At 40.1% G+C, this 165,074-nt stretch carries 161 protein-coding genes, 2 riboswitches and 1 other annotated feature; of the genes, 53 read left to right on the top strand and 108 right to left on the bottom strand.

Going from position 1 to position 165,074, the window contains the following annotated elements:
* Window positions 1-237 precede the first annotated feature (237 nt).
* The gene (locus GPDM_RS07900; RefSeq protein WP_008430458.1) at window positions 238-753 is read right to left on the bottom strand and encodes a YwhD family protein; all 516 of its coding nucleotides are present in this window, start codon (window positions 751-753) and stop codon (window positions 238-240) included.
* A 62-nt stretch (window positions 754-815) separates the two neighbouring features.
* Here GPDM_RS07900 and GPDM_RS07895 point away from each other — a divergent pair, with 62 nt between their 5' ends.
* Window positions 816-1,001 (top strand): 2-hydroxymuconate tautomerase, encoded by a 186-nt coding sequence (locus GPDM_RS07895; RefSeq protein WP_008430456.1) that lies wholly within the window; start codon window positions 816-818, stop codon window positions 999-1,001.
* Window positions 1,002-1,064: 63 nt separating this feature from the next.
* Here the strand turns inward: GPDM_RS07895 and GPDM_RS07890 are convergent, their stop codons facing one another.
* Genes GPDM_RS07890 through lipL form a run of 3 tightly spaced genes read right to left on the bottom strand, consistent with a single transcriptional unit; the run spans window position 1,065 to window position 3,739 of the window.
* Window positions 1,065-1,559, bottom strand: a complete 495-nt coding sequence (locus GPDM_RS07890) for a YwgA family protein (protein ID WP_008430454.1) — start codon at window positions 1,557-1,559, stop codon at window positions 1,065-1,067.
* Window positions 1,560-2,864: an HD domain-containing protein gene (locus tag GPDM_RS07885; RefSeq protein WP_008430452.1), complete on the bottom strand. Its 1,305-nt coding sequence runs from the start codon at window positions 2,862-2,864 to the stop codon at window positions 1,560-1,562.
* Window positions 2,865-2,917: 53 nt separating this feature from the next.
* A complete protein-coding gene (lipL, locus tag GPDM_RS07880) occupies window positions 2,918-3,739 on the bottom strand; it encodes an octanoyl-[GcvH]:protein N-octanoyltransferase (protein WP_008430451.1) in 822 nt (273 codons plus the stop codon).
* Window positions 3,740-3,914: 175 nt separating this feature from the next.
* Here lipL and hemQ point away from each other — a divergent pair, with 175 nt between their 5' ends.
* Window positions 3,915-4,664, top strand: coding sequence for a hydrogen peroxide-dependent heme synthase (gene hemQ / locus GPDM_RS07875; protein ID WP_008430450.1), 750 nt, complete (start codon window positions 3,915-3,917; stop codon window positions 4,662-4,664).
* A gap of 344 nt (window positions 4,665-5,008) precedes the next feature.
* Here the strand turns inward: hemQ and GPDM_RS07870 are convergent, their stop codons facing one another.
* Genes GPDM_RS07870 through GPDM_RS07855 form a run of 4 tightly spaced genes read right to left on the bottom strand, consistent with a single transcriptional unit; the run spans window position 5,009 to window position 7,145 of the window.
* Window positions 5,009-5,386 (bottom strand): DUF423 domain-containing protein, encoded by a 378-nt coding sequence (locus tag GPDM_RS07870; protein ID WP_008430449.1) that lies wholly within the window; start codon window positions 5,384-5,386, stop codon window positions 5,009-5,011.
* Window positions 5,387-5,406: 20 nt separating this feature from the next.
* Complete coding sequence (locus GPDM_RS07865) at window positions 5,407-5,685, bottom strand: YwdI family protein (RefSeq protein ID WP_008430448.1); 279 nt, start codon at window positions 5,683-5,685, stop codon at window positions 5,407-5,409.
* A gap of 60 nt (window positions 5,686-5,745) precedes the next feature.
* The gene (locus GPDM_RS07860; protein WP_008430446.1) at window positions 5,746-6,420 is read right to left on the bottom strand and encodes a uracil-DNA glycosylase; all 675 of its coding nucleotides are present in this window, start codon (window positions 6,418-6,420) and stop codon (window positions 5,746-5,748) included.
* 5 nt (window positions 6,421-6,425) lie between these two features.
* Window positions 6,426-7,145 (bottom strand): DUF4230 domain-containing protein, encoded by a 720-nt coding sequence (locus tag GPDM_RS07855; RefSeq protein WP_008430444.1) that lies wholly within the window; start codon window positions 7,143-7,145, stop codon window positions 6,426-6,428.
* 70 nt (window positions 7,146-7,215) lie between these two features.
* Here GPDM_RS07855 and GPDM_RS07850 point away from each other — a divergent pair, with 70 nt between their 5' ends.
* The 5 genes from GPDM_RS07850 (at window position 7,216) to GPDM_RS07830 (ending at window position 11,078) form a co-directional block, all read left to right on the top strand.
* Window positions 7,216-7,470 (top strand): hypothetical protein, encoded by a 255-nt coding sequence (locus tag GPDM_RS07850; protein WP_008430442.1) that lies wholly within the window; start codon window positions 7,216-7,218, stop codon window positions 7,468-7,470.
* 59 nt (window positions 7,471-7,529) lie between these two features.
* On the top strand, window positions 7,530-8,363 hold the full coding sequence (thiD, locus tag GPDM_RS07845; RefSeq protein ID WP_008430441.1) for a bifunctional hydroxymethylpyrimidine kinase/phosphomethylpyrimidine kinase: 834 nt from the start codon (window positions 7,530-7,532) through the stop codon (window positions 8,361-8,363).
* 153 nt (window positions 8,364-8,516) lie between these two features.
* Window positions 8,517-8,867 (top strand): YojF family protein, encoded by a 351-nt coding sequence (locus GPDM_RS07840; RefSeq protein WP_008430439.1) that lies wholly within the window; start codon window positions 8,517-8,519, stop codon window positions 8,865-8,867.
* 15 nt (window positions 8,868-8,882) lie between these two features.
* Window positions 8,883-9,572, top strand: a complete 690-nt coding sequence (bshB2, locus tag GPDM_RS07835; protein WP_008430438.1) for a bacillithiol biosynthesis deacetylase BshB2 — start codon at window positions 8,883-8,885, stop codon at window positions 9,570-9,572.
* A 153-nt stretch (window positions 9,573-9,725) separates the two neighbouring features.
* Complete coding sequence (locus tag GPDM_RS07830; RefSeq protein WP_008430437.1) at window positions 9,726-11,078, top strand: YjiH family protein; 1,353 nt, start codon at window positions 9,726-9,728, stop codon at window positions 11,076-11,078.
* Between the two features lie 59 nt (window positions 11,079-11,137).
* Here the strand turns inward: GPDM_RS07830 and GPDM_RS07825 are convergent, their stop codons facing one another.
* Window positions 11,138-12,076: an L-threonine 3-dehydrogenase gene (locus GPDM_RS07825; RefSeq protein ID WP_008430436.1), complete on the bottom strand. Its 939-nt coding sequence runs from the start codon at window positions 12,074-12,076 to the stop codon at window positions 11,138-11,140.
* 455 nt (window positions 12,077-12,531) lie between these two features.
* Between GPDM_RS07825 and GPDM_RS07820 the strand changes: the two genes are divergently transcribed.
* Genes GPDM_RS07820 through GPDM_RS07810 form a run of 3 tightly spaced genes read left to right on the top strand, consistent with a single transcriptional unit; the run spans window position 12,532 to window position 14,812 of the window.
* Entirely contained in the window at window positions 12,532-13,341 is an 810-nt protein-coding gene (locus tag GPDM_RS07820) for an amino acid ABC transporter substrate-binding protein (RefSeq protein WP_008430435.1), read from the top strand.
* Window positions 13,328-14,029 carry an amino acid ABC transporter permease gene (locus GPDM_RS07815; RefSeq protein ID WP_039863134.1) on the top strand — a complete coding sequence of 234 codons (702 nt, stop codon included), beginning with the start codon at window positions 13,328-13,330 and terminating at the stop codon, window positions 14,027-14,029. The genes GPDM_RS07820 and GPDM_RS07815 overlap by 14 nt, the downstream gene beginning before the upstream one ends.
* 36 nt (window positions 14,030-14,065) lie before the next feature.
* The gene (locus GPDM_RS07810) at window positions 14,066-14,812 is read left to right on the top strand and encodes an amino acid ABC transporter ATP-binding protein (RefSeq protein ID WP_008430433.1); all 747 of its coding nucleotides are present in this window, start codon (window positions 14,066-14,068) and stop codon (window positions 14,810-14,812) included.
* A 103-nt stretch (window positions 14,813-14,915) separates the two neighbouring features.
* Here the strand turns inward: GPDM_RS07810 and GPDM_RS07805 are convergent, their stop codons facing one another.
* The gene (locus GPDM_RS07805) at window positions 14,916-16,028 is read right to left on the bottom strand and encodes a mandelate racemase/muconate lactonizing enzyme family protein (RefSeq protein WP_008430432.1); all 1,113 of its coding nucleotides are present in this window, start codon (window positions 16,026-16,028) and stop codon (window positions 14,916-14,918) included.
* A 97-nt stretch (window positions 16,029-16,125) separates the two neighbouring features.
* On the opposite strand from GPDM_RS07805, the gene GPDM_RS07800 reads away from it, so the two are divergent.
* Complete coding sequence (locus GPDM_RS07800; protein ID WP_008430431.1) at window positions 16,126-17,331, top strand: M20 metallopeptidase family protein; 1,206 nt, start codon at window positions 16,126-16,128, stop codon at window positions 17,329-17,331.
* Window positions 17,332-17,479: 148 nt separating this feature from the next.
* Here the strand turns inward: GPDM_RS07800 and GPDM_RS07795 are convergent, their stop codons facing one another.
* The 9 genes from GPDM_RS07795 to GPDM_RS07755 all read right to left on the bottom strand — a co-directional run bounded on the left by GPDM_RS07795 (window position 17,480) and on the right by GPDM_RS07755 (window position 27,831).
* Window positions 17,480-18,670, bottom strand: a complete 1,191-nt coding sequence (locus GPDM_RS07795; RefSeq protein ID WP_008430430.1) for a glycine C-acetyltransferase — start codon at window positions 18,668-18,670, stop codon at window positions 17,480-17,482.
* A gap of 92 nt (window positions 18,671-18,762) precedes the next feature.
* Window positions 18,763-20,859, bottom strand: a complete 2,097-nt coding sequence (locus tag GPDM_RS07790) for an immune inhibitor A domain-containing protein (RefSeq protein ID WP_008430428.1) — start codon at window positions 20,857-20,859, stop codon at window positions 18,763-18,765.
* Between the two features lie 202 nt (window positions 20,860-21,061).
* Window positions 21,062-22,195 carry a bifunctional cystathionine gamma-lyase/homocysteine desulfhydrase gene (locus tag GPDM_RS07785; RefSeq protein WP_008430425.1) on the bottom strand — a complete coding sequence of 378 codons (1,134 nt, stop codon included), beginning with the start codon at window positions 22,193-22,195 and terminating at the stop codon, window positions 21,062-21,064.
* On the bottom strand, window positions 22,192-23,127 hold the full coding sequence (locus GPDM_RS07780; RefSeq protein ID WP_008430423.1) for a PLP-dependent cysteine synthase family protein: 936 nt from the start codon (window positions 23,125-23,127) through the stop codon (window positions 22,192-22,194). Before GPDM_RS07780 ends, GPDM_RS07785 begins: the two co-directional genes overlap by 4 nt.
* A gap of 11 nt (window positions 23,128-23,138) precedes the next feature.
* The gene (locus GPDM_RS07775; protein WP_008430420.1) at window positions 23,139-23,612 is read right to left on the bottom strand and encodes an S-ribosylhomocysteine lyase; all 474 of its coding nucleotides are present in this window, start codon (window positions 23,610-23,612) and stop codon (window positions 23,139-23,141) included.
* Window positions 23,613-23,624: 12 nt separating this feature from the next.
* Window positions 23,625-24,260, bottom strand: a complete 636-nt coding sequence (locus tag GPDM_RS07770; protein ID WP_008430418.1) for a class I SAM-dependent methyltransferase — start codon at window positions 24,258-24,260, stop codon at window positions 23,625-23,627.
* 147 nt (window positions 24,261-24,407) lie between these two features.
* On the bottom strand, window positions 24,408-25,049 hold the full coding sequence (locus tag GPDM_RS07765; RefSeq protein WP_008430417.1) for a YczE/YyaS/YitT family protein: 642 nt from the start codon (window positions 25,047-25,049) through the stop codon (window positions 24,408-24,410).
* A 66-nt stretch (window positions 25,050-25,115) separates the two neighbouring features.
* Window positions 25,116-25,607 (bottom strand): Cys-tRNA(Pro) deacylase, encoded by a 492-nt coding sequence (ybaK, locus tag GPDM_RS07760; RefSeq protein ID WP_008430416.1) that lies wholly within the window; start codon window positions 25,605-25,607, stop codon window positions 25,116-25,118.
* A gap of 64 nt (window positions 25,608-25,671) precedes the next feature.
* Complete coding sequence (locus GPDM_RS07755; protein WP_008430415.1) at window positions 25,672-27,831, bottom strand: DNA topoisomerase III; 2,160 nt, start codon at window positions 27,829-27,831, stop codon at window positions 25,672-25,674.
* 254 nt (window positions 27,832-28,085) lie between these two features.
* Between GPDM_RS07755 and GPDM_RS07750 the strand changes: the two genes are divergently transcribed.
* The gene (locus GPDM_RS07750) at window positions 28,086-29,033 is read left to right on the top strand and encodes an NERD domain-containing protein (protein WP_008430414.1); all 948 of its coding nucleotides are present in this window, start codon (window positions 28,086-28,088) and stop codon (window positions 29,031-29,033) included.
* Between the two features lie 243 nt (window positions 29,034-29,276).
* Here the strand turns inward: GPDM_RS07750 and GPDM_RS07745 are convergent, their stop codons facing one another.
* Both GPDM_RS07745 and GPDM_RS07740 read right to left on the bottom strand, forming a co-directional pair.
* Window positions 29,277-29,840 carry an NADPH-dependent FMN reductase gene (locus tag GPDM_RS07745; protein WP_008430413.1) on the bottom strand — a complete coding sequence of 188 codons (564 nt, stop codon included), beginning with the start codon at window positions 29,838-29,840 and terminating at the stop codon, window positions 29,277-29,279.
* Between the two features lie 125 nt (window positions 29,841-29,965).
* The gene (locus GPDM_RS07740) at window positions 29,966-31,789 is read right to left on the bottom strand and encodes a cation:proton antiporter (protein ID WP_039863124.1); all 1,824 of its coding nucleotides are present in this window, start codon (window positions 31,787-31,789) and stop codon (window positions 29,966-29,968) included.
* A 147-nt stretch (window positions 31,790-31,936) separates the two neighbouring features.
* Here GPDM_RS07740 and GPDM_RS07735 point away from each other — a divergent pair, with 147 nt between their 5' ends.
* Both GPDM_RS07735 and GPDM_RS07730 read left to right on the top strand, forming a co-directional pair.
* On the top strand, window positions 31,937-32,119 hold the full coding sequence (locus GPDM_RS07735) for an SE1832 family protein (protein ID WP_008430410.1): 183 nt from the start codon (window positions 31,937-31,939) through the stop codon (window positions 32,117-32,119).
* A 37-nt stretch (window positions 32,120-32,156) separates the two neighbouring features.
* A complete protein-coding gene (locus GPDM_RS07730) occupies window positions 32,157-33,722 on the top strand; it encodes an ABC-F family ATP-binding cassette domain-containing protein (RefSeq protein WP_008430408.1) in 1,566 nt (521 codons plus the stop codon).
* A 65-nt stretch (window positions 33,723-33,787) separates the two neighbouring features.
* On the opposite strand, the gene GPDM_RS07725 is transcribed toward GPDM_RS07730, so the two are convergent.
* From GPDM_RS07725 to GPDM_RS07715, 3 genes are all read right to left on the bottom strand, one after another.
* Window positions 33,788-35,242 (bottom strand): phospholipase D-like domain-containing protein, encoded by a 1,455-nt coding sequence (locus GPDM_RS07725; protein WP_008430406.1) that lies wholly within the window; start codon window positions 35,240-35,242, stop codon window positions 33,788-33,790.
* Between the two features lie 151 nt (window positions 35,243-35,393).
* Window positions 35,394-35,930, bottom strand: a complete 537-nt coding sequence (locus GPDM_RS07720; RefSeq protein WP_008430404.1) for an RNA polymerase sigma factor — start codon at window positions 35,928-35,930, stop codon at window positions 35,394-35,396.
* 191 nt (window positions 35,931-36,121) lie between these two features.
* A complete protein-coding gene (locus tag GPDM_RS07715) occupies window positions 36,122-37,372 on the bottom strand; it encodes a CNNM domain-containing protein (RefSeq protein ID WP_008430402.1) in 1,251 nt (416 codons plus the stop codon).
* Window positions 37,373-37,521: 149 nt separating this feature from the next.
* Between GPDM_RS07715 and GPDM_RS07710 the strand changes: the two genes are divergently transcribed.
* The 4 genes from GPDM_RS07710 (at window position 37,522) to GPDM_RS07695 (ending at window position 41,648) form a co-directional block, all read left to right on the top strand.
* Entirely contained in the window at window positions 37,522-38,898 is a 1,377-nt protein-coding gene (locus GPDM_RS07710; RefSeq protein WP_008430400.1) for a dipeptidase, read from the top strand.
* A gap of 74 nt (window positions 38,899-38,972) precedes the next feature.
* Window positions 38,973-39,533: a glycerol-3-phosphate acyltransferase gene (locus GPDM_RS07705; RefSeq protein ID WP_008430398.1), complete on the top strand. Its 561-nt coding sequence runs from the start codon at window positions 38,973-38,975 to the stop codon at window positions 39,531-39,533.
* A gap of 104 nt (window positions 39,534-39,637) precedes the next feature.
* A complete protein-coding gene (locus GPDM_RS07700; protein ID WP_008430397.1) occupies window positions 39,638-40,495 on the top strand; it encodes a DegV family protein in 858 nt (285 codons plus the stop codon).
* A gap of 133 nt (window positions 40,496-40,628) precedes the next feature.
* Window positions 40,629-41,648, top strand: a complete 1,020-nt coding sequence (locus GPDM_RS07695) for a DUF2804 domain-containing protein (RefSeq protein ID WP_008430396.1) — start codon at window positions 40,629-40,631, stop codon at window positions 41,646-41,648.
* 35 nt (window positions 41,649-41,683) lie between these two features.
* Here GPDM_RS07695 and GPDM_RS07690 read toward each other — a convergent pair whose 3' ends face one another.
* The 8 genes from GPDM_RS07690 to GPDM_RS07655 form a co-directional block, all read right to left on the bottom strand.
* Entirely contained in the window at window positions 41,684-42,397 is a 714-nt protein-coding gene (locus GPDM_RS07690) for a glycerophosphodiester phosphodiesterase (protein ID WP_008430395.1), read from the bottom strand.
* A gap of 10 nt (window positions 42,398-42,407) precedes the next feature.
* Window positions 42,408-43,262 (bottom strand): tryptophan 2,3-dioxygenase, encoded by an 855-nt coding sequence (kynA, locus tag GPDM_RS07685; RefSeq protein WP_008430394.1) that lies wholly within the window; start codon window positions 43,260-43,262, stop codon window positions 42,408-42,410.
* A 67-nt stretch (window positions 43,263-43,329) separates the two neighbouring features.
* Complete coding sequence (locus GPDM_RS07680; RefSeq protein WP_008430393.1) at window positions 43,330-44,199, bottom strand: GNAT family N-acetyltransferase; 870 nt, start codon at window positions 44,197-44,199, stop codon at window positions 43,330-43,332.
* A gap of 156 nt (window positions 44,200-44,355) precedes the next feature.
* Entirely contained in the window at window positions 44,356-46,176 is a 1,821-nt protein-coding gene (locus tag GPDM_RS07675) for an ABC transporter ATP-binding protein (protein ID WP_008430392.1), read from the bottom strand.
* Window positions 46,169-47,896: an ABC transporter ATP-binding protein gene (locus GPDM_RS07670; protein ID WP_008430390.1), complete on the bottom strand. Its 1,728-nt coding sequence runs from the start codon at window positions 47,894-47,896 to the stop codon at window positions 46,169-46,171. The genes GPDM_RS07675 and GPDM_RS07670 overlap by 8 nt, the downstream gene beginning before the upstream one ends.
* A 142-nt stretch (window positions 47,897-48,038) precedes the next feature.
* Window positions 48,039-48,971, bottom strand: coding sequence for a DMT family transporter (locus tag GPDM_RS07665; RefSeq protein WP_008430389.1), 933 nt, complete (start codon window positions 48,969-48,971; stop codon window positions 48,039-48,041).
* Between the two features lie 55 nt (window positions 48,972-49,026).
* Window positions 49,027-50,088 (bottom strand): copper resistance D family protein, encoded by a 1,062-nt coding sequence (locus GPDM_RS07660; protein WP_039863117.1) that lies wholly within the window; start codon window positions 50,086-50,088, stop codon window positions 49,027-49,029.
* The gene (locus GPDM_RS07655; RefSeq protein WP_008430385.1) at window positions 50,085-50,615 is read right to left on the bottom strand and encodes a copper resistance CopC family protein; all 531 of its coding nucleotides are present in this window, start codon (window positions 50,613-50,615) and stop codon (window positions 50,085-50,087) included. Before GPDM_RS07655 ends, GPDM_RS07660 begins: the two co-directional genes overlap by 4 nt.
* A 164-nt stretch (window positions 50,616-50,779) precedes the next feature.
* On the opposite strand from GPDM_RS07655, the gene GPDM_RS07650 reads away from it, so the two are divergent.
* On the top strand, window positions 50,780-52,786 hold the full coding sequence (locus GPDM_RS07650; RefSeq protein WP_008430384.1) for a sensor domain-containing protein: 2,007 nt from the start codon (window positions 50,780-50,782) through the stop codon (window positions 52,784-52,786).
* Between the two features lie 311 nt (window positions 52,787-53,097).
* On the opposite strand, the gene GPDM_RS07645 is transcribed toward GPDM_RS07650, so the two are convergent.
* The 5 genes from GPDM_RS07645 to GPDM_RS07625 form a co-directional block, all read right to left on the bottom strand.
* Window positions 53,098-53,565 (bottom strand): threonine/serine exporter family protein, encoded by a 468-nt coding sequence (locus GPDM_RS07645; protein WP_008430382.1) that lies wholly within the window; start codon window positions 53,563-53,565, stop codon window positions 53,098-53,100.
* Between the two features lie 12 nt (window positions 53,566-53,577).
* Window positions 53,578-54,333, bottom strand: a complete 756-nt coding sequence (locus GPDM_RS07640) for a threonine/serine exporter family protein (RefSeq protein WP_008430380.1) — start codon at window positions 54,331-54,333, stop codon at window positions 53,578-53,580.
* Window positions 54,334-54,449: 116 nt separating this feature from the next.
* Window positions 54,450-55,589 carry a zinc-dependent alcohol dehydrogenase gene (locus tag GPDM_RS07635; RefSeq protein WP_008430379.1) on the bottom strand — a complete coding sequence of 380 codons (1,140 nt, stop codon included), beginning with the start codon at window positions 55,587-55,589 and terminating at the stop codon, window positions 54,450-54,452.
* Between the two features lie 100 nt (window positions 55,590-55,689).
* A complete protein-coding gene (locus tag GPDM_RS07630) occupies window positions 55,690-57,843 on the bottom strand; it encodes a beta-propeller domain-containing protein (protein ID WP_008430378.1) in 2,154 nt (717 codons plus the stop codon).
* A gap of 67 nt (window positions 57,844-57,910) precedes the next feature.
* Window positions 57,911-59,092, bottom strand: coding sequence for an alanyl-tRNA editing protein (locus tag GPDM_RS07625; RefSeq protein ID WP_008430377.1), 1,182 nt, complete (start codon window positions 59,090-59,092; stop codon window positions 57,911-57,913).
* Between the two features lie 106 nt (window positions 59,093-59,198).
* Here GPDM_RS07625 and GPDM_RS07620 point away from each other — a divergent pair, with 106 nt between their 5' ends.
* Window positions 59,199-60,110 carry a diacylglycerol/lipid kinase family protein gene (locus GPDM_RS07620; protein ID WP_008430376.1) on the top strand — a complete coding sequence of 304 codons (912 nt, stop codon included), beginning with the start codon at window positions 59,199-59,201 and terminating at the stop codon, window positions 60,108-60,110.
* Window positions 60,111-60,166: 56 nt separating this feature from the next.
* On the opposite strand, the gene GPDM_RS07615 is transcribed toward GPDM_RS07620, so the two are convergent.
* Both GPDM_RS07615 and GPDM_RS07610 read right to left on the bottom strand, forming a co-directional pair.
* A complete protein-coding gene (locus GPDM_RS07615; protein ID WP_008430375.1) occupies window positions 60,167-61,333 on the bottom strand; it encodes a saccharopine dehydrogenase family protein in 1,167 nt (388 codons plus the stop codon).
* 18 nt (window positions 61,334-61,351) lie between these two features.
* Window positions 61,352-62,833, bottom strand: coding sequence for an aldehyde dehydrogenase family protein (locus tag GPDM_RS07610; RefSeq protein ID WP_008430374.1), 1,482 nt, complete (start codon window positions 62,831-62,833; stop codon window positions 61,352-61,354).
* A gap of 260 nt (window positions 62,834-63,093) precedes the next feature.
* Here GPDM_RS07610 and GPDM_RS07605 point away from each other — a divergent pair, with 260 nt between their 5' ends.
* The gene (locus GPDM_RS07605) at window positions 63,094-63,954 is read left to right on the top strand and encodes a MerR family transcriptional regulator (RefSeq protein WP_008430373.1); all 861 of its coding nucleotides are present in this window, start codon (window positions 63,094-63,096) and stop codon (window positions 63,952-63,954) included.
* Window positions 63,955-64,125: 171 nt separating this feature from the next.
* On the opposite strand, the gene trhO is transcribed toward GPDM_RS07605, so the two are convergent.
* The 4 genes from trhO to GPDM_RS07585 all read right to left on the bottom strand — a co-directional run bounded on the left by trhO (window position 64,126) and on the right by GPDM_RS07585 (window position 68,001).
* A complete protein-coding gene (trhO, locus tag GPDM_RS07600; RefSeq protein WP_008430368.1) occupies window positions 64,126-65,088 on the bottom strand; it encodes an oxygen-dependent tRNA uridine(34) hydroxylase TrhO in 963 nt (320 codons plus the stop codon).
* Window positions 65,089-65,262: 174 nt separating this feature from the next.
* Window positions 65,263-66,213 (bottom strand): 2-hydroxyacid dehydrogenase, encoded by a 951-nt coding sequence (locus GPDM_RS07595; RefSeq protein ID WP_008430366.1) that lies wholly within the window; start codon window positions 66,211-66,213, stop codon window positions 65,263-65,265.
* Between the two features lie 82 nt (window positions 66,214-66,295).
* Window positions 66,296-66,898 carry a DedA family protein gene (locus GPDM_RS07590; RefSeq protein WP_008430365.1) on the bottom strand — a complete coding sequence of 201 codons (603 nt, stop codon included), beginning with the start codon at window positions 66,896-66,898 and terminating at the stop codon, window positions 66,296-66,298.
* 14 nt (window positions 66,899-66,912) lie between these two features.
* The gene (locus tag GPDM_RS07585; protein WP_008430363.1) at window positions 66,913-68,001 is read right to left on the bottom strand and encodes a metallophosphoesterase; all 1,089 of its coding nucleotides are present in this window, start codon (window positions 67,999-68,001) and stop codon (window positions 66,913-66,915) included.
* Window positions 68,002-68,288: 287 nt separating this feature from the next.
* On the opposite strand from GPDM_RS07585, the gene GPDM_RS07580 reads away from it, so the two are divergent.
* The 5 genes from GPDM_RS07580 to GPDM_RS07560 all read left to right on the top strand — a co-directional run bounded on the left by GPDM_RS07580 (window position 68,289) and on the right by GPDM_RS07560 (window position 71,703).
* Window positions 68,289-68,636, top strand: coding sequence for a lmo0954 family membrane protein (locus tag GPDM_RS07580; RefSeq protein ID WP_008430361.1), 348 nt, complete (start codon window positions 68,289-68,291; stop codon window positions 68,634-68,636).
* 13 nt (window positions 68,637-68,649) lie between these two features.
* Window positions 68,650-69,288 carry a PspA/IM30 family protein gene (locus GPDM_RS07575; RefSeq protein ID WP_008430360.1) on the top strand — a complete coding sequence of 213 codons (639 nt, stop codon included), beginning with the start codon at window positions 68,650-68,652 and terminating at the stop codon, window positions 69,286-69,288.
* A gap of 63 nt (window positions 69,289-69,351) precedes the next feature.
* On the top strand, window positions 69,352-70,050 hold the full coding sequence (gene liaF, locus GPDM_RS07570; protein ID WP_008430359.1) for a cell wall-active antibiotics response protein LiaF: 699 nt from the start codon (window positions 69,352-69,354) through the stop codon (window positions 70,048-70,050).
* The gene (locus GPDM_RS07565) at window positions 70,047-71,093 is read left to right on the top strand and encodes a sensor histidine kinase (protein WP_008430358.1); all 1,047 of its coding nucleotides are present in this window, start codon (window positions 70,047-70,049) and stop codon (window positions 71,091-71,093) included. The genes liaF and GPDM_RS07565 overlap by 4 nt, the downstream gene beginning before the upstream one ends.
* A complete protein-coding gene (locus GPDM_RS07560; RefSeq protein WP_008430357.1) occupies window positions 71,068-71,703 on the top strand; it encodes a response regulator transcription factor in 636 nt (211 codons plus the stop codon). The genes GPDM_RS07565 and GPDM_RS07560 overlap by 26 nt, the downstream gene beginning before the upstream one ends.
* 45 nt (window positions 71,704-71,748) lie before the next feature.
* Here the strand turns inward: GPDM_RS07560 and mbcS are convergent, their stop codons facing one another.
* From mbcS to GPDM_RS07535, 5 genes are all read right to left on the bottom strand, one after another.
* Window positions 71,749-73,326 carry an acyl-CoA synthetase MbcS gene (gene mbcS / locus GPDM_RS07555; protein ID WP_008430356.1) on the bottom strand — a complete coding sequence of 526 codons (1,578 nt, stop codon included), beginning with the start codon at window positions 73,324-73,326 and terminating at the stop codon, window positions 71,749-71,751.
* A 23-nt stretch (window positions 73,327-73,349) separates the two neighbouring features.
* Window positions 73,350-73,916 carry a hypothetical protein gene (locus GPDM_RS07550; protein ID WP_039863110.1) on the bottom strand — a complete coding sequence of 189 codons (567 nt, stop codon included), beginning with the start codon at window positions 73,914-73,916 and terminating at the stop codon, window positions 73,350-73,352.
* 3 nt (window positions 73,917-73,919) lie between these two features.
* A complete protein-coding gene (locus GPDM_RS07545) occupies window positions 73,920-75,569 on the bottom strand; it encodes a sodium:solute symporter family transporter (protein ID WP_008430354.1) in 1,650 nt (549 codons plus the stop codon).
* A 3-nt stretch (window positions 75,570-75,572) separates the two neighbouring features.
* Window positions 75,573-75,842, bottom strand: a complete 270-nt coding sequence (locus GPDM_RS07540) for a hypothetical protein (protein ID WP_008430353.1) — start codon at window positions 75,840-75,842, stop codon at window positions 75,573-75,575.
* A gap of 406 nt (window positions 75,843-76,248) precedes the next feature.
* The gene (locus tag GPDM_RS07535; RefSeq protein WP_008430351.1) at window positions 76,249-77,508 is read right to left on the bottom strand and encodes a mechanosensitive ion channel; all 1,260 of its coding nucleotides are present in this window, start codon (window positions 77,506-77,508) and stop codon (window positions 76,249-76,251) included.
* Between the two features lie 223 nt (window positions 77,509-77,731).
* Here GPDM_RS07535 and GPDM_RS07530 point away from each other — a divergent pair, with 223 nt between their 5' ends.
* Window positions 77,732-77,962 (top strand): helix-turn-helix domain-containing protein, encoded by a 231-nt coding sequence (locus GPDM_RS07530; RefSeq protein ID WP_008430350.1) that lies wholly within the window; start codon window positions 77,732-77,734, stop codon window positions 77,960-77,962.
* Window positions 77,963-78,040: 78 nt separating this feature from the next.
* Here the strand turns inward: GPDM_RS07530 and metX are convergent, their stop codons facing one another.
* Entirely contained in the window at window positions 78,041-79,054 is a 1,014-nt protein-coding gene (gene metX / locus GPDM_RS07525) for a homoserine O-acetyltransferase MetX (RefSeq protein ID WP_008430346.1), read from the bottom strand.
* Between the two features lie 12 nt (window positions 79,055-79,066).
* Window positions 79,067-80,359 (bottom strand): O-acetylhomoserine aminocarboxypropyltransferase/cysteine synthase family protein, encoded by a 1,293-nt coding sequence (locus GPDM_RS07520; protein ID WP_008430344.1) that lies wholly within the window; start codon window positions 80,357-80,359, stop codon window positions 79,067-79,069.
* Between the two features lie 94 nt (window positions 80,360-80,453).
* Window positions 80,454-80,571: riboswitch (SAM riboswitch) on the bottom strand.
* A gap of 131 nt (window positions 80,572-80,702) precedes the next feature.
* Here GPDM_RS07520 and GPDM_RS07515 point away from each other — a divergent pair.
* The 6 genes from GPDM_RS07515 to pepT all read left to right on the top strand — a co-directional run bounded on the left by GPDM_RS07515 (window position 80,703) and on the right by pepT (window position 86,800).
* Window positions 80,703-81,344 carry a glycerol-3-phosphate acyltransferase gene (locus GPDM_RS07515; protein WP_008430343.1) on the top strand — a complete coding sequence of 214 codons (642 nt, stop codon included), beginning with the start codon at window positions 80,703-80,705 and terminating at the stop codon, window positions 81,342-81,344.
* Window positions 81,345-81,457: 113 nt separating this feature from the next.
* A riboswitch (SAM riboswitch) is annotated at window positions 81,458-81,572 on the top strand.
* Between the two features lie 135 nt (window positions 81,573-81,707).
* On the top strand, window positions 81,708-82,739 hold the full coding sequence (locus GPDM_RS07510; RefSeq protein ID WP_008430342.1) for a methionine ABC transporter ATP-binding protein: 1,032 nt from the start codon (window positions 81,708-81,710) through the stop codon (window positions 82,737-82,739).
* Entirely contained in the window at window positions 82,729-83,379 is a 651-nt protein-coding gene (locus tag GPDM_RS07505) for a methionine ABC transporter permease (protein ID WP_008430341.1), read from the top strand. The genes GPDM_RS07510 and GPDM_RS07505 overlap by 11 nt, the downstream gene beginning before the upstream one ends.
* A gap of 37 nt (window positions 83,380-83,416) precedes the next feature.
* Complete coding sequence (locus GPDM_RS07500; RefSeq protein WP_008430340.1) at window positions 83,417-84,250, top strand: MetQ/NlpA family ABC transporter substrate-binding protein; 834 nt, start codon at window positions 83,417-83,419, stop codon at window positions 84,248-84,250.
* Window positions 84,251-84,277: 27 nt separating this feature from the next.
* Window positions 84,278-85,483, top strand: coding sequence for a M20 family metallopeptidase (locus GPDM_RS07495; RefSeq protein WP_008430339.1), 1,206 nt, complete (start codon window positions 84,278-84,280; stop codon window positions 85,481-85,483).
* 99 nt (window positions 85,484-85,582) lie between these two features.
* Window positions 85,583-86,800, top strand: coding sequence for a peptidase T (gene pepT / locus GPDM_RS07490; RefSeq protein WP_008430338.1), 1,218 nt, complete (start codon window positions 85,583-85,585; stop codon window positions 86,798-86,800).
* 48 nt (window positions 86,801-86,848) lie between these two features.
* On the opposite strand, the gene GPDM_RS07485 is transcribed toward pepT, so the two are convergent.
* Window positions 86,849-87,868 (bottom strand): STAS domain-containing protein, encoded by a 1,020-nt coding sequence (locus GPDM_RS07485; protein WP_008430337.1) that lies wholly within the window; start codon window positions 87,866-87,868, stop codon window positions 86,849-86,851.
* A gap of 127 nt (window positions 87,869-87,995) precedes the next feature.
* On the opposite strand from GPDM_RS07485, the gene GPDM_RS07480 reads away from it, so the two are divergent.
* From GPDM_RS07480 to GPDM_RS07470, 3 genes are all read left to right on the top strand, one after another.
* On the top strand, window positions 87,996-88,214 hold the full coding sequence (locus GPDM_RS07480; protein ID WP_008430336.1) for a hypothetical protein: 219 nt from the start codon (window positions 87,996-87,998) through the stop codon (window positions 88,212-88,214).
* 106 nt (window positions 88,215-88,320) lie between these two features.
* Window positions 88,321-89,214 (top strand): EamA family transporter, encoded by an 894-nt coding sequence (locus GPDM_RS07475; RefSeq protein WP_008430335.1) that lies wholly within the window; start codon window positions 88,321-88,323, stop codon window positions 89,212-89,214.
* A gap of 87 nt (window positions 89,215-89,301) precedes the next feature.
* Window positions 89,302-89,724 carry a pyridoxamine 5'-phosphate oxidase family protein gene (locus GPDM_RS07470; protein ID WP_008430333.1) on the top strand — a complete coding sequence of 141 codons (423 nt, stop codon included), beginning with the start codon at window positions 89,302-89,304 and terminating at the stop codon, window positions 89,722-89,724.
* Window positions 89,725-89,758: 34 nt separating this feature from the next.
* Here the strand turns inward: GPDM_RS07470 and GPDM_RS07465 are convergent, their stop codons facing one another.
* Window positions 89,759-90,193: an RrF2 family transcriptional regulator gene (locus GPDM_RS07465; RefSeq protein WP_008430332.1), complete on the bottom strand. Its 435-nt coding sequence runs from the start codon at window positions 90,191-90,193 to the stop codon at window positions 89,759-89,761.
* A 392-nt stretch (window positions 90,194-90,585) separates the two neighbouring features.
* Between GPDM_RS07465 and hmpA the strand changes: the two genes are divergently transcribed.
* Complete coding sequence (hmpA, locus tag GPDM_RS07460; protein ID WP_008430329.1) at window positions 90,586-91,767, top strand: NO-inducible flavohemoprotein; 1,182 nt, start codon at window positions 90,586-90,588, stop codon at window positions 91,765-91,767.
* A gap of 75 nt (window positions 91,768-91,842) precedes the next feature.
* Here hmpA and GPDM_RS07455 read toward each other — a convergent pair whose 3' ends face one another.
* The gene (locus GPDM_RS07455) at window positions 91,843-92,205 is read right to left on the bottom strand and encodes a VOC family protein (protein WP_008430327.1); all 363 of its coding nucleotides are present in this window, start codon (window positions 92,203-92,205) and stop codon (window positions 91,843-91,845) included.
* 108 nt (window positions 92,206-92,313) lie between these two features.
* Here GPDM_RS07455 and GPDM_RS07450 point away from each other — a divergent pair, with 108 nt between their 5' ends.
* Window positions 92,314-92,994, top strand: coding sequence for a hypothetical protein (locus GPDM_RS07450; protein WP_008430326.1), 681 nt, complete (start codon window positions 92,314-92,316; stop codon window positions 92,992-92,994).
* A 30-nt stretch (window positions 92,995-93,024) separates the two neighbouring features.
* On the opposite strand, the gene GPDM_RS07445 is transcribed toward GPDM_RS07450, so the two are convergent.
* A complete protein-coding gene (locus GPDM_RS07445; protein WP_008430324.1) occupies window positions 93,025-93,849 on the bottom strand; it encodes a VLRF1 family aeRF1-type release factor in 825 nt (274 codons plus the stop codon).
* Window positions 93,850-94,013: 164 nt separating this feature from the next.
* On the opposite strand from GPDM_RS07445, the gene GPDM_RS07440 reads away from it, so the two are divergent.
* The gene (locus GPDM_RS07440) at window positions 94,014-94,325 is read left to right on the top strand and encodes a DUF3243 domain-containing protein (RefSeq protein ID WP_008430323.1); all 312 of its coding nucleotides are present in this window, start codon (window positions 94,014-94,016) and stop codon (window positions 94,323-94,325) included.
* Window positions 94,326-94,495: 170 nt separating this feature from the next.
* Window positions 94,496-95,143: a hypothetical protein gene (locus GPDM_RS07435; protein WP_008430321.1), complete on the top strand. Its 648-nt coding sequence runs from the start codon at window positions 94,496-94,498 to the stop codon at window positions 95,141-95,143.
* Between the two features lie 136 nt (window positions 95,144-95,279).
* On the opposite strand, the gene GPDM_RS07430 is transcribed toward GPDM_RS07435, so the two are convergent.
* The 22 genes from GPDM_RS07430 to GPDM_RS07325 form a co-directional block, all read right to left on the bottom strand.
* Entirely contained in the window at window positions 95,280-96,545 is a 1,266-nt protein-coding gene (locus GPDM_RS07430; protein ID WP_039863105.1) for an MDR family MFS transporter, read from the bottom strand.
* A gap of 52 nt (window positions 96,546-96,597) precedes the next feature.
* A complete protein-coding gene (locus tag GPDM_RS07425; protein ID WP_008430317.1) occupies window positions 96,598-98,724 on the bottom strand; it encodes an ATP-dependent helicase in 2,127 nt (708 codons plus the stop codon).
* A gap of 128 nt (window positions 98,725-98,852) precedes the next feature.
* The gene (locus GPDM_RS07420; protein ID WP_008430315.1) at window positions 98,853-99,053 is read right to left on the bottom strand and encodes a YwbE family protein; all 201 of its coding nucleotides are present in this window, start codon (window positions 99,051-99,053) and stop codon (window positions 98,853-98,855) included.
* Window positions 99,054-99,147: 94 nt separating this feature from the next.
* Window positions 99,148-100,245, bottom strand: coding sequence for a YsnF/AvaK domain-containing protein (locus tag GPDM_RS07415; protein WP_008430314.1), 1,098 nt, complete (start codon window positions 100,243-100,245; stop codon window positions 99,148-99,150).
* Window positions 100,246-100,350: 105 nt separating this feature from the next.
* Window positions 100,351-102,399 (bottom strand): catalase, encoded by a 2,049-nt coding sequence (locus GPDM_RS07410; RefSeq protein WP_008430313.1) that lies wholly within the window; start codon window positions 102,397-102,399, stop codon window positions 100,351-100,353.
* A 121-nt stretch (window positions 102,400-102,520) separates the two neighbouring features.
* Window positions 102,521-103,486, bottom strand: a complete 966-nt coding sequence (glsA, locus tag GPDM_RS07405; RefSeq protein ID WP_008430312.1) for a glutaminase A — start codon at window positions 103,484-103,486, stop codon at window positions 102,521-102,523.
* Between the two features lie 113 nt (window positions 103,487-103,599).
* Window positions 103,600-104,202 (bottom strand): alpha/beta hydrolase, encoded by a 603-nt coding sequence (locus GPDM_RS07400; protein ID WP_008430311.1) that lies wholly within the window; start codon window positions 104,200-104,202, stop codon window positions 103,600-103,602.
* A gap of 147 nt (window positions 104,203-104,349) precedes the next feature.
* Window positions 104,350-105,228: an Hsp33 family molecular chaperone HslO gene (hslO, locus tag GPDM_RS07395; RefSeq protein ID WP_008430310.1), complete on the bottom strand. Its 879-nt coding sequence runs from the start codon at window positions 105,226-105,228 to the stop codon at window positions 104,350-104,352.
* Between the two features lie 35 nt (window positions 105,229-105,263).
* Window positions 105,264-105,482, bottom strand: a complete 219-nt coding sequence (locus GPDM_RS07390) for a DUF896 domain-containing protein (RefSeq protein WP_008430309.1) — start codon at window positions 105,480-105,482, stop codon at window positions 105,264-105,266.
* Between the two features lie 18 nt (window positions 105,483-105,500).
* Complete coding sequence (locus tag GPDM_RS07385) at window positions 105,501-105,983, bottom strand: RrF2 family transcriptional regulator (RefSeq protein WP_008430308.1); 483 nt, start codon at window positions 105,981-105,983, stop codon at window positions 105,501-105,503.
* Window positions 105,984-106,671: 688 nt separating this feature from the next.
* Window positions 106,672-107,205, bottom strand: coding sequence for a chromate transporter (locus tag GPDM_RS07380; protein WP_008430307.1), 534 nt, complete (start codon window positions 107,203-107,205; stop codon window positions 106,672-106,674).
* A complete protein-coding gene (locus GPDM_RS07375) occupies window positions 107,202-107,768 on the bottom strand; it encodes a chromate transporter (protein ID WP_008430306.1) in 567 nt (188 codons plus the stop codon). The genes GPDM_RS07380 and GPDM_RS07375 overlap by 4 nt, the downstream gene beginning before the upstream one ends.
* Before the next feature lie 26 nt (window positions 107,769-107,794).
* Entirely contained in the window at window positions 107,795-109,399 is a 1,605-nt protein-coding gene (locus GPDM_RS07370) for a gamma-glutamyltransferase family protein (RefSeq protein ID WP_008430304.1), read from the bottom strand.
* Between the two features lie 62 nt (window positions 109,400-109,461).
* Entirely contained in the window at window positions 109,462-110,460 is a 999-nt protein-coding gene (locus tag GPDM_RS07365; protein WP_008430303.1) for an ABC transporter ATP-binding protein, read from the bottom strand.
* On the bottom strand, window positions 110,423-111,439 hold the full coding sequence (locus GPDM_RS07360) for an ABC transporter ATP-binding protein (protein ID WP_008430302.1): 1,017 nt from the start codon (window positions 111,437-111,439) through the stop codon (window positions 110,423-110,425). Before GPDM_RS07360 ends, GPDM_RS07365 begins: the two co-directional genes overlap by 38 nt.
* 7 nt (window positions 111,440-111,446) lie before the next feature.
* Window positions 111,447-113,000 carry a glutathione ABC transporter substrate-binding protein gene (locus GPDM_RS07355; protein WP_008430301.1) on the bottom strand — a complete coding sequence of 518 codons (1,554 nt, stop codon included), beginning with the start codon at window positions 112,998-113,000 and terminating at the stop codon, window positions 111,447-111,449.
* A 20-nt stretch (window positions 113,001-113,020) separates the two neighbouring features.
* On the bottom strand, window positions 113,021-113,908 hold the full coding sequence (locus tag GPDM_RS07350; RefSeq protein ID WP_008430300.1) for an ABC transporter permease: 888 nt from the start codon (window positions 113,906-113,908) through the stop codon (window positions 113,021-113,023).
* Between the two features lie 15 nt (window positions 113,909-113,923).
* Complete coding sequence (locus GPDM_RS07345; RefSeq protein WP_008430299.1) at window positions 113,924-114,865, bottom strand: ABC transporter permease; 942 nt, start codon at window positions 114,863-114,865, stop codon at window positions 113,924-113,926.
* Between the two features lie 266 nt (window positions 114,866-115,131).
* On the bottom strand, window positions 115,132-115,581 hold the full coding sequence (locus GPDM_RS07340) for an Lrp/AsnC family transcriptional regulator (protein ID WP_008430297.1): 450 nt from the start codon (window positions 115,579-115,581) through the stop codon (window positions 115,132-115,134).
* A 25-nt stretch (window positions 115,582-115,606) separates the two neighbouring features.
* The gene (locus GPDM_RS07335) at window positions 115,607-116,053 is read right to left on the bottom strand and encodes a GNAT family N-acetyltransferase (RefSeq protein ID WP_008430296.1); all 447 of its coding nucleotides are present in this window, start codon (window positions 116,051-116,053) and stop codon (window positions 115,607-115,609) included.
* 56 nt (window positions 116,054-116,109) lie between these two features.
* Entirely contained in the window at window positions 116,110-116,964 is an 855-nt protein-coding gene (locus tag GPDM_RS07330; RefSeq protein ID WP_039863100.1) for a patatin-like phospholipase family protein, read from the bottom strand.
* Between the two features lie 37 nt (window positions 116,965-117,001).
* Window positions 117,002-117,679 carry an SOS response-associated peptidase gene (locus GPDM_RS07325; RefSeq protein ID WP_039863098.1) on the bottom strand — a complete coding sequence of 226 codons (678 nt, stop codon included), beginning with the start codon at window positions 117,677-117,679 and terminating at the stop codon, window positions 117,002-117,004.
* A 311-nt stretch (window positions 117,680-117,990) separates the two neighbouring features.
* Between GPDM_RS07325 and GPDM_RS07320 the strand changes: the two genes are divergently transcribed.
* Window positions 117,991-118,422 carry a hypothetical protein gene (locus GPDM_RS07320; RefSeq protein ID WP_008430292.1) on the top strand — a complete coding sequence of 144 codons (432 nt, stop codon included), beginning with the start codon at window positions 117,991-117,993 and terminating at the stop codon, window positions 118,420-118,422.
* A gap of 127 nt (window positions 118,423-118,549) precedes the next feature.
* Window positions 118,550-119,749 (top strand): MFS transporter, encoded by a 1,200-nt coding sequence (locus GPDM_RS07315; protein ID WP_008430291.1) that lies wholly within the window; start codon window positions 118,550-118,552, stop codon window positions 119,747-119,749.
* A 26-nt stretch (window positions 119,750-119,775) separates the two neighbouring features.
* On the opposite strand, the gene GPDM_RS07310 is transcribed toward GPDM_RS07315, so the two are convergent.
* The 3 genes from GPDM_RS07310 to GPDM_RS07300 all read right to left on the bottom strand — a co-directional run bounded on the left by GPDM_RS07310 (window position 119,776) and on the right by GPDM_RS07300 (window position 122,318).
* Window positions 119,776-121,422 carry an SLC13 family permease gene (locus tag GPDM_RS07310; protein ID WP_008430290.1) on the bottom strand — a complete coding sequence of 549 codons (1,647 nt, stop codon included), beginning with the start codon at window positions 121,420-121,422 and terminating at the stop codon, window positions 119,776-119,778.
* 170 nt (window positions 121,423-121,592) lie between these two features.
* Entirely contained in the window at window positions 121,593-121,781 is a 189-nt protein-coding gene (locus GPDM_RS07305) for a hypothetical protein (RefSeq protein ID WP_008430288.1), read from the bottom strand.
* A gap of 60 nt (window positions 121,782-121,841) precedes the next feature.
* Window positions 121,842-122,318 (bottom strand): metal-dependent hydrolase, encoded by a 477-nt coding sequence (locus GPDM_RS07300; RefSeq protein WP_008430286.1) that lies wholly within the window; start codon window positions 122,316-122,318, stop codon window positions 121,842-121,844.
* A gap of 163 nt (window positions 122,319-122,481) precedes the next feature.
* On the opposite strand from GPDM_RS07300, the gene GPDM_RS07295 reads away from it, so the two are divergent.
* The 3 genes from GPDM_RS07295 (at window position 122,482) to GPDM_RS07285 (ending at window position 125,545) form a co-directional block, all read left to right on the top strand.
* On the top strand, window positions 122,482-123,111 hold the full coding sequence (locus GPDM_RS07295; RefSeq protein ID WP_008430285.1) for an HD domain-containing protein: 630 nt from the start codon (window positions 122,482-122,484) through the stop codon (window positions 123,109-123,111).
* Between the two features lie 87 nt (window positions 123,112-123,198).
* A complete protein-coding gene (locus GPDM_RS07290; protein WP_039863094.1) occupies window positions 123,199-124,506 on the top strand; it encodes a hemolysin family protein in 1,308 nt (435 codons plus the stop codon).
* Window positions 124,507-124,648: 142 nt separating this feature from the next.
* A complete protein-coding gene (locus GPDM_RS07285; protein ID WP_008430283.1) occupies window positions 124,649-125,545 on the top strand; it encodes a YihY/virulence factor BrkB family protein in 897 nt (298 codons plus the stop codon).
* Window positions 125,546-125,606: 61 nt separating this feature from the next.
* Here GPDM_RS07285 and GPDM_RS07280 read toward each other — a convergent pair whose 3' ends face one another.
* From GPDM_RS07280 to GPDM_RS07200, 17 genes are all read right to left on the bottom strand, one after another.
* The gene (locus GPDM_RS07280; RefSeq protein WP_008430282.1) at window positions 125,607-126,560 is read right to left on the bottom strand and encodes a dipeptidase; all 954 of its coding nucleotides are present in this window, start codon (window positions 126,558-126,560) and stop codon (window positions 125,607-125,609) included.
* Window positions 126,561-127,283, bottom strand: coding sequence for a gamma-glutamyl-gamma-aminobutyrate hydrolase family protein (locus tag GPDM_RS07275; protein WP_008430281.1), 723 nt, complete (start codon window positions 127,281-127,283; stop codon window positions 126,561-126,563).
* A 143-nt stretch (window positions 127,284-127,426) separates the two neighbouring features.
* Entirely contained in the window at window positions 127,427-128,917 is a 1,491-nt protein-coding gene (dacB, locus tag GPDM_RS07270; protein ID WP_039863091.1) for a D-alanyl-D-alanine carboxypeptidase/D-alanyl-D-alanine endopeptidase, read from the bottom strand.
* Between the two features lie 250 nt (window positions 128,918-129,167).
* Entirely contained in the window at window positions 129,168-129,437 is a 270-nt protein-coding gene (locus GPDM_RS07265; RefSeq protein WP_008430279.1) for a hypothetical protein, read from the bottom strand.
* 170 nt (window positions 129,438-129,607) lie between these two features.
* Window positions 129,608-130,531, bottom strand: coding sequence for a ribose ABC transporter substrate-binding protein RbsB (gene rbsB / locus GPDM_RS07260; protein WP_008430278.1), 924 nt, complete (start codon window positions 130,529-130,531; stop codon window positions 129,608-129,610).
* A 13-nt stretch (window positions 130,532-130,544) separates the two neighbouring features.
* Complete coding sequence (locus GPDM_RS07255) at window positions 130,545-131,489, bottom strand: ABC transporter permease subunit (protein ID WP_008430277.1); 945 nt, start codon at window positions 131,487-131,489, stop codon at window positions 130,545-130,547.
* Entirely contained in the window at window positions 131,470-132,972 is a 1,503-nt protein-coding gene (locus GPDM_RS07250) for a sugar ABC transporter ATP-binding protein (RefSeq protein ID WP_008430276.1), read from the bottom strand. The genes GPDM_RS07255 and GPDM_RS07250 overlap by 20 nt, the downstream gene beginning before the upstream one ends.
* A gap of 18 nt (window positions 132,973-132,990) precedes the next feature.
* Window positions 132,991-133,377 carry a D-ribose pyranase gene (gene rbsD, locus GPDM_RS07245; RefSeq protein WP_008430275.1) on the bottom strand — a complete coding sequence of 129 codons (387 nt, stop codon included), beginning with the start codon at window positions 133,375-133,377 and terminating at the stop codon, window positions 132,991-132,993.
* Window positions 133,374-134,255, bottom strand: coding sequence for a ribokinase (rbsK, locus tag GPDM_RS07240; protein ID WP_008430274.1), 882 nt, complete (start codon window positions 134,253-134,255; stop codon window positions 133,374-133,376). Before rbsK ends, rbsD begins: the two co-directional genes overlap by 4 nt.
* Entirely contained in the window at window positions 134,252-135,235 is a 984-nt protein-coding gene (locus GPDM_RS07235; RefSeq protein WP_008430273.1) for a LacI family DNA-binding transcriptional regulator, read from the bottom strand. Before GPDM_RS07235 ends, rbsK begins: the two co-directional genes overlap by 4 nt.
* A 132-nt stretch (window positions 135,236-135,367) precedes the next feature.
* Window positions 135,368-136,612 (bottom strand): dicarboxylate/amino acid:cation symporter, encoded by a 1,245-nt coding sequence (locus GPDM_RS07230; RefSeq protein ID WP_008430270.1) that lies wholly within the window; start codon window positions 136,610-136,612, stop codon window positions 135,368-135,370.
* Between the two features lie 165 nt (window positions 136,613-136,777).
* Window positions 136,778-137,143 (bottom strand): rhodanese-like domain-containing protein, encoded by a 366-nt coding sequence (locus tag GPDM_RS07225; protein ID WP_008430268.1) that lies wholly within the window; start codon window positions 137,141-137,143, stop codon window positions 136,778-136,780.
* Window positions 137,144-137,222: 79 nt separating this feature from the next.
* Window positions 137,223-138,626 (bottom strand): MBL fold metallo-hydrolase, encoded by a 1,404-nt coding sequence (locus tag GPDM_RS07220; RefSeq protein WP_008430267.1) that lies wholly within the window; start codon window positions 138,624-138,626, stop codon window positions 137,223-137,225.
* A 214-nt stretch (window positions 138,627-138,840) separates the two neighbouring features.
* On the bottom strand, window positions 138,841-140,022 hold the full coding sequence (locus tag GPDM_RS07215; RefSeq protein ID WP_008430266.1) for an acetyl-CoA C-acetyltransferase: 1,182 nt from the start codon (window positions 140,020-140,022) through the stop codon (window positions 138,841-138,843).
* Between the two features lie 28 nt (window positions 140,023-140,050).
* Window positions 140,051-141,274, bottom strand: coding sequence for an acyl-CoA dehydrogenase family protein (locus tag GPDM_RS07210; protein ID WP_008430264.1), 1,224 nt, complete (start codon window positions 141,272-141,274; stop codon window positions 140,051-140,053).
* 219 nt (window positions 141,275-141,493) lie between these two features.
* The gene (locus GPDM_RS07205) at window positions 141,494-142,213 is read right to left on the bottom strand and encodes a YebC/PmpR family DNA-binding transcriptional regulator (RefSeq protein WP_008430263.1); all 720 of its coding nucleotides are present in this window, start codon (window positions 142,211-142,213) and stop codon (window positions 141,494-141,496) included.
* Window positions 142,214-142,351: 138 nt separating this feature from the next.
* Window positions 142,352-143,449 carry a nitric oxide synthase oxygenase gene (locus GPDM_RS07200; RefSeq protein WP_008430262.1) on the bottom strand — a complete coding sequence of 366 codons (1,098 nt, stop codon included), beginning with the start codon at window positions 143,447-143,449 and terminating at the stop codon, window positions 142,352-142,354.
* A 137-nt stretch (window positions 143,450-143,586) separates the two neighbouring features.
* Here GPDM_RS07200 and GPDM_RS07195 point away from each other — a divergent pair, with 137 nt between their 5' ends.
* Window positions 143,587-144,375 (top strand): HAD family hydrolase, encoded by a 789-nt coding sequence (locus tag GPDM_RS07195; RefSeq protein ID WP_008430261.1) that lies wholly within the window; start codon window positions 143,587-143,589, stop codon window positions 144,373-144,375.
* A gap of 260 nt (window positions 144,376-144,635) precedes the next feature.
* Here the strand turns inward: GPDM_RS07195 and serA are convergent, their stop codons facing one another.
* From serA to GPDM_RS07140, 11 genes are all read right to left on the bottom strand, one after another.
* Entirely contained in the window at window positions 144,636-146,222 is a 1,587-nt protein-coding gene (gene serA, locus GPDM_RS07190; protein WP_008430260.1) for a phosphoglycerate dehydrogenase, read from the bottom strand.
* Window positions 146,219-147,382, bottom strand: a complete 1,164-nt coding sequence (locus tag GPDM_RS07185) for a pyridoxal-phosphate-dependent aminotransferase family protein (protein ID WP_008430259.1) — start codon at window positions 147,380-147,382, stop codon at window positions 146,219-146,221. The genes serA and GPDM_RS07185 overlap by 4 nt, the downstream gene beginning before the upstream one ends.
* Window positions 147,383-147,477: 95 nt before the next feature.
* Window positions 147,478-147,705: a binding site (T-box leader), on the bottom strand.
* Window positions 147,706-147,950: 245 nt separating this feature from the next.
* A complete protein-coding gene (locus tag GPDM_RS07180) occupies window positions 147,951-148,529 on the bottom strand; it encodes a TerD family protein (RefSeq protein WP_008430258.1) in 579 nt (192 codons plus the stop codon).
* 18 nt (window positions 148,530-148,547) lie between these two features.
* Window positions 148,548-149,630, bottom strand: coding sequence for a toxic anion resistance protein (locus GPDM_RS07175; RefSeq protein ID WP_008430257.1), 1,083 nt, complete (start codon window positions 149,628-149,630; stop codon window positions 148,548-148,550).
* Window positions 149,631-149,651: 21 nt separating this feature from the next.
* Window positions 149,652-151,265: a YceG family protein gene (locus GPDM_RS07170; RefSeq protein WP_008430253.1), complete on the bottom strand. Its 1,614-nt coding sequence runs from the start codon at window positions 151,263-151,265 to the stop codon at window positions 149,652-149,654.
* 24 nt (window positions 151,266-151,289) lie between these two features.
* Window positions 151,290-152,102 (bottom strand): HAD family hydrolase, encoded by an 813-nt coding sequence (locus tag GPDM_RS07165; protein WP_008430251.1) that lies wholly within the window; start codon window positions 152,100-152,102, stop codon window positions 151,290-151,292.
* On the bottom strand, window positions 152,099-153,208 hold the full coding sequence (locus GPDM_RS07160) for a cysteine protease StiP family protein (RefSeq protein WP_008430250.1): 1,110 nt from the start codon (window positions 153,206-153,208) through the stop codon (window positions 152,099-152,101). The genes GPDM_RS07165 and GPDM_RS07160 overlap by 4 nt, the downstream gene beginning before the upstream one ends.
* Window positions 153,205-154,575: a phosphoribosyltransferase family protein gene (locus GPDM_RS07155; protein WP_039863084.1), complete on the bottom strand. Its 1,371-nt coding sequence runs from the start codon at window positions 154,573-154,575 to the stop codon at window positions 153,205-153,207. The genes GPDM_RS07160 and GPDM_RS07155 overlap by 4 nt, the downstream gene beginning before the upstream one ends.
* Window positions 154,508-155,653 (bottom strand): HpcH/HpaI aldolase/citrate lyase family protein, encoded by a 1,146-nt coding sequence (locus GPDM_RS07150; protein ID WP_008430248.1) that lies wholly within the window; start codon window positions 155,651-155,653, stop codon window positions 154,508-154,510. The genes GPDM_RS07155 and GPDM_RS07150 overlap by 68 nt, the downstream gene beginning before the upstream one ends.
* A 106-nt stretch (window positions 155,654-155,759) precedes the next feature.
* On the bottom strand, window positions 155,760-156,338 hold the full coding sequence (locus tag GPDM_RS07145) for a TerD family protein (RefSeq protein WP_008430247.1): 579 nt from the start codon (window positions 156,336-156,338) through the stop codon (window positions 155,760-155,762).
* A gap of 14 nt (window positions 156,339-156,352) precedes the next feature.
* The gene (locus GPDM_RS07140) at window positions 156,353-156,967 is read right to left on the bottom strand and encodes a TerD family protein (RefSeq protein WP_008430246.1); all 615 of its coding nucleotides are present in this window, start codon (window positions 156,965-156,967) and stop codon (window positions 156,353-156,355) included.
* Window positions 156,968-157,243: 276 nt separating this feature from the next.
* Between GPDM_RS07140 and GPDM_RS07135 the strand changes: the two genes are divergently transcribed.
* The 5 genes from GPDM_RS07135 (at window position 157,244) to GPDM_RS07115 (ending at window position 163,088) form a co-directional block, all read left to right on the top strand.
* Entirely contained in the window at window positions 157,244-158,188 is a 945-nt protein-coding gene (locus GPDM_RS07135) for a glycosyltransferase family 2 protein (protein ID WP_272941514.1), read from the top strand.
* Window positions 158,178-158,573 carry a GtrA family protein gene (locus tag GPDM_RS07130; protein WP_008430244.1) on the top strand — a complete coding sequence of 132 codons (396 nt, stop codon included), beginning with the start codon at window positions 158,178-158,180 and terminating at the stop codon, window positions 158,571-158,573. Before GPDM_RS07135 ends, GPDM_RS07130 begins: the two co-directional genes overlap by 11 nt.
* Before the next feature lie 19 nt (window positions 158,574-158,592).
* Window positions 158,593-161,187, top strand: a complete 2,595-nt coding sequence (locus GPDM_RS07125) for a YfhO family protein (RefSeq protein WP_039863083.1) — start codon at window positions 158,593-158,595, stop codon at window positions 161,185-161,187.
* Between the two features lie 229 nt (window positions 161,188-161,416).
* Entirely contained in the window at window positions 161,417-162,049 is a 633-nt protein-coding gene (locus tag GPDM_RS07120) for a superoxide dismutase family protein (RefSeq protein ID WP_008430242.1), read from the top strand.
* Between the two features lie 163 nt (window positions 162,050-162,212).
* Window positions 162,213-163,088, top strand: coding sequence for an SDR family oxidoreductase (locus GPDM_RS07115; protein ID WP_008430241.1), 876 nt, complete (start codon window positions 162,213-162,215; stop codon window positions 163,086-163,088).
* Between the two features lie 34 nt (window positions 163,089-163,122).
* Here GPDM_RS07115 and ytvA read toward each other — a convergent pair whose 3' ends face one another.
* Window positions 163,123-163,932 carry a YtvA family blue-light photoreceptor gene (gene ytvA, locus GPDM_RS07110; protein WP_237704146.1) on the bottom strand — a complete coding sequence of 270 codons (810 nt, stop codon included), beginning with the start codon at window positions 163,930-163,932 and terminating at the stop codon, window positions 163,123-163,125.
* 136 nt (window positions 163,933-164,068) lie between these two features.
* On the opposite strand from ytvA, the gene GPDM_RS07105 reads away from it, so the two are divergent.
* Together GPDM_RS07105 and GPDM_RS07100 are read left to right on the top strand one after the other, a co-directional pair.
* Window positions 164,069-164,773 carry a type 1 glutamine amidotransferase domain-containing protein gene (locus GPDM_RS07105; protein ID WP_008430239.1) on the top strand — a complete coding sequence of 235 codons (705 nt, stop codon included), beginning with the start codon at window positions 164,069-164,071 and terminating at the stop codon, window positions 164,771-164,773.
* A gap of 46 nt (window positions 164,774-164,819) precedes the next feature.
* Entirely contained in the window at window positions 164,820-165,035 is a 216-nt protein-coding gene (locus tag GPDM_RS07100) for a hypothetical protein (protein ID WP_008430237.1), read from the top strand.
* Window positions 165,036-165,074 lie beyond the last annotated feature (39 nt).

The raw sequence follows: 165,074 nt of genomic DNA, 5'->3' as shown, positions 1-165,074 counted from the left end.
ACAANAACCTTTTTATATCCTGATGGTGCGGAGAAAGAGACATGAGGCATTGGGCTTGGGTTTTATCGCAATGGCTCACGGCACTTGCTCGCTATCAGGTGTCCTAGCTTTCTATTGAAAAGCTGTAGTTCTAGTGTACTGCCTTTTATAGACAACTTCAACCATCCGGTAGACGCAATTTGAAATGTCACATTCTGTTCAAAAAGCAATTTTTTATTAGAAATGTATCTTTACTTATCATCTACCTAGGTCTTGATGAAGTTGCTCTGAGCTGTTGTTCCACATTTCTGCATTATGCGATTCCAAATAGTCGGCCAGCACGCGTTTTGATGGCTCATCCATTTGATCAACAAGAATTTTGCGTTTCATCGACTTGTCCATGCGGTTAACATGATCGGCCAAAATTTTGTAGCCTCTGCGTTTTTCGCGGTTCACGACCATTTCACACGCTGCAACTCCTGCATAATAAGGCCCTATAGGATTAAAATCAATCGTAATCCATACAAGCCAATAATCTTTGCCGTCTTCTGAATCTTCGCGGTTTGTTGTAAATTTGATGCCCCGTTCAACTTCACTGCGGGCATGCATGGCGCCGATATCGATAAAAGCTTCTTGCTCTTCCACATCAATAAATAATGGAGAAACGTTTTCCAAAGATAGAGACCCGATGCCGTATCCTTTATGACCGTCCGTCGGATCGTTTTTTATAATGGTAAATCCTACTTTTTGTTTTGGTTTTTCTTCATTCGCCATTGTCTGAATCCTCCGTTCTGCTATGATGATAGTATTCTTAAGAAAAAGGAGCTGCATCCATTATGCCATACGTCACTGTAAAAATGCTCGAAGGTCGCACAGAAGATCAAAAACGCGCACTAGTTGAAAAGGTATCTGAAGCTGTTTCTGAAACAACCGGCGCGCCAATCGAGAACGTCACTGTCTTTATCGAAGACATGAAAAAAAGCAATTACGGCACAAAAGGCAAACTCTTTAGCGATCAATAAAGAAAAGTGAAAGTGCTTTTTACTCATTAAATACCCGAAAAACTCCCATAATGGGAGTTTTTTTTATGAGCTCAATTCTTCAATAAAAGCAAAAGCTTCATCGATTTCTTCTGCAGTAAAGTTTAATTTCCCTTTAACTACATGCAGCTTATCGATTTGATCTTGATGATTTAGGTGATCAAAATAAAGTAGTGTCGCGGTCAATTCCAAAAACCGACCGCTTTTAGCATTTAATTTCCCTGCAGTGAGAGGGTTATCCAAAATCGATTCTCCCAAAACTTTACGGAATTCTTGGCCTTCTTCCGTTACGCTATATTTATATTGAACATAAGAACCTTTGTCTTCTAATGTTTCTGACAAAAACCCCATGTCGCATAATTCTTCTACACGAGCAGTTAGTTCTTCTGAATACGGTCCATAAATATGAAACTCATACTTTTCCTGAAAAGGGATGTCTAGTTTCTTCATTATGTAAATCATTTTCTGCAATTTTTTGCGGCCGGTTACACCTTCCGCTGCGGCAATAAAGTCCACGATTTTTGCGTGTCCCTGGAGCAACTATACCCCTCCTTCTCGAAGCATTTCCAAAATCTGCTGCTTGATTGCTGTTTTCTTGCCATCAATTAATAACTCAGCTGGAAAATACAATTTATAATCTGTTCTACGTTTCCCCGAAATGGCATCCACAATTTGAGACAACCGTGATAATTCTTTAATATCACCATTTGGCATCAATAAATGAATTGGCAAACGCTCTTCTTCTTCTCCTGGTCGGTAAAAATCATATGGCAAGTCAGACGTAGAGTCATCGATCAAATAATATTCCGGGTCAATGCCGGCAGACCGAAACAGTTCCGCCAATTCACCAAGCTTTTTGTAATCTTTTCCTGGGTCAAAATCGACATACTGGAACAAGCGTCGATTCACAAAACGGTCGCAAAGATCCGCTAAAATCGGATCACGTTCAGTCATCCACAATTGAAAGTATGTCATTAAAACGCCTTCGTCCAATGCCAAATACTCTTTCAACGAAAAGCTCTGGTCAAAAAATGACAAGAAATGTGTTGGCGGTTGTTCAAATTTATAACCACTTGCACTTAACTCTTTTGCCCGTTGAAGAATTTTCCGCAAAATAACTTCTGCGCTACGAGCAACCGGATGAAAATACACTTGCCAATACATTTGGTAGCGGCTCATGATGTAATCTTCTACCGCATGCATCCCGCTCGACTTGATAACAACTTGGTCATCTAGTGGGCGCATTACGCGAAGAATTCGCTCCATATCAAAATGACCATAAGAAACCCCTGTATAATAAGCATCTCGCTGAAGGTAATCCATGCGATCCGCATCTATTTGACTGGAAATCAAAGAAACGACTTGTTTGTTTGAATAGGTTTTCGCAATCACTTCTGCCACTTTTGTTGGAAAATCTGTAGACACTTTTTGAAGAATTTCATTAACTTCCGTATCTCCAAGTAAAATTTTCCGCGTGTATTCTTCGTGGTCCAGTGCAAAAACTTTTTCAAATGAGTGCGAGAAAGGCCCATGTCCTAAATCATGCAAAAGTGCTGCACATAATACGACAAGACGTTCGCTTTCATCCCATTCCGGACGACCATGAAAAATATCATCCGAAATGCGGCGTACAATTTCGTACACACCAAGTGAGTGATTAAACCGGCTATGTTCCGCGCCGTGGAATACTAAATAAGAGGTGCCCAATTGCTTAATTCTGCGCAAACGCTGAACTTCACGCGAATTGATCAAATCCCAAATCACTTGGTCGCGCACATGGATATATCGGTGAACCGGATCTTTAAAAACTTTTTCTTCAGCTAATTTTTGTGTTGCGTAGCTCACTTGCGCACCTCCGTTTTTTCATGTACCAGCTATTCTACACTAGGGTCTCGCTTCTATTCAAGGGAACGTTCGAGCATTTTTTGGTTGCGTTCGACAACACGATTTAAATAAAATCCGTATAACTCTGTCTCCTCGGGCTGCAACGACATGGGTGCCGGTCCCCCCATTAAATCATGAAGATCGATTACTACTTCTTGAACTGTAATTTTTCTTCCCAATAACTCACTGAGCGATGCCATCGTTTCAGGTTTTATTTCTGGGTAAGCGAATTTGGTTTCTTCGTTTTGTAATCCCGCATTGTAAAAGTCTCGAATAATTTCAGCGCGTTCTGCTCCACTGCCTTCGACACATAAATACACTTGCACGGCGATACCGCGGCGAATTCGGCGCTGTGAAATACCTGCGAATTTCTGACCGTTAATGCTGAGGTCATAAGAACCGGGGCAATACGAACCGACAATTTCATACGCTTCTATAGTAGCTTCCGGGAAAAGTTCGCGCACCAACTCAAGCATTAAGTCATAGCCCGCTGAGATATCGATGGCGTTGTCTTTTTCCGACAGAACGAGCGAGATGTTTAAAACACCGGCATCGAGTACAACTGCTAATCCTCCAGAATTTCGAACAATTGGTGTGAAACCATGGTCTTTCAACACATCCATACCCTTTTCAATATGCGGCAAGCGATGATCTTGGATTCCTAACACTACTGTATCGTCATGTACCCATGTTCGAATGGTTGGTGCGCTTTTTCCTGACCCTACCAATTCGCACAATGTGTCGTCTGCGGCAAATGATTCAAGCGCAGAGCGACTTTTCGCGCTTAGCGACTGATCCCAAAAACGCCAAGCTGTTTCTTCAAAAAATAACGGCATGCCCACTTCTCCTCTTTCTACAATTCCTTATCTTCAGTTTACCCTTTTCATCATGCGCTGAAAAGCCGTGTGCGCTATGTCGAATTCGTGACAGGCGTTAGTTTTAAAGGAAGTTCGATGCTTGTTGTGCTAAACTGAAAAATGAGAGATTTATATTAAAAGGAGTGTTTGAATAATGAATGAAGCAGCAATTACATTAGACGGCTGGTACGTTCTCCATGATTTCCGCTCAATGGACTGGGTTTCGTGGAAAATGCTAACGGACGAAGAGCGCCAATTCGCGATCGACGAATTCCAAGCATTTATGGACAAAATCAACCAAGCCGATGAAAATAAAACCGGCGCACATGCATTGTATTCAATTGTTGGCCAAAAAGCCGACTTGATGCTAATGATGTTGCGTGAAACAATGGACGAATTAAATGAGCTTGAAACAGAATACAACAAGCTAACATTGATCGCTTATACGGTTCCTACGTACTCATACGTTTCAGTGGTTGAACTTTCCAACTACCTTGCTGGGAAATCGGATGAAGATCCTTACCAAAACCCGCATGTTCGTTCGCGTCTATACCCAGAACTTCAACGTTCTCAGTATATTTGCTTTTATCCAATGGACAAGCGTCGCGATGGTGATGACAACTGGTACATGTTGCCAATGGAGAAGCGCAAAGAATTGATGCTATCTCACGGTAAAATCGGCCGTGGCTATGCTGGCAAAGTAAAACAGATTATTTCTGGATCTGTTGGCTTTGACGATTACGAATGGGGCGTTACATTGTTCGCAGACGACGTTCTTCAATTTAAAAAATTGATTTACGAAATGCGTTTTGATGAAGTGAGCGCGCGTTATGCAGAATTTGGTTCATTCTATGTAGGCACACGCCTAGATGCTGAACGTACGGTTAAATTTTTAGAAGTTTAAATGATTAGAGTCGCCTTCTGGGCGGCTTTTTTGTTTGATTTCCGGGTTGGTTCTTCCTTTTTTTGGATATACTGTCGAGATATGATGAAATACTGTCCAAATTAGATGGAATACTGTCCAAACCTGAAAAATACTGTCCAAGTCAGAAATAAGAGCATTTCCGCAGCCTCACAGTGTGAGTTTCCAGTTATTTGGATATACTGTCCGATTTGAATAAAATACTGTCCAATTTACAACAAATACTGTCGGAATCACATAGAATACTGTCCAAATCACACCATTTACTGTCCAAACGCTAAAAAGAGGCAATCCGCATAAAGCGGATTGCCTCTCCTTTTACCTATTTACAATGCTTTAACTGCCGCAATTACGATCATTACCCATGCAGCGATAAACGCGACGCCGCCAATTGGTGTAATCGCACCAAGAATGCTAATCCCCGTTAAGCTTAATACATACAAGCTACCCGAGAAAATGATGATTCCAGCAAGCATCAAATAACCTGCCCAGTTTAATGAACCAAGCGAACCGAGTAGTGATGAGCTCATTAAGATTGCAACGACTATCAATCCAATCGAGTGGAACATTTGATATTGTACAGCGGTTTGCCATGTATCTAAATACTTGTCTGCCACGCGGCCTTCTAATAGATGTGCACCGAATGCGCCAAATGCGACAGATAATAGAGCATTAACCGCTCCAGCAATTAAGAAAAACTTCATAGTCGACTTCCTCTTTCCATTTAAAATTCAAACAGCGAATCACCGTTTGCGTCTTCTTCTTTCAGCTTGTTACCAGCAGACAGTGTCTGTGTCTGTGTTTGTGGTTGCGGCTGAGGGGAAGAAAGCGGCACGGCACGTGGTGCTTGGATGTCGCTCATTGGTTGGTCGTCTTCTAACAACAAATCGCACAGTGCACGAATGGCAGCAACCGAATCACGAGCTTTTGCCACATCGCCGCTACGAGCACGTGTTGTGTGTTTGTCAATTTCATTTAAAATTCGCATAGTGTCGATGGCCATGATACAGCCCCCTCTCCGTTTTTGATTTGATTTTATTTTAACATGCCACTCTTCTATAGGTCAGTCCAAACAGAAATCGATTGGCGCGTGCCCCCGGCTTTGTAACAGACTGTTCACTTTTGAATACGGACGACTGCCAAAAAATCCACGATGGGCACTGAGCGGACTTGGGTGAGGTGCTTCAAGTACATCGTGTTTCTCCACATCAATTAATCGTTTTTTTGTTTGCGCCGGCTTGCCCCATAACACGAAAATGATGGGCTCGTCGCGCTCAGACAATTTGCGAATCACTTCATCTGTCAGTGTTTCCCACCCTTTATCACGATGAGAATGCGCTTCGCCCGCTCTCACTGTCAAAACGGTGTTCATCATTAACACGCCTTGATCTGCCCATTTGGTTAATCGGCCGTCTTTTGGTTGGGCGCAACCGATATCTTCTTGTAATTCTTTCAATAAATTCCGTAAACTTGGTGGATGCTTTACTCCTGGTAAAACAGAAAAACTCAGACCATGCGCTTGGTCCGGACCATGATACGGGTCTTGACCAAGCATTACGACTTTTACATCGCGATAGGCAGTGTGTTCAAAAGCCGACCAAATGTTTTCCATTGCGGGATAAATCGTTTGTTCTGCGTATTCTTTTTTCAGAAACTCGCGCAACTTCGCGTAATATGGTTTATCGAATTCTTCACCTAGCACGTCTTGCCAGTCGTTATGGAAAATTCGTTTACTCAACTCGCTCACTCCTTAAATTTCACAGTTACATCGTAGTCAACTAAGCCAAACATTTCCTGAACAGAACGTACCGCATTGGTTTCTGCAGTTTGAAGCACCCCTTGACCTTCTGTTTCTTCAAGCATCATTTTCTTCGCTTCATCAGCTAAATCAAATGCTTCAGAAATGTCCGTTCCGCTACGGAACAAACCTTCATAGGAATACACTTCTACTTGGTCCATAAACAATTCCGGACCTCCTAAAAATTCCGCTGGCGGCAATGTTAATGTTGCTGTTTTGGCTTCCTCATCTACCACAATATCGCCTTCAGACACTTTAGAAAAATCAATCCCTGCACGAACCGATCCTGGAATGACCACCAATAATTGGCGTTTCGTGCCCGGCAAATCAAGTCCAATTTCTTTTCCAAATAATGCATTGTCTTCGCGTTCAATAATCACTTTGGAAAATGCCTCAGCTGTCGACAGTTCATTGAGTTCTTGAATTTGCTCTAAGAAAACGCCTTTGCTTTCAGTAGCTGTACTGCCTTGAATCATCCAAAAAGTGCCGAGTGGTAAAGCTACTAGTAGGAGCAATAAAACGGCAATTAAAACTAAAAAGGTATTCCGCCATACTCCCATCAATAATTTAACGCTTTTCCAGAAACCGGACTCTTTTGGTTCTCCTTGTTCTTTCATTTCTGCTAATAAACGTTCGATCTCTGTCAACTTTGGATCTTTCGCCATTGTTCCCCCTACTTTCCTATATTTTATTCAGCTCGGCTTCATGGTACGATTGCCTAAAGGAGCGATGATGATGGCCGATTGGCGTGGAAAGATTACTAGTGTTTCAAAAACAAAAGGCACAACAGCTCCAGAAAGCGCAAAACGCGCAGGACTCGGCTGTCTCGGCCTTGTTATTGCAGTTGTTTCCATTCTAACATTACTTATTACGATTGGCCTTTTCAAAAGCGGCTTTCTGTTAATGGGAATTTTTGCGACTGCTTTTTTGCTTATTTGCATTGCGACGACTTTTTTACTGCTCGTACCGAATAAGCACAATCCGTTGTAAATGCTCGAATATTTGTTAAAATAGTTGCAAAGACAATCTCATTAGAGGAGCTAACCCAAATGACACTTAAAAAAACATTAACGATCGCTGGATCAGATACTTCTGGCGGTGCAGGTATACAAGCAGACTTAAAAACGTTCCAAGAACACGGAACTTATGGCATGAACGCGTTAACGGTAATTGTTACGATGGATCCTGAAAACGGCTGGAGCCATGGCATTCACCCGATTGCACTAGACACATTAGATGCTCAGTTAAAAACAGCCTTTTCGACAGGCATTGACGCTTTGAAAACAGGCATGTTGCCAACTGTCGATATTATCGAAATGGCCGGCAAAGCAATTGCTGACTCTGGCATTAAAGATGTTGTCATCGATCCGGTTATGGCATGTAAAGGTGAAAACGAAGTGTTATTCCCTGAAAATGTTGATGCAATGATCAAGCATTTATTGCCAAATGCGAAAGTCGTTACACCAAACTTAGTCGAAGCAGGTCAATTATCTGGTCAAGGCGCATTGCAAACAGTTGAAGATATGCAAGCGGCTGCTGAAAAAATTCATGCACACGGTGTAGAGTTTGTTGTCATCAAAGGCGGCAAGCAGTTAAAGCACGAGAAAGCTGCTGATTTACTGTTCGACGGAGAAGCACATTATTTGTTAACTTCAGATAAAACCGATACAACTTATAATCACGGGGCAGGCTGTACGTTCGCTGCTGCGATCACTGCCAACTTGGCAAATGGTCAATCTGTAAAAGACGCTGTACTGAATGCGAAAACTTTTGTTGCAACAGCAATTCAACACGGCTGGAAATTAAATGAGTATGTAGGTCCAGTTATGCATGGTGCCGCATCGAAGTTTACTAAAGCTGAAGTTGAAGTTACTAAACTATAAAATATAAACGGCTACAGGAAACCATTTCAGTCCCTCCTGTGGCCGTTTTTTTATGGGAATTTACTAGAGCAGTTAATCATTAGAGCAACCTAATCGCATTCTCTCGCGCATTTCCTTATACTGATAGAATACCGATTTTATAGGAGGAACATCATGGAATTAGTTGAAGTGAAAAAATTACAAGTCCAACTGGATGCATTTGCAGGCAAAGATGTTTACCTTCATTTGGAAACGACAAATGGCTCTTATGCATCACATTTTAACGAAGGTTTTTTCAACGCCGGTGCATTTATCCGCAACGTTGTGATAAATTACGAACTTGGAAAAGTGGTTGGGGATAGCCCGCATCGTGTTGGATTGAAATTGCCACATGGTTGGGTGTATGCGCAAGGCATTACCCACTACGAATTAGATGATCAAGGTCGGCTATTGCTAGCTGGTCACGACGGAACTGGAAAACTGGCGGTTGCGCTCGAAATTAGCGAAACACCGTTTAGTTATTAAAGGAGGAAAATGATAATGACAATTCAACAAGAACGTCATGTGCTGGTCGTCTTTCCTCACCCTGACGATGAAGCGTTTGGGGTTTCCGGAACAATTACCACACATATTCAACAAGGCACTCCCGTAACCTACGCATGTTTAACACTCGGAGAAATGGGACGTAACCTTGGTAATCCGCCATTCGCTACAAGAGAGTCCTTACCCGCAGTACGAAAAAAAGAACTTCTAGCTTCTGCAGAAGCAATGGGATTGACAGATCTACGGATGATGGGATTACGTGATAAAACAATTGAATTTGAAGACGATGAAAAAATGGTCCGTATGATGACGGATTTAATCGAAGAATTAAACCCGTCGAAAATCATTACGTTCTATCCTGGCTTTGCCGTTCACCCTGATCACGAGGCGACTGCTCGTGCAGTTGTTCGCGCAGTGCGTCGTATGAAAGATCGTCCAACTCTTCATGGGGTGGCTTTTGCTAACGACACACTTGAAAAACTCGGCAACCCCGATGTTGTTTACAATATTAGTGACGTTCGCACACAAAAAATGAATTCGATGAAAGCTCACATTTCTCAAACTGCCTGGATGCTTGAAGAAATGGAACATAAACTTCAACAAGGTGACACTGAAACCGAAAACTGGTTAATGCAAGAACGTTTTTATAATTATCGCTGGGACGAAGATTTTGAAAAGTCCTTTTAAAATGACCCCTCAACTTTTTTTAAGTTGGGGGTGTTTTTTATTGTCGTTTTCAGATAATATAAACATTGGCGATAAAGCGTTTTCACGGGGAAAAGCGCTGTATAATCAGTTATTATCGCGTGTAATCATGCATAGAGAAAAGGGGAATTAGTTATGAAAAAGTATTCAACTTCAACATGGTTATTGTTCTTGATTCCTTCTTTACTCGGAATCCTATTGTTCTTGGTACCAATCCCAACTGAAGACGGTTGGTTGGTAACGATTGCAGTACTCGCTAACCTCATGGCCGGAGCTATCGAATCCATCGTACCATGGATTGTGATGGGCATTTTAATCGTGGCCGCACTAGGTTCATTGTTCTTTGTCACGAAAAAAGTTAACGAAACCGAATATGTTTCATTTTTTGACAAGCTCTTTAACGTCAATCTTTTCTGGACTTTCGTCCGCGTTCTTGGTGCGATTTTCTCGATTATGGTCTTATTCCAAATCGGTCCAGAGCCTGTATGGAACGAATATACTGGTGGCCTTCTTCTTTCAGGAAGCGGATTGCTATCTTTCCTTTTCACCATTTTCTTTTTTGCCGGACTTTTCCTTCCGCTACTAATGAACTTTGGATTACTTGAGTTTTTTGGTACGATGATGGTCAAAATTATGCGTCCACTTTTCCGTCTGCCTGGCCGTTCATCTATTGATGCTCTTGCTTCGTGGGTTGGAGATGGCACAATTGGTGTACTACTTACAAGTAAACAATACGAAGCCAATAAGTACACGCAACGTGAAGCAGCCATTATTGGAACTACTTTCTCAGTTGTTTCAATCACATTTGCGATTGTTGTTATTCAAGAAATCGGTCTTGGAACATACTTCCTTCCGTATTACGCAACTGTTATTTTAGCAGGCGTTATCCTGGCATTAATCATGCCACGTATTTATCCTTTAACAAACAAGCCAACTACTTTCATGGATGGCACGCCACAGGAATCTCAAACAGAAGATGTTCCAAAAGGCTATAACGTTGCGACTCACGGACTTGAAAAAGCGTTGTCAAAAGCTGATGACAACCGCTCACTCAGCGGTTTCTTTAAAGACGGTTTTAAAAACGTTTTAGATATGTGGATCGGGGTTGCACCAGTTGTTATGGCATTTGGTACAATCGCATTGATTCTTGCCGAGTACACTTCCGTATTTACTGTACTTGGTATGCCGTTTGTTCCTTACTTAAACTTACTAGGGGTTCCTGAAGCGGCTGCAGCGGCTGAATTGATGGTCGTTGGTTTTGCGGATATGTTCTTACCCGCTATTCTTGGCGCAGGCATTGAGTCTGAGCTGACACGTTTTGTCGTTGCGACGATGTCTGTTACACAATTGATTTACATGTCTGAAGTCGGTGGATTATTGCTTGGATCTAAAATCCCTGTAAACATTTTAGATTTAGTTATTATCTTCATCCTTCGTACAGTAATTGCGTTACCGATTGTTGTCGGCGTTGCACATTTATTATTCTAATTTACACAAAATGCCCTCCGCATATTGCGGAGGGCATTTTTTAATTAGGTTTTGTTACACTAGTTGAAGCTTTTTTTTAATTTTTCGAGCATATCGAAAGTCATTGCATCTAAGTCGTATGAAGTTTTAAAGCCCCACTCCGCTTTAGCAGCAGATGCATCAATACTATCTGGCCAGCTATTCGCAATTTCCTGTCTCACCGGATCAACCGCATAAGACATTTTAAATTCAGGAATATGCTTTTGAATAGACGCTGCGATTTCTTCAGGGGTGAAACTCATTGCCGTAACATTAAAGGCATTACGATGAATTAATCGATCTGAATCTGCTTCCATTAAGTCAACAATGGCTTGTAAGGCATCTGGCATATACATCATATCCATAGCTGTACCTTCTGCAATATAAGACGTGTAGCTGCCTTTTTCAATTGCTTGGTAATAAATATCGACTGCATAATCAGTTGTGCCTCCACCTGGTTGTGCTACGTTTGAAATCAATCCTGGGAAACGAACGCCGCGTGTGTCGACACCAAATTTGGTGTAGTAATAATCACACAATAATTCTCCAGCAACTTTATTGACGCCATACATCGTTGTCGGACGCTGTAACGTATCTTGTGGCGTGTCTTTTTTAGGTGTTGAAGGACCAAACGCTCCAATAGAACTAGGCGTGAAAAATTGCATACCAAGTTTACGAGATGCTTCTAGCGCATTTACAAGACCACCCATATTTAGATTCCAAGCAAGCAAAGGTTTTTCTTCAGCAGTTGCCGATAATAATGCGGCCATATGAATCATCGTATCCGCTTCGAAGTCTTCTGCTAAATCATGCATTCTCTGCGCGTCCGTAACATCTAAAATTTCAAAAGGTCCTGATTGATCATCAGATTGACGAATATCCGTTGCCAATACGTTTGCGTTGCCGTATATGCTGCGCAATTTCCCGACAAGCTCCGACCCTATTTGTCCTAAAGCACCTGTAACCATAATTCGTTCCATTTTCAACACTCCTTTTCCACAAAAACATTTGTCCGCTCTAAAAACACAAAAAATACACTGTAAACCTTGTCAATTTAAGCTTTAACATAAGGTTATTATAAGTTGTTCTCTTTAAAAACACAAATATTTTCTTTGAAAAAAGAACACTATTTGCTTATTCACTTTGTTAATTAGCCCGTTAATATAGCTCTATATCAACTTCTATAAAAAAATTATATTTTTCTGTATACGCTGTTTGAGACTTAGCGAAATGCGTGCTATAATAAATCAGCTTTAGGATTCCTCGCACATTGCTCAGTAAAAGCCATTTTTTTTTATTTACAAAACCAACTAAACAAGTAGGTAATGTAAACTATATAATATAGTGGCCGATTTACTTGATAGCAATAAAGGGTATAGAGCTAAAAAAAAGGCAGAATGAAAGACAAAATATTAAAAGAAACGAGGAGATTTTTATGAAGAAAGTTAGTTTAACGTTTTTATTAGTTTTAGCAATGTTGGTGTTAGCGGCTTGTGGCGAGTCTGAAGAAACAGATACGACGAAGGAAAACGCTAGCGGATCAGATCTATTAACGACAGTACAAGAAGAAGGAACTTTAGTTATTGGGACAGAAGGTACTTACCCACCATTTACTTTCCACGACGCTTCAGGCGAGTTAACAGGATTTGATGTAGAAATTGCACGCGAAGTTGCAGATCGCCTTGGCGTTGAAGCTGAGTTTCTTGAAACACAATGGGATGCTATGTTTGCAGGACTTGATGCTGGTCGTTTTGACATGGTAGCCAATCAAGTCGGGATTAATCCGGAACGTCAAGAAAGTTATGAATTTTCTTCTCCATATATTACGTCTACTGCTGTTTTAGTAGTAGCGGAAGACAACACTGACATTGAGACCTTTGAAGATTTAGAAGGCAAGCTTTCAGCACAGTCGTTAACAAGTAACTATGCAGAAACGGCTACTTCTTTTGGCGCAGAATTAGAAGGTGTAGAAGGATTTAACCAAGCGATCGAATTATTAAACTCAGGTCGTGTGGATGCAACAGTCAATGATAATTTAACGGTTTTAGATTTCATGAAACAACGTCCAGATGCAAAAGTAAAAGTAGTAGATAAATCAGAAGAAGCTGCACAAAGTGGTTTGCTGTTTAGAAAAGACAGTGGCGCAATTGTGGATGAAGCCAACAAAGCTTTGGCTGATATGATTGAAGACGGTACGTACGATGAAATTTCCGATAAATGGTTTGGTGAAAATGTACTTGAATAGTATTTTCTCAGACCCGGTCAGAATGGAACGGCTTGTGGATATTGCGCAATCCTCATTTCTTCCTTTGATCGAAGCAACGCTTCAATTCACTTTGCCTTTATCCATTATCTCGTTTATTCTCGGATTGGCATTAGCGGTTTTGACAGCATTGGCAAGAATTTCGACGGTTAAGATTTTCCAAATTATCGCTCGTGTTTATGTATCAATTATTCGAGGAACCCCTTTACTGGTTCAATTATTTATTCTTTTTTACGGACTGCCGACACTCGGCATTACGATTGACCCCTTTCCGGCCGCAGTAATCGGATTTTCATTAAACGTCGGAGCTTATGCTTCTGAAGTTATTCGTGCAGCAATCTTGTCGATTCCGAAAGGTCAATGGGAAGCAGCTGGCACAATTGGTATGTCCTATACCCAATCATTGCGCCGCGTGATTTTGCCGCAAGCATCTCGCGTTTCGCTGCCTCCTTTATCAAACACGTTTATTAGTTTAGTGAAAGATACATCTCTCGCATCTCTTATTCTCGTGACCGAGATGTTCCGTGTCGCTCAGCAAATTGCCGCAACGAATTACGAATTTTTGTTATTATACGGACAAGCAGCCTTGCTTTACTGGGTCATCTGTTTTGCCTTGTCCTTGGTTCAAGGCAGGCTGGAAAATCGTTTTGACCGGTATATTTCTAGATAATAAAAGCAGTTTACTGATTGCAGTAAGGAGTCCACTATGATTTCAATAAAAAATTTGCATAAAAAGTTCGGCAAGCTTGAAGTATTAAAAGGCATTGATACGGAAGTAAAAAAAGGCCAAGCGATTGTCGTGATTGGTCCGTCAGGTTCAGGAAAAACGACTTTTCTTCGTTGCCTCAATACGTTAGAGACGCCTACTTCCGGTTCCGTCACGATTGATGAACAAACGGTTGATTTCTCTAAGCCATTATCCAAAAAGCAAATTATGGCTTTTCGCAAACAATCAGCGATGGTGTTTCAGCATTACAACTTATTTCCTCACATGACCGCTCTTGAAAATGTCATGGAAGGTCCTGTCACGGTTCAAAAACAAGACAAAACACGAGCAAAAGAAAAAGCCGAGCAATTGCTAACAAAAGTTGGGCTCGGCGAAAAGATGAACGACTATCCGTTTCAACTAAGCGGTGGTCAGCAGCAACGTGTCGGCATTGCTCGCGCTTTAGCACTTGAACCAAAAGTGATGTTATTCGATGAGCCAACCTCCGCCCTCGATCCCGAGTTAGTTGGAGAAGTATTACAAGTAATGAAAGAGCTTGCTGCTGAAGGTATGACGATGGTCGTGGTGACGCATGAGATGCGCTTTGCTAAAGGTGTCGCTGATGAAGTATTGTTTATGGACGAAGGCCGCATTATCGAACGCGGCAAACCCGAAGACATTTTCAATAACCCAAAAGAAGAACGTACTCAACGGTTTTTGAGTTTGATCCAAGAGACAGAAGTGTGAAGAAAAGTGAAAGCTGCTAGTAGCAGCTTCTGAGTTTTTCATAGTAGTTTCCCAATCAAAAACCTCGCATCCCTTTTCTGGAATGCGAGGTTTTTTTCGATTTCTATTCAATGACACATGATTTTTCTGTCAGTTTGTCTAGTTGGGCTTGGTCTACTTCGATACCTAATCCCGGTTTGCCTGATAATAAAACATATGGATGTTCATAAGTTAAGTCACCGATTTCTTCGCTGAATAAAAGCGGTCCAGTTAATTCTGTGCTTTCAATATTGATGCGCGACATAGCTACATGATAACCTGCTGCTGAACCGACAGACGATTCAACCATAGAACCGATCTGGCACAACATACCAGCCCCTTCAGCTGCTTTTGCCATTTGGATGGCATGGAAAATACCGGCACATTTCATGAGCTTGATGTTGAGAACGTCCGCTGCTTGCAAACGAATAATCTCGAGTAAATCTTCCATCGATTGAATACTTTCATCAGCCATAATTGGTACAGCAGTTTTTGAGCGAATTTCCGCTAAGCCACGAATATCACCCATACGAATTGGTTGTTCAATCCAAGTGATATTGGCTCCTTCGAGCTGCTTAATCGCTGCAACGGCAATACCTGGTGATTTCCATCCTTGGTTAACATCAACGCGAATCGGCATATCTTTGCCTACCGCTTCGCGGACAGCTAAAATTCTGTCGACATCTTCTTGCGCTTGTCCTTTTCCGACTTTTAGTTTTAATGATGCATAGCCCATTTCAACGGCTTTTTTCGCTTTTTCTGCCATAGTCTCTGGCGCTTCAATGCTCAGCACTTTCGGATAATCCAAGTGAGCCGTTGCTTGTCCACCAATTAAATTGTAAACGGGTTGTCCAACCGCTTTCCCCATCAAGTCATAACAAGCAATGTCGACTGCTGCTTTAGATGCTGGATTTTGTGACATTAACGCATTCATTTTCGAATGAATGGCTTCAATATCAAAAGGACTCATCCCGATAATTGCTGGTAGAAATTGTTCTTTTAAAACTTCATAGGCAGCAGTGAAATACTCTCCTGTGACATGCTCATCAGGAACTGCTTCTCCGTATCCGACAAGCCCAGTATCCGTTTCCAATGCCACGATTAGCGAGGGCATATCTGGGTAAGTTGCATAGGAAATGATAAATGGTTCGTTAAGTGGAAATCTCACTGCATGTAAAGTCGCTTTAGTGATTTTCATTTGAGTGCCTCCAATGGATTTAACTTACTGTATACTTATACTATAGTGAATTTTAAGACAGATTGGTAACTTAATTTTACCTTAAGGAGTTTTGGATATGACCGTAACAAAACAGCTGGATTTACTGCATGAAGAAATGATTGAGATCAGAAGATATTTACATATGAACCCTGAATTATCACATCAAGAAATTGCGACGCCTGTTTTTATTGCAGACCGTCTGGAAGAAATCGGGGTGGAAGTTCGTCGCGGTGTAGGTGGACGTGGCGTGGTGGGAACGATTCGTGGCGGCAAACCCGGCAAAACGATAGCGTTTCGCGCAGATTTTGATGCCTTGCCGATTGATGACCAAAAAGAAGTTGTTTATAAATCGACTGTTCCAGGCGTTATGCATGCGTGTGGACATGACGGTCATACAGCAGCGTTGCTTGGCTTTGCGAAAGCGATGGTCGCTATGCAAGATGACTTGCCAGGAACGATTGTGCTGATCCACCAGTTTGGCGAAGAAGTATCGCCTGGTGGTGCACAGGCCATGATTGCCGATGGTTGTTTAGATGGTGTAGATGAAGTGTATGGCGCGCATTTGCAGAGCACGATGGATATGGGCAGCGTTTATTTACGCGACGGATTTTTACAAGCTTCTGAAGATGTCGTTAAAATTGTTGTGCACGGTTCAGGAACCCATGGTGCCGAACCGCATCACGGCGTTGATCCGATTTTGGCAGCGAGCCACATTATGGTAGCTTTGCAATCGATCGTCAGCCGGAATGCAGATCCGTTAAAGGAACTTGTTGTGACGATTGGCAAGTTTCATGCAGGAGACGCGGATAACGTCATTTCGAGTAAAGCAGTGCTCGAAGGAACGATTCGTGTATTCGATCCTGAAATTCGAAAATTAGCGAGTCAACGTTTGCGGACAATTGTGGAGAATGTGGCCATTGCCATGGGAGCTACTGCAGAAGTTAGCATTGAAGCGGGGTATGATTCTCTTTGGAATCATCCAACCGAAACGAACATTGTTCGTGCAGCTGCAGCGAGTGTGTTAGGCGCAGATCATGTTGTGGAAATCGATCCGGTGATGCCAGTTGAAGATTTTACGTATTATACGCAAGTAAAGCCCGGTGCTTACTTTTTTGTAGGTGCAAAAATGGATAATAACTCACTTGTTTATCCGCATCATCACGAGAATTTTGATTTTAATGAAAATGCCATGTTGGTGACTGCAAAAGTGTTTGCCGCGATATACTTTAAAGCACAAGAATCTACTGCGGAGAGTATTTCTGGTGATTTGGACAGTATTTGAGAAATTCGGACAGTATTTTACACGAATCGGACAGTATTTTACACGAATCGGACAGTATTTCGTCCAATCTCGACAGTATCGCCTTTATTTGGAAATAAAAACACGCCAAGCGGCATGATAGTGACCGCTTGGCGTGTTTTTTGTTTTATTAGTTGATAACGCCTAATTCTTTGCCGACTTTTTCGTAAGTCGCGATGGCTTCATCTAACATTTCTTTCGTGTGAGCCGCTGTCGGCATGTTACGTACGCGGCCAGTGCCTTTTGGAACCGTTGGAAAGACGATTGATTTTGCATATACGCCTTCTTCAAACAAACGTTTCGAGAATTCTTGTGTAAGCTTCTCGTCGCCAATGATACAAGGTGTGATTGGCGTTTCTGAATGACCAATGTCAAAGCCTAAAGCGTCTAGACCTTTTTTCAAGTAGTCTCCATTGTCCCATAGCTTATCGTGCAATTCAGTTGAGTCGATAATCATTTGAACAGCTGCTGTAATCGCTGCAACGTCTCCTGGAGTTACCGCTGTTGAGAACAAGAATGGACGTGAGCGAACTTTCAACCAGTCGATTAAGTTTTTCTTGCCGGCTACATAACCGCCGACAACGCCGACTGCTTTAGACAAAGTCCCCATTTGCATATCGATTTCTTTTTCAAGACCGAAATGCTTCACAGTTCCTTTTCCTTTGCCCGTTACGCCTGATCCGTGTGCATCATCCACATACGTAATTAAATCAAACTCTTTTGCGATTTCAACGATTTCTGGAAGTTTGGCAATATCACCATCCATTGAGAAGACGCCGTCTGTGATGACCATCACTTTATTGTAAAGACCAGATTCTGTTGCTTCTTTTGCCTTCATGCGCAAATCTTCCATGTCCGAATGTTTAAAAGCGATGATTTTCGCTTTTGACAAGCGGCAGCCATCAATGATTGAAGCATGGTTTAACTGATCCGAAAGAATCGCATCATTTTTATCCATTACCGCTGAAATGGCAGCCATGTTGCAATTAAATCCAGATTGATAGGAAATTGCTGCTTCTGTTCCTTTGAATTCAGCAAGCTTTTCTTCTAACTTCACATGTAGGTCAAGTGTGCCGTTAATCGTACGAACAGCACCTGCTCCAACACCGTATTGATCGATTGCGTCTTTTGCTACTTGTTTCAAGTCTTCGTTCGTCGCAAGACCTAAGTAGTTGTTTGAAGAAAGGTTGATTAGTTCTTTGCCGCGCACTTTGATAATCGCGCCGTTTGGTCCTTCAACTGGATCAATTTCGTTATAAAGACCTTGCTCTTTTAATTCTGTTAAGTTCTCATCTAAAAATGCATCTAGTTTTTTTGACAATGTCCTCTTCCTTTCAAAACAAAATTCTGTATCTATCTTAACATACGGCCATTTTTTCCAAAAGAAAAAGCGGACCGCGGTCCGCTTTTAACTTATTTCTTATTTTTGCTTGCTTTAGGATTTTTTGTTTTGTACTGTACTTCATACGTGAATTCTTTTGCTTCTCGTTGTCCAGCTTCTGCAGCATATGAAGTAATCATTTTCACATTGCCCTCGCGCAGAACTTGTTGAAGATCGAGTGCTTGTTTATCTGTCACGTTGTATGGGTCAACGTGGAAAACACGTTCTTTGCCATTTTTCTTCGTTTGGATGAATGTCGTTGTAAAGTCTACGTATTCACCTTTTAGTTGGCCAAGAGACTGGAATGCATCTGTTGATGTTCCATCTGCTGAGAAATTGCCTAGTTGAATATCTTTAACAAACCAGCCAGCTTCATTCGAACCCCAGTCCGTTAAGTTACGGAACGAAACAAGAACATCTTGACCTGCATAAGCTGATAAGTCAAAGGTTTCAGTTGTCCAATCCCCATTTGTTCCCGTGAATCCAGGAACGTTTTCTTTGATAGTTGGGTAACCTTCTTCAACTACATCACTGCGTGTGTTTTCATTTTCAAGAGAAGTCCACGTATCGCCATTGTCTGTTGATACTTGAACCATACCGTAATCCCACTGTTCTTCAATATCGTAGAAATGATCAAATGTTAATGTTGCGTTAGTAGCAGGAACCGTGGCACCAAAGATTAATGCTTGATCTGCTTCATCGCCATTATCGGCATGCAATACTTGTTCACCAGAATCTTTAGGATCTGCTACTGACTTCCACTGTAAAGGAAGGAAGTCAACGCCATCAAATTCTAATCCTCGGACATCTTTGCTAAAGTTAAATTCTTTAAAGTCGCCGCCCCATGCCGGAACGCCTTCTTTTTCAAAGGTTTTTGCTTTTTCAAAGTCTACTGTTTTGCCTCTTACTGCTCCCTCGTTACCGACTGGTAGCTCTCGTAAGTCAATGCTATCGAAATTGTAATCGCTGCTGACATTTGAATTATCTAATGTCAAAGCCGTCATGAAGTTTTGATATACTTCTGTAAATGTTTTGTTCGTAGCGTTATCTTGTAATACTTTTTCGACACTAGTGATGCCTTGGCTTGTGCCATCTGTTGCTAATTCACGAATAAATTCTTTGCCAAATTTATCGTACATATACAATGTAAACAAATAAACTTGACCATAGTCCGCAATCGTTTCTGGTCCTGTTGCGGCCGTTCCATGTTCATCCCAATTTACTAACGAGTTTTCCGGATGATCCAAGTAGAAATTGATTGATCCTTCCCCGTGACCATAGCCCCCAAGGTATTCAGAGAACGTCGACATCCCTTCATTTAACCAACTTTCTTCAGCACCGTCATTATCCGCTTGAATTAAATGTTGCAATTCATGAATAGTTGTTCCGAAGAAAGTACTTTCTAAACGCGTATCCCATGAATTTGTATCGATCGTGACAATATTGCGATCGATGTAGTTTTCAAGTGTTTGCCAAAAAAATCCGGCAACGAAAAACGGATAACTTGGATTATCCCAACCTTCATCTTGCACATTATCAACAAGCATAATAATTTTGTCAGAACCCTCGTAATAATCATCAGGCAGACCAACCAGACCAGGAAGTGGCGAATTTGAGCCGTCTAATGACTCAGGCATCCCAAAAAACTCAGTTGCTGTCGGATAAATATTGCTGTCGAATTCGTCGCGGAGTTTATCTACTTGTGCTTGTGTGACGACGTCAGCCGGTTTTGGATTGTTTGGACCGTATGACAAGTCATTCGCTACCCAAATTTCTACATTGTCCCCAATACTTCTAAGTGTGAAATCTTTAAAAGATAAGTTGCGATTTAAAAACTTCTTGGTACCGCCATCGTATGTAAATGTTCCATCTGCCGCGGCATCAGCGTCTTCGTTTCCTACTTCATCTGCTTGTGCTTTTATCTTTTTCTCCGCTTCTTTTTGGAAGTCGGCATCTTGTGACAGTTTATTCAAGTTGCCATCAATATCAATTCGTTCTCCGTACCTTTCGCTGTTCCAATCATTTATGGATGGTACGGTCTCGCTTGGTGCCGCTATTGCTGCTGGTGCCATTAAAGATAACGTTAAAGCACTAGCTGATAAAATTGATACCCATTTGCTGTTCTTCATCGTATTTCCCCTCTCGAAATGTCAGAATATTAATACTATTAAAATCATAACATGAGAGCTTAACCAGAAAAATGAGGAAGAAGATATGTTTCGTGTATCGAAATTATGTGTAATATGTTTTACATTTTTGTCCATCTCATTAGATTTGAAAGTTGAAATTTAATAAAAAAATAAAAAAGCCGCCGATTATGGCGACTTCCTTTTATTTCAATGCATTTTCTAGATCTTCAATTAAATCTTCTACATCTTCAATACCCACTGAAATGCGAACTAATCCTTCTACGATTCCTAGCTCTGCGCGTCGTTCAATTGGAATGGATGCGTGCGTCATTTGTGCGGGCACAGAAATTAAACTTTCCACAGCTCCTAAGCTTTCTGCTAGCGTAAAGTATTTTAGTTTCGCTAACAATTCTCCAGCTTTTTCTTTGCTGCCAACATCAAATGAAATCATACCGCCAAAACCTGTTGCTTGTTTTTGCATCAATTCGCATCCTGGATGACTTTCGAGTCCTGGGTAAATGACTTTCCCAACAGCGTCGTGTCCTTCGAGAAATTCCGCAATTTTTTGTGCATTCGAATTGGCTTCTTCCATGCGCAAGCCTAGAGTTTTTAATCCACGAATAAGCAACCAAGAATCTTGCGGTCCTAAAATTGCACCGATCGAATTTTGCACAAAGTGAACTTCTTCTGCAAGCTCCGCTGAATTAACAACAACCAGTCCCGCCACAACATCACTATGTCCGCCAATGTATTTTGTCGCACTATGCAAGACAATATCTGCCCCTAACTTAATTGGGTTTTGCAAATAAGGCGTCATGAATGTGTTATCAACAATCGTTAACAAGTTTTTCGATTTTGCGAAAGCTGCAACGGCTTCGATATCTGTTATTTTCAACAATGGATTGGTCGGTGTTTCAATGAAAATCGCTTTTGTGTTTTCTTTTACAGCCGCTTCTACTTCCGCTAGATTTCCAGTATCCACAAAAGTAAATTCTAAGCCAAAGCGGTTTAATACTTTATTGATTACACGATAAGTTCCACCGTACACATCATCTGTTAACACGATATGGTCCCCAGCTGAAAACAGCATCATCACAGATGAAATTGCTGCCATTCCTGAGCCAAATGCAAATCCAGCATGCCCGAATTCCACATCTGCAATCAATTCTTCCAGTGCATGACGTGTTGGGTTTCCAGTGCGCGAATATTCGTAGCCTTTAAATTTCCCAACCGCTTCTTGCTTGTACGTGCTAACTTGATAAATCGGTGTCGACACGGCACCTGTTGCTTCGTCTCCGAAAATGCCGCCGTGTATTAATCTAGTTTTTGGTTTCATTGGTGTTCCTCCTCAAAACTTCTATCATAAATTTGTTGACTCATATAGCGTTCACTTGAATCTGCGAATACCGTTACAATATGGCTTCCAGGTTTAGCCGTCTCGGCTTCACGTAGCGCCGCTACAAACGCGGCTCCTGACGAACTGCCGACTAACAAGCCTTCTGTTTTCGCTAGTTCCCGAACCGCCAGAAATGCTTCTTTATCGGTAATCGTATGGATTGTTTCAAAATAGCTTTTATCCATGTACTCCGGCAAAAATTCCATGCCGATGCCTTCGGTCAAATGAGGTCCTGATGGCCCGCCGTTTAATATCGAGCCTTCTGGTTCCACAATGACCGTTTTAACTTCTTCTTTTTGAGACTTTAAATAGCGAGCGGTTCCCATGAAAGTTCCACCCGAACCTGCTCCTGCAACAAAGACGTCAATTTTTCCATCTAATGCATTCCACAGTTCAGGTCCAAGCGTTCGGACATACGTGTCTGGATTGGCTGGATTAGAAAATTGCGATGGCGAAAACGCGCTTTGTTCTTCAACCAATTGTTCGGCTTTTTTAATAGCACCTTTAATGCCTTCTTCCGTTGGTGTGTTAATAACTTCCGCACCTAACGCACGCATCAACCCTTGTTTTTCTTGGCTAAATTTTTCCGGCACGACAAACTTTACGTGATAGCCTTTACCGATTGCAGCAATCGCCAAACCGATACCGGTATTGCCGGCAGTTGGTTCGATTATGGTGCCACCTGGTTTGAGCAAACCCCGTTTTTCAGCATCTTCAATAAGCGAAACGCCTAAACGATCTTTGACGCTGCCGCCTGGATTGAAATATTCAAGCTTGGCAAAAATGCGGCAGCCGTTTGGAATTTCACTATGTGTTAATTCCATTAATGGTGTATCACCAATCAATTGCTGGATGTTTGTTACGTAATTCATCGATATTCTCCTTAGTTCGTTTCTTCAGCGAATACTTGAGTCCATTGATCTTTTTTCGCTAACATTTCACGTGCTAATTCTTTCGCGCCTTCTAAACTATGGCTCGCAGCCCAACCGCATTGCACTTCATTGCACGCTGGCACTTCGTCTGCTCCTAAGACATCTTTTAATGTATTTTCTAAAATGTGAAGGATTTCATCATAATCATCCAAATTAATAACAGATAAATAAAAACCTGTTTGGCAACCCATTGGTCCGATATCAACGATGTCATCTGAGTGATTACGGCTGTGTTCAGCCATCATGTGTTCAAGAGAATGAAGACCAGGCATGTCCATATATTCTTTGTTTGGCTGCTTGAATCGGATATCGTATTTGCGAATGGTATCGCCTTTAACTCCTGTTTTTTCCCCTGCTAAACGGACATACGGTGCCGCTACTTTTGTGTGATCTAAGTTAAAGCTTTCAACATTCATTTTTTTCATCTCTATCGCTCCTTAAATTTTAGTTGCTTCTATCAGAAAGACGTAGTTGTTCATCTTCGACAAGTTTACGGTAAACCCTGCTTTTGTGATCAACTCTTTTAAGTTCGGAATCGTTGTATAGTATTCACGGTTCAAATCTTCTACTAAATTAAAATGACCTCTTGCTTGTTCAAAAGCAATCATTTCTTGTTTGCTTTGTTCTGTATCAAACATGGTATCCGCAAAAATCACTTTACCGCCAGCTGGCAGCTTTTCGGCGTAAATCTGAAATGCCTGCGCTTTTTCTGCATCTGTTAAATGATGAAATGCGTAGGAACTTACAAAACTTTGCGCCGAAATTGGTGTGTCAAACTCCAAAAAATCTCCGTCTATTACGGGTAAATCCGGCATTTTTTGAGCGGCCACTTGCCGCATAGCTTGGTTTGGTTCGACTCCTACTACCTCTAGATTTCGCTCAAGTAATTTTTTCGTCAAATTGCCCGTACCAACGCCAAATTCTATGACAGGTCCAATAGCTGCCTCAGCAACTGCCTGTAAAATTTCGTTATATTTTAAGAAGACATCTTTATATTCTTCGTCACTTCCATTAACTGATTCATCGTACGTATGAACCCATTCATCAAATATCTCTACAAACTCACGACCCATAAAATGCCTCCTCAGGTTTTTATACAAAACCAATAGACTTACTAGGTTTTATTAAATCATATTGCTTTAAAGGTTTCAAGTATTGAGATGAAAGTCGCTTATTCTTTTCCATGAAAAAAAAGCCAGGCTCATATGCCTGACTTTGTTTTAAACTTTAAGAACATGCGGTTGCTTTTCTTTATCGCCAATTAAAATTACGAGCAGTTTTTCAAATTGTGGTAACGATTGTTGAACGATTCGGCCCGTCAATAATGCCACGGCAATCGTCCCTATGCCGACCGGTCCTCCGAGTAACCACCCGAGCAATGCGACGCCTACTTCAATTCCCGCACGAACAACACTTATACTCAATCCAGTTTTATGAACAAGTAGCATCATCAAGCTATCTCGTGGACCCGCACCGATTTTGGGCGATACATAAAGACCTACACCATACCCTGAAATGACAATACCCGCTGATAGGATTATTATTTGCCCCACTAGCGTGTGAATGTCTGGAATTAAAAAATTAAAAATATCAATAAAGATACCAACCAATAACATGTTTAAAAAAGTGCCGATTTGCGGAACTTGTCGTGTAAAGAAAGCTGTAATCGCAATAATTGTGAACCCAGCAATAACTGACCACGTACCAATCGTCAGTCCGAAATTCAGATACAAGCCAACATGCAACACATCCCATGGACCAATGCCTAGTTTGCTCCCTTTAATCGTCATCGTAAACCCGAGAGCAAGAACGATCAATCCAACAATAAAAAACAACCAGCGATAAAATAACGAACGCTTCATTCAAATCCTTCTTTCTATATGTTGATATGAAAAATCCATCCATTCACGAAAGAATGGATGGAGGCTTTATTGAATTGGTGTGGTCAACTCAGCAAAATAACCTTTTGTTACAGACACAAGTTCAGTTGGTGACAATTTTATCTGCATGCCGATTTTACCGGCAGAAACAATCAGCTCGGACAATTGCTCGGCTTCTGCAGACACAAATGTTGGAAATGGTTTTTTCATTCCGACAGGTGAACAACCACCTCGAACATAACCTGTTAAGGACAAAATATCTTTTACAGGAATCATTTCGATTTTCTTTTCATCGGCGGCTTTTGCTGCTTTTTTCAAGTCTAATTCTTGTGCTACCGGAATCACGAAAACATAGATTTGTTTTGATGCACCTGATGCGACAAGCGTTTTATAGACAAGTTCTGGCGGATAACCGATTTTACCAGCTACCGATACTCCGTCCACTTTGCCATCTTCTACTGAATAATGGAGTAGCTCATACGGAATTTTTTCCTTGTCGAGTATACGAGCGGCGTTCGTTTTTGCGATTTTTTTTGCCATGACATCTTCCCCTTGCTTTGAAAAGATTCGTTAGTCACAGCATACCATTATCTGTAAAGGGATTCTATTCGCTTTGACCTAGTAATTTTTTTAACGCTTCGGCCATTGCTGTATTTTGCGGTGCTTCGTCTTGTTGCTTTAAGTATTTATTGACGTCTTTTTTATTGGCTTTGGATTGACCGGATTTTTTGCGTTTTTCAAATGCTGACAGTTTTTCACGGTGACCGCATTTGCAAACAAAAATCTTGCCATCTCCTTCACCTTGCAATTCCAATTTTTTATGGCAATTCGGACAGCGCGCATTGGTTTGCATTGCTACTTGCTTTTTATAACCACATTCACGGTCCTGACAGACATTCATCTTGCCACGCTTGCCGTTGACTTCAAGAAGCGGTTTGCCGCAGTCCGGGCACATTTTGCCGGTGATGTTATCATGTTTAAACTTCTTATCGCTCTTCTTAATATCGGAAACCGATTTTTCAGCGAATGCGATCATCTCAGTAATAAACTGCTCTTTTTTCAATTGGCCTTTCGCAATTTTCGTTAATTGCTGCTCCCAATCGGCCGTAAGTTTTGGTGATTTTAAGTCTTCTGGAACGAGCTCAAGCAATTGACGACCTTTTGACGTAATCGTTAAGTCTTTGCCTTTTTTCTCAATCAAGAACGTATTGAATAATTTATCGATAACGTCAGCTCGTGTGGCGACTGTTCCCAGCCCACCAGCTTCACCTAGTGTTTGAATGACTTCTTTTGTTTCGCCGCTCATAAACTGCGCTGGATTTTCCATAGCACCTAGCAGCGTTCCTTCATTGAAAAAAGCAGGTGGCTTGGTTTTGCCGTCTGTTAATGCAATACCTTTAAGCGTCAACTTTTGATTTTTTTCAAAAGCTGGTAATGTCGTGTCGTTGTCATCGCCTTCATCTTTGTAAATGCGTTTCCAGCCTTCATTGCGAACCGTATTGCCTTTCGCTTGGAATGTTTCTTCGCCAGCCGTTAACTTGACCGTCGTTTGATCAAATTCGTATTGCGGATAAAATACCGCGAGGAAACGCTTGACAATCATGTCGTATAATTTATGCTCTTTGTCCGATAACTCGTGTAAAGGCGGCGTTTCTTCTGTCGGGATAATCGCGTGGTGATCGGAAACTTTCGCGTCATCGATTACGCCTTTTTGCGGTGCTACAGGGTTTTTCAAAATCATCGAAGCTGCACTGCGGTATGGTCCCATTTGTATGGCTTTGATGCGATCTTTTAACGTATCACGCATATCGCTCGTTAAATGCTTCGAATCAGTACGCGGGTATGTCACGATTTTATATCGCTCGTACAAGTTTTGCAGCGTATTCAGCGTTTCTTTTGCTGACCAGCTATAGCGCTTATATGCTTCTTTCTGCAGTTCCGTTAAATCGAATAAAGGCGGTGCAGGCTGACGTTTCGGCGTAATTTTAATATCCGTTACAGTACCTTCATGCGTGTTTTCGAGTTTATTGAACAGCTTATCGATTTTTTCTTTATCAAATGATTGTGTCGAGTTTCCATCTGTCCATGTAAATGTCGCTTGGTCGGTGATAGCTTGCATACCGTAATACGGTTTCGGCTGGAAATTGCGAATTTGTTTTTCCCGTTCCGCAATCATAGCAAGCGTCGGCGTTTGCACGCGACCTGTTGATAATTGCGCATTGTATTTAACCGTTAGCGCGCGTGTAGCATTAATGCCAACAACCCAATCCGCTTCTGCACGTGCAACAGCTGCTGCATATAGATTTTCGTAAGCGCGACCGTCTTTTAAGTTATTGAACCCGTCCTTGATGGCTTTGTCGGTAACCGACGAAATCCATAAACGCTTTACTGGTTTACGTGTATTGGTTTTTTCTAAAATCCAACGTGCGACAAGCTCACCTTCGCGGCCAGCGTCTGTTGCGATGATAACTTCTTTTACATCGCCGCGCTGTAATTGGGATTTTACTGCATTAAATTGTTTCATTGATTGTTTGATTGGCACTAACTTGAATGGTTTTGGAATGATTGGCAAAGTGTCCATTTTCCATTCTTTAAAGTCATTATTGTATTGCTCTGGTTGCGCATGCGTCACTAAATGGCCAAGTGCCCACGTGACAATATACTGCTTGCCTTCTAAATAGCCGTTGCCTTTTTGATCACATCCTAATACACGCGCAATGTCACGTGCAACGGATGGCTTTTCTACTAAAACGATTGATTTCATTTATATTCACCCTCATTTCTACTGTGATTATTGTAACATTTTCTGTTGGGACTGGCTTTTGAGAGGTGTTTTTGGGCGTTGGACAGTATTTTCTTGATTTGGACAGTATTCCGTCGAATTCGGACAGTATTCTAACCAATTTGGACAGTATTTCAACCATTCCAGACAGTATTTCCATTTACTTCAAATTCTTCTTGCACAGCACTCAAATTCTAGCTATATTTAAAGTAATTTCACATAAAGGAGAGGATCGATTGATCATTAAAACACGCAACAAGCCCCCGGAAATTTTCCAACTCGAAAGTTTGCTTCAACGAATGCCCACCGTCCATCCCCAATATCCCCACTGGACTGAAAAACTTCGTCGCATCACCGCCGGTTACCACGGCGAATTGCGCGTTGACTCCTTTTGGCACGAAATCGACCTCTCGTTACCGCATTATTTCATCCACGACTTATTCATCCAAAAAGAGAAGTCTTCCCATCAAATTGATAGTGTTCTTGTGACTAGTCGTTTTGTGCTTGCGCTAGAAATCAAAAGCATTTCCGGCTTGCTCAATTTCGATCCTACTTTAAGGCAATTTTCCCGAACCAACAAAGACGGCAGCATCGATGGCATGAACAATCCCGACGATCAATTGTGCCGCCACGAGAAATGGTTGAAACAGTTTTTACTCAAGCAACGCATCCAGCTGCCAGTAATCGGCGCCATCGTTTTCACGTACCCATCATCTGTGATTCAATCTCGCGCAGGCAGCCGCATCATAATTCAGTCATCCGGATTGCCGCATCTCATGGAGCAATTGTTGATTCGTCATCCGCGCGATGTGTTATCTAAGAAAAAAACTGAAGCCCTGGCGCAAAACTTACTTATGCTACATTCAATAAAACCATTTGTGTCACTCGGACTTACAGATTCGTTTTCGTCTGGCGTGTTATGTCCCAACTGTCCGTATTGCTTGTTGCAGTATCGCGGTGGAAAATGGCGTTGCAATATTTGCCAGCACTTTGATCCTATCGCGCATCTTGATGCGCTCAGGCAATACCGCAGTTTGGTCAAAACGACGATCAACAATCGAGAGTTCCGCGACTTTACAGGAATCACATCTCCTTCGATTGCTTCTAAGCTATTAGCGAGCATGAAAATGCCTTATCACGGCAGTTTTAAAGATCGACAGTATGTGATTCCAGAGGCTTTTTAGCGTTCCGACAGTATTTTCGTGATTTGGACAGTATTTGATTGAATTTGGACAGTATTTCACCCGATTCCGACAGTATTTCGTCTCATCTCGACAGTAAGCCCTATTAATGGAATAAAACCTAAATCCATTTCAAATAAAATCCAAAAAGAAGAAACCTCCCACAGGTAGTGCACCCCAAAAGTTAGATTTGAACTCTAACTTTAAGGGGTGCACTACCTGTGGGAGGTTTCTTTCACTACTTAATCAATGATTATCTAATGTTTCTTTCGACAAATGTTTGCTCATTTCAGCGTATTGCACGAAAACACGCGCCAATTCGCGTAAGCGATTGTGAACATCTTCGCTTACAATCGTATTAGTTTCGTCAAAATGACTCGTATGTGTGTACACATAGTTTGGCGTTACGAGACAGCGGAAGTAATCTAGAATCGGCTTCAACTGATTTTCGATGACTAAGTGATGCTGATACGTTCCACCATTTGCAACGATCGATACTGGTTTATAACGCATCGTGCGTGGATGAAGCATATCAAATGTATTTTTTAACACGCCAGGAATCGATCCTTGGAAAATCGGTGTTGCAATGATATAGCCATCTGCTTCTTCAAAGCGACGAACGATTTCTTGCATGCTGTCATTGTATTCACCAAGCGGTCGCCCATCAACAAACTGATGGTCGTAATCAGCTAGTTTCAACAATTTCAATTCAATTTCTGGATTTGTTTCATTGATATAAACTTGGATTTGCTCTAGAATGGCACCGGTTTTTCTGCCGATGATCGTACCGTCTACTAATAAAACTTTCATACTCTTTTGTCCTCCTCAAAATACGTTCTTGCTGTTAACTGCATTATTGCAAGCAGCATGTTTGTCTTCATCATAACAAACCCTGTTTCACAATACGTACCGAAATTACTTTTGAGTGAGAGATTTCATTCTTTAGTCTGAGAACCATTTTTCGAACGCTTGCTTTCTAGACGTTCCTGCGTCCGCTCGGATTCAGGAGAAGTTGCCGTAAAGCTGACAATGGTATCTCCAGCTTTCGGTTCGAGTTTGTTGTTTTCTGCAAAAAATTCGATTTTGCCATGCGCGTAATGAACAAATAGCGGAATGGTATCTTCCGTCCATTTTGCTTTGAAATCTTCATAACTAAATTGTTCCGTCAACTGGGTTTTTCGCATCGTGTATCCTTCTTCTGCTTTCCACTCCAACTCATGAATATTCCATACTTCTCCGAACAAAGTTCGTCCGCTTAACGATGAATGAAAATCTCCAGGATCTCCTTCATGAATCGCAGTTTGATAAAGGTTGGCTCGCCCCATTTCAGGAACAAAGTTATTGACCACAAGGGCATTATACGAATCGGTACCCGTGGCGACAACCATTGTTTCATATGGCGTTAAATCCACTTCGTAATCTGTATGCTCTGATAAAATATCTCCCGCATAGGTTTTCAGCCCACTTTGACGCGCTTTTTGCAGTCGCCCCCAAGAAGAATCAATAATTAACACACCTTTTTCAAATTCCGTTAACACTTCTCCAAGCTTTGTTGCAAATCGGCTCGCACCAATAATAATGACCCCTGGATCTTTTGCTGCCACAAGACCGAGTTTCTTGCCTACCCAGCCAATTGTAAAACCATGAACCACTACGGTAGAAAACACTAGGGCAAATGTTAAGGCTGTCAGCAGTTCTGCATCTTCAAATCCTGCTTCAAGTAAGACCCCCGCAAAATAACCTGAAACGGTTAATGCCACAATACCACGTGGTGCTATCCAACTGACTAAGGTTTTTTCTTGTATCGTTAAATCTGTACCAATTGTGGAGAGCCAAATCGATAAGGGACGCACAATAAACAACATCGCCAATACGAATGAAATGATCTCCCAATTAAAAATTCCGATTAATACATCAAGATTTAAAGAAGCAGTCAACATAACGAAAATACTCGAAATTAATAACACTGATATATTTTCTTTAAAATGGCGCATGTCGTTAATTGAGGCAATTTTCATATTCGCCATGACCATACCCATCGCGGTTACTGCTAGTAAGCCTGTTTCGTGCATTACAATATCGGAAATAACGAAAATTAGCAAAACGACACCAAAAACCATTGGTGCTTTTAAAAATTCAGGCACTTGTCCTTTTTCGAACATCATTCCCATCAAAATCCCTGCTCCTGCACCAAGAGCTACAGCGAATAAGGAAGCTAAGAAAAACAAGCCAAATGCCGCTGCTGTTTCATCTCCAATAGCGAATAACACAAACTGGAATGCAAATAATGCAAGCAACGCGCCAAAAGGATCGACTACAATGCCTTCCCATTTCAAAATAGCGGCTGGACGTGATTTTAATTTTGCTTGGCGTAGCATAGGCAAAATAACGGTTGGACCCGTTACGATAAACAAACCACCAATAACAAATGCCACACCAAGCGATAATCCGGCGATGTAATGGGCCGCAAGCGAACCAGCAATCCACGCAATAAATGCACCAAAAGTAACGATTCGTAAAATTGGTTTCCCAAACGTACGGATTTCCTTAAAGTTCAAATTTAAACTACCTTCAAATAAAATGATGGCAACTGCTAATGAAATAAAAGGATTAAATAATTCGCCGAAACTGTCAGCGGGATGGATTACTTCAAAAATCGGGCCGACAAGAAGTCCGGCAATCGACATTAGAACAATGGCTGGAAGCTGAAGACGCCAGGCAATCCACTGGGAGAGTACTCCTAGAAAAATAATTAACATTAAGTCGAACAATAAGCTGTCGATAGCGCATCACTTCCTTTAGTTTCTTTTATGGAATTATACAGGTTTTATATACCGAATGAAAATCGTAAAGCATTCAATTTCTACGTTATTGTGTTACAATGATAGAAAAATAAGGGTGATTTTGTGAACAAACAGGAATTGGAGTATGCGATTGCTGAACTGAAGATGGATTACGTGCGCCATCAAGGTGATATCGAGAAGCTAGAAACCACTGGACATGCAGGTATGGTGGAGAAAGCCGAATTGCGTTTGGAAAAAATGGAACTACAACTTGCGGAATTAAACAAAAAACTCGCGGATCTGTAACCGCGGTTTTTTTTATGATAATGGAGGAATTTATTAAATGAGTTTATTAACAGTAGAAAATTTAAGTCACACTTTCGGGGATCGGACACTTTTTAACGATGTGTCGTTCCGTTTAGTCGAAGGTGAACATGTTGGATTAGTTGGAGCTAACGGTGTCGGCAAATCGACGATGATGAATATTATCACAGGCAAAATCATTCACGATGATGGGCGCGTAGAATGGCAGCCACGGACACATTATGGTTATTTAGATCAGCACACGCAGCTGCAGCCAGGACGTACAATTCGTGAGACTCTTCAAGATGCCTTCTTACCACTATATAAAAAAGAAGCCGAATTGAATGATATCGCGATGCAAATGGGCGATGCAGATCCTGATCGTTTAGAAGAGTTACTAGAGCAAATGGCTGAAGCACAAGACGCTTTAGACGCTGGAGATTTTTATACATTAGACGGCAAAGTTGAAGAAATTGCGCGCGGTTTAGGTCTTGATGCAATTGGACTTGAACGTAACGTAGAAGCCCTTTCAGGTGGACAACGTACGAAGCTATTACTAGCGAAGTTGCTTTTGGAAAAACCAAAAGTTTTACTACTAGATGAGCCGACTAACTATCTTGATGAAGAACATATTCAATGGCTCGTCAATTACTTGAAAAACTATCCACATGCTTTCTTATTGATTTCACATGATACAGAATTTATGAGCAGTGTGACTGATGTTATTTTCCACTTGGAATTTTCACGTTTAACACGCTATACAGCAACGTATGAAAAATTCATCGAGCTTGCTGAATTGAGCAAAAAGCAACATTTGGAAGCTTATGAAAAACAAGAAGACATGATTAAAAAAACCGAAACTTTTATCGCGAAAAACAAAGCACGTGCGTCTACTACTGGCCGTGCTAAGTCGCGTCAAAAACAATTAGACCGTATGGATCGTATTGAAAAACCAGAAATTGCAGCAAAACCGCAATTTGCTTTTAAAGAAACACGTAGCCCAAGCCGTTATGTTGTGGAAGCAGAAGCTCTTTCAATTGGTTACGACAAGCCTCTTTTACCACCATTAACGTTTATGATTGAACGTGGTGAAAAAATTGCGCTTGTGGGCATGAACGGTGTTGGTAAATCGACACTCCTTAAAACCATGCTTGGCAAAATCAAACCACTTGATGGCGATGTTCTTCGCGGAGAATATTTGACGCCTAGCTATTTTGAACAAGAAGTAAAAGCACCCACGCATACACCACTTGATGAGATTTGGTCAGCTTATCCGAGTATGGACCAAGGTCAAGTCCGCGGGGCACTTGCTCGTACAGGATTGAAAAACGAGCATATTTCTCGTCCTATGACACACTTGAGCGGTGGCGAACAAGCGAAAGTTCGTCTTTGCAAATTGATGATGGAAGAAAGCAATTGGCTGATTTTTGATGAGCCGACGAACCACTTGGACATTAATGCAAAAGCTGAACTTAAACGTGCAATGCAAGCTTACAAAGGCACAATTGTTTTAGTAAGTCACGAACCTGATTTTTACGAAGGACTTGCAACAAAAGTCTGGAATGTAGAAGAGTGGATTGCAGCTGGAAAACCAGAAGAAGCTTAAAATCAAAAAAGGGCTATTCCTGAAGGTCATGAAAATGACGTTCGGGGATAGCCCTTCTTCTTTTTTTAATAGGTCGTCAATTTGAAGATTTTTTGGAACCCATAAATTCCGCGCTGCCAAAATGTAAAATCATCTTGGTATTCTTCCACATCTAATGTGTAAAGCGCATCTTCATTATTCCACAATCGGTCAAAATAAGTCGTCATCTCTCCTGTTAATTCACTATCATTCGGAGCTAAAATACGAATCGTACTTTCCATATTGTAATCATTAAATGCTCGTTCTGTGTAATTTGTCGATCCACCCATAATCACCGTTTCGTCTGATGTTTGAATCATAATCGATTTGGTGTGAAATTGCCCAACGATCGCGTTATACCAACGTACCTTTATCCGATCTTCCGATTCTGCTAACATCTCATGGACGACTGGACGATTTGGTAGTCCTGTTTTCTCCGTACCAAATGCGTTTTCATTGGCATCTAGTATTAAGCTAACATCTACTCCGCGATTGGCAGCATCTGTCAAAGCACGAACAACACTGCTTTCTGCAATATAAAACATGGCAAGGTGGATCGAATCGCCCTCTGCTGTTTTTTCAATATCCGAAAGCAACGCATCTAACACTTTGCGCTCGGTCAAGTACTGCACTTGATAGTCTCCTTGTTGTTCTGCGACATCAATTCTCGGAAAATCAGGGCCGTTCGAATAGCGAGATACCGCTTCTTCAGCTTCGAGAATATCATTGATCACAGGACCACTCACTTTAAATGCCATATTGCCATGTAAGCCACTAGCATCGTGAGGATTGGCTGAACTGATGATGGCTTCTTTTTCAGTAATCACGACTTTTCGGTGATTGGCTTTAATGTTCATTATTTTAAGATATGAAGACAAAGTTAAGTCAGGCGCATCACTCGACATGCCATTTGGGATCCATCCTTTACCTCCTGTATCAAACCACTGGAAAATCACCCGGTACAGACCAGAGTAAAGAGGTGTAGAGTCACGCAACTTGTCCAAATCGGTAATGATTACCTCGATGTTTGCTTCCTCTAACGTATCTAAAAACTGGTTTTCATAAGAACCGTAGCCGATATTGATTGGGTCTGTAATAAAGTAAATCGGCATATCTGGATTTTCTGCTTTTTTGTCGAGTAAATGACTTGTTAACATTTCTGCTACTGCAGGAAAATCCGTATCCAAGTCATTGTAGTTATCAAAAAGAAAAAGATCGATGACGATAAATTCTTCAGCTTGGTCGATCATGTCATAAATTTCATTGAATATCCGCAATTCACTTTCTGTTTCCGTTCCTTCTCTGTCTTGTGCAAAAGACAAATCGTAAATCATGTCTACTTGCTCTACGCTATGAAAATCACCTTTACTTGAAACCCCTTCAGGCAAAGGTTTAAATGTTTGCCACACAATAACTAAAATATAAAGGAATGCAAGAACTCCGATACTTCCCATAATAATCCGCTTTTTCTTATCCCAATTTTGAAACCTTTTCTTTTTCATGATCCTGCCCCCCTTCCCTCCATTATAACCAGTAGGAGAACAAAACCGTTATTATATTTTTCACATACATAAAAGAAAGAGGGATTGGAATAAACTCATCCCAATCCCTCTTTTGCTGATGTTTTAAAACAGCCGAAAATCGGTTGCTTTTTTACATTGCTACTACATATTCACGTGTGCGATCATCGTCTAATAACATATCTTTTAATCGTTGTTTGCCTCGGAACAAGCGTGATTTTACTGTACCAATCGAAACTTTCATCACATCTGCAATTTCAATCAATGAATATTGATGAACATAGAAATACAGAATCGTCGTACGATAAATCGTGTCTAGCTCTGCAATTTTATGGCGAATCATAACAGAGACATCTTGTGTTTCAAGTATTTCAGAGACACCCGGCGAATCTGAAGGAATCAAGTCAAGCAGCGAAACATCTAAGCCTTCTGGCTGTTGAACCAAGTGCTTGCTACGTCTTACATTTTTGCGGTAACGATCACGAAACGTATTCATACAGATTGTTGTTAACCACGCTTTAACATGATCTACTTCGGCAATAGAAGACTCGTAACGAACTACTTTCAACCAAACTTCTTGCATCAAATCTTCAGCTTCCGCTTTATTGCGCGTTAGTTTCAAACATAAATGGTAGATATAGCGATTGTATTCTGTATATAACGTTTCCATGATCGTGCCCCCGTCTAGTATATTTATCGAGCGAAGCCAATGTCGCTTCCGCTTTCTCTTATAACCTTATATTGACGGAGTTGCACCTTTCACTCTATCGCTTCTACTTTCATTTCCCTTACAATTGTGTAATAAAGGGAACTTTTTATTATTTACCAAAAAAAGATACCTGTCCGGAGACAGGCATCTTACTAAGCTAATACTTCTTCTTCTTTTTCTTCTTTTTTAGTAATGGTTAAACGGACAATTCGGTTGCGGTCCATTTCGTTGATTTCTACGTGAAGGTTTTCGTATGTGAACTCTTCACCTTCGTCTGGTACATGTCCTAACTGCTGCATGACAAAGCCCGCGATAGTATCGTGGTCATTTGGCACTTCTACGTTGAACATGTCATTTACATCTTCGATTTCTAGACGACCGTGACAAGATAATACTTCGTCCGTCATTTCAAAAACTAGTTCATCGTCTTCTTCATCTGTTTCATCTTCGATATCTTGACCAATCATTTCTTCAATAATGTCCTCGTGGGTGACAATTCCGAGCGTTCCGCCGTATTCGTCGAGAATAACAGCCATATGTTTTTTCTTCGCCATCATCATTTTAAAGACTTTTTCAACACTTACAGATTGCACGACGAACAATGGATTGTCATCCATTAACTCTTCTAACGTTAAGTTTGGATTCATCGACCATTCAATCAGTTTCTTCGAATAAAATAACCCAACCACGTTATCCATGCTTTCTTCGTAAACAGGATAACGTGTGTAAGAAGAATCCAAAATCAAGTCACGAACTTCCTCGTATGTTGAATCAATGGCAATCCCTACTGTATCTGTACGGTGAGTGGACATAACGTCTGATACATCTTTGTGAGGAAAATCCAAAACTCCTTTAATGCGTTCTGATTCTTCTTCCTCAAACGTACCTTCTGTAGAGGCAATATCAACCATTGTACGCAATTCTTCTTTTGTCATGGTCGCTTCTTTTACTGTACCTTTCGAAATGATGCGAATAAACACATTCGTAAATTGCGCCAATAGCCAAGTTAAAGGCAATAAGATTACCACTAAAAAGCTAATGACTGGAAAAACAATATAAGCTACTTTGTCGGCAAACGTCGCAGAAATGGTTTTCGGTAAAACTTCTCCAAAAATAATAAGCACCAGTGTTAATATAGCAGTGGCTACACCAACTTCCCACCCTCTCGAAATGGCAATCATTGTTACCAATGTTGGCAGCATGATGTTGGCGATATTGTTACCAATTAAAATTGTAGTGATCATTCGGTCCGGCTTCGCAATTAACTTCTGCAGTTTCTGCGCCTTGGCATCACCCTGCTCCGCGCGAAGATGGACCTTCATCCTATTTACCGCAGTTAATGCCGTTTCGCTTCCCGATAAGAAAAACGACATGATTAAAAAGATTCCTAATGCTATAAACAATTTTATTTCCTCCAGTGTCATAAACACATAATTTTACGAACTCTTTCCGTAGTAAACACTATACCATAGCCAATTTCCCCTTGTCGAAAACCAAAACTTGGTATGTTATAATTTTTTCAAACATAAATATACTGAATCGAGGGATCTTGATGAACGCTCAAGCAATAGACCAATATTTTAAAAACAATCGTGAAACACATTTAGAAGAATTAAAAGCATTTTTACGCATTCCTTCAGTCAGCTCTTTATCCGAGCATAAAGAAGATATGCAAAAAGGGGCAGAATGGTTAGTTACTGCTTTAGAAAATGCAGGACTAGAAAATGTGAAAATCGATGAAACCGAAGGACATCCAGTTGTTTATGCAGACTGGCTTCATGCAGAAGGCAAACCCACAGTACTAGTATATGGTCATTACGACGTGCAACCGGTAGATCCTCTTCACCTATGGGAATCTGCTCCTTACGAACCGGAAGTGCGTGACAATAAATTGTATGCACGCGGCGCCAGTGACGATAAAGGACAAGTATATATGCACGTTAAAGCTGTTGAAGCTCTGTTAAAGCTAAATGGCGAATTGCCAGTAAACATCAAATTCATCATCGAAGGGGAAGAAGAAATTGGCAGTCCGAACCTTCCAAAATATGTAGAAGAAAATCAAGAGTTGTTGAAGTCAGATGTTATTGTTATTTCTGATACGGGCATGCAAGGTCCAGGACGACCTGCAGTATGTTATGGCTTACGTGGTCTTGCTGGTATCCAAATCGATGTTAAAGGACCAAAAGGCGATTTGCATTCTGGTTTATATGGTGGTGCCGTTCAAAATCCGTTGCACGCAATCGTAGAAATTTTACAATCATTCCGTGATCAAGAAGGGGTGATTCAAGTAGAAGGATTTTATGACGATGTACTTGAAGTATCTGATAAAGAACGTGAAGAATTTGCAGCGCTTGAGTTTGACTTAGAGCACGAGAAAAAAGAAATTGGTATTTCTGAAGACTTTGGCGAAAAAGGCTATTCTTTTGTCGAGCGCACGTGGATTCGCCCAACACTTGAAGTGAACGGCATTACCGGTGGATTCTCAGGCGAAGGCATTAAAACAGTGTTACCTGCAGAAGCTAGCACCAAAATCACTTGTCGCTTAGTGCCAAACCAAGACCCAGATGATATCATCGCAAAACTAAAAGCACATGTAGAATCTCATAAACCAGTAGGCGTATCTGTAGAAATTTCTGAGTTTGATAAAGGCAAACCATTTTTAACTCCTTTTGATCACCCTGCGATTCAAGCAGCTGGTCGCTCTTATGAAAAAGTATATGGCGTGCCAACTGCATTTACCCGAATGGGTGGATCGATTCCAATTGTTGCAGCGTTCGATGAAATTTTAGGTTTACCTGTTGTCTTAATGGGCTTTGGACTAGCGTCTGAGAATTTCCATGCACCAAACGAACATTTCCATCTTGAGAACTTCGACAAAGGTCTACGCGTTATCAGCGATTACCTTTTCGAAGTAGCCGAGTTAAACTAACCTTTCCTATAAAGGCCTTCCCATCTGTAGGGGAGGCCTTAACTTTATTGTTATTTTAAAACTGGAGGCGCTTTATGATTGTTTACTGGTTAGTATCTTATTTTATCGGCAACTTACTGACAGCTTGGTGGATTGGAAAATGGAAAGGCGTCGATTTGCGCCAACAACGTAGTGGTAATCTTGGTGCTAGAAATGCGGGAGCCATTCTTGGAAAGCCGGCCTTTCTCTTAACCTTTCTTGGTGATGCTGGTAAAGGAGCATTAGTTGTTTGGATTGGCTTCTTTTTCGACTTTTCTATTTGGGCAATCGCGGTGGCTGGTTTCGCTGTTATTGTCGGTCATTTGTTTCCATTCTGGCTTAAATATCGTGGCGGCAAAGGCATTGCAACGTTTATTGGAGTAAGTTTTTGTTTAACACCTGATTTATTTTTAGCGATGTTCATCTTATTTTTCGCCTTTTATCCATGGTTAAAAAGCGCAACGTTATCGATGTTAGCGAGTTTTGCTGGATTTATCCTGATGGCGTTTATTCTTCAAGTTTGGATTGTTGTCTGGCCCCTTGTTATGGCAATTATTATTATTGTTATTAAACACAAATCCGATATTCAAGAATCATTCAATAGCCGGTTTCGCTGATTTCCCATTAAAGATAAACCGTTTACAAAGCTCACACTACCGCTAGAATATTATCCATGGTATAGTTTTTGTATTCTAATTATTCTAAAAGATAGGGGTATTTTATGAAAAAATCAATTGCTTGGATTATCGATACGACGGGATTTGTAACAGAAGAATTTAAAGCACATCCTGATGTGTATGTTGTACCTTTGAATATTCACTTCGGGACAGAAGAATTTATAGACGATGGTGTGGATTTAACAAACGAAGACCTTTATAAGCGCATTAAAGCATCGACCAGCTTTCCTAAAACCTCCCAACCTTCTGCAGGAAAGTTTGCAGAGCTGTATGACCGACTAAAAGAGGAATACGAATGCGCGATTGCTGTTCACGCTTCTGCAAAACTTAGTGGCACCATCGCTTCATCTACTGCTGGTGCTGAAATGAGCGAATTCAAAGTGTATACAATCGATTCGCTAGCGCTTTCTTATGGTTTATCCGGTCTGATCGAACGCGGTTTAAAGCTTCAAGAACAAGGTCACCCTGCAGAAGAAATCGCGGAAAAACTCGCCAAGGAAACAGAAAATTTCCGGAATTACATTTTAATCGGTAATTTGACTCAACTTTATAAAGGTGGACGTATGAGCGGCGCTCAATATTATTTAGGGAGCTTGTTGCAGATTAAGCCCATTGTTCAAATTACTCCTGAGGGCGAACTGCAGCCTATCGATAAAGTTCGTTCACATAAAAAAGCCATTCAGTATTTAATCAATCACGCAAAAAAAGATCATGCGGAATTTGGCGTAAAGCGCTTTCAAATTATGCATGGTAATGTATTAAAAGAAGCTGAAAATCTAAAACAAGAAGTACTAAAAGAAATTCCAGAAGCAGATATTTTAATCGGTGACTTAAGTTCTTCACTAGCTGTTCATGCTGGAGAAGGCACAATTGCCTTTCTTTGGAGAAAAGAAAATTTCTAACTCTTATTAAAGACTAAATTCATGCCATTTATTATATTTTTCAGACTTTCGTCACGAATGCAATGGTCCCAACGGATATTCTCGTTTTGTTCTGATACAATAAGAGGAGAAGATTAACCGTGAGGTGGATTTAATGCAACATGTTGAACGAGAGCTTACTGAAGTCGTAAAACTTTGTGATGCAAAAGGCCAATTAAATCCAAATGCTATTGGATATGCAAAGCAGCCGTTGGTAGAAAGCAATTTGCGTGGAAACTTTATGCGTAAAAAGAAGTGGAATTATTGGTGTGTATTTGGAGATGAAATTTTATTTTCTGCAACCATTTCCCACTTGGATTATGCGACTGTCTGTTTTGTTTATTTTTTAAATTATGAGACACAACGTTTTCATGAAAAAACCATTATGCTTCCCTTTACAAGACATTTGAAACTATCCGAAAACGTATTGGATCCTTGTTACTTCCGAAGTGATACGATGACAATCGAATCTGTCTATAACCAAGATGCAACACATTTAACTGTTAGTGTAAAAGAATTCGATGGCGAAGATTTAGAAGCCCTACTGGTCATCTCACATCCTAAAGAGTACGAGTCTTTAAACGTCGTTGTTCCTTGGAATCGTCAAACCTTCCAGTTTTCCGCTAAGCACAACTCTCTTCCTGTCAGTGGTATGGTAAAAATCGGCAATCAACGTTTTGACTTTGAAAAAGTCGATAGTTTTGCTGTATTAGACTATGGGCGAGGTGTTTTGCCAAGAGAATCACATTGGAATTGGGCTATGGCTTCGCAACGCTCGCTTGGAAAAGTAATTGGTTTGAATTTAGGTGGAAAATGGACCGATGGCACTGGAATGACAGAAAACGCTTTTTTTGTTAATGGCAAAATGACAAAAATTCATGAAGATGTTCTGTTTCATTACGATCCGCAAAACTACAAAAAGCCGTGGCTAATTCATAGCAAATTCTCTGATGACGTCAGACTGACATTCTCTCCATTTTTTGAACGCACTTCAAAAACTGATGTACGTCTCATCAAATCGGAAATTCATCAATTGTTTGGCTACTATAATGGGTATGTTCGTTATCCCGATGGGAAAAAGCTAAAAATTATACAGCTTCTTGGTTCTATCGATGATTATTATGCAAAATGGTAAAACAAAAAGACGCGTCGGAAACTCGACGCGTCTTTTTATGCGAAATGTGCCAACATTTTTTCTGGATAGTCTGTAAAAATCCCATGAACACCGATTCTTTGTAATTCTTCTGCATAACTTACATCATTGACGGTGTAAACATACACAATGGCGCCTTTGCGCAAAGCGTCAGTGGTCATTTTTCTAAAAGCCGATGGCAATGAAACGTGAATCCGCTTTGTTCCAATGACTCGCGCGTAATCATAAACGTCGACTAACACTTCAAAAGTTAAAATCGCACTTTCTACTTGTTTGCCTTGGACCACGGATTGAATGTCTTCATGGTTAAAAGAGGACAATAAAATTCGATTTCTAAAGCCGCGCTTGGCAGCCAAATCGATTACCTTATTTGCCAAACCGTCGTATGGGAATACATCTGATTTTATTTCGATATTTAAGCGATGATTGGTGTTTTCAAAAATATCGAATACTTCATCAAGCGTAGGAATTCTTTCCTCGCTCCATTCTTCAGAATACCAAGAACCACAATCTAGTTGTTTTAACTCTTTTAACGTTAATTCTTTTACATAGCCTTTGCCATTGGTTGTGCGATTGACTTTTTCATCGTGAATAATGACAATTTCACCATCTTTCGTTAAATGAACGTCAATTTCTACACCTGTAATTGGCAATTCAGCTGCTGCACGAAAGGCCGCTAAAGTATTTTCCGGATATGAACCCGAGCAACCTCTATGAGCAAAAATCTTCACAAAACCCCTCCTAAATATCCGTTCGTATTTCCCACAGTTCTGGGAAGAAATATTGATCCAGTACTTTCTTCAAGTAATTCACACCAGAAGAGCCACCTGTTCCTTGCTTAAATCCGATAATCCGCTCTACTGTTTTCATGTGACGGAAACGCCATTGCTGAAGCCAATCTTCAATGTCAACCAGCTTTTCCGCTAGCTGATATAGCTCCCAATGCGTGTCTACATCACGGTAAACGATTTTCCAAGCTTCGCGCACACTTTCATTTGATTCGTAAACCATACTTACATCTCGCTCTAAAACTTCTTTATCAATGGCAAATCCACTTCTCGCTAGTTTTTGAATCGCCGCATCGTACAGTCCAGGTGCATTAAATGCTTTCTCTAATTCAGCATGAAGCGGTGCATCTTTTTCATAGATTTTCAATACATGCTTTGTTTTGTAGCCAAGTGCAAATTCAATCATTCGGTATTGATAAGACTGAAATCCACTAGCATTGCCTAAATCATCGCGGAATTCCATATACTCTGCAGGCGTTAATGTCGACAACACATCCCAGCCTTGAATAATTTGTGATTGAATGCGGGATACTCTTGCCAATTGCTTGAACGCAGGTTGCAAATCGTCTTTTTCAATATGGTCGATGGCCGATTGCAGCTCATGCAAAATCAATTTCATCCATAGTTCTGATACTTGGTGAATGATGATGAATAAGGTTTCATCGTGATGTCCACTAACGCCATCTTGTGCAGTTAACAGCTTATCTAGATGAAGATAATCTCCATACGTCATGCTTTCTTTAAAATCAGTCCGAATGTTTTTTTCAGATGCTGCAGCGATATTTTGACCATTTTCATAGTTGTTCATCAATGTCACTCCGTTTAATCTCGGCTTTACCTCTGCTAGTCTCATTTTTACCTATTCTGCATATGATTTAATTATTCCTAGTTGGGTTTGATAGATTTTCTTTAGACTTCCAATAAGAAACGGTTTGCATTCGGACAAATCCAGATTTTTCGTATACGTGCAATGCTTGGTTATCGGTTTCAACATCAAGGTAAACCGAATTTAGTTTTCGTTCATATGCCAACTCTCGACACCACTTCAATAGTTGTTTGCCATATCCTTTACCTTGATGATCTGGATGAACTGCAAATGCCGTAACCCATAAAACCTGCTCTTCTACAACAAGCGTAGCCGTTGCAAGCAATTGTTGATCTTTCTGAAGCAGCCAAATTTCTCTTTCGGGGTCGACCATATTATGTTCTAATATCGGTAAAATCGTGTCATCAAACGCGGATGTTAATAGCTCCGATAATTCTTCAGCTTGTCCTGCGAAAGGTACGATAGTTAGCTCCTCCGATATTTCACTTTTGGGTAACGGTGTTGCCGACAAAAGGATTTCATGAAAATCAAGCTCGTACGCTACACTCTCCATGAAACCTGAAATTTCAACATCATTCACAAATGCGACTAACTCACTTTCTGCCTGACGTTGTGCTAAGCCATGCGAAATGCCATCGGCTAAAGCCGTACCAAGTGACAGTCGTCTGTACTCTGGGTGAACGTAAAGTGACCATTCGTAATGATGCAATCCAACCATATCTGCCGCTGATGCAAAACCGATTAATTCTTCTTGTTCTGTATAAGCCAGTACCACAAATCCTCTTGCATCCGCTGCTCTCCAAAGCGATGGGTGAAGCACTGTTTTTGCTTCAGCGGATAGCCCTTCTAGCAATTTTGACATATCGTTAGCTGTTTGCTCATCTACTGGAAATGAACTGATTGATAAAGATAAATCCATTTTGACACCTCCTAATAATTTGATTTTGTTCGCATACGTTTTATCCGTTTCTTAAACCATCCGGTATTTTTATCCTATCATACCGCATGAAAGAGTGGCGCTAAGAAAATAAAGAAAAAGGCCTGCTCCACATAAACTGGAACAGACCTCATCTTATTATTTAGCTTCCGATAACATGGTAGCGTAAATTCCATTTGCATCTAACAATTGTTGCTGCGTACCAGACTCTACTAATTTCCCCATCTCCATTACAAGCACCAAATCAGCTTTACGAATGGTATTCAGTCGATGAGCGATGACAAAACTTGTTCGTCCGGCCATAAGGCGCTCTAAAGCTTCTTGGATTTTCAGTTCTGTAACTGTGTCAATGCTACTCGTTGCTTCGTCTAACAATAGAATAACCGGATCTGCAATAAGTGCACGTGCAATAGACAGCAGTTGCTTCTGACCTTGACTAATCATTGAACCATCGCCTGTTAAAATCGTATCGTAACCATTCGGTAACTTTTCGATAAATTCATGTGCGTTAGCCCCTTTGGCAGCTTCGATGACTTCTTCATCTGTAGCATCTAGTTTGCCGTACCGAATATTTTCACTAACTGTCGCTTCGAATAAGAATGGATCTTGCAATACAAAAGCAAGTTGTTTACGCAATGTTTCACGTGGCATAGAAGCAATCGGCAATCCATCCAACCGAATCTCCCCTCTATTGGCGTCGTAAAAACGTGCCAATAATTGCATGATGGTTGTTTTTCCCGCTCCGGTTGCTCCCACTAATGCTGTTGTTTGACCAATGCCCACCTTGAAACTAACATCCTGAATGGTCCAGTCTTCTTCTGCCCCTTCGTATTTAAATGAAACTTGGTCGAAGACTACTTCACCTTTTAGTTCTTTTTCAACATTCAAAACTAAATCATCTTTTTCTTCAGTTTCGTCCATAATGGAAAAAACACGTTCAGCTCCTGCAATAGCTGACAACACCGTATTAAATTGGTTTGCCAAATCATTTAAAGGACGTGTAAATTGCCGAGAATACTCTGTGAAAATAACAATAACTCCAATAGATACAGAGCCATTCAAAGCGAGAATGCCACCAACCCCCGCTACAATTGCAAAGCTTCCATTGTTTAAAAAGTTCATGACTTTTGGGATAAATCCAGCATAGGTCCATGCCCAGAATCCAGCTTGTCGAAGGTTTTCACTTTTTTCGCGAAACTCTTCCATCACACGCGGTTCTTGTGAAAAAGCTTTAACAATTTTTTGGCCAGAAATGGTTTCTTCAATCATGCCATTCAATTCACCAATAGCTTTTTGCTGTTCTTTATACAACCTGCTCGTACGTTTTGTAATCCATTGAATGGATACATACATGAGTGGAATGATAATTAACGTTAATAATGTCAATAGCGGACTCAGTGTTAACATAACGATCGCTGTTCCTGTTAGCGTTAATATGCTCGAAAAAACTTGAATAAACGAAGTATTCAATGTAGACGAAACGTTTTCAATATCATTAGTCATGCGACTCATCAATTCTCCGTGTTGCCGCTTATCGAAAAACGTCACAGGCAAACGTTGAAGATGTGAAAAAAGACGAGTTCGCAAGCGATAAATCACTTGTTGAGCAATCCCAACCATCCAAAAATTTTGCAAATACAAAGATGCCGAATGGGCAATGTAAACCACAATCAACCAAAGCACAACTGTGCCCATGCCATTAAAGCTTTGAGGAACAATATACTCGTCAATGATAAAACCGATTAAATACGGTCCAAGCAATGCCATTGCGGAGCTGACAAATACCAATGCCAATACCACAATCAGTAACAAGCGCTGTTCATCAACTAGCTTCCAGATTTTAAGTAGCGTCGATTTCCAATTTTGCGCACGTTCGTCTTTTTTGTCTTTCTTTTTCGTTAAATCTTCTTTAGTCAAAATGGGTTCATGACCAAATGGTCGGCGGATGGCATCAAACATATTCATCAACCTCCTCTTCTTGTTGAGACATTGCAATTTGACGATACAGTTCTGAGTCATGCACGAGTTGGTTGTGCGTACCGTAGGCAGAAATCTCGCCATCTTCTAGCAACAATATTCGATCGGCTCTCATCGCTGTACGAATTTTTTGCGTAACTACGAGCATGGTTGCATGTTCTTGTTCAAGCTCTTCCCACAATGCACCTTCTGTTTTAACATCTAATGCACTGGTACTATCGTCTAAAATCAAAATGGACGGATTGCGAACTAAAGCTCGTGCAATGGATAAGCGTTGCTTTTGTCCGCCTGATAAATTCACGCCTTTTTGACCAACACGTGTGTAATAGCCTTTCGGAAAACGCTCTACAGTTTCATGAATTTGCGCTTTAATCGCGGCATCTGCTAGTTCGTCTTGGACGACTTCATCTTTTCCCCAAGATAAGTTATTGGAAATTGTTCCTGTGAAAAGAAGCGATTGTTGAGGGACAATGCCGATCGTTTTCCGCAACTCCCGCATCGACCATTCAGTAACATCGCGACCGTGCAGAGATACAACGCCTTCTGTCGCGTCATAAAAACGCGGCAGCAATTGCAGTAAAGTCGATTTCCCAGATCCGGTTGCCCCCATAATTGCTAGTTTTTCATTTGGTTTTAATTCAAAAGAAATGTTTTTCAAGACCGGTTTGTCTGTTCCAGGATACGTAAATGAGACATGGTCGAATCGAACTTCACCTGGATGAATAGCTTCTTTTTCTCCAATGTCTTCTTGTTCATGTCCATCTTCTGCATCGAGCACTTCTTCTATGCGTTCAGAAGATGCTTTTGCTCGAGCAAAAATCATGATGATAAATGAAAACATAGAGAAAGCACCAGTCATGCGCATCGCGTAGTTGACGATTGCGACCAATTCACCAATTTGTGCACCCCCTGCTCGAATTTCAAAAGCACCGAACCACAAAACAGCGAGCAATGAAACGTTCATCCCGAATAATAAAATCGGCAAAATAATTTCCATGATTCGGAATGCTTTAACAGTATCTATTTTCAAGTCTCCAGCGACCTCTGAAAAACGATTCGCTTCATATTTCCCCCGTAAGTAAGCTTTGATCAAACGCACTGCTTGAAGGTTTTCTTGAACAATTCGGTTCACACGATCGAGTCGTTTTTGAACAAAGCCAAAATACGCCACGCCTTTTTTGACCATAATATAAAGAAATGCCAGCAAGAATGGAAAGACAACCACTAAATATAAAGCCAGTTTCGGGTTGACCACAAAAGCCATAATCATACTTCCCACAACAAGAAGCGGTGCGCGCAACATAATTCGCAAGCCCATGTACAATACTTGTTGAACTAATGTTACATCACTTGTAAGACGCGTAATTAATCCTGACGCTGGGAATTTATTGAACATTGCCAATGAAAAAGACTGGATCTTCCCATAAACAGCTTGCCGCAAATCAAAAGAAAAGCTTTGAGAAGCGTGAGCTGCAAAATACGAATTGACGATTCCAGAGACAAAAGCAATTACCGAAAGAGCCATCAGGACAATTCCTAATTGGATGATGACATCTTGATCTCTTGCGACAATTCCTTTGTCAATAATACTGGCAATGACTAGCGGTTGCATCAATTCTACCGTTAGCTCTAGCAGCATTAAAATAAGTGCAATCACAATATAAAACTTATATGGTTTTGCATAAGAAAAAACTGTTTTCATACTCGTTCCTCCTAAATGTTTCGAAACCCGAACCTTTGTACTAAATAGTATGCCATAATTTTCAGATATCGAATAGCATTTTTACCCAATTCAAAAAACGACACCCCAATAAGATGTCGTTTTTCTTTGACTCTCTATTTTTTTAGTTGATAACCTGAGGCACTCGACTCTTTTTTTTCTTCTTTTTCGGATTTCCAGCAAGAGATAACCATGCGACAAATACTAACATTGCCAGTGCGCCTCCTAATTGAATAGGAGACAAGATGTGACCAAACCAAAACATGGAAATGACCATTGCCGTCAATGGTTCAAAAGAAGACAAAATACTTGTTTCCACAGGTGTAATAAAACGCATGCTACTAAGGAATAATACAAATGCGGCAGTTCCAAAAATAATAATTCCTAAAATCGAACCACTGACTGCAGGTACTGCTAAAATCGCGAATTCATTAATAAATGTGATTGGATTGACCAACCCTATAAAAATTCCGCCAAAAAGCATGGACCATGCAACAATGAGTAACACCCCCCACTCCTGCATAAGGCGTGCGGGATATAGCGTATAAAAAGTGAAAGCTAAGCCCACTAGAACTCCCCAAAATAAAGCTTCTGCACTAATGATTAATTGATCTGGTTTTCCATTTGTCAGTAGTAAAAACAAACCAGCTAGAGTTCCCAACATCCCAATCACTTGATAGAGAGGCGGTAATTTTTTATGAGTTATGGATACAAAAACAATAATATAAACCGGCGCTAAAAATTGCATGAGCGTGGCTACTACAGCATTACTTGCTTCGATAGCTGCAACAAAGCTATATTGAGCACCCAACATGCCGAACAAAGAAAAAATTAGCAATGGCCGAATCCAAAATTTATTGCGGAAAATAGCCGTAATAAGGACTCCTTTCAGCTTCAAGAACAAGAGTAGGAAAGTGCCTGCCACTGTTAGACGTAACGTTATGATAAATGGCACTGAAACAACGTAATTATTCATTACCCATTCCATTAAGGGACCAGTGGCTCCCCACATAATAGCCCCAATTAATATCATAGAAACTCCTTTTAGACGTTCCATTTCCATACTCCTCCCTATAGAAAAACCAACCTTAAAAGATTGGTTTAGTTCTTTATTAAAATGATAGATTCAGCATCAAGCCTATATAAAAGCAACAAATAAAACCAATACTGAAAACGAGAGACAACCAAGCATTTGCTTTTTTGAAAAAAGCTACTAGCATGACGATCAATAGTAAAAAACTTAATATCATTAGTAAAGTTCCATTTACTGTCGCATCTAATTCAGCAGCGATAGGAATATAAAAAGGACCTGATAGCTTATCAACAAGCCACCCACCGCCTTCAATCCGCAATGTATCATTCACATCATGAGGTGGGGCTTGTTTGCTCATAAAGGCCGTTAAAACAAAAACAACCAGTAACAGCAAACTTTCAACTTTCAACCAAGCTTGTTGAAATTCTTTTTGCTTATTTAAAAATCCGTTAATCAGCGCCGCCAAAAGAACGGGGATAATACTGATATGTTTTAACAAAAGCAGCTGGCCATATGGCAATACCCATGAGTCCACGTAATCTGCAGGGGCTACGAAAAAAAACATAATGACGATTCCACTAGCAAATACTCCCGTAACAGAAATAACCGCAAGCGGAGTGAACCATGTTAGAAAAGGCCGCCAATTAGCTCCATTTTTCGCAAACCACGCAACATGGAGCAGCACACCTGTCCAAATTGACATGAAAAAGATATGGCTAGAATGAAGAGCAAAACCGGCCCATAGGTTGATAGTCGAAATATGACTATAAAATCCGACAGTCAAAATAAGCAATAACACGTACAGTGCTAGTATGTATCGATTGCCATTCAAGTAAATCGCAATTGCTAAAATAACACTAAGTAATAATGTAATCAGCCATCCTTGTCCAATACGAAACTCCATAATCGCTGTTCGAAAAGCTTCGACTGAACTTTGACTGCTTTGCAAAAACACTGCCAGTTCATAAACAGGAATAAAAGATAAGAGAACAATACTAGCCGTGCTGATTAATAATAACCCTTTAGAGCTTGATAGCTTTGGTTTTCGATTTTCTGGTACAAATTGCAACACAATAAAGCCTGCTAAATAAGAAAAAGCAATATATAAAAGAACGTCTGCAAATGCCGTTAAAAACATCATTTCTTCTTCAACCGCAGTTTATAAATTCCGTAAACTACTAAAACAGCACCTAGTACCCATACAAGTGGTATTAGTACATTACTGTTTTTTTCAGTTGCTGTTTCTGCTAATTTCTTCTCAGTTGCCTTTGCTTTTTCCTCTGTAACAGAAGTTGTCATAGACGCTTCTCCTTTTTCAACTTCGTTTGCCATATTAAATGCAATCTGACCTTCAACCGGATGTCCATCTTCTCCAATGATGTTCCATACAATACGGTAAGATCCATCTGGTAAGGTTTTATCAAAGTTGCCAATCATCCCATTCTTATTAATCGCAATCTCTTCAAATTCGAAAGAGCTTGTTTCATCTTCAATATTCATCGTACTGCCTTCTTCGATATTCGTATCAAAAAGTAATTCTACTTCTGTTAACTTTTCTGATACATTTTGATCTTCACTAGGTGCAGAAGAAAGTAATGTTGTATGAGCTTGAGCCGGAAAAGGAAAAATAAACATTAAAAAAAATAATGCTAAAAATTTTTTATACATGGATTTACCTCAATTTTCATATGATTTATGCCTATTCTCTCACGATTACTAAGGAAAGGATAGAAATATTCCACAAATCTGAGTAGAGATTATTTTGAAAAGGATGACGATAGACCTTTTCTTCTCTATAATGAAAGTAAACTACGGTTAAGGAGCGTCAATGCATGAGCGAAATAAAAGAAAACCTAACTGACACCCTTGTTTTCAACCATATTCCCTTCCCAATTATCATACTCGATAAAAACGGCTTAGTAACATGGTGCAATCAGCACGCTGAGCACGTTTTTCAAATAAAAGCCGAAGCGGTTATAGGTCAACTTTCTTCTTATATGAATCCCGAAAAAGCTGCATTAAACAAGCACTCTTGGGATAAGCTACTACATACTGAAGAATCAGTAAGATTTGAAAACATTGAAATAGAGTTAGCTGGAGGAGTTACAACTTACACGACTGTAGTAGCCAAATCCTACACATTCGATGGTGAACAATATGTCATGACCATTTATGAAATGAACGAAGCAGATAAAGATGGCTCTTCTTCTATTGAGTTAAATCATTTACGCAGTGGTTTAGATGACTCTTTCATGCTGCTTTATTTTGATCAAGAATTCTTGATTACGTATGCCAATCCGTTATTTTTAAAGTTGAGTAAATGGACACCTAAACGAATTTTAGGAAAGCCTGTATGGCATATGTTCGGAGACGGTGATGAAGACGTTCAATTTGTCGACTCAATTTTATCCACTTTGCGACAAGGAGAAGTTTGGAACGGCGAAGCGAAAAAAGTGAAAAAAGATGGCGAAATTTATTGGGTCGAATTAACGGCTATTCCGATGCAATTATCAAGCGAAGATACGTATTATATTTTCCTTGAAAAAGACATTACAGCCAATAAACAAGCTCAAAAACATCTTGAAGAAATTGCATTTATCGATCCGGTAACCGGTTTAGAAAATCGCCATAGACTTGAACAAATAGTCAATGAATACATAGAAGAAGGTCGTCATTTCTCCTTTGTTTTTATGGATATTGACCGTTTCTATACGCTGCGCGATGTGTCGGATACAGATGTTGAAAATGAACTACTTATTGAATTTACAAAGCGTCTTCGCATGTATTTTTCCGATTCGATTATTACACGTGCCGGTTTACATGAATTCGCTTTGGTCACTCCACTAAGCAATTGGTTTATCGAAGGGTTTCTTCATTATTTACAACAGCACCCTATCTACTTACAAGGTACAGCCGTGCCATTGACGGTTAGTGGCGCTATTACCAAATACCCTGAAGACCAACATAGTTTTATGCATTTGATCAAAGCTTCCTATGCAACCATCAAAAAGGTAAAAGAACGCGGAGGTAGTGAAATATCAGCGTTGACACCTGATGATCATGAACGATTAAGCCGTAAAGCATCAATTGAAAAACACTTAATCTATGCGCTAGACAGAAAAAATTTACAGCTTTTATACCAACCAATCGTCAACTTAGCAAATGGTAAAGTTGAACGTGTAGAAGCATTTGTCCGTTGGACCGATTCAGAAATTGGCGTTGTAACTCCAGACGAACTAATTCCAATTGCAGAAGAAAACGGATTGATCAACAAAATTGGTAGCTTCGTTGTTGAAACGGCTTGCCTTCAATTAAAAGATTGGAAATCGAAAGACATTGATCTTCAAATCAGCATTAACTCATCGATTCATGAATTTAGAGACAAAGATATGGCAAAAATGTTGCTCGAAAACTTAAAGCTGAATGATTGTCATCCAAGTTCCTTAATGATTGAAATTACCGAAAAATTTGCACTCGAAGCTGAAGCTGAACGTTCAATCATGACACAAATGAAAAACCTTCATCAAGAGGGTATCACATTTGCATTAGATGACTTCGGAACTGGATATGCTTCGTTCCGCTATATGCTCTTATTGCCAATATCTTCAATAAAAATAGACCAAATGATCATTCAATCTATTACTAAGCAAGAAAAAATTCAAAAATTAATTAATGGTATGATTCAATTCGGTAAATCACTTGATTTCCAAGTAACGGCCGAAGGTGTCGAGACAAATGAACAATTTGAACTTCTACGCGCCATGGGATGCGACAGCCTACAAGGCTACATCATCGGACACCCGATGACAGCCACAGACCTAGAAAAATGGCTGGGGTAACAAGAAAAGCGCAAGCGCCCGTGGAGCTCTGACGGGCATAAGGCACATTGACGAAGCGGCGTTCTTTGCCGCACAGTCAATTTGACTTATGACCCTAAGAGCTGAGCGCTGGAGCTGGACATAATGAAAAGCGCAAGCTGCCGTGTAGATTCGACGGGCATAAGACGCTCCGGCGACGTGGCATGTTTTCAGCCACACAGTCGGAGTGGCTTATGACCCTAGAATCTGGCAGCTGGAGCTAGACATCCAGAAAAGCGCAAGCTGCCTTCACTCAAAATACGATATAAAAAACGGGTCTGACAAACAAGAAATTATTCTTGTGTCAGGCCCATTTTTTTCTGTATTCTTTTGGCTTGTCGTTTAAAAAACAGCTGCATGATTACTTCCGCAAATACTAATCCCATCGCAACAGCTCCGGAAATCATCATTGCCTCTGAAGCAAATGCGATAGCTTCTAAATAATTATTTTCTACAATTTTCCGCATTGCATTGTACGCTTTACTCCCAGGTACTAAAGGAATAATCCCTGCAATACTGAAAATAATCATCGGCATCCGAAACTTTTTAGCTAGCAAGTGAGCCACGATTGAAACTACAAACGCACCTGCAAAAGATGCTTGTACTGGATCGTCAAAAGTTAGAAAGAATATGCGGTAAATAAGCCAACCACTCATACCAACTAGACCACAACTGATTAACGTGCGACGAGGTGTATTAAAGATGACGCCGAATGCGCCTGCAGCCATAAAGCTGAGAAATGCTTCTAATGGCCAGTTCATCTGATCTCCTCCTTAAAATGATAAAACGACCGCAATGCCCGCTCCAATTGCAAAAGCTGTCAAAAATGCTTCTGCTCCTTTAGATAAACCAGACATAAAATGACCTGCCATCAAATCGCGTACTGCGTTTGTAATAAGTAATCCGGGAACAAGCGGCATAATTGATCCGATGATTAAAGTATCTAAATCTGATGCAAAACCCGCATAGACAGCAATAGAAGCTAAAATTCCAATAACAAAAGAGCCGATAAATTCCGCAAATATTTTTACGCGTGTTTCTATTAAAATGGTTTCCACAATGATAAAACCAGTTCCCCCAAATAGAAATGCAAAAGGGAGGTCTTTCCAATTTCCACCTAATAAAATAAAGAAACAGCCACTCGCTACGGCAGCAGCTAGAATTTGAATCCATATATGAAATCGATAATTGGTTTGATCGATAATCAGCATTTCGTCATAAGCTTGTTGCAACGTATATTCACCCGCGACCAATTTTCGGGAAACCGAATTGATCAAAGCTACTCGTTCAAGGTCCGTGCTTCGATTGTTAATCCGAACAAACCGCGTAGCTAGTTCTTCACTTGGAGAAAACATGATACCCGATGGCGTCACGAAACAATGGGAGTTTACCATATTTTGCGAAACAGCCATTCGAATCATTGTATCTTCAACACGATACGTTTCTGCGCCACTTTCCATCATGATTCTGCCGGCCAATAGAAAACAATCTAAGGCAAGTTCACGTCTCGTCTCTCCTATTTGCGCCACATGTCCCTCTCCTCTCACAGTCAATTTCTTTCCTTATCATAACGCAATTAAACAAAAAACTAAACGCCCCAATAAATCGGAGCGTTTGACGAGGCTTGCTATAGGCATGTTAATAACTACGGTTTTAATACAACTTTTGTACAATCATCTTGATGGTCATTAAAAATTTGATAAGCATCACTTGCACTTTCTAAAGGCATAATGTGCGAAATGATCTCTCGCGGATCGAATTCACCGTTTTCAATTTTTTTGTAAAGCATTGGCATCAAGTGGATAACTGGGGCTTGTCCCATTTTCAAAGTCACATTTCGCTCAAACATATTTCCAAGTGGAAACTGATTATAAGTCAATCCATAGACACCGGTCAATTGAATGGTTCCAAATTTACTAACAGCACCTTTCGCGATATCAATAGCGCTGAGTGTCCCACCTTGTAACATCAATTTTTGTTGGACAGCCTCTGCCGGGGATTTTTTCCCGTCCATTCCGACACAATCAATTACAATACGGGCTCCTCCTTGAGTGATTTCATGAATCAAAGCCCCCGTATTATCATGCTGGCTAAAGTCAACAATCTCTACATTGTTTATTTTTTTAGCAAGTTCCATCCGATAAGGAATTTCATCCACTGCAATAACGCGGCTCGCACCTTGCATCCACGCAAATTTTTGGGCCATAAGACCAATTGGACCGCATCCGAGAACAACGACTGTATCGCCTTTCTTCACGCCCGCATGTTCTACACTCCACCATGCAGTGGGTAAAACATCCGACAAAAACAACAAGGATTCATCTTCTAGCTCTGAGGACTCTGGAATTACTAAAGGAGTAAAATTCCCATAAGGTACACGCAAGTACTCTGCCTGTCCACCTGAATAATCCCCGTAACGTTCTGTTAATCCAAAATATGCGCCTGTATCGAAATGAGGGTTGCTGTTAGAATTATCACATTGACTCTCCATTTCATTGCTACAATAGAAACACTGACCACAACTAATATTAAAAGGCAGTACAATGCGATCTCCTTTTTTTACTTTAGTAACCTTTGGTCCTACTTCTTCTACAATTCCCATTGGCTCATGTCCGATGACCGTGTCTTTTGTAGTCGGCAATGCTCCTTGATAGATATGTAGATCTGTACCACAAATAGCTGTTGATGTTATTTTGACAATAATATCATCTTGCTTCTGGATTTCAGGATCTTTCACTTCTTTCACTCTCATATCTTTTGTGCCTTGAAATGTAACTGCCTTCATTATTATCCCTCCATTATTAATCAGAATATTCCTCATTTTCCCTTTTCCGACTAATTAAAACCTAAAAGAAGAAGCGAAATATATTCGCTTCTTCTTCTTATTATTCATCAAATTCCAATGTAGCAATCGGTTCAAAACTTTCTAATTCATAGCTCTTTATTTCGCCGTTTGCCACGGTATACAGTTCTTCATCAATATAGAGAATCCGTTGAACAAAAGTATTCCAATCTTCATACTGATTATCGGTTTGTTCGATTAAACTCGCTGCTTGTGAAATACCATCAGTTGTAATCGTGTAAATCAATGCACCTTCACCTTCAAACTCTATATACTCATCAGAAGCTTCATCATATAAGCTTACGGGGAAGCCAAAGAGATTTTTCTTTTGATGAGTAAACAAAGCTTTGTGATCGTATTGGAGCGCAGAGTAAGTTCCTGGCCCGCCGATAACCTCAGTGTCTTTTTCTAGAGGGTTTTCAAAGTCACTGACATCAAACAATGAAATCTTCATGCCCCCTGTCACAACACGCGGTTCTCCATTTTTTACAGGTACTAACTTCGTATCATAACCAAAACCAATTAAATGATTGTCATCCAATGGATGCAAGTAATTTGAGAAACCTGGTATTTTCAATTCACCAAGGACTTTTGGAGAAGAGGGTGTCGAAACATCGATAACGAACAACGGATCTGTTTCTTTAAAAGTTACCATGTAAGCTTTATCTTTAATGAAACGTGCCGAATAAATTCGCTCGCCTTTTGCCAAATCTTCTACAGATCCTACTTGATTCATCTGCTGGTCGAGAACAAATAAATGGTTTTTTGATGGGGAAGTTAAATCCCATGCTATTCCTTCTGTCGTTACAGCTCGAAAATGACCATCGTATTCGTCCATAGAAAATTGGTTGAGCAAAGAGCCTGTTATTTCTGCAGAAGCCATAAATTCAACAGCTGTGCCCGTTAATCCAAATTTAAAAACTTCTGTATTGGCCTGTTGTGGGAACCAAATGTCCATTCTTCGACCGTCCCGCATTTCTTCATCATCCAAAGGTACATACGCAGGTGCTGTTAAATATAAATGGTCTTCATTCATATAAAGCTGTTCACTACCGCCTAAAAAACCATCTGTTGAGATGTCATTAGTTTCTGGAGCAGTTAAATCTACCGATGTAATCACGCTATAACTGCCTTCCATCGTTCCTGGCAGAATCGCGAGGTTGTCATAAGGAACTGGCTGAAGTTCTCCACCTTGTTTCGAATCGTATTGATGAGGACGAAGTTCCGGCTCATCTTGTTCTTCCAACATCCAATAATCTGGATAGACATTGGTTACAAAATAAAGGATGTTGTTCGTTAATCTAGCCCCCTTCAAGTATCCTTCTGTACCAAATTCTCGAATCAACTCAGGAGATTGAGGATTGCTAACATCATATAAATAAACAGAAGTAACGCCAATTTGTGGCGTCCAGCTGCGTGGCATCCGATCAGTCATATTCGGATAAGCTGAATAACGGCTCCCCATGACAACAAGTATATCTTCTGTTAAGAAGAGTTGCTCGGGGTACATATTTTCTGTAAACGGTAGTTCTGCAGCAATGATCATTTCCTGAGGATTTCGCACATCTGAAATCACAACTCGCGATTCGCTAATTGAATAAATGTACGAACCATCCGCTTTCACCAAATCTGCTTCATCTACCCCTTCTACTTGGTTGTTGGTAGTCGAATAATCACCCTCTGCGCCAGCACCATCGCTTTGACTAGCGCTTGAGTCTGAGGACTCTGCTGTTTCTTCCATACCGACATCGTACCGTTGATTATTTTGATACATCTCCATCAATCGCCCAAAATAATCTCGTAATTGTTCTTCCCCTGATAGTTTTTCTAATTGTTCCTGTACAACAAATGCAATTTCTGTATCCGTTAAATTTTTAAAAAATCGATTTTTTAATGCGGCTCTTTTAATATGCAAACGATATTCCCCAGTACTGATACCTACTACTTCTAATGTTTTGCCATTGTCCTGGATGTACATTTCGGTTTCTACACGGTTGTTCTGTGCATCCGTAATGTACACGTCACCTTTCTCTACAGCTTCTTGCTGGAGAGATGAAGAGAAATTGGCCTTCCATCCCTGTTCCGTTAAAGCGATCGGAGAAGCACTTACTGATACTTTGTTATTGATCACAACAAATACTAATCCAACTGCTAAAACGGCCATGATTGCAATAATCCAAAACTTTTTCTTCTTCATGACGCTCACGTCCTTTCAGACATCCCTTTTTCTATTAGACAGGAGAGGACTGGAAAAGTTACACATTTCACATGAAATTTTTTAAAGTCGTTTGAAACACGGATAAAAATGTTGTTGGAGTCTCGTTTGTTTTGCCTCCACCTTGAGCAAATTGGACGTTTCCGCCGCCTTTGCCATCAGTCAATACAAGAAGCTGCTTTAATACTTCTCGCATATCTCCAAGTGCATCTTCACCTTTTGCACAAACAAAGCGCATATCACCTTCTGTGCTACTAATAAACAAAGCAATTGCTGTAGGGTGTTCACTTATGACAAGTCGAGCAAGCTGTTGCAACTCTTTTATCGACCGGTTTTCGAATACTTCTTGTATAAGATGATTTTCTGGAACAATTGTTTTTGCTTCTAAGTTTAACAATTGTTCTTGAAGACTTTTTATTGTTTTACTCATAGTAGCCTTATCTGCCAACAAAGTTTCAACCGCTTGCGTCAATTCAGCAGCAGGCGCATTTAACTTAACGACCAATTGATCGGTTGTTTCCGATAAGAAATTGAAGTACTGCAGTGCTCGATCTCCACATAAGAAATAAACTCGCATACCGCCTTTGCTTTTTTCTGTTGAAATGATTTTTAATAATCCGATTTCCGCTGTATTTTTTGGATGGGTTCCTCCGCAAGCATTTAAATCAATTCCTTCAATTTCAACCAAGCGAATTTCCCCATCTACTACTGGAGGTTTTCTCAATTTCAGTGTATCAGCTTTTTCTGAAGTTACCCATCTTGTCGAAATCGGAAGAGCTTGACCGATCAGTTCGTTAGCTTTTTTTTCAATTACTTGAATTTGCTCTTTTGTGGCTGTATCCAAATCCAAATCGATGGTCACGCGTTCTTTTCCTAAATGAAAACTTTGAGTTTTCAAACCGTACGTATCTTCAAACAAAGCGCTCAACAAATGTTGCCCTGCATGTTGTTGCATATGATCCCATCTTCTTTGCTCGTCCAATTGAGCAACAAAACGTTCTTTTTCTAGCTCTCTATCCGTATAATGGCGAATTTCACCGTCAATTAGTTGTACATCCCAGACTTTTGCTGGCCCTATCTCGCCCGTATCTGCAGGCTGACCGCCGCCTTCGGGATAAAAACAACTTTGATCTAAAACTACATAATGCCCGTGATCGTCTTTCCCGCTGTTTATTACATCTACTTCGGTTGAGAAAACGGTTGAATCTTGATAATACAATTTCGTTGTCATATCGAACCTTCTTTCTTTGCTAATGCAGCTACTTTTATTCTATTGTTTACCGAGTTTCTTTTAGTGGAATTACAAAGGTAAATAGACTTACAGGAGGACAGCAGACATGCCCAAGTTCAATCGTTCCGTATTATTGTATAACGGCAATGCAGGACAGTCTACGGTAGACTCTGTTCTAAAACTAGCCGTACCACACATTGCGCAAGCATCGCATTCACTCGAAATTATTCAAACTGCTTCTCCAGAAGAATTCGAACGAGCGTGTCAAACCGCTGCAACAGATGCAGATATTCTTTTTATCGCAGGCGGCGATGGCACCGTTCATTCCGCAGTCCGTGCTTTAGCGGAGATTGCTGATCCTGCTCCAATCGCCATATTACCAAGTGGTACAGCCAATGATTTTGCACGCACTTTGAATATTCCACTAGATTTAGATTTAGCCGCACCCGAACTGATAAATGGCGAGATTAAAAAAATTGATACCGGAAAAATTAACGGCGGTTCTTTTCTCAACTTTGCAGGAATCGGTGTCATTACGGATGCTTCTTCCAATATTGATCCTACGTTAAAAGAGCGGTACGGAAAAATCAGTTACTTTATGAGTGCATTGCAATCGATGCGGCAAGCTACTCCGTTTTCAGTCGATTTGAAAATTGACGGTATTAGTTATGCAGAAGAAGGTGTACTCGTCTTAGTCATGAACGGAAAGTCGATTGGCACACACAATTTTCCAATGGCAACAATTGACCCAGCAGATGGCTTGCTCGATTTATTTGTTATTCAAACTTCGTCTTTAAGTGCCATACGTGAATGGTTTTCACTTGCTCAACCGGAAGTCGTGACAGAAGAGTTGGAACATATTACGCATTACCAAGGTCAGTCTATCTCCATTAAAACGGACGAGCAGTTAGATGTAGATACCGATGGCGAAATCTATTTGAAAACTCCACTTGATATTGAAATACAGCCCGGTAGTTTGAAAATGTTGATTCCTAAACAACCTGAAGACTTTATTTAAAAAGGACGGCTCCTAAGGGAACCGTCCTTTTACAATTAATCTGCTATGCCGAATTTTTAGTTTTGAAAAGCTGAGCGGTGAATGGTTTCTTTAATTTCAACTCCACGCTTCGCCATTTCTGCAATATATTCTTCTCCGGGAACAATCATCTCTGGAGGATAAGCTCCTCGCTTATCGATAATTCCTTTACCAATCATTTGTGCTACTACGGAAATGGTATAAGCTGTCGCACGCGCCATCGCAGTTACACCTGTTTCTTGATCTTTTATCGTTACCATATTGTATTCGTACGTAACTTCCTCTCCTTCCTTCACCCCGGACACCATCACTCGTAAAACAACTGCGTCTTGTTTATCTCCGAGTTCTGTTATTGGCTCAAGTACAGCTTTTAAGACCGCCCGAAGATTTACTTCACGGTTATCAACCGTCACAGTTTTTGTGCGATCTGTAAGACCCAAATCCACCAATAATTTAAATTTCTCGGCATGTCCTTTATAACGCAAAGTTTTATATTCTAAAGAATGGATGTCGCTAAACGTCTCCGTTAACGTTGATGTTCCTCCGGAAGTATGAAAAGCTTCTAGTTCCCCGAAATCTTCAAATTTCACATGTTCAATTTCAGATAAAGATTCAACTTCGAGCAGCTTTCCGTTACGAAGAACGTGAGATTTGTCTGTGTAATGATCAAACACTCCTTCTAATGAAAAGACATGATTGTATTCTAATGGAGGTTCAGGATGAACTGGAATGCCCCCCACAAACAAGCGAATATCTGACACTTGGTCAAGTTTACTTGCACCGTATCCAGTCAAAATGTTAATCATGCCGGGAGCAACACCTAAATCAGGGATGAGTGTCACACCTTTTTTCTGCGCTTCTTCGTGCATTTCAAGTACTGCGTCTGTAGCTCCACCTATGTGGCCACCTAAATCGACCGAATGAACACCACATGAAAGTGCAGTAGCCGCCACTTTTTCATTAAATGTATAAAATAATGCATTGATAACAATATCTCCTTTGGAAATTGCCGCTACCAATTCCTCATCATTACTAGCGTCCAACTCCAATACTTCTAATTTATTATTGTCCAGCTGATCTTTGAAAAGCACCGTTTGATCTTTATTGCGATCGGCTAAAAAGACCTTTTCGACAGCTTCATTCGCTACTAAATCTCTAGCCGCTTGTTTCCCCATTAAGCCTGCCCCTAATACGACGACTTTCATCTCCCCATCCCCTTTCTTTTATGCTTCATTATCAATTTGCGCGCGTTGCAATTTCCCACTGTAATCCACATACACACTTTTCCATTCCGTAAAGACGTCTAATGCTGCAACTCCTGAATCGCGATGGCCATTCCCTGTCCCTTTTGTTCCACCAAATGGCAAATGAATTTCTGCGCCTGTTGTCCCCGCATTGATATAAACAATACCCGTATCTAAATCACGTTGCGCTTTAAACGCACGGTTTACATCTGCAGTATAAATCGAACTGGATAACCCGTAAATCACCCCATTATTCACACTAATCGCTTCATCTAAACTCGCCACTTCAATAATTGAAACGACTGGACCAAAAATTTCTTCTTGCGCTATGCGCATATCGGGTGTCACATCCGTAAACAATGTCGGAGCGTAATAGTTTCCTTTATCGTATATACCTCCTGTTAAAATTTCTCCTCCTACAAGCAGAGTGGCTCCTTCTTGCTGACCAATTTCAATATAAGAATGAATTTTTTCAATCGCTTTTCGATTGATAACTGGACCAATTTTAATGCTTTCATCAGTGCCATCTCCAATTGTTAATGCTTCCATTTTCGTTAACAAACGTTTTTGAAGCTCTTCTTTAACGTCTTTATGCACGATGACACGGCTACAGGCTGTACAGCGTTGACCAGCTGTACCAAATGCACTCCAAAGAATCCCTTCTACAGCTAAATCTAAGTCGGCATCTTCCATCACAATCACTGCATTTTTCCCACCCATTTCAAGTGATACTTTTTTCAAATTACGACCACCTGCTTCTGCCACTTTGCGACCGGTTTCTGTCGATCCTGTAAACGAAATCACTCGCACGTCTTTATGCTCTAGAAGTGCAGTTCCAACTTCTGAACCGGCTCCAAACACAATATTCGCAACACCTTCAGGGAGACCTACTTCTTCAAAGATTTTCGCCATTTCATAGGCCATCATGGGTGTTTCCGTTGCTGGTTTCCAAATAAACGTATTGCCTCCTACGATTGCAGGAAATGATTTCCATGTCGCAATTGCTACCGGAAAATTCCAAGGGGTGATTAATCCAACTACACCAATTGGCGAACGGATACTCATGGCAAACTTGTCTCCCAGTTCTGATGGTGTGGTTTCACCAAACATTCGTCTGCCTTCTCCTGCCATGTAGTACGCCATGTCGATGCCTTCTTGGACTTCGCCACGCCCTTCTTCGATGACTTTCCCCATTTCTTTCGTTAGTACTTGAGCCAATTGTTCTTTTCGCTCTTTCATTAAGCGACCTATTTCATATAAATAATCTGCGCGTTTAGGTGCCGGTACTTTTGCCCATTTTTTCTGTGCGATTACTGCAGCTTGCACAGCCAAATCAACATCTTGCGCTGTAGACATTCGAACTTGTGCTAACTCTTCTCCATTAGCAGGATTCAAAACAGGTCTAAATTCTGCCTGTTCTATTTGTTGCCATTTGCCATTCACAAAATTAGTTAATTTCATCGTCATTGCCCCTTTCAATTACGCTCTTTTGAAAACGCTTTCAACTTCATTATTTCATAGTTTTCTAGAAAATAGTAGGAGATAACTGAAATTTCTGTATTTAAATAAGGATATGCGAAACTTCTATAGAAGAATAATAGTTTTTATTCGTTTTACTAGTTTTTAAATAAGACAAAAACAATACATTTTTGCGTCTTTTTCATTAAACTATTGACACTAACGGTGCGTTATAGTGTATTTTAAAGAGAGAGGTGATTAGATTGTACAAAGTACAAGAAGTGGCAAAAATAGCGGGTGTCAGTGTTCGGACTCTCCACCATTACGACAGCATAGGTTTATTAAAACCTTCAAATATTGGAACAAACCGATATCGTTACTACAACGGAGAAGACTTGAAATTGCTTCAACAGATTTTATTTCTAAAAGAATTGAATTTCTCTTTAAAGAAAATCCAAGAACTTGTAGCGGATGGCTTTGATCGCGAATATGCATTATCGCAGCATATCGACTTATTGGAACAAAAAAAGCAGCGTATTGAAAAGTTGATCCAAAATGCAGAGCGTACTCAACAAGAATTACAAGGCTTGGAAAGTTTGACTGACCAAGAACGTTTTTCAGCTTTTGTCAGTAGTAAAGCTGAAGATTTGATGGAGAAGTACCAAAAACCTGAAACAAGTTCTATTACTGAATCCCTTGAAATACAAAAAGAAAATTCTTTTGCAAATGTTAAAACTCATGAAGAATCAGCCGTCGCAGTTGCTGTAGCGCCTGTTGAAACAGCTGCATCTGAAGAGGCTGTATCCGCATCAAGCGAACCAGCAGTTGAAAAAGAAGAAGAAGATTTAGAAGAAATCAATCGTGAAGGGGATCGTATTTATAATACGGTCGCTAGCTTGATGCATTTGCCTCCTCAAACTGAGGCAGTTCAACAAGAAATGAAAGCTTACTATACGCTGTTAAACCGTTTTTATGAATGTTCACCAAAAATGTTCCGGGGACTGGGTGATTTATACGCCTCAGATAGCCGCTTTGCAAGCAATATCGATCAACATGGACAAGGCTTAGCAAAATACTTGAAAGATGCCATGTACGTCTATGCTGAAGGTTTGCAAGATGCTTGAGCTGATCGGACCGTGCAGTAATTGTGGTAAGGACGTTTATTGCCGTGATGGTTTTTTAGATGGAGTGTATGTAGACGGAGAACTGGTCTGTTTTGAGTGCCAGGAAGAAGTTGAAAATAATTAAAAGGAAAAAAGGTGTTGGAATAAATTTATTCCAACACCTTTTTTATCTTATACTCTAGTTGTTTCTTTTAATGCATCGAGACGCGCCTGTACTTGTTCTCCCGTTAAACCATGTTCAAATGCATAACGGTTACGTGGATGTTCGCGACATTCGTCTGAACATGAACGCATGTATTTATGCTCGTTTTCTTCAGATGTTAAGATTTTCGCATTACATTCCGGGTTTGCACAGTTTACATAACGTTCGCAAGGTTCGCCTGTAAAATGATCTTTCCCAACAACGACGTGCTCTACTTGGTTTACTGGTACGGCAATACGCTCATCAAAAACGTATAATTGGCCATCCCATAGTTCGCCTTTCACTTCAGGATCTTTCCCGTAAGTTACGATCCCTCCGTGAAGTTGTGAAACATCTTCAAATCCTTCTTTTTTCAACCAACCTGAGAATTTTTCACAGCGGATTCCGCCTGTGCAATACGTCAAAATCTTCTTACCCTCAAATTGTTCTTTATTATCGCGAATCCATTCTGGAAGATCGCGGAAGTTTTCAATATCAGGACGAACTGCATTACGGAAGTGCCCTAGGTCATATTCGTAATCGTTTCGCGCATCCAATACGATTGTATCTTGCTCTTGCATTTGTTTATAAAATTCTTTTGGTTCTAAATAAGTACCCGTTAGTTCGTTTGGATTGATATCGTCTTCAAGTCCAAGGTGAACAATTTCCTTTTTCGCACGAACGTGCATTTTTTTAAACGCATGTCCTTCAGCAGCATCGATTTTAAAAGCGATGTCTGAGAAACGCGAATCATTTTTCAGCATTTCCATATAAGCTTCTGTTTGTTCGATTGTGCCGGAACATGTACCGTTTATTCCTTCTTCTGAAACAAGGATACGGCCTTTCAACTCTAACTTTTTGCATGCTGCTAAATGTTCAACTGCAAAAGCTTCTGGATCTTCAATCGGTGTATATAGATAGTAAAGTAAAACATTGTGTGTATGATTTTGCATGAATCATACCTCCTATTTTCTCTATTTGGTTCTATTACAAAAAAAGCAGTAAAAACCTCAATCATTTTATAACAAATAGCGACAAACTTCAACTTTTGCAAGATAACAGAGTCCGATGCATATGATTTTCAGCAGTAAAAAGAGCAGCTAAACAACAGCTGCTCTTTTTACTATTTAACAAACTCTATTTTTCACTGATTTGTTTTCAAAGCACGCTTTAATAGCTTCTGCATTTAACGCCATCATTTCAAAACGCGTTTGGACAGTAGCACTGCCAATATGCGGTAATACTGTTACGTTGGGTAATGTCAGCAGCGGGTGATCTGTTGGCACGGGTTCTTGTTCAAACACATCCAAACCTGCACCCCAAATTTGCTTTTCTTTTAACGCTTCATATAAAGCCATTTCATCAACGATGCCACCTCTAGCTACGTTGATTAAACAAGCACTTTCTTTCATCATTGCTAATTCTTTTGCACCAATCATGCCTTTTGTTTCAGGCGTCAGCGGCGTTAAAATAACGACAAAATCGGAGGTCTTCAACAGTTCCTCAAATTCCGCATAGCGAACGTCTTCTAAATTTCTCCGTGTTCGATTGTGATATAAAATGTCCATCCCGAATCCTTTGGCACGGCGAGCTACGGCTTCACCAATGCGACCCATCCCAATAATTCCAAGCGTAGCTCCACCCACGTTTTGTCCGGTCATGCCCATAGGTGTCCATGACCGCCATTCTCCTGAGCGAACCGTTTTTTCTGCTTCTATCACTCTTCGAGCAGTGGCCAATAATAAGGCAAAGGTCAAATCTGCTGTGGATTCCGTTAACACGTCTGGTGTATTGGTAACCGTCACACCATGTTTATGTGCAGCTTCCAAATCGATATTATTATAGCCAACAGCTAAATTACTAACAATTTTCAAGTTAGGGGCAGCTTCGAAAACCTCCCTATCCACCCGATCGGACAACATCGTCCAAAGTGCATGTGCTTCTTTTGCTTCTTCAAGTAATTTCTCACGCGGAGCAGGTGTATTTTCTTCCGGCCACATTCGAACTTCATATTGTTCTTTTAATTCGGCTACTGCTTGGTCTGGTAATTTTTGCGTAATGAATACAATCGGCTTCATAACCATCCTCCGTCCCTTATTGTTACACAATTATAACAATTAAAAAAACTCCCGGCAATTGCCAGCAGTTTTCTGTTCTTGCTTATTCTTTTTTTCTAATGTAATACCAAATAGCCGCTACGACACCTAATGCAAGTAAGACATACACTACATTTGAGTAAAGCGATAATTGCCGCATAATTTGTTGTCTATTTTCTCCAACTGCTTCTCCCACAAATACCAAAACAGTATTCCACAGCAAAGTGCCAAGTGTACTAAAAATAAGAAATAGCCATACTTTCATATTCGACATCCCCGCAGGAATCGAAATCAAACTACGGACTAGCGGAACTAACCGGCCGAAAAACACCGTCCAAACGCCAAAACGATCAAACCAACTATCCGCCTTATGTATATCTTCTTTTTTCACACGTAGCCAATTGCCATACTTATCAATGATTTTTTCCAATCGGGCCACATCTAGAAGCACCCCGACACCGTACAACATCATCGCTCCACTAACAGAACCTGCTGTAGAGGCCGCTATTACTCCAGGTATGGTCATGGTCGTAGTCGTTGTCATAAATCCGCCGACCGTCAAAACCACTTCTGACGGAATCGGCGGAAAAATATTTTCTAATAGAATAAGAAGAAAAATTCCAAAATAGCCATAATCGGACATAACCGAAGTAATCCAGTCTTCCATCAAAACACTCCTCTTTAAGAAGTTGATCGGAATTTCATCGTTACCGACCATAACTCCGAGCGGCTTCCGATACGTAACGGTGGTCCCCAAAAACCAAATCCAGAAGACACTAGAAAATGCGTACCTCTTATTAAACGATACCCATAATCGAGTTCAAACATTCGCTTTGTTAACAAATGATTTGGCCACATCTGACCTTTATGTGTATGACCGGATAGATGAAAATCCGCTTCCAATTCACTCGGCGTCTTTAAATCTCCAGGAGTATGGTCCATCACAATCCATGGCAACTTATTTTCTTCTGGTTTTAAAGCCGCTAACGAAAGTCGGTTACTATTTGTACGGTCTTCACGCCCTGTTAAATAAAAACGATCCGCAACCAAAACGGTTTCATCTTTTAATATTTTCACACCTGACTTTTCCATTAACTTTACCAATAACGGAATTTTTTTACCATAATACTCATGGTTTCCTAAAACCCCATAAATACCAAGAGTAGGTCGTAATTGTTCCATCACTTCAGACATGCCATAACGTGCATACCAAACTGGATCATCATCCACTAAATCGCCTGCTAACAGCACAATATCTGGATTTAGCGCATTTGTCTTATCAACAAATCGCTGCAAGTGTCTTTTTCCGGACAAAAATCCTAAGTGAAAATCCGAACCAATCACTAGGTGAAGTGGCTCAGCATCTTCCCCTTCTACTGTGAGTTCTAACTCACGAACAACTGGACTGTATGCAAAATAAGTACCCATAACGAACAGTATTAGTAAGATGAATGCTGTTGCCAATCCAATAACAAACACTTCATTTTTAACTTCTATTAGAAATACAAGGACATTTGCTAATGGAATCAATAACAGAGCATATTGTAAAAATGCAAACCAGTAAGAACCGAGTACAGTAAATCCAAGCCACTTATGACCGATTCTCCCGATAACATAGCTATATGCAATCACGAACCATAAAGTTGCAAATAACCACGGGTTCATGTTTTCTATAAAACTTACGAACCAACTATATGTAGCCCAACCCAAATACGCAACAAGTGCTGTATAAATTAATAACGTACTGCCTATCCCTACGACTATCTTCATAAAAACGCCTCTTCTTTCATTAAAATGCTTCGTCTATTAAAAGGAACATTTTTTCCATGTCATAAAAAATAGTATAGCATTTTGACTGATAAGCTACTCAATTGAACTCCTCCCTTACACACTAAGACACTCTCTCCTTCCCACTTTCTAAGTATCGTTCTTTCCTAAGCGTAATACTTAGACTCTTCTACACCTCAAGACCTAGTAAAAGATGCAGTCAGAGACCGTATTGGAAAAGCCATCCTCTTAGTATGATGTAATTACAAATTAAAGAGGAGGCACACAACATGAACAAATTTTGGTTGATCACACTCGGCATTCTTGCCGGAATCATCGCCCTTTCCAATATCGGCGCTTTATTCGCATTGGCAGTATCCGCTGTCGTCGTCTATGCAGGAGTCCACTATTACTTACGTAGCTTATCCACTTGGTCAAAAGTATTTTGGGCGGCAGTTGGAATTATTGGTGTCCTTTCTGCCATCTCTAACGTACCGGCATTAATCGGTCTCGCTGCACTTGCTGGACTGTGGATGATTTACCGCAAATGGACTGGACAAAGCGTTTCAGTTGATGCCATGAAAGAAAGTGACCCATTTACAAATTTTGAATACCAATGGAACAAGTTAACTAAATAAGGAGGAAACGAACATGACAACTTTATGGGAACGTTTAAAATTTGCAGTGGCAACGGACGTCGATGCCCTGGTCGCAAGAAAAGAAGATAAAAATCCTTTAGCTTTACTTAATCATTACATTACCGAGGCAGAAAACCAGACATCCGCAACAGGAAAATGGGTTGAACGCCAAGCTCAACTAAATGGTAAACTAGAAAAAGAATTAACCGAAGCTTCTACTATGCTTCAAAAACGCCAAAGTCAATCCGACTTGGCACAAGCTTCAGGTGAAGCGGATCTTGCTGACTTTGCAGCGATGGAAGTTCAAACTTACGCAGAACGTGTAACGACTTTGCAAAACAACCTTGATGAAAACATCAAGGAACTGACAGGTTTAGAACACCGCTACGAAGAAATGAAACACAAAGTAAAAGACATGAAAGTAAAGCAACTTCAGTTAATGGGCAAAGAAAATGCTACTCGTGCGCATTATCAAATGGACAAACTACTGAGTCCTGAACTTGTCGCAGAGCGCATTGGCTCTTTTGAAGATATGACTTCGTATATTACGACACTTGGCACAAAAGTCGAAGAACGTCACGAACGCTCCGCAATGGAACGTCGTCTGGAATTTTTAGAGAAAAAGAGCGAAAATCAAAAAGAACTTGTTTAAATTAGGATGAGGAGAAGATTTCTTCTTCTCCTTTTTTCTGATACAAAGAAGGAGGCAAAAGCTATGTTCCATTTTTCAACAAACAAGCAAGCGTTTTTTATTTTGAGCGCTTTATTTTTAATTTTTGTAGAAGCTGCCTTTTTTGATAATGGCAGTGTGTTTTTGATTCTTCTTGGTATTGGAACCATCTACTATGCATTAAAAAACAAAGTAAAATACCGTCGTTCTTATTTTTGGATAGGTACTTTCCTCATTGGGATTTCTATTTTGTCGATGTGGAGTTTACGCTTAATGGTCTTTAGCCTTGCCATTTACTTGCTGGTTCGTTTGTGGAAAGGTAATGATTGGCTTCAAACAGCTCCTATATACGAAGCAACGGATAAAGGGCTTATTCAAAACAAAGTATTGTCTGCGCAAAGCACACCCATTGAAGCGTATGAATGGAAAGACATACACGTGCAAGGATTTGTTGGCGATATTTTAGTGGATACCACACAAACAGTCTTGCCGAAAAAGACATCACTCGTTTCTATTCGTCAAGGTTTTGGAAAAATCCAAGTTATTGTTCCTTATGAAGTTCCTGTACGTGTGTTTTATTCCACACTTCTTGGGGAATCCCGTTTTTTCAACGGGGACAAAAAGCGTATTATTAACGGAACAATCCATATAGAAGATGGCTATCCTATAGATGAGGGCAGCAAAGTAGAACTAATCGTTTCTGTCACCACTTGGATGGGCGATGTCGAGGTGATTCGCCGATGAGACAAATAGTCCCGCGCAGTTTATTCTTTATTACACTGTTTGCTTTGATTGTCTTTAGCATTTTATTTGCGTTACTCGGCTTGCCTTCGTTTAAAGGATGGGCTGTTTTATGGGAGGATTTTATCGCAGGATTGCCACTTGGTATTTGGTTATTGGTTCTTATGCTTGCTTTGTCTGTTGGTATCTCATGGTGGACTGAATCATTATCCCGATCAAAAGTACAAGAAATCGAAAAAATTTTTCAAGCACTTTTGCGGAACGAAGATAGCACTGTCGTTCAAGCAGCAAATATGAAAACCTTGCCGCGTAATTTATCCAGCTCTATATTAAAACTACAAAAGCTTCTGGAAACGCAGCGCAAAAGTTTAACGCGGATTGCCAACGAACGAGCGGAAACACAAGATCAGGTGATTCAAGAGCGCTTGATCATGGAACGACAACGACTAGCAAGAGAATTGCATGATTCTGTTTCGCAGCAACTTTTCGCTGCGTCGATGCTGTTGTCATCTATGACAGAAGGCGAAAATGTCCAGCCCGGATTATTGCAAACAGAAAAAATGGTGCAGCAAGCTCAACTAGAAATGCGTGCCTTGTTATTACATTTACGCCCGGCTGCTCTTCACGACAAGAGCTTACGTCAAGGTTTGTTTGAATTGGTTACTGAACTGAAAGAAAAAGTATATTTTACGATTAATCATAAATTAGAAGAAGTACCTTTACAAAAAGGCGCGGAAGATCATTTATTTCGGATAGCACAAGAAACTTTATCAAATACTTTGCGCCATTCGAAAGCTACTGAAGTTCATATTTTGTTTGTCGAACGAGACCACTTCGCCATCTTACGCATACAAGACAATGGGGTTGGATTTGAAAGCGAACAATCTAAATCCACTTCTTACGGCTTAAAGCATATTGAAGAACGCGCCATCGAAATTGGGGCAACAAGCAAAATTGTTTCTGTACCTTCTGAAGGCACCATCGTAGAAATAAAAGTTCCGATTGAAAGGAAGAAAGCCGATGATTCGAATCTTATTAGTGGATGACCATGAAATGGTACGCATAGGTGTCTCAGCTTACTTGCAGTCTCAACAGGATATGGAAGTCGTAGGTGAAGCCACAAATGGACAAGAAGCTGTTCAAATGGCATTACAGTTGCGACCTGATTTAATTTTGATGGATATGGTAATGCCTATTATGAACGGGGCAGAAGCAACAAAAGCCATCATCGAACAGTGGCCAGAAGCCAAAATCATGATTGTTACAAGTTTTCTCGATGATGATAAAGTATACCCAGCTCTCCAAGCGGGAGCCGTCAGTTACATCTTGAAAACATCAAAAGCTTCCCGAATTGCGGATTCGATTCGTGAAACTATGAATGGCACACCGGTTCTCGAGCCAGAAGTAATGACCAAAATGATGAAGCAAATGCGTCATGAACGTGTTCTTCACGACGATTTAACTGAACGTGAAATGGAGATTTTATTGCTTCTCGCACGTGGCTTAACCAACCAAGAAGTTGCCGACCAATTGTTTATTGCAGTAAAAACGGTAAAAACACATGTTTCCAATATTCTTGCGAAACTAGAAGTTCATGACCGAACGCAAGCCGTAATTTATGCATTTCAACATAAATTGATTACCCCTCCCAAATAAATATAAAAATGCCGAACAGTCTAGATACTGTCCGGCATTTTTTAATTATGCATTTAATTTTCGTAACTCAACGCGGCGAATTTTGCCCGAAGCAGTTTTTGGCAATTCTTCTAAAAATTCAATAACACGCGGATATTTATAAGGCGCAGTAATTTCTTTTACATGGTCTTGTAATTGTTTAATTAATGCATCTTTATCCGTTAAGTCTTGCGGGTTGCGCAACACAATATACGCTTTGACAATATTGCCTCGAATTTCATCAGGCGCTGCAACAACGGCGCATTCTTGAATCGCTTCATGCTTCATCAACGCATCTTCAACTTCAAACGGCCCAATGGTGTAACCTGAACTGATGATAATATCATCACTTCTTCCTTCGAACCAGAAGTAGCCATCTTCATCGCGTGATGCTTGGTCTCCTGTTAAATACCAATCCCCACGGAACGCGGCTTTGGTTCGCTCAGAATCACGGTAATATTCACGGAATAATGCTGGACAATCACGGTGAACAGCAATATCTCCTACTTCCCCTACTGCTGTCGGATTGCCTTCATCATTGATGATATCAACTGGATTACCTGGTGTTGGTTTGCCCATTGACCCCGCTTTTACTTCCATGTCTTGTAAAGTGCCAACAAGTAAGGTGTTTTCTGTTTGCCCATAACCATCCCGAACATTTAAATTAAATGCTTGTTGGAATGCTTCGATTACTTGTCGGTTTAAAGGCTCTCCAGCAGACACGGCGGATCTTAACTCTGGTAATTTGTAAGAATCGAGATTCTCTACTTTTGCCATAATCCGGTATTCTGTTGGCGTACAACAAAGAACGTTGATTTCTTCAGTTTTTAGTAAATCCAAGTATTTTAAAGCATCAAACGGTCCGTTGTAAACAAAAGCTGTGGCACCTAATGTAATAGTTGATAGGAAAGGACTCCAAATCCATTTTTGCCACCCAGGCGCTGCCGTTGCCCAAACCATATCGCCACTTTTAACACCTAGCCACTTTGTTGCGGCTGTCCGGACATGGGCATAACCCCAACCATGAACGTGAACTACGCCTTTTGGATTACCGGTTGTACCTGATGTATAAGACAAGAATGCCATATCTTCACGGTTTGTATCGACAGCATCAAAATTTGCTGACTCATTCTCTGCTAGCTCCTCAAAAGATTGCCAGCCTTCTTCTTTGCCGCCGATAATCAATTTGTTGTTTAATGCTTCAAGTTCTTCATCAATCGAGTTGGTCTCAGCAGTCGTTTTATAATGTGCTACAATTCCTTTCGCGCCTGAATGATGCATGCGGTAAACTAAATCTTTTTTACGAAGCATTTCAGAACACGGTATTGCAACGATCCCTGCACGTAAACAAGCTAAATATGTGATGTACGCTTCCGGTATACGCGGAAGAATAATTAGCATGCGGTCACCTTTTTCAATCCCCAACTTTAACAAAGCTTGAGCGTATTGATTCATTTTATCGATTAGCTCTTTATAAGAAAGATCTTCGCGATTGCCTTCGCTATCTAACCATCTAATAGCCAAACGCTCAGTATCTTCTTTGTATTTTTCCAATTCCAAAGTAATATTGTATTGCTCCGGTGCAATTAAATCGTTGAATTCCATAAAATAGCCTCCATTCTAATTTTTCACGCTGGCGGTAAGATTAAATAGTAGACACTCGCTAAAAATGCAAAGGCCGCCAACGCTGCTAAATAAGCTTTAGCTGATGTGAAATTTTGAGTTGTTTTAATAATTTTAACGGACACGAGATACATCCATACAATCCCTATTGCGAGTAATACATAAACTAATGGATGCCCATTCGCTGCTTCTACTAAATATGGGGCCCCAAGAAGCCCAGGTAGTAAAGCTACGGGTGCCGATTGGTTAATGTCCCGTAATAGCCCTTTTCCACCAAAAGCTTTTGATCCTGCCCAGAGTAACAATGCGAGACCAATTTTTGTAACAAACGCCATAAGCAAACCAAACAAAAGAAAAATTGCTGGAACAATGACGTTTTGTAACAAAGTTGAATCGAAACTTGCTATGTATGAGGCATTTGACGCGATTGAAATCGCGCCATAGCCTAAACCAACGATGAACAGCAATAGATTGCTGACCCATTGTGTTTTCGGTAATGCTAAAAATGACCGAAAAGATGAATCATTTAATGCAACCATTTTCCCGACCATTTTACTCACCTTCTCTTTCATCTGTTACATTCCCCATGGCATCAATGCCCATATCGCGACAACAGCGGAAACGACCACCGTTACTCCAGCGCCAAGTGTACTATTGTAACGATATGTTTTAATATCTCTCCACCCATGAATGCGTTCAATCAATTCAATATCGGATTGCTTCGTTAATCTTCTTTGTAAACTTGGCATACGATTCGTAATATACGAAACGACAATTAGTAAGATGAAACTAATCGGTACAGCAAGCATTGCACCTGATAATCCCATACCGTCTGTTACCCCATGCCCAGTCAAAACAATACTCGGGAAAACAAATGGTGACACGATGATGTAAACTGCACCACCAACGACCGAAGCTGCAATGGCGCCGAATTTATTGGCTTCTTTCCACCAAACTCCGACAATAATTAGCGGAGCATTTGTGACTCCAGCTAAACCAAATGCCCATAAAATACTAACTACTAAGAAAGCCGGAGGTTCGATTGCTAGCAAAATACTAACCAATCCGCCTGCAAAAATCGCAATAAAGCCGATACGTAAACTTAGGCGTTGTGGAATATTTGGCTTTAATGTTGCGATAATATCTTGTGAAATCAAAGCGCCAATTGCTAGCAAGTTACCGCTTAACGTTGAAAGTCCTGCTGAAATGGCACCTGCAATGACAAGTGCCGTTACCCATTCTGGGTTATAAACCAAGTTCAAAATAATCGTTAGTTTATCTGCATCTCCTTCTGAAATGACTAGACCTTCAGTGGTGGTGGCAAAGACGCCTACAAAGCCCATGGCATAAGTTGCCGAGAACACTAACCCAAGAATAAAGGCGAACCAAACCATTGCAGAACGCGCACTTTTCAAGCTAGATGCAGTGTAAACACGCATCGCTAGGTGAGGTAATCCTAAAGCTCCAATGGTTAAAGCTGGAATAATAGAGAAATACCATTTAGGTGAAAATTGATAATCAAAGAAAGTTGGCAACGACTCAAGCATCGCCGGAACCATATCCGCATAGAACAGTGGTGGGAAGTACCATCCCGATGCTCCAATTGCTTTCATAATTGCGCCAAGCGGGATGATAAACATTAACGCGATAATAACCATTTGAATCGCAGCATTGTTTGTGGCTCCAGCCATACCACCAATTGTGATGTAGCCCACAATAAGTAGCCCAAACACAAAAAGTCCAGTTAAATAAGGAATTCCGAGTAAGGTTTCAAATGTAATGGCGATTCCAATCATTTGTCCTAACGCATACATAACAGAAACTAATATCATAAAAAGAGCAGCGATAATAGAAGCTGTTACACCGTATCGATCACGGATAAAATGAGTCGGTGAGAAAGCACCCATTCGACGAAGGCTAGTACCATAAATAATCGTGATTAATGGAATTGCCAAAATCAATTGAATCCAAAGCATGATAAATGGCACCTGTAATTTAAGAATTAATGCAGTAATACCAAGGAATGTTGCCAAACTCATGTAAGTCGATGCCATCGCTAAGCCATTAGTAAAAGCTCCAACGTTCCCGCCACCTATGTATAGGTCTTTAGCTGACGCACTTTTCCGGTTGGATATAAATCCAACAATATAAAACAATAAAAATGTTGCTCCTACAACTGCTAAACCGAGAATCGGATTGGATAACTGCCAGTTTTGTGCTTCCATCATTTACACATCCTTTACTTCGCTGGAAACTCCAAGCGCATCGTTTTCACTATCGATTTCATCATCAATACGATTTCCAATTTTCCCAGCTACTATGGTTAAAATGAAAACACCAAACCAGCCCATCAAAATCGGAACAATATACATCACTGGAAAACCAAATAACATCGCATCAACTGGAAATACTGAGAATATTAATCCTACATTACCAACTAGTATAAAGGCCGCTGTCATCCAAATTGTAAATTGAACTTCCTTTTTATACGCTTTCATCATATTCCCCATTTCAATTAAATTCTATATTACCCATCCCCCAACTGAGCGTTCGCTCAGTTTTTAAAAATACGGTCCCCCTTTTTTATTATCTAAAGAATAACTCTCTTGATTGTAACCGCTGTCATAAAATCAAGTCAACTGAATTTTTTAATTATTTAAACTACTATATTAAAAGCATTTATACATTAACAGCGCCTTTTCTTTCTTAGCTAGTATAAGTTTCTTTATTTTTAGTGTATAAGTTATGTATACATTTAACAAAAGGAGTTCATTTATTTATATTTCAATATAATTTTAACCTCCTTCGTTTTCCACTAGCATCTCCCTTGCCTTTTAATTTTTTTCCAAACAACAAAAAAATCCCCTTAGGTTGATATCAACCTAAGGGGATTTGAGAATGAACTTATAGATCTGGCTTATCGTTTTCTTTTTCCATTTTAGCTTCAAACTTCTCAAGTTGGCGCTTCGCAAATTCGCGTCCACCCATACCGAAGGAAATGGCAAATGCTACAGCCAGTCCAGCGATAATGAATAGGAAGGCCAAGTTAACAATGTTTGTCGCAAAATTCAACTGATCAAGCGTCATGAATACGGCAATAATGATAATGATGTATTTCACGACAGCTCCCATAAAGCGATTTCCAGAAGCTTGTTTTACGTAGTTTCCAAGTAAGCTACCACCAATCAATCCTAAACCTAGAATAATTAATGAACTAATGAGAAGCGGCAAGTATGCAATTACTGCTTCACCAATTCCATTTAGTACGTCTAGTTGCAACACGTTCATCGCTTCTACAGTAAAGAAGATAATGATGATCGCTTGCACGACTTTTCCGATGATATTGGCAATATCAAAACTTGGTGTTTTTGTTTTATCCGTGTTCAAATATGTCGAGAAGCGGTTGATCCCTGTTCCATTCAATAAGCTAATCAACAAGTCTCCAACAAATTTGGCGATTAAGACACCCACTAGAATGAGAATGATCGCTACAAAGATGTTTGGAATCATGTTTAAAACTTGGTTGAGCATGTTTACAATGGGTTCAGAGATAGACTGGATGTTCAATGTTTCTAACGCAATTGTCAAAATTGGAATTAAGACAATAACAAAGACGATATTAGCTAATACATTTGCTAATGTTGCTTTGTCTCCAGCGTCCATTCTAGTTGTTCCTGTTGTGCCACTTGGTTTGTTAGTAAACTTATTAAACCACTTATCAATGTTAATGGCTGTTAGTAGGCTGAAGACAAGATTTTTTACAAACTTTGCTACAAAGTAACCAATTACGAGGATAATAATAGCCATGAAAAGATTTGGCAAGAATGCCAATAGCTTATCCATCATATTTGAAATTGGCTGTGCTACATTGTTCATATCCAATGCTTGCAAAACGCTCGGAATAAACAAAATGAAGATTAGGTAATAAAGAATTTTCCCTATAGAATCCAGTATGCTGTCTGCGTCTTCTTTTGTTTTCGCCATATGCCCTTTGACCATGGCCCGATCTGCACCTGCTTTTTTCAATCCTTTAGTGAAAATAGCCCGCACAACCGTTGCTACAATCCATGCGACAAGTAATAATAATAATGCCCCTAAAACGTTTGGAATGTAGTCGATAATCGTGTTTCCAACTCCTCTAAAAGAGTTGCCAATATCATTCATAAACTCGCCCTCCTTTTGTTTTGTACACATTCTATTATTATTATCCCCTTACTTATATGAAACTAAACTCCTAATAACTAAATTGTATAAAATTAGTTGAAAAATCAGATAAAAATACGTAATATCTCTTCCTTAAAGGTTCTACTATATAGAAATCAGAATACTAATGGTTTGAGATAGCCCTCTCCTTCTATTATAATAAAAGAAAAGAGGAGGCGATCCTATGTATATGACAGTCCAGGAAACTGCTGCCTTTTTGTCTATGCCTGAAGAACAAGTCAATCGTTATGTATTAGAAGGCCGTATTCGCGCAGTTCATGACGGAGAGCAATACATGATCAACACTTCTCAATTCGGTACGCATTTTCAGCAGTTGGAACAGGCTAAGTTAGCGTTAGAAGAATGGCGCGCTACGCCAATTCCAGATGATGTGGATATTAAAGATGAAGACTAACCAATAAAAGCATCTAGGACTAACCAGTCCTAGATGCTTTTATATGCATTTTTCTATAATTGATTCTACTAAATTTGTTTACCGAATAAGCTCCGGCACTGAAAGGCTTTTTAACTTTTCTTCTATAAAGCCTCCCCATTTTTCAAACTCTACCAAAAATCCGTCATGACCAAAATCCGTTTCAATGATTTTCCAAGCTGCATTCGTTTGCTTTTCAAGCCACGGAATCATCAGTTCATTTGGATAAAGTAAATCATGGGTAAATGATAACGAATAGACAGGAACTTCTAAAACCGCATCTTCGATATTATGCGTATTCATCGCTTTCAACAATACCAAATAACTATTCGCATCAAAACGACCTGCTAATTTTTCTCCTTGATAATTTAAATAGGACTGGACATTAAATTCATCATCACTCCCACTTCGACCAAAGCGCTGATTGAACATTTTACCACTACGGTAAGTAACCATGCCAGCCATTCTAGCGATTTCAAATCCTTTTAATACACTAGTATCTTCGTAGTTTCCGCTGTTAAAATCTTTATCATTTTCGATAGCTACTATCCCGATATGGTTAAATGCTACCCCATAATCACTATAATACGGCGTAACAGCTAATGGAAAAATCGCCCCGATAAATTCAGGGTAAGTTCTTCCCCATTCTAGGGTTTTCATTCCGCCAAGTGAGCCACCGATCACTGCAGCCACTTTCTTAATTCCTAGCTTTTTTAACGCTAAATATTCGGCTTGGACCATATCACGTATCGTTAGTGTTGGGAAATCAGCTTTGTAAGGTACTCCACTTGTAGGGTTTATCGATAGAGGTCCGGTTGATCCATGACAACCACCCAATACATTAAAAGTAATTACTTGGAAAGCAGTCGTATCCACTGGCATCCCTGGACCAACTAATCCTGCCCACCATCCTGGGTTCTCTGCTGTGCCAACTGCACGTTGATCTCCAGTTAGCGCATGACAAATTAGAATCACGGGGGCATTTTCATCTCCGAGACGTTCATATGCAAGTTCTACATTGTCTATCGTCTTAGTTGAGTCCAAGGTTAATGAGCCAATAGATACTGTTTTCATGCCAATTCCTCCCTATACGTTTTCCAACACGGTTACTTGGATTGCCTGCTCTAAGTCAGCAATTAAATCTTCTGCATTTTCTAATCCTACAGAGAGTCGGATTAACTCTTCTGTTACGCCTGATGATTTCAGTTCTTCGCTGTTTAATTGTTGATGAGTGGTAGAAGCAGGATGGATAATAAGTGATTTTGCATCGCCGACATTGGCAACATGAGACCAAAGCTTAATGCTATCGATTACTTTTCGTCCCGCTTCTCGTCCGCCTTTAATGCCGAAGTTGACGATCGATCCGTAACCGTCGTTTTTCAAATATTTCTTCGCAATTTCGTGGGAAGGATGATCTTCAAATCCTAAGTAATTGACCCATTCAATTTGTGGATGTTGTTTCAAGTATTCTGCGATAATTCGAGCGTTACTGTTATGCCTCGGAATACGTAAGTGCAAAGTTTCTAACCCTTGTAACAAAGCATGTGCGCTGTCTGGGCTCAACGATGGTCCAAAGTCTCGTAACAATTGAACTCGTAGTTTTGTTGCAAAGGCAGCCTCTGGTACATCAATGCCGTAACGTAGCCCGTGGTAAGTTTCATCCGGTTCTGTATAGTTCGGGAAACGCGGATTGTCCCAATTGAATTTCCCAGCATCTACTGCTACGCCACCAATTGTCGTTCCATGTCCACCAATCCATTTTGTAGCTGAATGAATAACTACATCTGCTCCAAACTCAATTGGATTACTGCCGTATGGTGAAGCAAATGTATTATCAATCAATAACGGCAATCCGTGTTCATGAGCGATGTTCGCTACTTTTTCTACGTCAAAGACATTTAAGCTTGGGTTGCCGATAATTTCACCAAATATAGCTTTTGTTTTATCTGTAATTGCGGCTTTAAAATTTTCCGGGTTTGTCGCGTCTACAAATTTCGTTGTAATGCCATAACGCGGTAATGTATTGGCAAATAAATTATAAGTCCCACCATAAAGACTGCTATCCGCTATGATTTCATCTCCAGCTTCTGCAATGTTCAAAATTGAAAAAGCAATTGCTGCCATCCCTGAAGAAAGTGCTACAGCTGCAGTACCGCCTTCTAATAGCGCTACCCGCTGTTCAAATACGTCAACTGTAGGATTCATAATACGCGAGTAAATATTCCCCACGTCTTTCAAACCAAATAAATCTTGTGCATGTTGCGTATCTCTAAAAACATAAGAAGTTGTTTTATAAACCGGTACCCCCCTCGATCCCGTTGTTGGATCTACTTGTTGGCCGCCGTGTAATAATAATGTTTCCGGTTTTAAGTTTGTCATTTTCTATTCCCCCTATTTTTTGTTTTGTTGCTGCGAAGAGAACGAAAAAAGCCCCCTTCGCTAAGAAGAGGGCCGCATATACGGAGTTTTCCTCCTCTTATCTGTCAGAACCTATAACTCCGGTTCTGTAGGAATTAGCACCTTTCCAGACAAAATCATCTGTTGGTTGCTGGGCATCACAGGGCCTATCCCTCCGCCACTCTTGATAAGAGTATTAAATTTAATTTTTATCTTGTTCTGAAGTATAGAAACTTTTTTTTCATTTGTCAACCCTATTAGTCAAAAAATTTTGAAACTTTCAGCTTTTTCAAACGTTATCTTTAGTAGGAAGGAGGAACCCACTGTGTTTATTTGGATTTCGCTCTTATTTATTGTTAGTTATGGAATTGGTTGTTGTCATGGCTCTTTAGCAGCACAACGATTATCGGGTGTGAACGTCAAAACTGCTGGCGTGAAAAATTCTGGTGCCTCTAATGCCGCCATTGTTTTAGGTTGGAAATACGGATTGCTCGTTGCTATTATTGATATCTTTAAAGGGTTTGCGGCAGTTGCAGGGTTGCACTTCTTATTAGGTCTAGGTGATTTTTCTCCGGAACTCACATGGGCAATGCTGTTTGTTGCAGGTGCTGGAGTTATTTTAGGTCATAATTTCCCGTTCTATATGAAATTTAATGGCGGGAAAGGAACTGCGTCTGTAATTGGTGTTATGTTAGCGCTCGACTGGAAACTCGGTTTACTAGGACTATTATTATTGATTGGCGTATCGCTCACCACAAACTACCTTGTTCTAGGCGTACTTGTCCTGTATGCAATTTTCTTTGTGATAGCATTTGTCCCTGCAATTGGACCTTGGCCGCTGCTGATCTCCATCCCACTTTTTGCAATGGCCGTGTGGAAGCACCGCGAAAATATTATCCGAATAAAGAATGGTACTGAAACAAAAGTATCTGCAGTATTAAAAAAGAAATCTTCCACCCCAATTTAATTGGGAATATAAGCACATTTTAAAAGTAATAAAATAAAAAGCTAATCTTCTTCTTGACTTTTTTGTTATTCCACCATAAAGTAGGAATCACGAATCGAATAGCATACATCACTTTCTTATCCAGAGAAACCGAGGGACAGGCCCTATGACGTTTCGGCAGCAGATTTGTTTAACCGCAAAAACTGTGCCAACTCCTGCAAATGCACTTGTGCATTTGGAAGATGAGAATTAGATGGTTTCTACAGGAGCCCTCTTTTTTCTTATGGTTTAAGAAAAAAGAGGGCTTTTTTTGTCTAGTTTCTCAACGGATTGTGAGCATGAACGATTTGAAAAACCAACAAGGCATGAGGAGGTCCATTCAATATGATTCAATTCGAAGGCGTCGCCAAAACTTACCACTCAGGTAACCAGGAAATCCATGCATTAAACGGCATTGATTTAGCTGTCGAAACTGGCGAAATCTACGGAGTTATCGGCTTTAGTGGCGCTGGTAAAAGTTCATTGATCCGTACAGTAAATTTGCTCGAACGCCCTTCTAAAGGACGCGTATTAATTCACGGAAAAGATATTTCGACTTTGTCTAGCAAAGAAATCCGTACCATCCGAAAAGATATCGGTATGATTTTTCAACACTTCAACTTACTAAATTCTAAAACCGTTTTTCACAACGTGGCGATGCCACTACTCTTAGCAAAGACACCTAAAGAAGATGTTAAAAAACAAGTTAAAGACTTACTCGACTTTGTGGGACTTGCAGACCAAGCACAAAAATACCCAGATCAATTGTCAGGTGGACAAAAACAACGGATTGGTATTGCTCGCGCCTTAGCTACAAACCCTTCCGTATTATTATGCGATGAAGCAACGTCAGCACTAGATCCTCAAACGACTAAGTCCATTTTAGATTTACTGAAGAAAATCAATAAAGAATACAACATCACCATTTTACTCATTACCCATGAAATGGGCGTTATTCGAGAAATTTGCAACAAAGTGGCGGTTCTAGAAGCCGGAAAAGTTATTGAACAAGGCTCTGTTTTTGAAGTTTTTTCAAATCCACAACAAGCTACAACAAAACGTTTTGTGCGCTCTGTTATGAACGATGAATTACCTGAATCCTTGTTAGCCCAAATTTATGATACCCATAGCGATCAGGCAATTTACCGGTTGCAATTTACAGGGAATTCCGTCGGTACACCCATTATGTCCCAGGTATCACGCGACTTTAACGTTAATTTAAATGTGTTATTTGGAAATATTACCGAATTACAAGGAGTTCCATATGGCAATTTAATTGTGGAATTTTCAGGTGAACTAAATAAGGTAGAACGTGCTATCACCTCTATTCGAGATAACAATATTCACATAGAGGAGGTTACTCATTATGTCAGTTAACTATGACCAAATTTTAGAAGCGTTGTGGGAAACCATTTATATGACCGGCGCAGCATTTGGATTTTCTTTATTGATTGGCTTTCCACTTGGAATCTTTTTAGTAGTAACACGAAAAGGTCATTTATTAGAAAACGAATCGGTATCTAGCGCACTAAACATGATTATTAACATATTCCGCTCGATCCCTTTTATTATACTAATGGTCGCTATTATTCCGTTGACAAGACTGATTGTCGGAACCTCTATTGGAACTGCAGCAGCCATTGTTCCTTTAGTTTTTTATGCTGGTCCTTATATTGCTCGATTAATCGAAAACTCGCTTCTCGAAGTCGACAAAGGCGTCATTGAAGCGGCGCAAGCAATGGGTGCTTCACCAGCGCAAATCATTTTCCGGTTTTTGATCCCTGAAGCTCTCAGCTCACTCGTTCTTGCATTAACAATAGCTGTAGTCGGATTAATCGGTGCATCTGCTATGGCCGGCGCTATTGGCGGTGGAGGTCTTGGGGACTTAGCCATTACATACGGATATCAGAGATTCGATACCTTCATCATGTTTATCACTGTAGCGATTCTTGTCGTACTCGTGCAAGGTGTTCAATCTTTCGGAAATATTCTATCAAGACGTGTAAGACGCAGTTAACACTAAACAAGCCCACACAAAATTGGAGGAATTATTCATGAAAAAAATTACAGCAACAGTATTACTAACATTACTTGCATTGGTTTTGACCGCATGCGGAGACGATAGCAACGCTGAAGGCACCACGAAAGTAACACTTGGCATTAGCGGTTCGGATACGACCATTTGGGATTATATTGCTGAAAAAGCTGAAAAAGAAGGCATTGATTTGGAAATACAAACATTTTCTGATTATGTAGCACCCAACTTAGCTCTTGCAGAAGGTGAATTGGATTTGAACGCTTTCCAAACAATTTCATATTTTGATGAATTTGTTGCCGAACACAATATTGATATCGTACCCATTGGCTCTACAGTCATCGCACCAATGGGCTTGTATTCCGATAAATACGAATCTATCGAGGAACTTCCACAAGACTCACAAATCGCTGTACCTAACGAAGCAACGAACATGGGACGTGCACTTTTACTTTTAGATGAAGCTGGCTTAATTACTCTTTCTGAAGATGCAGGGCTTACTGGCACAGCTGAAGACATTACCGAAAATCCGAAAAACATTGAAATTGTGCCAATGGTATCCGGTCATACACCGCGCGCTATGCCCGATGTTGCCGCTTCCATTATTAATAATGGCGTTGCAGTAGATGCTGGATTGAATCCCACAGAAGACCCTATCGCTCGCGAAAGTGATACAGCAAAACCTTATATTAACTTGATTGCAGCAAATGCTGAAGATACAGAAAACGAAGCTTATTTAAAAATCGTTGAATTATATCAACAAGAAGACACGACTGAATTTATCATTGAACATACAAAAGGAGCTCAAATTCCTACAACGGTATCAGTAGAAGAACTTGTTGACTATCAGTAAACCTTATCCCACCAAGGAGGCATTCTTATGGCACTTATTAAAGAGGCAACACAGTCTATTTCTCAGTCTATCGACGCAAAACGCATAAAATACATTCAAACGAGTCATGAAATTCATGCTCGTCCTGAAATTGGCAACCAAGAATTTTTTGCTAGTTCATTATTAATCAGCTTGCTTGAAGAAGCTGGATTTGTGGTTGATAAAGGTGTCGCTGGACATGAAACTGCGTTTTTTGCTCGTAAGAAAAGTGAACTTTCTGGCCCCACTATCGCTTATCTTGCTGAATACGATGCACTTCCTGGCATTGGACATGCTTGTGGACACAATATTATTGGCACAACGAGCGTAGCCGCCGCGATTGCCTTGTCTGAAACTCTCGACGCTGTGGGTGGTGAAGTTGTTGTTCTTGGCACACCTGCCGAAGAAGGTGGCCCAAATGGGAGTGCAAAAGGCAGTTTTGTCAAACACGGTTTCCTTGAAGAAATTGATGCAGCGCTAATGCTGCATCCTTCTGGAAATTCAGCTATCACAGGTCCATCGCTTGCAGTGGATCCACTAGAATTTCACTTTTCCGGTAAACCTGCTCATGCAGCGGGTTCTCCTGAAAAAGGCATTAACGCATTAGACGCTGTACTTCAACTGTTTAATAGCATTAACGCATTGCGTCAACAATTGCCGTCAGATGCACGTGTTCATGGTATTATTACGCACGGCGGAGACGCCCCTAATATTATTCCAGAGTATGCGGCTGCGCGATTTTATATCCGTGGAGACTCATGGAAGAAAACGGCTGAGACCGCTCGTAAAGTCCGTGCGATCGCTGAAGGCGCAGCTTTAGCTACTGGTGCTACTGTGAAAATTGAACGATTTCAAAATGAAGTTCGGGATTTAGTGTTAACTTCTCCTTTGGATGATGTAATCCGCAGCGAACTCGAAGCACAAGGTGAAACCGTAGCCGATTCACGAATTTCTGGACTTGGTTCTACCGACGCTGGCAATATCAGTTATGAAGTTCCAACCGCCCATGGTTATATCAAAATTGGACCTGAAACATTAATTGCACATACCGAAGAGTTTCGTGAAGCTGCAAAATCTTCTCAAGGTGATAGAGCATTAATCCGAGGTGCTAAAGCTTTAGCTAACACGGGATATCGTTTATTAACAGACAAAAATCTATTAGAACAAATCAAAACTGCCCATCAAGCATCTCTTCAACTTAAGCAACAAAATTAATGAAACGATGTCCTATATGGGCATCGTTTTTCTTTTGCGACAGAATTTTCTTGCTTCGTGGTAAAATAGAAACAAGACTGATTTTAGGGGGATTTATACATGCTTGAAGCGTTAATTGAACGATTAGTTCGTTATGCAAAAATTGATACACAATCTGATTTCACGAGTGAGTCAACACCTTCTACACCCGGGCAATGGGACTTACTGCATGAATTAGAAAAAGAAATGAAGAGCATTGGACTCACAGAAGTTGGAATGGACGATGCGGGATATCTTTTCGGGACATTGCCGGCCAACACCGATAAAGAAATTCCAGTAATCGGCTTTTTAGCACATGTTGATACAGCAACAGATTTTACAGGCAAAAATGTTAATCCAAAACGCATTGACAATTATGACGGTCAAGACATTCCATTAAGTGACAGTGTCCAAATGACCGTATCAGATTTTCCTGATTTGAAAAATTACGTTGATCATACATTAATTACAACTGACGGGACGACACTTCTTGGTGCAGATAACAAAGCGGGAATTGCTGAAATCATGACAGCAATGGACTATCTAGCTCAGCACCCAGAAATCGAACACGGAAAAATTCGCGTCGCGTTTACACCTGACGAAGAAATTGGTCGTGGTCCTCACAAGTTTGACGTTGAGCGCTTTGGTGCGAAATATGCTTATACGATGGATGGTGGTCCACTTGGCGAACTTCAATACGAAAGTTTTAATGCTGCGAGTGGTAAATTAACGGTTCAAGGGAAAAGTGTTCATCCAGGATCTGCAAAAGATAAAATGGTCAATGCTCAAACTGTCGCGATTCAGTTTCAACAAGAAATGCCGAAAAATGAAGTTCCTGAATTAACGGAGAACTACGAAGGATTTATTCATTTGAATAATTTCGAAGGCACGGTGGAATCTGCTGAATTAAGCTATATTATCCGTGATTTTGATAAAGAAAAGTTCGAAAGTAAAAAACGCCATATGCAAGCTGTCGCTGAAAGACTTCAGCAACAATATGGCGAAAAAGCAGTTCAATTAGAAATTGAAGACCAATATTACAATATGCGTGAAAAAATTGAGCCGGTAATGGAAATTGTCGACAACGCCGAGCGTGCAATGATTACGTTGGGTATCGAACCGAATATTGTTCCTGTTCGCGGTGGTACGGACGGCTCTCAATTGTCTTACATGGGACTTCCAACACCGAATATCTTTACAGGTGGCGAAAATTACCACGGGAAATATGAATTTATTTCTGCTGAGAACATGGAAAAGGCTACACAAGTCATTATTGAAATCGTCAAATCAGCTAAATAATGATCAAAAAAAGACGTATTGGATTTTATTTCCAATACGTCTTTTTTCTTATATAATACTTCTGCCATTTTGAGCTAAGGCGTAATGAATGCCGTGTTGTAAAGTTTGGAAACATTCAAATTTTGATAAATTGATGTTTGCTTCTGTAATGGTCTGGCTCATCTTCGCAGAAATACCAACCAAAATAGTTTGTGTCCCAATTAATGAAGCTGTCGATCCAAGTTTTTCAATCAACATAGCCGCATGTTGTGTGAAATTAGTATTTAAACCTGTCAGATCCAAAATTAAATACTTTGCTTTGTACTTCGGCATATTTTGCAAGGTTTTTACTAATAGTTCTTCTGCACGTGCCTCATCATAAGTTCCAAGTAATGGCACGACAACAATACCTTCTAGCACCGGAATAAGTGGCGATGAGATTTCTTTAATCATTTCACTAAGTTCTCGCGTTTTTTCATCTACTAATCTTTCGAGTTCATTGATTTTTTCAGCTTCTTTTACACGGGATAAGCGATGAATATTTTTTTCGATGGTTTCTTCCGAAGGAAAATACTGAATTATACTTTCTTCATAGCCGTCTAACTGGTGATGCACGACCTTGTACCAAATGTTTTCATTAAATAGCGATGAAAATATCCCTGCGTAATGGGCAGGTAAAAAGCTTCCGCCCTCTTTTTTCTCTTGTGCTACATTAATCAAATGCTCCCAGCTGTTTTTCAAATGAACTTCTAGCGTACGCGCTTCCATATTTAATTCTTTTATTTCTGCTAATCCCCATCCTGCAGAGGCATAGGTGTTGGTAATTAACCTTGCTGCCTTTACTACCGAAACCTCTTCCATGCCATGGAAGTACTCTCCTACTACAAGTCCTTGACGATATCCAGTAGATTCCAACACAACATTTGCTGCATCTTCGCCTGAAATTTCTTCAATCGAATCAAAAAACATCTTCATAGCCGTTGATGTCCAAAAAAGTACGGATTCTTGTCCTTCAAACAAAAATCGTCCTTTTTCCAACTCCCATTCGAAACTTAAGCCACCTACCGTGATTGCTGATTTAGTGTTCATTGTAAAGCTCCTCCCGTACATTAATTTTATCTTATCATATTTGTTATTTCTTAATAAGAAACTTCATGTTTTAAAATTTTCATTTAAGGAATACAAAGAATAATATGAAAAGGAAGAGGTGCACAGTATGTCAGAAAAAGAACAAGAACGTAAACCAAATGATAATGCTTCTATGGACAATCCGGAACAATATAAAACGGATAAAAAAACATTGACCGAAATGCATGAAGAAGAAATGAATGTCGATCCTATCCCAATGGAAGACTTAAAACAAGAAAAGCGAGAAGAAAAAGATAAACGGGGCACGAAAGACAGTTCTTCAAGTGAAGAAAAATTCCCTGAGTAAATAAGATGAATTTTCGTAAAAGTGAATCCTTTTGAAAAAGACCGCAGAGACTATTCTCTGCGGTCTTTTTATGCTATGATTCTCATTTGAACAGGAGTGAAAAGAAATGAAAAACTGGATTTATCCACTTATGGTCGTTGTGGCAGCAAGCTGTTATGGAGTCCTCTCAACTATTATAAAGGTAGCCATGAAAAATGGCTTTACCGCTGCAGAAGCAGTTACTAGCCAATACTTTATCGGGTTCGCCATGGCGGCTCTTTTATTTTTTGTCACACAACGCAAAATGCCTAAAATGAAAGGCTGGAAAATACTAGTTCTTTCCGGCAGTCTCACGGCTGCTACAGGATCGGTTTATGCACATTCACTTAATTTCCTACCGGCTTCACTGGCGGTAGTCCTGCTCTTTCAATTCACCTGGATTGGCATGTTCTTAGATTGTATTGTCAACCGTAGATGGCTTAAACGGACAGAGGTGTTTTCATTGCTTATCCTGTTTGCAGGTACTTTACTTGCGGCTGGTATTATCGGAACCGACTTGAGCGGAATTCCTTGGCAAGGTTGGGCTTGGGGAATAGGTGCCGCTTTTTGTTTTTCAGCATTTATGTTTGTTAATGGCAAGGAAATCCATGGCATGGATACTTCCGCACGCCTATTTTATGTATCATTTTTCGCAGCCATTGTAGTAGGGATGTTTCAAACACCTGAAATCGTTTGGAACGGACAATTATTCAATGAGGGCTTATGGATTTACGGCGTATTATTAGGATTTTTCGGTATTATTATGCCCATCTATTTTTTCTCGGTTGCCGTGCCGCGCGTCGGCTCTGGTCTCTCTTCTATTTTAAGTGCTATGGAATTACCAGTAGCCGTAATAGCGTCAGTTCTTATCCTTCATGAAACGTTATCCCTTCTTCAAATTCTAGGGATTTTCATCATTCTAATTGGCATGATTCTTCCAAGTGTCTTTGATCGAACGCCTAAAATAGTGCAACAGATTTAACGACCTGCTACTCTAGCAGGTCGTTTTATGTTTAGTTCGAATCAAAAAAGGAATAGATAACTACAAAGACAAAAGGAGTGGTATTGGATGAATCAAGAAGAAGTGAAAAAAGAGGCATTAAAAATACTAGAGAATAGTTATGTGGGTACACTCGCGACTATTAAAGGCGACAAACCCCATTCGCGCTATATGACTTTTTTTAACGATGATTTCACACTCTATACAGCTACTAGTAAAAAAACGCAAAAAGTTGATGAGTTGGAGGCCAATCCTCATGCTCATATTCTGTTAGGCTATGATGGTGAAGGAGTCGGCGATTCATTCCTAGAAATAGAAGGAAGCATGTCGCTAAATGATGATCGTGAAATGATTGATAAAGTATGGAACGAACATTTAGAAGGCTGGTTTGAAGGTCCGGATGATCCGAACTTGACCATTCTTGCCATTAAACCTACTCGCGTACGTTTAATGAATAAAAAAGGACAAGAACCTCAATCATTGGAATTATAAATGCAAAAACGGCTCAGAATTCTGAGCCGTTTTTTTATGTCTTCAATATTTCACGAAGCCCTTCTTTATTGAATAGAAGATCTTCAAGCGTGTATTCATCGAGTACCGTCAAATAAGCATGTAACGCTTTCCCTAAAACACCTCGAAGTCCGCACACTGGTGAAATCGGGCAACGGTTCGTAGCCGGATCAAAACATTCAACCAAGTGAAAGTCGTCTTCCATTTTTCTAACGACGGTTCCTACATTAATGTTTTGCGGGAGATCCGCAAGACGAATACCGCCACCCCGCCCTCTCACCGTTTGAATAAAACCTGCTTTTCCGAGTTCAAATGTCACTTTTGTTAAATGATTTTTAGATATATTGTATGCTTCTGAAATTTCTTGTATCGTTGTCAGCTTATCTGGTTTTTTTGTGCCTAAATAAATCAACACACGTAATGAGAAATCTGTATACATGGTCAACCTCATTTTTCTCACCTCTTCTGACTGTTTATTATAGCGATTTTACTGTTTCTTCGAAAGCAAATGAACCTCACTGTTTTAGCTGTAGTGGATTTAAGTATAAATCACGAATAGTTAAGTGAGTCGCTCAGCATTTGTGGGCTTTTTTTGCGTTTGGACAGTATTTTGTTGATTCGGACAGTATTTGTGGTCATTTGGACAGTATTTCATCGATTTGGACAGTATTCAGAAGAAAGTCGACAGTATCACCATTTACTGGAAAAAATGATCTACTTTAATGGTTGTGACACCTTTGTGAAGTTAAATGTGTCGAAAATTTAAAGGTGTATTTTAAATATATCTTTAAAGAGATTAAAGGCGTATAGTCAATTTATAGAAAACAAAAGGAGAGATTGACTATGTTATCAGTTGAAACAAGAACAATCATTAAATCCACAGTACCGGTATTAGAACAGCACGGAGAAGCGATTACAACTGTGTTTTACAAAAACCTGTTTGAAGCGCACCCAGAACTTTTAAATATATTTAATCACGCAAATCAAAAAAAGGGTCGTCAACAAGCAGCCTTGGCAAATACGGTTTATGCTGCAGCGGTTCACATCGACAACCTAGAAGCCATTCTCCCAGCAGTTGTTCAAATCGCAAATAAGCATGTGAGCTTAGGCGTCAAACCAGAACATTATCCGATTGTTGGCGACTTCTTATTAAAAGCAATCAAAGAAGTATTGGGTGATGCAGCGACTGAGGACATTATGAATGCTTGGGAACAAGCTTATGGCGTCATTGCTGATGCCTTTATCGGTGTTGAAAAAGACATATATACAAATATGGAAACTCAAGAAAATGGTTGGAGTGTCTTTAAGGAATTCACCATTATCCGCAAAGAAAAAGAAAGTGAAAACATCACTTCTTTCTACTTAAAACCAGTAGATGGCAAAAACGTTCCTTCTTACAAACCTGGTCAATACATTTCTGTTCGCTTGGCCATTCCCGGTGAAAAGTATTTGTTTAATCGCCAATACAGCCTGTCTCAAGCAGCACGCGAAGATGAATTCCGCATTTCCGTTAAACGTGATGCAGATAATGACCCGAACGGACGCGTCTCTGTTTACTTGCATGATGATATGAACGTGGGCGATCGTTTTGAAGTTAGTGCTCCTGCTGGTGAATTTGTTCTTGATACTACAAAAAATACACCCGTAGCATTTGTCAGTGGAGGTGTTGGCATTACACCAATGATGAGTATGTTTGAAACAGTCGCAACATCAACACCCGAACGCCCAACTGCCTTTCTTCACGCTGCGCGTAATGAATCAATGCATGCTTTTGATAAAGCTATTCAAAAGCACATTGACTCTATGGAAAATGCAAGCTATAAAACACTTTACTCGGATCAGCCTGAAGGCTATATCACTCGCAATGTATTAGAAAAATACGTCGATACTACAGGTGATGTTTATGTATGTGGTCCTGTTCCTTTTATGGAAGCAATGATCAAAGAGTTACGCATACTTGGCATGAAAGAAGAACAAATTCATTTTGAATTCTTTGGTCCAGCTGTAGCACTTCAAACTGTATAAGTTCTTCAAAAGCTGTCCATTTGGGCAGTTTTTTGTTCATAAAAATCGCTCTGCAAAAAAGCAGAGCGTTTTTATTTATTTTAAAAACTCTAGACGATTCCCAAACGGGTCGAAAACAAAAAAACGTTCAACGCCTTGAATACTATCATCTTCTGTTATTTCGATATTGTTCGCTCGTAAATGCGTTTTCATTTCCTCGTAACCCGCCACGCGAAATGCCAGATGCGCTTTTTTGGCTGGTGAGAAAGGTTCTTCAACTCCTACATGCAATTGCTGATTGCCAAATCCAAACCAGGCCCCTCCTCTTATCTTTAACGCTTCGGGTTTTTCGATTGGTTTCATTCCTAAAACATCCGCGTAAAACGCACTTGCCACTTCTTCTTGTCCTGCAGGTGCTGCTACTTGCACATGATCAATATGTAAAATAGAAAACGTCATAATCTCACTCCTTTTCTTCAGTTTAGCCATGCGTTTAAAGAAATTTCAACTCTCGCTTTGCAAAGCTCTCGCATTTACCGTAGCATATTTAACAAGAGGTGAACCGTAATGACATTTCCTCAACACGCCAAATATGGATTAAGTGCGCAATCTGTAGTAGTCGACCGCATCCCCCACCATGCACTTAGTCGAGATATTCCTATCATGATAGAAGAATTAAAGGTTTGGTGTGACACCGATAACGCGGGTGTCGCAGTGTCTTATTTTTTCCGGCAATATGCGCTCTATGTAACGGCTCAATTTAGTTTACTCCATCAACAAAATGGTTATTTTGATGTAGATTGGTGCGAATTACAATTTGACCGTGTTCATAATTACGGATTGCCCCTATTGCAAACGCATGTAAAGTCCGCAACATTTAAACTTGTCACGCCGGATAAACGACACCAAGCATTTCATGATATTCTTTATAAACAAACTGATGAATTGTTAAATGAGTTTAAAAAAATCATTAAAATTTCGTCCATTACTTGTTGGGAAAATATTTTAGGGTCTGTGTTGTGGTATTATGCTAGTTTAGAGCCTCGAAATCCCCGACTCGTTGCAGAAGATTTAGAGTGGCTGCTGCAGCATGAAAACTGGGAACCTATTAAAACCTCTTATCTAGCTAGATTGCTTGGAAATACTTCGCTACAACAAGCTGTTTCAAAACCGCTACGAAAAACTTGTTGTCTATATAAAGAAATGCCCGCTTTTGCGACTTGTACGTTTTGTCCAAATCCAAATTAAAACACCTCAGCATTTTGCTGAGGTGTTTGTTTATACTTCAAATACTTCGTGTAAAATTTTGCCCGGATCGTTGTTCATTAAGTTTTTGTACACGCAGCTTTTAGGTTTCTCATGAAGTGTTTTCGCAAATGACTTAGCGTGATCTGCTTCTCCAACCACATGAATCTCTTCCCATTTGCGTTCTTTTTTCAACTTCTCCATTTTACTGCCCATGTCTTTATAGAAACGCTCTAAGTTTTCTTTCAGTCGGTGGTCTAGTTCATCAGAGGGACTACCTCCACCACCACCCGTGACTGTGCTACCTGCACCAACACCTACTCGACCTGAACTGCGTGCGCCTTTTTGTTCTGTCCAAACTTCTAGACCAGAATCAAATTCATAAAAGAATTCTTCGTTAATAATTCCCATAGATGTGTCTATGACACGAATTCCTTTAAAGCCAGGTAAAACAATTCCTGCATATGGATAAGCTTTATACATATAGCGAAGCTCTTCTAATTCCGGCTTATTTTCCCAATGGAAACTCGTTTTCACTGGAACTTGTACGTAATGTACAGACCACAAATCATTGTGTTCTGAGGCAAAAATTACGACACCTTTTTGAAGTTCATTTTGATTGTCTAAAATTTCTTTTTCTACTTTTTTTCTTAAATTTCCGTATGCTTTTATTTCTTCTTCATTATTTGAAGCTTTTAAATATTCGTCTAATCGTTTTAAACCATTTTTAAGATGGATCTTCCATGCCCCATTTTGGGCATTCAAGTCAGCTGGATTAGTATTCAAATATACACTTAACACGCAACGGTCTGGACATTCAAAACTTTTCAATTCCTGAATTTTGTCGTATAAGGTCATTTAATTGTCCTCCTCTTTGTATTCCATCATCACTACCTGATTACCCTTAAGGAGTTAATTTAAACGAATTTTCCGAACCTTTTATTGTAAAACCGATGTTTAAATCCTAGAATCAGTGGTAAATATACCTTGTACAGAAAAAAGACAAGGGAGTTGGCGAACAAATGGAAAACATCAATAAACAAGTTGAAGAAAAATTATCGAATACAGACGAGCAGAAAAAAGAACAGATTTTAGCAGATTTCTCCGTGTTCATTAATTACTTAAGTGAAAAAGTAGAATTAGGCGAAAAGATGGGATTAAGCGAAGAGCGTATGGCGCAATTAGCTGAAAAAGTAGCATCTTACCTTGCGAAAAAAGAAGATCCTAAAAATAGTGAAGAATACTTGCTACAGCGTTTATGGCAGGTTGGCGATAAAGACCAACAACATATGTTAGCGCATATGCTAGTGAAATTAGCTAAAGACCAAAACTAAATTAAAGCAAAAGAGGTTGTAGAATGAATTCATTCCGCAACCTCTTTTTTTTTTTGCTAGAAATGGGTCTTCGAAAAATACCGTAATTAACTCTATTCGGTAAAAATTCCTATACAATAAAGACGATAACAATTGCAGTAATTATTCACTTAACGAAGGAGCGTGTAAAAATGAAAAGGCAACTTCTGTTTGGGTCGATTGTCGGCGTGTTGTTGGTAATAGTTCATCAATCAATTGATTTTATCAACATCCCGGCCTTGCAGCATTACCAACTTCCACGGTTTATTTTCTTAGCTGTTTTTGGCATACTGGCGTGGTCGATTGTCGGTGTCTTCAAAAAAATCTTCGCCCCTATAATCATTTTAGTGGTCGGTATCGGCCTAGTGAATCTTGCATTCCATGTATTTGAAGTCGAATTAAACTATTATGTGTTTCAAGACGAACGCAATGAAATAATCGATCAGCTATTGGCCGGAGAAATCCAGAAAGAAGACCCGACTCATTCAGGATTTGCTTTTTATTACACACCTCCAGAATATACATTAGCCAATAGAGATTCCTTTATTGACGCGCGCATGTATTCAGAAGAAAAGCATTTCATTTTTTTCCAAACAGCTACGCCACGCTTTCTAGACTTTATCGGCTTAACGGAAGGCTTTGTCTATTCTTCTACAGGTACATATCCAACCATGTCCGAGTTGGACACTTCTTATACCTACCGGAAAATCAATGACCATTGGTATTTTGTTTCGAGTGATAGCAAACGCTTTAAAAATTCTTGCTACATAATATGCGAACCACCCGAAACTGCTTATTGATGCAAACTTTCAAGATCACAACGTAGTTTTTAACCAACTGACACGTAACATTAACATTGTTCGCCAATTCTACGCGAGCACCTCATTCATTCTGTCTAGAAAATATTTTTATCGATAAACTAAAAGACCTTTCTTATTAGGAAGGCCTTTTTTCGTATAACTTAAACATTAATAGATATACAAATCCGCTCGCTATTGCCAGGATACCGAGTATGCCAAACGTCCATGAAAAACCAAACCAAGCAGTCATTGGAATGGAAATTGGCGCAATCATGCGACCAATTGTATAACGCATACTTGCAGCCGCAAAATATTGACCGCGCATATCTTCAGGCGCCAGTTTCGATATGAAGCTTTGCTGTAAACCTACAACCATCAATTCTCCAAATGTGAAAATCGCCATTGCTACAACAAATATCCAAAACCATGAAGTTAATGGGAATAACCACATCGCTAGTCCGTAGAAAGCAGCTGAAGCAAAGAAAACCCATTTCTCCGGAAACTTTGTCATCCACCTCGTCACAACTACAGTTAATAATGCTACGAACAATCCATTTTCAGCAAGCAAAAGTCCAAAAGACGTTTCACCTGTTACAAGCCACTCTCTATCAAATAGCGTTGCGACGGTTTGACTATCAATCGTTTCTTTCAAGTAAATTGGGATTAACAAATCTAATTGCATAAAGGTTTGAGCACCTAAAATTCCAGCGATGATGAACAGCAAGAACAGACGATCTTGAAAGATTAAGCCATATTCTTTAAACTGTTTTGAAATAGCACCAACCCAACCTATCGCGGTTTGTGATTGCCATCTGTCTACCATTGCTTGCGATAATGTTTCTTTTGTTAATAATTTCAACACTAAGCCAAGCAACATCGAAATGACCGTCACGACAAGCAATAATTCAAATCGGTATGAAAAGAAAAGTACCGCACCGAAAAGTGGACCTACCACCACTGCAATGTTCAACGTGGTGTAAAAAATTGCAAACACATCGCTACGGTATTTTTCTGGTACGACATCTGCAATCATCGCCTGACTGGCTGGCCAATATAATGAGCCGCACATTCCCGCAAGTGTAAATGCGACAAATCCTAGTTCAGGAGATTGCATCCACGGTGAATTTGCAAAGGCAAACAGTAAAAACGAAAATCCTTGTGCAATAGATGCTACAACCAACATGCGCTTCCGACCAAACCGGTCTGCGCAATACCCACCGACCAAGTTTGCTGCTACTGAAAAAACTTGTGAAATTACGAGTAAAAGTCCTGCAGTTCCTTTGCCGAACTCTTCAGCAAAATAAATCGCTAAAAACGGGAACACCATCCAATAACTTGTATTCATGAAAAATTCGCCTATTAAACGAACCTTTAAACTTCGATCCCAGTCCTTAAATCTCATTTCTAGTACCCCGCGTTCTTCTCTATGTCACATCTGCCCTTTCACAGAGGCGCTACTCAATCATTTCTAATAATTTATAGCTTATGCAAATATCAATCATTAAATCTTTTCTTTCTTTTGCAAATTGAATGGAAATCCGATCTTTGTCTCGTTCAACAATTTTGCCTGCCCCAAAAACGCGGTGACGAACGTGAACACCTTCACGCAAAGCCTCTTCGGTTTGAATCGCATTTGGGTTATCCGGGACTTTAACTTTAATAGGCGTTTTGGCGACGCTATTTTGTGTTGTAGCAAGTCTTTTTTCCGGAACAATCAACTTCCGCACTTCCCCGACAAAACGTGATTCATTGCCATGACTAATGAGCTCTAAATGCGTTTTTGCTCTTGTCATGCCCACATAAAATAAGCGACGTGCTTCTTCTAATAAATCAGGTGTTTCTGCATCTTCTTCAGTTGGAATAACGCCTTCTACCAAATCAATCATATACACTCGTTCAAATTCTAAGCCTTTTGAGCTGTGAAAAGTAGATAAGGTCAGCATATCGTCCGTTTTTTCTTTTTTGGCTTGTTGCGTTACTTGCTCTAATTGTTTAAGGCGCTTAGCAAACGCCGTCATTGAGTCGAGCGGTTCTGCGATTTGTTCTAATGTCGTCAGGATTTGTGCCAAGTATGTCATTTTCATACCAAATTTTTCAGCACGACTAGCAAGCATTTGGTCGTATCCCATTTCTCCGCGAATGGTTCGGATCACTTTTAATGGTTTCATGCCATTTAATGCATCAAACCATTTTTTTTGCTCAGCTAAAATTTTTAGTTGATACTCTTTTAACGTAATCGTCAAATTAATGTCATCAAAAGCATGCTCGCCTGTCGGGTTCATTCGACTGAGCATTTTCAATTGACTACTTGACCAATATGCATTGGTTTTAGAAGCGATTTTCGAATATATGTCAATGCGTTCTGGCTTTAAGCTAAAACGCATAAAGTTCAGCATGTCTTCTACAATCCAATGTGAAAAAAAGCGATTATCCGAATCCTTCATATAAAACGGTATGCCTAAACGTTCAAGCTCACTCATTAACAAAGTCGAAGATGAATTATTGCGATACAAAATAGCCACATCGCCGTACTCTGACAACTCTTTGAGTTCTTTTAATACGTATTTAAATTGCGCGTCTTCTGAACTTAAACGTTTCAAGACAATCGGATCGCCTTCTCCTTGTTTCGTGAACATGTTTTTGTCATGACGCTTTTTATTGGTTTTAATAAACGCATTTGCAGTATGAACAATGTTCTGAGAGGAACGATAATTGCGTTCCATTTTCATAATATAGGCATCTGGATACACGGTTCTAAACTTCAGTAAATACGTCGGCTCTGCTGCTCTCCACGTATAAATTGATTGATCATCATCAGCCACAACACACAAGTTTTTATGGCGTGCGACTAATTTTTCCACAATGGCATGCTGAATCTGGGAGGTGTCTTGACTTTCATCTGTCATGACATAATCCCAGCGTCCTTGGTATTTCGCTAATAAACCTTTATCTTTATCTAATGCTTCGTAAGCGAGTGATAGCATATCGTCAAAGTCCACTAACCTTACGTCATAGTTTTCTTTAAAAGCTTCATAAGTTTTCAATATTTCAATCGCACCAGGAAAAGGCTCTTTTAGTTTGGCCCATTGCTTTCTAGGCAACATCTTATTCTTTACGTAACTAATAAAAGAAATCAACTCTTCTAATTGATCATCTGTAATTGGCTCATCGTTTTCCGTACGGTACATTTCCCGAAGCAACTTTTTCTTATGAAGACCATTTGCTTCATTGCCTTCAATCATGATATAGCGTGAGCCCGAAAAATAATCGCGAGTGATTTGAAAAGCTAGACTATGAATCGTCGAAAAATCAATTGGTTGGAGTAAAGGAAAAAAGCGCTTGTAACGCTCTAGCATATCGTTAGCTGAAGCTTTACTGAACGTAATCGCTTTGATGCGTGACGGCGAGACCCCTTTTTCCTCGATTAAATACCCAATTCTCATAATCATCGTGGTTGTTTTCCCAGATCCAGGGCATGCGAGTAGTAATAGTGGACCTTCTGTACGCTCAACCGCTTTTCGTTGAATTTTATTTAATTGAACTCCAAGTTCCTGTTTTTTTCGCTCAAAGAATTGGCTCATAATAAGAGACTCCTTCATTTTTTCAATACTTCTATATTAACACAAAACCGGACCCTTCTTACGGGTCCGGTTTTAGTGAATTTGTCTTTACTGATTGTTATTCATCTTGCTAACTTTTAGTCTCGAACTTACTTTTGAGAAAGAATTTCACAAACTCGTCCCACTTGTCCATCTTCTAAACGCACTTTAATGCCATGCGGATGAGTGGCTGAGTTTGTCAGCAGATCTTTTACAACCCCTTGTGTTTTCTTACCCGAACGTTGATCTTGCTTCAAAATCACATTTACTTCAATACCAGGTTTCACGTCACTTCTCTTTTTGCCGTCCATGCTTAATCCCTCCTAGCTTTCTTCTACTATACGCTATTCTTTCAAGACCGACAAAAAGACGGGGAGGCATCCCCGTCTTTCACATTACTTTATATTAGAAGCGATCACGATCTGTCTGGTTTTCACGGTTCAATTTGTTATCTGTGACATTGGTTTCATCGTCGATATCTGCTTCCTCATGACGAACCGTCTCATTGATTGTTTCTGTATCTTGTACTTTACGTTTTCCAACGACAATTTCTTCAGCTACTACATCTTTTTTCGTAACTTCTACATGTTCTTCTGATACGGGAATATGAATATTTTCACCTTCTTGATAAGCATCTCCTGTTAACGTAGATTCTTTATCAAAAGAATTATCAACTGTTTCTTCGTTTACTGGGCGACGTTCAATATAAACTTCTTCACGTTCTACTGGTACTTCCATTGTTTGGTTTTCTTCGACAACGTGTTTTCCAACATTAACTTCACCCGTTTGTACACGTTCTTTGTCAACGCTTAAGCGTTCTTCATGTAATTGCACTTTCTCTTCTTCGGTGTGATGGTCGCTATCTTTATTTTCAAAACGGTTTGTATCTGTAAAGTTGTCTTCTGTCCGATCAGAGTCAAGGCCAAATCCTGTTCCTGACTCGTTTCTAGCATTTGTTGATTCAGTAGTATCTCGACTGAACGTATCATTTTTTGTATTATAGTAAACATCGTTTTCATCATTCGTATCTACTGTCAAGCCATCTCTGCCTACAGCTTCATTGTCCATATGGCTTTTACCTAAGCCTGCACCCGTTAAACCAGACGCACCCATTGTGCCTGCTTCTGTGCTTGTCGAAGTGTTATCATAAGGCGCTTTGCCTTCGTAGTTCGCACCGTATTCACGATCGACAAACAATAAAATTTTCCCGTTTTGCACTTCATTGTAATAGCGATCGGCTTCGTCTTTGTCTACTCCCATTCCTGAAAATGCTTCACGTGTTGAATCATCTCCTGATAAGAAGCCCATAAATTTGTCCATCCAATTTCCTTCAGCTGATTTATAATCTACGTCTGTTCGTCCTCGTAACATTGAGATTTGGTCTTCATCTCGTGACATGACATACATATCATCTTCACGCGAACCTTGTGCTTTTAGCTCTTCGATTTTGCTTAACACTTCTGTTTCCGTATCGAACGTGCCCATAAATTTATTGTTAGTCATTTCCTATTCCTCCATTTTTTGTTTTTTATATGGTTACTTATTCTAGAAAATACCCAATGCATATTTTCTTAAACCTGCTCGGAATGGACATGAATTTTATAAACTTTATTCGACTGTTCGGTTCCAATGTCGATGTGCGGCGATGGCTTCAATAAATAGGCTTGCAAAATCTGAGGCATTTTCTGTTGCCACAACCCCCGGTTGTTCTTTAATGCCAGCTGTTTGTAGCCATTTCTGTCCATCATGAGTAGCACCGATTGGCTTGTAATGATCAAATGCTTCTCCGACATAACGAGCAGCTTCTTTAGCAAATTTCTTACTTACATCGGGTCCACCTACTGCATAAATCGCATCGTAAAGCACAGGGTCGGTCGTCGTAAATGTATGATCGACTTCCAATTCTTTACTGCCTGAACCTTTTAATGTCCCTTGTGTTTCGCTGACAACTTCGTAATTTACACCCTTACCTTCTAACTCTTCAAGAACTTTCATCACTTCTGCATCGTTGAAACCATGGTCCACTAATACACCCACTTTACGAGTCGCTGCAGATTTAACAGTGTTTTCCATGCTTAATGCAGGCGAAGTTTTTGTCACATCAGAACCGCCACTCGTTGGTGGTGTCACGCCAATGTTTTTAGCAACAGCCTGTGCCATTTCCAAGTTCACATTGGCAAACATTTCAACAGCACCTTCACGAATCCACATTTCTTGGCATTTTCCAAGTTCAAAGCTAAATGCCTCGATAATATGGTCTCGCTCTGGTTTGGTCATGCTGTTCCAAAACATTGTCGCTTGTGAAAAATGGTCTTTAAAGCTTTCACTACGAGCACGAACTTTACGACCTTCCATTTTTTCTTGGTAATGTGCATAACCACCTTCCGCTTCACTTACAGGAGCTGGAGTGCTATTGGTAAACGAACTTTTTTGGTAAGAGACGCGTCCTTTATTGATTGTTTGACGACCAAATCCGTCTCGCTGATTGTTATGGAACGGACATACAGGTCGGTTTATTGGCAACTCATGGAAGTTAGGTCCGTTTAAACGCAATAATTGGGTGTCTGTATAAGAAAATAAACGTCCTTGGAGCAATGGATCGTTTGAAAAATCGATTCCAGGCACGACATGCCCCGGATGGAATGCCACTTGCTCTGTTTCAGCAAAAACATTGTCGACATTACGATTTAATGTCATTTTACCAACGATTTGAATTGGAATTTCTTCTTGTGGCCATAATTTGGTCGCATCTAATAAGTCAAAATCAAATTTATGTTCGTCTTCCTCAGCAACAATTTGAACGCCGAGTTCCCATTCCGGGAAATCTCCTTGTTCGATAGATTCGTATAAATCTCGGCGATTAAAGTCAGCATCTTTACCGGCAATCTTTTGTGCTTCGTCCCAGACAAGTGAATGTGTACCAAGTGTCGATTTCCAGTTGAATTTCACAAAATGAGATTTACCTTCGGCATTTACGAAACGGAAAGCATGTACACCAAATCCATCCATCATTCGAAAACTGCGTGGAATCGCGCGATCAGACATCAGCCACATCATCATATGTGCAGTTTCCTGATTATTGATGACAAAATCCCATAAGGTATCATGGGCACTGGCAGCCTGAGGCATTTCGTTGTGTGGCTCTGGCTTTACTGCATGGACAAAATCCGGAAACTTGATAGCATCCTGAATAAAGAACACCGGCATATTATTACCAACCAAATCATAATTCCCTTCTTCTGTATAAAATTTAGTGGAAAATCCGCGAACATCCCTTACTGTTTCTGCAGATCCTTTGGATCCAGCCACAGTTGAAAAACGGACAAACACTGGTGTCTTTTTGCCTTTTTCCGATAAAAAATTGGCTTTTGTTAAATGCTCCAACGAGTCATAAGCCTCGAATACACCATGTGCGGCATATCCTCTCGCATGAACAACACGTTCTGGAATTCGTTCGTGGTCAAAATGTGTCATTTTTTCCCGAAAATGAAAATCCTCCATCAAAGTAGGGCCGCGTTCACCAGCTTTTAATGAAAACTCGTCTTCAGCCATTTTCAGTCCTTGATTGGTAGTCAAACTTTTACCTGAATCATCTACACGATACTGTTGCAACTGTTCGTCTTTGCTGTTTTCATTCACTTTAGGTTCTTTTGCCATTTTGCCACTCCTTCTTCTTTTCTATTCATTCTCTTATTACCCTGTCTTCTTTTAAAAAACACCTTTCTTTATATTTTCCAAAAAAAATTCCCGTAGACTAATTAAAGTCTACGGGGTCACATTAAAAGATACTTAAATCCCATTCTTTCGAAATTTGTCTTAACATCATCGTGCCTGCTGCACTATTTCCTTGTACGTCAATTGCAGGACCATAAACACCGATACCTGCTCCTGCACGAAACTCGTATGTTTGCGAATGGAGCTTTGGAGGAACTGCTGCCATGATTCCACCAGACACGCCACTTTTTGCGGGAATTCCAACATGCGCTGCAAAGTTACCTGAAGAGTTATACATGCCACAAGTTACCATTAATACTTTTGCCACTTGGGCAATTTCGTCTGAGAAATGTTTAACTTTCGTGATTGGATTATATCCATCATACGCAATGATCAAACCAATTAATGCTAAATCTTTTGTACTTACTTTGATGGCACATTGCCGAATATAAATATCAAGCGCTTCTTCTACTTCAATCTCTAAGAACTTAGCTTCCTTCAAGTAATAAGCTAAAGCCCGGTTACGGTGTGAAGATGCCCATTCAGAATCGTATACTTCTTTATCCATTTCAAGCGGATGTCCAACTAAACTTTCTAGGAAATGCAAAAGAAATTCATATTTTTTTTGGCTTGTTTGTCCAGGTAGCAATGCTGAAATGGTTATAGCTCCAGCATTGATAAAGGGGTTAAATGGTTTGTTGGGGCGGTGAATTTCAAATGGCACAATTGAATTGAACGCTTCACCTGTTGGCTCTACATCAACACGCTCTAATACAAAATCCAAACCGTAATTACAACTCAACGCAATAAATGTCAAAGCTTTTGAAATACTTTGTAACGTAAATTCTTTATCTGTCTCCCCTGCACAATAATAATTTCCGTTATCATCGACCATACAAATTCCTAGCTGACTTGGATCTTCTTTTCCTAAAGCAGGTATATATTGAGCAGTAGTCCCTAATATAGCATGGCCTCTATTTCCTTCCACCCAAGCTTCTAATTGTTCTTGAATCCGCGGATTAGTTTGCATGACACCCCTCCTAAGTTTTCTTTTCTTAATCATGAATGAAACGAGCTATCTTTGTCAAAAGCTTGTAGACAAATCAATAAAACCTTCCCCAATTACTTAAGGAAGGTTCTTTTTTAAAGCTTGTCATACCACTCTTTTGCTGCTTCTACTTCAGGCATCGTTAGTTGATGCCCAAAATCTTCCCAATGCAATTGAACTTTTGCACCAGCTCCTGTTAATAGTTCTTCCAAGTCGGTTGATTCTTCCGCAGGGCATATCGGATCGTTGGTACCAGCGGCAATAAATACTGGAATATTTGTTAAGTCCGGTAAATTGGTGTCACGATTCGGAACCATTGGATGATGCAAAATTGCGCCCTTTAAAGCATTTGAATACGTGAACAACAAATTAGCAGCAATGTTCGCACCATTTGAATAACCAATAGCGATGACATTATTACGGTCAAAATCATATTCTTTTGCAGCTTCTCCAATATAATCATACAGCTCTTCTGTACGGAATTTTAAATCTTCCATATCAAAAACACCTTCTGATAACCGCTTGAAAAAGCGTGGCATGCCATTTTCTGATACGTTTCCACGCACACTTAGTACCGAAGCCTCAGAGTCAATATGAGAAGCAATCGCTAACAAATCTGTTTCGTTTCCACCTGTTCCGTGCAGCATAAGAAGAGTAGGTTTTGCTGGATTTGTTCCTTTTTGAAAAAGATGTTTCATGTTGTCGTATACCCCCAAATCTCGTTTCTTGTGTCATTCCCTATTTACCTTCTCATAAACTTATCTCGAATTAAAGGCAATAATTCCATACTTATCTAGTGGATCAAAAAAAGGCCATGGCGAAGGTGCCATGGTCTTTTTCGATGATTATACTTCTGTTTTCAACATATCTTGTAAATTTTCTTTTGAGAACACGTAGTTTTCATTACAGAAATGGCATTGTGCTTCTGCTTTGCCGTCAGTAACAATCATGTCTTCGATTTCAGCTGATCCAAGCCCTTGGATTGCATTCGAGATACGATCTCTTGAACATTGGCATTGGAACTTAACAGGCATTTCATCCAATACTTTCACATTTCCAGAACCCAATACTTCATTTAAAATGTCTTCGGGCGTCAAACCTTGACGCACCATATTCGAAATGGTCGGAATCACTTTTAAACGAGCTTCAATATCTTCAATAATCCGTTCTTCCGTACCTGGCAATAATTGAATAATAAATCCACCCGAAGCTTGAATCGTATTATCCGGGTTTACAATAACACCTACGCCTACAGAAGACGGAATTTGTTCCGACGTCGTAATGTAGTGTGTAAAATCTTCACCTAATTCACCGGAGACTATAGGAACTTGTCCAACAAACGGTTGAAGCAATCCAATGTCTTTTGAAACCGCTAAAGTTCCTTCTGTCCCAACTGCTCTTTTAACATCTAATTTGCCTTGCTCATTTAAATCAAAGTGAGTTAATGGATTGCTTACATATCCTCGAACTTCGCCTTTCGCATTTGCATCCACTAAAATAGTCCCGATAGGACCACCGCCATTTATACGGATGGTTAATTTTTCTTCGCCTTTCATCATAGCGCCTAACATGACGCTAGCTGTCATTGATCGGCCTAATGCTGCAGAAGCGGTTGGCCATGTATAATGGCGTCGCTGTGCTTCTCCAACTGTTTCTGTTGTCCGTGCAGCGTAAGCACGCACTTGTCCATCATAAGCTAAAGCTCTTACTAAATAATCGTTCATATCGTTCTTCCTTTCTCTACGTGAGCTTCCTATGCTTAAATTACTTGTTTTTTCATACGTACTTTGTCCGGTGTAACATCATCCCCAAGAGGGTCAATAACTTTCATGCTTGTAACAGTTGATTCTACTTGCCCACGAATTGCGCGTAAATAATCTTCGCGTAACACTTGGCGTTCTACTGTTTCAGCATTTGTTAGTCCTTCTTGACGTGCTTTTTGTGCCAATTGATTAATGCGCGGTAAAATATCTATCATCATAATTCCTCTTTTCCGTTAAGTTACTAGTTTATGTTCTAGCCAATCGGCCAATTCGGTCGCTTTCTTTTGAAATCGCTGTTCTTTCATCTTTCGTGAAAGAGACTCAATTGTTTCTTGCTCCATGCGAGAACGCCATGCGCTTTCAGCTTCTACCATTAACTCTGTTAGTAGACAGCAACGTTCTGGTTCTTCGAGCTCTAACAAATCACTCAATACTCCGCTCGGAGAATAAAGCGATTGCTGCCCTTCAATGGCCACATATATATCAAATACATTAATGTCTTCTGGTTTCTTGTTAAGTTTAAATCCGCCTTTGACTCCTGGTACAGATGTGATCAAGCCTGCACTGACCAGTTTTCTTAATAGTTTTTGAAAATAGGTAGGAGAAGTTCCTAACTGCTGACTAATAGCTTCACCTGGAAGAACTGCTTTCTCCGGAAGCATATTCAATAACAATACTGCATATACCGATTGCTCTACACCTGGTTTCATATGCACCCAAATCACCCTCTTTCAATTACGGACAATAACTATCCTTGTTATCTACAATATACCATCTCGAATTAAAAGTAAATACTTTTGCTTACAGGGTCGAAGAAAAGAAAAAGCCATCCAATGACGGATGGCTTTCAGACTGTGACAAAGTCTATTGAAAATGTATCGTTGTGTATAACCACAACCGTTCCAGCCACTGCGCTTTCCATGGGCTCAGCTTCAGCCTCCTCGTCACTGAAAACCCATGCTCCTGCATCGCTGCGCTAGCTTCGTCGCAAAAGCTTGTCCTCGCAGGCTTCGGCCAATGCTATTCCTGCGGGGTCTTCAGCTTTCGCTGTCCCATAGGAGTCTTCGTGGCCAGAACGGTTGTTAGGATATAGCTCTAATTAGAAAGAGTAACCAGTAATTCCACTTTTCAAGAGAATTAATGAATAATCACACAAGGATCCGAAGCGCAATGCGGCGACTCCTGCGGAAAAACGGAGTGATGAGACCCCGCAGGAGCTTGCGACGAGGAGGCTCAGCGCTTCGTCCGCGGAAAGCGTCCGCATGGAGCGAAGGATCCAGTATATAGGATAAGATGAATATTCATTCGTTAACTAACAAAATAATTCTTCTGTCTACAAGCTGAAAGCCATCCAATGATGGATGGCTTTTTCTTCAGGATTATTCACATATTCACTGTATTGGTTTACACAATACCCGATACTGCACCGTAAACGAGCGCCATTAAAATAACGAGCGCCGGATGGACTTTTCTAATTTCCAATAACCAATAGCTGACAACAATTAATACGACTGTTTGTATCGTACCTGAGCTATCGATAGAGGTCATAAAAAACTGAAATGTCATTGCACCAAGTAATACAGCAATAACCGGTCGAACCAGTTTGGTAATATTTTTGACTTTCGGAGAATCTTTGTATTTTAAGAGTGTCACCATTAATAACACCATTAAAATAAGCGATGGTGCGACAGAGGCAAATAAAGCGACAGTTGCGCCGAGTACGCCACCTTCTGCATAACCGATATACCCTGCCATTTTTGTAGCAATCGGACCTGGTAACGCATTTCCTAACGCCAGAACTTCTCCAAATTCTTGCGTAGTCATCCACCCATAACGATCCACCACTTCTTTTTCTACAAGGGGAATCGAAGCCGGTCCGCCACCATATCCTAATATGCCTGGAATAAAAAATGCTAAAAAGATAGACCAATAAATCATTTTACCTTGCCTCCTTTTTTAAAAGAAGTTAAGGAAACGATTAAAACACCTAATATGACAATTGCTGGATGAATGTGCAAAATCTCTAACAAAACAATAGCGATAGCTGTAAACAAAATGGCGCGTCCGATTCCGAGTGCTTTTCCTGATTTTTGAAAAAAGTCCCATGTCAGAATAGCAAGCATAACGCCAACAACTGGAACTACCGCAGCCGACATGCTGTTAACCCAATCGAGCCCTTTGTATTTTTGTAAAATGCCCAATAAGATGATCATCAAAATCGCCGTTGGAACAACTGTAGCAATAAGGGCTACAATGCAGCCAATTACGCCATTAACACGATAACCAATGTAACCTGCCATTTTTGTAGCAATGGGGCCTGGCATCGTATTTCCTAAAGCTAAGGTATCCCCGAATTCATCTTCTGTCATCCATTTATAATTGACGACAGCTTCTCGGTGGAAAAGTGGGATTGCAGCAGGTCCCCCGCCAAACCCTAGAAGACCTACACGGAAAAAGGCTAAAAAAAGATCGATATTTACTTTCAGCTTGGAACTTCCCATTTGCTCTTCCCCCACTTTCTTGAGGCCTACCAAACAGCCACCGAACCATCCGTACGCGATTCAGTGCCTCCGGCTAATACACCCGTCTCAGGATTGCGCCAAATAATTTGACCTCTTCCAAAACTTCCGCCATCTGTCGCTACTTGAATTTGATGACCTTTTCGGGATAATGCTTGCGCTAAATAATTTGGGAAATTGGGCTCAACTAAAATAGTCTTTCCTTCAATCCATTGCCATCTCGGAGCATCAAGCGCAGCTTGTGGATTCATTAAATAATCGATGGTGTTAGTAACCACTTGGAAATGACCTTGTGGCTGCATATAACCACCCATAACACCGAATGGCCCAACAGCCTTATCGTCTTTTGTCAAGAATCCTGGAATAATCGTATGGAATGTTCGTTTTCCTCCGGCCAATACATTCGGATGCTCTGGATCTAGCGAAAAGTCCGCTCCACGATTTTGGAGACCAATCCCTGTTCCGGGAATGACTATTCCTGAGCCAAAGCCCATATAATTGCTTTGGATATAGGAGATCATATTGCCTTCTTCATCTGCCGCAGATAAATAAACGGTTCCGCCTTTTGGCAATTCATATGGTTCTGGGTCAGATGCGTTTTCACCAATGGTTTTGGCACGTGCTGCTGCGTACTCTTCTGAGAGCAAATGCTCAGTACTAACAGGCATATTCTCTGGTTCGGTAATAAACGCTTTGCCATCTGTGAATGCGAGCTTCATCGCTTCGATTTGTTCGTGATACGTTTCCGCAGATTGCCATTTAGGTTGATCGAGTTTTTTGAAAATATTTAAGGCCATTAACGCAACCATACCTTGTCCGTTCGGTGGAATCTCCCACACTTTATAGCCGCGGTAATCGGTTGAAACTGGCTCTACCCATTGCGGTTCAAACGCCTCTAAATCTTCTTTCGCTAAAAATCCTTCGTGTTTTTTCATAAAGCGATCAATTTTTTCGGCAATGGCACCTTTATAAAAAGAACGCGCATCGGTTTGTCCAATTTCAATTAATGTTTTAGCGTGACCCGGAGAAGACCACATTTCGCCAATTTCAGGAGCGCGACCATTAGGTGCAAATGTATCAAACCATCCTTGATATTCTTTACTTGTGAACGAATCTTTGTATTTGGCATAAGCTGCTTGCCAATACTTACCGAGAATTGGCGTTAATGGGTAGCCTTCTTCCGCATAACGAATAGCAGGCTTTAAGGCTTCGGCCAGTGATAGCTTACCGAATTTTTTTGATAGTTCAGCCCAAGCAGCCGGCACTCCCGGAACTGTCACTGGTACTAAACCATAAGTTGGCATTTTTTCGAAACCGAGTGCTTTTACTGCTTCTGGAGAAATACTTTTTGGTGCAGGACCTGAACTGTTCAAGCCGTGCAACTTATCCTTAACCCAGACTAAAGCAAACGCATCTCCCCCAATGCCGTTTGAAGTAGGTTCAACTACAGTTAATGCAGCGGCAGTGGCAATTGCGGCATCAATGGCGTTTCCGCCATTTTGCATCACTTCAATTCCAGCTTGTGCTGCTAGTGGTTGCGATGTGGCAACCATTCCTTTTTTAGAAAATACAGTTTGCCTTTGTGCTGCAAACGGGTTGTGCAAATAATCCATTACAATTCCTCCTGTCAGTATAAAAGCCGAATGCGGAAACGCTTCCGCATTCGGCTTTTTCGTTATCCGGCAAAATGGCAAGCTGCAAAATGATTTTTCTCGTGTTCAATAAATGCGGGTCGATCTACTTTACAAATCTCTTGTGCGATAGGGCATCTCGTATGAAAAGCACAACCCGAAGGCGGATTTGCAGGATTTGGCATGTCTCCAACTAAACGTACGCGTTCTTTCTTAGCATTCACTGTCGGTCTCGGAATAGCAGACAATAATGCTTGCGTATAAGGATGAAGTGGTTTGTTAAAAATTTCGGAAACCGTACTCATCTCTACTGTATTCCCCAAATACATAACAAGTACACGGTCACAAAAATAACGCACCACGCCCAAATCATGTGAAATAAACAAATACGAAAGATTATACTTTTCCTGTAAAGTTTTCAACAACTTTAAAATTTGTGCTTGAACCGAAACATCTAACGCAGAAACAGCTTCGTCACAAATAATGAACTGAGGATTTAATGCGATTGCCCGCGCAATTCCAATTCGTTGACGTTGCCCCCCGCTAAATTCATGTGGATAGCGATCATAATGCTCGGGTTTTAAGCCTACTTCTTTTAACAAGTCTTCTACGGAATCTCTTCTTTCTTTTAAAGACATGTCGGTATGCATTTTAAATACTTCATCTAGCGCATGCCCTACACGTTGTCTTGGATTTAAAGAGGCATAAGGATCTTGGAAAATCATCTGCATTTCTTTAACAAACTTCTTCTTCTCTTTTCGTTTTAAATCTTGAATTTCCTGCTCATTAAAATAAATTTTTCCATCGGTCAATTCTTCAAGCCCTAAAATCGTCCGGCCAAGTGTAGATTTACCACATCCAGATTCTCCTACGACTCCAAGACTTTCTCCTTTGTAGAGCTTTAACGAAACAGATTCTACTGCTTTCACATTTCCAGTAACTCGTTTTAACATGCCGCCTTTAATTGGAAAGTATTTTTTTACGCTATTTAACTCTAAGAGTATATCAGACTTTAAGGGTGATTTTTTCTCGATTGTTGTCAACCGTTTCAGCCTCCTTATCAGCTAGCCAGCAGCTTGCATAATGCCCTTTTCCTGCACGGAATTCTGGAGGCGCATCAGTTTTGCATTTGTCCATCGCAAACTTACAACGTGGATGGAAGCGACAGCCGGATATCTCTTCATTTAGACCTGGCATATTACCAGGAATCGGTTCTAACTCGAATTCCGGATCGTCTACATTTGGGACAGAGTTTAACAACCCAATTGTATAAGGGTGTTGAGGGTTCTCGAAAATTTCTCGAACAGGTCCTTCTTCAATTTTTTTACCTGCATACATGACCATGACTCGATCAGCAACCTCTGCGACAACGCCCATGTCATGCGTAATCATCAACACACCCATATCCAATTTGTCTTTTAAATCTTTGATCAAGTCTAAAATTTGCGCTTGAATTGTCACGTCTAAAGCAGTTGTGGGTTCATCTGCTATTAACAAGCTCGGGTGGCAAGCAAGTGCCATAGCAATCATGACACGTTGCCTCATCCCTCCACTTAGTTCGTGCGGATATTGGTTTAATCGTTTATCAGGATTTGGGATTCCTACTTGTCTGAGTAATTCAATGCTTTGCTTACTTGCTTCTTTTTTAGATAATTTATGATGCAAAAGCAAAGGTTCCCGCAATTGATAGCCGATGGTCAGTACCGGATTCAACGCAGTCATGGGTTCCTGAAAAATCATCGACATCTTATTGCCTCGAATGCGTCGCATTTGCTCTGGTGAAAGCTTTTGAAGAGACTCTCCATTTAATAAAATCTCTCCATTTCCAATCGAACCATTAGAAGGAAGGAGTCTCATTACAGATAAAGAAGTGATACTTTTTCCACAACCTGATTCTCCAACGATACACAAAGTTTCTCCTTTATCTACATGAAAAGAGACATCTCTGACCGCTTGCAATGAACCTTCTCCTGTACGAAAAGATGTTACTAGATTTTTCACTTCAAGTAATGTCTCTGCCATACTTTCCCTACTCTCTTGTTACATTTTGTAAGAACCATTGGCCATTCGGATCTAGTTCAAGACCTTTAATCGATTTATCTGTAGCTGCCGTCACGACGCCGTGATACATCACAACGACCGCATCTTCATCTAACATCAATTGGTTCGCTTGATCTAAATATTTTTTACGTTCATCTTGGTCTACGGTTGTACGTGATGCTTCAACCAGTTTGTCAAATTCCGGATTGCTGTATTGCGCTCGGTTTGAAGCTCCTACATTATCTGAGTGGAAATTAGGATAAAGCATCTCAGAGCCGTCGCTTGTTACATTAGACCAGCTTAAGAAAGTTAAATCGTATTCGCCCGCTCTTGCTGTATCAAGGAAAGTTGCCCATTCCATTGTTTCAATTTCTACATTAAATCCTGCTTCTGTTAATTGAGCTTGAACGATTTCTGCCATAAGGATAAAGTTATCGCGATTTGCCGCAAGTAATTTAATTGGCTCGTCACCAAAACCGTTTTCTTCTACTAATTGTTTAGCTGCTTCTGGGTCATACGCAGTTCCGGCTTCGTCAGCCGACTCGTCGTAACCGAAAACTTGAGGCCCGAGAACGCTGTTACTTCTTACCCCGAGTCCATTTAATTTTTCAACAAAAGCATCACGATTAATTGCACTTGCTACCGCTTTTCGGAAATCCGGGTTTTCGTTACGTTCTTGCGAGTGGTTAAATGTTAAGTAATATACAGGTGTGCCGTCTTTTTTCGTTACGTCAATATTTTCTAATGATTCTACACGTGATAGTTGTTCTGAAGGCAACGCATCAATAAAATTGACCTCTCCTGTTTGCAACATAGAAATAGCTGTTGATACTTCAGGCACAACTTTGTACGTCACTTTATCAAGTGTCGGTGCACCATTCCAATAGTCTTCATTTTTAACGAGTACTACTTGGTCACCTTGGTTCCAGCTCTCAAACTTAAATGGTCCTGTTCCCACTGGATTTTGCATCAAGTCTTGTGCTTCATCTGCTGTTGGAGAAATAATTGCCGCATTTGAATGAGACAAAGCTGCCAACAAAGGTCCATACGGATATTTTGTTTTTATTTCGACTGTTGTTTCATCTACTGCTGTTATCGTATCAATTGGCTCTAGTAACGATGCACGTGGTGCTGCAGTCGCCGGGTCAATTAGTTTTTCAAATGTGTATTTTACTGCTTCTGCATTAAAGGGTGTTCCATCTTGAAATTCGATTCCTTCTTTTAACTTAATCACCCACGTTAGTTCATCAGGGTTTTCATAAGACTCTGCAAGTTTCGGTTCAATTTCCATTGTTTCTGGATTCCGTTCAAATAAATTTTCATAAATTTGAGACATGACACTTGAAGACACCGAATCATTCGTCATAGTTGGTGATAATCCCACAGCGTCTGTTGTTGAAGCATAAATCACTTCTTGGTCTCCTGCTTCAGAAGAACTTGAACTTCCGTTACTTTCTGCCCCTTCAGGAATTGTGCTTTCTGAACATGCGCCTAAGATAAGTAAGCCGATCAACACTAATGCAAACAACCATTTTTTATTCATTAAAAATCCCCCTGTATGTTTTATTGTTGTAAATCCATATTCGGATCAAGCGCATCTCGAAGTCCATCGCCGAGTACGTTAAATGCGAAAACCGTTAACATAATTGCAATCCCGGGAACGATGGTCAAATGTGGTGAAGACCACATGAAATCCTGCCCCTGTGAAATCATTGCTCCCCACTCAGGAGTCGGTGGCTGTGCACCAAGTCCTAAATAACTTAATGCAGCAGTCGATAAAATTGCTGTCGCCATTCGCATAGTGGCAAATACGATAATTGGTGCAGAAGCATTCGGTAAAATGTGGCGAATCATAATGCGCAAATCAGATGCACCCATTGAGCGCATGGCCATGATGTACTCTTTTTCTTTTATGGACAGTACCGACCCTCTGACAATTCGAGCACACGTCGGAATTGACCAAATGCTGATAGCGATTGCTACATTTACTAAACTTGTGCCAAGAATCGCAATGATTAACATAGCGAGTAGAATGCCTGGAAACGAAAACAGCAAGTCTACGAAGCGCATGATGATGGCATCTAATTTACGATAATAGCCTGCCAACATTCCTAAAATAATTCCTCCTACAAGCCCTAAAGTAACGGCTACACTTCCTACAACAAGAGAAATTCGTGCACCGTAAACGATCCGACTCCAAACATCACGCCCATAATTGTCTGTTCCCAACCAATGCCCTTCACTAAAAACTGGCATTTCACTATTCGCTAAATTTTGCTTGATCGGATCATGGATTGTAATAAACGGCGCAAAAATCGCGATTAAAATTTGAAGAATTACAATCACTAGTCCAATCACAGCTAATTTGTTCTTAAACAATCGTTTGAGCGTCGTTATATAATATTTTTCTCTTTTTTTCGGCTTTAGCTCGAGTGTTTCAGCTGTTGTCATGGCTTCTCCTCCTCTCTATTCATACTTAATGCGTGGATCTATGTACGTATAAACGATATCCACGATTAAATTGACTAGTACAAATAACGTGGCCACAAGTAAGACTGAACCTTGTACCATCGGGAAGTCTCGAGCAGCAATAGCATCAATCATCAATCGGCCAACGCCATTAATCGCAAATACCTTTTCCGTAATAATCGTGCCCCCGAGTAATAGTCCGAAGTTCAAACCAATTACAGTAATGATTGGAATCATGGCATTTTTTAATGTATGAATCCAAATAACATTTTTTTCTTTCACGCCTTTTGCACGTGCAGTTCGAACGTAATCAGCGCGAATTACTTCTAACATCGAAGATCGCGTCATTCGAGCAATCATAGCCGCCGAACCGGTTCCTAACGTAATTGCTGGTAATATCAATTCCTTAATGCCGTCAATTGTATAAAATGGATTCGACATGCCCCCTACAGGTAACCATTGGAGGTTTACAGAGAACACTAAAATTAACAATGCCCCGAGCCAAAAATTAGGGATGGAAATTCCTGCAAGAGCAAAAGTAGTTGCCGAGACATCTAAAAGAGAATTTTGTTTTAATGCGGAAACCAATCCGGTAATAACTCCAAGAATCACCGCAACTATCATACTGGCAATTGCTAATTTCAACGTATTGGGAAATCGAATCATAATGGCATCAGCAACGGGTTGACTGGTCTGATATGAATAACCAAAGTCACCTTGTACAGCATTCCCCACGTATCTCGCATATTGAGTCAAGAAAGGATCATTTAATCCTAAATTGTCTCGAATCGCAGTAATATCTGATTCAGTCGCTGTAGGACCACCAATAACAGCCGCTGGATCTCCTGGTGCGATATACATTGAAGAAAACACGAGAAAAGAAATACCGACCAACAAGAAAAGTAATTGCAAAGCTCGACGTACGATTAAAGAAATCAACAATACACCTCCTATAATCATTTGTTAAGCATTTTCTTAATTTAGCTTATCAAATGATTATTTTTTGATAATTTTGATTATAGAGGATATATTTCAAAAAAGATACACTCTTTTTACAAAAGTATGAATTTTTTATACTTTAGCTTACACAAAGTTCCATTTATTCTAATTCATATAACTTTTTGTACGTTTCAAACTATCAATAATTTATTTTTGGTTATTCTTATCCAAAAAAATAAAGCCCACAGCTTTTCAGCTGTAGACTTTTATAACTTCATGCCTGTACGGCTCTTGAAACGACGCAGCAGAATATGACTCTCTACTCTCGTAATACCTTCTAGTGCATACATTTCTTCGTTGATGAACTTTTCAAGGTCAATAAAATCATCAACCAGTACATGCATGTGAAGTGTTGATGGTCCAGTCATTTGGTAGCAACTAGCGACGCTCGGATTATCAGCTAAAGCTTGAGCTACTTTTACAAGTGAAGCCGGCTCACAATCTACTTCAAAAAAGCCAGATACTTTTTTACCTACTTTTTCACTGTTAATGACCACTGTAAAACTTTCAATCACTCCAGCCTCTGTCAGTTGATGCACTCTTTCTCGAATAGCCACTCGCGATAAGTTAAGTTCTTTGCCAATATCCACATACGACATACGGCCATTGCCCGTTAGTAATGCTAGTATTTTTCGATCAATCTCATCTAGTTTCATAAATACACCTCAAGCTCTTTTTTTATTAGTTAGTTAAATATAGTTGTGTACAGTAAATACCTGGAGCTATTTCGATCACGCCTATTTCTTGAAAACCGAGCAGCTTGTACAGCGTAATCGCTGGTTGATTGGCTGAGCCCGTACTAACTTTAAAGTCATGCGTACGATATTTTTTCAGTACTTCACTTAATAATTTCCGACCAATTCCTTTTCGAAAGTGAGCAGGAGCAACTACTAGTCGGTGGATATCAATCACTCCTTCTTCTATTTTATAAGAAAGAACTCCTTGCAATTGCTCTTCGCTATACCCAATAAACATCTCCGTGCTATTTTGGATTTCATGAACCGTTTCGCGAAGCTGCGGAATTTCAAAAAATCCCATAAGCTCTGCTTCTATCCGGTAAGCAGCTTGTTGGATTTGCTGAATTTTTTCAGCAACTTGTTTGTCTTGGTGATTTAATGCAGTGAGCATAAAGTGTCCACCCTTTACTAACTTTACCATGATGCCATTCTAGTCGTTACTAAAAATTAGTTTTGCAGAAAACAAAACAACTCATCCAATTGGTTCGTAGCATCTTGATAGCCTTGATTATAAAGAGTTTCTAATTTCACTGGGTTGCGCTCGAGCCCTTTGATTTTGTATAAATCTTTTGGTCGAATCACCATCGCCAACCCTTCTTTTTCCATTTGCTCGATAAACTCCATGGTTTCATTATAATACAAATGGCGGTTCTCCATAGTCTTTGCTATTGCCGGGTATTGTCGAACAAATGCTGCCATAATTCCAGCAAATCGACTCCTTTTTTTCCGGTAGCCTTTTTCTCTCGTCAAAATAATAATGGGTTTGGTTACTCCATCTGATAACGCTTTTCGAATGGGCAGCGGGTCTGCAATGCTACCATCCATTAAAAGTTTTCCTTCAAATTCCACTGGTTGAGACATGAATGGCAAGGAACTCGACGCTCTAACAATTGTTAACACATCTTCTGGGCGTCTTTGCTTTTCAAAATAAATTGCTTCACCTGTTACACAATCTGTTACTCCCACAACAAACTCTTCTGTAGCGTCGTGAAAGCGATCATAGTCAAACGGGACTAAACTATTTGGTATTTTATCAAAAATTAAATCCATCCCAAATAGTTCTCGCTTAGTTAGTAAATTCTTAACTGAAAGATATTCTGGATGATTAACATAACCAATGGTAACTTCTCGATTTCGACCATTCTGTCTCGAAATGTAAGAAGAGGCATGACAGGCTCCTGCAGAGACACCAATCACGTAGTCTACGAAAATATGTTCTTCCAATAGCTTTTCGAGAACACCACCCGTATAGACACCTCGCATACCACCGCCTTCTAATACCAACCCACTTTTCATGTTCATCCCTCCCTCAGCTAATTACATGCACAACTTTTTTGTTTCAGCCAACTTTTTCAATCAATTCTGGCTTGTTGTTTTTTGGAGAATTTACTTCTTGAGAAACACGATATGCTTCCATATCTTTAGCTTGATAAGGTTTTAGTAGCCCTTTCAATGTTTCAACATCTTCTACGCTCGGATCTAACCAAGTTTTTTCATCAGCTTTTGACAATATAACCGGCATTCTATCATGAATGGACTCCATCAATTTGTTTGGAGCGGTCGTCAAAATCGCGCAGCTATTCACTATTTGACCATCTGGGGCTTTCCACGATTCCCAAAGTGCTGCAAAAGCAAAAGGCTCTCCAGTCTTCAACTTAATGCGCATTGGAATTTTTTCTCCGTCTATATGTTGCCATTCGTAAAAAGAGTCTGCCACCACTAGACAGCGTTTCTTTTTAAAAGCCGAACGAAAACTAGGTTTTTCTGCGACCGTTTCTGAACGTGCATTGATCATTTTGTAACCGATTTTTGCATCTTTTGCCCACGGCGGTATTAAACCCCATCGCAGCTGACCCAATCGATTTCTATCTCCATCATTTACAATCGCGACTACTTGCTGAGAAGGTGCAATGTTATAACTTGCGGAATATTCATCTTTACTTAATGCTGTTTCTTCAATATTGAAGCGTTCGATTAACACCGTATAATCTGTAAACAATGAGTACCTTCCACACACTTTAATCGCCCCTTTCTGTAATTCGTTGTTACTATAAATATAACAGAAAATTCATTCTCCTTCTTCGTTATTCCCTTTCTGGTCATCAGCCTTAAAAAAACATCCTTCCTCTGCGAGAAATCTTAGTCTATTTACTAAAAGACGCTTCAATATCTCACTATTGTCCATTTTCTGTCTTTCATTAGTTCGATTTATCGTCTTAAGCTTTTATATTCTCTACACTCTAAATCTATGGAAAATTCGTTAAGGTCCCTTAAATGGCGAAATAGTGTTATAATAGAAGAACTACGATTTATATTAGGAGGAATCACATGGCTACTGCACGCGAAATGAGTCTCGTCAACAAGGATTTTCTGGTTGAAGAATTAGGGCTGAAACAACAAGGAAACTCAACAATTTTTACGAATGAAGATTGTTTTGTGTTGTCCCCATCTGTTCAGCGATATGAAAAGGGATTTGACGTCAGTGAATTTAATTTGGCAAAGTTCGATCCAGAACGCCAACAAGGCTTTTTGATTGTACGGTACATGGATACCTTTTTAATGGCAAAACTGGAAAGCTTCACGTCTAAAATGATGCTTCCTGAACTCCAAATTAAAAAGAAAAACACAAAACCACATTGGAAATTCACTGTTGCTGAAAATCCTGCTTACCATATCGTTAACACACAAAACAAAGAACTGCGTTACCGTTTGCAAGAACCGACTAAAAAACAAATTCTTTCTTTCTTCAATAAGTTATAAGAAAAACCCGCTGCCTCTGCATGCGGGTTTTCTGTTGCTCTTTTTCGAAAAAATGGATGATTAATGGTAAAATGGCAAGTATTATAGACCTCTTCACTCATTAGTGATTGTCGATCGGATGTGATTTATGGAATCTCCACGATACACCGTTAAAGATCGCCAGTTCTGGAAAATCATCCTCAGTCTTCTATTTGCGTCGTTATTTACGTTTGCAAATATGTATGCTGTGCAGCCATTGTTGCCAGTTTTTGTAGAAGAATTTCAAGTTCCAGTTTCCACAGCTAGCTTATCTTTAGCCCTAACCATTATCGGTTTAATACTTGGACTAATTATTCTCGGATTTTTTTCTGATCGCAACGGCAGAAAATCGTATATTATTTATTCCTTAATCGGTTCAGCCATTCCTTTTTTCATCATTCCTTTGACCGATTCATTTTCTATCTTATTATTTCTTCGTTTTATTCAAGGCTTTGCACTAGCAGGTGTTCCTGCTGCTGCTCTTGCATACATAAGTGAGGAAATCGATCGAAAAAACATTGCTTATGCGACTGCACTTTATATTTCTAGCAATGTCCTTGGTGGAATGATAGGTCGAATTTCAACAGGCTTTCTAACTGACCATTTCTCGTGGCAAATTTCCTTTTATGCTTTTGCGGTGACGGGACTCTTCATATTCGTTATTGTCCTTTATTTACTACCACCATCACAGAATTTCAACTCTAGCCAAGTAAGCTTTGCAAAAGATATAGAAGGCTTCTTGTTTCACTTAAAAAACCCTGCTCTACTGGTGGTTTTTGGTCTTGGTACAGTTTTGCAAACTTCTTTTACTGGCATTTGGACGTATTTGCCTTTTTATCTAGCAGCCTCTCCGTTTTCTATGTCGTTGCAGGCGATATCGTATTTGTTTTTCGCTTATGGTATTGGTGTCATCGGCTCGCCAATGGCTGGTCGTGTTGCTGAAAAATTCAGCATACGCAATGTCCGTCTAGCAGGTGTATTTATTTTATCTGCTGGCATTTTCATGACACTTAGTCCTTATCTTTGGATGATTGTTGTTGGTCTTTGTGTCACTTGCCTCGGCTTTTTCACTGCTCACGCCCTAACTGCTGCTTCTGTCAGCCAGCAAGCAACTCACCACAAAGGCAGTGCTTCTAGCCTTTATTTGGTATCGTACTATATAGGCGTCGCAGCAGGAAGTTCTGTATTAAGTCCTTTATGGACCTCTGGTGGTTGGACTGGCCTAGTTCTATTTAGCGCTATTTTACCGCTTCTTTACATAATGGCCATTACTCTTTACCGAAAAAAAGCAGGCTCTTCCCGGAGATGAGCCTGCTTTTTGCTGTTACTTAAATCTTATTTAAGAAAATCCGCTGGGATCGACATTAGATCTATCCCCCAAACAAGCGGTAAGAAGTAGAATACTGCAAGTCCGACAAAGAAAATACCAAAGATATTAAGCGCAAAGCCCGCTTTGGCCATATCTGAAATCCTCAAATATCCAGAGCCGAACACGACCGCATTTGGAGGTGTTGCAACTGGCAACATAAATGCACAAGATGCTGCAACGGCTGCCGTTACCATCAATGCATAAGGGTGAATGCTAAGAGCAACTGCAAGTGATGCCATAATCGGGAACATCATCGAAGCAGTAGCTGTATTTGAAGTAATTTCGGTCAAGAACAACACGAGCGCAGCTACTACCAAAATAATGATCAGAACATTAACGCCTTGTAACCCAATCAACTGATTGCCGATCCATTCAGACAATCCGGAGCTTGTAAATCCAGCAGCAATAGCCAGTCCTCCACCAAACAGCAGTAGAATACCCCAAGGCAACTTGACAGCGGTTGCCCAGTCTAGCAAGTGATCGCCCTTTTTATTTTTAGAAGGAATAATGAATAATACCATCGCAGCAATCAAACCGACCGTTGCATCAGTCATTTCGAGGTTGGGCGCAAAAGCATCCAAGACAAATGAGCGGCTGATCCAAGCAAGTGCTACTGCTAAGAAAACTACAAAGACTGCTTTTTCTTCGTAAGAAGCTCTCCCTAAGTCAGTTTTTTGTTGACGTATTACTTCGCTACCTCCTGGTAAATGTTTCAATTTTTGTGGATAAGCAACTTTCACTAAATAAACCCAAGCAACTACTATAAAAATCCATGCTAATGGTACACCAAACAACATCCACTGGGCGAAAGTGATTTCAATACCATAAATTTCATTGACTGCACCTGCAAGTAACGTATTCGGAGGTGTTCCGATTAATGTTGCAATTCCCCCAAGAGATGCCGAATACGCAATCCCTAGCATCAAAGCTTTACCAAAGCTGAAATTCTCTTTTGAAGTATCGATTGAAGAATTATATTTTAAAGCTTCCGATACTTGATAAATAATGGCTAATCCAATTGGTACCATCATCATCGCCGTAGCGGTATTGGAAATCCACATTGACAGAAATCCTGTCGCAACCATGAAACCAAGAATGATGCGTTCCGTGTTCGTTCCAATTACAGAAATAATAGTTAAGGCGATTCGCTTATGCAAATCCCATTTCTCCATTGTCAGGGCAATCATAAAACCACCCATAAACAAAAAGATTGTATCACTGCCATACGCTGAAGTTGTAGCGCTGACATCGAGCCCCTTAGTCATTGGAAAAAGAATGATTGGCAAGAGTGATGTTGCTGGAATTGGAATGGCTTCTGTAATCCACCAAGTGGCAATCCAAATGGTACTGGCAAGTATTGCTTTCGCTTCAGGTGAAAGTCCGTCTGGATTAAAGAATAGCAAAGTTAAAATAAACAGCAACGGACCTAGGATTAACCCAATGAGTTGCGGTGCATTATAGCTTCGCTTTTTGTTGCGTTCATCGTACGACCCTGCGTCTTCAGCCCGATCTCGATTGTCGGGAACTCCTGCTCCCGGATTCGTAAATAGTCGAAATGTCTCTTTTGCTTGCTCATGTTTTTCCCACATCCAATTCCATGTTGCTGAAATCATGCTATCCCTCCATCTATTTGTTATATTAACCAATAATTACCTTTCTAATTGTATCCGTTTACACTTTTACAAACAAGTTGCTGAAAGGCTTAATTGTTTCCTTATAATTATCTCTATAAAAAGGCAGAGACTTTAAGCCCCTGCCTTTCCATTTATTATTTCATGATTTTTTAGCGCTCTTGCGATTCACCAATTGGATTGTTTTCATCGCCAATGCCTTTATTGTTATGAGCTCCTTTTTCCCTCATCTTTTCCCCGCGGTCTTTTGCCTGTTCGTCAATGCTTTTAAATTCTTCATCTTGTCGCTGGCTTTGGCTGCTTTTTGGATTTGCGTGTTCTGAAAAATCATTTTTTGCCATAAAACGTTCCTCCTTCGAGTATTTATTTTTTCATTTCCCTATGGGATGAAAACAAAACCCTTATTGTGGAAGAAAAACACCGTAGCCGAAGTATACAGTCAGAAGTGAAAGGAGTGAGAAAACCAAATATTCGGAAGCGCCTCCAGTAGTCGCAGTTACTGGAAAGCGAATTGTCCATTTGAATGGAAAAAACAATTTAACACCTCTTTTGGTCGCCATATCCAAGACGATATGACTGAGCATCCCTACTAGCAACCCTGCCGATAAGGCTTCTACTGTCACGAAACTCTCCAATATAAAAGCTGTCAGCGCTAGAAACAGCAGACTATGTGTAAATGTTCGGTGTCCAAAAAGACGACTAATTATTTTTGATAATGCCGGTAACGTTCTCCCAATTTTACTGCCACTATGACAAATATCCGGAATTACCGCTCCAACTACCCCAGCTCCTACTAATAGAACGGGATCATAATTTGTAACTTGTGCAAAAGCAAGACTTGCTGCTATACCGCCAATTATATGTGTTTTACCTGTCATGCTGTTTCTCCTTTGTCGTACTTGATTTGAGCTCATTTTTATTATACTAAAAATCGTGTATGCTTAAGATAGGGAAATTGGCAGTGTATATAGAATTCTATTAAGCAACGGGTTCTACTTTACCTTGAATATTCCACTAAGAATTATAAAAGGAGGCGTCATTATGGGCATTCATCGTTTTTTCACTTCATTAAATGATTTAGAACGGATTATCCGTGCACCTGGAATGTTCAAATTTGAAGAACATAATGTTGCAGCCCATTCGTGGAAAGTCAGTCAGTATGCGATGTTTTTTGCAACCATTGAAGAACGTGCTGGCCGAGAAATCGATTGGAAATCTTTATATGAAAAAACCATTAACCACGATTTTGCAGAGGTGTTTATCGGAGATATTAAAACACCGGTTAAATACGCCTCTCCTGAATTAAAGGAAATGATTGCAAAAGTGGAAGAAGGCATGATGGAAAAATTCATCCTTCGAGAAATTCCTAAAGAATTTCATGACGTTTTCTTTGAACGCATGAAAGAAGGAAAAGATGATACTGTAGAAGGTCGTTTACTAGAGTTAGCAGATAAACTAGACCAATTTTATGAAGCTTTTGCAGAGTTGAAGCGGGGCAATACGGATAAAGAATTTGTCGTGATGTACCGGATTGCGTTAACTAAATTACTGGGTCTTCCATTGCCCGCAAGTGTCGAGTATTTTAAAAACGTTATGCTTGATGATGTTATTAACGAAGACACTGCCATCGATGTAAAAGAGCTTACACGCAAGATCATAGCTGAGCATTGAGCTTGACTCTATATTTCGAGGTAAGATTATGGTAAATTTAACATCAACAACTACTTTCGGAGGTGAATCCCTTAACAAGGGAATTTATTGGACCCCATACTTATATTGAATTTAGCTTTGCTTGTCTTATTAATCGCGTTAACGGCTGTTTTCGTCGGCTCGGAATTTGCCGTCGTTAAAGTTCGGATGTCGCGCATCGACCAATTAATCGATGAAGGAAATAAAAGAGCTGTACTAGTTAAAAAAATTACCAATGACCTGGATTATTATCTCTCAGCATGTCAGCTTGGGATCACGGTTACGGCTCTTGGCTTAGGCTGGTTAGGAAAACCGACAGTTGAACGTCTTTTTTATCCTTTGTTTGATATGCTCGATGTTCCTTCTTCCGCCTCTACCATCATTTCATTTGTTTTAGCTTTCTCATTAGTGACATTCTTACATGTGGTCCTAGGGGAAATGGCACCAAAATCATTGGCACTTCAATTTACTGAACGAATGACACTTTTTCTGTCTCCTTTTTTGTATTGGTTTGGCAAAATTATGTATCCGTTTATCTTTATATTGAATGGTTCGGCTCGCGTCCTATTACGGATTTTCGGAATTGAACCGGCCAAAGAAGACCAAGCCCATTCAGAAGAAGAACTGAAAATCATTATGGCCCAAAGCTTCCAAAGCGGAGAAATCAATCAAACGGAATTGTCCTACATGCAGAACATTTTTGCTTTTGATGAACGCAGTGCGAAAGATGTCATGATTCCACGAACTCAAATGATTGCCTTTTCTGATGATTTAACAAACGAAGAACTTCTTTCGGAAATCCGAGATCATCGTTTTACGCGTTATCCCATTGCAAGAGATGGAGACAAAGATGACCTTATTGGATTTATCAATGCAAAAGAAGTATTGACGCATTATGCTGTTAATGGCCAATTTGAGATGTCAGAACTTGTACATGCCTTGCCTTATTTTCATGAAACGACTCCACTTCAAAGTGCTCTAGTGAGAATGCAAAAAGACCGTACACATATTGCGCTAGTAATCGATGAATACGGTGGAACGTCGGGATTAATCACAATGGAAGACATACTCGAGGAAATCGTTGGAGAAATCCGTGATGAATTTGATGAAGAAGAAGACGAAGAAATTATTAAGGAAAGCGATACACGCTATCTTCTAAATGGTCGCGTCCTGTTGAAAGACCTAGAAGAACGTTTTGGTTTCCACTTTGAAGACAGCGATGATATCGATACCATTGCTGGTTGGATCCAGCATCAGCTGATAGAAGCTGAAACAGGTGACCTTTTTATAAAAGAAGGATGCCAATGGTCAATCGTTGAAATGGAAAATCACCATATCTTAAAAGTTGCTTGTGACATATTACCAAAAACACCTTAAAAAGAATGTCCGTTAACCGGACATTCTTTTTCTATGATTCCATCTAATTGTCTTGTTATAATTTTCTCCTTATTTCAGGGTTAATCTACTCCTTATTAGGGCATATACAAATAGACAAAATTTTTTTAATGGAGGTTATCACATGAGTAAAGCAATGGGATTTGTCAAAGAACTTGGCAATGAATTTAAAAAAGATAATGCAACAACCCTTGCTGCAGCACAAGCTTATTATTATTTATTAGCTATTGTACCTTTATTAATTTTGCTGCTATCTATTTTGCCCTATCTTCAAATTGACCCAGACGAAGCAATTGAATTTATCCGTAGCATTCTCCCAGGAGAAGTAGCTAACACATTCCAAGACACTATTGTTAGTGTTGTCACTACCCCTTCAGGCGGCTTATTGACATTTGGTATACTGGGTACGCTTTGGTCTGCTTCTAATGCCTTAACAGCATTTATCAACGCGACCAATCAAGCTTATGGTATTAAAGAAACGCGTTCTTTTTTCAAATTAAAAGCAATCGCAATTGGTTTAACAATCGGTATGTTAGTGGCTGTTATTATCGCGCTTGTTTTACCAATCTTCGGTGGAACGATTATCGAAATCATCAAATCCACATTGAATCTACCAGAGCAAACTGAAATTATTTTCCAAGTTCTTCGTTGGGTTATTTCGGTTGCAGTCATGAGTTTAGTATTAGCATTGATGTACAAGCTTGCACCTAACAAAAGTTTTCCGTTTAAAGAAGTACTTATCGGAGCAGTAATCGCGACAGTCTTATGGCAAGTTGTTTCATTTGGCTTCTCGATTTACGTTTCTAACTTCGGTAGCTACTCTGCTACTTACGGTAGTTTAGGTGGACTTATCGTATTGATGTTGTGGTTCTTCTTAACAGGTTTGATTTTGGTGATTGGTGCAGAAATAAATGCCATTATAGACAGACGCAGAACTGCGAAAAAGAATGCGTCTTCTGATGCACTCGCTAACAGCGATGTTAAAGGAAAAAATACAGAATCCTCAATGAATAAGTATTAAGTAAAAGACCCTTCATCACGTTGATGAAGGGTCTTTTGGTTATTACTGTTTACTATGGGGTTCACATTCCCGGTCGATGCTCCAAAAAATTACGATACGAAAAGCCCTCTACTTCTGCTTCTGAATAATGCTTCTGCAATTCATTGATCAAATTTGGAAATTCCGATGCATCGTTGAGATCTGTAATGTATGAAGAAATCCCGTCAAAATCTGACCCAATACCAATATTTCTTACACCACCAAGCGAGCAAAAGTGATCAACATGACGAATCAAATCCGATATGGTCGCTTGTTCACTATCTTTATTGATAAAATCCGGACAAAATACTACATCAATCATTCCATTTTTTTCGAACATTGCCTTTATTTGCTGGTCATTTAGATTGCGTGGATGATCACAAAGTGCACGCGCGTTGGAATGACTAGCGATTGGGTATTTCGCTAACTCCATCACATCCCAAAATCCGTTTAACGATAAATGGGAAACGTCTGTGAAGACATGATGCTCATTATTAAGCCGAACTACTTCTTTGCCGAGCAAGGTTAACCCCGCTCCTCTTGGATCTCCAACACCATCCGCGCAAAGGTTGGCATTATTCCACGTTAGTCCGATTGACAGCACCCCTAATCGATAAAGCTGACGCAACTTCATCAAATCATTGCCAAATGCATCCGCACCTTCTAACGTTAAAACTGCGCCAATTTCATCAGGCTGTAGCGAATCAATGTCTTTCCAGTTTTTAATGTGTTTCATCAATGGGTTTTTCCCAAGTACTTCACTATAGAACAAGTCTATTTGCTCAAGAGCATGTTGCCATTTATCATCCGACGGAAATTCAGGATGAATAAAAATAGCGAAAAATTGCACTTTCACGCTACCAGCTTGTAAGCGCTCAAAATTGGTATCCAATTCTTTTGAGCGTTGGAAATCTAATAATTCTCCATGAAATAATGCATTTCGCTTGGCGATTTGCAACTTCAGTAGCGCGTCACAATGGGTATCAAAAACCTTCATCTACTCATCTCCCTCTTCTTTGCAAGCATCCACAAAACCAGAAAAAATCTGGACCGATGCTGCATCCTTTGTTCTTGCCATATTTTCAGGATGCCATTGTACACCAAGTACAAAATGGTGTTGCACGCTTTCCACTGCTTCTATAATGCCATCACTTGCTTGGCCACTTACGACAAATGGAACAGGAACTAATCGGTTGGCTTGATGATGACGGCTATTCACTCTTATTCGCGTTTGCCCTGTCAATCGGTTTAGTAGTGACCCTTCTGTTATGTCCACAAAATGAGAGCCGTGGAATTTTGGTGCTTTTTGTTGATGTTGTAACAAGTCCGCTTTTACTTGCGTCGTAATATCTTGATACATGTCGCCACCCACAGCAATATTCAAAATCTGTGCTCCTCGACAAACACCTAAAATGGGTTTGTTCATGGCCAATACTTTTTTAGTTAAGGCTAATTCAAATGCGTCACGCGACGGAATAATCACTCCAAGGTTTGGATGTGGTTCTTCACCGAATAAAGTTGGATCAATATCATAGCCCCCTGCTAAAAATAATCCATCAATATGTTCGGCAATTTCATCCAAGTCATCTTCTCCAACTACGTGAGGAAGCATAACTGGTAACCCTCCTGCTGCGAGTATTGCTTCTGTATCCGCAAGCTCAATGCCATATTCATCCCGCCCTAATTCTAAAGACGCAGTCACACCAATAATTGGTTTCATCTATGTATACCTCCTGATTTTAAAAAACTGAATATAATAAACATACAGACTTTTCGAGTGGAATACTAGCAAATACAAGAACTTTAACAAATATGAACTACATAGAAAAACGGAAAGCATGAGTGCTTCCCGTTTTTCTATGATTATTCCTCGCTATATTCTGCAATTGTTGTAGCAATTGCATCCTCGATTGGTGTAACTGAAGCTAAATCATTATTGATCACAATAGAGAAGATTAGGGGTTCTTCGTCTTTAGTTGTTACATACCCAGATAATGCAGATACCGCAGTCAAAGTACCTGTTTTTGCTTTTACATTTTGTTGCGCTGCAGTTTCTTTCATACGATTGCGTAAAGTGCCTCCAATAAATCGTTCTGCATTTCCTGCAACAGGGAGCGCATTATTATAGCTATTAAACCACTCTTTTGTTTGAATTCCAGACAATAATTGCGTTATTTCGTTTGCTGGAATTAAGTTGACATGAGACATTCCTGAACCATCGCGAAGCAAGATAGTATCGGTATTAACACCAAGTGTTCCAGCTACACTTTCCATTACATTGAGTCCTGCTTCCCAACTTCCTTGTCCTTCGACTATGCGCCCCATTTCTTTAACAAGCACTTCACCATGTCCATTGTTGCTAAGCTTCATAAAAGGAATCGATAACTCTGCAAGCGTCATTGATTGATGCTCTAATAGTAATGTGCTGTTTGTAGGAGTTTCACCCATCTTCATTGTATACTTCCCAGTCCATTCGATTCCCTCTGCTAATAAAGCATTTTCAAACAAATCAAGCGCATAACCTGAAGGTTCGTCAACAGCAATCCACTCTCTTTTCCGTGAACCATCTACCGGAATATTTCCTTCAATAATAATTTGGTTGGTTCCATGCTCACGACTAATAGAAACCGTCTTTGGCTGGTCAGCTGCTACTGTTTTTGCTTTGTTTATGATGGATACATAATCTGTCTGAGGTGTTAGTGACACTTTCGGCTCTTCGCCGACCGCACCTCCTGCATTAACTTCGACGATAAGAGATCCTGCATCATAATCTTTATTTGGTGATGCAGTTAATGCCGATACTTGAGCTCCGTAATAATACACTTCGTCCTGCCACGTAATATCTTCAGACAACCGAACCTCATCATACCAAGTATCATCGCCGATTAAATCGCCTTTAATCTTTTGAATTCCTTGGCTTTTAAGTTCACGTGCAAATTGTTCGAAATCCTCTTCCAGCAATGTTGGATCTCCTTTTCCTTTCAAATAAAGATTTCCTTTAAGCATTTCCCCTTTTATAGTTCCGTCCGTATGTATTTCTGTAGTGAAACGATAATCTTCGCCTAAAGTTTCAAAAGCAGCTGCAGCAGTAAAAAGCTTCATGTTCGAAGCCGGAATTAATCGAGTGTCTCCGAAATGATCGTAAATTTGTTCACCGGTATCTGCTTTTCTAATACTAACTCCTATTAACGCACCATCTAGTCGTTCGTCATGTAAGATTTCATTGATTTCGCTAACTAACGGTGCGTATTCACCGTCCGCACCTGCCTTATTTTCATAATCTGTGAGATAAACCATTATTACTGTTGCCAACAATAAAGCCATTAAACTTTTCATCCTATTATTCCTCGTCATTACAACATCTCCCATCCCATAATATGTTAAATAATGTAACACAGTATCCATTTAAATTATCAGTTAATTCGACAAATAGATCTTTTCACATAGTCATCCATTTCCGACTCAGGTATATTCTCTATTTGAAATCATGTCAATGTATCCTTTGGTTTTATTAATAGAACAATCCACCTATTCTTTCCCACAAAAAAAAGCAGTAGAAACAAAAAGTTTCTACTGCTTTCCAATTGTCTTTTATAACTTTAACTCATTCGCTCATTTGCTGTTTTGTTGTATAAATTAACCGTTCTCCTACAAAAATACGGCATTCTATTTTACAAAAATAAGAGCCAATCGATACTTTAATCTCTTCATATTCACCGTCTTTGTTTCTCACTTTTCCAAACAACCGGGAAGTCAAATGCAAGCCTACTTGTTCATCTTGTAACACGCCATCTACAAATAACTTTTCATTGGTCCATGTATTAACAACACGAATTGTGTGATCACCGTACTTTATCACCCAAACATCCTTCATCATACTGGCCCCCTACACTAAGTTTTGACCATAGTATACCAGATATTCACCAAATAGCCGCTACAGTGAAAAGTAACAATAAACTTCTAATTTTTATTCTACATAAAAAGCTGTAGATCCACTCAACTATTCGAGTGAATCTACAGCCTGTAATATCCATAACCTTAATCTTATTTGATCAATTCCAACTCAACTGGAATAGATGCTTCAACTTCTTCACCATCAAGTGATTGAACAGCTGTTTCTACAGCCATTTCACCAATCATCGCCGGTTTTTGTGCGACTGTACCATCAAGACGGCCATCTTCTACCGCTTTTACTGCATCGTCTGTTGCGTCAAATCCAACTACAGCAATGTCTTTTCCTGAAGCTTCGATTGCTTCAAGTGCACCTAACGCCATTTCATCGTTATGAGCAAATACTCCTGTAATGTCAGGGTTTGCTTGAAGAAGGTTTTCCATAACCGATAAGCCTTCTGCACGGTTGAAGTTTGCTGTTTGTTTTGCAACCACATCCAACGTTCCACCTGCTACATTGTTAAAGCCTTCGCCACGTTCACGTGCTGCTGAAGATCCCGGAACTCCTTCAAGTTCTGCCACTTTAGCGCCATCACCAACTAGTGAAATTAAGTGCTCTCCTGCCATTTCTCCACCTGCAACATTATCTGAAGCGATATGAGAAACAACTTCGCCACCTGCAGCACTGCGGTCAACTGTAATAACCGGAATGTTTGCTGCATTAGCTGACTCTACTGCTGCCGCAACTGCTTCAGAGTCTACTGGGTTGATCATAATCAAGTCTACACCTTGCTGGATTAAATCTTCTACATCACTCGCTTGTTTTGAAGCGTTGTCTTGTGCATCAACAACCGTTAAAGTTGCGCCTAATTCTTTTGCTTTTGCTTCAGCGCCTTCATTCAATGTAACGAAGAACGGATTATTCAACGTCGAGATTGAAAAACCAATTGTGTAATCCCCATTTGTTTCGCCACCGTCGCCATTTTCCTCTTCAGAACTTGATCCTGGAGCATCCATTGAACAAGCCGCCAAAATCATCATTACCAGTAACATGAACCCCAATTGCAATTTTTTCATTTTCCTGCACCCCTTATGTTGTTTTTTTACGGTCCAGAAGAACCGCTAATAATATGACTGCACCCTTCACCACTTGTTGGAAGAAGGAGGTAACCCCGATTAAGTTTAATCCATTATTCAGTACCCCGATAATTAAAGCACCAATCAATGTACCTACAATCCATCCACGACCACCTGTTAAGCTTGTACCGCCAAGTACAACAGCAGCGATTGCATCAAGCTCAAACATTTCTCCAGCCGTTGGTTGTGCTGAATTCAAACGCGATGTCAAAATTAGTGAAGCCACTGCTGCCAATAACCCAAGCAACGAGTAGACATAAATTTTGATACGATCTGCATTGATTCCTGACAAGATCGACGCTTCTTCATTGCCACCTACTGCGTACACACGTCGGCCAAAAGTCGTCTTTTTCAAAATGAAATACAAAATCGCGAAACTAATTATCATTGTGACAACGGGAATCGGAACTCCAAGAAAATAACCTTTACCGAGCATTTGGAAAGTTAAGCTATCACCCAATCCAGAAATTGGTCGACCGTCTGTGTAAACGAGTGTTAGCCCTCGGTAAATGGTCATTGTCGCTAATGTTGCGATAAACGGCGCCACTTTCCCTTTTGCGATAATGATCCCGTTAATTGCGCCAAGAATTGCTCCTAGCAACAAGCCTAGTAACATCGCAAAAATCGGATCTACGCCACTAGCCATGAGCCCTGCCGTTACAGCACCTGTTAACGCTAAAGTTGAACCTACTGATAAATCGATACCGCCTGTCAAAATAACGAAAGTCATTCCGAAAGCAATCAATGCGTTAATGGACACTTGCCGAAGTACGTTCATTAAGTTTGAGACAGATAAAAAGTCAGGATTTAAAATCGTGATAATTGTCATGATAAGAAATAAACCGATAAATGGTGCTATTTTTTGAAGTACGGATTGATTACTGGTCTTCAACTGCAAGTTTTCCACCTCCTGTAGCAAAATGCATAATTCGTTCCTGTGTCATTTCATGTTTTGGTATATCTGCTGTTATTTTTCCTTCGTGCATCACTAGCACGCGATCGGCCATGCCAAGAACTTCTGGCAGTTCTGATGAAATCATCAAAATAGCAACGCCTCTTTCAGCGAGTTCGTTGATAATCGAATAAATTTCTTTTTTCGCTCCTACATCGACACCGCGTGTGGGTTCATCTAAAATGAGTAATTCCGGCTCAATACCGAGCCATTTCGCGATAACCACTTTTTGCTGATTCCCACCACTCAAAGATTTTGCGGCTTGATCGGGTCCTGATGTGCGAATACCGAGACGTTGAACCATCGAATCGTAAAGCTTTCGTTCTTTATCTTTAGAAATCAGTCCATTTTTAGAAATGGCTTCATAGTTTGTCATGCTAACATTTTCTTCCACTGAAAAGTCGACAACGAGCCCTTCTGACTTACGGTCTTCTGTTACATAGCCGATGCCCATTTCTTTCGCTTTTTTCGGTGTGTCGATTTTGACTTTTTTGCCATCAAATTCAATGATGCCACCATCAAGTTTTTTGTAACCAAATAGAGATTGCGCGACTTCCGTGCGTCCTGCTCCCATTAAACCTGCAATCGACAACACTTCACCTTTTCGAAGTTCAAATGAAACGTTTTCAAAACAACCCGTTCGTTTCAAGTCTTTGACAGACAGTTTGATGTCACCTATTGTAGATTTGCGTTCAGGATAACGTTCACCAAGTTCACGACCAACCATCAGTTGAACCACCTCATCAAACGAAGTCTCACTAATTCTCCGTTCCCCTACAAATTCACCATCGCGCAAAATCGTAATGCGGTCACATAATGAGAAAATTTCTTCCATTCGGTGAGAGATGTAGATAAAGGAAACTCCCCGTTTTTGAAGTTCGCGAATAGTTTTAAACAAACTATCAATTTCACGATCTGTTAATGCTGCAGTGGGCTCATCCATAATGATGACTTCTGCATCTACCGATAAGGCTTTGGCGATTTCGACAATTTGTTGTTTCCCCACGGACAAGGAGCTCGCGGGATCTGTTGGATTAATATCTAATCCCAAATCAAGTAAAATTTGGCGCGTCTTTTTTTCCATTTGCTTGTTTTTTAAAATGCCTGTTCGACCATATGTTTCTTCCCGCCCTAAAAATAGATTGTCTGAAATCGATAGATGAGGCAGGATATTTAGTTCCTGATGAATGACTGCAATGCCTGCTTTTTCCGCTTGTTTAGGAGAAGTGAAATTGACTTTCTCTCCCTTTACTTCCACTGTGCCTGAATCCCGTGTATAAATTCCGGACATGACTTTCATCAATGTCGATTTACCTGCACCATTCTCGCCCATCAAGGCGTGAATTTCGCCTTTTTCCAATGTAAAATGAACATTTTTTAAGACTTGATTGCCACTAAACGATTTGGAGATATCCGTCATTTTAATCATTAAACTCACCTGCCTTTTTTAAAAAATAACACCAGAACGAAGAACGATATTAGCGTATGGTGTCGCTTCCCCTGTGCGAATGATTAGTTTCGCTTGTTTGCTTAATTCCTTTAACTCTTCATGGGTAACAAAGTCAGCTTTTATTCTTTTAAAAATTTCTTGTCCTATAATAGGATTTTTCCCTGCTATTTCCTGGGCAATATACGCCGCTTCTGCCTCAAAGTCAGCAAGAACTGCGTCTAATATGGTTAAAAAAGCAGGTTCACCTATTTTATAAGATAAGTCAACGCAAGAGATGCCTTTTGGAATTGGCAAACCACAATCTGCAATAACAAGTAAATCGGTGTGACCAAACTGCGCTAGAGCTGCTGCAATGTCACGATTGATTATTCCATGCTTTTTCATACGCGATCACCTGCCATTCTCTCTAAAACCGCTGTACGCTCGGGCATACCACCTTGTGCACCAAACTTCTCAACAGATAATGAAGCAGCCGCATTCGCAAAACGCACAGCCCATTCAAATTCTTTCTCCTCTACTAAAGCTGTTGCTAATGCTCCGTTAAATGTATCTCCTGCCCCTGTTGTATCTACTGCTTTAGCAGGAAAACCTTCAACCAGTACGTGCTTTTCTCCATCAAAAAATTGCGCACCTTTTTGACCAAGCGTTACGACAAGTCGATTTGGATACTTTTCTAAAGCCTTTTCCCAATTCACGCCGAATATTTCCTCTGCTTCCGTCTCGTTAGGCGTTAAATAAGTGCAAAACGGCAACATCTCCATCGTAAATCCACTTGCAGGTGCTGGATTTAAAATGCTTGGCACTCCATTTTGATGACAAATTTCCAACGTTCGTTGAACTACAGAAATCGGCATTTCTAATTGCATGATGACTAGCTCACTTTTTACTAATTGGTCAGCTAATGCATCAATTTCTTCTATCGTCACGTTATGGTTGGCACCTGGCACTACAATAATCCGGTTATCACCTTCTGATAAAAGAATGTTGGCAATTCCACTTGTACCATCTGTACGCTTGACCTGATCGATTAATACGCCTTCACTTTTTAAGCCTGCCAAAAGTTCGGTCCCAAAAGCGTCTTGTCCAACTGCTCCAATCATTTGAACAGCACTTCCTAATCTCGCTGCTGCAACCGCTTGGTTAGCTCCTTTACCGCCTGGCACTGTTGTATATAGCGTACCTAAAGTGGTTTCACCTTGTTTTGGAAAGTTATCGGTTTTAACGACCAAATCCATATTAATGCTGCCAACTACTGTAATCATTCACCCACGCTCCTTGTTGTTCCACGAACGATTAACTTTACGGGAACTTCATAAAAGTTTTGTTCGACCATTTCATTTTCAATGCGCTTGATTAAAACACGTGTTGCAATTGCACCCATTTTATAAACATCCTGTGCAACAGTAGTCAATCCCGGCGATAACATCTCACCCATTGCTACACCGTCAAAGCCAATAATCTGTAATTCGTTTGGGACGTGTCTCCCAACTAAACTAGCCGCTTTTAATGCACCGGCTGCCGAGACGTCACTGCTAGCAAAAATACCATCGATTTGTGGATTTTCTTTTAATACGTGCTCCACAATTTTTTGTGAATCGGTGAAATGGAACGGACAAGTTACCACTTGATATTTCGCATTTGACTGTTGAATCGCTGCCATAAATCCTTCATAACGATCATTCGCGGGATTCAATTCTGCTGGACCTCTCAGAAAAAGAATGTTTTGGCAACCTTGTTCTAATAACGCATTCGTTCCCATGATAGCCCCTTCTTTATTGTTAGAAGAAACAGTTGGGATTTTCTCATTAATCGCTCGGTCAAGTGCCACAATTGGCACATTAGCATTGGCGTAATGCGGAGCATCCAATTGGTTGGACGTGACGATAAAGCCGGCAATGTATTTTTTCTTTAATGTTTCAATATAATTCTTCTCTTTTTCTGGATTTTCATCGGAGTTACATAATACAACCGTGTATCCATATGTTAAAGCAACATCTTCAACGGCTCGCGCAAGTTCCGGAAAAAAAGGATTGGTGATGTCTGGTAAGATCAAGCCAATTAAATTAGATTTTTTCGTATTCAACGAACGTGCAATAGGATTTAACTCGTATTTCAACTCTTCCACGGCAGCAGTTACTGCTTTGGCCGCTTCTGCACTAACATATCCGCTGTCATTTAAAAATCTAGAAACTGTAGCTACTGAAACTCCTGCTTTTTTTGCTACATCCTTAATAGTGGTCATGTAAAACGTCTCCGTTTCTGTCTCAGTGTGTAACCGGTTACATATAATATATAATGCAACTTTCTTCTTGTCAATGTGAACATTTTCCAATCATATAAAAAAGGTTTCCGCTAATTTGCGGAAACCTTTTTCTTAAGCATTCATATTTTTCAAGCGTAGCTCTCTAATTTTCTCTGTCTCCGCTATGTACACGGCACATGCAGCATCACCAGAAATATTGACTGCTGTTCGAGTCATATCCAATAGACGATCGATTCCGATAACAAGACCAATGCCAGCTGCCGGAAGACCTACACTACTTAATACCATCGCTAGCATGATCAATCCAACACCCGGAACACCTGCAGTCCCAATACTCGCTAAGACTGCTGTTAAAACGACGGTCATTAAATCCATCGTCGACAATTCTATGCCATACGCTTGGGCGATGAACATTGTAGCTACTCCCTGCATAATTGCGGTACCGTCCATATTAATGGTGGCCCCAAGAGGTTGCACAAATGAACTCACCGACTTCGGCACATTCAATTCATCCTGAGCTACTTCCATTGAAATTGGCAAGGTAGCCGTACTGCTCGATGTACTGAAACCTACACTCATTGCAGGTGCAAACTTCTTGAAAAACCACACTGGGCTCTTTCCTGCTAAAAACTTGATCGTGCCTCCATATGTAAAAACCGCATGGATTAACAGTGCCGCTACAATTACTAGCATATACGAGCCCATTGCTTTCATGGCTGAAAATCCTTGTGATCCCACAGCTGTAGCAATCAAGCCGAACGTTCCGTAAGGAGCAAATTTCATGACAATTCCTACTAAATACATCATGACGTCATTGCCTTGTTCGATAAATGCAACAAGTCCCTTTGTTTTTTCTCCAAGAGCCGTTAATGCTAATCCCACAAAAACTGCAAATACAATTATTTGTAGCATATTACCTTCTACTAAAGAGGCAATTGGATTTGTTGGAATCATGTTCAATAACGTGTCCCCTACAGATGGCGCTTCTGTTGTTTCAAACTCTGCAGATGACAAATCAAAATCACCTGCAAGTCCAGGTTGAATGACAGCTGCTAATGATAACCCGATTGTTATTGCAATTGTGGTTGTCACTAGAAAATACGTTACTGTTTTAATACCAATCCTTCCTAATTTAGCAGGGTCTCCAAGACCCGCAGTCCCAAGAATGATAGAAAACAAAACAAGTGGCACAACTAGCATTTTTATTAAGCCTAAAAATATTTGGCCGAGCGGCACAAATAAATATGTATTTATTACTTCAAATGATCCTGATGCGAATAGGTTTATTAACAAACCAACGACAGCACCAAGAACGAGTCCCGTTAGTACTTTTCCAGTTAATCCAGGTTTTTTCATTCATTTCCCTCTTTCATTTCTAGACGTAAAACTATTTTATAGGAAAGCAGACCTTTTTTACAACTTTTAATCCATTGTCAGAATCAATCTTTTTTAAAAAATTTAATATTATTTTAACATACAAAAAACCTGTGTAAATGAGGGTACATTTACACAGGTTTCTATTTAACAACAGGCCGTTTGCATCTTGCTATTTCCCATTAAACTATAGCTAGCGACTTTAAATCCTTTTTGATGTAATAGTCGAGTTGCTAAGTTTTTTTCAACTTGATTTTCTGCGATTAAGTGAATCGGTTTTTGCGGTATTTCCTTATAACCTCTTGTGAAATAGGAAATTGGTAGATTAAAGGCATCCGAAACTACCTCTTTGTTGGAAACATTATAAGCTCGAACATCGAGTAGCGCATACGAATTACCATCAATTTCATTAAGCTGTGCCTGTTTTACGCCAGAGACTGGGATATGTCTTTTATAAACGCTGTAGACTGCCATAGAAACTGGCAGTCCAATCAGCATTGTGCTTACTATCATTTCATTTCTCCTTTTATACCATAAGCAAAGCTTATCGCATTACGTAATACATACTTGGCTACTTATTTAGTCGCCTTGATTAAACCGATAATACTTCTTGCCATTTTGCATAACCGCCTGAAAGGTTGACCAAGTCGTCAAATCCATTCGCTTTAAGAAGGCTTGCTGCAATCGCTGAACGCGCTCCAGACTGACAGTGAACAATAATTGTTTTGTCGGTTGGCACTTCATCTAATCGTTTTTTTAATGTACCAATCATAATGTGATTGGCCTGGTCGATATGACCTTCATCGTATTCAGATTGATTTCGAACATCAAGCACATTAGCTTCGTCGTCTTTAATCAGTTTCTTGGCTTCTTCGGGAGATACATTCTTATACGAATCTAATTCTCCTGCTTCTTCGATTAGCTTCGAAGCATCTCCGTAGCCAATTTCCCCGTCAATGCCAACAGAGCGTAACACTTCTACTACTTTGTCTAAAGATTCTGGATCGAGTAGCAAGTATAGTGGTTTTTTGTAATCGACAATCCATCCAGCCCAGTTGGCAAATGATTTATTAAATGGAATGTTAATTGTGCCAGGAATATACCCATTAGCAAATGAAGCAGAAGCACGTGTATCAATAACTTGCTCTCCCTCTGCAATTAGTTTCTTCAACTCATCTGCAGATTGAATCGCTTGTGGTTTTGGTAAATTCTTCACTAACTCTACACCTGTTTTATTCACTGATTTCATCACAGCGAAATAAGACGGTGGTTCAGGTTGACCATCTAATAATTCTTTTTGGAATGCTTCAAGTTCATCGTATTGCAATGCCCAGTTAAACATTTTCTCATAACCTACAGTAGTAGATGGTACTGCGCCAAGCGCTTTACCACATGCACTTCCTGCACCATGAGCTGGCCATACTTGAAGATAATCTGGTAGTTTTTTAAAGCGTTCAAGTGATTCGAACATATCTTTAGCGCCTGCTTTAGAAGTTCCTTCGGCACCTGCAGCTTTTTCAAGTAAATCAGGTCGACCAACGTCTCCTACAAAGACAAAATCTCCAGTGAAAATACCCATTGCTTTATCTGCCGAACCACCGCGGTCCGTTAATAAGAATGAAATACTTTCTGGTGTGTGTCCTGGTGTGTGCATCACTTCAAAAATCAGATTTCCGATTTTAAACTGATCGCCGTCTTTTACTAATTGGTGATTTAGATGATCGATATTTTGATATTTCCAATCTGCATCACCTTCGTCAGATAGATATAATTTTGCGCCAAAACGATTTTCAAGTTCGCGTGAACCTGAAACAAAGTCAGCGTGAATATGCGTTTCAAGAGCTCCGACAATATTCAAGTTTTCTTTTGCTGCAAGTTCTTCGTAAGCAGTGATATCACGCATTGGGTCTACAACTATAGCTTCTCCCGATGCTTGGCAACCTACTACATATGAAGCGTGCGCTAAATTTTCATCATAGAAATATCTTAATAACATATCATCAATTCCCTTCAATAATTTAATTACCCTTAATATACCACCGGGGGTATACAATGTAAAATGTTCTGCTTATAGTGAACCTTCAATAACTTATTCAAAATGATAAACGACCTTCTTCTCTTTGTTTAGACAAAAAAGAGAGGGCCTAAACGTTTTTGTACAACGTTTAGGCCCTCTTTTAAGAAAGAAAGCTTATAATGAGACGAGGAGTTTAAGCACTTTCGATTACTACCGCTATTCCTTGCCCTCCCCCAATACATAAACTCGCTACTCCGTATTTTCCGCCACGATGTTTCAGCTCATAAGCCAGCGACAATAATATACGTGCACCACTTGCTCCAACTGGATGTCCTAATGCAATTGCACCACCGTTGACGTTGACTTTTTCTCGGTCTAATCCCAGTTCTTTTTCCACTGCCAAATATTGTGCCGCGAATGCTTCGTTCACTTCAAATAAATCAATATCGTCGACAGTCAACTCAGCACGTTCTAACGCTTGTTTAATAGCTGGCACTGGCCCAATGCCCATAATCGTCGGATCTACTCCTACTACTCCCCAAGAGACAATACGCGCCATCGGCTTTAAGCTATGCTTGTTTACAGCAGCTTCGCTCGCTACGACGAGTGAAGCTGCACCATCATTAATACCTGAAGCGTTTCCAGCCGTCACTGTACCTTCTTTTTTGAACGAAGGACGGAGTTTTGCCAAAGCTTCTTCATTTGCGTTTGGTTTAATATGTTCATCTTTGTCTACTACTAAAACACCTTTACGCGTTTTCACCTCGACCGCTACAATCTCTTCTGCAAATCTTCCAGATTCGACCGCTTGTGCTGCTCGCTGATTAGACTCCACAGAGAAAGCATCTTGTTCTTCACGTGAGATATCGTATTGCTCTGCCAGTTTCTCTGCCGTCATTCCCATACCGTTCCCGGTATATTGATCCGTCAATGTGGCAGTTAACATATCTTCAAATTGTAAATTACCCATTTTCGATTTACTAAAGCGTTGATCAAAACTAGCATATGGAGACATCGACATGTTCTCTGCCCCTCCTGCCAACACCAAATCCGCCTCTCCTAATAATATGTGCTGCGCGGCTGTAACGACCGCTTGAGCACCCGAGCCACATAAACGATTTAACGTGAGCGCTGGAACTTCTTTTGGTACACCCGCTTTTAACCCAATATGCCGAGCAATATAAGCACCGTTTATGCTAGATTGAATAACATTTCCGTAAAAAACATGGGTGATATCTTCTGCTTTGACATTTGAACGCTTTAGCGCCTCAACTGCTGTCGCTGCTCCAAGTTCAGTCGCATCCGTATTGACAAATGCTCCTCCAAATCCTCCAAAAGCAGTTCTTGCTCCATCTATTAAGTAAATATTATTCATCGTGTCATTTCCCCTTTATGGTGTTTTTTCACTTACCTAAACTTGCCTTTAATTGTTCACTCAATTCTAGCCTGCCAACATCTCGAATGTGCACTTGATCTGGACCATCTACTAAACGTAGAGCACGAGCATTGGCATAATGTGCAGCTAACGGAAAGTCTTCCGTTAGCCCTGCTCCACCAAACACTTGTATGGCACGGTCAATGACATTTTGTGCAACTCGGGGAACTGCAACTTTAATCATGGCGATTTCCTTACGGGATGCTTTTGCACCTTCTGTATCTATTTTATGAGCTGCATGCAGCGTTAAAAGACGTGCTTGTTCAATCTCGATTCGACTTTCAGCAATAATTTCTTTTATCACATCTTTTTCCGCCAAACTTGAACCAAATGCTTCTCTACTATCAGCCCTTTTGCACAATAACTCGAGAGCTCGCTCTGCAGCTCCAATTGCACGCATGCAATGATGAATCCGTCCCGGCCCTAAACGCCCTTGAGCAATTTCAAAGCCACGTCCTTCGCCAAGCAATATGTTAGTTGCGGGTACACGCACATTATTGTAGTGAACTTCAGCGTGTCCTTGCGGCGCATCATCATAGCCAAAAACCGTGAGCGGCCGAATAATTTCCACACCCGGTGTATCAAAAGGTACTAAGATCATTGATTGTTGCTGATGTTTTGCTGCATTTGGGTCTGTTTTCCCCATGACAATCGCAATTTTACAGCGCGGGTCCATCGCTCCAGTTGTCCACCATTTTTTTGCATTGATAACGTATTCCTCACCGTCACGGACAATACTACTTTGAATATTGGTCGCATCCGAAGAAGCAACAGCTGGTTCTGTCATCGAGAAACAAGACCGAATTTCTCCATTTAATAAAGGATCCAGCCATAATTTCTTTTGCTCTTCTGTGCCGTATTTAACGAATACTTCCATGTTCCCCGTATCGGGTGCATTACAGTTAAATAACTCCGGCGCAATCAATGACCGTCCCATAATTTCACATAGATGAGAGTAATCGTAGTTGGATAAGCCAGCTCCGTATTCTGGATGATCTAAAAACAAATTCCATAAACCTTGTTCTTTAGCTTTTTTCTTTAATTCTTCAATAATGGGTGGAATTGTCCAACGGTCTTCTGCCTCTTTAAGGTATTTTTCTACCACAGCTTCGTTTGGATACACATGGTCATCCATGAATACTAGTAGTTTCTCTCGTAAAGCTATGGCTTTTGGTGATAATTCCTTAAGCATCTGCTTTCCCCCAATGTCTTATGTACTTTTAAATCAGTTAAAATCTACATTTCCACATGAAACCCCTTACATAATTAGATGGAAATAGTCTGAATAATTGTTCTACTGATTCAAAATTAGTATAGTTGTTCTACTTTTGAATTACAAGCTGAGGTAGTATAACTTAGAATTTTTTCCCATAAAAAAATGCTCTGAATTTCTCAGAGCATCTTTCCCTATTTATCCTTCTAAATCCACGTTGTGGTAAACCTGTTGTACGTCTTCTAAATCTTCAATTGCATCAATCATTTTTTCGAATTGTGCTTGTGCATCTTCTGGCAACGGCAATTCGTTTTGAGCAAGCATCGTCAACTCAGCTACAGTAAATTCGGTAATACCTGCACTTTTGAATGCTTCTTGTACTAGGTGGTATTGATCCGGTTCTGCATAGACAATTACGCCACCTTCTTCTTCCATAATGTCACGAACATCAATGTCCGATTCCATCATTAGCTCTAACACTTCGTCAGCTGTTTTGCCTTCAACACCAAATACCGCGGTGTGGTCGAACATATACGCAACCGATCCACTAACCCCCATATTGCCGCCATTCTTCCCAAATGCTGCACGAACATCTGAAGCCGTACGGTTAACATTGTTTGTTAATGTATCTACGATGACCATCGAGCCATTCGGACCGAATCCTTCATAACGCAATTCATCATAGCTTTCTTCAGATCCACCTTTTGCTTTTTCAACCGCACGGTCAATAATCGCACGTGGAATGCTATAAGTTTTTGCTCGCTCTAATACTACTTTCAAGGCTTGGTTAGATTCTGGATCTGGCTCGCCTTGTTTTGCAGCTACATATATTTCACGTCCGAATTTTGCGTAAATCCGGCTTGTGTTGGCATCTTTTGATGCTTTCTTTTCTTTAATATTGTTCCATTTGCGTCCCATTAAATTTCCTTCTCTCTTCAAAGTTTCACATTACATACTATTCACTATCTACTATTATAGTACAAATCATTTAAATGTAACGCAAATCGCTAATAAAAACCGCAGTCTTTCTCATTTAAAGAGCACGATTATCTTTAACTAGTATGGAGAAGGTTGGTGAAAGTAATTCGGTTTGACCAAATGATTTTGATAAGGTTTATGAAAAATATGCGTTGTAGCTGGAGACATCGGTGGAATAAGCCATACCCAGTTTCCAGTAACATCTCGCCCTTCGGTTTCTTCTTTTTTCTCAAAGTTTTTGAATTGCTTTGCGGCTGTATGATGATCAACGATGGTCATACCCGCTTCTTGGTACGACTCTAAAACGGCAATATTCAATTCAACTAATGCTTTGTCTTTCCATAAAGAGCGATTTGACTGTGTATTCAACCCCATCAGTTTTGCTACTGCTGGCAAAGCATTGTATCGATCTTCATCTGCAAGATTTCTTGCACCAATTTCAGTGCCCATGTACCAACCGTTGAAAGGAGCCATCTTGTATTTAATGCCTCCAATTTCTAATAACATATCAGAAATTAAAGGAACTCCGTACCACTTCAAACCTAACTGTGAAAACCCTTGAATTTCTGAATGATTTATTTCAACTTCCTTAATCACTGCTTGCGGAATTTCTTTTAAAAACAAATCCCCATTCGGCATTTCAAGAACTAGCGGTAAAATATCAAAAGCGGATCCCGCTCCGTGCCAGCCAAGGTTTTGACACTGTTTTGTAAATTCAACTGAATTTGAATCTCCAATAATGCCTTCCACTGTCTCATACCCTGCATAACGAATTAGCTGATGATTCCATAAGCGCATTGCTTTTTCATTTCCTTGTTCTTGGCGAAAAACGGTAATTGTAGGGCGAATTTTGCCACCATTTGTAGCAAAGTCGATATGCCGAACTAAAGCATCAAAAACATCGTCTGCAGTCATTTGATGCCTTTCATCAAAGACCGTTAGTGAGTTCCAAAACAACCGACCGATGCAGCGATTATTATTACGCCAAGCCATGCGTGCGCCATGTTCCAACTCTTCGAAACGATGTGTATAAGTTCCTGTATTTTTAATTTCGATTTTTATTTCGAGTAATCTGCTCGATTTATCGGCCGCACTCTTCCCAAGCTCTTCATAACACGTTTCTATAAAGTTAGTCGCTTCTTCCAATAAAAGCATCGTCGAGTTGCTAATGGTCATTGTCTTCACTCCTTATCCATATCATACACTTGAACCTCTCTCTTTTCTGTGACAGTTCTCTGAACCCCTATATTTCCGTGCGTTTTTCCAGTACACTAAATGAAAAGTAAAGATATTGTCAGGAGGAGCTCACACCGATGGTAAAAGCGATTTTTTTCGATTTAGATGATACTTTGTTATGGGATAAAAAAAGTGTGGAAAAAGCATTTCAAGAAACATGCCGATTAGCCGAAGAATTAACGGGTCAAGATTGTTCCGGTTTAGAAGAAGCCGTGAGAGCTGCAGCAACTGAACTGTATTCAGGATATGATACATACGACTTTACAAAAATGATCGGCATCAATCCTTTTGAAGGACTGTGGGGAACTTTTGATGATGAAGGAGAAAACTTTCAAAAGATGAAAACCATCGTTCCAACTTATCGTCAAGAAGCTTGGACGCTTGGTTTACAGAAAATCGGAATCGAAGGCAGCGCTGAAATCGGCAGCCAGCTTGCTGAATACTTTCCCGAAGCACGCAAAAGAAACCCTGTTCTATATGAAGAAAGTTTAAATGTACTAGCTGAATTGAAAGAACATTACCAGCTGCTTTTATTAACAAATGGTTCACCTAGCTTGCAACAACTTAAACTTGAAATCACACCTGAAATTGCTCCTTATTTCGATCACATCATCGTTTCCGGTGCATTTGGAAAAGGAAAACCAGACCCTGACATTTTCTATCATGCTTTATCTAAATTCGATTTTAGCGCCGACGAAGTATTGATGGTCGGAGATAATTTAATGACAGATATTATCGGTGCCGGAAAAGTAGGCATCCGCTCTGTTTGGATCAACCGAGAAGAAAAAGCACCGCACGAAACCATCGTCCCGACATATGAAATTCAACATTTAGAAGAATTGCTTCAACTGTTAGAACAACTTTAATGAAATAGGAGGTATTGGAATAGACTTGATCCAATACCTCTCTCCTTGTATATTTCTTGATAGACATGTCTATTTATCATAGACGCTAGTGCTGGCGCGTCCACGGGGTAGACGAAGCAAGAAGACAGGTGATTTCCCTGGCTTCTTGCGGGAGTCATCCCCAAAGCGACCAGCGCGGTTTTGTTGTCTCACATTGTGCAAACGGACTTTGCTTAAAACCTCAAAGGAGATCCTCGTAGCGAGGACCTCCTTTTCTTTGATTATAAGTTAATAGCTGTAACTGCTTGAATTTCATCTAATTTTGCTAATTGCTCAAGACTGCTTGTTTCTGCAGACTTATCAATTGATAACATCATGATGGCACTTCCTCCAACAATTGAACGTCCAACTTGCATCGTAGCAATATTGACGTTTTCCTGCCCAAGTAGCGTACCCACTCGGCCAATCACCCCTGGGCGGTCATTATGACTAACGTACAATAGATGCCCTTCTGGTACAACATCTACTAAATAATCATCTACTTTGACAATACGGGCACCTTGTCCATTCAACAATGTCCCAGCCACTTTCCGAATGCCATTAGCTGTCTTTACTTCTACTGTGATGAGCGTCATAAACCCTTTCGATTCAGTAGTCTTTTGTTCGGTAACGACAATGCCTTTTTGGTTGGCAAGATACAATGCGTTTACATTATTAACTTGTTTGCCAAGATGACGCTTTAGCATCCCTTTTAACATATTACGCGTTAACGGTCTTACATCCATATTCGCTAATTCTCCCGCATAACGTACGGTAACTTCTTCTGCTGTTGCACCTGCTAAATCTGTCAAAAAAGCACCTAGACGTTCTGATAAATCAAAATAAGGTTCGATCTTTTTCATAATTTCTTTTGGTACGGATGGCAGATTCACTGAGTTGCGTACAGTTCCTGTCGTGAAATAGCTTACTACGTCCACACTAACATCTACCGCTACGCTTTCTTGTGCTTCAAAAGTACTTGCTCCTAAGTGAGGCGTTGCGATAATTTCTGGTAAATCCAATAAACGAAAATCGACCATCGGCTCTTGTTCAAAAACATCAAGTGCCGCACCAGCAACTTTCCCCGATTTCACAGCATCGTACAACGCATTTTCATCAATAATCCCACCGCGAGCACAGTTAACGATTTGAACGCCATCTTTCATAATTTCAAATGCTTCTTTATTGATCAAATGCTTTGTTTCTTTTAATAATGGCGTGTGCACCGTTATAAAATCTGCTGCTCTTAACACATCTTCTACAGAGCCAAAATCGACGCCTAGTTTTTCTGCTTTTTCAGCCGTTAAGAAAGGATCGTAAGCAATAACGTTCATTCGTTGACCTTTCGCACGAGCCGCTACTTCTTGACCGATTCGTCCAAATCCAACAACACCGAGGGTCTTGTTTTTCAATTCGACGCCGACATATGATTTCCGGTCCCATTGCTGATTGCGCAAAGCATGGAAAGCTTGAGGAATTTTACGGGCCATTGACATAATCATAGCCATTGTATGCTCTGCAGCTGAATTGGTGTTACCATCTGGCGCATTTACCACAATAATGCCATGTTCTGTTGCAGCTTCTAAATCAATGTTATCGACGCCCACACCTGCACGACCAATGATTTTCAAGTTCGATGCTTTTTCGATCAACTCACGCGTTACTTGTGTTTGGCTTCGTACCAGTAATGCGTCAAAGCCATGAATACGATCTTCTAGTTGTTCGGGAGTTAAATTGGTTTCCATGACGATGTTTACTCCATTTGCCTGGCGTAAAGGATAAATTCCTTCTTCGCTTAACGGGTCACTGATTAGTATATGAAATGTCATTTCGTTTTCGCTCCTTCTGTTAAAAAGACTCGCTGTGCAGCGGCAATTCCTTGACCAAGTTCAATTTCTTTCCCGACTTTCATCAACCCAATTTCCATCGCTGCGATAGTTTGTAACATATCTGCCGGAGAGCAATAACCCATATGACCGATACGGAAAATCTTTTTCGCTAAATGCTGCTGACCGCCTGCCACTTCTAAAGCAAATTCTTTTTTCATGACTTTACGGAATTCTTCAGCGTCAAAATCATCTGGTTTTACCGCAGTAACAGTTGGGGATGCATCTTTATCAGAAGTGAGCAATGGGATTCCTAATGCATTAAAGGCTGCACGTGACATATCTTTCATGAGACGATGTCTCGCATACACGTTCTCCATTCCTTCTTCTTCCAACAATACCAGCACTTGCTGTAACCCAAACAAAATCGATAAGGCCGGAGTAAATGGTGTTGTATCTTTTAAAATATTGTCGCGGTGTTTTTTAAGGTCCAAATAAAATCTTGGCTGAGGGTTAGCCTCGATTTTCTTCCATGCGCGTTCGCTTGCTGCGATAAACGAAAGTCCTGCTGGCAACATAAAGGCTTTTTGTGAACCTGTCACGACTACATCAATTCCCCATTTATCCATTTCGGTTTCCGTACCCGCTACACACGATACGCCATCAACAATAACAAGAGCATCTGACACTTCTTTTATAGCAGCAGCCATTTCTTTAATCGGGTTCAAAACACCCGTTGAAGTTTCACAAAATGTAGAAAAGACCACTTTGATTTCAGGATGTTCCACAAGGAAGTTCTTTACCGCTTCCGGATCCACTGCTTGTCCCCACTCTACTTCGAAAACATGAGTTTGAATATCGTATGCTTTACAAATTTTCGCAAATCGATCACCGAATGCGCCTGTTACAAGAACCAGAACTTCTTCACCAGGAGCGACCGTATTGACTACCGCTGTTTCTAGCCCTGCAGTTCCACTGCCTGTCAAAATGATAACTTCTTGTTTTGTTCCAAAAACACGTTTTAGTCTTGGTCGGATGTCACTAATCATGTCAGATGTACTTTGGCCACGATGTCCAATCATCGGTTGTGTCATTGCACGTTGCACACTTGGTGGGATTGGTGTTGGTCCTGGGATTCGTAAAATTTGTTGGTCTGTCAGCATAATAAATTCATTCCCCTCTCGATTTACCCGCTTTCACGGGTCAGTAATTTTACGTATTAAAGTGAAAAAAGACCCTTCTCCCCCTACATAAAGATGTAAGGGGCGAAGAGTCTCTAGTTCGCGGTACCACCCTAATTCACTGTCAAAAAACTGACAGTCTCATTGGTTCACATGCGTAACGTGCACGAACCGGATGGACCTACTAGTTTTGTTCAATCCATCTATTCAGGAGTGCTACTAAATGCGGAAACCACTGATTCTCACCAACCATCAGTTCTCTTGAGATTTCCTTGCACAAAGTGTATCTCCATCAACATAGTTAATCGGTATATTTGAATTGACTCCATCATATACAGCGAAAAAACCATTGTCAATATATAAAAAATATTAAGATTATTTTGCAAGCGTTTCCACTTTCCGCAAACCTAACAGCCATAAGACTTCAAGAAAATCAAAAAAAATTTCATAATTCAATCAAGCCCGTCTATTTCTACTTTACTTTTTGTTTCTAAAAAAATCAGCATAGAAAAACCGTCCATCAAAAGTGCTTGATGGACGGTAAGGTTTATTAGCTTAAGCCAAAATCATTTACTAATGCTGCAAGGCCACCTTGGTAGCCACTGCCAATTGCGTTAAATTTCCATTCGTTGCCATGACGGTATAATTCGCCAACCACTAGTGCTGTTTCGATTGAGAAATCTTCGCCAAGATCATAACGGATAAGTTCTTCGTTTGAGTTTTCGTTTACAATACGGATAAATGCATTTGAAACTTGACCAAAGTTTTGTCCGCGGCTGTCTGCCTCGTGAATCGTTACAGTAAATACCACTTTATGAATATCGGCAGGAACGTTTGGTAAATCTACGATTACTTGTTCATCGTCGCCTTCTCCTTCACCAGTCAAGTTATCACCGGTGTGAACAACAGAACCATTTCCGCCTTCAAGGTTGTTATAGAATACAAAGTCTTCTGGTCCGCGTGATTTGCCATTTTCACCTACTAAGAAAATAGATGCGTCTAAATCGAAATCGCCGCCACCGCTGTATTTGTTAGTATCCCAGCCTAAACCAACGACCACTTTTGTAAGACCTGGATTTGTTTTTGTTAAATCGATTTTCTGTCCTTTTGAAAGGTTAATTGCTGACATCGTAAATTCCTCCTCTAGTTATTTAGCTTTGCGTTGAGCATCTTCGTATTTCTTCTGTAGTTCTTCGATGCGGAGACGTCCTTCTTCACGCATTTTACGGTTTTCTTGCTCAATTTCGCGTGTGTCGTTCATCCCTTGCATAATAGTTTCCCATGTCTGTTCAATGGTTTCAATCTTGATGCTCGGTTGACCAGACATTCTCGCAATATCAACACTTTGACGTGAAATGTCGTTGGCATTGTTAAGTAGCATTTCGTTCGTGCGGCGATCCAATTCACTCATCGATTCGGCCACTAAGTTTTGACGCTTAGCTGCGATGGCATTGATTAAGCCTGTTTTAAAAATCGGAATAGTCGTCACAAAAGCTGAGTTGATTTTTCCGATTAGTTTTGTGTTCCCGCGCTGTAGCATACGGATTTGAGGCGCCGACTGATAAGAAACTTGTTTGGCCATTTCCAAGTCGTACACGCGTTGCTCTAAAAGCTCAATGGCATTTTGTAGAGAGTTTAGTTCCATTAATGCCATTTGATCCCCAGATTCTGCTTTTGCACGAACTGCAGGCTCTTGAGCTTTTAGTTCTTCAACTTTAATGTCACCTGCTGCGATGTATTTTTCTAACTCCATAAAGTAATTGAAGTTCTGGTTGTATAGTTCTTCTAAAGTTGTTGTCGATTTTTTCATTTCGCCTTCATACTTTGTAATTTCAACGTATACTTTGTCGATTTCAGTTCCCATCGTTTGGTACTTATTAAACAATTGTTCGATTACTTTATTGCCTTTGTTAAAGATTTTGTTGAGGAAGCCTTTCTTTTCAACGAAATCTTTCTTATCGAATTTGTCCATGATTTTACCTAATTGTTTCAGTAATTCACTAGACTCTTCCATGCTATTTGCTTGAACGGAATTTAATACTTTCCCTGTAAAAGCGGAAATTTCATTGGCTGGCTCACGGCCAAATTCCAATAAAGCAATTTGGTTTTTCGGGTCGATTTTTTCAGCTAATTGAAGAACTTCAGGATCTTTTTTCAACTGAACTTTTAATTGGTTTTCATCCTTCATCACCAATTCTTGTTGTTCGATTTGATCTGGCATATTGGTCATCCGTTCTCACTCCCTCTTTGGCTATAGCCATTTTTTAAAGATTTTCTTCACTACAGAAGGCTCACGGTATGGCTCGTTAAAGCTCCGCTCATCGAGCCAGTGTGTGTCAAATGACTCTGCGTCTATCCATCTTTCAATATCTTGATGCCCTTGAGGATTGATGACAATTACATCAAGTCCAAATACATGGATGAGCGCGATAGCATTGGCATCCGCCCGGCTCAATTCACCATCTTTTTCTTCGTTATAAAACAACATCGTTGGCACAAATTGCGGATAATCAAACAATTGAATCAACTGAATGACCGAATCTGGTAACGACATCGATTGCGAAAAAGCATATAGCTGCAACTCTTCAAACGATTCGCTGCCTTGAGGCTGCAGTATCGGCTTTTCTACATGCCTTGCAATTGCAGCAGCAATCGCCGTCTGCACACCATCCGGCAATTTATTGTATTTCCACCAATGTGCCGTTTTCATCTTCTCCGGATCAAGTTTTCCATTTTTCCCAAGCGCTGCTCGGTAATGAAATTGCTGGTTGCCTTTTCGTTCTTCGATAAACGGAAAACTTCGAATCAATTTCGTGTCTTCACGTTCCGTCAAGTTATGAACATTGTCCCAAAAGCGTTTACGATCTTTTTCAATGCCCATTACTTTTGAGAAAACAACAGGAATGTTGACTCGCTCACTCCCTACTGAAAAGGATGGTCGAACCATTGCACGTTCTTTAGCAAGCATGAATGCTTCGTCCATTGTGGTCTTCAAGCGAACAGATTGCGTCAAATAAGATTTGAATTGGAATGGTTTATATAGTCCAGAATCATCGTGATGCAATAACCGATCTACTTCTTGCGTAGCTCGGTAAGCGACCGTTCCTACACGTTTCGGCTTTTCTTCCGGGAAAGGTAGGAGAGAATCGGCATTTACTTGGAAACTATGGCTATGGAGCCCCTCACTCCCAACAGCCTTCTCAAACCACCGTTCTCCTTTTGGGTCATAAACAATAACATGAAAACCAAAATCAACTGCTAACTTTAAAAACCAATTCTCACTTTCCGTCACACTGCCATACCACAAAAAGCCCGGCAAGCCTTTTTCTAACTCTAATTTTTCAATTTCAGGTTCGATATGATTAAACATCCACTTAACCAAGTCTGTCGTTACGCGACGAAAAGAAGAATGCGTCGTATCCCCACCTGATTGCGCTTGAAACGCTTTCAGAATATCAATCAACACAAGCCGCAAACGTCTATTAAGGTCTGCATCTTTTAACTTAGGAAGCAATCCTTTGCCATCAAGAAAAGCTGTCATGCGATTGGGTGATAAGCCTTTTTCTTTTTTGTTCATTTCAAACAAATCCTGAAGTGTTCGCAAACGCTCTTGTTCAATATGTTTGTTCATCTTGTCAGAAAGTCGAATTAACCGGCCTTCTGACGCTTCTATAACATCATAAATTGAAGCGAAATATTCATCCGCATCAAGTGTCATACCTGTAATTTGGCCAAGCAATTGAGGATAGGTAATGCTGTTCTCTTCAATTTTCGTTTCACTGTGATCCACAATCGGTTTTTTCAGCCATTCCCCGATTTTCTCCGGATCCCAGGTTTTAGCGGGGATTGGATTCAACTGAACCATCGGAATCTCTCCTTGCTTTGTTGCTTACTGGCGTTGCATTGCTATTTCAGCAACACGAGCTAAAATTTCCTCGCCTGCCTTAATGCCGTAATTTTCTGTCTTATGAATATGCGCTGAAACTGAAACTGCATTTTTCGCAGCTTCACCGTGAGCTGCAAGCATGCCGTAATTGGCGCTTTCTAATAAATCCAAATCCAATAACGAATCTCCAGCAGCAAAGACATAATTTGCCCCTATACGTTTCTTAATATACTCCATTGCCCCTGCTTTCGTAATGCTTTCTGGCATAAAATAAAGTTTTCTGCCTTGAAGCGATAATCCCCAGCCAAGCTTTTTAAGAGTGGCCGTGTAAAAATCCAACTTGTCTTCCGGAAACCGAGCACGATCGATGATTAAATAAACAAACCAATCATCTGCTTCTCTAACTTTTAGTACCCAATCCTCAGAGAAATGACGTTCAATTTCCGGTAGCAATTCTTCTATAATGGTTTTACGGTTTATGCACGTTTGGCGAATTTGGTCGGACCATTCTTTAATCGGATGACCATTTTCTAAAATAACCGCTCCATTAGAAATAACTGCAAACTGTGGATGTTGCCCTTCAAAAATACCGGTTACCCGCTCGTACTGAGCTTGCGTACGCGTTGTCACCGGCAGAAAAAAAGCAGAATCGCCAATATTCCATAATGCCGATTGACTCTTTTTTGTCATAAATGACAAAGGTTTCCCCTCATAACGCTCTACTTCTACTAGCTCTTCTTCAGTGACCTCCATCCCCATTGAATTTCGGGAATAGATTAAGGTTTGGTCTAAGTCGCTTGCAAATAATACCGTCATATTTCTTTACCTGATCGGATTAAACCAATTGCACGATAAAACAAGTCAGGAACTACTTCGACCGGCACATCTTTTTCTTTTGCCAGCATTAAAATATGATGGACATCTGGATTTTCCAAGCTGTTAACAAGTACTTTCCAAGGACTTCTCCGTAGTAAAACACGTGTCGTTTCACCAACACCCGGTTTGATCAAATGATAGTCGGTTTCCTGATACATTTGCTGGCCAATTTCTTCGACTTCTTTCATGCCTTGCCATGTTCTTTCTGCTGTAACAGGAGTTGAAACAGCATCTTTTTCGACTCTCTCTCGCGTGTCCTTAAAACAACTAGTAACTTGGTCAACAAAGTCATTTGATAAATCTTCTTCTAGCAATTCACCATAAAACTTTGCCCCATGAAAGTCATCTTCACCAATATACAGTTTGTTTAAAATGGTTCGACTGACCAGTCCGGATACCGTAGCATTCAGGCATGCACTTGGAATAAGAAAGTCTTCACGCGTGCCGAATAATACTGCACACGCTCCAGGGTCGGCAAGTACAGCCATATCGTCATGCAAATCCATTTTTTTCGTCTGATTCAAATGATTTACTGCTTTAGTCAATTCTTTTTGAATCGCGCCTTTTCCGGTCCAGCCATCCACAAATTGAATACGGCTTGTCGGATGTGCAGCACGAATTGAATCGATTGCTTTTTCATCGATTCCTTTGTCACGCAAAATCGATACACTATAATGTGGCCAATCCATATTCAGAACTTTTTCAGCATACCGGCGAATTAAAATACCGATTGGACTGCCTGCACGCGCTAAAGAAACCAGGACAATATCATCTGTTCCTGCGTTCATAAAAATACGACGTGTTACAAGCCCCACTAAATAAGCCAATTGCTCTTTTGTTTTTACTACTGTTTCGTGATAAAGCTTTGTATATTCGTCAGAAGGACGATATTCCATTGGCAGGCGCTCTGCATAATGAGCCCCTGTTTGAACTGCTTTTTCACGCTCTTCTAATGTACTTTCAGTAAATACTTCGCTTACATCTTTCAATAGGAAAGTGATGTCTTCTTTCGGATAACTCGTTTTCACTAAACCGGTAGCTATCATTCGATTTCTTCACTCCTTTTGGTCGTTGTTAGAGATATCCATTCTACTGGTGCTTTTTCTTCCAAATAAGCAAGTAACGGCTGCCATTCGGCGGTGTTAACAACCGATTCAGCAAGCAAATAAATCCGATCAATATCCAATTCATTCAAATTATAGATAAATTGGCTTATCCCTTCGGCATCTGGTAAATTAAACTTCGCTTTTTCTTGAATTGGATAACCTGTTGTCTTTGCGGCAAAAATCGGACTGCGCGTCGTTGTCTGTACACGTGAATTGCCTCCTAATGCTAAAGCAAAACGTATGGGCAAATACATATTCTCGCCTACTCCAATGACCAATGCTTTGTCGCTTTTTTTAGCCACTTGCGATGCTGCAGTTTCTGCCCAACTTGTGATTTCATCGTGTTCTTTACTCGTTAGGCCAAAGCGCCCCGTGTACGAAATATACTGTTGTTTTGTTTTTGAAACAGCCGATAACTTGTTTTCGTTTATTTCGATAGTTGGAACTCTTTGTCCTGTGCCGTTTAGTAACGCATCTACAGGTTCTTCAGGCGCTTTGCTATGAACTAACTCAAATTCACCGGACATTAACGACAAGATTTGCAAGTTAATGCCTCGCTCTTTTATTGCTGTTTCTATTTTTTCTTGTTGACTAGCATTTCGCCAATCGAGAATCGACAGCGACACGTAGTTTTTCCCTGAAAATTGATCGTCTAATGCACAAACCAAATTCAATAAAGTATTGCCCGTTGAAATTTCGTCGTCAATTAGCACAATAGTTTCAGCTTCCTCAAGCATTCCTGAAGGTGCATATACTTTATGGGAAGTTGCGTGGGAATGTTCTTCTTCAAAGACAAAAGATGGGGTCATGCCATCAATTTCTTCACGGGTTGTATGAAGATAAGCAGCTTTCTCGAAATGTTGAAAAACCGAGTGACCAAGGCCCGTCGCTGTTTCTGCCATTCCGATAAAAACCGTTTTTTCTGGCAATGCTTTTTTGAATTCGAGTGACTCGATGCTTAGTTCACGATTGATGTTTCCTGTTTCAATCATTTCAACAAGATGAGCTGTATTAGAATATCCAGCAAGACCCGCTCTTTCCATTAACAAAGAAGCTAGTAACGTCCCGGTCCCAAGTGCTACGGAAGGGTTTACAGCTAAATGTTTGGCGATTAGCTTACTGACAAATAAAAACTGACGTTTTTTATTGACTCGCAAAGCTACAGAAAAAAGAGACTCTGGTGAAAGCCCAGGATAAGCATCTGTAACTGAAATATTCATCGCTAAGTTATCCCATAAGTTAGTATTGATTTGATAATTGGTTCGCCCGGAGATGATTGAGGACGTCGATTGGTTGATAATTTTCATTCAGCACCCCATAGACTTCCGCTTGAGCGACTACTTTTTTAGCCCAACTCAAATGCGGTTTTACTTCGTTCATTTTATTGCGTTTAGGGCTTTGCAAAACACCATTTCTTCCCCGGCTTTCATTAAGGATCAATTTGGCATCTTCATAAGCTTCTAACGATATGATGTGTCCGGCGTTAACAATTGAAATTTGAGACGGATGAATGCAAGTTTTCCCTTTAAATCCATTCAAAATATCCAATTGAACTTCTTCCCACAAAGTTTGTTCAGGTTTTGAAGAAAGCCAAAGTTGCTCACCGATTGAAAAATGTTCATAAACAGGTCCTGAAACGGTGAACCCATCTTCTGAGCGACCAAACTGGTTTAGTATGGCAATCAGGCAGTCTCGAATAATGTGAACATCATAAATTGTTCGTTCTGCTGGACGCCGCAAGCCATACAAACTGGAAAAATCGGTTGCTCCAACGCGAACAGTCAAAATTCGTTCGGCTTCTCGCTGTATAATTTTATATAATTCCGCTAATGTTTGTTCTCGAGACTCACTATAAAGTACTTCTTTTGTTTCAAGTAAAGGCAAAGCATAAAGCTTTCTGCCCGCTGCTTTACTCGCGCGATCTAGTGCTTTAAAAAACACAGGTAGCGTTTTAGGTGAGCATTTTGGAAAGACAATTCCAGTAACAACGCTTAAAGCGGTGTCTGCATTTTGGATCAACTTATCCAATTGATCTGGCGTACGAATCCGCAAGAACAAAATAGGGCCGGCTGCCAATTGATCCGCATTTGCCTTTTCAAGCTTTTTAAATTCACTTATTGCATTTTTTTCGGCTTGCTCTAGTTCCGTATCAGCTACTGCATCTTCTAGGCAGATAATTAATGTGGTTAAGCCTGCAAATGCGCCTTTACTATAGTCACCATTCAAAATTTTTTGAGCAAAATTTGCTCTAGATCCTGGTGTGTAAAGTGCTGCACCTAATGCTAAACTTAATGTTTCCCGTTGTGTATCACGGTTAAATTCTGCCGGGGAATATTTAAAAAAGGTCTTTAAATCAGAATCGGTTAATCCGTTAAAATGTCTCATGCGTGATCCCTCCCGGCATGCTGCCGTAACAGCCCGTTCAAATTATCCAATCGTGTATGAATGGAGAAAAAGCAAGGAGATAGTCTCCTTGCTTTTCCATCGTTACTCAGCTGTTTAAGCCAAAGTCCTTTACAAGCGACTCTAAGCCACCTTGATAACCGCTGCCAATGGCATTAAATTTCCATTCTCCACCATGACGGTAAAGTTCACCGACAACTACAGCTGTTTCAATTGAGAAATCTTCACCGAGGTCGTAACGGATTAACTCTTCATTTGTGTCGCCATTTACAATACGTACATATGAATTGCTTACTTGGCCAAAGTTCTGACCGCGTGCTTCAGCATCATGAATCGTGATTGCAAAAGTCGCTTTTTCGATCGATGCAGGAATCGCTGATAAGTTAACGTTTACTTGCTCGTCATCTCCGTCACCTTCGCCTGTTTTGTTGTCTCCAGTATGCTCTACTGCACCAGCAGCTCCGGTTGTATTGTTATAGAAAACGAAATCAGCTTCTGAAGCTGTTTTTCCTTCACCATTCAATAGGAAGACGGAAGAATCTAAATCGAAGTCTTGTCCACCATCGTATTTATTTGTATCCCAGCCTAACCCAACAACTACTTTAGATAACCCTGGGTTACTTTTCGTTAAGTCTACTTTTTGACCTTTTGATAAATTAATTGCCATTACTTCAACACTCCTTAAGAATATTTGTTTGCAATTGATCCGATATCAGGTTCTGATGCGCCTTCGCCGATCGCAGAAAACTTCCATTCATTTCCTTGACGGTAAAGTTCGCCTGTGATTAACGACATTTTGCCAGCATAGTTTTCTGTTAAGTTATAGTGAACCAGCTCTTCTTTTGACTGATTATCAACTAAACGAATAAATGCGTTTTCAATCATACCGAAATCTTGTTTCTTTTTCTGTGCGTTGTAAATGTTTACAACAAAAACTAAACGGTGAATTGACGGTGAAATTCGTTTCAAATCAATATTGATCATTTCATCGTCGCCGTCGCCTTCCCCAGTCAAGTTATCACCCGAGTGGACTACGCTGCCGTCTTTGCTTTTTTTGTTACCGAAATAGATCAAGTTTTCTTTTGCAGTCAACTTGCCGTTTTCATCCAGTAATAGAACAGACGCGTCACAGTCAACGTCAGCTCCGCCGCCTCCGCCGCCTAATAGACTACTTAAGAAGCCTCCACTTTTTTTGGTTGCTACTGGATCCCAGCCCAAGCCAACCATAATGCTCGAAAGCGATGAACGTCCTTTTGTTAAATCGATTTTTTGACCTTTTACAAGATTAATCGCCATTCTTAACACTCTCCATTCATCATTATGTATTCTATTTTAATGGTATTGGTCTAACATGTAAAATTCAACGGATAAAGTTTACCGGAAAGTTCAGTTATTTGGAATTTCCAAGGCTAGAAAAACGCGCTGAATTTTCAGACAAATGTTTTCTTAAAACACCTGACGTATACTAATACGTATATAAAGCTAGAAAGTTTCATTTTCTTATGCATACTTCTTAAAGAGCATGGGTAATGTGAGCTAGCAAATCATTTCAGTCACAATTGGAGAGGGGAAATAAAAATGAAGCTTATCTCGATCGTAGTTCCGGCTTACAATGAAGAAGCCAATATTGCAGCAATGTATGATAAATTGATGCAGGAACTAGAGTCGCTTCCTTATCGTTATGAAATTATGTTTATTAATGACGGCAGCAGTGATAATACCTTACAAGAAATTTTGAAATTAGCTGAAGCGCATGAGCATATAAAGTATATTTCGTTAACACGGAATTTCGGAAAAGAGTCGGCTATGCTCGCTGGCTTAAAACGCATTAAAGGAGATGCAGCCATTGTCATGGACAGTGATTTGCAACATCCGCCGACATTGATTGGTGAAATGATTCAAGGCTATGAGGATGGGTTTAACCAAGTGGTCGCTAAACGCTCGCGTACTGGCGATTCTAAAGTGCGTTCTTTGTTTTCATCTCTTTACTACAAAATCATCAATTCAATCACTGATGTAGATTTGCAAGACGGTGAAGGAGACTTCCGCTTATTAAGTCGAAAAGCCATTAATGCTATTTTGGCATTAAGTGAAAGTAATCGTTTTTCTAAAGGGTTGTTCTCATGGATCGGCCTTAGCAAAAAGACCATTAACTATGAAAATGTGCTGCGTACGGATGGCGATTCAAAATGGTCGTTTAGCAATCTCGTCAATTACGGGATCGATGGCATTATTTCGTTTAATATGAAGCCGTTGCGCATTTGTTTTTATACAGGCTTTTTAGTGTTATTTTTATCTCTTATTTATATTTTCTTTACACTTTACAATATTATGAGAGAAGGCATCGGGGCTCCGGGTTATTTTACGACAATTACAGCGATTCTGTTACTTGGCGGCATCCAGTTGATCAGTCTTGGTGTGATCGGGGAATACATTGGCCGGATTTATAACGAAACAAAACAGCGGCCTCACTTTCTTGTAGATATTAGCAATGCGGATGAATATCATGAATCTTAAAGCGCTGAATACTGAATTTACTCGTTTTATCTTTGTCGGTGTCCTTAATACATTGAGTTACTACTCCATTTACTTAGTTCTTCATAACCTATTCAATTTGCCTTACCTTTTGGCACATATCGTGGGCTTTTTAATCAGTTTAAATATTTCATTTTTCTTAAACTGTTACGTTACGTATCGCATTAAGCCAACTCTAAAAAAATACTTGTATTTCCCATTAACACAAGTTGTGAATATGTCCGTTTCGACTATACTTATTTTTGTTTTTGTTGAATTTCTACACCTCAACAGCAATATCGCACCTTTTGCTGCTGTATTATTCACAGTTCCCATAACCTTTATCGTATCAAGCAAGATCCTTAAAGATACACCTTCACCAAAATAAGCTAAAAGACGGTGACTCTATGCAAAAGTTTCGACCTGTTATTTTTCTTATATTCGTCAGCCTCCTCTTATCAACGATAGGGCATATTGTTTTTCTTAAACAATGGTCCAATGAACATTTTATGGTAGGAATTAATGATGGCCTTTCCCAAATGATGCCTTTTAAACACCTTCTTTATCAACAATATACTCAAGGCGAGTTTTTCTATTCGTTCGATTTTGGTTTAGGGGCTGGCACGTTTAGTGAACTGTCTTATTATTTTTCTACTTCAATTGTGTTTTTGGTAACAGTAATAATTGTATCTATGCTCCAAACACTGCACATTATTCAGACTACCGATGTCTTGTTTTGGGCAAATGCTGCTGTTTTTATTAGCGTTATTCGTTTAGCTGCTATCCTGTTTATCACGACTCGATTATTTATGTATATGAACATATCAAAATCTGCAGCGCTACTGGGCGCTTCACTTTACGGTATCTCTGGCATGTACTTCCGCCACGTGACGTATTGGGAATTTTTCGCAGATGCTTTTTTATGGCTCCCGATTTTACTGCTGGGGGTTGAAAAGATTTTCCGTGAACAAAAGCCCGGCTGGTTTATAACTGCCGTAGCGATTTCCATGATTGATAACTTTTACTTTGCCTATATTAATCTATTGCTGACCGCTATTTATATTATGTTCCGTTTGTTTATCCCGTTAGCAGTGAATGAACAAAGTAAAATGAAAAGCATGATAAGCTTTTTAGTCGCTGGATCTATTGGTGCCGGCATTAGTGCAGTATCGTTTATACCGGCAGTTTATGCATACTTAAATAACCACCGGCCAGATTTTAAGCAAGAAATTCTTTGGGTGGACGAAACTATTGATAATATTTTGTTTAATAGCTCCATTATTGTCTTGCCTGCATTTTTTGTTCTTGTACTCTTTAGCTGGTTTCTATACCGCGATAAAACATTCCGCTTGTTTGCGCTTCTTGGAATTGTCGCCGTGATCATGCACAACAGTCCAATGATCGGCAGTGCTTTTAACGGGTTTTCTGCACCGCAATATCGTTGGGAATACTTTTTGTCGTTAGTTATGGGTGGAGCCGTTGCGGTTGCCATTGACCATTTGCATAAATTCACGTGGCGAAGCTTTTTTATACCAGCTCTACTCGCGATTTTCAGCTTTTGGTTTTACACGTGGAAAGATGAATATTTCGAAATAGATTCGCAGTTTTCAACGCTATCCATTAACGCGTTAGTCATCACGTTTACACTGCTATTTCTGTACACTCTATTTAATAAAGGCTTTATTAAATGGACATTAATGGCTTCCATATTGATTTGGACATTGCTATTTGCTAATTTGTATCAAACTGAAAAAATCCTTGAAGAAGGAGACATTTCACAAGTTAGCAAAGAACTAATGACGGGTGTCGATTACAACGATCCCGAAATCATTGAATTGTTAGACTATATTCATGAACAAGAAAACAATGGACCTTATCGCATTGATTGGATGGAAGGCGTCCGCAACAACACGCCAATTGTTCAAGATTTCCAAGGCTTTAGTGCGTATTCGAGTATTTTAAATAAGAATTTATTGTATTTTTATTTATATGACCTTGAAATCGATATGGGACGTGAAAGTGTCAGTCGCTATGCAACGCTTGGCAATCGCGCAAACTTGTACAGTATGCTACAAGGAAAATACATTATTCGTTCTCGTGGAGATTCCAATATTCCATATGGTTTCGATGAAATCCATGCTTCTTCCAAATACATCATTTATGAAAACAATTATGTCTTGCCGTTCGCACGTTCTACCGCTAACGTTTACGAAGAACAGCAATTAGCAACAGCTTCCCCATTAATGCGCGAACAAGCTATGTTGACAGGAGTCGTACTTGATCGAGGAGAAGTGGCCGATCCTTTACCAGAGCCGGATGAAAATATTCTTAACTTTGACCCTGTCCCAATTGGTGCCACGTTTAATGACGGCGTATTAAATGTTGTGGAAAGAACGGGTGGCTTAAATTTAAACTTAGAAAACCCACCTAAATCAGGTGGCGATTTGTTCGTATCTTTTCATTTGGTCACAAAGGCAGAAGATCAAGGTTTTTTACTCGAAGTAAATGACTACCAAACGACAAGAAAATCCAATCAGTCGATTTACAAAACATTTGTAGATGACTTAACCATTCGTATTCCGGCTGAAGATTCGATTAAAATCCGGTTACCTAAAGGTGAATATGAACTAACGGAAATTCAAGTTTATGCAGCTTCTTATCAAGCTCTGCGTAAACAAGCAGCACAACCTGATTTATCTAGCAATTTATCAATAGATGGCAGTCGTATTCGCTTGGATTACGAGAATGCCACGAATGATGATTACTTAAAACTATCCATTCCTTACGAGCGTGGCTGGCAAGCAACGATTAATGGACAACAGGTAGAAGTTTTGAAAGCTGATTTTGCTTTTATGGCTATTCCATTAGAAGTAGGCAATAATAATATTTCTCTTTCTTACCGTCCGCCGTTCTTCAAACCTGCATCTGCAGTAAGTATCATATCCTTACTTCTCGGTGTCGTGTTTGTTTTCCACAAAAGAAAAAAAATGAAGAATTACTAGTAATAACATATTGGCTATCCTCTTATCTTTCTACTTTCAGCACCCTTAATTTTGACTATAATAAGTAGTCAAAATTAAGGGTGTTTCTTTTTCCACTAGTAGACATTAGGGAATAATAACCTTATATGGGATATGTACTCCTACAAAAGATGTGGTTTCACTGAATCTTGTTTATTTTATCGATTTAATGTGTAAGGAAAAGTAAAACAATTTTAAGGGAGGAATTCAGATGAAGCGTTGGTTTTTGCTTGGTTTACTCTTGACTCTTTTCGTATTTCTAGCAGCTTGTGGAGATGACTCACCAGATGAAGCCCCTATCGAATCTGATGGTGCTACCGAAACCACGAACGACGACAGTACAGCCAATCAAGATACTACGGAAAGTGCACCCACTAATGATGGAGAAATCGTGATGGTGACAGTTGAATTAATGAATGGTGATGGGAATGCAATAGGGACAGCTGAATTAACTGATGAAGAAGATGGCGTGGCTGTAAAACTTCAAGCTGAAAATTTAGAAGAAGGCATGCATGGCATTCATTTCCATGAGGAAGGAATGTGCGAAACGCCTGACTTTAAATCAGCTGGTGATCACTTTAATCCGGAAAGCTCAATGCACGGTATGGACAATCCTGACGGTCCACATGCTGGTGATTTGCCAAATATTGAAGTAGACAGTGATGGAACCGTTTCCCAAGAATTTAAAGCTGAAAATGTCACCCTTAAACTAGGCGAGGCACATTCATTGCTCAAAGAAGGCGGAACTGCTCTTGTGATTCATGCGGGAGAAGATGATCAAAAAACCGATCCTTCTGGCGAATCAGGCGACCGAATTGCTTGTGGTGTGATCACCGTGGAATAACAATCACCATGAGAGAAAAAACAAAAGACGACAATCCTTCTTTTAAAATAGGTATTGTCGTTTTTAATCATTCCAGTTATTTTGATTTTCTAAATGGTGTTTAAGTAAATTATTGGCGGGAATATTGACGATAAATACTACTTAATCTTGAGGAGGAATTTTCATGTCAAAAGATAAATTTGAAAAAATAGATGAACAAGTTGAGCCACAAGAACAATCCACACAACCCGGCTCAGAAGAACAAATGCAACCGGAACCAATCTATGATGACAAAGACTATATCGGCTCAGGAAAGCTAGATGGTAAAGTTGCACTGATTACAGGCGGAGACAGCGGGATTGGTCGCGCAGTTGCAGTCGCTTACGCTAAAGAAGGTGCCAATATTGCAATTGCTTATCTTGACGAACATGAAGATGCAGAAGAAACACTAAAAGCGATTGAGTCCTATGGCGTAAAAGGCGTTAAATTTGCTACCGATATTAGTGATGTAGAAAATTGCAATCAACTGGTAGTAGATGTTATTTCTGAATTTGGTCAATTAAACATTTTAGTAAATAACGCTGCCAAACAATTTCCACAGGAAGATTTTTTAGCGATTAGCCCTGACCAATTAATGGAGACGTTCTCTACCAATATTTTCAGTATGTTCTATTTAACGCAAGCTGCTTTTCCTCACCTTCAAAAAGGAGACAGCATCATTAACACCTCATCCGTTACAGCTTATCAAGGTTCTCCTGGTCTAATTGATTATTCATCTACGAAAGGTGCGATTACGAGCTTTACACGTTCTCTGTCTGCCAACCTTGCGCATCAAGGGATTCGTGTAAATTCAGTTGCTCCAGGACCTATTTGGACACCATTGATCCCATCGACTTTTGATGCAGAGAAAGTTCAAAAACATGGTCAAAACACTTTATTAGAACGACGTGGCCAACCTTCCGAACTGGCTCCTGCCTATGTGTATCTCGCCTCTAAAGATTCGACTTACGTTACAGGCCAAGCCATTCATATTAATGGTGGGGACTTTATTAGTTCATAAAAAAACAGACTCGGCAAATGCCGAGTCTGTTTTTTTATCGCATATTGTTCTTGCTTTTTTCTTCTTGTGCGATGAAATTTAATGCTTTTTCAATTGTTGAGAACGTCACTAAGCGATCATCGCGGTCTAAATCATTAGAGAATTGTTGGGCTGCCGATACGGTTATACCCGTTACATATAGCTTGCTTCCCATAATTCGAAGAGCATCGTAAATCTGCTTAAACCAATAAAGCGGTGAATTTTCATTCCACGATAATCCAGTAATATCGATGATGACATATTCAATGCGATGCGATTGAACATATTCACAAATTTTCACTTTCAGCGTTTCAAAACGATGATGATACATTGTACCGACAAGTGCTACTGTCGCTACATTTTCTTGTACCGATAAAATTGGCAACATTAATTTTTCGATTTCGTCTTCATTGGCCATGATTGCTTGTTGCTGAGAACGCTCGAGCGTAATATCAGTTTGCGTACCGATAAAGTACAATTCCCCTTCAATTCGGACCGGATCAATAACTAGTCGATTCCAAAAAGGCGAGCCGTCTTTACGGTAGTTTTGAATCGTTACAATGACTTTTTCCTCAGCAGCAATTGCGGTCCGCATCTTTTCAATATCTTCTTTAGCAGTACCTGCCCCTTGCAAGAAGCGGCAATTGCGACCTATTATTTCTTCTTGCGAGTAACCTGTCATATCGATAAAAGTTTGGTTTGTATAAATAATGGGATTATCGGGTTGCGACGGATCAGTCACAATTGTGCCCACTTTACTGCCATCTAACATTGCTTCAAGCAAAGTTACTTGTACTTCATGGTTTAACTCTTTCAAACGGTCCACCTCATCTTTCGTTTCATAAAATAATCCTAGCATAACCACAAAGCTAAATCCAAAGACTCCTCTGCTTTCGCGTTTCAGGTTCTCTTCTTAGGGTAAATAAAAGAACAAGGAATCTTTCATACAGGAGGAAGATATAATGGCAAAAGTATTGGCAGTGTTATCAAGTGGCTATACAGATGAAGAACATAATTATGTAACCGGTTGGTGGGCAGAAGAATTATTTGCCCCTGCATTAGAACTTGAAAAAGAAGGACATACTGTTGAACTCGCTTCTATTGATGGAGGCAAACCTATTGTAGACCCGATAAGTATTAGTGCAGACTATGACCCGAATGGCATATACAAAAAACAATACGAATCCGGGATTGCGGATAAAACAATGCCGATTGTTAATGTTAAAGCGAGTGATTACGACGCGATTATGATTGTTGGTGGACATGGTGCCATGTTCGATTTGGCGCACAATAAAGATTTGCACGCTGTGATTAATGTAGTTTACGAAACAGGCGGTATTGTATCTGCCGTTTGTCACGGACCTGCTCCATTGATTTATACGAAAACAAAAGAAGGACGTCCTTTGCTTGAAGGTCTAAAAGTAACTGGTTATCCAAATGACAAAGAGCCAAAAGAAATTGTCGACTTATTGCCTTTCAGCTTAGAAGACGAGTTGACTAATATCGCCAACTATCATGAAGAAAAAGACCACGACGCCTATGTTGTTTGGGGCAGTAAGCAAATTCTTACAGGACGTGACCCTCAGTCTTCTGAGTTATTCGGTCGAGAACTGGCTCAAAAGTTAACCGAACGAACACTTCAATCAGAAGAAAAGTTTACAAGTTAACGTCAATATCAGATAAAAATAATAGCGATTTTGAGGAGGTATTTATATGAAGAAAAACAATAATGAAGATCACGAAGAAGAGTACATGGAAGCAACTGAAGAAGAAGCAAAGCACCGTTCTCCCGAAGAAAAACAAGGAATTCAAGAGCCACGAGTAACGGGATACAAACCACTCCAAGTTGGCATGATTGTTTTTGTTATTTTAGTTCTTGTTATCGTCGGCTTCGGATTCAGTACTGACTGGTTTGGCATTTTTGACTGATACTAGAACGTAGATTATTTACGATAAAAAAAGGNTCTC

This window comes from Planococcus donghaensis MPA1U2, assembly GCF_000189395.1.
Classification (GTDB): Bacteria; Bacillota; Bacilli; order Bacillales_A; family Planococcaceae; genus Planococcus; species Planococcus donghaensis_B.
The sequence above is the reverse complement of the archived record's forward strand: the minus strand, read 5'-3'. Positions and strand labels throughout refer to the sequence as shown.

Bases quoted from the DNA above. Each gene is read 5' to 3' on its own strand.
- GPDM_RS07900 (WP_008430458.1), bottom strand. From the start codon at position 753: ATGGCGAATGAAGAAAAACCAAAACAAAAAGTAGGATTTACCATTATA.
- GPDM_RS07895 (WP_008430456.1), top strand. From the start codon at position 816: ATGCCATACGTCACTGTAAAAATGCTCGAAGGTCGCACAGAAGATCAA.
- lipL (WP_008430451.1), bottom strand. From the start codon at position 3,739: ATGCCGTTATTTTTTGAAGAAACAGCTTGGCGTTTTTGGGATCAGTCG.
- hemQ (WP_008430450.1), top strand. From the start codon at position 3,915: ATGAATGAAGCAGCAATTACATTAGACGGCTGGTACGTTCTCCATGAT.
- GPDM_RS07870 (WP_008430449.1), bottom strand. From the start codon at position 5,386: ATGAAGTTTTTCTTAATTGCTGGAGCGGTTAATGCTCTATTATCTGTC.
- GPDM_RS07865 (WP_008430448.1), bottom strand. From the start codon at position 5,685: ATGGCCATCGACACTATGCGAATTTTAAATGAAATTGACAAACACACA.
- GPDM_RS07855 (WP_008430444.1), bottom strand. From the start codon at position 7,145: ATGGCGAAAGATCCAAAGTTGACAGAGATCGAACGTTTATTAGCAGAA.
- GPDM_RS07850 (WP_008430442.1), top strand. From the start codon at position 7,216: ATGGCCGATTGGCGTGGAAAGATTACTAGTGTTTCAAAAACAAAAGGC.
- thiD (WP_008430441.1), top strand. From the start codon at position 7,530: ATGACACTTAAAAAAACATTAACGATCGCTGGATCAGATACTTCTGGC.
- GPDM_RS07840 (WP_008430439.1), top strand. From the start codon at position 8,517: ATGGAATTAGTTGAAGTGAAAAAATTACAAGTCCAACTGGATGCATTT.
- bshB2 (WP_008430438.1), top strand. From the start codon at position 8,883: ATGACAATTCAACAAGAACGTCATGTGCTGGTCGTCTTTCCTCACCCT.
- GPDM_RS07830 (WP_008430437.1), top strand. From the start codon at position 9,726: ATGAAAAAGTATTCAACTTCAACATGGTTATTGTTCTTGATTCCTTCT.
- GPDM_RS07825 (WP_008430436.1), bottom strand. From the start codon at position 12,076: ATGGAACGAATTATGGTTACAGGTGCTTTAGGACAAATAGGGTCGGAG.
- GPDM_RS07820 (WP_008430435.1), top strand. From the start codon at position 12,532: ATGAAGAAAGTTAGTTTAACGTTTTTATTAGTTTTAGCAATGTTGGTG.
- GPDM_RS07815 (WP_039863134.1), top strand. From the start codon at position 13,328: ATGTACTTGAATAGTATTTTCTCAGACCCGGTCAGAATGGAACGGCTT.
- GPDM_RS07810 (WP_008430433.1), top strand. From the start codon at position 14,066: ATGATTTCAATAAAAAATTTGCATAAAAAGTTCGGCAAGCTTGAAGTA.
- GPDM_RS07805 (WP_008430432.1), bottom strand. From the start codon at position 16,028: ATGAAAATCACTAAAGCGACTTTACATGCAGTGAGATTTCCACTTAAC.
- GPDM_RS07800 (WP_008430431.1), top strand. From the start codon at position 16,126: ATGACCGTAACAAAACAGCTGGATTTACTGCATGAAGAAATGATTGAG.
- GPDM_RS07790 (WP_008430428.1), bottom strand. From the start codon at position 20,859: ATGAAGAACAGCAAATGGGTATCAATTTTATCAGCTAGTGCTTTAACG.
- GPDM_RS07785 (WP_008430425.1), bottom strand. From the start codon at position 22,195: ATGAAACCAAAAACTAGATTAATACACGGCGGCATTTTCGGAGACGAA.
- GPDM_RS07780 (WP_008430423.1), bottom strand. From the start codon at position 23,127: ATGAATTACGTAACAAACATCCAGCAATTGATTGGTGATACACCATTA.
- GPDM_RS07775 (WP_008430420.1), bottom strand. From the start codon at position 23,612: ATGAAAAAAATGAATGTTGAAAGCTTTAACTTAGATCACACAAAAGTA.
- GPDM_RS07770 (WP_008430418.1), bottom strand. From the start codon at position 24,260: ATGGGTCGTGAGTTTGTAGAGATATTTGATGAATGGGTTCATACGTAC.
- GPDM_RS07765 (WP_008430417.1), bottom strand. From the start codon at position 25,049: ATGAAGCGTTCGTTATTTTATCGCTGGTTGTTTTTTATTGTTGGATTG.
- ybaK (WP_008430416.1), bottom strand. From the start codon at position 25,607: ATGGCAAAAAAAATCGCAAAAACGAACGCCGCTCGTATACTCGACAAG.
- GPDM_RS07755 (WP_008430415.1), bottom strand. From the start codon at position 27,831: ATGAAATCAATCGTTTTAGTAGAAAAGCCATCCGTTGCACGTGACATT.
- GPDM_RS07745 (WP_008430413.1), bottom strand. From the start codon at position 29,840: ATGAAAGTTTTATTAGTAGACGGTACGATCATCGGCAGAAAAACCGGT.
- GPDM_RS07740 (WP_039863124.1), bottom strand. From the start codon at position 31,789: ATGTTAATTATTTTTCTAGGAGTACTCTCCCAGTGGATTGCCTGGCGT.
- GPDM_RS07730 (WP_008430408.1), top strand. From the start codon at position 32,157: ATGAGTTTATTAACAGTAGAAAATTTAAGTCACACTTTCGGGGATCGG.
- GPDM_RS07725 (WP_008430406.1), bottom strand. From the start codon at position 35,242: ATGAAAAAGAAAAGGTTTCAAAATTGGGATAAGAAAAAGCGGATTATT.
- GPDM_RS07720 (WP_008430404.1), bottom strand. From the start codon at position 35,930: ATGGAAACGTTATATACAGAATACAATCGCTATATCTACCATTTATGT.
- GPDM_RS07710 (WP_008430400.1), top strand. From the start codon at position 37,522: ATGAACGCTCAAGCAATAGACCAATATTTTAAAAACAATCGTGAAACA.
- GPDM_RS07705 (WP_008430398.1), top strand. From the start codon at position 38,973: ATGATTGTTTACTGGTTAGTATCTTATTTTATCGGCAACTTACTGACA.
- GPDM_RS07700 (WP_008430397.1), top strand. From the start codon at position 39,638: ATGAAAAAATCAATTGCTTGGATTATCGATACGACGGGATTTGTAACA.
- GPDM_RS07695 (WP_008430396.1), top strand. From the start codon at position 40,629: ATGCAACATGTTGAACGAGAGCTTACTGAAGTCGTAAAACTTTGTGAT.
- kynA (WP_008430394.1), bottom strand. From the start codon at position 43,262: ATGAACAACTATGAAAATGGTCAAAATATCGCTGCAGCATCTGAAAAA.
- GPDM_RS07680 (WP_008430393.1), bottom strand. From the start codon at position 44,199: ATGGATTTATCTTTATCAATCAGTTCATTTCCAGTAGATGAGCAAACA.
- GPDM_RS07675 (WP_008430392.1), bottom strand. From the start codon at position 46,176: ATGTTTGATGCCATCCGCCGACCATTTGGTCATGAACCCATTTTGACT.
- GPDM_RS07670 (WP_008430390.1), bottom strand. From the start codon at position 47,896: ATGAAAACAGTTTTTTCTTATGCAAAACCATATAAGTTTTATATTGTG.
- GPDM_RS07665 (WP_008430389.1), bottom strand. From the start codon at position 48,971: ATGGAACGTCTAAAAGGAGTTTCTATGATATTAATTGGGGCTATTATG.
- GPDM_RS07660 (WP_039863117.1), bottom strand. From the start codon at position 50,088: ATGATGTTTTTAACGGCATTTGCAGACGTTCTTTTATATATTGCTTTT.
- GPDM_RS07655 (WP_008430385.1), bottom strand. From the start codon at position 50,615: ATGTATAAAAAATTTTTAGCATTATTTTTTTTAATGTTTATTTTTCCT.
- GPDM_RS07650 (WP_008430384.1), top strand. From the start codon at position 50,780: ATGAGCGAAATAAAAGAAAACCTAACTGACACCCTTGTTTTCAACCAT.
- GPDM_RS07645 (WP_008430382.1), bottom strand. From the start codon at position 53,565: ATGAACTGGCCATTAGAAGCATTTCTCAGCTTTATGGCTGCAGGCGCA.
- GPDM_RS07635 (WP_008430379.1), bottom strand. From the start codon at position 55,589: ATGAAGGCAGTTACATTTCAAGGCACAAAAGATATGAGAGTGAAAGAA.
- GPDM_RS07630 (WP_008430378.1), bottom strand. From the start codon at position 57,843: ATGAAGAAGAAAAAGTTTTGGATTATTGCAATCATGGCCGTTTTAGCA.
- GPDM_RS07625 (WP_008430377.1), bottom strand. From the start codon at position 59,092: ATGACAACGAAATTGTATTATCAAGATTCAACCGTTTTCTCAACCGAA.
- GPDM_RS07620 (WP_008430376.1), top strand. From the start codon at position 59,199: ATGCCCAAGTTCAATCGTTCCGTATTATTGTATAACGGCAATGCAGGA.
- GPDM_RS07615 (WP_008430375.1), bottom strand. From the start codon at position 61,333: ATGAAAGTCGTCGTATTAGGGGCAGGCTTAATGGGGAAACAAGCGGCT.
- GPDM_RS07610 (WP_008430374.1), bottom strand. From the start codon at position 62,833: ATGAAATTAACTAATTTTGTGAATGGCAAATGGCAACAAATAGAACAG.
- trhO (WP_008430368.1), bottom strand. From the start codon at position 65,088: ATGCAAAATCATACACACAATGTTTTACTTTACTATCTATATACACCG.
- GPDM_RS07595 (WP_008430366.1), bottom strand. From the start codon at position 66,213: ATGAAGCCGATTGTATTCATTACGCAAAAATTACCAGACCAAGCAGTA.
- GPDM_RS07590 (WP_008430365.1), bottom strand. From the start codon at position 66,898: ATGGAAGACTGGATTACTTCGGTTATGTCCGATTATGGCTATTTTGGA.
- GPDM_RS07585 (WP_008430363.1), bottom strand. From the start codon at position 68,001: ATGAAGATAGTCGTAGGGATAGGCAGTACGTTATTAATTTATACAGCA.
- GPDM_RS07580 (WP_008430361.1), top strand. From the start codon at position 68,289: ATGAACAAATTTTGGTTGATCACACTCGGCATTCTTGCCGGAATCATC.
- GPDM_RS07575 (WP_008430360.1), top strand. From the start codon at position 68,650: ATGACAACTTTATGGGAACGTTTAAAATTTGCAGTGGCAACGGACGTC.
- liaF (WP_008430359.1), top strand. From the start codon at position 69,352: ATGTTCCATTTTTCAACAAACAAGCAAGCGTTTTTTATTTTGAGCGCT.
- GPDM_RS07565 (WP_008430358.1), top strand. From the start codon at position 70,047: ATGAGACAAATAGTCCCGCGCAGTTTATTCTTTATTACACTGTTTGCT.
- GPDM_RS07560 (WP_008430357.1), top strand. From the start codon at position 71,068: ATGATTCGAATCTTATTAGTGGATGACCATGAAATGGTACGCATAGGT.
- mbcS (WP_008430356.1), bottom strand. From the start codon at position 73,326: ATGGAATTCAACGATTTAATTGCACCGGAGCAATACAATATTACTTTG.
- GPDM_RS07550 (WP_039863110.1), bottom strand. From the start codon at position 73,916: ATGAAAGAGAAGGTGAGTAAAATGGTCGGGAAAATGGTTGCATTAAAT.
- GPDM_RS07545 (WP_008430354.1), bottom strand. From the start codon at position 75,569: ATGGAAGCACAAAACTGGCAGTTATCCAATCCGATTCTCGGTTTAGCA.
- GPDM_RS07540 (WP_008430353.1), bottom strand. From the start codon at position 75,842: ATGAAAGCGTATAAAAAGGAAGTTCAATTTACAATTTGGATGACAGCG.
- GPDM_RS07535 (WP_008430351.1), bottom strand. From the start codon at position 77,508: ATGAATGATATTGGCAACTCTTTTAGAGGAGTTGGAAACACGATTATC.
- GPDM_RS07530 (WP_008430350.1), top strand. From the start codon at position 77,732: ATGTATATGACAGTCCAGGAAACTGCTGCCTTTTTGTCTATGCCTGAA.
- metX (WP_008430346.1), bottom strand. From the start codon at position 79,054: ATGAAAACAGTATCTATTGGCTCATTAACCTTGGACTCAACTAAGACG.
- GPDM_RS07520 (WP_008430344.1), bottom strand. From the start codon at position 80,359: ATGACAAACTTAAAACCGGAAACATTATTATTACACGGCGGCCAACAA.
- GPDM_RS07510 (WP_008430342.1), top strand. From the start codon at position 81,708: ATGATTCAATTCGAAGGCGTCGCCAAAACTTACCACTCAGGTAACCAG.
- GPDM_RS07505 (WP_008430341.1), top strand. From the start codon at position 82,729: ATGTCAGTTAACTATGACCAAATTTTAGAAGCGTTGTGGGAAACCATT.
- GPDM_RS07500 (WP_008430340.1), top strand. From the start codon at position 83,417: ATGAAAAAAATTACAGCAACAGTATTACTAACATTACTTGCATTGGTT.
- GPDM_RS07495 (WP_008430339.1), top strand. From the start codon at position 84,278: ATGGCACTTATTAAAGAGGCAACACAGTCTATTTCTCAGTCTATCGAC.
- pepT (WP_008430338.1), top strand. From the start codon at position 85,583: ATGCTTGAAGCGTTAATTGAACGATTAGTTCGTTATGCAAAAATTGAT.
- GPDM_RS07485 (WP_008430337.1), bottom strand. From the start codon at position 87,868: ATGAACACTAAATCAGCAATCACGGTAGGTGGCTTAAGTTTCGAATGG.
- GPDM_RS07480 (WP_008430336.1), top strand. From the start codon at position 87,996: ATGTCAGAAAAAGAACAAGAACGTAAACCAAATGATAATGCTTCTATG.
- GPDM_RS07475 (WP_008430335.1), top strand. From the start codon at position 88,321: ATGAAAAACTGGATTTATCCACTTATGGTCGTTGTGGCAGCAAGCTGT.
- GPDM_RS07470 (WP_008430333.1), top strand. From the start codon at position 89,302: ATGAATCAAGAAGAAGTGAAAAAAGAGGCATTAAAAATACTAGAGAAT.
- GPDM_RS07465 (WP_008430332.1), bottom strand. From the start codon at position 90,193: ATGAGGTTGACCATGTATACAGATTTCTCATTACGTGTGTTGATTTAT.
- hmpA (WP_008430329.1), top strand. From the start codon at position 90,586: ATGTTATCAGTTGAAACAAGAACAATCATTAAATCCACAGTACCGGTA.
- GPDM_RS07455 (WP_008430327.1), bottom strand. From the start codon at position 92,205: ATGACGTTTTCTATTTTACATATTGATCATGTGCAAGTAGCAGCACCT.
- GPDM_RS07450 (WP_008430326.1), top strand. From the start codon at position 92,314: ATGACATTTCCTCAACACGCCAAATATGGATTAAGTGCGCAATCTGTA.
- GPDM_RS07445 (WP_008430324.1), bottom strand. From the start codon at position 93,849: ATGACCTTATACGACAAAATTCAGGAATTGAAAAGTTTTGAATGTCCA.
- GPDM_RS07440 (WP_008430323.1), top strand. From the start codon at position 94,014: ATGGAAAACATCAATAAACAAGTTGAAGAAAAATTATCGAATACAGAC.
- GPDM_RS07435 (WP_008430321.1), top strand. From the start codon at position 94,496: ATGAAAAGGCAACTTCTGTTTGGGTCGATTGTCGGCGTGTTGTTGGTA.
- GPDM_RS07430 (WP_039863105.1), bottom strand. From the start codon at position 96,545: ATGAGATTTAAGGACTGGGATCGAAGTTTAAAGGTTCGTTTAATAGGC.
- GPDM_RS07425 (WP_008430317.1), bottom strand. From the start codon at position 98,724: ATGAGCCAATTCTTTGAGCGAAAAAAACAGGAACTTGGAGTTCAATTA.
- GPDM_RS07420 (WP_008430315.1), bottom strand. From the start codon at position 99,053: ATGGACGGCAAAAAGAGAAGTGACGTGAAACCTGGTATTGAAGTAAAT.
- GPDM_RS07415 (WP_008430314.1), bottom strand. From the start codon at position 100,245: ATGACTAACAATAAATTTATGGGCACGTTCGATACGGAAACAGAAGTG.
- GPDM_RS07410 (WP_008430313.1), bottom strand. From the start codon at position 102,399: ATGGCAAAAGAACCTAAAGTGAATGAAAACAGCAAAGACGAACAGTTG.
- glsA (WP_008430312.1), bottom strand. From the start codon at position 103,486: ATGCAAACTAATCCGCGGATTCAAGAACAATTAGAAGCTTGGGTGGAA.
- GPDM_RS07400 (WP_008430311.1), bottom strand. From the start codon at position 104,202: ATGAAACATCTTTTTCAAAAAGGAACAAATCCAGCAAAACCTACTCTT.
- hslO (WP_008430310.1), bottom strand. From the start codon at position 105,228: ATGAACGATTATTTAGTAAGAGCTTTAGCTTATGATGGACAAGTGCGT.
- GPDM_RS07390 (WP_008430309.1), bottom strand. From the start codon at position 105,482: ATGATAGATATTTTACCGCGCATTAATCAATTGGCACAAAAAGCACGT.
- GPDM_RS07380 (WP_008430307.1), bottom strand. From the start codon at position 107,205: ATGATTTATTGGTCTATCTTTTTAGCATTTTTTATTCCAGGCATATTA.
- GPDM_RS07375 (WP_008430306.1), bottom strand. From the start codon at position 107,768: ATGGGAAGTTCCAAGCTGAAAGTAAATATCGATCTTTTTTTAGCCTTT.
- GPDM_RS07370 (WP_008430304.1), bottom strand. From the start codon at position 109,399: ATGGATTATTTGCACAACCCGTTTGCAGCACAAAGGCAAACTGTATTT.
- GPDM_RS07360 (WP_008430302.1), bottom strand. From the start codon at position 111,439: ATGGCAGAGACATTACTTGAAGTGAAAAATCTAGTAACATCTTTTCGT.
- GPDM_RS07355 (WP_008430301.1), bottom strand. From the start codon at position 113,000: ATGAATAAAAAATGGTTGTTTGCATTAGTGTTGATCGGCTTACTTATC.
- GPDM_RS07350 (WP_008430300.1), bottom strand. From the start codon at position 113,908: ATGACAACAGCTGAAACACTCGAGCTAAAGCCGAAAAAAAGAGAAAAA.
- GPDM_RS07340 (WP_008430297.1), bottom strand. From the start codon at position 115,581: ATGAAACTAGATGAGATTGATCGAAAAATACTAGCATTACTAACGGGC.
- GPDM_RS07335 (WP_008430296.1), bottom strand. From the start codon at position 116,053: ATGCTCACTGCATTAAATCACCAAGACAAACAAGTTGCTGAAAAAATT.
- GPDM_RS07330 (WP_039863100.1), bottom strand. From the start codon at position 116,964: ATGAACATGAAAAGTGGGTTGGTATTAGAAGGCGGTGGTATGCGAGGT.
- GPDM_RS07320 (WP_008430292.1), top strand. From the start codon at position 117,991: ATGGCTACTGCACGCGAAATGAGTCTCGTCAACAAGGATTTTCTGGTT.
- GPDM_RS07315 (WP_008430291.1), top strand. From the start codon at position 118,550: ATGGAATCTCCACGATACACCGTTAAAGATCGCCAGTTCTGGAAAATC.
- GPDM_RS07310 (WP_008430290.1), bottom strand. From the start codon at position 121,422: ATGATTTCAGCAACATGGAATTGGATGTGGGAAAAACATGAGCAAGCA.
- GPDM_RS07305 (WP_008430288.1), bottom strand. From the start codon at position 121,781: ATGGCAAAAAATGATTTTTCAGAACACGCAAATCCAAAAAGCAGCCAA.
- GPDM_RS07300 (WP_008430286.1), bottom strand. From the start codon at position 122,318: ATGACAGGTAAAACACATATAATTGGCGGTATAGCAGCAAGTCTTGCT.
- GPDM_RS07295 (WP_008430285.1), top strand. From the start codon at position 122,482: ATGGGCATTCATCGTTTTTTCACTTCATTAAATGATTTAGAACGGATT.
- GPDM_RS07285 (WP_008430283.1), top strand. From the start codon at position 124,649: ATGAGTAAAGCAATGGGATTTGTCAAAGAACTTGGCAATGAATTTAAA.
- GPDM_RS07280 (WP_008430282.1), bottom strand. From the start codon at position 126,560: ATGAAGGTTTTTGATACCCATTGTGACGCGCTACTGAAGTTGCAAATC.
- GPDM_RS07275 (WP_008430281.1), bottom strand. From the start codon at position 127,283: ATGAAACCAATTATTGGTGTGACTGCGTCTTTAGAATTAGGGCGGGAT.
- dacB (WP_039863091.1), bottom strand. From the start codon at position 128,917: ATGACGAGGAATAATAGGATGAAAAGTTTAATGGCTTTATTGTTGGCA.
- GPDM_RS07265 (WP_008430279.1), bottom strand. From the start codon at position 129,437: ATGAAGGATGTTTGGGTGATAAAGTACGGTGATCACACAATTCGTGTT.
- rbsB (WP_008430278.1), bottom strand. From the start codon at position 130,531: ATGAAAAAATTGCAATTGGGGTTCATGTTACTGGTAATGATGATTTTG.
- GPDM_RS07250 (WP_008430276.1), bottom strand. From the start codon at position 132,972: ATGATTAAAATGACGGATATCTCCAAATCGTTTAGTGGCAATCAAGTC.
- rbsD (WP_008430275.1), bottom strand. From the start codon at position 133,377: ATGAAAAAGCATGGAATAATCAATCGTGACATTGCAGCAGCTCTAGCG.
- rbsK (WP_008430274.1), bottom strand. From the start codon at position 134,255: ATGATTACAGTAGTTGGCAGCATTAATATGGATTTGGTCGTTAAAACC.
- GPDM_RS07235 (WP_008430273.1), bottom strand. From the start codon at position 135,235: ATGACCACTATTAAGGATGTAGCAAAAAAAGCAGGAGTTTCAGTAGCT.
- GPDM_RS07230 (WP_008430270.1), bottom strand. From the start codon at position 136,612: ATGAAAAAACCTGGATTAACTGGAAAAGTACTAACGGGACTCGTTCTT.
- GPDM_RS07225 (WP_008430268.1), bottom strand. From the start codon at position 137,143: ATGATAGTAAGCACAATGCTGATTGGACTGCCAGTTTCTATGGCAGTC.
- GPDM_RS07220 (WP_008430267.1), bottom strand. From the start codon at position 138,626: ATGTTATTAAGATATTTCTATGATGAAAATTTAGCGCACGCTTCATAT.
- GPDM_RS07215 (WP_008430266.1), bottom strand. From the start codon at position 140,022: ATGAATAATATTTACTTAATAGATGGAGCAAGAACTGCTTTTGGAGGA.
- GPDM_RS07210 (WP_008430264.1), bottom strand. From the start codon at position 141,274: ATGCTTAAGGAATTATCACCAAAAGCCATAGCTTTACGAGAGAAACTA.
- GPDM_RS07205 (WP_008430263.1), bottom strand. From the start codon at position 142,213: ATGGGACGCAAATGGAACAATATTAAAGAAAAGAAAGCATCAAAAGAT.
- GPDM_RS07200 (WP_008430262.1), bottom strand. From the start codon at position 143,449: ATGACCATTAGCAACTCGACGATGCTTTTATTGGAAGAAGCGACTAAC.
- GPDM_RS07195 (WP_008430261.1), top strand. From the start codon at position 143,587: ATGGTAAAAGCGATTTTTTTCGATTTAGATGATACTTTGTTATGGGAT.
- serA (WP_008430260.1), bottom strand. From the start codon at position 146,222: ATGACATTTCATATACTAATCAGTGACCCGTTAAGCGAAGAAGGAATT.
- GPDM_RS07185 (WP_008430259.1), bottom strand. From the start codon at position 147,382: ATGCTGACAGACCAACAAATTTTACGAATCCCAGGACCAACACCAATC.
- GPDM_RS07180 (WP_008430258.1), bottom strand. From the start codon at position 148,529: ATGTCAGCAATTAACCTTTCAAAAGGACAGAAAATCGATTTAACAAAA.
- GPDM_RS07175 (WP_008430257.1), bottom strand. From the start codon at position 149,630: ATGACCAATATGCCAGATCAAATCGAACAACAAGAATTGGTGATGAAG.
- GPDM_RS07170 (WP_008430253.1), bottom strand. From the start codon at position 151,265: ATGGTTCAGTTGAATCCAATCCCCGCTAAAACCTGGGATCCGGAGAAA.
- GPDM_RS07165 (WP_008430251.1), bottom strand. From the start codon at position 152,102: ATGACGGTATTATTTGCAAGCGACTTAGACCAAACCTTAATCTATTCC.
- GPDM_RS07160 (WP_008430250.1), bottom strand. From the start codon at position 153,208: ATGATAGCTACCGGTTTAGTGAAAACGAGTTATCCGAAAGAAGACATC.
- GPDM_RS07155 (WP_039863084.1), bottom strand. From the start codon at position 154,575: ATGAAAATTATCAACCAATCGACGTCCTCAATCATCTCCGGGCGAACC.
- GPDM_RS07150 (WP_008430248.1), bottom strand. From the start codon at position 155,653: ATGAGACATTTTAACGGATTAACCGATTCTGATTTAAAGACCTTTTTT.
- GPDM_RS07145 (WP_008430247.1), bottom strand. From the start codon at position 156,338: ATGGCAATTAATTTATCAAAAGGTCAAAAAGTAGACTTAACGAAAAGT.
- GPDM_RS07140 (WP_008430246.1), bottom strand. From the start codon at position 156,967: ATGGCGATTAATCTTGTAAAAGGTCAAAAAATCGATTTAACAAAAGGA.
- GPDM_RS07130 (WP_008430244.1), top strand. From the start codon at position 158,178: ATGAATCTTAAAGCGCTGAATACTGAATTTACTCGTTTTATCTTTGTC.
- GPDM_RS07125 (WP_039863083.1), top strand. From the start codon at position 158,593: ATGCAAAAGTTTCGACCTGTTATTTTTCTTATATTCGTCAGCCTCCTC.
- GPDM_RS07120 (WP_008430242.1), top strand. From the start codon at position 161,417: ATGAAGCGTTGGTTTTTGCTTGGTTTACTCTTGACTCTTTTCGTATTT.
- GPDM_RS07115 (WP_008430241.1), top strand. From the start codon at position 162,213: ATGTCAAAAGATAAATTTGAAAAAATAGATGAACAAGTTGAGCCACAA.
- GPDM_RS07105 (WP_008430239.1), top strand. From the start codon at position 164,069: ATGGCAAAAGTATTGGCAGTGTTATCAAGTGGCTATACAGATGAAGAA.
- GPDM_RS07100 (WP_008430237.1), top strand. From the start codon at position 164,820: ATGAAGAAAAACAATAATGAAGATCACGAAGAAGAGTACATGGAAGCA.